The 229,974-nt window shown below is 54.4% G+C and carries 205 protein-coding genes, 2 pseudogenes and 1 riboswitch (2 of these 208 only partly in view); of the genes and pseudogenes, 116 read left to right on the top strand and 91 right to left on the bottom strand.

Annotation, left to right across the window (positions count from 1 at the left end; genetic code table 11):
• Positions 1 to 597: the 5' portion of a substrate-binding domain-containing protein gene (locus AC6I8W_RS23065; RefSeq protein WP_497838448.1), read on the bottom strand. It extends 333 nt beyond the left edge of the window; 597 of the gene's 930 nt are visible here — the first part of the coding sequence; the start codon lies at positions 595 to 597; the stop codon falls past the left edge of the window.
• Here AC6I8W_RS23065 and AC6I8W_RS23060 point away from each other — a divergent pair.
• A pseudogene (locus AC6I8W_RS23060) lies at positions 542 to 1,066 on the top strand (LLM class flavin-dependent oxidoreductase); the annotation flags it as partial. The gene AC6I8W_RS23065 and the pseudogene AC6I8W_RS23060 overlap by 56 nt on opposite strands.
• Here the strand turns inward: AC6I8W_RS23060 and AC6I8W_RS23055 are convergent.
• The gene (locus tag AC6I8W_RS23055) at positions 1,067 to 2,257 is read right to left on the bottom strand and encodes a CynX/NimT family MFS transporter (protein ID WP_497838447.1); all 1,191 of its coding nucleotides are present in this window, start codon (positions 2,255 to 2,257) and stop codon (positions 1,067 to 1,069) included.
• 219 nt (positions 2,258 to 2,476) lie between these two features.
• Positions 2,477 to 2,665 carry a YjfB family protein gene (locus AC6I8W_RS23050; protein WP_497838446.1) on the bottom strand — a complete coding sequence of 63 codons (189 nt, stop codon included), beginning with the start codon at positions 2,663 to 2,665 and terminating at the stop codon, positions 2,477 to 2,479.
• A gap of 257 nt (positions 2,666 to 2,922) precedes the next feature.
• Between AC6I8W_RS23050 and AC6I8W_RS23045 the strand changes: the two genes are divergently transcribed.
• Positions 2,923 to 3,405 carry a cold-shock protein gene (locus tag AC6I8W_RS23045; protein ID WP_497838445.1) on the top strand — a complete coding sequence of 161 codons (483 nt, stop codon included), beginning with the start codon at positions 2,923 to 2,925 and terminating at the stop codon, positions 3,403 to 3,405.
• Positions 3,406 to 3,447: 42 nt separating this feature from the next.
• Here the strand turns inward: AC6I8W_RS23045 and blc are convergent, their stop codons facing one another.
• The 4 genes from blc to AC6I8W_RS23025 form a co-directional block, all read right to left on the bottom strand.
• A complete protein-coding gene (gene blc, locus AC6I8W_RS23040) occupies positions 3,448 to 3,972 on the bottom strand; it encodes an outer membrane lipoprotein Blc (RefSeq protein ID WP_497838444.1) in 525 nt (174 codons plus the stop codon).
• A 113-nt stretch (positions 3,973 to 4,085) separates the two neighbouring features.
• On the bottom strand, positions 4,086 to 4,313 hold the full coding sequence (locus AC6I8W_RS23035) for a non-oxidative hydroxyarylic acid decarboxylases subunit D (RefSeq protein WP_497838443.1): 228 nt from the start codon (positions 4,311 to 4,313) through the stop codon (positions 4,086 to 4,088).
• A gap of 13 nt (positions 4,314 to 4,326) precedes the next feature.
• The gene (locus AC6I8W_RS23030) at positions 4,327 to 5,751 is read right to left on the bottom strand and encodes a non-oxidative hydroxyarylic acid decarboxylases subunit C (protein WP_497838442.1); all 1,425 of its coding nucleotides are present in this window, start codon (positions 5,749 to 5,751) and stop codon (positions 4,327 to 4,329) included.
• 2 nt (positions 5,752 to 5,753) lie between these two features.
• The gene (locus AC6I8W_RS23025) at positions 5,754 to 6,353 is read right to left on the bottom strand and encodes a non-oxidative hydroxyarylic acid decarboxylases subunit B (protein WP_497838441.1); all 600 of its coding nucleotides are present in this window, start codon (positions 6,351 to 6,353) and stop codon (positions 5,754 to 5,756) included.
• A gap of 202 nt (positions 6,354 to 6,555) precedes the next feature.
• Here AC6I8W_RS23025 and AC6I8W_RS23020 point away from each other — a divergent pair, with 202 nt between their 5' ends.
• Positions 6,556 to 6,981, top strand: coding sequence for a MarR family winged helix-turn-helix transcriptional regulator (locus tag AC6I8W_RS23020; protein ID WP_497838440.1), 426 nt, complete (start codon positions 6,556 to 6,558; stop codon positions 6,979 to 6,981).
• A 41-nt stretch (positions 6,982 to 7,022) separates the two neighbouring features.
• Positions 7,023 to 7,499, top strand: coding sequence for a sterol desaturase family protein (locus tag AC6I8W_RS23015; protein ID WP_497838439.1), 477 nt, complete (start codon positions 7,023 to 7,025; stop codon positions 7,497 to 7,499).
• 9 nt (positions 7,500 to 7,508) lie between these two features.
• Here the strand turns inward: AC6I8W_RS23015 and crtB are convergent, their stop codons facing one another.
• From crtB to AC6I8W_RS22995, 4 genes are read right to left on the bottom strand one after another with little or no spacing between them, the layout of a single operon-like run.
• Positions 7,509 to 8,432 carry a 15-cis-phytoene synthase CrtB gene (gene crtB, locus AC6I8W_RS23010; protein ID WP_497838438.1) on the bottom strand — a complete coding sequence of 308 codons (924 nt, stop codon included), beginning with the start codon at positions 8,430 to 8,432 and terminating at the stop codon, positions 7,509 to 7,511.
• Positions 8,429 to 9,910: a phytoene desaturase gene (locus AC6I8W_RS23005; protein ID WP_497838437.1), complete on the bottom strand. Its 1,482-nt coding sequence runs from the start codon at positions 9,908 to 9,910 to the stop codon at positions 8,429 to 8,431. The genes crtB and AC6I8W_RS23005 overlap by 4 nt, the downstream gene beginning before the upstream one ends.
• Positions 9,907 to 11,076 (bottom strand): lycopene beta-cyclase CrtY, encoded by a 1,170-nt coding sequence (gene crtY, locus AC6I8W_RS23000; protein WP_497838436.1) that lies wholly within the window; start codon positions 11,074 to 11,076, stop codon positions 9,907 to 9,909. Before crtY ends, AC6I8W_RS23005 begins: the two co-directional genes overlap by 4 nt.
• On the bottom strand, positions 11,077 to 11,982 hold the full coding sequence (locus AC6I8W_RS22995) for a polyprenyl synthetase family protein (protein ID WP_497838435.1): 906 nt from the start codon (positions 11,980 to 11,982) through the stop codon (positions 11,077 to 11,079).
• A gap of 239 nt (positions 11,983 to 12,221) precedes the next feature.
• Between AC6I8W_RS22995 and AC6I8W_RS22990 the strand changes: the two genes are divergently transcribed.
• The 3 genes from AC6I8W_RS22990 to AC6I8W_RS22980 all read left to right on the top strand — a co-directional run bounded on the left by AC6I8W_RS22990 (position 12,222) and on the right by AC6I8W_RS22980 (position 15,589).
• The gene (locus AC6I8W_RS22990) at positions 12,222 to 13,163 is read left to right on the top strand and encodes a 2-hydroxyacid dehydrogenase (protein WP_497838434.1); all 942 of its coding nucleotides are present in this window, start codon (positions 12,222 to 12,224) and stop codon (positions 13,161 to 13,163) included.
• Positions 13,164 to 13,284: 121 nt separating this feature from the next.
• Positions 13,285 to 14,463, top strand: a complete 1,179-nt coding sequence (locus AC6I8W_RS22985; RefSeq protein ID WP_497838433.1) for an NAD(P)/FAD-dependent oxidoreductase — start codon at positions 13,285 to 13,287, stop codon at positions 14,461 to 14,463.
• A 103-nt stretch (positions 14,464 to 14,566) separates the two neighbouring features.
• Positions 14,567 to 15,589 (top strand): Gfo/Idh/MocA family protein, encoded by a 1,023-nt coding sequence (locus tag AC6I8W_RS22980; protein WP_497838432.1) that lies wholly within the window; start codon positions 14,567 to 14,569, stop codon positions 15,587 to 15,589.
• Between the two features lie 64 nt (positions 15,590 to 15,653).
• On the opposite strand, the gene AC6I8W_RS22975 is transcribed toward AC6I8W_RS22980, so the two are convergent.
• Genes AC6I8W_RS22975 through AC6I8W_RS22945 form a run of 7 tightly spaced genes read right to left on the bottom strand, consistent with a single transcriptional unit; the run spans position 15,654 to position 22,544 of the window.
• Positions 15,654 to 16,589, bottom strand: a complete 936-nt coding sequence (locus tag AC6I8W_RS22975) for an oligopeptide/dipeptide ABC transporter ATP-binding protein (protein WP_497838431.1) — start codon at positions 16,587 to 16,589, stop codon at positions 15,654 to 15,656.
• Positions 16,582 to 17,562: an ABC transporter ATP-binding protein gene (locus AC6I8W_RS22970; protein ID WP_497838430.1), complete on the bottom strand. Its 981-nt coding sequence runs from the start codon at positions 17,560 to 17,562 to the stop codon at positions 16,582 to 16,584. Before AC6I8W_RS22970 ends, AC6I8W_RS22975 begins: the two co-directional genes overlap by 8 nt.
• Entirely contained in the window at positions 17,562 to 18,455 is an 894-nt protein-coding gene (gene ddpC, locus AC6I8W_RS22965) for a D,D-dipeptide ABC transporter permease (RefSeq protein ID WP_497838429.1), read from the bottom strand. Before ddpC ends, AC6I8W_RS22970 begins: the two co-directional genes overlap by 1 nt.
• The gene (locus tag AC6I8W_RS22960) at positions 18,452 to 19,474 is read right to left on the bottom strand and encodes an ABC transporter permease (protein WP_497838428.1); all 1,023 of its coding nucleotides are present in this window, start codon (positions 19,472 to 19,474) and stop codon (positions 18,452 to 18,454) included. Before AC6I8W_RS22960 ends, ddpC begins: the two co-directional genes overlap by 4 nt.
• Positions 19,475 to 19,520: 46 nt before the next feature.
• Positions 19,521 to 21,083 carry an ABC transporter substrate-binding protein gene (locus AC6I8W_RS22955; protein ID WP_497838427.1) on the bottom strand — a complete coding sequence of 521 codons (1,563 nt, stop codon included), beginning with the start codon at positions 21,081 to 21,083 and terminating at the stop codon, positions 19,521 to 19,523.
• A 13-nt stretch (positions 21,084 to 21,096) separates the two neighbouring features.
• Entirely contained in the window at positions 21,097 to 21,669 is a 573-nt protein-coding gene (ddpX, locus tag AC6I8W_RS22950) for a D-alanyl-D-alanine dipeptidase (protein WP_497838426.1), read from the bottom strand.
• An 8-nt stretch (positions 21,670 to 21,677) separates the two neighbouring features.
• On the bottom strand, positions 21,678 to 22,544 hold the full coding sequence (locus AC6I8W_RS22945; RefSeq protein ID WP_497838425.1) for a MurR/RpiR family transcriptional regulator: 867 nt from the start codon (positions 22,542 to 22,544) through the stop codon (positions 21,678 to 21,680).
• Between the two features lie 341 nt (positions 22,545 to 22,885).
• On the opposite strand from AC6I8W_RS22945, the gene AC6I8W_RS22940 reads away from it, so the two are divergent.
• A complete protein-coding gene (locus AC6I8W_RS22940) occupies positions 22,886 to 23,104 on the top strand; it encodes a hypothetical protein (protein ID WP_497838424.1) in 219 nt (72 codons plus the stop codon).
• Positions 23,105 to 23,526: 422 nt separating this feature from the next.
• Here the strand turns inward: AC6I8W_RS22940 and elbB are convergent, their stop codons facing one another.
• The 3 genes from elbB to AC6I8W_RS22925 all read right to left on the bottom strand — a co-directional run bounded on the left by elbB (position 23,527) and on the right by AC6I8W_RS22925 (position 25,934).
• Positions 23,527 to 24,180, bottom strand: a complete 654-nt coding sequence (gene elbB, locus AC6I8W_RS22935) for an isoprenoid biosynthesis glyoxalase ElbB (protein ID WP_497838423.1) — start codon at positions 24,178 to 24,180, stop codon at positions 23,527 to 23,529.
• Positions 24,170 to 24,691: a hypothetical protein gene (locus tag AC6I8W_RS22930; protein ID WP_497838422.1), complete on the bottom strand. Its 522-nt coding sequence runs from the start codon at positions 24,689 to 24,691 to the stop codon at positions 24,170 to 24,172. Before AC6I8W_RS22930 ends, elbB begins: the two co-directional genes overlap by 11 nt.
• Positions 24,692 to 25,076: 385 nt before the next feature.
• Positions 25,077 to 25,934, bottom strand: coding sequence for a helix-turn-helix transcriptional regulator (locus AC6I8W_RS22925; protein WP_497838421.1), 858 nt, complete (start codon positions 25,932 to 25,934; stop codon positions 25,077 to 25,079).
• Positions 25,935 to 26,049: 115 nt separating this feature from the next.
• Here AC6I8W_RS22925 and AC6I8W_RS22920 point away from each other — a divergent pair, with 115 nt between their 5' ends.
• Together AC6I8W_RS22920 and bamA are read left to right on the top strand one after the other, a co-directional pair.
• On the top strand, positions 26,050 to 27,459 hold the full coding sequence (locus tag AC6I8W_RS22920) for an MFS transporter (RefSeq protein WP_497838420.1): 1,410 nt from the start codon (positions 26,050 to 26,052) through the stop codon (positions 27,457 to 27,459).
• A gap of 231 nt (positions 27,460 to 27,690) precedes the next feature.
• Positions 27,691 to 30,120 (top strand): outer membrane protein assembly factor BamA, encoded by a 2,430-nt coding sequence (bamA, locus tag AC6I8W_RS22915; RefSeq protein WP_497838419.1) that lies wholly within the window; start codon positions 27,691 to 27,693, stop codon positions 30,118 to 30,120.
• A gap of 288 nt (positions 30,121 to 30,408) precedes the next feature.
• Here the strand turns inward: bamA and AC6I8W_RS22910 are convergent, their stop codons facing one another.
• From AC6I8W_RS22910 to AC6I8W_RS22890, 5 genes are read right to left on the bottom strand one after another with little or no spacing between them, the layout of a single operon-like run.
• Positions 30,409 to 31,497, bottom strand: a complete 1,089-nt coding sequence (locus tag AC6I8W_RS22910; protein WP_497838418.1) for an ABC transporter ATP-binding protein — start codon at positions 31,495 to 31,497, stop codon at positions 30,409 to 30,411.
• 2 nt (positions 31,498 to 31,499) lie between these two features.
• The gene (locus tag AC6I8W_RS22905; RefSeq protein WP_497838417.1) at positions 31,500 to 32,447 is read right to left on the bottom strand and encodes a carbohydrate kinase family protein; all 948 of its coding nucleotides are present in this window, start codon (positions 32,445 to 32,447) and stop codon (positions 31,500 to 31,502) included.
• A complete protein-coding gene (locus AC6I8W_RS22900; RefSeq protein WP_497838416.1) occupies positions 32,444 to 33,283 on the bottom strand; it encodes a carbohydrate ABC transporter permease in 840 nt (279 codons plus the stop codon). The genes AC6I8W_RS22905 and AC6I8W_RS22900 overlap by 4 nt, the downstream gene beginning before the upstream one ends.
• The gene (locus tag AC6I8W_RS22895; protein WP_497838415.1) at positions 33,273 to 34,181 is read right to left on the bottom strand and encodes a carbohydrate ABC transporter permease; all 909 of its coding nucleotides are present in this window, start codon (positions 34,179 to 34,181) and stop codon (positions 33,273 to 33,275) included. Before AC6I8W_RS22895 ends, AC6I8W_RS22900 begins: the two co-directional genes overlap by 11 nt.
• Positions 34,182 to 34,190: 9 nt before the next feature.
• Positions 34,191 to 35,438: an extracellular solute-binding protein gene (locus AC6I8W_RS22890; RefSeq protein WP_497838414.1), complete on the bottom strand. Its 1,248-nt coding sequence runs from the start codon at positions 35,436 to 35,438 to the stop codon at positions 34,191 to 34,193.
• A gap of 253 nt (positions 35,439 to 35,691) precedes the next feature.
• Between AC6I8W_RS22890 and AC6I8W_RS22885 the strand changes: the two genes are divergently transcribed.
• The 3 genes from AC6I8W_RS22885 (at position 35,692) to AC6I8W_RS22875 (ending at position 45,930) form a co-directional block, all read left to right on the top strand.
• On the top strand, positions 35,692 to 36,861 hold the full coding sequence (locus tag AC6I8W_RS22885) for an ROK family protein (protein ID WP_497838771.1): 1,170 nt from the start codon (positions 35,692 to 35,694) through the stop codon (positions 36,859 to 36,861).
• 164 nt (positions 36,862 to 37,025) lie between these two features.
• Complete coding sequence (locus tag AC6I8W_RS22880) at positions 37,026 to 37,190, top strand: YnfU family zinc-binding protein (protein WP_497838413.1); 165 nt, start codon at positions 37,026 to 37,028, stop codon at positions 37,188 to 37,190.
• A gap of 157 nt (positions 37,191 to 37,347) precedes the next feature.
• Complete coding sequence (locus AC6I8W_RS22875; RefSeq protein ID WP_497838412.1) at positions 37,348 to 45,930, top strand: GH36-type glycosyl hydrolase domain-containing protein; 8,583 nt, start codon at positions 37,348 to 37,350, stop codon at positions 45,928 to 45,930.
• Positions 45,931 to 45,949: 19 nt separating this feature from the next.
• Here the strand turns inward: AC6I8W_RS22875 and AC6I8W_RS22870 are convergent, their stop codons facing one another.
• Positions 45,950 to 46,183 (bottom strand): YnaE/YdfK family cold shock protein, encoded by a 234-nt coding sequence (locus AC6I8W_RS22870; protein WP_497838770.1) that lies wholly within the window; start codon positions 46,181 to 46,183, stop codon positions 45,950 to 45,952.
• A 240-nt stretch (positions 46,184 to 46,423) separates the two neighbouring features.
• Between AC6I8W_RS22870 and AC6I8W_RS22865 the strand changes: the two genes are divergently transcribed.
• The 4 genes from AC6I8W_RS22865 to AC6I8W_RS22850 all read left to right on the top strand — a co-directional run bounded on the left by AC6I8W_RS22865 (position 46,424) and on the right by AC6I8W_RS22850 (position 48,708).
• Positions 46,424 to 46,693, top strand: a complete 270-nt coding sequence (locus tag AC6I8W_RS22865) for a hypothetical protein (RefSeq protein ID WP_497838411.1) — start codon at positions 46,424 to 46,426, stop codon at positions 46,691 to 46,693.
• 169 nt (positions 46,694 to 46,862) lie between these two features.
• Positions 46,863 to 47,192 (top strand): isocitrate lyase/phosphoenolpyruvate mutase family protein, encoded by a 330-nt coding sequence (locus AC6I8W_RS22860; protein WP_497838410.1) that lies wholly within the window; start codon positions 46,863 to 46,865, stop codon positions 47,190 to 47,192.
• Positions 47,176 to 48,222: a bifunctional transcriptional activator/DNA repair enzyme AdaA gene (locus AC6I8W_RS22855; protein WP_497838409.1), complete on the top strand. Its 1,047-nt coding sequence runs from the start codon at positions 47,176 to 47,178 to the stop codon at positions 48,220 to 48,222. Before AC6I8W_RS22860 ends, AC6I8W_RS22855 begins: the two co-directional genes overlap by 17 nt.
• 57 nt (positions 48,223 to 48,279) lie before the next feature.
• Positions 48,280 to 48,708: a TOBE domain-containing protein gene (locus AC6I8W_RS22850; protein ID WP_497838408.1), complete on the top strand. Its 429-nt coding sequence runs from the start codon at positions 48,280 to 48,282 to the stop codon at positions 48,706 to 48,708.
• 58 nt (positions 48,709 to 48,766) lie between these two features.
• Here the strand turns inward: AC6I8W_RS22850 and AC6I8W_RS22845 are convergent, their stop codons facing one another.
• A complete protein-coding gene (locus AC6I8W_RS22845) occupies positions 48,767 to 49,408 on the bottom strand; it encodes a GntR family transcriptional regulator (protein WP_497838407.1) in 642 nt (213 codons plus the stop codon).
• A gap of 127 nt (positions 49,409 to 49,535) precedes the next feature.
• Here AC6I8W_RS22845 and AC6I8W_RS22840 point away from each other — a divergent pair, with 127 nt between their 5' ends.
• From AC6I8W_RS22840 to AC6I8W_RS22830, 3 genes are all read left to right on the top strand, one after another.
• Positions 49,536 to 50,024: an OsmC family protein gene (locus AC6I8W_RS22840; protein WP_497838406.1), complete on the top strand. Its 489-nt coding sequence runs from the start codon at positions 49,536 to 49,538 to the stop codon at positions 50,022 to 50,024.
• A 69-nt stretch (positions 50,025 to 50,093) separates the two neighbouring features.
• Positions 50,094 to 50,339, top strand: coding sequence for a DUF2543 family protein (locus tag AC6I8W_RS22835; RefSeq protein ID WP_497838405.1), 246 nt, complete (start codon positions 50,094 to 50,096; stop codon positions 50,337 to 50,339).
• 53 nt (positions 50,340 to 50,392) lie between these two features.
• Complete coding sequence (locus AC6I8W_RS22830; RefSeq protein WP_497838769.1) at positions 50,393 to 50,932, top strand: DUF2058 domain-containing protein; 540 nt, start codon at positions 50,393 to 50,395, stop codon at positions 50,930 to 50,932.
• A gap of 16 nt (positions 50,933 to 50,948) precedes the next feature.
• Here AC6I8W_RS22830 and AC6I8W_RS22825 read toward each other — a convergent pair whose 3' ends face one another.
• The gene (locus AC6I8W_RS22825) at positions 50,949 to 51,647 is read right to left on the bottom strand and encodes an RluA family pseudouridine synthase (RefSeq protein WP_497838404.1); all 699 of its coding nucleotides are present in this window, start codon (positions 51,645 to 51,647) and stop codon (positions 50,949 to 50,951) included.
• 147 nt (positions 51,648 to 51,794) lie between these two features.
• Between AC6I8W_RS22825 and AC6I8W_RS22820 the strand changes: the two genes are divergently transcribed.
• A complete protein-coding gene (locus AC6I8W_RS22820; RefSeq protein WP_497838403.1) occupies positions 51,795 to 52,262 on the top strand; it encodes a DUF1203 domain-containing protein in 468 nt (155 codons plus the stop codon).
• A gap of 44 nt (positions 52,263 to 52,306) precedes the next feature.
• Here the strand turns inward: AC6I8W_RS22820 and mqo are convergent, their stop codons facing one another.
• The 3 genes from mqo to AC6I8W_RS22805 all read right to left on the bottom strand — a co-directional run bounded on the left by mqo (position 52,307) and on the right by AC6I8W_RS22805 (position 55,858).
• A complete protein-coding gene (gene mqo, locus AC6I8W_RS22815; protein WP_497838402.1) occupies positions 52,307 to 53,959 on the bottom strand; it encodes a malate dehydrogenase (quinone) in 1,653 nt (550 codons plus the stop codon).
• 226 nt (positions 53,960 to 54,185) lie between these two features.
• Complete coding sequence (locus tag AC6I8W_RS22810) at positions 54,186 to 54,890, bottom strand: GNAT family N-acetyltransferase (RefSeq protein WP_497838401.1); 705 nt, start codon at positions 54,888 to 54,890, stop codon at positions 54,186 to 54,188.
• A gap of 86 nt (positions 54,891 to 54,976) precedes the next feature.
• Positions 54,977 to 55,858, bottom strand: coding sequence for a LysR substrate-binding domain-containing protein (locus AC6I8W_RS22805; RefSeq protein WP_497838400.1), 882 nt, complete (start codon positions 55,856 to 55,858; stop codon positions 54,977 to 54,979).
• 100 nt (positions 55,859 to 55,958) lie between these two features.
• Between AC6I8W_RS22805 and AC6I8W_RS22800 the strand changes: the two genes are divergently transcribed.
• Both AC6I8W_RS22800 and AC6I8W_RS22795 read left to right on the top strand, forming a co-directional pair.
• Entirely contained in the window at positions 55,959 to 56,267 is a 309-nt protein-coding gene (locus tag AC6I8W_RS22800; protein ID WP_497838399.1) for a carboxymuconolactone decarboxylase family protein, read from the top strand.
• A complete protein-coding gene (locus AC6I8W_RS22795) occupies positions 56,267 to 56,659 on the top strand; it encodes a tautomerase family protein (RefSeq protein WP_497838398.1) in 393 nt (130 codons plus the stop codon). The genes AC6I8W_RS22800 and AC6I8W_RS22795 overlap by 1 nt, the downstream gene beginning before the upstream one ends.
• Before the next feature lie 97 nt (positions 56,660 to 56,756).
• Here AC6I8W_RS22795 and AC6I8W_RS22790 read toward each other — a convergent pair whose 3' ends face one another.
• From AC6I8W_RS22790 to AC6I8W_RS22780, 3 genes are read right to left on the bottom strand one after another with little or no spacing between them, the layout of a single operon-like run.
• Complete coding sequence (locus AC6I8W_RS22790; protein ID WP_497838397.1) at positions 56,757 to 58,529, bottom strand: ABC transporter ATP-binding protein; 1,773 nt, start codon at positions 58,527 to 58,529, stop codon at positions 56,757 to 56,759.
• Positions 58,526 to 59,974, bottom strand: a complete 1,449-nt coding sequence (locus AC6I8W_RS22785; protein ID WP_497838396.1) for a M81 family metallopeptidase — start codon at positions 59,972 to 59,974, stop codon at positions 58,526 to 58,528. The genes AC6I8W_RS22790 and AC6I8W_RS22785 overlap by 4 nt, the downstream gene beginning before the upstream one ends.
• Before the next feature lie 11 nt (positions 59,975 to 59,985).
• Complete coding sequence (locus AC6I8W_RS22780; protein ID WP_497838395.1) at positions 59,986 to 61,119, bottom strand: ROK family protein; 1,134 nt, start codon at positions 61,117 to 61,119, stop codon at positions 59,986 to 59,988.
• 191 nt (positions 61,120 to 61,310) lie between these two features.
• Here AC6I8W_RS22780 and AC6I8W_RS22775 point away from each other — a divergent pair, with 191 nt between their 5' ends.
• The 4 genes from AC6I8W_RS22775 to AC6I8W_RS22760 are packed head-to-tail and all read left to right on the top strand — an operon-like array spanning position 61,311 to position 65,563.
• Positions 61,311 to 62,846 carry an ABC transporter substrate-binding protein gene (locus AC6I8W_RS22775; RefSeq protein WP_497838394.1) on the top strand — a complete coding sequence of 512 codons (1,536 nt, stop codon included), beginning with the start codon at positions 61,311 to 61,313 and terminating at the stop codon, positions 62,844 to 62,846.
• A 16-nt stretch (positions 62,847 to 62,862) separates the two neighbouring features.
• The gene (locus AC6I8W_RS22770) at positions 62,863 to 63,783 is read left to right on the top strand and encodes an ABC transporter permease (RefSeq protein WP_497838393.1); all 921 of its coding nucleotides are present in this window, start codon (positions 62,863 to 62,865) and stop codon (positions 63,781 to 63,783) included.
• Entirely contained in the window at positions 63,783 to 64,649 is an 867-nt protein-coding gene (locus AC6I8W_RS22765; RefSeq protein WP_497838392.1) for an ABC transporter permease, read from the top strand. The genes AC6I8W_RS22770 and AC6I8W_RS22765 overlap by 1 nt, the downstream gene beginning before the upstream one ends.
• On the top strand, positions 64,646 to 65,563 hold the full coding sequence (locus AC6I8W_RS22760; RefSeq protein WP_497838391.1) for an ROK family protein: 918 nt from the start codon (positions 64,646 to 64,648) through the stop codon (positions 65,561 to 65,563). The genes AC6I8W_RS22765 and AC6I8W_RS22760 overlap by 4 nt, the downstream gene beginning before the upstream one ends.
• 111 nt (positions 65,564 to 65,674) lie before the next feature.
• On the opposite strand, the gene AC6I8W_RS22755 is transcribed toward AC6I8W_RS22760, so the two are convergent.
• Complete coding sequence (locus AC6I8W_RS22755) at positions 65,675 to 66,550, bottom strand: LysR family transcriptional regulator (RefSeq protein ID WP_497838390.1); 876 nt, start codon at positions 66,548 to 66,550, stop codon at positions 65,675 to 65,677.
• A 123-nt stretch (positions 66,551 to 66,673) separates the two neighbouring features.
• Between AC6I8W_RS22755 and AC6I8W_RS22750 the strand changes: the two genes are divergently transcribed.
• The 9 genes from AC6I8W_RS22750 (at position 66,674) to AC6I8W_RS22710 (ending at position 73,990) form a co-directional block, all read left to right on the top strand.
• Positions 66,674 to 67,399 (top strand): pirin family protein, encoded by a 726-nt coding sequence (locus AC6I8W_RS22750; RefSeq protein WP_497838389.1) that lies wholly within the window; start codon positions 66,674 to 66,676, stop codon positions 67,397 to 67,399.
• Between the two features lie 469 nt (positions 67,400 to 67,868).
• A riboswitch (TPP riboswitch) is annotated at positions 67,869 to 67,988 on the top strand.
• Between the two features lie 127 nt (positions 67,989 to 68,115).
• Positions 68,116 to 69,060, top strand: coding sequence for an FAD-dependent oxidoreductase (locus tag AC6I8W_RS22745; protein ID WP_497838388.1), 945 nt, complete (start codon positions 68,116 to 68,118; stop codon positions 69,058 to 69,060).
• Positions 69,044 to 69,241, top strand: a complete 198-nt coding sequence (gene thiS, locus AC6I8W_RS22740) for a sulfur carrier protein ThiS (protein ID WP_497838387.1) — start codon at positions 69,044 to 69,046, stop codon at positions 69,239 to 69,241. The genes AC6I8W_RS22745 and thiS overlap by 17 nt, the downstream gene beginning before the upstream one ends.
• A 2-nt stretch (positions 69,242 to 69,243) precedes the next feature.
• Positions 69,244 to 70,011 (top strand): thiazole synthase, encoded by a 768-nt coding sequence (locus tag AC6I8W_RS22735; protein ID WP_497838386.1) that lies wholly within the window; start codon positions 69,244 to 69,246, stop codon positions 70,009 to 70,011.
• Positions 70,012 to 70,013: 2 nt separating this feature from the next.
• The gene (locus AC6I8W_RS22730) at positions 70,014 to 70,982 is read left to right on the top strand and encodes a HesA/MoeB/ThiF family protein (RefSeq protein ID WP_497838385.1); all 969 of its coding nucleotides are present in this window, start codon (positions 70,014 to 70,016) and stop codon (positions 70,980 to 70,982) included.
• Complete coding sequence (locus AC6I8W_RS22725; protein WP_497838384.1) at positions 70,979 to 71,698, top strand: ABC transporter ATP-binding protein; 720 nt, start codon at positions 70,979 to 70,981, stop codon at positions 71,696 to 71,698. Before AC6I8W_RS22730 ends, AC6I8W_RS22725 begins: the two co-directional genes overlap by 4 nt.
• The gene (locus tag AC6I8W_RS22720; RefSeq protein ID WP_497838383.1) at positions 71,679 to 72,416 is read left to right on the top strand and encodes an ABC transporter permease; all 738 of its coding nucleotides are present in this window, start codon (positions 71,679 to 71,681) and stop codon (positions 72,414 to 72,416) included. Before AC6I8W_RS22725 ends, AC6I8W_RS22720 begins: the two co-directional genes overlap by 20 nt.
• Before the next feature lie 9 nt (positions 72,417 to 72,425).
• The gene (locus AC6I8W_RS22715) at positions 72,426 to 73,361 is read left to right on the top strand and encodes an ABC transporter substrate-binding protein (protein WP_497838382.1); all 936 of its coding nucleotides are present in this window, start codon (positions 72,426 to 72,428) and stop codon (positions 73,359 to 73,361) included.
• A 188-nt stretch (positions 73,362 to 73,549) separates the two neighbouring features.
• The gene (locus AC6I8W_RS22710) at positions 73,550 to 73,990 is read left to right on the top strand and encodes a hypothetical protein (protein WP_497838381.1); all 441 of its coding nucleotides are present in this window, start codon (positions 73,550 to 73,552) and stop codon (positions 73,988 to 73,990) included.
• Positions 73,991 to 74,093: 103 nt separating this feature from the next.
• Here AC6I8W_RS22710 and AC6I8W_RS22705 read toward each other — a convergent pair whose 3' ends face one another.
• Positions 74,094 to 74,726, bottom strand: coding sequence for a LysE family translocator (locus AC6I8W_RS22705; RefSeq protein WP_497838380.1), 633 nt, complete (start codon positions 74,724 to 74,726; stop codon positions 74,094 to 74,096).
• A gap of 141 nt (positions 74,727 to 74,867) precedes the next feature.
• On the opposite strand from AC6I8W_RS22705, the gene AC6I8W_RS22700 reads away from it, so the two are divergent.
• A complete protein-coding gene (locus tag AC6I8W_RS22700) occupies positions 74,868 to 76,718 on the top strand; it encodes a sigma-54-dependent Fis family transcriptional regulator (protein WP_497838379.1) in 1,851 nt (616 codons plus the stop codon).
• A gap of 32 nt (positions 76,719 to 76,750) precedes the next feature.
• Here AC6I8W_RS22700 and AC6I8W_RS22695 read toward each other — a convergent pair whose 3' ends face one another.
• Positions 76,751 to 77,806: a 2,3-butanediol dehydrogenase gene (locus tag AC6I8W_RS22695; RefSeq protein WP_497838378.1), complete on the bottom strand. Its 1,056-nt coding sequence runs from the start codon at positions 77,804 to 77,806 to the stop codon at positions 76,751 to 76,753.
• Between the two features lie 280 nt (positions 77,807 to 78,086).
• Complete coding sequence (locus AC6I8W_RS22690) at positions 78,087 to 78,998, bottom strand: LysR family transcriptional regulator (protein ID WP_497838377.1); 912 nt, start codon at positions 78,996 to 78,998, stop codon at positions 78,087 to 78,089.
• Positions 78,999 to 79,135: 137 nt separating this feature from the next.
• On the opposite strand from AC6I8W_RS22690, the gene AC6I8W_RS22685 reads away from it, so the two are divergent.
• The 4 genes from AC6I8W_RS22685 (at position 79,136) to AC6I8W_RS22670 (ending at position 83,043) form a co-directional block, all read left to right on the top strand.
• Entirely contained in the window at positions 79,136 to 80,137 is a 1,002-nt protein-coding gene (locus tag AC6I8W_RS22685) for a zinc-binding alcohol dehydrogenase family protein (RefSeq protein ID WP_497838376.1), read from the top strand.
• 86 nt (positions 80,138 to 80,223) lie between these two features.
• A complete protein-coding gene (nfsB, locus tag AC6I8W_RS22680; RefSeq protein WP_497838375.1) occupies positions 80,224 to 80,877 on the top strand; it encodes an oxygen-insensitive NAD(P)H nitroreductase in 654 nt (217 codons plus the stop codon).
• Between the two features lie 187 nt (positions 80,878 to 81,064).
• Complete coding sequence (locus tag AC6I8W_RS22675; RefSeq protein ID WP_497838374.1) at positions 81,065 to 81,835, top strand: ABC transporter substrate-binding protein; 771 nt, start codon at positions 81,065 to 81,067, stop codon at positions 81,833 to 81,835.
• A gap of 116 nt (positions 81,836 to 81,951) precedes the next feature.
• Positions 81,952 to 83,043 carry a DUF2817 domain-containing protein gene (locus AC6I8W_RS22670; RefSeq protein WP_497838373.1) on the top strand — a complete coding sequence of 364 codons (1,092 nt, stop codon included), beginning with the start codon at positions 81,952 to 81,954 and terminating at the stop codon, positions 83,041 to 83,043.
• Here the strand turns inward: AC6I8W_RS22670 and AC6I8W_RS22665 are convergent.
• On the bottom strand, positions 83,028 to 83,801 hold the full coding sequence (locus tag AC6I8W_RS22665; RefSeq protein WP_497838372.1) for a HalD/BesD family halogenase: 774 nt from the start codon (positions 83,799 to 83,801) through the stop codon (positions 83,028 to 83,030). The genes AC6I8W_RS22670 and AC6I8W_RS22665 overlap by 16 nt on opposite strands.
• Positions 83,802 to 83,900: 99 nt before the next feature.
• On the opposite strand from AC6I8W_RS22665, the gene AC6I8W_RS22660 reads away from it, so the two are divergent.
• From AC6I8W_RS22660 to AC6I8W_RS22650, 3 genes are read left to right on the top strand one after another with little or no spacing between them, the layout of a single operon-like run.
• Positions 83,901 to 84,800 (top strand): LysR substrate-binding domain-containing protein, encoded by a 900-nt coding sequence (locus tag AC6I8W_RS22660; RefSeq protein ID WP_497838371.1) that lies wholly within the window; start codon positions 83,901 to 83,903, stop codon positions 84,798 to 84,800.
• Between the two features lie 56 nt (positions 84,801 to 84,856).
• Positions 84,857 to 85,726, top strand: coding sequence for a helix-turn-helix domain-containing protein (locus AC6I8W_RS22655; RefSeq protein WP_497838370.1), 870 nt, complete (start codon positions 84,857 to 84,859; stop codon positions 85,724 to 85,726).
• Positions 85,727 to 85,764: 38 nt separating this feature from the next.
• Entirely contained in the window at positions 85,765 to 86,172 is a 408-nt protein-coding gene (locus AC6I8W_RS22650; protein ID WP_497838369.1) for a DUF2000 family protein, read from the top strand.
• A gap of 33 nt (positions 86,173 to 86,205) precedes the next feature.
• Here the strand turns inward: AC6I8W_RS22650 and AC6I8W_RS22645 are convergent, their stop codons facing one another.
• Complete coding sequence (locus AC6I8W_RS22645; RefSeq protein ID WP_497838368.1) at positions 86,206 to 87,561, bottom strand: amidase; 1,356 nt, start codon at positions 87,559 to 87,561, stop codon at positions 86,206 to 86,208.
• Positions 87,548 to 88,399 carry an MBL fold metallo-hydrolase gene (locus AC6I8W_RS22640; RefSeq protein WP_497838367.1) on the bottom strand — a complete coding sequence of 284 codons (852 nt, stop codon included), beginning with the start codon at positions 88,397 to 88,399 and terminating at the stop codon, positions 87,548 to 87,550. The genes AC6I8W_RS22645 and AC6I8W_RS22640 overlap by 14 nt, the downstream gene beginning before the upstream one ends.
• A gap of 70 nt (positions 88,400 to 88,469) precedes the next feature.
• On the opposite strand from AC6I8W_RS22640, the gene AC6I8W_RS22635 reads away from it, so the two are divergent.
• Positions 88,470 to 89,399: a LysR family transcriptional regulator gene (locus AC6I8W_RS22635; RefSeq protein WP_497838366.1), complete on the top strand. Its 930-nt coding sequence runs from the start codon at positions 88,470 to 88,472 to the stop codon at positions 89,397 to 89,399.
• 5 nt (positions 89,400 to 89,404) lie between these two features.
• On the opposite strand, the gene AC6I8W_RS22630 is transcribed toward AC6I8W_RS22635, so the two are convergent.
• Positions 89,405 to 90,106, bottom strand: coding sequence for an SDR family oxidoreductase (locus AC6I8W_RS22630; RefSeq protein WP_497838365.1), 702 nt, complete (start codon positions 90,104 to 90,106; stop codon positions 89,405 to 89,407).
• 133 nt (positions 90,107 to 90,239) lie between these two features.
• On the opposite strand from AC6I8W_RS22630, the gene AC6I8W_RS22625 reads away from it, so the two are divergent.
• Positions 90,240 to 91,154, top strand: coding sequence for a LysR family transcriptional regulator (locus AC6I8W_RS22625; protein ID WP_497838364.1), 915 nt, complete (start codon positions 90,240 to 90,242; stop codon positions 91,152 to 91,154).
• Positions 91,155 to 91,230: 76 nt separating this feature from the next.
• Here AC6I8W_RS22625 and AC6I8W_RS22620 read toward each other — a convergent pair whose 3' ends face one another.
• From AC6I8W_RS22620 to AC6I8W_RS22605, 4 genes are all read right to left on the bottom strand, one after another.
• The gene (locus tag AC6I8W_RS22620) at positions 91,231 to 92,268 is read right to left on the bottom strand and encodes an ABC transporter ATP-binding protein (protein WP_497838363.1); all 1,038 of its coding nucleotides are present in this window, start codon (positions 92,266 to 92,268) and stop codon (positions 91,231 to 91,233) included.
• 10 nt (positions 92,269 to 92,278) lie between these two features.
• Positions 92,279 to 94,042, bottom strand: coding sequence for an ABC transporter permease subunit (locus tag AC6I8W_RS22615; RefSeq protein ID WP_497838362.1), 1,764 nt, complete (start codon positions 94,040 to 94,042; stop codon positions 92,279 to 92,281).
• A gap of 44 nt (positions 94,043 to 94,086) precedes the next feature.
• Positions 94,087 to 95,172, bottom strand: coding sequence for an ABC transporter substrate-binding protein (locus AC6I8W_RS22610; RefSeq protein WP_497838800.1), 1,086 nt, complete (start codon positions 95,170 to 95,172; stop codon positions 94,087 to 94,089).
• Between the two features lie 82 nt (positions 95,173 to 95,254).
• A complete protein-coding gene (locus AC6I8W_RS22605; RefSeq protein WP_497838361.1) occupies positions 95,255 to 97,624 on the bottom strand; it encodes a glycoside hydrolase family 3 C-terminal domain-containing protein in 2,370 nt (789 codons plus the stop codon).
• A gap of 418 nt (positions 97,625 to 98,042) precedes the next feature.
• On the opposite strand from AC6I8W_RS22605, the gene AC6I8W_RS22600 reads away from it, so the two are divergent.
• Positions 98,043 to 98,963, top strand: coding sequence for a LysR substrate-binding domain-containing protein (locus AC6I8W_RS22600; RefSeq protein WP_497838360.1), 921 nt, complete (start codon positions 98,043 to 98,045; stop codon positions 98,961 to 98,963).
• 48 nt (positions 98,964 to 99,011) lie between these two features.
• On the opposite strand, the gene AC6I8W_RS22595 is transcribed toward AC6I8W_RS22600, so the two are convergent.
• Genes AC6I8W_RS22595 through AC6I8W_RS22585 form a run of 3 tightly spaced genes read right to left on the bottom strand, consistent with a single transcriptional unit; the run spans position 99,012 to position 103,552 of the window.
• On the bottom strand, positions 99,012 to 100,502 hold the full coding sequence (locus AC6I8W_RS22595) for an aldehyde dehydrogenase (RefSeq protein WP_497838359.1): 1,491 nt from the start codon (positions 100,500 to 100,502) through the stop codon (positions 99,012 to 99,014).
• Positions 100,495 to 102,141, bottom strand: coding sequence for a GMC family oxidoreductase (locus AC6I8W_RS22590; protein ID WP_497838358.1), 1,647 nt, complete (start codon positions 102,139 to 102,141; stop codon positions 100,495 to 100,497). The genes AC6I8W_RS22595 and AC6I8W_RS22590 overlap by 8 nt, the downstream gene beginning before the upstream one ends.
• 7 nt (positions 102,142 to 102,148) lie before the next feature.
• Positions 102,149 to 103,552 (bottom strand): purine-cytosine permease family protein, encoded by a 1,404-nt coding sequence (locus AC6I8W_RS22585; RefSeq protein WP_497838357.1) that lies wholly within the window; start codon positions 103,550 to 103,552, stop codon positions 102,149 to 102,151.
• Between the two features lie 491 nt (positions 103,553 to 104,043).
• On the opposite strand from AC6I8W_RS22585, the gene AC6I8W_RS22580 reads away from it, so the two are divergent.
• From AC6I8W_RS22580 to AC6I8W_RS22555, 6 genes are all read left to right on the top strand, one after another.
• Positions 104,044 to 105,312 carry a flavin-containing monooxygenase gene (locus AC6I8W_RS22580; RefSeq protein ID WP_497838356.1) on the top strand — a complete coding sequence of 423 codons (1,269 nt, stop codon included), beginning with the start codon at positions 104,044 to 104,046 and terminating at the stop codon, positions 105,310 to 105,312.
• A 17-nt stretch (positions 105,313 to 105,329) separates the two neighbouring features.
• A complete protein-coding gene (locus AC6I8W_RS22575) occupies positions 105,330 to 105,755 on the top strand; it encodes a RidA family protein (protein WP_497838355.1) in 426 nt (141 codons plus the stop codon).
• Positions 105,752 to 106,426, top strand: coding sequence for a DUF1028 domain-containing protein (locus tag AC6I8W_RS22570; protein WP_497838354.1), 675 nt, complete (start codon positions 105,752 to 105,754; stop codon positions 106,424 to 106,426). The genes AC6I8W_RS22575 and AC6I8W_RS22570 overlap by 4 nt, the downstream gene beginning before the upstream one ends.
• Complete coding sequence (gene argE / locus AC6I8W_RS22565) at positions 106,419 to 107,564, top strand: acetylornithine deacetylase (protein WP_497838799.1); 1,146 nt, start codon at positions 106,419 to 106,421, stop codon at positions 107,562 to 107,564. Before AC6I8W_RS22570 ends, argE begins: the two co-directional genes overlap by 8 nt.
• A 208-nt stretch (positions 107,565 to 107,772) precedes the next feature.
• Positions 107,773 to 108,081, top strand: coding sequence for a hypothetical protein (locus AC6I8W_RS22560; RefSeq protein ID WP_497838353.1), 309 nt, complete (start codon positions 107,773 to 107,775; stop codon positions 108,079 to 108,081).
• A 325-nt stretch (positions 108,082 to 108,406) separates the two neighbouring features.
• A complete protein-coding gene (locus tag AC6I8W_RS22555) occupies positions 108,407 to 108,754 on the top strand; it encodes a hypothetical protein (RefSeq protein WP_497838352.1) in 348 nt (115 codons plus the stop codon).
• 124 nt (positions 108,755 to 108,878) lie between these two features.
• On the opposite strand, the gene AC6I8W_RS22550 is transcribed toward AC6I8W_RS22555, so the two are convergent.
• Positions 108,879 to 109,901, bottom strand: coding sequence for a LacI family DNA-binding transcriptional regulator (locus AC6I8W_RS22550; protein WP_497838351.1), 1,023 nt, complete (start codon positions 109,899 to 109,901; stop codon positions 108,879 to 108,881).
• A gap of 219 nt (positions 109,902 to 110,120) precedes the next feature.
• Here AC6I8W_RS22550 and AC6I8W_RS22545 point away from each other — a divergent pair, with 219 nt between their 5' ends.
• From AC6I8W_RS22545 to AC6I8W_RS22525, 5 genes are all read left to right on the top strand, one after another.
• Positions 110,121 to 111,149, top strand: a complete 1,029-nt coding sequence (locus tag AC6I8W_RS22545) for an ABC transporter substrate-binding protein (protein ID WP_497838350.1) — start codon at positions 110,121 to 110,123, stop codon at positions 111,147 to 111,149.
• A gap of 71 nt (positions 111,150 to 111,220) precedes the next feature.
• Entirely contained in the window at positions 111,221 to 113,452 is a 2,232-nt protein-coding gene (locus AC6I8W_RS22540; RefSeq protein ID WP_497838349.1) for an ABC transporter permease, read from the top strand.
• Positions 113,449 to 114,501, top strand: coding sequence for an ABC transporter ATP-binding protein (locus AC6I8W_RS22535; protein ID WP_497838348.1), 1,053 nt, complete (start codon positions 113,449 to 113,451; stop codon positions 114,499 to 114,501). Before AC6I8W_RS22540 ends, AC6I8W_RS22535 begins: the two co-directional genes overlap by 4 nt.
• 12 nt (positions 114,502 to 114,513) lie before the next feature.
• Positions 114,514 to 115,314, top strand: a complete 801-nt coding sequence (locus AC6I8W_RS22530; protein ID WP_497838347.1) for an inositol monophosphatase family protein — start codon at positions 114,514 to 114,516, stop codon at positions 115,312 to 115,314.
• Between the two features lie 54 nt (positions 115,315 to 115,368).
• Positions 115,369 to 116,136, top strand: coding sequence for a helix-turn-helix transcriptional regulator (locus AC6I8W_RS22525; protein ID WP_497838346.1), 768 nt, complete (start codon positions 115,369 to 115,371; stop codon positions 116,134 to 116,136).
• On the opposite strand, the gene AC6I8W_RS22520 is transcribed toward AC6I8W_RS22525, so the two are convergent.
• Entirely contained in the window at positions 116,112 to 116,750 is a 639-nt protein-coding gene (locus tag AC6I8W_RS22520; RefSeq protein WP_497838345.1) for a LysE family transporter, read from the bottom strand. The genes AC6I8W_RS22525 and AC6I8W_RS22520 overlap by 25 nt on opposite strands.
• Before the next feature lie 350 nt (positions 116,751 to 117,100).
• Between AC6I8W_RS22520 and AC6I8W_RS22515 the strand changes: the two genes are divergently transcribed.
• From AC6I8W_RS22515 to AC6I8W_RS22490, 6 genes are all read left to right on the top strand, one after another.
• Complete coding sequence (locus AC6I8W_RS22515; protein ID WP_497838344.1) at positions 117,101 to 118,342, top strand: urea ABC transporter substrate-binding protein; 1,242 nt, start codon at positions 117,101 to 117,103, stop codon at positions 118,340 to 118,342.
• Positions 118,343 to 118,353: 11 nt separating this feature from the next.
• A complete protein-coding gene (locus tag AC6I8W_RS22510) occupies positions 118,354 to 119,223 on the top strand; it encodes a branched-chain amino acid ABC transporter permease (protein WP_497838343.1) in 870 nt (289 codons plus the stop codon).
• On the top strand, positions 119,223 to 120,254 hold the full coding sequence (locus AC6I8W_RS22505; protein ID WP_497838342.1) for a branched-chain amino acid ABC transporter permease: 1,032 nt from the start codon (positions 119,223 to 119,225) through the stop codon (positions 120,252 to 120,254). The genes AC6I8W_RS22510 and AC6I8W_RS22505 overlap by 1 nt, the downstream gene beginning before the upstream one ends.
• The gene (locus AC6I8W_RS22500; protein ID WP_497838341.1) at positions 120,251 to 120,982 is read left to right on the top strand and encodes an ATP-binding cassette domain-containing protein; all 732 of its coding nucleotides are present in this window, start codon (positions 120,251 to 120,253) and stop codon (positions 120,980 to 120,982) included. The genes AC6I8W_RS22505 and AC6I8W_RS22500 overlap by 4 nt, the downstream gene beginning before the upstream one ends.
• On the top strand, positions 120,975 to 121,679 hold the full coding sequence (locus tag AC6I8W_RS22495) for an ABC transporter ATP-binding protein (RefSeq protein ID WP_497838340.1): 705 nt from the start codon (positions 120,975 to 120,977) through the stop codon (positions 121,677 to 121,679). Before AC6I8W_RS22500 ends, AC6I8W_RS22495 begins: the two co-directional genes overlap by 8 nt.
• Positions 121,680 to 121,794: 115 nt before the next feature.
• Positions 121,795 to 122,358: an ANTAR domain-containing response regulator gene (locus AC6I8W_RS22490; protein ID WP_497838339.1), complete on the top strand. Its 564-nt coding sequence runs from the start codon at positions 121,795 to 121,797 to the stop codon at positions 122,356 to 122,358.
• On the opposite strand, the gene AC6I8W_RS22485 is transcribed toward AC6I8W_RS22490, so the two are convergent.
• Positions 122,359 to 123,294, bottom strand: coding sequence for a helix-turn-helix domain-containing protein (locus tag AC6I8W_RS22485; RefSeq protein WP_497838338.1), 936 nt, complete (start codon positions 123,292 to 123,294; stop codon positions 122,359 to 122,361).
• A 107-nt stretch (positions 123,295 to 123,401) separates the two neighbouring features.
• Positions 123,402 to 124,796, bottom strand: a complete 1,395-nt coding sequence (locus AC6I8W_RS22480) for an amidase (protein ID WP_497838337.1) — start codon at positions 124,794 to 124,796, stop codon at positions 123,402 to 123,404.
• A gap of 400 nt (positions 124,797 to 125,196) precedes the next feature.
• Here AC6I8W_RS22480 and AC6I8W_RS22475 point away from each other — a divergent pair, with 400 nt between their 5' ends.
• The 6 genes from AC6I8W_RS22475 to AC6I8W_RS22450 are packed head-to-tail and all read left to right on the top strand — an operon-like array spanning position 125,197 to position 131,512.
• Complete coding sequence (locus AC6I8W_RS22475; RefSeq protein ID WP_497838336.1) at positions 125,197 to 126,405, top strand: SfnB family sulfur acquisition oxidoreductase; 1,209 nt, start codon at positions 125,197 to 125,199, stop codon at positions 126,403 to 126,405.
• Positions 126,406 to 126,414: 9 nt separating this feature from the next.
• Entirely contained in the window at positions 126,415 to 127,605 is a 1,191-nt protein-coding gene (locus tag AC6I8W_RS22470; protein WP_497838335.1) for an SfnB family sulfur acquisition oxidoreductase, read from the top strand.
• A complete protein-coding gene (locus AC6I8W_RS22465) occupies positions 127,602 to 128,963 on the top strand; it encodes an LLM class flavin-dependent oxidoreductase (protein WP_497838334.1) in 1,362 nt (453 codons plus the stop codon). Before AC6I8W_RS22470 ends, AC6I8W_RS22465 begins: the two co-directional genes overlap by 4 nt.
• A gap of 23 nt (positions 128,964 to 128,986) precedes the next feature.
• Positions 128,987 to 129,784 (top strand): MetQ/NlpA family ABC transporter substrate-binding protein, encoded by a 798-nt coding sequence (locus tag AC6I8W_RS22460; protein WP_497838333.1) that lies wholly within the window; start codon positions 128,987 to 128,989, stop codon positions 129,782 to 129,784.
• Between the two features lie 2 nt (positions 129,785 to 129,786).
• Positions 129,787 to 130,878 carry a methionine ABC transporter ATP-binding protein gene (locus AC6I8W_RS22455; RefSeq protein ID WP_497838332.1) on the top strand — a complete coding sequence of 364 codons (1,092 nt, stop codon included), beginning with the start codon at positions 129,787 to 129,789 and terminating at the stop codon, positions 130,876 to 130,878.
• A complete protein-coding gene (locus tag AC6I8W_RS22450) occupies positions 130,862 to 131,512 on the top strand; it encodes a methionine ABC transporter permease (RefSeq protein WP_208726411.1) in 651 nt (216 codons plus the stop codon). The genes AC6I8W_RS22455 and AC6I8W_RS22450 overlap by 17 nt, the downstream gene beginning before the upstream one ends.
• Here AC6I8W_RS22450 and AC6I8W_RS22445 read toward each other — a convergent pair.
• The gene (locus tag AC6I8W_RS22445) at positions 131,509 to 132,411 is read right to left on the bottom strand and encodes a LysR family transcriptional regulator (RefSeq protein WP_497838331.1); all 903 of its coding nucleotides are present in this window, start codon (positions 132,409 to 132,411) and stop codon (positions 131,509 to 131,511) included. The genes AC6I8W_RS22450 and AC6I8W_RS22445 overlap by 4 nt on opposite strands.
• A 100-nt stretch (positions 132,412 to 132,511) precedes the next feature.
• Here AC6I8W_RS22445 and AC6I8W_RS22440 point away from each other — a divergent pair, with 100 nt between their 5' ends.
• Both AC6I8W_RS22440 and AC6I8W_RS22435 read left to right on the top strand, forming a co-directional pair.
• The gene (locus tag AC6I8W_RS22440; RefSeq protein WP_497838330.1) at positions 132,512 to 133,576 is read left to right on the top strand and encodes an SDR family oxidoreductase; all 1,065 of its coding nucleotides are present in this window, start codon (positions 132,512 to 132,514) and stop codon (positions 133,574 to 133,576) included.
• A gap of 280 nt (positions 133,577 to 133,856) precedes the next feature.
• Positions 133,857 to 134,012 (top strand): Hok/Gef family protein, encoded by a 156-nt coding sequence (locus AC6I8W_RS22435; RefSeq protein ID WP_013511466.1) that lies wholly within the window; start codon positions 133,857 to 133,859, stop codon positions 134,010 to 134,012.
• A 75-nt stretch (positions 134,013 to 134,087) separates the two neighbouring features.
• Here the strand turns inward: AC6I8W_RS22435 and AC6I8W_RS22430 are convergent, their stop codons facing one another.
• The 7 genes and pseudogenes from AC6I8W_RS22430 to AC6I8W_RS22400 all read right to left on the bottom strand — a co-directional run.
• A complete protein-coding gene (locus AC6I8W_RS22430; RefSeq protein WP_497838329.1) occupies positions 134,088 to 134,717 on the bottom strand; it encodes an NrsF family protein in 630 nt (209 codons plus the stop codon).
• A complete protein-coding gene (locus AC6I8W_RS22425; protein WP_497838328.1) occupies positions 134,710 to 135,261 on the bottom strand; it encodes a sigma-70 family RNA polymerase sigma factor in 552 nt (183 codons plus the stop codon). Before AC6I8W_RS22425 ends, AC6I8W_RS22430 begins: the two co-directional genes overlap by 8 nt.
• 16 nt (positions 135,262 to 135,277) lie before the next feature.
• Complete coding sequence (locus AC6I8W_RS22420; protein ID WP_497838327.1) at positions 135,278 to 136,510, bottom strand: protein-disulfide reductase DsbD family protein; 1,233 nt, start codon at positions 136,508 to 136,510, stop codon at positions 135,278 to 135,280.
• A gap of 15 nt (positions 136,511 to 136,525) precedes the next feature.
• Positions 136,526 to 137,095: a peroxiredoxin gene (locus tag AC6I8W_RS22415; RefSeq protein WP_497838326.1), complete on the bottom strand. Its 570-nt coding sequence runs from the start codon at positions 137,093 to 137,095 to the stop codon at positions 136,526 to 136,528.
• 190 nt (positions 137,096 to 137,285) lie between these two features.
• Entirely contained in the window at positions 137,286 to 138,572 is a 1,287-nt protein-coding gene (locus AC6I8W_RS22410) for a type II toxin-antitoxin system HipA family toxin (RefSeq protein WP_497838798.1), read from the bottom strand.
• 20 nt (positions 138,573 to 138,592) lie between these two features.
• Positions 138,593 to 138,847: a type II toxin-antitoxin system antitoxin HipB gene (gene hipB / locus AC6I8W_RS22405; protein WP_497838325.1), complete on the bottom strand. Its 255-nt coding sequence runs from the start codon at positions 138,845 to 138,847 to the stop codon at positions 138,593 to 138,595.
• Between the two features lie 275 nt (positions 138,848 to 139,122).
• A pseudogene (locus AC6I8W_RS22400) lies at positions 139,123 to 139,302 on the bottom strand (porin); the annotation flags it as partial.
• Between the two features lie 450 nt (positions 139,303 to 139,752).
• Between AC6I8W_RS22400 and nac the strand changes: the two are divergent.
• Positions 139,753 to 140,664, top strand: a complete 912-nt coding sequence (gene nac / locus AC6I8W_RS22395; RefSeq protein ID WP_497838797.1) for a nitrogen assimilation transcriptional regulator NAC — start codon at positions 139,753 to 139,755, stop codon at positions 140,662 to 140,664.
• Position 140,665: 1 nt separating this feature from the next.
• Here the strand turns inward: nac and AC6I8W_RS22390 are convergent, their stop codons facing one another.
• Positions 140,666 to 141,331: a TetR/AcrR family transcriptional regulator gene (locus tag AC6I8W_RS22390; protein ID WP_497838324.1), complete on the bottom strand. Its 666-nt coding sequence runs from the start codon at positions 141,329 to 141,331 to the stop codon at positions 140,666 to 140,668.
• 79 nt (positions 141,332 to 141,410) lie between these two features.
• Between AC6I8W_RS22390 and AC6I8W_RS22385 the strand changes: the two genes are divergently transcribed.
• Positions 141,411 to 142,925, top strand: a complete 1,515-nt coding sequence (locus tag AC6I8W_RS22385) for an MDR family MFS transporter (RefSeq protein WP_497838323.1) — start codon at positions 141,411 to 141,413, stop codon at positions 142,923 to 142,925.
• Between the two features lie 121 nt (positions 142,926 to 143,046).
• On the top strand, positions 143,047 to 144,405 hold the full coding sequence (locus AC6I8W_RS22380; RefSeq protein WP_497838322.1) for an 8-oxoguanine deaminase: 1,359 nt from the start codon (positions 143,047 to 143,049) through the stop codon (positions 144,403 to 144,405).
• A 34-nt stretch (positions 144,406 to 144,439) separates the two neighbouring features.
• Here the strand turns inward: AC6I8W_RS22380 and AC6I8W_RS22375 are convergent, their stop codons facing one another.
• Positions 144,440 to 145,852 (bottom strand): amidohydrolase family protein, encoded by a 1,413-nt coding sequence (locus AC6I8W_RS22375; RefSeq protein WP_497838321.1) that lies wholly within the window; start codon positions 145,850 to 145,852, stop codon positions 144,440 to 144,442.
• Positions 145,853 to 145,865: 13 nt separating this feature from the next.
• Positions 145,866 to 146,828 carry an ABC transporter substrate-binding protein gene (locus AC6I8W_RS22370; RefSeq protein WP_497838796.1) on the bottom strand — a complete coding sequence of 321 codons (963 nt, stop codon included), beginning with the start codon at positions 146,826 to 146,828 and terminating at the stop codon, positions 145,866 to 145,868.
• A gap of 564 nt (positions 146,829 to 147,392) precedes the next feature.
• Here AC6I8W_RS22370 and AC6I8W_RS22365 point away from each other — a divergent pair.
• From AC6I8W_RS22365 to AC6I8W_RS22355, 3 genes are all read left to right on the top strand, one after another.
• The gene (locus AC6I8W_RS22365) at positions 147,393 to 148,373 is read left to right on the top strand and encodes an isopenicillin N synthase family dioxygenase (RefSeq protein ID WP_497838320.1); all 981 of its coding nucleotides are present in this window, start codon (positions 147,393 to 147,395) and stop codon (positions 148,371 to 148,373) included.
• Between the two features lie 239 nt (positions 148,374 to 148,612).
• Positions 148,613 to 149,140: a C40 family peptidase gene (locus AC6I8W_RS22360; protein WP_497838319.1), complete on the top strand. Its 528-nt coding sequence runs from the start codon at positions 148,613 to 148,615 to the stop codon at positions 149,138 to 149,140.
• A 126-nt stretch (positions 149,141 to 149,266) separates the two neighbouring features.
• On the top strand, positions 149,267 to 150,328 hold the full coding sequence (locus tag AC6I8W_RS22355; RefSeq protein WP_497838795.1) for a GGDEF domain-containing protein: 1,062 nt from the start codon (positions 149,267 to 149,269) through the stop codon (positions 150,326 to 150,328).
• 4 nt (positions 150,329 to 150,332) lie between these two features.
• Here the strand turns inward: AC6I8W_RS22355 and AC6I8W_RS22350 are convergent, their stop codons facing one another.
• The 13 genes from AC6I8W_RS22350 to AC6I8W_RS22290 form a co-directional block, all read right to left on the bottom strand.
• Complete coding sequence (locus AC6I8W_RS22350; protein ID WP_497838318.1) at positions 150,333 to 151,337, bottom strand: HAD family hydrolase; 1,005 nt, start codon at positions 151,335 to 151,337, stop codon at positions 150,333 to 150,335.
• Positions 151,337 to 152,344 (bottom strand): oxygen tolerance domain protein, encoded by a 1,008-nt coding sequence (locus AC6I8W_RS22345; protein ID WP_497838317.1) that lies wholly within the window; start codon positions 152,342 to 152,344, stop codon positions 151,337 to 151,339. The genes AC6I8W_RS22350 and AC6I8W_RS22345 overlap by 1 nt, the downstream gene beginning before the upstream one ends.
• Complete coding sequence (locus AC6I8W_RS22340; RefSeq protein ID WP_497838316.1) at positions 152,341 to 153,867, bottom strand: VWA domain-containing protein; 1,527 nt, start codon at positions 153,865 to 153,867, stop codon at positions 152,341 to 152,343. The genes AC6I8W_RS22345 and AC6I8W_RS22340 overlap by 4 nt, the downstream gene beginning before the upstream one ends.
• Positions 153,864 to 154,841, bottom strand: coding sequence for a VWA domain-containing protein (locus AC6I8W_RS22335; RefSeq protein WP_497838315.1), 978 nt, complete (start codon positions 154,839 to 154,841; stop codon positions 153,864 to 153,866). The genes AC6I8W_RS22340 and AC6I8W_RS22335 overlap by 4 nt, the downstream gene beginning before the upstream one ends.
• Positions 154,834 to 155,274: a DUF4381 family protein gene (locus tag AC6I8W_RS22330; protein WP_497838314.1), complete on the bottom strand. Its 441-nt coding sequence runs from the start codon at positions 155,272 to 155,274 to the stop codon at positions 154,834 to 154,836. The genes AC6I8W_RS22335 and AC6I8W_RS22330 overlap by 8 nt, the downstream gene beginning before the upstream one ends.
• Positions 155,255 to 156,181, bottom strand: a complete 927-nt coding sequence (locus tag AC6I8W_RS22325) for a DUF58 domain-containing protein (RefSeq protein ID WP_497838313.1) — start codon at positions 156,179 to 156,181, stop codon at positions 155,255 to 155,257. Before AC6I8W_RS22325 ends, AC6I8W_RS22330 begins: the two co-directional genes overlap by 20 nt.
• The gene (locus AC6I8W_RS22320) at positions 156,181 to 157,176 is read right to left on the bottom strand and encodes an AAA family ATPase (RefSeq protein ID WP_497838312.1); all 996 of its coding nucleotides are present in this window, start codon (positions 157,174 to 157,176) and stop codon (positions 156,181 to 156,183) included. Before AC6I8W_RS22320 ends, AC6I8W_RS22325 begins: the two co-directional genes overlap by 1 nt.
• Positions 157,176 to 158,465 (bottom strand): anaerobic sulfatase maturase, encoded by a 1,290-nt coding sequence (locus tag AC6I8W_RS22315; protein WP_497838794.1) that lies wholly within the window; start codon positions 158,463 to 158,465, stop codon positions 157,176 to 157,178. Before AC6I8W_RS22315 ends, AC6I8W_RS22320 begins: the two co-directional genes overlap by 1 nt.
• Before the next feature lie 50 nt (positions 158,466 to 158,515).
• A complete protein-coding gene (locus AC6I8W_RS22310; RefSeq protein ID WP_497838311.1) occupies positions 158,516 to 160,102 on the bottom strand; it encodes an arylsulfatase in 1,587 nt (528 codons plus the stop codon).
• A 389-nt stretch (positions 160,103 to 160,491) separates the two neighbouring features.
• Complete coding sequence (locus tag AC6I8W_RS22305; RefSeq protein ID WP_497838310.1) at positions 160,492 to 162,093, bottom strand: mechanosensitive ion channel family protein; 1,602 nt, start codon at positions 162,091 to 162,093, stop codon at positions 160,492 to 160,494.
• A 13-nt stretch (positions 162,094 to 162,106) separates the two neighbouring features.
• Positions 162,107 to 163,297 (bottom strand): OmpP1/FadL family transporter, encoded by a 1,191-nt coding sequence (locus AC6I8W_RS22300; RefSeq protein ID WP_497838309.1) that lies wholly within the window; start codon positions 163,295 to 163,297, stop codon positions 162,107 to 162,109.
• 16 nt (positions 163,298 to 163,313) lie between these two features.
• Positions 163,314 to 163,625 (bottom strand): YicS family protein, encoded by a 312-nt coding sequence (locus AC6I8W_RS22295; RefSeq protein ID WP_497838308.1) that lies wholly within the window; start codon positions 163,623 to 163,625, stop codon positions 163,314 to 163,316.
• A 226-nt stretch (positions 163,626 to 163,851) separates the two neighbouring features.
• Positions 163,852 to 165,783 carry an alkyl/aryl-sulfatase gene (locus AC6I8W_RS22290; RefSeq protein ID WP_497838793.1) on the bottom strand — a complete coding sequence of 644 codons (1,932 nt, stop codon included), beginning with the start codon at positions 165,781 to 165,783 and terminating at the stop codon, positions 163,852 to 163,854.
• 928 nt (positions 165,784 to 166,711) lie between these two features.
• Here AC6I8W_RS22290 and AC6I8W_RS22285 point away from each other — a divergent pair.
• Positions 166,712 to 167,821: a mechanosensitive ion channel family protein gene (locus tag AC6I8W_RS22285; RefSeq protein ID WP_497838792.1), complete on the top strand. Its 1,110-nt coding sequence runs from the start codon at positions 166,712 to 166,714 to the stop codon at positions 167,819 to 167,821.
• A 56-nt stretch (positions 167,822 to 167,877) separates the two neighbouring features.
• Here the strand turns inward: AC6I8W_RS22285 and AC6I8W_RS22280 are convergent, their stop codons facing one another.
• A complete protein-coding gene (locus AC6I8W_RS22280) occupies positions 167,878 to 168,900 on the bottom strand; it encodes a DUF481 domain-containing protein (RefSeq protein WP_497838307.1) in 1,023 nt (340 codons plus the stop codon).
• Positions 168,901 to 168,986: 86 nt separating this feature from the next.
• Positions 168,987 to 178,262, bottom strand: a complete 9,276-nt coding sequence (locus AC6I8W_RS22275; protein ID WP_497838791.1) for an autotransporter-associated beta strand repeat-containing protein — start codon at positions 178,260 to 178,262, stop codon at positions 168,987 to 168,989.
• Positions 178,263 to 178,892: 630 nt separating this feature from the next.
• Here AC6I8W_RS22275 and AC6I8W_RS22270 point away from each other — a divergent pair.
• Positions 178,893 to 179,159 carry a YdgH/BhsA/McbA-like domain containing protein gene (locus AC6I8W_RS22270; RefSeq protein ID WP_497838306.1) on the top strand — a complete coding sequence of 89 codons (267 nt, stop codon included), beginning with the start codon at positions 178,893 to 178,895 and terminating at the stop codon, positions 179,157 to 179,159.
• Between the two features lie 41 nt (positions 179,160 to 179,200).
• Here the strand turns inward: AC6I8W_RS22270 and fhuE are convergent, their stop codons facing one another.
• Positions 179,201 to 181,402, bottom strand: coding sequence for a ferric-rhodotorulic acid/ferric-coprogen receptor FhuE (gene fhuE / locus AC6I8W_RS22265; protein ID WP_497838305.1), 2,202 nt, complete (start codon positions 181,400 to 181,402; stop codon positions 179,201 to 179,203).
• A gap of 440 nt (positions 181,403 to 181,842) precedes the next feature.
• On the opposite strand from fhuE, the gene AC6I8W_RS22260 reads away from it, so the two are divergent.
• The 3 genes from AC6I8W_RS22260 (at position 181,843) to AC6I8W_RS22250 (ending at position 184,543) form a co-directional block, all read left to right on the top strand.
• Entirely contained in the window at positions 181,843 to 182,937 is a 1,095-nt protein-coding gene (locus tag AC6I8W_RS22260) for a YncE family protein (protein ID WP_497838304.1), read from the top strand.
• Between the two features lie 90 nt (positions 182,938 to 183,027).
• A complete protein-coding gene (locus AC6I8W_RS22255; RefSeq protein WP_497838303.1) occupies positions 183,028 to 183,771 on the top strand; it encodes a 2-phosphosulfolactate phosphatase in 744 nt (247 codons plus the stop codon).
• 157 nt (positions 183,772 to 183,928) lie between these two features.
• Positions 183,929 to 184,543 (top strand): TetR/AcrR family transcriptional regulator, encoded by a 615-nt coding sequence (locus AC6I8W_RS22250; protein WP_497838302.1) that lies wholly within the window; start codon positions 183,929 to 183,931, stop codon positions 184,541 to 184,543.
• A 106-nt stretch (positions 184,544 to 184,649) separates the two neighbouring features.
• Here the strand turns inward: AC6I8W_RS22250 and AC6I8W_RS22245 are convergent, their stop codons facing one another.
• Positions 184,650 to 185,312 carry a DUF3313 domain-containing protein gene (locus tag AC6I8W_RS22245; RefSeq protein ID WP_497838301.1) on the bottom strand — a complete coding sequence of 221 codons (663 nt, stop codon included), beginning with the start codon at positions 185,310 to 185,312 and terminating at the stop codon, positions 184,650 to 184,652.
• Between the two features lie 333 nt (positions 185,313 to 185,645).
• Between AC6I8W_RS22245 and AC6I8W_RS22240 the strand changes: the two genes are divergently transcribed.
• The 4 genes from AC6I8W_RS22240 to AC6I8W_RS22225 all read left to right on the top strand — a co-directional run bounded on the left by AC6I8W_RS22240 (position 185,646) and on the right by AC6I8W_RS22225 (position 188,285).
• Positions 185,646 to 185,855, top strand: coding sequence for a YdgH/BhsA/McbA-like domain containing protein (locus AC6I8W_RS22240; RefSeq protein WP_013511516.1), 210 nt, complete (start codon positions 185,646 to 185,648; stop codon positions 185,853 to 185,855).
• An 87-nt stretch (positions 185,856 to 185,942) separates the two neighbouring features.
• Positions 185,943 to 186,089: a hypothetical protein gene (locus tag AC6I8W_RS22235; RefSeq protein WP_497838300.1), complete on the top strand. Its 147-nt coding sequence runs from the start codon at positions 185,943 to 185,945 to the stop codon at positions 186,087 to 186,089.
• A gap of 102 nt (positions 186,090 to 186,191) precedes the next feature.
• Positions 186,192 to 186,749 carry a lipid IV(A) palmitoyltransferase PagP gene (pagP, locus tag AC6I8W_RS22230; RefSeq protein WP_497838299.1) on the top strand — a complete coding sequence of 186 codons (558 nt, stop codon included), beginning with the start codon at positions 186,192 to 186,194 and terminating at the stop codon, positions 186,747 to 186,749.
• 15 nt (positions 186,750 to 186,764) lie between these two features.
• A complete protein-coding gene (locus tag AC6I8W_RS22225) occupies positions 186,765 to 188,285 on the top strand; it encodes an alpha/beta hydrolase (RefSeq protein ID WP_497838298.1) in 1,521 nt (506 codons plus the stop codon).
• Between the two features lie 119 nt (positions 188,286 to 188,404).
• Here the strand turns inward: AC6I8W_RS22225 and AC6I8W_RS22220 are convergent, their stop codons facing one another.
• Positions 188,405 to 189,748, bottom strand: coding sequence for an MFS transporter (locus AC6I8W_RS22220; RefSeq protein ID WP_497838297.1), 1,344 nt, complete (start codon positions 189,746 to 189,748; stop codon positions 188,405 to 188,407).
• A 381-nt stretch (positions 189,749 to 190,129) separates the two neighbouring features.
• Complete coding sequence (locus AC6I8W_RS22215) at positions 190,130 to 190,891, bottom strand: dimethylarginine dimethylaminohydrolase family protein (RefSeq protein ID WP_497838296.1); 762 nt, start codon at positions 190,889 to 190,891, stop codon at positions 190,130 to 190,132.
• A gap of 140 nt (positions 190,892 to 191,031) precedes the next feature.
• Here AC6I8W_RS22215 and AC6I8W_RS22210 point away from each other — a divergent pair, with 140 nt between their 5' ends.
• From AC6I8W_RS22210 to AC6I8W_RS22200, 3 genes are all read left to right on the top strand, one after another.
• Positions 191,032 to 191,529 (top strand): hypothetical protein, encoded by a 498-nt coding sequence (locus AC6I8W_RS22210; RefSeq protein ID WP_497838295.1) that lies wholly within the window; start codon positions 191,032 to 191,034, stop codon positions 191,527 to 191,529.
• 86 nt (positions 191,530 to 191,615) lie between these two features.
• A complete protein-coding gene (locus AC6I8W_RS22205; protein ID WP_497838294.1) occupies positions 191,616 to 192,569 on the top strand; it encodes a bifunctional helix-turn-helix transcriptional regulator/GNAT family N-acetyltransferase in 954 nt (317 codons plus the stop codon).
• A 155-nt stretch (positions 192,570 to 192,724) separates the two neighbouring features.
• Positions 192,725 to 194,833 (top strand): M12 family metallo-peptidase, encoded by a 2,109-nt coding sequence (locus AC6I8W_RS22200; RefSeq protein WP_497838293.1) that lies wholly within the window; start codon positions 192,725 to 192,727, stop codon positions 194,831 to 194,833.
• 64 nt (positions 194,834 to 194,897) lie between these two features.
• Here AC6I8W_RS22200 and AC6I8W_RS22195 read toward each other — a convergent pair whose 3' ends face one another.
• Positions 194,898 to 195,647 carry a DeoR/GlpR family DNA-binding transcription regulator gene (locus tag AC6I8W_RS22195; RefSeq protein WP_497838292.1) on the bottom strand — a complete coding sequence of 250 codons (750 nt, stop codon included), beginning with the start codon at positions 195,645 to 195,647 and terminating at the stop codon, positions 194,898 to 194,900.
• An 82-nt stretch (positions 195,648 to 195,729) separates the two neighbouring features.
• On the opposite strand from AC6I8W_RS22195, the gene AC6I8W_RS22190 reads away from it, so the two are divergent.
• The 6 genes from AC6I8W_RS22190 (at position 195,730) to AC6I8W_RS22165 (ending at position 204,421) form a co-directional block, all read left to right on the top strand.
• On the top strand, positions 195,730 to 196,329 hold the full coding sequence (locus tag AC6I8W_RS22190) for an NUDIX domain-containing protein (RefSeq protein ID WP_497838291.1): 600 nt from the start codon (positions 195,730 to 195,732) through the stop codon (positions 196,327 to 196,329).
• A complete protein-coding gene (locus AC6I8W_RS22185) occupies positions 196,323 to 196,682 on the top strand; it encodes an NUDIX hydrolase (RefSeq protein ID WP_497838290.1) in 360 nt (119 codons plus the stop codon). The genes AC6I8W_RS22190 and AC6I8W_RS22185 overlap by 7 nt, the downstream gene beginning before the upstream one ends.
• Before the next feature lie 597 nt (positions 196,683 to 197,279).
• Entirely contained in the window at positions 197,280 to 199,817 is a 2,538-nt protein-coding gene (locus AC6I8W_RS22180) for a M12 family metallo-peptidase (RefSeq protein WP_497838289.1), read from the top strand.
• 120 nt (positions 199,818 to 199,937) lie between these two features.
• Positions 199,938 to 200,588, top strand: coding sequence for a LysE family translocator (locus tag AC6I8W_RS22175; RefSeq protein ID WP_497838288.1), 651 nt, complete (start codon positions 199,938 to 199,940; stop codon positions 200,586 to 200,588).
• A gap of 22 nt (positions 200,589 to 200,610) precedes the next feature.
• Positions 200,611 to 201,432, top strand: a complete 822-nt coding sequence (locus tag AC6I8W_RS22170) for a substrate-binding domain-containing protein (protein WP_497838287.1) — start codon at positions 200,611 to 200,613, stop codon at positions 201,430 to 201,432.
• Between the two features lie 289 nt (positions 201,433 to 201,721).
• Positions 201,722 to 204,421 (top strand): M12 family metallo-peptidase, encoded by a 2,700-nt coding sequence (locus AC6I8W_RS22165; protein ID WP_497838286.1) that lies wholly within the window; start codon positions 201,722 to 201,724, stop codon positions 204,419 to 204,421.
• Positions 204,422 to 204,611: 190 nt separating this feature from the next.
• Here the strand turns inward: AC6I8W_RS22165 and AC6I8W_RS22160 are convergent, their stop codons facing one another.
• Both AC6I8W_RS22160 and AC6I8W_RS22155 read right to left on the bottom strand, forming a co-directional pair.
• Complete coding sequence (locus AC6I8W_RS22160; RefSeq protein WP_497838285.1) at positions 204,612 to 205,397, bottom strand: SDR family oxidoreductase; 786 nt, start codon at positions 205,395 to 205,397, stop codon at positions 204,612 to 204,614.
• Between the two features lie 53 nt (positions 205,398 to 205,450).
• Positions 205,451 to 206,347 (bottom strand): GntR family transcriptional regulator, encoded by an 897-nt coding sequence (locus AC6I8W_RS22155; protein WP_480372354.1) that lies wholly within the window; start codon positions 206,345 to 206,347, stop codon positions 205,451 to 205,453.
• A gap of 185 nt (positions 206,348 to 206,532) precedes the next feature.
• Between AC6I8W_RS22155 and AC6I8W_RS22150 the strand changes: the two genes are divergently transcribed.
• The 7 genes from AC6I8W_RS22150 to AC6I8W_RS22120 are packed head-to-tail and all read left to right on the top strand — an operon-like array spanning position 206,533 to position 213,219.
• Positions 206,533 to 207,345: an ABC transporter substrate-binding protein gene (locus AC6I8W_RS22150; protein WP_497838284.1), complete on the top strand. Its 813-nt coding sequence runs from the start codon at positions 206,533 to 206,535 to the stop codon at positions 207,343 to 207,345.
• 30 nt (positions 207,346 to 207,375) lie between these two features.
• A complete protein-coding gene (locus AC6I8W_RS22145) occupies positions 207,376 to 208,101 on the top strand; it encodes an amino acid ABC transporter permease (RefSeq protein ID WP_497838283.1) in 726 nt (241 codons plus the stop codon).
• Positions 208,098 to 208,844: an amino acid ABC transporter ATP-binding protein gene (locus AC6I8W_RS22140; RefSeq protein ID WP_497838282.1), complete on the top strand. Its 747-nt coding sequence runs from the start codon at positions 208,098 to 208,100 to the stop codon at positions 208,842 to 208,844. Before AC6I8W_RS22145 ends, AC6I8W_RS22140 begins: the two co-directional genes overlap by 4 nt.
• 13 nt (positions 208,845 to 208,857) lie before the next feature.
• Positions 208,858 to 210,033, top strand: a complete 1,176-nt coding sequence (locus tag AC6I8W_RS22135) for a M20 family metallopeptidase (RefSeq protein WP_497838281.1) — start codon at positions 208,858 to 208,860, stop codon at positions 210,031 to 210,033.
• A complete protein-coding gene (locus AC6I8W_RS22130; RefSeq protein WP_497838280.1) occupies positions 210,030 to 211,130 on the top strand; it encodes a mandelate racemase/muconate lactonizing enzyme family protein in 1,101 nt (366 codons plus the stop codon). The genes AC6I8W_RS22135 and AC6I8W_RS22130 overlap by 4 nt, the downstream gene beginning before the upstream one ends.
• The gene (locus AC6I8W_RS22125) at positions 211,117 to 212,286 is read left to right on the top strand and encodes a M24 family metallopeptidase (protein ID WP_497838279.1); all 1,170 of its coding nucleotides are present in this window, start codon (positions 211,117 to 211,119) and stop codon (positions 212,284 to 212,286) included. The genes AC6I8W_RS22130 and AC6I8W_RS22125 overlap by 14 nt, the downstream gene beginning before the upstream one ends.
• A gap of 9 nt (positions 212,287 to 212,295) precedes the next feature.
• The gene (locus tag AC6I8W_RS22120) at positions 212,296 to 213,219 is read left to right on the top strand and encodes a dihydrodipicolinate synthase family protein (protein WP_497838278.1); all 924 of its coding nucleotides are present in this window, start codon (positions 212,296 to 212,298) and stop codon (positions 213,217 to 213,219) included.
• On the opposite strand, the gene AC6I8W_RS22115 is transcribed toward AC6I8W_RS22120, so the two are convergent.
• Positions 213,203 to 214,279: a glutamine amidotransferase-related protein gene (locus AC6I8W_RS22115; protein WP_497838277.1), complete on the bottom strand. Its 1,077-nt coding sequence runs from the start codon at positions 214,277 to 214,279 to the stop codon at positions 213,203 to 213,205. The two genes, AC6I8W_RS22120 and AC6I8W_RS22115, sit on opposite strands and share 17 nt — an antisense overlap.
• Before the next feature lie 67 nt (positions 214,280 to 214,346).
• On the opposite strand from AC6I8W_RS22115, the gene AC6I8W_RS22110 reads away from it, so the two are divergent.
• The 10 genes from AC6I8W_RS22110 to fdhA all read left to right on the top strand — a co-directional run bounded on the left by AC6I8W_RS22110 (position 214,347) and on the right by fdhA (position 225,083).
• Entirely contained in the window at positions 214,347 to 215,558 is a 1,212-nt protein-coding gene (locus tag AC6I8W_RS22110) for a pyridoxal phosphate-dependent aminotransferase (RefSeq protein ID WP_497838276.1), read from the top strand.
• A 277-nt stretch (positions 215,559 to 215,835) separates the two neighbouring features.
• On the top strand, positions 215,836 to 216,933 hold the full coding sequence (locus AC6I8W_RS22105) for an ABC transporter ATP-binding protein (protein ID WP_497838275.1): 1,098 nt from the start codon (positions 215,836 to 215,838) through the stop codon (positions 216,931 to 216,933).
• Positions 216,933 to 217,583: an ABC transporter permease gene (locus tag AC6I8W_RS22100; protein ID WP_497838274.1), complete on the top strand. Its 651-nt coding sequence runs from the start codon at positions 216,933 to 216,935 to the stop codon at positions 217,581 to 217,583. The genes AC6I8W_RS22105 and AC6I8W_RS22100 overlap by 1 nt, the downstream gene beginning before the upstream one ends.
• Positions 217,580 to 218,311 carry an ABC transporter permease gene (locus tag AC6I8W_RS22095; protein WP_497838273.1) on the top strand — a complete coding sequence of 244 codons (732 nt, stop codon included), beginning with the start codon at positions 217,580 to 217,582 and terminating at the stop codon, positions 218,309 to 218,311. Before AC6I8W_RS22100 ends, AC6I8W_RS22095 begins: the two co-directional genes overlap by 4 nt.
• Entirely contained in the window at positions 218,301 to 219,185 is an 885-nt protein-coding gene (locus tag AC6I8W_RS22090; RefSeq protein WP_497838272.1) for an ABC transporter substrate-binding protein, read from the top strand. The genes AC6I8W_RS22095 and AC6I8W_RS22090 overlap by 11 nt, the downstream gene beginning before the upstream one ends.
• A gap of 15 nt (positions 219,186 to 219,200) precedes the next feature.
• Complete coding sequence (locus AC6I8W_RS22085; protein WP_497838271.1) at positions 219,201 to 220,757, top strand: HAL/PAL/TAL family ammonia-lyase; 1,557 nt, start codon at positions 219,201 to 219,203, stop codon at positions 220,755 to 220,757.
• Between the two features lie 4 nt (positions 220,758 to 220,761).
• The gene (locus AC6I8W_RS22080; RefSeq protein WP_497838270.1) at positions 220,762 to 221,967 is read left to right on the top strand and encodes a CaiB/BaiF CoA transferase family protein; all 1,206 of its coding nucleotides are present in this window, start codon (positions 220,762 to 220,764) and stop codon (positions 221,965 to 221,967) included.
• Positions 221,968 to 221,980: 13 nt separating this feature from the next.
• A complete protein-coding gene (locus tag AC6I8W_RS22075) occupies positions 221,981 to 222,874 on the top strand; it encodes a 3-hydroxyacyl-CoA dehydrogenase family protein (protein ID WP_497838269.1) in 894 nt (297 codons plus the stop codon).
• Positions 222,871 to 223,641, top strand: a complete 771-nt coding sequence (locus tag AC6I8W_RS22070; RefSeq protein ID WP_497838268.1) for an enoyl-CoA hydratase/isomerase family protein — start codon at positions 222,871 to 222,873, stop codon at positions 223,639 to 223,641. The genes AC6I8W_RS22075 and AC6I8W_RS22070 overlap by 4 nt, the downstream gene beginning before the upstream one ends.
• A 242-nt stretch (positions 223,642 to 223,883) precedes the next feature.
• On the top strand, positions 223,884 to 225,083 hold the full coding sequence (fdhA, locus tag AC6I8W_RS22065; RefSeq protein ID WP_480372364.1) for a formaldehyde dehydrogenase, glutathione-independent: 1,200 nt from the start codon (positions 223,884 to 223,886) through the stop codon (positions 225,081 to 225,083).
• A gap of 130 nt (positions 225,084 to 225,213) precedes the next feature.
• Here the strand turns inward: fdhA and AC6I8W_RS22060 are convergent, their stop codons facing one another.
• Entirely contained in the window at positions 225,214 to 226,050 is an 837-nt protein-coding gene (locus tag AC6I8W_RS22060; protein WP_497838267.1) for an oxidoreductase, read from the bottom strand.
• Between the two features lie 107 nt (positions 226,051 to 226,157).
• Between AC6I8W_RS22060 and AC6I8W_RS22055 the strand changes: the two genes are divergently transcribed.
• Positions 226,158 to 227,093 (top strand): AraC family transcriptional regulator, encoded by a 936-nt coding sequence (locus tag AC6I8W_RS22055; protein WP_497838266.1) that lies wholly within the window; start codon positions 226,158 to 226,160, stop codon positions 227,091 to 227,093.
• A 49-nt stretch (positions 227,094 to 227,142) separates the two neighbouring features.
• Here the strand turns inward: AC6I8W_RS22055 and AC6I8W_RS22050 are convergent, their stop codons facing one another.
• A complete protein-coding gene (locus tag AC6I8W_RS22050) occupies positions 227,143 to 227,649 on the bottom strand; it encodes a phenolic acid decarboxylase (protein ID WP_497838265.1) in 507 nt (168 codons plus the stop codon).
• Between the two features lie 99 nt (positions 227,650 to 227,748).
• Between AC6I8W_RS22050 and AC6I8W_RS22045 the strand changes: the two genes are divergently transcribed.
• Positions 227,749 to 228,651: a LysR family transcriptional regulator gene (locus AC6I8W_RS22045; protein ID WP_497838264.1), complete on the top strand. Its 903-nt coding sequence runs from the start codon at positions 227,749 to 227,751 to the stop codon at positions 228,649 to 228,651.
• Here the strand turns inward: AC6I8W_RS22045 and AC6I8W_RS22040 are convergent.
• A complete protein-coding gene (locus tag AC6I8W_RS22040; RefSeq protein WP_497838263.1) occupies positions 228,622 to 229,137 on the bottom strand; it encodes a GNAT family N-acetyltransferase in 516 nt (171 codons plus the stop codon). The two genes, AC6I8W_RS22045 and AC6I8W_RS22040, sit on opposite strands and share 30 nt — an antisense overlap.
• 98 nt (positions 229,138 to 229,235) lie before the next feature.
• Here AC6I8W_RS22040 and AC6I8W_RS22035 point away from each other — a divergent pair, with 98 nt between their 5' ends.
• Positions 229,236 to 229,974: the 5' portion of a LysR family transcriptional regulator gene (locus AC6I8W_RS22035; RefSeq protein WP_497838262.1), read on the top strand. Its footprint extends 146 nt past the window's final position; the window shows 739 of its 885 coding nt (coding positions 1-739); its start codon is at positions 229,236 to 229,238; the stop codon falls past the right edge of the window.

Here is a 229,974-nt window from a genome sequence, read left to right as displayed (position 1 = left end):
GTAGCCACCAGCCGTCAGCATCACTTCCAGTATCAGCCCTGCCTCCGCCAGCGCTTGCTGCAAACCGTCCAGACGCTGCAAATGGTTGCTGCTGGTTTCCGGTCCGCGCATATAGCCGAAACGGGTATATCCCTGCGCCAACAGCAATTCTCCAAGCTGTTTCGCCGCGTGCTGGTCATCGACCTTCACCACATCGAGACCCGGTACGTGGTTGTTGCGGCACAGCTGCACCAGCGGGATGTGGTGCAGGTCCTGCGCGATATCCACCAATTCCTCGGTCAGCACTGTGCCGAGGAACAACAAGCCATCAACCTGCAATTGATCGGCCAACAACATTACCGATTTGTGGTTCTCGCTGTTGGTGATGTTGAGCAACAGCGCCATATAACCGCGTTTCTGTAACTGGTTGGTCACCGTGTCGATCAGCAGCAGCGAGTGCGGATTTCTCATCTCATCGATCACGACGCCAATAATGTGCGTCTTTTTCTGCGACAAGCTGCGTGCCAGCAGATTCGGGCGATAACCCAACTCGCTGGCGACCGCCAGCTCGCGTGCCGCGCGTGATATGGCAGCACGGGTTTCCGACTGGTATTTCACCAATGGCAACTCGCCGGAAGGGGTGCGTCAGCAAGTTGAGGATATTCAGGCGAAAGCGCGCGCCAGTCAGCATCGGGTGAAAATCGGTCTGAACGGTTTTGTCATCGCCAGAGAAACCGAACAGGAAGCGCAGGCGGTGTTACAGGAAATCATCGCTAAAGCCAACCCGGATGCGGTCAAAGGCTTCCAGCATGAAGTGAAAAATGCCGGCAGTGCCTCGCCGGAAGGGGAAGGAAACTGGGCAAAATCCTCTTTTGAGGATTTGGTGCAGTACAACGACGGTTTTAAAACCAACCTGATCGGCACGCCGCAGCAGATCGCGGAACGCATCATTGCGTTAAAACGTGCCGGGGTCGATTTGCTGCTGCTGGCGTTCCTGCATTTCCACGAAGAGGTGGAGTTCTTTGGCCGCGAGATTATCCCGCGGGTGCGTGAGCTGGAACAGCTGGAAGCGGCGGCGCTGGTGTGATCAAATATGGCGTGCGCGACCAGCGAGAGTCGCCACCACCATTTGCAGCGCGGCAATAACCAGCAGTAATGCCAGCGGCAGCGTCCAATTGCCGCTGGCATCGTGCAGCATCCCGAAGCACAGCGGCCCCAGTGCCGCAACACCATAGCCGACACACTGGGCCATACCGGAAAGCTGTGAGGCCTGCCGATGATCCTCGGTACGCAAATTAAACAGCGCCAGGCACGTCACCATCGACGCACCTGCCCCCAGCCCTGCCAGCAACAACCATATCAATGCCCATGCGGGAGCCAGCAGCAAACCTGACACGCCAGTGAAAATCGCCAGCGAAGCTAAAAAGCCGATGGCACGTTGATCGCGTAACCGTTTAAGGGCGCTCATGCACACAAGGTTGGCGACAATCGCCACGATTTGATAGACGAACAGCAGCCAGCCGGCAGCCAGTTGGCTGATCCCCTCATCCTGCGCCAACGGGGTAAACCAACCGATCAGGGTATAAAACACTAGCGACTGGCAGGCCATAAACAAAGAAACCTGCCAGCCAATGGCTGAACGCCACGTCGAACGTTGCAACGGCTGCGAGACGGCTGGCTGCGTATGCCCGGCGGCGTGTTTGAGTTGCGGCAGCCAGGCCAGCAACGCGACCACACCGGGCACCAGCCAGATACCTAACGACAGATGCCAGCCTGCACCAGTGAGTTGCGCCAACGGCACCGCCACGCCGGAAGCGATGCTGGCGGTGATCGCCATAGTCGTGGCATACAACCCGATGTAACGCGCGGTATGCGCAGTGAAATCGCGTTTAATCAGCGGTGGCAGCAATACGTTAGCGGCGGCGATACCGGCGCTCAGCAGCAATGTCCCCGCCCATAACGCATTTTCGCTGCCGGTAATGCGCAGCAATGAGCCGAGGGTGATAAGCAGCAATGCGCTCCACAGGCTGCGTTCAAGTCCGAAGCGGTTGCCGAGCCAGGCGGCAGGTGGCGCAAGAGTGGCGAACATCAGCAGCGGTAAGAAATTCAGCACGCCAGCCGCGCTGGCGCTCAGCCCGTACGTCTGGCGAATGTTTTCCAACACCGGACCGGTGGCGGTGATCGGCGTGCGCAAGTTGGCAGCGGTGAGCAGCAGCAAAAACAGAAAAAAGCCGGAACGGCGCAGGGCAGGATTTGCGGATAAAACGCTATGGGTCATCTTTTCGCACCATTGAAAAAAAGCAGAATAATCCTGCACATGGTGCGTTGGTTAACGTTAACGCTTACGCAGCGACACAGTGGCGCTGGGAGTCGGCCATACTAGCGGGGGATCATCGCGATGTAAAGCCCGGCTGTAGCGGCGCGATTTATCGCGCTGTTTTTTGTGCACCGATAAAAGGGCGCGCGATAAATCGCGCCGCTACCCATTTTGCGCGACTCAGGCAGTGGTATTGATATTGCGCCCGATCGCCGGATTAGCAGGTAATTGCGGAATTGATGAGAGGATACTGCTGGCCGCCGCTTCCTGGTTATCCAGTGCCTTTTTCAGTACCAGGGTATTTACCTGGCTTTTTAAATCCAGGTTATCCAGGCCGGAAGCCAGAGACGTTACTTGCGATACATCCATTTTGCTCTCCTGTTCAATACAACCCAAAAGGGAACTGATCACGGCTTGGGAGCAAGCCTTGCAGGGTTATCGGCATTGGCGGCGGAAACTTTAGTGCAACATTGAGGGACGCGCGATTTGTAGCCGCAGCTTACTCCCTGCTCGCATACCTGAAATTTATCGTCCAGACTTAACGCTAAGACGTAGTGCGCGCAAGCATTGTGTTTTACACTGCGCGCTGCAAAAAACTGAGTAGCTAAACGATTGAATAGGCGGTAATGGCGATGAACGGTACGATCACAACCTGGTTTCAGGATAAAGGTTTTGGATTTATCAAAGATGAAAACGGTGATAACCGCTATTTTCATGTGATTAAGGTCGCCAACCCTGAGCTGATTAAAAAAGACGCGGCGGTGACTTTCGAACCCACCACCAACAATAAGGGGTTGTCAGCTTATGCGGTGAAAGTGGCACCGGAAAGCAAATACATCTTTATCGCCGGGGAACGGATCAAGCTCACGTCCATCAAGTCTTACCTCGTTTACAGCGAAGAAGTGCCGGTTGAAACGCGCATTGATAAAGACAATGCGGTGCTGTCAGTCGGGGTACTGATGAACAGTATCCGGCCGAAATCTGCCGCTCAACCGGGTGCCATGCGTTCACTGAAAAAACTGGCGATCACCACCTTTCAGGGAACGACGCTCATCTTCTCGGAAGATGAAATCGATGTGGACAGCACGGTGAAACTACTTAAGGTCTGAAATAATCTGGCCCGATCTTATGACGATCCGTTTGAGAAGGCTTCACTGTTTTACCCATACCAGTTGATCAACCCGGAAGCCCAGTTCACGCGCGGTGCTCAGGTAATCCTGCTTTACGGCTTCCGGGATATCAGGCGTGCGCGACAGAAACCACAGATAATCACGGTTTGGACCACTGACCAGCGCGTATTGGTAATTTTCATCCAACCGGATCACGTTATAGCCGCCATAGAAGGGGCCAAAGAATGACACCTTCAGCGCGGCGGTGGTCGGTGCCCCGGTAAAATACGCTTTGCCCTCACTTTCGCGCCATTTTTGCTGCTGCGGATCATAACCTCGATTGAATACACGAATTCCGCCATCGCTACGTTGATCGTAGGTAGCGGTGACGCGTTCAAGCCCTCGTTCAAAGCGATTTTCCAGACGGGCTATCTCGTACCATTTACCAAGATAACGGCTGGCATCAAAACCGGTGATCGGCTCCACACCTTTCGGCGGCGTTGGAGATTTGCAGGCAACCAGACTTAGCGCGATGGCAACACCGGTCACAACAGGCCATAACTTCATGAGAACTCCTTTCATCAGCACGGTTGGGATAACAGTGTAGTGCAAAACTCCCGGGCTGATTCGCAAGGCCGTTACGTCATTTCCCGGCGGGCCTGCACCCGCCGTTTAACGGTTTATTTCACCAGCAATGGCGGTATGCTCGGCACTTCCGGTGCATTATCGATATCGCTTTGCGTCATCCGAAATGCTTCCGGGTAGTGTTGCCGCTGGGTGCGACGGGCCGGTTCGGTATCTCGCCAGGTATACAGACAATGCTGGCACTGGAATACCGTCCAGACCCCTTTCACCGGTGAGGTCGCCATGATTTCAATATGTTCTTCAGCACAACGTGGACAGATCATCTTTATCTCCTTATTAACGGTTGGCCAGTAAGGCGGTCAGTTTCTCTACCCATGCACCGGTTTCCGGCAAATCTTTTACCGGCTGGCTATAGTGACCACGGGTATCCGGGGCGACCGGCGTAGTGGCATCAATAATCAGTTTGTCGGTGATCCCCGCCGGGCTGGAGCCGGGGTCCAGTTCGAGCACCGACATATTAGGTAGCTGCACCAAATCACCGGCCGGGTTCACTTTTGATGACAACGCCCACATCACCTGGGGCAGGTTGAAGGGATCGACATCTTCATCGACCATAATCACCATTTTCACGTAGCCGAGGCCGTGTGGGGTGGTCATTGCGCGCAACCCAACCGCGCGGGCAAAACCACCGTAGCGTTTTTTGGTGGAGATAATGGCGAGCAGACCATGGGTGTACATGGCGTTGACCGCCTGGACTTCAGGAAAATCAGCTTTCAATTGTTGGTAAAGTGGCACACAGGTGGCTGGACCCATCAGATAATCAATTTCAGTCCATGGCATGCCGAGATACAACGATTCGAAGATCGGTTTCGTACGGTATGAAACCTTGTCGATGCGTACCACGGTCATATTACGACCACCTGAGTAGTGGCCGGTAAATTCGCCAAACGGGCCTTCGATTTCGCGTTTGCGGCCTTCAATCACTCCTTCAAGGATCACTTCTGAGCCCCAGGGCACATCAAATCCGGTCAGTGGCGCAGTGGTGATAGGATAGGGGCTTTCCCGCAGTGCGCCTGCCATCTCATATTCGGACTGGTCGTAGCGCAGCGGCGTGGCCCCCATCAGCGTGATGATCGGGTCGTTACCCAGGGTAATGGCGACCGGCAAATCTTCACCACGCTCCTCGGCTTTATGCAGGTGCAGCGCAATGTCATGCATCGGCACCGGTTGCAAACCCAGTTTACGTTTGCCTTTGACCTCCATACGGTAGATGCCCACGTTCTGCTTACCAAAATGGTCAGGATCGAGCGGGTCACGTGACACGACGCAGGCTTTATCAAGATAGAATCCGCCATCGCCGTCGTTCAGGCGAAACAGGGGCAAAATATCAAACAGGTTAATCGCGTCGCCATCCACGGTGTTCTCGGACCACGGGGCATTTTCACGACGTTCAGGGGCGATCGGGAAGTTATCCCAGCGCCGGATAAATTCATCAATTTGCTGTTTTACCGGCGTATTTGCCGGAAGTCCGAGGGAAATCGCGTGGTTTTGCCATGAACCGATGGTGTTCATCACCACATGTGCGTGGTTGAAACCTTTTATTTTCGTAAAGGAGATGGCGGGTGCGCCTTCGCCGATACGCCCGGTGGCATTGGCTGCTGCAGCGATATCCGGCTCTGCCTGTACTTCTTCGTCAATATTCAGTAGCTGACCCTGCTCATCCAGGGCGTGTAGAAAACTACGCAAGTCATCAAAGGCCATTCTTAACTCTCCTGTTGCAGAACATGTTGTGAAGTTGCTTCGCTTAACCCTTGCCAGCGCCGGGCTTTGGGTGAGGCGATACCAAACTGATCCAGTACGCGAGCAACAATGTGATAAGTAACATCATCAATGCTGGCGGGATGGTTGTAGTACGCGGGCATCGGCGGCACCATTGCCACCCCGAGGCGGGACAGCGCCAGCATGTTTTCAAGGTGGATGGTGCTGAGTGGGGTTTCGCGCGGGACCAGCACCAGCTTGCGGCCTTCTTTCAGCACCACATCCGCTGCTCGCCCGACCAAACCCTCGGCGTAGCCCGCACGGATACCGGCGAGGGTTTTCATGCTGCACGGGATGATGATCATTCCGTCGGTGCGAAACGAGCCGGAGGAGATGGAAGCGGCCTGATCCGCCGGGCTGTGCACCACATCAGCCATCGCCGCAACCTCACGCGCGCTGTAAGGCGTCTCCAGCTCAATGGTGGTTTTGGCCCATTTACTCATCACCAGATGGGTTTCCACCTCTTTGATGGTTTGCAGCGTCTGGAGTAGCGCGACGCCCAGGGGAGCGCCGGTGGCACCTGTCATTCCGATAATCAGTCTCATCTCAATCCTCAATATTTGTTCGTATACGAACTTTAAAATTAAAATAGCGCCGCCAAATTGGATGTGCAAGAGGTTAACGCGAAAAAGTTCGTGTGCGAACTTTATGGGTGTAAGGTTCGATGCAGAGGTTGTTGGCATGAATTGTTGTTGCTGCATTACAATCAAACGCTTAGCAATCTTCTTTTTTAATCAGGCGAATTTCATGCAAAAAGAATTGGGCAATGTCTTCTTTCACCTGATGCGGGAACTGCTTCAGGATCACACCGCGCTGTGGCAGAAGTCCTTACCGGAACTGACCAAACAACAATACGCGGTGTTGTGCGCGGTGGCAGAGGAACCAGGTATTGAACAGCTCGACCTCATGGAAGCGGCGTTAAGCACCAAGGCAACACTGGCAGAGTTGCTGGTGCGCATGGAGAAAAAAAATCTTATCGAACGGCAGCAGGGCACCAGTGACCGGCGTCGGAGGTTTATTTATCTCACCGCTGAAGGTAAACAAGCACTGCAGGAAGCCCGACCCATTGCCGAACAGGTGGATACCTTTTTTCTTTCACGCCTTGAGGAACAGCAGCAAAATGAGGTGGTGGTGTTGCTGAAAACCATGCTGGCGAAACAGACGAGTGGTTAATAAAATCACCAGTGGTGTGATCGCCGGATGGAGGAGAAACTATGCTCTGGTTAGCGAATACCCTGATTCTGCTTTTCTCCGTGGTGCTGATGGAGGTCGCTGCCACCCTGGCGCATAAATACATTATGCACGGCTGGGGATGGGGCTGGCATTTGTCGCATCATGAACCGCACGAGGGCGGTTTCGAACTCAATGATCTCTACGCGTTGAGTTTTGCCGTGTTGGCGGTGCTAATGATTTATCTCGGCGTCAAGGGGCTGTGGCCGTTGCAGTGGGTCGGTGCCGGTGTGACCCTGTACGGCGTGCTGTATTTTATGGTGCATGATGGTCTGGTGCATCAGCGCTGGCCGTTTCGTTACATCCCACGTCGGGGTTATTTAAAACGTCTCTATATGGCACATCGTCTGCATCACGCGGTGCGTGGCAGAGAAGGTTGTGTGTCGTTTGGCTTTTTGTATGCGCCGCCATTGCATAAATTGCAGGCGGTGTTGCGTCAGCGGCACAAACCCGCGCGATAAATCGCGCCGTTACGGACGCTGCCACAACCCTTCAGGTCGTTGCGTCGGGCGCGTCAATCGCGAAGCGATCGCCAACCCTGCACCTTTAAGCAATAAACCCAGTTTTTCTCCCTTGCTGGTATGTTGGCGGCTATCCCATGCTCGCGGGCCTGCCTGTTGAACTTTCATCCCAATTTCACGATACACACCATGCGCCGTGGCGATCGCCCATGCCGATCGTAGCGATAAACCCGGCAGCCCGGCCTGCGCCGATTGATAATAGGGTTCCGCTTCTGCCACCAGGCGTGCCGCCAGGAGGGCAATGGCTGCGCGATGCTGCGTCTCTGCCAGATTGTCAGCACGCAGCCCCAATGGATGCAGCCATTCTTCCGGTAAATAACAGCGGCCATGCTGAGCATCTTCCACAATATCGCGGGCGATATTGGTGAGCTGAAACGCCAACCCCAAATCACAAGCGTGATCCAGCACGCGCTCGTCACGCACCCCCATCACGCGCGCCATCATTAAACCCACCACCCCAGCGACGTGATAGCAGTAGCGTAAGGTATCTTCGAAGCGCAGGTAGCGTTGTTGGTGCACATCCATGTTAAAGCCCTCAAGGTGGTCAAAGGCCAGCTGTGGTGGAATGCGGTGCATCAGAGCGACTTCCTGAAATGCTAAAAATGCAGGTTCGGCCATGGTGGCTCCGCTGTAGGCGCGTCGTGTTTCCAGTTGCAGATGCGCCATGCGCGCCTCCGCATCATCCTGAGGCATCTGCGTGTCGGATGCGCCGAGAGTCTGTCCATCGATCACGTCATCGCAGTGGCGGCACCACGCATATAGCATCAGCGTGCTGCGTCGCGTTGAAGCATCAAACAGTTTGGCCGCCGTAGCGAAACTCTTTGACCCGACGGCCATGGTCTGCGTGGCGTGCTCCATTAACGGCATGTTCATCCTGCGAGATCCTCCAACATCAGTTGCGCAGTAGCTTTGGCGGAGCCAATCACCCCCGGCAAGCCGGCACCGGGATGGGTGCCCGCACCGACCAGATAAAGATTACGAATGACATCGTCGCGATTGTGGGGCCGAAACCACGCGCTTTGCGTCAGAATCGGTTCCAGCGAAAAAGCCGAACCATGATGGGCATGCAGCCGGTCGCGAAAATCAAAAGGTGTGAACATCCGTTCGGTCACTAACTGCGAACGTAAACCGGGCATATAATGCGCCTCCAGGTAAGCAAAGATACGATCGCGCAGGCGCGGCCCCTCCTGCTGCCAATCAATAGCAGCGGTGCCGAGGTGTGGCACGGGAGTCAACACATAAAAACTGCCGCACCCGGGGGGCGCGAGGCTCGGATCGCTGGCGCAGGGGGCATGCAGGTAAAGAGAAAAATCTTCCGCCAGTTGGCTGCTGTTAAAGATTTCATTAATCAACGGACGATAGCGCGGGCCGAAGCAGACCGTATGATGCGCCAGCTGCGGATGAGGCTGATTTAGCCCGAAATAGAGCACAAACAACGAGTTGCTCATCCGTTTGCGTTTCAGTGATGCGGTGCGTCTGGCGGCGGCAGGGTGATGCGCCAGTAAACGACCATAGGTATGGACCACATCAGCGTTCGAAGCGACCGCCGTTGCAGCAAAACAGCGCCCATCGGTCAGTTGAATACCGCTGATGCGATCGCCTGTGGTGTGCAACCGTTGTACTTGCGCATTCAGCAGCACTTCACCACCCAGATCCTGCAACAATCTCACCATGCCATTCACCAGCGCCCCAGTGCCCCCGCGTGGAAACCACACGCCCCATTCGCGTTCCAGCGCATGAATTAAGGTATAGATCGAGGATGTGGCAAAGGGATTACCGCCCACCAATAACGAATGAAAGGAGAAAGCCTGTCGCAGGTGATCATCCTGAATAAACTTCGCCACCATGCTCCAAACGCTGCGCCACGCCTGTAAACGCCCCAGCTGCGGCCCGGCACGCAGCATGTCGCGCCATGAGAGAAAAGGCACGCTGCCCAGCTTCAGATAGCCCTCATTAAATACCTCACGTGAATAGGCGAGAAATCGCTGATAACCGGCAACATCTTGCGGGTTAAAGGTGGCGATCTGCTGCTCCAGTCGCATCTGCTGGTTGTCGTAATCCAGCCTGCGCCCATCTTCCCAGCACAAACGGTAAAACGGGGTGACGGGCATCAGTTCGACATAATCGCGCAGGGATTTTCCGGCCAGGGTAAATAATGTCTCGATGGCGCTCGGATCGGTTATCACCGTGGGTCCGGCATCAAAGGTAAAGCCCTGCTCCTGCCAGACATAGGCGCGGCCCCCGGGTTTATCGTGCTGCTCCAGTACGGTGGTCGGAATTCCCGCTGCCTGCAAGCGAATGGCGAGGGCCAGGCCGCCAAAACCGGCGCCAATCACATAGGTACGTTTCATGGTTGCTTCCCTGTTTGCGTCGTCAGTAGCGCGCGCAGAGCGGCACCAGGTGGTACTGGCGGTTTGCCGCACAGAATGCGCGCTTTGTCGGTCAGGGTGAGTTGACCGGCGTAGAACCGGGCGATCAACGCCGCATCCAGCTGGTAAAACCGCTGCATCACCTGCCAGCGTTGCTCGGGCTGCGCGGCAAGAAACAACATACGGTTCAGCAGCCGAAAAAAACGCTGCTGGTGCCAGTGGCGACGGGCAAAGGTCTCGATATGCTGGCTGAGGCTGGTGGCATCGCAGGGCAGCCATTCGGCGATCTGCTCCGCCAGCGTGACTGCCAGCGGCAGAGAATAGCCGGTGGTAGCGTGAAACAAACCGGCACGCAGGCCGCTGCACGGCTGGCCGCGCTGCTGTTGCCAAAAAGCGTCAATATCGCCGCTGAGAGGAATGGGCAACGCACCGCGCTCTTCGCGCATTAGCAGGCTCAGGTGCCAACCCTGTTGCCGGGCATAATCGGCAATATGCTTCCGCGTATCGGTATCATCCAGCATAGGGCTATCCATATAGTGCGTATCTTCAATCAGTAACCGGTCGGTGCTGAGTGGCAGGGTATAAACAAAACGGTAACCCTGTTGCTGTGGCACCGTGGCGTCCATCAGCACGGGCTGCGTCAGGCCGTGTGGTTGTGCCAGTTGCCACTCCTGACCGATAAACACCTGATAAGCGAGGCGCAAATGTGGTGAGTAACGCATACCACGCCCATCAATAACCACCTGCGCCCGGATCTGGCGGCCATCGGCCAGCGTCACGCTGGTGGGGGTGATCTGCTGCACCGCACAACCAGTACGTAAATCGTCTCCCAGCGTGGCGTGGAGCTGGCGGGCAAAGTGTGCCGAGGAGAGGGAGAAATAGGCATCCGGCAGGCTGCGTTGTACCGCCGGAAATCGCACCTGATAACCGGACCAGTGCGCGGTGATTAAGGGGGCAATCCAACGATGCTGCTCCGTACGCAAATCGCCCTGATGAAATGACCAGGTATGATTGCTGTCGGCATGTGGGCTGCTTTCCAGCAACAGGCAATGCAGCGAGGGATGTTGTTGACGCAACCGCAGGGCAATCAGACCGTTTGCCAGCCCGGCGCCCACCAGAATCACGTCATAGTGGATGTTTGACGGCAATCAGTTGCGCCTCGCCAACTGCTGGTTAAACAGGGCATGCATATATTGGCGAGTGGCGCTGCCGCGATGACAGGCGCAGGCCAGATGGGCATCCGCGCTACGCAGATGGTCACGCAGGTGGCGCTCGGCACCCTCCGCGCCTAACATCGCCACCAGCGTGGATTTACCCTGATCCTGATGACGGTCTTTGCCGGTGTGTTTGTCGCTATCGGTGAGATCGTCGAGTAACTGAAACGCCAACCCTAAATCCTGTGCAAAGGCGCTGAGATTTTGTCGTACCGTCGGTGAGGCATCGGCGACGATCGCGGCCATTTGCAAGGTGGCGCGGAACAGTACGCTGGTTTTAAGTTGGTTAGTCAGCTCAATCGCTTCCGCGCTGCGGGCGTGTGCGCCATCATGTAAATCCTGAAACTGACCCTGTACCAGGCCCTGTAAACCCACTGCGGCAGAAAGTTCAGCGATGGCGTCAGATTTACGCTGTGCGGCCAGCCCCGGGGCCACGGCGATCACTTCAAAGGCCCGGCTGAGCAGGGCAATGGCGGCAAGAATGGCGACGTTTGTGCCGAACTCGCAGTGCACCGTTGGGCGGCCTCGTCGCATCTGCGCGTTATCCATCGAAGGAATATCATCAAGGATCAGGGATGCGGCGTGAACCATCTCCACCGCGCAAGCCAGGTCCAACAGGCCCGGCTGCTGGCTGTCACAACCCATATCGTGTGCCGCCAACAGCAGCAGCAGTGGGCGAATACGTTTGCCCGGTACCAGAGTTCCCGCCCGCATGGCGGACCGCACCAAGTCCGCCTGCTGCCCACAAGGCAGCAATTGCTCAAGGTGGCTTTGTAGCTGCTGATGCAGCAGCGGTAATTCGCTGTGTGGGTGCGCGGGAATTTCGACACGGGCGATCATAACGTCTTCCAAAGGTAGTGAAGTCTTTGTGGTTTTTTTAACCGTAGCTTGCCGGGGGGGAGTTCGCCAGATAAGCGAAGCGATTTGTCCAGTGGCTCTGGTCATGAGTGGCACGATAAATCGCGCCGTTACGGAGCAGGTCTACGTGATCGCGGCGACGAAATAAGTAACCTTTCGTCGTAACATTAAATTTATCCGTTAGTCTCAGGCTGAATCCATTATTTAGAGCGGAAAGAAAGATGCCAACTTCGCAACCTGAAATCCTGATTATTCAACCGGTGATGCCCCAGCTGGATGAAAAATTAACGCAACATTTTCACTGCCACCGTTTATATGACTATGCCGACCCGGCATTATTTCTGCAGCGGCAGGGAGAATCCATTCAGGCGATTGTGACGCGCGGTGATGTCGGGGTGGAAAATACCCTGCTGGAACAATTACCGGCGTGTAAAGCGATTGCGGTTTTTGGCGTTGGCACCGACCGTATTGATCTGACTACCACCGCTGCGCGCCAGATCCAGGTCAGTATCACCAAAGATATTCTTACCGACGACGTGGCCGATCTGGCACTGGGCCTGACGCTGGCATTCTCACGTAAGCTGCTGCAATACGATCAGTTTGCCCGTTCGGGGCAGTGGGAAACGCAGGGACCGGTGCTCTCCAGCAAGGTCAGCGGCAAAAAATTGGGCATCGCCGGTCTGGGCGCGATTGGTTTAGCGATTGCCCGCCGTGCTGAAGCCTTTGGCATGAAAGTGGCCTATACCGCACGCAGCGCTAAAGCCGTGCCCTATCGTCACTGTGACAACATCGAACAGCTGGCTGCATTCAGCGATTTTCTGGTGTTGGCGCTGCCCGGCAGCGCGGAGAATCAGCATATCGTTGATAGCCGCGTATTGCAGGCGCTCGGTGCTGATGGTGTGCTGATTAACGTGGCGCGCGGCAATGTGGTCAATGAAGCGGATCTGATTGCGGCATTGCAGCAGGGCATCATTAAAGGTGCGGCGCTGGATGTGTACCCACAGGAACCGGTTATTAATCCGGCACTGCGTGCCCTGGAGAATGTTATTTTGATGCCACATATTGCCAGTGCCACCTTTGAGACGCGTGAGCAGATGGCAAATAATGTGCTGGAGAATCTGCTGTCATATTTCTCAACCGGAAAGATCATCAGTCCGGCATAATTTTTTAATCTGTCCTCAGAAGAAAAACTTATATCCTTTGCATGATGGTGGGTGGCGGGAATTTCATTTCCGCGCCCTGAGATTGATTATGCTAAGGTGAGTTTTTTTCAGGGAGCCAGATATGACAGCACAAAAAATCGCAATTATTGGCGGCGGCGTCATCGGCATGGCAGTGGCGCGATCGCTGGCTTTGCAGGGGGCGCAGGTCACCCTTTTCGAACAGCAAAACGTGGGAGCAGGCACCAGCAGTACTTCCTTTGCCTGGCTTAATTCAAACGGCAAACAACCCGACAGCTATCATCAGCTCAACGCGCTGGCGATGGAGGAACACGTCAGGCTGCAACTCACCCAACCCACCGGGCTGCGCTGGCTGGAAACCTGCGGTACCTGGGAATGGGCGTCAGACAGCGGCCAGCAGGAACTGAAGCAGCGTGCTGCGCGTTTACAGGCGTTGGGGTATCCGGCGCGAGAAGTCACGCTCGACGCGTTGCAGCACGAAATCCCTGAATTGCGCAGTACCGCTGTCAGCGGCAGTCTGTGGCATTTTCCATCCGAATCGATTCTCTATCCGTTCCTTTACCTGGCGCGGTTGTGGGCTGATGCGCGTGGCAACGGCGCGGTGCTACATCAGCACTGTCGGGTAACTACGGTGCAGGAGAGCGCGACACAAGTCAGTCTACGACTTGAGAACGGCGAAACGTGGCAGGGCGATCGGCTGGTGGTGGCAAGTGGGCGTTGGTCCGCTGAGGTACTCAAATCACTCGGCCTGCAACTGGCGCTAACCGATGCCAGTCAGCCGAATAAGATCGCGTGTAGTTTTCTGGCACGCACCGCGCCGCAGCCACTCTCCCTTGCCACCAATCTGATTTCACCGCAGTTGAATGTACGCCCAGACGGTGGTGGACGTTTGTTGTTGCAGGCGTTAGATCTCGATGACCAGGCGGATCCTGCCGCGCCGCCCGCCGTTGATGGCGCGATCGCGCAGCAGATGCAGGCGCGTTACCGCGATTTGTTTGATGACGCCGGAACGCTGCAAATTGAACGTATTGTGGTGGGGCAACGTGCGCGTCCGGCCGATGGCTTGCCTGCGCTGGGCTTCGTCACGTCGCATCAGCGCGTGTATCTGGCGGTGATGCACAGCGGAATGACGTTGTCGCCTCTGATTGGCCGTCTGGTGGCCGAGGAATTGATCAATGATACGCCTGGCACGTTGTTGCAGGATTTTCGCCCGCAACGGCTGCTGGGGAAAACAGCGGCGGATTTCCCCACGCCGGTTCATTATTTCCCGGCTGCACAGTAAAAATATTCCGAAATCACACTTTTTGGAATTTCCGTGTTATTTGCCGGTGGATTTTTGCTATCGTTGGCAAAGGGTACATCACCCGTCATCACACGGAGGGAGTATGAAAGTCGGATTAGTGGGTTATGGCAGTGGTGGGCAGAATTTTCATGCCCCTTTTATTACCGCTGCTGAGGGGCTGGAATTGGCCGGGATTGTGGCGCGTGCACCATCGACCATTGCAAAGGTGCAAACCGATTTTCCTGATGTGCCGATTTATGCCAGCCTGACTGAACTGCTGGCGGCAGGAGTGGATATGGTCACCATCACCACGCCACCTCAGACACGGCGTGAGCTGGTGTTGGAGGCGATCGCGGCAGGCGTGGCGGTGGTGGCTGACAAACCCTTCGCGCCGGATGCCAAAACGGCACGTGAATTAGCTGCTGCTGCGCAGGCAAAAGGGGTGGTGCTGGGGGCGTACCACAACCGTCGTTACGATTCTGATATGCAGACCCTGCATCAACTGATTGAACAGCAGCGGCTTGGCAAGCTGTGGCGGCTGCATAATCGCATGGATCTTGATGAACCCCAGACGTTAGAAGGCGGTGAAACCGGCGGCTTGTTGCGCGATATGGGGAGCCACCTGGTGGATCAGGCGATGTGGTTGATGGGACCGGTAACTTCGGTGCTGGCGCACCTGGATATTGTCGATCGTCCCGAAGGGCCGACCGATGCCAGTTTTGTCCTGACGCTGACCCACAGTAGCGGCGCGCATTCGTACATCTCCTCCAGTAAGATCAACCATCTTTCCTGCCGTGAACTGCGGCTGTATGGCGAAGTTGGTAGCTATGTTGCGCAAGGCTCGGACGTCCAGGCGCGGGATATTTTTGCCGGTAAACGTCCGGTCAATGATCTGGAAAGCTGGGGGTTTGAACCGCCGGAGCACTGGGGCACGCTGCACACCGCAGCGGGTTATGAACGTATCCCGGCGGCGCAGGGGGCGTACCATGATTACTATGAGGCCTTTGCGGCCGCTGTGCGCAACGGTAGCGAACCGCCGGTGACGACAGAACAGGTCATTCGTGTGCTGGAAGTGCTGGACGCCGCGTTTATCAGTGCGCGGGAAGGGCGCATTGTTGAGATTTAGCGACATTCGTAGCGGCGCGATTTATCGCGCGGTTCTGGAAAAACCTGCGCGATAAATCGCGCCGCTACGGGCTATTTACTTGCCAACAACGCACCGCGCGTTCAGCTTCAACGACCTGCAAGCGCTGCGGTGTTCCACAGGCTTCCTGTGCCAACGGGCAGCGATCGCGAAAATAGCAGCCGCCGGGCAGCACGCGATTACCCGGCAAATCGGTTTTGCGTAACGCGATACGTTCCGCCAGCGGTTGATGGATGTCAGGCACCGAGGCCAGCAATAACTGCGTGTAAGGATGCTGCGGGTGTGTCAGTACCGCGTCTGCTTTGCCCAGTTCAACAATCTGCCCGAGATACATTACCGCCACGCGGTCGCTCATATGCCTCACCACCGAGACGTTGTGCGAAATCAGCACATAGGTCAGGTTGCGTTGTTGTTGCAGAGTGACCAGCAGGTTGAGGATCTGCGCCTGTACCGAAATATCCAGCGCGGAGGTCGGCTCATCCAACACGATAATCTGCGGATTGGAGGAGAGGGCGCGGGCAATGGCGATACGCTGACGTTGCCCACCGGAAAAGGCGTGTGGCAGGCGATCAAGGTATTCAGGACGAATCCCCACCAGTTGCGCCAGCTCGACCGCCAGCTGACGGCGCGCCGCTTCTTTCATGCGTTGCTGAATCCAGACCGGTTCGGTGATGATGCGCCACACCGGCAGACGGGGATCAAGTGATGACAGCGGATCCTGAAACACCATTTGCATGGTGCCCGATGCTGGCGCAGCTCGCTGGCACTGCCCCTGCTGCGGTTGCAACATCCCCATCAACAGTTGGGCGAGGGTACTTTTACCACAACCCGATTCACCGACAATGCCCAGAGTTTCGCCGCGTTTCAGCTGTAAATCGAGGCCATTCAGTGCATGGGCCTGTTCGGTGATGCGGCCGAGCCAGTTGCGGCGCAGCGGGAAATTCACATGTACATCGCGCAGTTCCAGCAGCAGCTCAGACATAAGCGTTCTCCTGTTGCGGATACCAGCAGGCAGCAAGCTGGCTACCGCAGGGTTGCAGCGTGGGTGTTTCCCCGCAACGCTGCCCAGCGGCAAAACAGCGTTCTCGGAAAGCGCAACCGGTGGGGAGATGTGCCAGATTCGGCACGGTGCCAGGAATCGCGGGCAGCGTCGAGCGGGGCGCGCGTTGTTCCGGCGCACACTGCAACAATCCCTGGGTATAGGGATGTACCGGATGGCGAATCAAATCCTGAGTGGCACCCTGTTCAATCACGCTACCGGCGTACATCACATATAAGCGGTCGCACAGCTGCGACACCACCGCCATATCGTGGCTGATAAACAGCACCGAGGTGCCGCTGGTGCGCGCCTTCTGTTTCAGCAGGCGCAGCACCTGAAGTTGTACCGTGACGTCCAGCGCGGTGGTGGGTTCATCGGCGATGATCAGCGTAGGATCGCAGGAAAAGGCCAGGGCAATCATTACGCGCTGGCGCATACCACCCGACAGTTCGAACGGATAGCGTTTCATCACCTCGGCGGCATCGGGGATTTGCATCTCCTCCAGCAGGCTGATGGCTTTTTGTTGTGCGGCTTTGCGCGTCAACGCCTGATGATGGCGGATCACCTCCACAATTTGCCGCCCGATGCGCCGCGTCGGATTCAGGGCGGTCATCGGTTCCTGAAAGATCATCGCCACACGTGAGCCACGCCACTGGCGCAGTTGCTTTTCACTGGCGCGCAGCACGTCTTCCCCGAGCAACATCACCTCACCCTGCGGCACGCGATAACGTCCCTCCGGCAGCAGACGCATTGCCAGCATGGCGGTGACCGATTTGCCAGAGCCGGATTCGCCCACCACGCCGACAATCTCGCCACGTCCGACATTCAATGACACATGATTGAGCGCCTGAACTTCGCCCTGGTAGATCGGGAAGTTCAATTGCACGTCACGCATGGACAATACCTGAGTCACCATCAATGTTGTCCTCCGGTTTTTGGGTCGAGCAGGTCACGCAGGCCGTCGCCAAACAGGTTAAAACCGACGGCAGTGATCAGAATGGCCCCGCCAGGAAAGGTGCAGTACCACCACTGGTCGAGCACGTAATTGCGGCCAACTGCCACCATGGCTCCCCATTCGGCGGTGGGTTGCTGCGCACCGAGGCCGATAAATCCCAGCGTTGCCGCCATCAGAATGGCGCTACCGATATCCAGCGACGCTTGTACAATTAGCGGTGGCAGCGCATTGCGCAAAATATGCCAGCTGATGAGATGCCAGCGCGAAGCACCAAAGGTGCGGGCGGCCTGAACATAGGTGAACTGGCGCACAATCAGCGTCTGGCCGCGCGCCAGTCGTACATAAAACGGAATACGCACGATAGCAATCGCCAACATGGCATTGACCAGACTGGGTCCGAGCGCCGCCGCCAACGCCATGGTCAGCACCAGCGAGGGAATCGACAGCATAATATCCATCAATCGCATGATCAGCGCATCACCGCGCCCACCTATCACCCCGGAGAAGCAGCCGAGCAGCGAGCCGATGCCGCCCGCAATCACCACCACCATCAACCCCGCCACCATCGATTGCTGACTACCCACCAGTACCCGGCTGAACAGATCGCGGCCCACTTCATCGGTGCCAAACCAGTGCAGCGCTGAGGGGGCTTGTAAGCGGGCGGTGAGATCCAGCGCGTTGGGATCATAGGGAGCCAGCCACGGTGACAGGATCAGCAGCAGCAACATCAGCAACATAATCAGCCCACCCACCAGAGTCAGGGGGCTTTGTCGCAGCAGCCAGAAGGTGCGTTTCAGGCTAGCCTGCCAGCGGCAGGTGTTGCGTATCCGTGGTTCGACTTCCGTCATCATCATGCATCACCCCCGCGACCGATGCGCGGATCGATCCACAGGTAGATCAGGTCCACCGCCAGATTGACCAGCACATAAACAAAGGACACCACTACGGCAAAGCCCATCACCGCCGGGAAATCGAGTGCCTGGATCGAAGCCACCACCCATGCCCCCATCCCCGGCCAGGCAAACACCGTTTCGGTCAGTACGGCACCGTACAACAGATCACCCAGCGCCAGCCCCAGCACGGTAACGGACGGGATCAGCGCGTTCGGCAGCGCGTAACGCAGGATAATTACCCGGTTTGGCAAACCACTGGCACGCGCGGTACGAATATAATCTTCACTGAGTTGCTCCAGCATCGCGCCGCGTATCTGACGTGCCACAATGCCCAGATGGACAAACGCCAGCGTCAGCGACGGCAAAATCAGGTGTTGCAACGCGTTGAAAAACACCTCGCGGTCACCCGCCAGTAACGCATCGATAGTGTAAAAACCGGTGATACGCGTCGGGGGATCAAGCCAGTCATCCAGCCGTCCGCCACCGGGTAACAGTTGTAGATGGCCATAAAACAACACGATCACCCCCAGCCCGAGCCAGAAGGCCGGGGTGGAAATGCCGGTGATGGCCAGCAAGCGCACCAGATGGTCGAGCCAGCGATTGCGATACACCGCCGACAACACGCCTAGCGGGACACCGATCAACAACGCCAGCAGCAGGGCACAGCAGGCCAGCTCCAGTGTGGCGGGGAAGAAGGTGCGCATCTCCTCCAGCACCGGTCGCCCGGTACGGATCGAGGTGCCGAGATCGCCATGCAGCAGCGCCATCACGTAGCGACCGAACTGCACCCATAACGGCTGGTCCAGCCCGAGTTGCTGACGAATATGTTGCACAATCGCCTCGCTGGCGCGATCCCCGGCCAGCATGCGCGCCGGGTCGCCCGGTATCAGATGCGAAATAACAAAGGTGATCACGCAGACCCCAGCCACCACGAGGAAAAGTCCCCAGCAGCGCTGGCGCAAAATTTGCCAGAGTGTCATCGGCGCTCCCTGACGGCGTCGTGACCGACGCCTTACGTTGAGTTGCTTACTTACTCATGTTGCCGATGTTGAACACCTGTTCCAGCATCGGGTTAAACACAAAGCCTTTGACCTGTTTGTTCATCGCCAGCTGATAGTTCTTCTGAAACAGATAAACGTAGGCAGCTTCGTCGATCACGATCTTTTCCGCCTGCTGGTAATCTTTGGTTCGTGCCTGTTGATCAGTTGTCGCCAGTGCGCTTTTCAGCAGTTTGTCGACGTCGGCGTTTTCATAGAAGGAACGATTGCCAGGCAGTCCTTTCTTGTCCGACTCAAACCAGTAATTCATAAACATGTAGGGATCAGCGAAGTCCGGGCTCCAGTTGCCGATGGCGATGTCGTAATCACCTTTACCGACGCGTTCACGCATGGTGGCGTTGGCGAGTTTTTCCAGCTTCACATTGACGCCGATTTTGCTCAGGCTGGCCTGGGTGGAAAGGGCGATCGGCTCCCAGTTGGGGTCGTTATCTGAGTAGAGGAACGTCAGGCTGGCCGGTTTCTGCGGCACTTTGTCCAGTGCGGCTTTGGCTTTCGCCTCGTCCATGCTGTATTGCATAGCGGAGGCATCATAGCCCCACATGCCTTCGGGGATCGGACCACGCATCTGCTTACCGTAGCCGCTCAGAATGCCTTTCACCATGCCCTGATAATCGGTGGCCCAGGAGATGGCGCGGCGCAGATCCACCTGATTCATCGGTGCTTTGCTGTTGTTGAGATAGAGATAAGTGACGCGCAGCGACGGATATTCCGCCACTGCGACTTTGCCTTCCTGTTTCAGCGCGGTGAGCTGGTCAATCGGCAGCGAATCCGCGATATCGATATCTCCGCGTGACAATTGCAGACGGCGCGAGGCGCTTTCACCGATAATTTTCACCGACACGCGTTTAAACGCGGGTTTATCCCCGGCGTAATGCGGGTTAGGCACCAGCACCAATTGCTGACCTTTCTGCCAGCTTTTCAGCATGAAGGGGCCGGAACCGGCGGTGTGTTCTGCCAGATAACCGCGTGCGTCATCAGCGGCGTGTGCCTTCAATACCGCCGGGTTAATGATCGATGCACCATCGTTTGCCAGGGTGTAGAGAAAAGGCGCGAAGGGTTGGTTGAGAGTGAATTTCACCGTATGCGGGTCGACCACGTCGATTTTCAGATCCGCCGGATAGGCTTCTGCCGGGCCTTGTTTGATTTTCAACAGGCGTTCAAACGAGGCCTTTACCGCATCGGCAGTCACCGCGCTGCCGTCGTCAAATTTTTCGTTATCTTTCAGTTTAAAGGTCCAGGTTTTCTGGTCTTCCGACGCCTGCCAGCTGGCAGCTAAGTCCCCTTCCACTTCAGTAGAACCTTTGCCGTCTACCGTTTTGTAACGCACCAGACGCTGATAAGCAGGGTAGGTGACGGTCCAGTCGTTATTATCAATGGTGACCGCCGGGTCGAGGGTTTGCGGATCGGCGGCCTTACCGATCACCAGCATATCTTTCGGCACCGCCGCCTGTACACCAGGGACAGCGAGCGCCAGCGCGCTGGTCAAAAGGGCCGGACGTAACAGCGAACGGAACAGGTGTGTCGTCTTCATCGCAAAGCTCCAGTTAACAGGAAAGGTTGTTGTTGTAACAGGAAAAACGATCGTCAAGCAGCGGATAACGCAGCGCATCGGGCAACTCGAAGTGCCACCACTCGCTGCTCATGCCAACAAAGCCACCGCCAAACATGATGGCGTTGAGCAACAGGCGATTACGCTGTGCGGTGACCGGCACGGAAGGGTGATATTGATGGGAACGTTCATGCATCTCATCGAAACCTGCGCCCATATCGAGGATGTGTCCCGCATGGTCCATCAGGGTGACATCAATGGCGACGCCCCGACTGTGATTGGAACCCAGCGTAAGATCGGCGACATATTGCGGATCGGGACAGGCTTGCCATAACAGCGCCTGCGCCTGGCGTGGGCGATAGGCGTCATAGACGCGCAGCTGAAAACCGGCCAGTGCGGCAATGGCGATACTTTTTTCCAGCGCGGGCACGGCATCAGGATGCAGCAGGCAGCGCGCTTCGCGATAAATCGGACGCCCGGTGAGGTTATCCGCCGTGGCGTATTTCAGATCGATGGTTAATTGCGGAAACCGCGCCGTAAGATCAACCAGTTCACAATTGTCAGACATAGCAACCCTTAACGTTCAAATTGACCAAATTCTTGCTGCAATTGACGGTTCGCCGTCAGCCGGGTGGCAAGGCTGTCACCCAATTGCTCGACCACACCTGACAACAACAGGTTAAACAGACAGGTGACCGGTGCCAGCGAGTCCCAGAAATGGCCGGTATCGGTTTTCACCTGTAATAAATCCAGCGGGTAGTCGCGCGCCCACGGGCACCAGATATCGGTGATTAAGACAAGCTGCACCTGCTGTTCGCATGCCACGCGACAGTACTGGCGGGCAATGGCGGAATAGGCGCGGGTATCAGTGATCACCACATAAGGATGTTCAAAGCCGGAATTAAGGGATTCCACCCAACTTCCCGAAAGGCCCTCGGCATAGCTGACGCGTGGGCGCAGATACTCCAGATGGCTAAAAAAGGCGTTAGCGATACCTCGCGTAGACTGAATGCCGAGCACAAATACCGCATCGGCGTGCGTAAGCTGCTGTACCACGCGCTGGAAGATCTCGCTTTGTGCCAGCTGATAGACGTGTTGGATAGCGTCCAGCTCCAGTTCCAGCGACTGCTGTGAGCGGTGCGGTAGCCGGTGTTGCTGCTGCCAGGCATCAAGACGTTCATTCATTCCCCAGGCCTGATAAGGGCTGGCGGGTATATCCCGCAGGCTTTGCTTGACGTGGTCCAGGTTGCGATAACCGAGTTTGCGCAAGTAGCGTCCCACGGTAATTCCTGTGGTGCCGGTGGCCTGGGCGATGCTGTCCGCCGTTTCAAACGGGATCTGCGCACTGTGCGTCAGCAGCCAACTGGCGATACGTTTCGCGCTTGGGGTTTGCTGGCTGAAACTGGCTTCAATGCGAGCGATCAATTCGGGTTTCCCAGTCATCACGGCCTCCATGTTAGCGAGCTGTCATTGGTTGGCATCCTGTTATCAGAATAACAATGCAGGACGCGTGCCAATGCGACAGGTGGCGCGAAACCTGTGGGATTAACGGTGGGTGAATTAACAACAGATCAACATTTGTGCAGCGTAGTTCACTTTTGGTGCAACACGGCAGGGGATTAAAACGATTCTGTGCTGTAGCTCAGACATTTTTGATTTCAGTGAAGTTAAAGCGCGAGTTGGTTATTTTTTGTTCCGAATTAAATTCTATTCTGACACAAATCAATAAAACTTAACTCTGATGGCTCAACCATGGAGGCCAAATCAGAGGAAAAGAGGAGGTTATGATGCGTACGTCAGTTATGACGTTGCCGGAAATGGCACGCTATCTGGGGGTCCCACCAGCGACCCTGGTCCGCGCTATCTGCAATCGAGGTACGCTGGAAAAACTGCCGCTGCCGGAAGCGGTCGATGAAGAGGTTCCCCTGTCACGTCGCTGCTGGTTCCCGCATGACGTCAGGCAGTTCCGCCATGAATTGCAGCGAGCAAGGCATAGTCGTTAGTCCTCATCCGAACCCTCTCCCGTGGGCGGGAGAGGGAATCAATCGGGTAGATGAAGAAAAGAGGTCAGGGCCGTTCTCTCAGTATCTTCGTGTCACTGGTTACCGCTGTATAACGGCCCGAGGCCTTAAAGTCATTTAGCTGTCCTGGCGTATTCTTTGATTAACAATGTTTTTGATTATGTAACCTGTTGTCTGACCGTTATCGTTTACCGGATGACGCATCTGCAACTTTTGTTAGATTCAATATGCGTCCTCTAAGAACTACATCATCCAGTTCTGAAAGTGCTATCTTTCTGTCACGGTTATTATACAGATACTCAAAAAGGGTATGATTTAAAGATTGATCACGAAATGATGCAACAATGCTATCACCAGAGCAAATAATAAGACCTCAAGCACACACCCGTACAGGAATATATTCATTATAACGACACAACTTTTTCCACAAGTTTATCAATGCCCTCTTTCGCATCCTTGATACTTTGCGCCAGCATGTAAGCCGGTGTTGTTACGACATTTCTCGTTTCATCAACCACGATTTCATTATATCTGGCTATCTGATGTTGACAGCCTGCCTTCCTGAGGAACTCAATAACATCCCCGTCATTCCCGATGGTTATCTTCACGTCAGGGCCATAGACTGAAGGGATAAGTACCGGCGCGATACACATATATCCTGCGGGTTTGTTTTCCGCTGCAAATTGTTTAAGTGTGGAAAGGGTGTTTTTTTCAACACGAAACTCAGATTCACCGGTTGCAAAATTGGAAAGGTTTTTTGCGACACCGAACCCTCCGGGAACAACCACGGCAGTAAACTGATCGCTGTTGCACTCTGTGACAGGTTTAATATTCCCTCTGACAATTCTTGCGGATTCTGTAAAAACATTTCTTATTTCAGGTGGAGTGTCACCTGTTTTATGATCTATGACATGATGTTGTTGAATATCTGGAGCAAAACACTGATATGAAACACCATTATTTTCAAGAGCCAATAAGGTTAACACAACTTCATTTATTTCAGCACCGTCAAAAACACCACAACCGGATAAAATTACTGCCACATTTTTATTGCTCATAGTAAACTCCTTCTGTTGTTAATTTCTCTATAAGTTTTCTGCTTGTTATGTTCTGGTACTCTTCCATTACATCTGTGATATTGCGTATTTTTTCATCGACATTTAATTCTCCGTCAAAGACAATTGCATAAACGTCCTGGAGGAAAGTATTGAAATCAAAATTTTCCTGATACCAGTTCCCTAAATTTCTGATGGGCGTGTGTAAGCTATTAAATTCCCGAGTATAAGCAGAGGAACGGTGTTGCAACATGTTTTTTATGCGAATTTCAATCCTTTCTTTCTGCGTTAAATCATCCGTCTTCAGAATTGAACGCAGTTCTTGAAGTTCTCCCCGCGAGTGGTACCAGACCATGGCTCTGACATAATTGATCGTCATATCAGGAGATATGGTATTGAAGGCGACTGTATCTTTTGTACGATCAAGTTGGGACTGATATTCATACCAACCAAGGATGCCCACAAGACCATAAATAGCGATTGCAGTGTATTTGGCAAATTTAAGTATATTCAAATAAAATCCCTTTTAAATCGGTCAACCATTTCCCTGACGACCGTGATAGTGAAGTGGGTTTATTATTGGTGTGTTTCTGACAGATGCCAGGTTCTTTATGGAATATTTGATGCACTTCACGAAGTTTCGTGCAACAAACTTAATTCTGGTTCTAAAAGTTCGAACCAGTTCAAAAAAATCGATTTAAAAATCTATAATTTGGTTATCCCGTACTGGGTGGGTGGCTGTTGGTGGTTGCAGGAAAAACCTGGCTTATCGGTTCACTGGTCATCCTGGCGATAATTGAACTGGGAGTGGGGGGCATCAGGTGCCCACGGACATCAAAGGTTGTAGCCTCAACCATGGACTGATTTAATCCGGGTCACCACTTTTCAGCGGATTGCAGTTATGCGCGGGTGATAAGCTGCTGTAACGCCGCTGCGCTCACTTCATCATCCGGCACATACACCAACAAACGATCCCCGTTTCGCGATGCTGACCACCAGTTATTCTGACGCAGCGTCATTTCACCCACACTGGCACGCCGGAAACGCTTCACACGGTTTTCCACCTTGCCCAGTTCATAGCGTTGCCAGGTGCGGCCAAAATCATCCGAACTGGCAAGCAACCGGGCGAGGAAACTTTCCCAGTGTGGATCGCCAAGATGTTCTCCCATCTGACCACGAAACATCGCCACCATCTGCGGCATCACTTCATCCCAGTCGGCCATAGCGGCGCGCCAGCCGGGATGATTGAACGCCAGCCAGATGCAGTTACGATCTTCAGGCGGAATTTCTGCCATATCCACCCCCATCAGCGCACACCAGGCGGCGTTGTAGCCAAGAATATCGAAACGCGGGGTTTCAATGATGGCGGGTAACTGGATGGCGTCCAGCATCTGTTGGTTATGCTCGGCAATTTTGCAACAAGCGGCCGCCACACGCACGGATGGCAGGTTATGCCCGGCAAGAGAAAACAGGTGTTGGGTTTCCACATCGTTGCACTGCAAGGCAGTGGCGATAGCGGTCAGGGTTTTCGCAGAGGCCTTGATATCACGTCCCTGTTCCAGCCAGGTGTACCAGGTCACGCCAACATCGGCCAATTGTGCCACTTCTTCGCGCCGCAGGCCCGGTGTACGGCGATGACGCATGCGTGGCAGACCGAGGCGATTCGGGTCGAGGTTTTCGCGGCGGGTGCGCAGAAATGTCCCAAGCAATTTGCGATTGTGATTAGCGGCGTTAGTGGTGGGTTGTGCGGTGAGCATCAAAGGCACTCCTGTTAAGACGGGTAGAATTTATACCATGATAAACAAGAACTGGTACCCGTTTAATGGTTAAGAGATGCTATGCCCCACTGAAGACAAAAACAAGGGTAAACCGATGCAATCATCGCAACTTCAACGGGCAGGATTGGTGGTCCTGCTTTCCGGGCAATTGCTGCCTATGATCGACTTTTCAATCGTTAACGTCGCGCTCGACGCGATGGCGCATAGCCTGCGCGCCACGCCGATCGAGCTGGCGCTGATCGTTGCGGTCTACGGCATTGCCTTCGCCATCTGTCTGGCGATGGGTGGCCGACTCGGGGATAACTATGGCCGCCGCAGGGTGTTTCTGGCGGGCGTTTGGACATTTGGTCTTGCCTCACTGCTGTGCGGCATCGCCAGCCATGTTGGGATGCTGATGTTCGCCCGCGCATTACAAGGGGTAGGTGCTGCATTTATCGTGCCACAAATCCTTGCAACGCTACACGTGACCCTGAAAGGCAGAGCGCATGCGCGTGCCATTGGTTTGTATGGCGGTATCGGCGGGCTGGCGTTCATTGTTGGTCAGGTACTGGGCGGTTTTCTGATCAAAGCGGATATCGGTGGTTACGGCTGGCGTAGCGTGTTTCTGATTAACCTGCCGATCTGCCTGTTTGTGCTGTTAACCGCGCGCCGCTGTGTGCCGGAAACCCACAATAACCAGCGCGTAGCGATTGATGTTAGCGGGACATTATTATTGGCTGGGGCGGTAGGTTGTCTGATGCTGGCATTGGCGCTTGGGCCGGTGCTGCACTGGTCGTGGCCGTGCATCTTATTACTGGCGCTGTTCCCGTTGTTCCTGCACCGCTTGCGTCAAAGTTCTTTACGACTGGAAGCGGCACAGGGCGCACCTCTGCTGCCGCCCTCACTGCTACGTCTGCCTGGGGTACGCTTTGGCTTAACCATGGCGGTGTTGTTCTTCTCCTGCTGGAGCGGCTTTATGTTTGCAGTGGCGCTGACGCTGCAATCGGGGCTGGGATTAAGCGCTTTTGAATCCGGGAATGCGTTTATTGCGCTCGGCATCGCCTATTTTATTGGCGCGATGCAAAGCACACGCATGGTGGAGCGGTTTGGTAAGCGCGCCACGCTGTTGACTGGCTGCGCTATTCAGATGCTCGGTTTGTTGTTGCTGATTGCCACGCTGCAATTCGCCTGGCCGAACGTGGGCATTGTCACCCTGATCCCGTCGACGGTACTGATTGGTTTTGGTCAGTCATTTATCGTCAGCACGTTCTACCGCATTGGCATGACCGGCGTACCGCATCATCAGGCCGGGGCGGGTAGCGCCATGCTGTCGACCGTGCAGCAGTCGGCGCTCGGTTTAGGGCCAATGCTGTTGGGGGGCATCTTTACGCAAATCTGGTCGCATGGCACGCATTTGACGGCGATCACCGGCACGCTGATCGTTGAATGGATGTTAATGGCGGTGCTGGTGGTGTTAACCAGTTTGAGCCGCCGCTCGTTTCAACCGGTCGCAACCGAATGCTAATTGTTTCTGGGGCGTAATTCTTGTGAGGAAATTTCAGCAGTGGATTTTCAGCTTATTGTAAAATAACCGAAAATACGCCTGACGCACTGAATTTACCTTTGGCGAAGCGGTCTTTTTTCCGGAACATAACGCCACTACCAATGGGCTGAACCCTGTGTTCAGCCCGTTTTTTGTGGTGCGGGAATCAAGGCAATCGCCACAGGCACAGGAATAGCGGCAGGCTCATAGCAGATGAAAAAGATGTTAACCGGGTTACTCTTTATGGTGACCACCACTGCCTTCGGTGCAGATGATTTCACCCTCAGGGATATTCATTTTGATGGATTACAGCGTGTCGCACCGGGTGCGGCGATGCTGAGTATGCCAGTGCGTGTCGGCGATCGTGTCAGCGATGACGATATCAAAAATACCATTCGTGCCCTGTTTGCTACCGGCAACTTTGAAGATGTGCAGGTACTGCGTGATGGCGATACGCTGCTGATTAAAGTGAGGGAACGCCCGTCGATTGCCAGCATCTCGTTTTCCGGCAACAAAGCCATCAAAGAAGACCAACTGAAACAAAACCTGGATGCCTCTGGCGTCAGTGTGGGTAATGCGCTGGACCGCACCACGCTCTCCTCGATTGAAAAAGGGCTGGAAGATTTTTACTACAGCGTGGGTAAATATACCGCCAGCGTCAAAGCGGTGGTCACCCCGTTACCACGCAACCGTGTCGATCTGAAATTTATCTTTACCGAAGGCGTATCGGCAAAAATCCAGCAGATCAACATTGTCGGTAACCACGCTTTTTCGGATGATGAACTGATCACGCAATTCCAATTACGTGACAGCGTGCCCTGGTGGAATTTCATCGCCGACCAGAAATACCAGAAACAGAAACTGTCTGGCGACCTGGAAACGCTGCGCAGTTATTATCTCGATCGCGGTTACGCCCGCTTTAATATTGACTCGACCCAAGTCAGCCTGACGCCGGACCGTAAAGGGATTTATATCACCGTTAATATTCACGAAGGCGATGTGTATCATGTCAGCGGCGTGGAGGTGAATGGTAATTTAGCCGGTCACTCTGCCGAGATCGAAAAATTGGCGCAGATTCCAAAAGGAGGTCTGTATAGCGGTGCGAAGATTACCCAGAATGAAAATGCGATCAAAGATCTGTTAGGTCGCTATGGTTATGCCTTCCCGCAGGTCAGCACCCAGCCGGAAATAAACGATGCGGATAAGACGGTCAAACTGCATGTCAATGTGGATGCCGGCAACCGTTTTTATGTGCGTAAGGTGCGTTTTGAAGGCAACGATACCTCGAAGGATTCGGTGTTGCGCCGCGAAATGCGTCAAATGGAAGGGGCATGGCTGGCGAATAACCTCGTCGATAAGGGTAAAGAGCGTCTGAACCGTACCGGTTATTTCGAAAGCGTGGATGTCGATACCCAGCGTGTACCGGGCAGCCCGGACCAGGTCGATGTGGTCTACAAAGTGAAAGAACGTAACACCGGTTCGTTCAACGTCGGCGTGGGTTATGGCACCGACAGCGGGGTCAGTTTCCAGCTTGGCGTCAGCCAGGATAACTGGATGGGCACTGGTAATACCGTTGGTTTTAGCGGCACCAAAAACGACTATCAGACCTATGTCGAAGTCTCCGCCACCAATCCGTACTTCACGGTGGATGGTGTCAGCCTCGGCGGCAAGTTGTTCTACAACGACTATAAAGCCGACGATGACGATCTGTCTGAATATACGCTGAAAAGTTTAGGCGCTGGCACCACCTTAAGTTTCCCGATCAGCGAAAATAACAGCATCAACACCGGGTTTGATTACGTCTACAACCGTGTCAGCAATATGGCTCCACAGGTGGCGATGTGGCGTTACCTTGCTTCGCAAGGTCTAAATCCTTCGGTGGTGACACGAACCACCGATGATGATGGCACCAGTGATGAAACTTTCACCGCCAACGATGTCTTCTGGAATATTGGCTGGGGATATAATTCGCTGGACCGTGGTTTCTTCCCGACATCGGGTGTGACGGCAGGCTTTAACACCAAAGTGACCGTTCCGGGATCCACCAACAGCTATTACAAAAGTACGCTCAGTGCCAATGCCTATCTCCCGCTCAGCAGCGATCACCGCTGGGTGTTGATGGGCCGTACCAAAGCAGGTTATGCCGATGGTCTGGGTGGTAAAGAAGTGCCGTTCTACGATAACTTCTATGCCGGTGGTTCCAGCTCGGTGCGTGGTTTCTCCTCCAACACCATTGGTCCGAAAGCGGCCTATTACCGTTGTAACGGCAGCGAAAGCAGCTATGCCACTTGTCCGGTGGAAAAATCGGATGATGCCGTCGGTGGTAACGCCATGGCGATTGCCAGTGCGGAGTTGATTGTACCAACACCGTTTGTCAGCGAACGTTATGAAAGCTCCCTGCGCACTTCGCTATTTGTCGATGCCGGTACGGTATGGGATACCAAATGGGAAAATACCGCGGAAACACGTGCAGCGGGTATTCCGGATTACGGTGATCCGAGCGAAATCCGTGTTTCCAGCGGCTTGGCGCTGCAATGGCAGTCACCGCTTGGACCCCTGGTGTTCTCTTATGCTGTGCCGATCAAGAAATATGAAGGCGATAAGTCTGAACAGTTCCAGTTTAATATTGGTAAGACATGGTAATGGCGTGATTTAACGCCTGATGCTTGTCAGATAACAAGACATCCGTAGCGGCGCGATTTATCGCGCGGGTTTAAAAACAGCGCGATAAATCGCGCCGCTACGGGACATTATGAAAAGGGTTTTACAGTTTCTTTAAACGAGCAAGACAGACGAAAGCTGATGAAAAGGTAAAATAGTGAATCGTGCAATGCTTAGGGAAAGAGGGTTCGCGAAAACATCGTTGTTATGCGTTTTTAATTAACTGAATTTAATTTCGCCACCCTCATATTGAGGGTGGCTTTTTTATTTTCAGCGACTGGATTCGGTTAAGCGATAACCGCTTTCGGCATCAAATAGATGTATTTTCTCGCAATTAAAACCGAGCATTAATTCATCACCACTGCTGGCAGCATGACGTCCGGCAATCTGCATATGCAACGCATGGCCGTGCCAGTCGAGATGTAACAAGGTCGATTCGCCCGTGATCTCCACCACATTCACCCGCGCAGCTGCGCCATTTTCCGCTTCGCGCAGATCGTGCGGACGTAAGCCAATGGTGACCTGTTGCCCGTCACGCGCACGCGCTACGTCATGCCAGCGTTCCGGCAGGGGCTGCCACAGATCCTGACACTGCACGCCAGGGACGCCATCATGCGCGATCAATTGGGCAGACAGCAGATTCATCGGTGGCGAACCAATAAACCGTGCCACAAAGGTATTGGCCGGACGATCGTAAATCTCCAGCGGTGCGCCCTGCTGTACGATGTGACCGGCCTGCATCACCACGATTTGATCCGCCAGCGTCATCGCTTCCACCTGATCGTGAGTGACATACACCATGGTGGTTTTGAAGCGCTGATGCAGCGATTTAATCTCTGCGCGTAACTCCATCCGTAACTGCGCATCAAGGTTGGAGAGCGGTTCATCAAACAGGAACACCTGCGGATTGCGTACCATGGCGCGGCCCATGGCCACACGCTGCCGTTGTCCGCCGGAGAGGGCACGTGGATAGCGCTGCAACAGCTGGTCAATGCCGAGAATGGCGGCGATACGCTGAATTTTGCTCTGCTGCTCCTCGCGTTTGACCTTTTTCACCTGCATATGAAACGCCAGGTTTTCTGCTACCGTCAGATGCGGGTACAGCGCATAGCTTTGAAACACCATGGCGATATCGCGGTCAGCCGGATCGCGATCGTTAATTTGCACCTGGTCCATCAAAATGGCACCTTCGGTCAGGCTCTCCAGCCCGGCCAGCAAACGCAGCAGCGTGGATTTGCCACAACCAGACGGGCCGACCAGCACGGTAAAACTGCCATCGGGAATGGTCAGATCGAGCGGATGTAGCACCGATTGTTTGCCGTAGCGTTTGGCGACTTTGATCAGTTCAACACTGGCCATGGTTATTGTTCCTTTGCCGAAAGTTGGAGTTGTTGCCAGTTGGGGTAGCGACGTGGTGCAGTGCTGATTGCCAGTGCGGCCACCGCAATCCCCCATTGCAGCGCCTGGGCAGCGTCCTGCTGATGCAGCAGGGCGGTGAGAAACCCAGCGTTAAAGCTGTCGCCTGCACCGATGGTATCCACCACCGTCACTGGCCGGGCAGTTTCGCTAAATTGTTGATCGCCTGACCAGCAACGCGCGCCCTGGTCGCCGCATTTCACCACGCAGCCACCACGGCCACTTAACTGTTGCGTCAGCTGCGCTGCGCTAAGTGCGAGGTCTTCCTGTGCCGCCAGCCCGAGGGTTTCTACTTCGTTAAGCAGCAACCAGTCACACAGCGGCAGCCAGTGGGCGATATCCTGCCGGACTTCCTCCGTCCAGCCCTGCGGTGGCCAGCCGGTATCGACAGCAATCAGATAGCCACGCTGGCGTAGTTCAGCGAGCAATGCAGGATAGTCACCATACAAATCCAGGCAGAGAAAAGTGCCGCACAGCAACACAATATCGCCCTCAGTTGCCTGCTGCGGCAGTTGATCCAGCACCTGCTGCGCGGTGAGCTGCACGATATGTCCGTAGTTACTGATAAAGGAACGTTCGTGATCGGAATGGGTAACGCCGACCGTCAACGAGGTCTCGCACTGGCTGCGCGGCCAATGTGCGGCGCTATGGGGAAAATGACTGGCCAGCCATTGGCTGAGGCCGTCATCGCCCTGATTGGCGATGGCGCGGTGGCGCACCTGCATTGCCTCCAGTGCCAGGGCGCAGTTACCGGCAGAGCCGCCAGGTCGCAACTCGCTGTGTTTGACCATCACTTCTGTGCCACGCTGTGGCCACTGATCCAGCGTGCCCATAATTAAATCGACATTGATATTGCCCACCACGTAAAGGGTGGCGGTGGTTGTGTTGATCATCCCTTACTCCCCCCGCTGGCAAGCCCGCTTACCAGGGTTTTTTGTAGCCAGATAGCAATAAACAGGGGTGGCACTGAGGCCAAAATCCCGACCGCCGCAATCAAACCGTCATCGGTAGCACGTCCGGCGGTGAAACCGGCAATGGTCACCGGCAGGGTCTGCGCGGCAATATTGCTGGTGAACAACAAGGCATAGAAAAATTCGTCCCATGCCAGCAGCCAGCCAAACAGCGCCGCCGCACCCAACACCGGTTTCGCCAGCGGCAAGGTAATGCGCAGCAGCACCTGCCACACGCGCAGGCCATCAAGACGCGCGGCCTGCTCGATGTCCTGGGGCAGGCTATCGAATTGATTTTTCAGCATCCAGGTGAGGAACGGCAGAATCAGCGAGCAATAGACAATGATCAAACCGGGTCGGGTGTTGAGCAGATCAAACTGCTGCAACAGGAAGTACAGCGGCAGGACAAAGGCCACTGGCGGCACCATATAGATGGCGAGGGAAGCAAATAGCCAGCCGTCGCGCCCACGATAGCGTGAGAAGCTGAAGGCTGCCGGGATCGCCAGCAACAGGCAAATCACGGTAGCGCCGGTTGCGACAATCAGGCTGTTGCCTAACGCGTGCAGGAATAGCGCACCGGGTTGTCCCGGTGCCAGCGACAGTAGCCTGCCGTAGCGGGTGAAATCCCACTGACGCGGCAACCACTCCAGCGGGATGCGCGTCAGATCGCTGGTGGCGCTGACGCTCATCAGAAACAGCCAACCCATAGGTGCCAGTACCGAGACGGCGACCAGCAGCGCGGCGAGGTATTTCGCCGCCGTGCGTATTTTAGCCTTCATCGGCACTCCCGCGGCGACGCTGCCGCCACAATAACAACATGTAAAGGGTGATCAGCACGGCGCACAGTAGCGTCATCAGCATGGCGTAAGCGGCACCACTGCCAGCACGCAGATAGCTGAATGACTCCTGATAAACGTAAAAGCTGAGGGTTTTGGTGCTGTCGACCGGGCCACCACGTGTCATGACGTAAATGATGTCGAAGATCTTGAACGCATCGATAGTACGCAGCACCAGGGCGACACTGAGTGGACCGACAATGGCAGGAAAAGTAATGGCGCGAAAACGTCGCCATGCCGAGGCACCATCCAGACGTGCTGCTTCATACAGATCGTCAGGAATGGATTGCAGCGCCGCCAGCACCAGTAACGTCACCAGCGGATAGTTTTTCCAGATATCGGCCAGCATCACCGCGTTGAGCGCGGAATCAGGTGATCCCAGCCAGCTGCGATAGCCATCAATGATCCCCAATTGAGTCAGCAAGGCGTTGATGCTGCCGTAGTCCGGGTTGAAGTTGAGTCGCCACATCATCGCGTTGACGATGGTCGGCAGTGCCCACGGCAGAATCACCAGCACGCGTAAGATGTTACGACCAACGAATTTTTGATTGAGCAGCAGCGCGACCAGTACGCCAATCACTCCTTCAATCGCCACCGATACCACGGTGAAGTACAGAGTACGCCCTAGCGAAGTCTGAAAATCCGCATCGGTTATGGCATACAGGTAGTTTTCCAATCCCACCCAGCCGGGCGCTTCACCACTGCCAATCAGAGCGGCATCGGTGAAACTCAGCCAGATGGTGCGCAGCAGAGGCCAGGCGGTGAGCAGCAGCATCACCAGTAACATGGGTGCCAGCAGCACCCATGCCTGCCGCTGTTCGCGTTGACGCAAACTCAGCATACTGACCCCTTAATGCAAACGTGCCGCGCTTTTATCTACCGCCTGCATCGCCGCTTCCGGTGTCACACTGCCGAGCAGCACCTGTTGCAGTTGCTGTTGCAGGGTGTTGGAGAGACGAGAATAGTCGGCGGTTTCCGGGCGTGACAGCATCACATTCAGTGATTTATCCGCCGCTGCGATCAGGCTTTCCTGGTTTTTCAGCACCGCAGGGTCCTGATAGGAGCTTTTCCAGATTGGCAGGCTCAGCGTGGCGTATTTATTCTGCACCGGCTGGGACGTCATATAGCTGATGTACTGCCACGCCTGTTCCGGATGGCTGCTGCCTTTGGCGATACCTAAGCCCATCGAACCGTTAACTGCACCCACGTCACCCGGTGCACCGCCCGGTGCAGGCATAATACCCACCTGACCGGCGACTTTGCTCTGCTTCGGATCGTTTGCCATGTTGTACATGTAGGTCCAGTTCAGGGCGAAAGCGGCATCGCCGTTGGAGAAGGATTTACGCACATCTTCTTCCAGGTATTCACGCGAGGCCGGGTTGCTCAAACCTTCATCCAATGAGCTTTTCATCAACTTCACCGCCTGCAATGACGCTGGGCTGGAGAAATCGAGTTTGCCGTTTTGGTAGAATTTGCCACCGAAGCCGGAGACGAGGGTGGTGTAATCACACACCAGCGCTTCCGCCTGTGACCAGCTCCAGACCAGCGGATATTTCACGATGTTTTTCTCTTTGATGGTGCGCGCATCATCCATCACCTGTTGCCAGGTTTCTGGCAGGGTGGTGATACCGGCTTTTTCCAGCATCGCTTTGTTGTAGTAAAGATATTTGGTATCGAGGATCCACGGCATCCCCAGGGTTTTCCCTTTAAACACCACGGTATTCATCGCGCCAGGAAAGATTTGTGATTTTTCTTCCGAGGTGATACGGCTACTCACGTCCTGCAACAGATCAAAACGGGTGAATTCAGCAGGCCAGATGGCATCGAACAACACCACGTCATAACCGTTACCACCGGCACCCCGTGCGGCAACGATTTTATCGTGCAGCGCTTCGTAAGGAACAAACTCCAGATTGACCTGCACGTCCGGATGCGCTTTTTCGAATTCCTGGGTCATGGCACGAATATCGTTTTCGCTATATGCGGCCTGGGTCATAAACAACGCATTGAGCGTGGTGGCCGCTGAAGCGCTTCCCGCGCTCGCTAACAGCAGGGCTGCAAAACATCCTTTCAGCGTGGGAGTGAATCGGGTTTTCATGGTTTTCTCCGCCTTAATGCAAAAAGAGGGTGTTTAATTAAATCAATTTGATTGATTTAATAACGGGCACAAGTTGTCAGATTGCTTCGGCTGACATCAATTAGCTTAAGCAAGTGACGTGCCAGGGCATACATCTCGCTGGCCACTGCGCTTAACTCTGCACAGATTTTTGCCTCTGTCAGGTGAACAGCATGGAAAATGTGTAGCCGATCATAGATATTGATGCGATTGCGTCAGGAGCTTAGGGAGCATGATGAAAACCTCGGGAACCAATCTGGAACACGCACGTGCGCATAACCGCCGTGTCATCATCGAAGCCATTCGCCTGCATGGCGAACTGACGCGGGCGGAACTGGCACGGCTGACGGCGCTAACTCCGCAAACGGTATCCAATATCGTGGCGGAACTGGAAGAGGCGGAGCTGCTCGCCAGCCGCCAGCCGCGCAAGCAGGGACGGGGACAACCGGCGATTCCGGTAACGCTGAATCCTGCCAGTGCATGGTCGATCGGTATCCATCTTGATCATCAAACGCTGCTGATCGTGCTGGTGGATTTGACCGGTGAAATTCATTTTCGCCGCCTTATTCTGGTGCAAAAGCCCCAACCTGATGCCACTTTAGCGCGCATCGGCGAAGTACTGGTGGAGATCAAAACTCAACTTGGCGCGCGCTGGAATAAGGTGCTGGGGATTGGCGTGGTGATGCCCGGACCTTTCGGAGTTGAGGGGATCTCCTCGGTGGGACCTACCACGCTGAACGGCTGGGAGCACGTCAATATCGAGACCGAACTGGCGGCGATGAGCGGTTTACCGGTGACGCTGGAAAACGATGCCACGGTGGCGGCGATCGGCGAGCGTTTTCACGGCGTGGCACGTCAGCTTAACTCTTTTATTTATCTCTATATCGGTACGGGGCTGGGAGCCGGTATCTTTACCGATGGCCATATTTATACTGGCCACGCGCACAACGCCGGTGAAGTAGGGCATATCGTGATCGATCCACAGGGACGTGAGTGTTACTGCGGGAATAAAGGGTGCCTGGAACGGTATGTTTCGTTGCAGGCTGCCTATGAATTTTGCGGGCTGGACCCGATGAGCGCTTTGCCGGACGATTTACTCGAAGTGGACCCGGCGTTGTTTGATCGCTGGATTGACAGCGTGCTGGCTCCATTACGTCAGGCGATCAATATGCTGGAGTGCATTTTTGATGCCGAAAGCGTGATTATCGGCGGCATGATGCCCGCTACATTGTTGGACAAAATCGTCCAGCGTTTGCCGCCGTTGTATCAATCAGTACGCGGGCGCTATCTCACTGGCTCACGCCTGAAAACCGGGATGACCGGCAGCGATACCGCTGCGCTGGGCGCGGCGGCACTGCCGATCTTTGATGAATTCAATCCGCAGTTTCAGGTGCTGATGAAGTGAGGATTCAAAGATCGTGGCAAACAACGCGAACATGCGTTTAAAAGCACGCTGCAATCCGTAGCGGTGCGATTTTTCGCGCTTAACCTGCAAATACCAGCTTCAGGTAGATTAATATTTAATCAGGCGTGGTAGAGTGAAGTTCATTCATTGAAAGGTTAATCATCATGTCTTTTATCGATTACGCAATGAAACTCTTCAGTGGTGCATCGACGTCCGATGTCACCTGTCCCGTCTGCGGCTTAAAATCATCCCAGTCTGTGTCAAAAATCCGTCTGAAGCAGGCAATGCTTTGCCCGGGATGTAAAGCTCTGTTTGTCTCAACTCACTAGCGCCAGATACCGGGTGTCGCACAAATCCGATGTTCTATACTTAAGATATACACCAGCAGCTGTTAAATCCTTGATGCCTTACGCCCATCCTGAGAGAACGTTTCTACGCTGATTTCGCAACTGCTCTTGCGCGTTAACGTCGCATCAGAGCAACGCTATGAAAATGAACCCCTGGACGTGGTTTAGCCACTCCCGAATTCTGACGAACGCCCCCGGACTGGCTGCGCTTCCGGCATCCCCCCCTGGCGGTGACAATAATCTGCGGGCAGAGCTGTTTTCAACGCTTCAGATGGAGCGTTACGGTCAAACGCTGGCCCGCACGCACAAGTTATCGCCAGACAAACTGCCTTACTATCTGCTTAAACGGCTGGATGACAATGAGGCGGTAATCACACAAAACTGCTATGAGCTGAATGCAGGTAAAAAAACCAGCATTATGCCCGCCGGAGAGTGGTTGCTGGACAATTACTACCTGATTGAGGAGCAAATCCGCATCGTCCGCCAGCACTTGCCAAAAAGCTTTGGCAAAGGTCTCCCGTCCCTGACCGCGCCGCACCATTGCCCCCGCATTTACCATATCGCCTCAGAAGCGATTGCGCACGGCGATGGGCGCTGGGACAGTGCCAGCCTGACCAGCTATATCACTGCCTATCAGCAAGTGACACAGTTAACTCTGGGGGAAGTATGGGCGCTACCGGGTATGCTGCGACTGGCCCTGATCGAAAACCTTCGTCGTGTCAGTCTGGAAGTGGTAAAAGCCCAGCAAGAACGCAGTCTGGCAGATAGTTGGATAACGCGGATTTTCGAGTGTGCAGAGAATAATCCTGCCGACTTAATTATGGTGATTGCCGACATGGCACGCTCGCGCCCGCCATTGAGCAGTGCATTTGTCGCAGAACTGGTCCGTCGCCTGCAGGGACATGGCAATGCGCTGGCGCTTCCATTGACGTGGGTTGACCAGCGCCTTGCTGAACAGGGTGTCACCACCGATGTTCTCATTCATCGCTTCAATCAACAGCTTGCCGCCAGCCAGCTTTCTGTCAGCAACAGTATTGCGGGTTTACGTTTGCTAAGTGAAACCAACTGGGCCGATTTCGTCGAAGCGATAAGCGTGGTAGAACAAACCTTACGTCTTGATCCTGCCGGCATCTACGCCCGGATGCACTTTGATACCCGGGACCATTACCGTCATGTTATTGAAGTCCTGGCCAGAGACAGTCGCTTCAGTGAACCAGAGGTAGCCTGCCGTGTGCTGGCGCTTTCACGTGAAGCGGTTCCCGATACGCCAGGGCAGCATATCGGCTATTATCTGGCAGGAGAAGGCCGCCAGAAGCTGGAAATTCAGCTGTCGGCTGACACGTCAAGGCTGATACGTCTGCGGCACAGTTTCAATAAAATCCCCCTGCTGTCATGGTTGGGGAGCCTGAGCTTGTTGACTACGGCAGTGACTGCCGGAATATTACACGAAACGGCACGACAGGGGATGGGGTGGTGGCTAATACTGGTGGCATTGCCGCTAACTGTTGCGGTTAGTCAGTTAGTGAGCGATCTACTCAGTGAGGCGACCACCCGTTTTCGCATCCCTCGCCCATTGCCTCGGATGGATTTTTCAGCCGGTATCCCGGCTAATTGCGGCACCATGGTAGTGATTCCCTGTATGCTGACAAGTCATGAAAGCATCAGCAAATTGCTCACCAGTCTTGAAGTGTGCTGGCTTGGCAATCAGGACGAAAATCTTTGCTTTGCCCTGCTTACCGATTTCGCTGATTCCGCTACTGAAAATACCGCAGGCAACAGTGAACTGCTGAGAAGGGCAATCGTAGAGACTCACAATCTTAACCAGCGCTATCCTGCCAGCCGTCCACGCTTTTATCTGTTACACCGTAAGCCTGAATGGAATCCTCCTCAGAGGGTGTGGATGGGTTTTGAACGTAAACGCGGCAAACTGGCGCTGCTGAATGACTGGTTACGCCATCCTGCAACACAATTTTCTAGTGTTGCAGACATGCCTGCTCATCTGTTACCGCGCCACATTAAATATGTCATCACACTTGACAGCGACACAGTTCTGCCACGCGATACGGCGCATAAGCTGGTCGCAACGATGGCGCATTCACTGAACCTACCAGAGTATGATCCGCTACGCCAGAGGGTGGTTAAAGGATACGGCATCTTACAACCTGGACTGGCAGAGGAGATGCCACGCAACGGGCAGGGGCGCTATGCCGCGCTGCGCAGTAGCGTACCGGGGAATAATCCTTATTCAATGATGTCATCAGATATTTATCAGGATCTTTTCGGGGAAGGATCTTTCGTTGGCAAGGGTATTTATGATGTCGATACCTTTGTCCAGGCCACAATTAACACCTGCCCGGAAAATTTGGTTCTCAGCCATGATTTACTGGAAGGGTGCTACGCCCGTTCCGGGCTGCTAAGTGAGGTTTTGCTGTATGAGCAGTACCCGAACAACTATCTGTCGGACGTCGCGCGCCGCACGCGCTGGATCCGAGGGGACTGGCAACTGCTGAACTGGCTCAAACCACGGGTCAGAAGAGCGGATGGCAACCGGGAGAAAAACCCGTTATCCGCGCTCTCTTATTGGAAGTTATTTGATAATCTGCGTCGCAGCCTGGTGGCTCCGTCTTTGCTGGCGCTCCTGTTTTGCTCCCTGCTTTGGGTTCCCAATCCATTTTACTGGCTTGGCGTGCTGGCGTTGGTGTGGCTGCTGCCTGCAACGCTGAGTACCGCCTACGACCTGTTGCATAAACCTCTTCGACGTCAACTGAAACAGCATTTGCCGCTGGTGGCGGCTGGGGCACTGAAACGTCTTTCAGGTATTGGATTGAATTTTGTGCTCTTGCCGCATGAAGCCGGATATTCTCTGTACGCGATTGGCGTGACGCTGTGGCGTCTGGGTATTAGTCAGCGCAACCTCAGCCAGTGGACCAGCCACAGCCCGGATAACAACCTGGCCCAGATCACCGTTTTGCGTTTTTATCGGGTGATGTGGCTGAATGTGGCTGGCGGTGTGGCCTTGACGGTTCTGACCTTCCATTTTGCACCGCTGCTTCTTACCTTTGCGCTACCCGTCAGCATGCTATGGTGCCTGGCTCCCCTGCTGCTGAGCTGGTTAAGCCGCCAGCCTGTGCGTAAAGCATTTTCACCGAATCTGGAACAAAAACAGCTGTTGCGCCAGACAAGCCGCGAAATCTGGGCCTTCTTTGAAACATTTATTACAGCGAAAGAGAACTGGCTTCCGCCTGATAATTATCAGGAAATACCGCAACCGACGATCGCGCACCGCACCTCTCCCACCAATATTGGACTTTCCCTGTTGGCCAATCTGACGGCCTGGGATTTTGGCTATCTGCATGGCGGCGAAGTATTGCAGCGCGTGACACTCACGCTCGACTCGCTGGATAAAATGGAACACTTCCGCGGTCATTTGTATAACTGGTATGACACCCGTACGCTGGCTCCACTGAGTCCACGTTATGTCTCGAGCGTTGACAGCGGCAATATGGCTGGCCACATACTGACACTGCGTGAAGGGCTGACCGCCATGCGTCATCAGCCGGTTTTGAACGGTGAGCAGATACTGGCCGGGCTGAACGACACCATGGAGATTCTGGAAAAGCACTGGGGCCAGAACGCGCCCACCATTTTACGACTGCTACGCAAACATTGTCTCATCGCGATGTCGTTGCCCCCGACACAGTTATTCCACGAACTTAAAAAAATGCGCGCCCAGTGCAACCATCTGACAACGCAGTGTCATCAGGAGAGCCGCCTTGTAGTGCGCTGGGCTGAGCTTCTGGAACATCAACTCGTGCAGCTGTGCCACGAATGGTCGCATCTGCTGGGTTGGCTACCGCCGACCTATAACCAAGCCGCGCTGCCGACGCTGAGCTGGCTTGCCCACGCCAGGTATAGCGGGGAAGGAACACCACCGGCCTCGGCTATCGCCCTGGCTCGTATGCGGCTGGACATCATCAGCGAACTTGAGCAACGGCTGGATGATCATGCGCGCATGGATTTCACATTCCTTTACAGTGACGCGACCAGCCTGCTCAGCATCGGCTACAACGGTGACACGAATATGCTGGACAAGAGTCACTACGATCTCCTGCCCTCTGAAATCCGTTTGACCAGTTTTCTCGCCATCGCCACTAACCAACTGCCGCTTAAAAGCTGGTATGCGCTGGGGCGATTATTCACCACTATCGACAATGAAACTGCACTGATGTCGTGGAGCGGTTCAATGTTTGAATACCTGATGCCGAATCTGGTTATGCCAGCCTGGCCCGGTTGTCTGCTGAATGAGATGAGCCAGTCTGCGGTTAAGCGTCAAATACACTGGGGTAAAGAACGCGGAGTGCCATGGGGCGTATCAGAGTCTGGTTATCATGCTTTTGATGTTCAACACAATTACCAGTATCAGGCGTTTGGCGTACCCGGCCTCGGTCTGCGGCGTGGGCTGGCCGACGATATGGTCGTCGCCCCGTATGCCACACTGCTGGCGCTGATGGTTTCGCCGTCAAAAGCCTGTGAAAATCTGTTCAGGCTGGAAAAAAATGGTGCGCGCGGCGAATATGGCTTCTATGAAGCGCTGGACTATACCCCATCGCGTCTCGCCACCGGACAACTGTATGTCGTCGTGCAGTCCTGGATGGCGCATCATCAGGGAATGGCATTTCAGGCCTTAGCCCACTTGCTGCTTGACGCCCCGATGGTGGAGCGGTTCATGTCCAGTACGGCCTTCAGGTCAGCGAGCCTGCTGTTGCAGGAGCGTGTGCCGGATGCGGTCGACTTCTATAGCCCACGCCGTCATTTTGAATCTCATGAAGGAAGAGTTAAACCGGTTCGCTATGAACCACGCATTTTTACCAACCCGGATAGCCCGGTTCCTGAGGTTCAGCTACTGTCCAACAGCCATTACCACCTGATGTTGACGCCCGGGGGCGGTGGCTACAGTCGCTGGAACGGGATTGCCCTCACGCGCTGGCGCAGCGATTCCACCCGCGATAACTGGGGAGCATTCTGCTATATACGCGATCCGCAATCGGGGGAAGTATGGAGCAATACATGGCAACCGACAGGCGGAGATGCCGACCGCAGTGATGAAGTCATTTTTACCGATGCAGGCGCGGAATTCAGATGCACCTTCGGCACGCTCAGCGTCAGAACGCAGGTTGTGGTCTCCCCTGAGGATGATATTGAGCTGCGCCGTGTCACCCTGGTACATCGTGGTCGCCAGCCGCGCACCCTTGAACTGACGACCTATGCAGAAGTGGTGCTGGCACCTGACGCCAGCGATCTGGCGCATCCGGCATTCAGTAATTTGTTTATCCAGACCGAACTTAATCCTGACCGTGACGCCATCCTTTGTCATCGACGTCCACGTTCGCCGGACGAACAAAGCCCGTGCCTGTTTCACATGATGGTCGTACATGGCGATAACCCTAAGAGTATTTCGTTTGAAACCGACAGAGCGAAATTTCTGGGTCGCGGCAGAAGTCCGGCAGATGCGTTAGTTACCCGCTCAAATGGGCCGCTCAGCAACACGGCAGGGGCGGTGCTGGATCCCATACTTGCAATACGCCATACGATCACCTTACAACCGGGACAGCCGATCACGGTTGATATCATCTATGGCATCAGCGCAAGTCGCCAGCAGAGTCTGTCTTTACTGGAAAAATATCGTGATCATCCCATCGCTGACCGCGTGTTTGAACTCGCCTGGTCCCACAGTCTGGTGGTGTTACGCCAGATGAACGCCAGTGAAGATGATGCTTCGCTGTTTAATCGACTCGCCAGCGCAGTACTTTACCCCTGTCAGGAATTACGTGCCGATGGGCAGGTCATTTGCCTCAACCGGCGCGGTCAGCCGGGCCTGTGGGGCTGGGCGATTTCAGGCGATCTGCCTATTGTGCTGCTCAGCGTCACCAGTGAAGAGAGTATCGCCGTTGTGACCACACTTATTCAGGCACACCGTTACTGGCGGCTGAAAGGACTGGAAGTGGATCTGGTGATTATGAATAACAGCCCTGGTGGCTACCCGCAGGCGCTGCAACATCAGATCATGGATTTAATCTATGCCGGGTCAGAGGCCAGTCTGGTGGATAAATCGGGCGGGATTTTTGTGCGAAATGGTGAACATCTGACCGCCGAAGATAAACAACTGCTGATGAGTGTGGCCTGTCTGTGCCTTGATGACCGCGCGGGCGGACTTAATGAACAACTCAGCCAGCGTATCCATACCGCCAGGATTCCGGCCAGGCCTTTTATTCCTCACACGACGCCTGGGATCAATCAACATAGTGACTGGACACCCGATACCAGCCAGTTGCGCCATTTCAACGGTCACGGTGGATTTTCTCAGAACGGTAGGGAGTATCAAATTGTCCTCAGGGAAAACGAACCGACCCCCGCCCCCTGGTCAAACATACTGGCAAACCCCCGATTTGGCAGCGTGATCTCAGAAGCGGGGCAGGCTTACAGCTGGTATGAGAATGCCCATGAATACCGGTTAACACCGTGGGAAAACGATCCGGTCAGTGACCGCAGCGGTGAAGCATTTTATCTGCGTGATGAAGAGAGTGGCGTGTGCTGGTCACCTACCACCTTGCCGGTACGCGGTCAGGGCGATTATCTCACCCGTCACGGTTTCGGCTACAGTGTGTTCTCCCATCGTGAGAGCGGCATAGACAGCGAATTAACGGTGCTGGTTGCTGAACAGGCGCCGGTTAAACTGGCGATCCTGACACTCAGCAATAATTCGGGGCGCACGCGTAAACTGTCTGTCACTGGCTATGTGGAATGGACCCTCGGAGAATCACGCACCCGCTCTGCCCTTCACATCGTTACCCAGCCGGCGAGCATCCCGGACGGCTGCGGTGTGATGGCCAACAATTATTATGGCGCGAACGGTAGCGGGCGTACCGCATTTTTTGCCGTCAGTGGTCCCCATTGTTCGCTGACGAGCGACCGCCGTGAGTTCATTGGCCGCAATGGTTCCCTGTATCAACCGGCGGCCATGAAATTACGCAGACTCACAGGTAAAACGGGGGCCGGTCTGGACCCGTGCGGTGCAGTACAGTCTGCGACCACATTAATTGATGGCGACCAGAGAACCTTTATTTTCGTTCTCGGCGCAGAGGAAAATCAGGCTGAGGCCCAGGCGACTATTGCCCGGTATCTGAATGAGGATGTTGCCCGTCAGGAGCTGAACAGAGTACACCAGTACTGGCACAACGTGCTCGATAAAATCGTGGTCAACACGCCTGATATCACCGTAAATTTGCTGGTCAATGGCTGGCTACTGTACCAGACGATGGCCTGTCGTCTCATGGCGCGAAGTGGTTACTACCAGTCCGGCGGTGCATTTGGTTTTCGCGATCAGTTGCAAGATACGCTGGCTCTGAGCCACGTCGCGCCAGATAGTCTGCGCGAACAGATTGTGCTCTGTGCCTCAAGGCAGTTTGCCGAGGGGGATGTGCAGCACTGGTGGCATCCTCCCCACGGCAACGGCGTACGAACGCGTTGTTCGGATGACTATCTCTGGCTCCCTCTTGCTGTCTGCCACTATGTGGAAGCGACAGGAGACACCAATGTGCTGGAACTGAGTATTCCTTATCTGGAAGGTCGTCCGATCCAGCCGCGGGAAGAATCTGTTTACGATACCCCCGCCATCAGCGATAGCAAAGAAACCCTTTGGTTACACTGTGTAAAAGCCATTCAACATGGACTGCAATTCGGGCAGCATGGCCTGCCACTGATGGGCGCTGGCGACTGGAATGACGGGATGAACCGGGTCGGTATTGAAGGTAAGGGTGAAAGCGTCTGGCTGGGGTTCTTCCTGTACGACATTTTACAACGATTCGCTCGGCTGGCAGAGCAACAGCAGGACGCCAGTGTCGCGTCGATGTGCCGTTCACAAGCTCTGCGCCTGAAAAAAAATCTGGAGGCATCTGCCTGGGATGGCGAATGGTATCGGCGTGGATATTTTGACGATGGCACTCCCCTGGGGTCGAAAGCCTCGCAGGACTGTCGGATTGATGCGATTGCGCAAAGCTGGTCTGTCCTGTCTGGGGTCGCCAGCCCGGATCGCAGCGTGCGGGCGATGCAAGCGCTGGATAAGCACCTGGTGGATAACGATGCCGGGTTGATTAAACTATTAACACCCCCTTTCGATGGTCACGGGTCAAATCCAGGTTACATTCAGGGTTATCTGCCGGGAGTGCGAGAAAACGGGGGGCAGTATACGCACGGGGCCATCTGGGCAGTGATGGCGTTTGCCAGGATGGGCAATACAGCGCGTGCCTGGCAACTGTGGTCAATGATAAATCCGATAAACCATACGTTGAACGCAGCCGGAGTGGAAATATATAAAGCGGAGCCGTATGTCATGAGTGCGGATATCTACAGCGTCGCGCCACATACCGGGCGCGCCGGGTGGAGCTGGTATACCGGTTCCGCAGGCTGGGCATACCGTCTGCTGACAGAGGAACTACTGGGAATAAAACGTTATGGTACCGTCCTGACCATTCATGCTCAGTTGCCAGATGACTGGCCCTCTTTTGGTATGACGTATCAACATGGCTACAGTCAGTATCACATCACCGTTTCGCGCGGCGGCGGCGAATACCAGGTCTCACTGGATGGCATCGTACTGCCGGACGACAGAATCCCGCTGGTGGATGACGAACACCCCCATAAAGTTGATATCCTTCAGGGCTGACACAAGCTAAACATGCGCATTAAAGCCTGCCGTTAATGCGCTGATTATCTCTGAGAACATCAATCGCCGTTTGCATCGCGACTTTATCATCTCGTTTTTTTTGCTTGCCCTGTATCACCTGCAGGTACTCAAGCAACGTCCGGGTATTAATTGGCCGCCCCAGTTTGCCCTCCGCCAGAACAGCTTCACCAAGGATAATCTTCACTGGCGGCAACTGTGCCGGGTACCAGTCCAGGGTGTCTTCTGATTTCATCATAAATTCCTCAGGGAAAGGTATTATATCACAATTTCCCTCATTGCCTGGCTCAGGAATAAATATCCGTAACATCAGCCAAATATTATTAAATAAAGGCGTATAATTAATAACACACCCTACAGAATTTTCCCGTCAGAGTCCGGGGTATTGGTGGTTGACCAGTCTCTCATTTCTGATACGGAGCGAACAGGAAAGTGACAACAAACTGATATAACTTCTGCTATAAAGGTAATCCTTATGAAAACCAGAAAAGCTGTTTTTATTGAAGGAGATATCCTTGCAAGTCGCATTGTGGGCGAAGAAAATCAACCCTTTTGTATCCATAGGGTAATGTTTAATAATGGGAAGTATGCGATCGTTCGGGCTGCATCCGGGATATGTTTCAAACCTGGTGACGTTATTCAACGAAACGACAGCGAATGGTTTTACAATCATGAAAAAATTCATCTTCTCCCCTTTGAATATCTCGAAGAAAAAGAATCCGGAAGGCAGTTACTGGAATATTAGTAATATACTCATGGGGCTACGGGCTGGTGAATCCCCACAAAAAGGAAGCAGGCATAGTAGATAAGTGATCTAATCATTGCGCCAACAAAAAATGGTCGTCCGATTTTCGGTTGTGAGGGGTTCTTTGGATACTCTACATTCACCCTGTATATTATTACAGGAGAAAATTATGAACTTCACTGAGCTACACCATCAAACGAAACCCTTACTTATCGCCAATGTCTGGGATGCGGCAGCAGGCGCTGACGGGCTTTTCGTCCCCTGTCTGACGTCAGAAAAAGATATTGAGATCATTGCTCAAGAAATTAATCTGCCGTTAAACCTTATGTGTATGCCAGATCTCCCCCGCTTCGAAATATTGGCAAGAATCGGCGTGAGACGCATTTCGATGGGAAATTTTGTTCATTCAGCCATGCAATCTAAGCTGAATGATTTGATGCGAATTATTCAGTCACAACAATCATTTTCAGGCATTTTTGTTGATGAAAGTTCTCGATGATGGCCAGTGCGATATCTGGTATCAGGCATTACTTGCGCGTGATCCAGAGTATACCGGTGTGTTTTTTGTGGGTGTCAAAACCACCGGCGTATTTTGTATTGCGGTATGCCGGGCGCGGAAACCGAAGCGTGAAAATGTCGAGTTTTATAACGATGTTAAATCTGCTCTGGAGGCAGGGTTTCGCCCCTGCAAAGTGTGCCGTCCTACTGAAAACGCGCACAGTGCGCCATTGTTCATTGAACAAGCGCTTGAGCGGGTGCGCGCTCATCCTAAAACACGAATCAGCGATGCAGAGCTACGTAAACACGATATCAGCCCCGAGCGGGTGCGGCGCTGGTTTCTCCAGAATCACGGTATTACCTTCCAGGCATTTCAACGGATGCAACGGATGAATGTAGTCCTTCAGGAGCTTAAGGGGGGACGTGCCGCCACCGATGTGGCTTTTGATAACGGTTACGAATCATTAAGTGGTTTTGGCTATACCTATAAACGGCTCACGGGCGCTGCGCCAACGGAGCAGATCCAGGTGATGATTATTCATCGTTTCACTACGCCGCTGGGGCCGATGTTTGTCTGTGCCACGGAGTGTGGAGTTTGCCTGCTGGAATTTACTGACCATCAACGATTAGAGACGGAATTACGCGATCTTCAACGTTTGCTGAACGCCCGCATCCTGTCAGGTGAAAATAGTCATACCCGACAAGCGGAAAAAGAAATTAGTGAATATTTTTCCGGCACGCGTCAGCAGTTTGAGCTGATGTTGGATATGCCAGGCAGTGATTTTCAACGTTCCGTCTGGCAGGAACTACGCGCGGTTCCTTACGGCCAAACATCACATTATCAGGCACTTTCCGGGCAGGTTGGCAAACCCAATGCCGTTCGCGCGGTAGCCGCAGCTAAGGGGGCAAACCGTATCGCCATCGTCATTCCATGCCACAGAATTATCGGTAAACAGGGTGCGATGACCGCATTCGGTAGTGGGCTGGCACGCCAAAAGTGGCTTATTGAACATGAACGGAAATCACGCTAAATAAACTGATATCAGATAAATTCGATAATCACTCAATCAGCGAGATAAGGAGTTTTTATGCAGGTATCAGCACGTAACCAACTGGTCGGCACGGTCAGCGCTGTCACCACCGGCGCGGTCAATGACGAAGTCGAATTGACGCTAACCGGCGGCGTAAAACTTGTGGCGATCGTCACCCACAGCAGTAAAGAAGCATTAGGCCTGGCCGCCGGTAAAGAGGCCATCGCGTTTATCAAAGCGCCTTGGGTCACGCTTGCCACTGAGGCGTGTGGCCTGAAGTTCTCCGCACGTAACCAGTTTGCCGGTAGCGTCACCCGCGTCACCGCAGGTGCGGTTAATGCGACGGTGCACATTGCCACTGACGCCGGGTTTGAAATTGTTGCCGTTGTCACTAACGAAAGCCAGGAAGAGATGAAGCTGAATCAGGGCAGCCGCGTGCTGGCGCTGATCAAGGCCTCCGCCATTCTGATTGCGACCCGTGCCTGACGTTCCTGCCAGGTAAGCAGCGTTGCTGATCCCCCAGGCCTCAAGGTGCTATGGGGGATTAACGACTGAGGATGAAAGATTTTAGCGTCTGCCCTGCGGATAAAATATGTTTGACGGTATAGTCGCGAGCGGAATCTGGATTGTTCTCCTGGCAGGCGGTTAAAATACGTTCGTGTTCATGCTGAAAAGTCAGCGTTTCCGACAGCAATCGATTCTGAAAAAGCTCGTACCTTTCTATCTGCGCGCGCAGTTCATCAATCATTGTCAGCAGGCGCTGATTTTTACACTTGCGATACAGCAGTTCATGAAATTCCCGGTTATATGATCCCTGCTGTGCGGGTTCTGACGCGCTTCCGAGAAGCTTGTGTACAAGCGCTGCTCGCTCAATGGTTTCGCTGTCCATGAATTGTAGGCTTTGAAAAATGGCTTCCCCTTCCAGTAACGCCCGGAGTTGGTAAATTTCATCAACATCGGCCGCAGAAAGCGTTTTGACGACAGCGCCACGGTTTCTGTAAACCTCAACCAGGCCTTCTCTCTCAAGTTGCCGGATAGCTTCTCTTAACGGAATGCGGCTGACAGAAAACTGACTGGCAAGATCCCTTTCAACAAGACGTTCGCCATCCTGCAGTAATCCTTTGTTAATGAGACTCTTAATCTCTCGGGCAAGCATGTCAGCGGTTGAAAGGGCAGCTTCGCTCATAATACCTTTTTTACACAATCAATAAATGGTATACCATTATGCCATCAAGACGGCAGTGATGACAGCTTGCCAGTCTCGCAGAGTATAAATTCATGTATTAATCATTCAGGTGGGGAGCGGCAAATCAATGGAACACAGTTACACTTCGCATATAGCCTGGACAGGAAATCTGGGGACAGGAACATCGGGCTACAAGTCATATGCACGCACCTGGGATATAGCCATAACCGGCAAGGAAACCATTCATTGTTCAAATGACCCATTGCTCGGTGGTGATCCCGGTAAAATGAACCCTGAAGATCTCCTGATATCCTCGCTCTCCGCATGCCACATGTTATGGTATTTGCACCTGGCCGCTGATGCTGGCATCACTGTCATGCATTATGAAGACTCGCCAGTGGCGATAGGTGAGGTTGCAAAAGGTGGGGCCGGTCGCTTCATTTCAGCCACACTCAAACCAAAGATAACGGTCTTAGCCGGTACGGATATTGATACAGCAACTAAAATTCATGATGAGATCCATAAAGTCTGCTTTATTGCCAGGTCAGTCAATTTTCCTGTTAGCTATGCGCCTGAGTTTATCATCCACAATACATCAACAGAAAAAACGGAATAACAATGCTATCATCCCGGCCGGATGATGCCTGTCGTGGGGCGCATAGACTTTAATCTCTGAGGACAACTGATGAACAACGACGTATCGCCAAAATTTTATGACATCGTGGATGAGTACTCGGCAGAAACAGCCAAACCGGTGAACGACTCAGAACGTGATGCGCTGGCGCACTATTTTCAGCTGTTGATCACGCGTTTGATGAATAACGAAGAGATCAGTGAGCAAGCACAGCAAGAGATGGCCAGTGACGCGGGTATCGAGACGTCGCGTATTGATGAGATCGCCACGTTTCTCAATCAATGGGGCAATGAGTAGTCGTGAGTGTTGGGTCTGACCCCAAAAAATTTTTAGACGGTTTAGAAGCGAAAATGACAAAACTTACCTTACAAGAGCAGATGCTGAAGGCTGGATTAGTCTCCAGCAAGAAAATGGCCAAAGTGCAAAAAACGGCTAAAAAATCACGCGTTCAGGCTCGTGAGGCCAGAGAGGCGGTAGAAGAGAATAAAAAAGCGCAACTTGAGCGAGACAAGCAGCTAAGCGAACAACAAAAACAAGCGACGTTAGCAAAAGAATATAAAGCTCAGGTGAAGCAGCTTATTGAGATGAACAGAATCGTCGTTACAAAAGGCGATATTGAATTTAACTTCACCGATAACAATGTAATTAAAAAAATAATTGTGGATAAGTTGACGCAAACGCAGCTGGTGAACGGACGTCTTGCTATCGCTCGGTTGGCGGTTGATAGCAGTGGCAAGAGTGAATACGCGATTATCCCGGCAGTGGTGGCCGATAAAATTGCCCAGCGAGATGCGAGCAGCATTGTCTTAAATAGCGTGCTTAGCCAGGAACAGCAGGATGAAGATGATCCCTATGCTGATTTTAAAGTGCCTGATGATTTGATGTGGTAAGCAGCGAGCGGCCCGTTCAGAACGGGCTGTGATAACGCGCATTAATCCACTCGCCAGTGATGGGATGGACAAGATTCAACTCACTGGCGTGCAGCATCAACCTTGGCGTCAATTCGGTGCCTGGCAGCAGGCGACCGCCATACAAATCGCAGCCAAGAATAGGGTGCCCCAGCAGCTGGCAGTGAATACGCAGTTGATGGGTGCGCCCGGTCTCCGGGATGAGATGTACCCGCGTCAATGGCAGCAACGCACTGTCTTCCAACTCGTGATAGAAACGTTCAACCACCTGATAACGGGAACGAGCGGGTTTACCGTGGGTGGCACAAATCGACATCAGCGGAAAGCGCGCCGGATCTTTGGCAATCGCCGCGTCGATCATCCCTTCATCGTCTTCCAGATGTCCGCAGAGCAGTGCGCTGTACATCTTGGTCACGGTGCGCTGGCTGAACTGCTGGCACAGGGCGGCATTGATCGCCTTGTTACGCGCAATCACCATCAACCCGGAAGTGCCGAAATCAAGGCGGTGAACCAGGGTGCAGCCAGGGAAAACCTTGACCAGCCGATGATGTACCGAGTCGAGATTCTGCGGATTTTTGCCTGAGAGGCTAAGCAGCCCTGCGGGTTTATTGATCAACACCAGGTGTTCGTCCTGATAGAGCGTTTCTATCTGCTCATGGCACGGTGGGGCAATAAAGGTATCGATAATGGTAGACATCAGACTGCCTGGATGGAGAGTGGCAGCGGATAATAGCGAATTTTTAGCTGACAGGCGAATCCAACGAAAACTCCATGACCGCTAACAGCGAGCATGCCAATGTGTTCAGGGGCTTAATACCACCACGCTTAACGCCTGGAGGTGAGTATGGCTTATACCATTCGCGGTTTGGACAGCAGAGAGTTTACCCATTTGTTTGGTCAGGATGAGCGCTATCTGGCGTTGCATCTGGCAGTACGTAAGCGGGCAGATAAAGACGCCGGTTTTCCTGATCGCATTGCATTGCGTGATGTGCCGGTGGGGGAGTATGCGATTCTGGTCAATCACGCCTACCAACCGGCGGCAACGCCTTATTCAGGCAGACACGCCATTTATATCCATGAGGGATGCACCACGCAGGGCTTTTATCAGGATGAAGTCCCGGCGTATCTGACCACCCGGCTACTCTCGCTGCGAGCTTTTAATGCAGCACATATGATTATTGCGGCGGAAGTCACGCAAGGTACTGAGGCGGAACTGTTAATTTTGCAGATGTTGCGTCAACCGGAAACCGCCTATATTCACGTGCATAGCGCGCGGTTCGGCTGTTATCTGTGTGCCATTGAACGCAGTTGAGAGAAAGAAAAAACCCCGCACCATCAGGTACGGGGTTTTGCGGATTACAGCGCCATATCGTGTTGCGGTGACGGGGCTGCTTTTGCTGGTGTGGTTGCCTGCGGTTGAGCGTCAGCGGCTGGCATATTGATCACCGGTGGTTTGGTCAGTTGCAGCGTGGCTGCGGTGTCATCCCAAACCTGCTGCGCCAGTGCTGGATTGTCGTTCAGCTTCTGGCCGTAGGCGGGGACGATTTGATGAATCTTCTGCTGCCATTCCGGGCTGGCGAACTCAGTCGGGAACAGTTGTTTGATCACGTTGATCGCGATCGGTGCAGCGGTTGATGCGCCCGGTGACGCACCCAGCAGCGCGGCGACAGTTTTCTGCTGATCGGTCACGATTTCGGTACCCAGTTTCAGCACGCCACCTTTCTCGGCATCTTTCTTGATGATCTGCACACGCTGACCCGCCTGGATCAGTTTCCAGTCTTCTTTCTTCGCGTCCGGGAAGTACTCTTTCAGTGCAGCAAAGCGGTCATCATCGTTCAGCATCACCTGACCAATCAGGTATTTCACCAGGTCAAAGTTATCAATGCCCACATGGGTCATTGGCATAAAGTTGCTGGTGGTGGTGGTGCCCAACAGATCAAACAGCGAACCGTTTTTCAGGAACTTGGTGGAGAAGGTCGCAAAAGGTCCAAACAGCACCACACGCTTGCCGTCGAGGAAACGTGCGTCGAGGTGCGGTACGGACATCGGCGGTGCGCCTACCGAGGCCTGGCCGTACACTTTTTCCAGATGACGGCTGGTGATAGCCGGGTTTTCGGTCACGAGGAACGAACCACCGACCGGGAAGCCCGCGTAGTTTTCGCCTTCAGGAATACCGGTTTTCTGCAACAGCTTCAGCGCGCCGCCACCGGCACCGATAAACACGTAACGGGCGTCGATGGTACGGTTTTCACCACTTTTCACATCTTTGATGGTGACGTGCCAGCTGTTATCGCTGTTACGTTTGAAATCGGTGACTTCAGACGAGGTTTCCAGCGAGAAGTTGTCATTCTTTTTCAGGCTGCCAATCAGCTGACGGGTAATTTCACCGTAGTTAACGTCAGTACCGACCGGAGTCCAGGTCGCCGCGACTTTCTGCTGCGGATCGCGGCCTTCCATAATCAGCGGTGCCCACTGCTGAATTTGCGCGTGATCGGTTGAGAATTTCATGCCCTGGAACAGCACGGTTTTCTGCAACGCGTCATAACGCTTCGTCAGATACTCAACGTTTTTATCGCCCCAGACAAAACTCATATGTGGCGTTGAGTTAATAAAGTTATGCGGATTATTTAATACGCCACGTTTAACCTGAGCAGTCCAGAATTGGCGCGAAATCATAAAGGCTTCATTAATTTCCAGCGCTTTACTAACGTCAATGCTGCCGTCCGGACGTTCTGGCGTGTAGTTCAACTCCATATTGGCGGAGTGACCGGTACCGGCGTTGTTCCAGCCGTTGGAGGATTCCAGCGCCACGCCATCCAGTTTTTCGACCATAACTTGTTTCCAGCTGGGTTGTAACTCTTCCAGCCAGGTCCCCAGAGAAGCACTCATGATGCCCCCGCCAATCAGCAGCACGTCAGTCTTTTCCGGCGTGTCGGCGGCATGGACAGCAGAGCTGACGAGTAAAGCGGTGAGCGAAAGCGAGGTGATTAATTTAGTTGATTTTTTCATTGCGATAACAACGTTTCTTAGCGATGAGTAAAAAGTTCGCAACAAATTTAAAACATTGTTATTGAAATTTTAAAATTTATTTAGTTTAAAAACTATTGAAGTGATCGGGCGGATTTATTTGGTTACAAATGTATTTTCTATTTCCGCTCAGAATGAGCGGTTATTTAGTGTTGTGGCTCACTATTTATAACCGCTATTTTGCCAGGGTCAATGGTTTGCAAAAAAATTAATTCCGCTTAAGGAAATAATGAAGGGGATGTATTTGTTGTCCATCATTGCTCATATTTTCTTCGCCAAACCAGCGTGTTATTGCCTGCTGAATGGTCGGCCATTCGCTATCAATAATCGACAACCAGTCGGTGTCGCGATTACGTTGTTTCCGTGTCATCGCCTGGCGAAATCGGCCTTCGAAGGTGAAGCCAAGACGTTCCGCTGCGCGACGGGAGGCATGATTGGTCGAATCACAGCGCCATGCCACGCGGCGATAACCCAGAGCGAACGCCTGGGTCAGTAGCAGATAGATCGCCTCGCTGCCCAGTACGTTGCGTTGCATCAGGGGTGACCAGGTAACATGGCCGATCTCCAGGGCACCATTTTGCCTGTCGATATTGGCGAAGCACACCAGACCAACTGCCTGTTGGGTGGTCTGATTGATGACCGCATAAGGAACCAGCCCGCCATCGGCCATCTTATCGCTTACCCAACGTGCCATCTCAGCCAGCGTGCGCGGTTGCTCCGCGCCCAGCCATGTCCAGTCACGATCGTCTTCTGCCTGAGAAAAGGCGGCCAGCAGCGATGCGACGTGCCCGGCCTGTAAAGGTTCAAGGGTACTAAAGCGGCCTGTTAGAGGGATCGCGGCTGGACGTACGACGGGCTGCCAATCCGGCAGGGCAAAACCAACGGGTTGACCATATTGATTGAACTGAGGCACACCACTTTCCTTATATTCGTAGCGGCGCGATTTATCGCGCAATTTCGTGCTCGATGCCGGAAAAATCCGCGCGATAAATCGCGCAGCTACGACACCAGAAAACTGCTCACGGCTTCAGCCATCAGTTGCCCCAGCAGTTGCTGTGCGGCATCAGCATTATTCTTCTGCAACAAGGCAATGCCGATATGACCGACAGCGGGCAGCGGTGCGTGAACAACTTTCAATCCAGCTGGCAGTCCGATCTGGCTGCGTAGCGTCACACCTAACCCGGCATGGACCGCCGCCCAGATACCACTCAGGCTATGGCTGGTGAACACCACGCGCCACGACAGCCCGGCCTGTTCCAGCGCGGCAAGGGCGCGGGTGCGCATCAGGCACGGGGTCTCGAACATCACCAGCGGTAACGGTTCACCACTTGCCAGCAGGGCAGCCACATCGAGATCGGGAGCCGCGATCCACGCCAGCGCGCATTGACCAAGGAGTTGACTTGAGGCGGGCAGATTATCACCCTGCCACAACAATGCCATATCCAGGCTATCCCCGGCTATCGCCTGTAACAACGGCGGGTTGCGGTCGACGCGAGCGCTGATACGTACCCCCGCATGTTGACGACTGAAAGGGCCGAGAATCCCCGGCATCAGCGCTTCACCGAAATCCTCCTGCATGCCGATACGCACGTCACCCTGCAACAACTCACCGCGTACCGCGCGCCAGGCTTCATCATTGAGCGTCAGCAGACGACGTGCATAACTCATCAGAATCTCGCCACCAGGTGTCAGTGCCAGATGGCGGCCACGTTTTTCGACCAGCGGGGTGCCGCACTGCTGCTCCAGTTTTTTTAACTGGGCGCTGACGGCGGAGGTCGAGCGACACAGCTGCTGTGCCGCCAGCGCGAAGCTGCCCATCTCCATGCCCAGCACAAAGCTGCGTAACGCGTCGCTGTCAAGCGCGATCGGAACCTTCTCCATAAGCATCCTTAAAATCAGGATGATGAGTCCTGAATAATATGATTTTCAGGATTGTAGCAGCGCGCGACACTCATTGCATATTCAATCAAGGAGAAAAGAGATGGCGAAATCCCTCGATCGTGACTCGCTGCAACGTGTGGCACCTAAGCTGGCACAACTGACGCAAGAGGTATTGTTTGGCGACATCTGGCAGCGATCTGCACTGACTGCGCGCGAACGCAGCCTGATCACCCTGGCAACACTGACGGCGTTGGGACGAGTGCAGCAACTGCCCTGGCATCTGCAATTTGCAGTGGAAAATGGCCTCACGCATGACGAACTGGCAGAACTCTTTACCCACCTGGCATTTTACGCGGGCTGGCCCGCCGCCGTGGCTGCCTTAACCTGTCTTGACGAGGAGAATATCTGATGCCCTTTACCCGAATTCTGGTACGCGAAGGTTGGAGTGACGCAGATTTGCAAACGTTATCCGAGACGTTGCATGAGGTGCTGGTGACGGAATTCAGCGTGCCGCCGACCGATCGCTTTCAAATCATTGAAAGCCTGCCAGCGGCGCGATTTATCTATGATCGCCACTATCTAAGTGGCGGACGCAGCGATCGCTACGTGTTGTTCAGTCTGGTGGCGGGTAAATCGCGTTCGACTGAGCAGAAACAGACCTTTTACCGTGTATTAAGTGAACGTCTGCAACAGCGGCTGGACCTTGATCCCAATGATGTGATGGTGGTGATTCAGCAAACCAGCGCCGAAGAGTGGAGCTTTAGCGGTGGGGAGATGTTTGATTTATCGATGATAAAATAATGAAGGCGTAGCGGCGCGATTTATCGCGCGGATTTTTCCTGCAACGTGCACGAAATTGCGCGATAAATCGCGCCGCTACGTTTGATAACGCAAATCCTCACTCCATCACCCAATGTCCGGCGCTCACTTCACGATAGCGCCGTGTCTCAGGCTCATAGCCCACTGGCCGTACCGGGCTTTTCAGCTCGCTGACCTCCATCTTCCGTTTCAACTGACGTCTGGCCGGATCGGGCACTGGCACCGACGCCAGTAGCTTGCGGGTGTAGTCATGCTGCGGGTTTTCGAAAATCGCTGCGCGCGGGCCAATTTCAACAATCTCACCCAATAACATCACTGCCACCCGATGGCTGATGCGTTCCACCACCGCCATATCGTGGGAAATAAACAGATATGACAACCCCAGGCTTTGCTGCAAATCCAGCAGCAGGTTGATGATTTGCGCTTTCACCGTCACATCCAGTGCAGAGACCGATTCATCAGCAATGATCATCTTCGGATCAAGCATCAGCGCACGGGCGATGCAGATACGTTGCCGCTGGCCGCCGGAAAACTCATGCGGATAGCGTTTCATCATCGCCGCCGCCAGCCCGACTCGCTCCATCAATGCCGCAGCCTTCTGCACTGCCTGAGCCTTGCTGCCCAATTGATGCTGCAAATACGGCTCGGTCAGCGCTTCCTGCACCGACATCCGTGGATTCAGGCTGGCAAACGGGTCCTGAAAAATCATCTGCATTGCGCAGCGCAGCTTGCGCAGTTCGCTGGCGGAAAGGTTCAACACATCGTAGCCATCAAACTCAACCTGCCCGGATGTTGCCGCCGTCAGCCGGGTGAGGGAGCGCCCGGTGGTGGATTTGCCACAACCGGATTCTCCCACCAGCGACAACGTCTCACCCGGCAGCAACTCGAAGGAGATATTTTCTACCGCATGCACCGCCCCGGTTTTCCGGCTAAACAAACCCTCGTGAATGTTAAACCGTGTACTGAGATTCTTGACCGAGAGCAACGGGCGCGCAGAGGGAGATGGCAGGGTATAAGCAACTGTCGCATCGTCAGCAAACTTACGCGGCCCGTCGATACCGCACATAGCCCCGAGCTGCGGCACTGTGGCGATCAGCGAGCGAGTGTATGCCTGCGCCGGGGCGGAGAAAATTTCGGCGGTGGTGCCACTTTCCACTTTCTCCCCCTGATACATCACCAGGGTACGGTCAGCCACCTCAGCCACCACCCCCATATCGTGGGTGATAAACAATACTGCGGTGCCTTCCTCTTCCTGCAAGGTCTTGATCAGATCGAGGATTTGCCCCTGGATGGTGACGTCCAGCGCGGTGGTAGGTTCATCAGCAATCAACAGTTTGGGGCGCAGCGCCAGCGCCATGGCGATCATCACCCGCTGACGCATGCCACCGGAAAAATGGTGTGGATAGTCAGCAAAACGTTTAGCCGCATTGGGGATGCGCACTTTTTCCAACAGGCGGATGGTCTCTTCGCGTGCGGCGCGTTTTGAGATCTTACGGTGGGTAATCAGCGCTTCAGCAATCTGGTGGCCGATGGTAAATGACGGATTCAGGCTGGTCATCGGCTCCTGAAAAATCATCGCTACGGCGTTGCCGCGCACATCGCGCATCGCGGCTTCGCTTAAGCCGAGCAAATCCACCCCGTTGAGCAGCACTTTACCGCTAATCCGCGTGTGGCGTGCATTTAACAGGCGCATAATCGCCATCGAGGTGACACTTTTCCCCGAACCCGATTCACCGACGATGGCGAGCGTTTCACCGGCGTGAATATCAAAGGAGACATCTTTGACCACCTCACGCCAGTGCTGGTCAGTGCGGAAGGCCACTGTCAGGTTCTCAACGCGCAACACGCTCATTGGTGTGTCTCGGGCACAAACCGGGCGGAGAGGGTGCTTACCGGCAGGAAGTCAAAATCGGTGTCGAACGGGTAAGCCGGTTGGGTTTTACGCTGACGCACCAGCCGCTCCACGTATTGATCCACCACCCCTTCCGATAACGCCATCAGGTTAGGATTGGCCAGCGGTGCCAGTTCCGGCGACAAATAACCCGATTTCACCACCACAATCTCAGCCGTTGCCGGGTCGAGGCCCAGTAGGGCAAAATCCGCCAGGTTATGATAAGGGCGGCGTCGATCGGCCACCACCAGGGTGATGCCGCCAGTTTGCAGTACGGCCTGTTTCGCGATCGAACGCGCATCGTCGACCAGCCTGATTACTGTGAATTCGGCACTGGCTTTGCCGCCTGCGGGATCGAGCGTGGCGCCCACGGTCAGCGGCAATATGGATCCCTCACCGGCCGCGAAGGCTGCGTCGGTGGCGGGTTTATCGGTAATCCCGGCGACGATCACCCCCTGCGCCTGCTGGCGGATCAGTTCGGCCAGCATATCAGCGCGATCGCCGACGCCACCGCCCGTCGGGTTGTCACCGGAATCGGCGAGGATCACCGGATGAGTGGGGCTGGCAATCGCCATACGCACGCACTCCTCGGTACTGCCGGTGACACAGCCAAAGACAAATTCGTCCCGCGCCTGCCAGTACGCCAGGGCGAGTTTTGCCGCCTGTTCTGCCAGCACATCGGCATCGGTGCCGGTCATGATCGCCGCTGCGGTGGCGCGCGGTTCATCGGCCCAGACGTAACCCACCATCAGTGACGCATCCCAGATATGTTCGAGGGCGTTAATGCCGGGTAGGCGGGCATACAGGCTTTTCGCCGGTTCATCTTCCGTGCTGGTACGTTCACCCGGCAATACCACCGGAATCGGTGCCCACACCACACCCGGTCTGATACCGCTGTGCAGGCTTTTTACCAGCATCGATACTGAACGGCGCATGGTTTCCTCCACGTCGATATGCGGCGCGGTGCGGTAGGTGGAGAACATATCAATGGCATCGATAATGCGTTGGGTGACGTTACCGTGTAGGTCATAACTGACGGTGATCGGGCAGTCAGCGCCGACCAGCTCACGGGTGGCGGTGATCCAGTCACCTTCGGCATCCTCCATCCCTTCAACGTAGACCGCGCCGTGCATCGCCAGGTACACGCCATCTACCGGTAGCATGGCGGCGAGGCGGGTAAGAAAATCCTGTTTAAAATCGTCGTATGTCACACGCGCCACCGGACCACCGGCGATGGCACGCGCATGGAAAGTTGGCAGGAAAGTGGCATCGTAATCAGCCAGAAACGCAAAATACGGGCTGGCCGTCAATTCATCACCGCGCAGAATGCGGAAGTCATCAGCATAATTCAGCACTGGGTTATAAGTACTGCACTCCGTATGAATACCACCAAAAGCAATGCGCATAGCAGCCTCCGCTACTCGGGTAAATGAATGAGGAATCGATAGGCCGCCACACTGGCTGCGGCTCTGGCCCAGCTTTCATCGTTAAGGACGATGGTCGAGATCGGGGTTTTGCCCATGATGGAGGGCAGGACATTGGCATCAATCGCCTGCATCACCACGGTTTTGAGTAGCCCATCGAACGCCCCCGGATGATGGGCTATGACGATCAATTCGGGATCGTTCATCTGTACGATATTGGCGATGGCGAGGCCGAGGGCATTACCCGCCTGGTGCAGAATGGCAATGGCCGCGCTGCTGCCTTTTACCGCCTGGGTCTCCAGCTCTGGTAGCGTCTGCGCGGCAATCGCCTTGTCGCGCATGTTCTCGCGGATGGCGGTTAACGAGGCCAGCGTATCGAGGCAACCACGCTTGCCACAACGACAGGGACGGCCACCCGGTTCGATGGTGCAGTGGGCAATTTCACCCGCGCCGCCATGCGCGCCACGATGCAGTTGTCCCTGAAAGAAATGCGCCGAACCGATGCCGTCGCTGTGGGAGATCAGGGTGAAGTTGCGGATCTTTTTCGCCAGCCCGAAGATTTTCTCGCTGACCGCCAGGGCTTTGGCGTCATTTTCCAGCGAGACCTCCAGCCCTGTTTGCGCTTTCAGCATGTCGGCCAGCGGGACGTCTTTCCAGCCCAGCAGCGCGGACTGTACGCACACCGCCTGATGCTCATCGACGAAGCCGGAGAGGGTGACACCGAGACCAATCAGTTGATCGGGTGAAATCCCCTGCTCCGTCACCAACGGGGGGATGGCATCGGCGATGGCTCGGGTGAGTTGTTGCGGATCGAGATTCAGCGGCAACACGCGGGTCGCCAGCGTCCGGCCATGCATATCAATCAGCACCAGGGTAATGGCTTCACCGAGTAACGAGGCACCGAGAAAATAGGCGCTGTCGGCACGCATTTTTAATAACACCGAGGGACGGCCCTGGCCGGTGGCTTCCGGAATACTTTCTTCCACTAAACCGGCGTGCAACATCTCTTTAATCAGGGTGCTGATGGCTGCCTTACTCAGTTTCATTTTCTGCGCGATAGCGGTGCGGCTCATGCCATGTGACGCGATAAGCAGACGGATAATTTGTTGCTGATGGGCATTGAGCATGCTGAACCTCAAAACAAGGCAGTGGTGAACCGACAATAATAAGCCATGAGCACAAAGACAAGATGATTTAGTTAAATTCCTGAACCAGGATAGAGATATAAGTAAAATATATGAACTAACGTATTGGCTTTTGTTTATGAACTATGCCTTATATAACGCGGTTAATTCACCGATCGTATCTGAGGGCCTTCATGGAAAGCACACTTAAGCGTTTCAGAGTCATTACTCTCGCGGGCTGCATGATGTCGTTATTTGCCAGCGCCTCCGCCTTTGCCAGCCAACTGGTTATTATGCAGAACGAACCGCCGCGCAGCATGGATCCGGGTAACCAGACCGCCACTTTTACCGGCACGGTACTGGATCCGATGTACGAAGGCCTGACGCGTCTCGGTGATGACGGCAAGATTGTCCCGGCACTGGCGTTGTCCTGGAGTACCGATGCCAGCGGTCTTAACTGGACCTTCAAACTGCGGCCAAATGTGAAGTTCCATGATGGCACCTCGTTTAATGCCGATGCGGTGGTGGAAAACTTCCAACGCCATCTCGATACCAAACGCGGGTTGGCGGCCAGCGGTAAAATTCGCACCTTTGTTCAGGATGTGAAAAAAATCGATGACCTGACGGTGGCCTTTCAACTGAAAAAAATTAACCCGGCATTTTTAACCATTCTGGCGTCAGGGCCGGGATTAATGGTCAGCCCACAGGCGGATAAAGCGGGCAGTATTAATAATCAGGCCGACGGCACCGGTCCGTATAAATTGGTGCAATACAAATCGGGTGAATTTGTGCTGGAGAAAAAGAACCCCGACTACTGGGGTAAATCATCCGGTCCGGACGAAATTAAATGGACATGGAGCAGCGAGCCTTCAGTGATGAATATGGCGCTGCAATCCGGCCAGGTCGATATTATCAACCCGGTGCCGCCACAATTCGCTGGCATGTTAAAAAACAATCCTAACGTTAACCTGAAGCAGTCGCCGGGTGCGGCAGTATTCTGGGTGGATCTGAATACGCAAAGTAAGGCGTTGAGCGATGTTCGGGTGCGTCAGGCGCTGAACTTCGCCACCGATCAACAGGCGCTGAGTAAAGCGGTGATGTTTGGTTACGCGCAACCTGCGAATTCGGCGTTGGCCCCGATCGATGCCAACTACGATAAAGACTTACATGATTACCCGTATGACCTGCAAAAAGCCAAAGATCTGCTTAAAGCGGCGGGCTATCCCGACGGTTTTGCTATGTCGATTGCCGTGCAGGCTCCGGATGCACGTACCGCCCAGGTATTGCAGGGGATGTGGGCTAAGGTGGGTGTGAAACTTAATGTGCGCCAGATGGAAAGCGGCGTGTGGACCAAAGCCGCCTTTGCCGATGGTAAAGAGAAAGCTGCGCAGGGCACCGATGCAGTGCTGGCGTCCTGGTCTTCCGGTCTGTACGGATCCGACCTGCAATTGCGTCCGTTGTATCACACCAGCAGCTTTGCGCCGGGTGGTGCCAACTTAGGCTTCTTCACAGATAAGCAAACCGATGATCTGATCGACACTGCCGCTTCGACCATGGATGACGCCAAACGCAAAGCGTTGTATTTCGAAGCGCAGAAGCGCATCAGCGGTCTGGCCCCGCAGGTGTTGCTGTTTTATCAGGATGATCTGTATGCCGCGCGTAAAAATATCAGTGGTGTCACCATGCAGCCCGGCGGTCAGCTGGTGGTGCGCGATGCGGTAAAAAATTAACCCAGGGCAAGCCGTTATGAAAGCCTATGTCGCGAAAAAGGTGCTGTCGCTGCCGCTGATTATCTTCGGCGTGTCGATCATCGTGTTTATCGCTATCCGCGCGCTGCCGGGCGATCCGGCGCGCCTGATGGCCGGGCCGGAAGCGCCGCAGGAAGCGGTGGATAATATGCGCATCCGACTGGGTCTGGATCAGCCGCTGCCACTGCAATACGTGAAGTTTGCTGCGGAAGCGCTGCACGGTAATCTTGGCATGTCGTTGCAGTCGCAGCGCCCGGTGATGACTGAGATCAGCGAACGGTTACCCTACACCTTGTCGCTGGCGGCGCTGGCCTATCTGCTGGCTATCGCCATTGGTGTCCCCGCCGGGATGACCGGGGCGATCTATCGCCAGCGCATCCCGGATCAGGTGGTGATGGTGCTGACCATTGCCGGAGCCTCAATTGCCAACTTTTGGTTGGCATTGTTGGCGATGAACTATTTCGCGGTGCAGCTCGGCTGGTTGCCGTTGCTGGGGGCGGATTCGTGGCGTAACTACATCATGCCGACGGTGACGCTGGCGATTTTGCCGATGGCGATGATCGCGCGCATGACGCGTTCCAGCATGCTTGATGTGTTGAGCCAGGATTACATCCGTACCGCCAAAGCCAAAGGGTTGTCGACGCGTAGCATTCACTGGAAGCATGCGCTGCGCAACGCGCTGATCCCCATCGTCACCATTGTCGCTTTGAACTTCGGCAGCCTGATTGGCGGGGCGGTAGTGACGGAGTCGGTGTTCAACTGGCCGGGTATTGGCCGTCTGCTGGTGGATTCGGTGCGCTACCGTGATTACCCGGTGATTCAGGGCGTGACCCTGGTGGCGGTGACCGGTGTGGTGCTGATGAACCTGGTGGGTGAGATCCTCATCGGCTTGCTGAATCCGAAAATAAGGTTCGACTGATGAACAGCCTCGAAACGACCGTGCTGCCGCGTCGATCGCGTGGCCGACAACTGCTGCATTTTCTGGTCATGTATCCTTCGATTGCGCTGGGGGGTGGACTGGTATTACTGGTGGTACTGGCAGCGTTGTTGGCACCGCTGATCACGCACTGGGACCCGATTGAGCAGGACCTGCTCAACACACTTCAGGCTCCTTCAGCCGCGCACTGGTTTGGTACTGACGATTACGGACGGGATATTTTCTCGCGCGTGATTTACGGTGCGCGAATCTCGTTGTTTGAGGTATGCCTGAGCGTAGCAATTTCGATGGTGGTCGGTATTCCGCTTGGCATTATCTCTGGCCTGGCGGGCCGCAAACTTGATGCGTTGATTATGTGGGTGATGGACATCATTTTTGCCTTTCCGGGCATCGTGCTGGCGATCCTGATTGTCAGCGTATTGGGTGAGGGGTTAACCAATATGCTGATCGCCATTTCCCTGTTCTCCATCCCGGTGTATGCACGCCTCAGCCGCAACCTGACGCTGGGGCTGAAAAATATGGAGTACATCGAGGCGGCCCATATGCTGGGGGTGCGCTACCCACGCATTATTACCCATTATATTTTGCGTAACGCGATTGGCCCGCTGATTGTGCAGTCAACCCTGACGGCCGGTGCGGTGGTGTTGTCTGCGGCCAGCTTGTCTTTCCTGGGATTGGGGGTACAACCTCCAATGCCGGAGTGGGGCACCATGATGAGCGATGGTCGCAATTTTCTCGGTCTGAATATCTACGTGTCACTTTTCCCTGGGTTGGCGATTTTGATTACTGTACTCGGCTTTAACGTGTTGGGTGACGGTTTACGCGATGTAATGGATAAGCGTTTATGAATACGGTGATTTGTTTCGATTTAGGTGGTTCGTTTATCAAACTGGGGATGGTGCGTGCTGACGGCGATCTGACCCTGCTCTGTCAGGAAAAAATGCCGAGTACCTCCTGGCCTGAGTTTATTCGACTGATTCGCAGCATGATCGACCAGCATCAGCAGCATTTTAGCGCCAGCAGTCCGGTGGCAATCTCCACCGCCGGAATTGTGGCACCGGATAGCGGTGAAATCTTTGCCAGCAATATTCCGGCTTTTCATCAGCGCAAACTGGCGCAAGAGTTGGGTGTCGAATTGCAACGCCCGGTGATTGTGCATAACGACGCCGATTGTTTCACCCTGGCAGAAGCCCTGACGGGGGCGGGCAAAGGCCACAAGGTGGTGTTTGGTGCCATCCTCGGTTCGGGTGTGGGCGGCGGTCTGGTGGCTGATGGCCGCATCATCATCGGACAAAATGGCTTAACCGGTGAGTGGGGACATGGCCCGATCACCCTGACTGAGGTCGAGATTGCAGGTGAGTGGCATCGTCTGCCGCGTTTGTCCTGCCCCTGTGGGCAAAAAGGCTGTCTGGATAGCTGGGGCGGCGCGCGTGGGATGGAGAATCTGCATCGCGTTTTGCATGGCGAAATGACCACCAGTATCGATATTATCGCGCGCTGGCAACAGCAGGAGACGCTGGCGGAGAAAACCCTCACTGCCTGGCTGCAACTGGTGGGGCAGCCGCTCGCTTACTGCATCAATATGACCGGTGCATCCGTGGTAGTGGTCGGTGGCGGGCTGGCGTCTGTGACGCCGTTGATTGCGGCGTTAGATAGTGTGGTGCAAGGCTACGTGTTACGCCGCAGCGCCCAGCCGCTGGTGGTGCCGGGGCATTTTTCTCATGATGGTGGCATGCGCGGTGCGGCGCTGTTGGCAAAATAAAACAGGTGAGTTTGTATTGACTCGTAGCGGCGCGATTTATCGTGCATTCGGTTCGCTATCATAATGTCAAAGGCGCGCGATAAATCGCGCCGCTACGGAATATAGCTACGATTAAGCCAGCTTCTGCTGCAAAAACGCCATAAACATCCGGTTGACTTCGCTGCGCTGGCGATGCTGTGGATACAACGCATTCAGGCTCAATGAGGAAGGATGCCAGTCATCCAGCACCGTCACTAAATCCCCACTGGCAAGGGCCGGGGCGACGATAAATTCGGGTAACAGAATCAGCCCCAACCCGGCCATCGCGGCATCACGCAGCATCTCCCCGTTGTTGCTGACCATTGGTCCCTGCACGTTAATCACTTCACGTTGTTCCCCCCGAAACAGTTCCCAGCCAGTCTGACTTTCTCGGCCATAGCGCAGGCAGGCGTGATCGAGCAGATCTTCAGGTTTGCGTGGCGCGTCGGCCCCTTGCAGATAGCGCGGGCTGGCGCAGATCACCCGGCGAAACTCACCCAATTTTTTGGCAATCAACGTTGAGTCGGGCAGGGTGCCGATGCGAATTGCCATATCAAAACCTTCGCCAATCATATCGACATAGCGATCCGCCAGTTCCACCTGGAATTGCAACGCGGGATGCAGGCTGAGGAATTCAGCGATATAGGGTGAAAGATGGCTGATACCAAAGGACATCGGTACGCTAAGACGAAAACTTCCCTGGAGTACCTGACGGCGTCCCGATACCGCCAACTCCGCTTCCTGTACATCATCCAGAATGCGCTGCGCATGACGGGCAAACAGCTGGCCGTTATCCGTTACCGACAGTTTGCGCGTGTTGCGATTAAGTAAGCGCGCGCCCAGTGACTCCTCCAGCGCGGCGATGCGGCGGCTGACGTATTGCTTGGACAGCATCAACTGCTCGGCGGCAGCGGTGAAGTTGCCGGCTTTAATCACGGCGACATAAATGCGCAGGTCATCTATCTGCATATTGTCCACTTATTGGTGACAGTCATTGTCAGTGTAACGCATTGTTGAGCGTTTCAGTTTACGTATACTGAGTCTCATCAGGAAGCGAAATCGTCTTCCGCTAACAAATTTGAGGAGCAGACCATGATTGAACAAAGATTGTCAGCCCAGCGCGGCCTCGGTGACCACGGCTGGTTGCATTCACGCCATACTTTCTCGTTTGCCAACTATTGGGACCCGAAACAGACTGGTTTCTCGGATTTACTGGTGATTAACGATGACCAGGTGGCACCGGGTCGTGGTTTTGGTGCACACCCGCACAGCAACATGGAGATCATCTCTTATGTGCTGGAAGGGGCGCTGGAGCATAAAGACTCTATGGGCACCGGTTCGGTAATTGTCCCCGGTGACGTGCAGCTGATGAGCGCCGGTAGTGGCGTGACGCATAGCGAGTTTAACCACTCGAAAGCGGAAAGCGTGCATTTCCTGCAAATCTGGATCGTACCGGCAGAACGTGGCACCCAGCCTGGCTACCAGCAGATTTCGGTAGCAGAAGGTGACAAACGTGGTCAGTTGCGTCTGATTGTGTCGCCGGCAGGTGATGCCGGTTCGCTCAGTGTCCGTCAGGATATCCGCATCTATGCTGGACTGTTTGATGGTGCCGAGCAGCAGACCTTTGCGCTGGATGCCGACCGCTATGCCTATATTCATGTGGCGAGTGGCAGCATTGAAGTGAACGGCGTGGTGTTTAACGCCGGGGACGGCGCACGCGTACGCAACGAAACCGCGCTGCAATTCGCCAACGGCAAAGATGCGGAAGTGTTGTTGTTTGATCTGCGCCCGCTGGAAGTGAATCATCCGCAGCGTTAAACAATATGGGAGGCCTGTTGGCCTCCTTTCTTCTTCAATTGCGCGATAAATCGTGCCGCTAAACCCATTCCATTCCCCGCACAATCCGTAGCAGCGCGATTTATCGCGCGGGTTTTGACCTTCAGCAATCTCCACCCGTAAGGTGCGATGTTTACAACAACAACGCGGCAGAGGCCAGTCGTTGCATGATATCAAAATCCCGCTGCTCATCTGGCATCGCTATTCCTGGTTTGCCTGATGCTTCAGGGGCAGAACACCACCCATAAAATAATCACGCCGAACACGCACACCAGAATGGCTGAAATGATTGAATCAGCACACATATTTTATCTGCCGGATTTCAGGATGAAGAGAGGAGGATACGCGCAAATCGTGGAGAAAAATGGGTGATCCTGAAACAGGGAATTTTTAAAGGTTAGCCTTTGTTGCCAGTCTTACACTTGACGAAGCCTGGCTGCTGCAATACAAATAGACGCGTCGGGGGAGTCTCGCCCAAGAGACTGAGAGGCTAAAAGCGCACTGCGCGGCTTAGCGACCCTTTGAACCTGACCCAGTTGATACTGGCGTAGGAAGACTGACAGCCTGCCATTTTGGCTGTCTGACAACGGGACGCTTTTCCGTCGCGCGTGTCATTTCCCTCCTCCTGTATCCGGGTCTCAGTGCGAAAACTGAGAGGCCGATATGAATGCTCCCCGTTGTATTCCGGAACACCCGCTATGAGTCGCTGGTCGATATTAGGCAGCGGCGTGGCGGGCCTGTGCGTAGCGACCTTACTCGCTGAACGCGGTGAACAACTTGAAGTGATTAGCGATGAATCGCGGCAGCCCGCCTCGTGGTTTGCCGGTGGCATGCTCGCGCCCTGGTGCGAAGCAGAAAGCGCACCGCGTGCTGTCATCGATCTTGGTCAACATTCCGCCACCTGGTGGCAGCAGCGTGTCAGCAGCGTTGAACATCAGGGCACGTTGGTGGTGGCTCCGCCGCGTGATAGCCAGGAACTGAACCGCTTTGCGCGCATGACCGAACAACATCAATGGATTGATCCGGCAGAAGTGGAACCGGCTCTCGCCGGACGCTTTGCCCGTGGCCTGTTTTTTGCCCGCGAAGCGCATCTCGATCCCCGTTTGGCGCTGAACGAAATGCGTGAGAAATTGCAGCAGCGCGGGGGGGCTTTTCACCACGGGAAACCGTCGGGGCAAGTGATCGACTGTCGTGGGATCCATGCGGCAGCGGCGTTGCCACGCCTGCGGGCGGTGCGCGGTGAAATGCTGATTTTGCATAGCGATGAGGTGCGCTTCTCGCGCCCGATTCGTCTGCTGCATCCGCGCTTTCCTTGCTATCTGGTGCCGCGTCGCGCGGGTCATTTTATGCTCGGTGCAACCATGGTCGAGAGCCATGACGCCAGCCCGATCAGCGCCCGCGCCATGATGGAGCTGCTCAGCGCTGCCTGGGCCATCCATCCGGCGCTGGCCGAAGCGCGCATTATCGAAAGCGCCAGCGGTTTGCGTCCGGCCTACCCGGCCAATCTGCCGGAAATCCACTATCAAAACGGCTCGTTTTACCTCAACGGTATGTACCGCCACGGCTTCCTCCTGGCCCCGCTAATGGCGGAGCAACTGATGCAGCGCTTAACCTCGGAACAACTTCATGAATATTCAGCTTAACGGCCGCCCGGTGCTGACTGCTGCTCGCACCCTGAGCGAACTGCTGCGCGAACAGCACATTGATGCCGCCTGCGTGGCAACTGCCTTCAATGGCAATTTTGTTCCCAAATCCCAGTACGACAGCCAGCAACTGACAGAAGGCTGTCAATTGGAAGTGCTATCACCGATGCAGGGAGGCTAATCATGTTTTATGGCTTTGAACCCCAGTCACGTTTTCTGCTCGGCACCGCAGGTTATCCCTCGCCTGCGATTTTACAGCAGGCGATTGCGGCGGCGGGTAGCGAAATCATTACCGTCAGTCTGCGGCGTGAAGGCACAGCCGGTGCTGCCTTTCGTGAATTGCTGGCGCAGTTGGATCTGCGCGTGCTGCCCAACACCGCCGGATGTCACACGGTGCAGGAAGCAGTAACCACGGCCTATATGGCGCGTGAATTATTTAACACCCCGTGGATCAAGCTGGAGGTGATCGGCCATGCCGACACGCTGCAACCCGATCCCTTCGCGTTGGTGGAGGCAGCCCGCATCCTGTGTGCCGACGGATTTCAGGTGTTTCCGTATACCACCGAAGATCTGATTGTCGGTGAAAAATTGCTGGAAGCGGGCTGCGAAGTCCTGATGCCGTGGGGTGCGCCGATTGGCTCCGGCCAGGGGCTACGTAACATTGATGGACTACGGGCGATGCGTGCCTGGTTCAGCGATATTCCGCTGATTATCGATGCCGGTATCGGTGCGCCATCGCAGGCAGCACAGGCGATGGAGCTGGGTTTCGACGCGGTTCTACTCAACACCGCCGTAGCGAAAGCGGGTGACCCGGTGCGTATGGCGGGGGCGTTCCGCCAGGCTATCGAGGCGGGGCAAGCCGCACGTGACGGAGGGTTGATGGAGAAACGCGATATGGCCGCCGCCTCCACACCGATCTTTGGTCTCGCCACGTTTGGCGGAGGACAGTAACGATGGATCGCTATCAACGTCAGATGATGTTGCCGGAAATCGGCGAGCCGGGACAGCAGCGACTGAGCCAGGCGCGCGTGCTGGTGGTGGGTGCTGGTGGACTGGGTTCCACGCTGTTGCCGTTGCTGGTGGGGGCGGGCGTCGGCTATATCCGCCTGTATGACGACGATGACGTGGCGCTGCACAACCTGCACCGCCAGACATTGTTCGATATGCAGGACGTCGCGCAGCTCAAAGTCACCAGCGCGCAACGCGCGTTGCTGCGGCGTAATCCGCAGGTGCGCGTGGAACCGCTGCCGCTGCCGTTAACTGCCAGCAATGTGCAGCAGGCGCTGCATAACATCGACCTGGTGATTGACGCTGCGGATAATTTCGCCGTGACCTATCAACTGTCGGATGCCTGTCATCCATTGGGCATCCCGTTGATCAGCGCGTCGGTGCTGGGACGGCGGGGCTACGTCGGCGGATTTTGCGCCTCGGCACCCAGCTACCGCGCGGTGTTTCCACAGTTGCCCAGCAGTGCCGCCAACTGCAACACCGCAGGGGTGATGGGACCGGCGGTCGCTGCGTTGGGAGCGTTACAGGCGCAGATGGCGTTGAGCGTGCTGTTGGGCTTTACCCCCTCGCCGCTGGGTTGTCTGGTCAATTGTGATTTTGTGCACTGGCATTTTCGCCAGTTCCGCTTTGACGATGCAGAAGAGCCGGAACAACCCGGTGTGCCCTTTATTGATGCCCGGTTACTCACCGCCGAAGATTGCATCGTCGAACTGCGTAGCCGTGAGGAAGCCCCGGTCAGCGTGGCGGCCTGGGCGCAACGCATTCTGCCGCAGCAACTCGACGCCTGGCAGCCACCGAATGATCAACGCATTGTGCTGGTGTGTGCCAGCGGTATCCGTGCCGCTCAGGCCGCAACCGCGCTGGCACAGCGTGGCTGTAACCGGCTGGCCATTCTGGCAGCCAATCGACCATGAGCATGGATATTACGCTGCACGATGTCAGTTTCGGCTGGGGAGGGCATCCGCTGTGCCAGCACCTCAACCTGCGTTTGCGTGGGGGTAAGACCACGGTGTTGCTGGGGTGCAGCGGCATTGGCAAGAGTACCGTGTTGCGCCTGGTGGCCGGTTTGCTTCAACCACAGCAGGGCAGCATCAGCGGCATTCGCGACAACGTGGCGTGGATGGGGCAGCAAGATTTGCTCTATCCGTGGTTGTCGGTGCTGGACAACGTGATGCTGGCGGCGCGTCTGACGGGTGAAAAAGCGGATCCTGTACGCGCCATGCATCTGCTGGAGCAGGTCAAACTGGCCGACGTCGCCCATGCCAAACCCGATACACTTTCCGGTGGTATGCGGCAACGCGTGGCGCTGGCGCGCACCCTGTATGCCGGACGCGATGTGGTGCTGATGGATGAACCTTTTGCCACCCTGGATGTGATGACCAAACTTAGCCTGCAAACGTTGACGGCAACCTTGCTACAGGGAAAAACCGTGCTGTTAGTGACGCATGATCCGCTGGAAGCCTGCCGCATGGCGGACGACATTCTGCTGCTGAGCGGCCAACCGTTGCGTATCGAAACCTGGCCGGTGCCGGGCGGCAGGGCACCCCGTACTCTCGATGATCCCAGCCTGTTGCAGGCGCAGGGCCAGCTGTTTAACCGATTGAATCAAGATGAAGAAAAATCTGTTTAGCGCCGTCTACTTGTTGGCGGTGCTGTTATGCGCCTGGCTGCTGGCGCGCCACAATGGCGTGCCGAATTTTCTGTTGCCCGCGCCGCAAGCGGTGCTGGAAGCGTTGTGGTTGCATCGCGCGCTGCTGTGGCATCACCTGGTGTTCACCCTGGCGGAAATTGGGCTGGCGCTGCTGCTGGGAGTGGGGGCAGGCATCGCCCTGGCGATATTGATGGCGGGCAGCCCGCTGATACGACGCTTGCTGTTTCCGCTGGTCACCGCCAGCCAGGCCATTCCGGTGTTTGCGCTGGCCCCGTTGCTGGTGCTGTGGCTGGGGTTTGGTATCGCATCGAAAGTGGTGGTGGCGGCGTTGATCCTGTTCTTCCCGCTGTGTCTGTCCTTGTTTGATGGCCTGTGCCGCGCGCCACCCGGTTGGCTGGAGTTGGCACAAACCCTCAACGCTTCACGTTTTCGCCTGTTCTGGCAGGTGCGCTGGCCAGCCGCGCTGCCGCAATTTTTCTCTGGTTTGCAGATGGCGGTAGTGCTGGCACCGATTGGCGTGGTGATTGGCGAATGGGTAGGGGCCAGCGAAGGACTAGGCTACCTGATGATGCAATCCAATGCGCGACTGGAAACCGCCACCAGCTTCGCCGCGTTGTTGTTGTTACTGATTCTGGCGTTGCTGCTGTCCGGCGGCGTCGCTCTGCTACGCAAGAAAACCCTCTGGCACTCAACATAAGGATGCATTTTGAAAAACCTGGGAACTGTGATTACCGCGTTATTGCTACTGGTGACATCCAGCGTTGCGCAGGCGAACGAAAAAGTTCGCCTGTTGCTCGACTGGTTCGTTAACCCGAATCATGCGGCGATTTTTGCCGCGCAATACAGCGGTGCATTTAAAAAAGAGGGGCTGGATGTGGAGATGATCGCCCCGGCCGATTCCGCCTCCGTGCCGTTGCTGCTGGCGGCAGGTAAGGCCGATCTGGCGATCAGCTATCAACCACAGCTCTACACGCTGGTGGATAAAGAGGTGCCGGTGATCCGCGTGGGTACGCTGATCAACCAGCCGCTGAACACCTTGACGACGGTCTCTGATGATATCCATTCACTCAAGGACTTTGCCGGGAAATCGCTCGGTTATGCCATTCCGGGCTTTGAGGATGTTGCTATCCGCAACATGCTGAAATCCCAGGGCGTTGACCCGGATTCGGTCAAACTGATCAACCTCAATATGGATGCGGTGTCCGCGTTGCTGACGCACAAAATTGACGGGGCCATGACGGTGTACCGCAACTATGAGTTGCTGGACCTGAAAGATAAAGGGGCGAAGCCGGTGGTATTTAAACCGGAAGACTTTGGCGTACCAGCCTATGACGAGTTAATCATTCTGGCGAACCAGAAAACGGCGGCGCAGGATAAGCGCATCCCGGCGTTTCTGCGCGGCCTGGATGCCGGTGTCGCCTGGTTGCGCGCCCATCCAGAGCAAGCGTGGCAGGCATTTATTAAGCAATACCCGGAGCTGAATACGCCCCTTAATCACCAGGGCTGGCAGGCGACGTTACCGTATTTTGCCAGCCACAGTGCCACGCTGGATACGCAGCGTTATCAGGCGTTTGCCGAGTATATGAAGGCAAATGGCTTGATTCAGCAAGTGGCTCCGATGGCGCGTTACGCGTTGCAGTAGCGGCGCGACTTATCGCGCATCATCTCGGGTCAGCCGATGGCGGGAAAACCGCCGCCTTTTAGCTTTGCGTGCGCTGAATCGTTGGGATTGCGTCTGAATTCGGAAAATACTGGAATTGTGTGACTGTCATCACCCCGCGTCACAGGCTAAAATGAATCCTTCTCATTCAGAAAAGGTTTTTCGTCACGATGCTTTCGCGTTTTACACTGACCAGCCTGATGGCTGCGACATTACTGACTGGTTGCGCGCGCCACGCCACCACCGATACGGCTGCCACTCAGGCCCCTATCTCCAATAACGATATCGCCTCGCCATTCGAACAAGGTCCGACGGTTATCAACGTGAGCCATGAAGTGACGCGTACCGATGACGGATCGGCGATCTATGTGACGGTGGATGGTCAGGATGCCGGTCTGCTGACCAAAGGCGAAGATAAACAGATTCATGTTGCGGCCGGTAAACATAAAATCGGTGGTTACGTGCAGACGTTGTTTGGCTTTGGCCGCGTGACGATTCAGTCGGTGGACGTGACCACCGATCCTAAAGGCCCGAAAAACGTGGTCTATTCTGTGACCAAACAGAAACCGGCGTTTAGCGAAGTGGCCGACAGCAAGCCAGGCAATTCCTGATTTTTCTGTAAACCTGACGTTTGCACCGATGCGTGGCGGTGCGATTTATCGCGCTGATTTTGTTGGTCTTAATCGCGCGCGATAAATCGCGCCGCTACGGGAACTAATTACGGCTGAGCACCAGCTTCAGCCCGGCAACCGCAAAGCAGCAGGCAAGCAGTGCGTCGAGACCGCGACGGATTTTACGGTAGAACGTTGCCATCGGTGCGGTGGAAAACAGCAGCGCATACCCGCAGAACACCAGCACACAAATCCCGGCACAGCCCGCAATAATCATCGGCAACGTGGAGGCCGCCGCTTCCGGTTTCAGTGCCACCGACATGATTGCCACCCAGGTCAGAATCGCTTTGGGGTTGCCGACATGCATCAACAGGCCCTGGCGAAACATCTTGCCATGGTGGCTACGCTCCCCGACGCGCAGGGAAAATTCCATGGCATCCGGTTTACGTAACGCCGATCGTCCGGCTTTACTCGCCAGCCACAGCAGATATAACCCACCGCCGATCTTCAACACCAGCAGCAACTGAGCAAACGTCGCCAGTACGGTGAGTACGCCACAGGCTGCCAGCAGCGCCCACAGCATCGACCCCCCAATTACGCCGCCCGCCAGCGCCAGTGCGGCACCGCGCCCATGTTTCATCGCCGTACCCATAATCGCCATGTTGCTCGGACCTGGACTGGCGGTGGCAACAAAATAGGTGGTGTAGATCAACATCAGTTCGTGTGAAAGCGCCATAATTTCCTCAGTGGCTGATTGAGTCCCGATTTAGTGTTATATCGTTGAACACGACATTTTTCCATGCCAGATCTGTTAATTAGGTGTTAATTCGCTATGCTGTGGCTCCACTTAACCGGGGTGTAATGCAGGAGAAGGGCTGTGAATCTGAGCCAGCGCGAACATATCGCCAACGTGGTTGCCAGCGTCGAACAGGCGGCTGCAACCCAGGTGCTGAATCCGCAGGAAAGCGATGTCGTACAGGCATCCTGGTTACGTTGTGTCAATCATCATGGCCTTGATCCCAGCCGATTGCAGGAGGCACGTATTTTGCCCGCACGGCAACTGCGTGAGCATCGTCAACAGTTGGAAGCGTTGCGGTTTGTGGCGCAACCGGGCCTCGAAAAGCTTTATCAGCAGATTGCGCCTGCCGGCTACATTCTGCTGCTGGCGGATGCGCAGGGCGTGGCGGTTGATTATCTCGGCGACGCTAACGCGGAAATCAGCCTGCGACGCGCCGGGCTGTTCCTTGGGGCGCAATGGTCAGAAGCGCTCTCCGGCACCTGCGCGGTGGGGACGGCGCTGGCAACGAAGCAGGCCATTACCATCCATCAGACCGATCATTTTGATGCCACCCATATTCCCCTGACGTGCAGCGCTGTGCCGTTATTCGATTCGCAGGGCGATCTCCAGGCGGTGCTGGACATCTCAGCGTTGACTTCACCACAGCCGCGCACCAGCCAGCATCTGGTGATGCAACTGGCGCAGCAGCAGGCACAGAAGATTGAAAATGCCTGGCTGATGCACCGCCATCGGCATGACTGGGTGCTGAAACTGAGCCGCAATCCTGCCTGGCATGATATCGAACCGGAATTTTTGCTGGCATTCGATGGCAGTGGTCGGCTGACAGGATTGAATCCTGCGGCGCGGCACTGGCTGAGCGCGCATCCGCAACCGCTGGGACTGCCGCTCTCCACGCTGTTTGCTGGCCCGATGGAACAGCTGCTTTATACCCCGCAGTTGGAAGATATCAGCGGGCAGCAACGTTTTTATGCGCAAACGGTGCATCCGGCGCGGCCAGCACCTGTAACAGGCGTGACGTTGTCACCAGAACTGGCTGCGTTAACCGGTGGTGACCCGCAACTTGATCAACAGTTACGGCGAGCCACGCGACTGCTCGACTCATCGCTGCATCTGCTGGTGCAGGGCGAGACTGGCAGTGGCAAAGAGTATTTTGCCCGTGCATTTCATCAGGCCAGCCAGCGACGCAAAGGTCCATTTGTTGCAGTGAACTGTGCGGCAATCCCGGCCAGTCTGCTGGAAAGTGAATTGTTTGGGCATCTGCCAGGCAGCTTTTCCGGTGCCGGTAGCAAAGTACGACGCGGACTGATCCAGGCCGCAGAGGGCGGTACGCTGTTCCTTGATGAAATCGGCGATATGCCGCTGGAGATGCAGACGCGTCTGCTGCGCGTGCTGGCCGAGCAGGAAGTGATGCCAATTGGCGGGCGTCAGCCACAAAAGGTCGATATCCGCGTGCTGTCGGCTTCACACCACTCGCTACCCCAACGTGTTGCTGCCGGATTGTTCCGTGAAGATTTACTTTATCGTCTGCAAGGCGCTTGCATCCATCTGCCGCCGCTACGCGAGCGCAAGGACATCAACTGGCTGATGGATCAGATGCTGACAGGACGGGCGCAACTCAGCGAAGCGGCACGTCGTGCGCTGGTCGGCTATCGCTGGCCGGGAAATCTGCGCGAACTGGATCATGCGTTACAATACGCGTTGGCAATGTGTGAAAGCGGGATCATTGAACTGGACGACCTGCCTGATACGCTGCGCGTTATTGCGCCACTCGAGTCAGGTCCAGGCGATGATGAGCAGGGTGAGTTATTGCGCCAGTTGCGGGCTGTGCGCTGGAATATGAGTGAAGCCGCGCGTCAGCTCGGTATCAGCCGCATGACGTTGTATCGTCGTCTGCAACGGTTAGGCATTCAACTGCCCGAGCGGCACTAGAAACGGGCCAGCCATACTGGCCCGTGGATTTATTACTGCGGTGGACGTACCAGAATTTTGACCTGCTGTTTCTCTTTCACCAGCGCTTCAAAGCCCTGTTCGACCAGGTCGGCCAGTTCAATACGTTTTGTCACCAGTTTGTCGGCCTGGAAGTAGCCCTGCGTCATCAGCTCCATCACCGCCGGGAAGATATGGCGATAGGCAATGATGCCCTTAACGCTACGTTCGCTCAGTACCACTTTATTAGGATGGAAAGACGCTTCGCCTTCCCAGATGGAGACGATGACGGTTTCGCCTTCATAGTTGGTGCTGTCGATACACTGCTTCAGCACCACCGGTACGCCGGTAACTTCATAAGCCACGTCCACGCCACCGTTGCTCAACTCGCGAATCTTCGCCACCGCATCTTCTTTGCTCGGGTCGATCACCACTTTGGCACCCAGTTCACGTGCTTTCTCGGCGCGTTGGGGTGACAGTTCCACCACGTAGATTTCGGATGCACCTGCGGCCCGCAGCGCTTCAATCACCAGCAGGCCAATCGGACCTGCGCCAAACACAGCGGCTTTGTCGCCCGCTTTCAGTTTGCTCATGCGTACGGCATGCAGCGCGACCGCCGCCGGTTCCACCAGCGCGCCTTGCTCGTAAGAGAGCGCATCCGGCATCCGATGTACCATATGCTCTGCCACGGTGGTGAAGCTGGCAAAACCGCCGCCACCACCCGACAGACCGTGGAAGCCAAGGTCGCCGCACAGGTTATATTTACCTTCGCGGCAGGCCGGGCATTCGCCACAGGAGAGGATCGGTTCGACCACCACGCGATCGCCCGCTTTCACTTTGGTGACGCCTGCTCCCACCTCGACCACCTGGCCGGAGAACTCATGGCCGAGGACGATTGGGGCGATGTCGTGGCTGATTTTGTGTGGTTTTTCCACCGGGACAAAGATCGGACCCGCGATGTATTCATGCAAATCGCTGCCGCAAATGCCGGTCCATGCGACTTTGATTTTAACTTTACCGGCAGTGACCTGGGGTTCTTCAATATCATCGACGCGAATATCGCGTGCTTTATACCAACGTGCCGCTTTCATGTTGTTCTCCTTGAGGCTGGCATTATTTCTGTCCATTGCCACACAGATGGCCGGTGCAGAAGCTCAGCGTGGCTATAGCGAGAACTGTGCCAATACGAAAGGGGGAATTATTTAATTTTAAATCAATACGTTGATGCGTCGGTGTTTTGTGGGTGGTGTCTCGCTGTGACAGGTGTAACGTGTGCGATTGTCACAATGAGACAGGTTAAAACGCGCGATAAATCGCGCCGCTACGATTTCGTACGGGTTGTAGCGGCGCGATTTATCGCGCAAAACCCCTTCAGGTGACCAATTGCGCGGTCAGCGCCCGCAGATGGCTGCGCAGCACTTGATGCAACGCGCGAATCGCCGGAGAGAACTGTTTGCGGTGAGGGCAAATCAGATGCAGAGGGGTGCTTTCGCCGGGCTGGTGTGGCAGCACCACTTCAAGCCGGCCGGCCTGCACATCGTCGCAGACATCAAGCCAGGATTTATACGCGATCCCCATTCCGGCGACTGCCCAGCGGCGCGCCACGTCGGCGTCATCGCACAATAAGCGGCTTTTTACCGTAATCTGACGGCGCATACCTTCCTGCGGAAAGGTCCATTTGTCATACACGTGGCCGTTCATGACAAATAGCAGGCAGTTATGGTGGGCGATATCTTCGAGTTTTGTCGGGCGGCCATGTTGATCGAGCCAGCTGGGGGCGGCCACCAGCACGCGGCGATTATCTTCCGCCAGTGGCAGTGCGACGTAACTGCTGTCGTCAAGTTTGCCGTAGCGAATGGCGATATCCACCGGGTCACGAAACACATCGCTAATCTGATCGGAGAGTGACAGGCGTACCGACAAAGAGGGATGTTCGCGACAGAAGTCAGTAATCAACGGCAGTACGATGTTGCGGCCAATATCGGACGGTAACGCGATTTTCAGTTCGCCGGATAACGCATCTTCGCGACTTTGCAAACTGTCGGCACCAGCCTGCATCAGTGCCAGCATCTCCTGGGCGTAGGGCAGGTATTTCTCCCCCTCCGCCGTCAGACGCAGGCTGCGGGTAGAACGGGCGAACAGCCGTTTATCCAGCTCGCGCTCCAGACGTTGAATGGCAGCGCTCACCTGACCGGGTAGCAGGTCGGCTTCGCGTGCCGCACGGGAAAAGCTGCCGAGTGCGGCAGAACGTACAAACAAGGTCACATCTTCCAGCCGAATCATTTCATCACCCTTCAGCGACAGTGGATTTTCACTCTAAAAGTGAAAGTGTTGCTCTGCAAGAGGCATTTTTAACCGTGTAAAGGCAGCGTAGGCTACGCGTTATTCGCTAAAACCCTTGATGAATAAGGAACCACAGTATGAAAGCGATTGTATACAGCCAAAACGGTTTACCGATTTCTGATGAAAATGCCCTGTATGACCTTGATGTCGCTCAACCGCAACCGGGAGCGCGTGACCTGCTGGTCAAAATCAATGCCATCGCCGTCAATCCAGTGGATACCAAGGTGCGTGCCGGTGCACCCACTGATAAACCGCGTATTCTTGGCTGGGATGCGGTCGGGGTAGTGGCAGCCGTAGGTGAGGCTGTTACTTTATTTAAACCCGGTGATGAGGTTTTTTATGCCGGTGACATCACCCGGCCCGGCAGTTACGCCGAATATGGTCTGGTCGATGAACGTATCGCCGGGCATAAACCGCAATCGCTGAGCGATGCCGATGCCGCCGCGCTACCGCTTACCGCGTTAACCGCCTGGGAATTGTTGTTTGACCGTCTGGAAGTACAGCCAGAAGAGGATGCGGCGCTGCTGATTATTGGTGCGGGTGGTGGCGTTGGCTCCATGCTGACGCAACTTGCGGCGAAGCTGACCGGGCTGACAGTGATCGGCACCGCTTCGCGTCCTGAAACCGCAGAATGGGTACGCTCGTTGGGTGCGCATCATATTATTGACCATCACAAACCTTTGGGTGAGCAGTTAGCCGCGCTGGGAATTGCCGAGGTACGCTATGTCGCCAGCCTGACCCACACCGACAGCTACTACCCGCAACTGATTGATGTGCTGGCTCCGCAGGGCAAACTGGCGCTGATTGACGATCCTGAATCACTGGATGTGGTGCCGCTGAAGCGTAAAGCGATCTCACTGCACTGGGAGCTGATGTTTACCCGCTCGTTGTTCCATACCGCTGATATGCAGCGTCAGCATGATATTTTGCAGCAGGTCAGCAGTCTGATCGATGACGGGACGTTGCAGACCACCGCCGGGGAACATCACGGCACCATTAACGCCGCCAATCTGCGTAAGGCTCACGCCTTAATCGAAAGCGGTCGTGCGCGTGGCAAGATCGTGCTGAGTGGCTTTTAACGTATTGAAACACAAATCGTTAACCGCAAAGTTAACGAAGCGGATAGGGTAGTTCCACCTAAACTGTGATTGTTCTGGAGAATAACATGACGTTGAATGATGCTGTGGCGCGTCGCCACACGGTGAAAGCCTTTGCTGCGGGTAAAAGCCTGCCTGATGCCGAGATCGAAACCCTGCTGAACGTGCTGCGTAACAGCCCGTCATCGGTCAATTCACAGCCGTGGCATTTTGTGGTGGCTGCAACTGCGGAAGGGCGCGAGCAGATTGCCCAGTCAACGCAGGGACCGTTCGTGTATAACGGGCCAAAAGTGCTGAATGCTTCACACGTTATCGCGCTGTGTATGCGTACCGATCTTGATGACGCGCATCTGCAAAATGTGCTGGCGCAGGAAGAGAAAGAGGGGCGCTTTCTGAAGCCAGAGGCAAAGGCCGGACAGGATAAGAGCCGCCGTGGCTATGTCGATATCCATCGTTATGAGCAACGCGATATCCCACAATGGATGGAAAAACAGGTTTATCTCGCGCTGGGTGGCCTGTTGCTGGGTGCGGCGATGCTGGGGATTGATGCCACACCGATGGAAGGTTTTGACCAACGTGCGCTCGACCAGGCGCTTGGCCTGCGTGAAAAAGGATTCACCAGCGTGGTGCTGGTGTCACTCGGCTATCGCAGCGATGAAGACTTCAACGCGGCGCTGCCGAAATCCCGCTTGCCACGTGACGAGATTTTTACCTTTATTTGATGATAGCGGTCATCCATTTGATACGCCGGTTAAGCAAAACTTAACGGCGCATCAAATCTGGCTAACTATCTAACAAATATAAGATTTTACTCTGAGTAAATCGCCGTAATTCGCTGGTGGGAACAGGAACGTCATGTTATTAAATTTGCATGTCGTGCTGAAAACCACCTGCATTTCGGAGTTTACAATGAAAAAGAGCCTCTCCATCGCTTTGCTGCTTTCTCTCTCTGCCTTCACCCACATCGCTCAGGCGCAACAAACCCTGCGACTGGGAGTTGACCCCACCTTTCCGCCGTTCGAATCGAAGGCGGCTGATGGTTCTCTCCACGGGTTTGATATCGATCTTGGCAACGCCATCTGCGCACAGGCTAAAGTGAAATGTCAGTGGGTGGAAATGGGGTTTGACAGCAGCATCCCAGCACTTCAGGCGAAGAAATTTGATGCCATCCTGTCAGCCATGTCGATGACCGACAAACGCCGCCAGCAGGTTGCGTTTACCGATATGCTGTACAACACGCCGAGCGCGTTGCTGGCGCCCACCGCCAGCAAACTGACCACCGATGTGGCGACCTTGCGCGGCAAAACCATCGGCGTGGCGCAGGGCACCATCCAGGAAACGTACGCCAAAACTAAATGGGCGCCGGAAGGGGTTAACGTGGTGTCTTATCCTAATCAGATGGAAGTCTACCCGGATCTGATTGCCGGACGCCTTGATGGTAGCCTGAGCAATGCCGTCTCGGCGGAACAGGGATTCCTGACCAAGCCAGAAGGCAAGGATTACGCCATTAAAGGCACCTTGACCGACAAAACGATCTTTGGCGATGGCGTCGGTATCGCGCTGCGCAAAGGGGATGAGGCCAACCTGAAGCTGATCAACGCGGCGCTGGCGGAAATTCATCAGAACGGCACCTACGACCAGCTGACGAAAAAATACTTTAAATTTAAAGTTTACCCCTGATCATTCATAACGGCACACCATCGTAGCGGTGCGATTTATCACACGTATTTTGAACCCCAAAGGTCAAAAGAGCGCGATAAATCGCGCCGCTACGGCTCCGCAGGAATCTGAAAGATATGTCACTACCACAATATATTCCGCAACGCGCGCGCTTCCTGGCCGCCGCCGAACGCCAGGGCGCGGTCATCACATCCTATGCTCATCCGCTAACGGGTCCACAGGGCGAAAGTCTCTACACCGATGTCGCGCTAATCGGCTCGCCCTCTGCGTCACGTCTGATGCTGGTGGTGTCCGGCACCCATGGTGTTGAAGGTTACTACGGGTCGGATTGCCAAATTGCCTGGCTGGATACGCTTGATGTCGATGCATTACCCGTTGATAGTGCCGTGCTGCTGGTCCATTTATTGAACCCGTGGGGTGCCGCGCATTTGCGCCGGGTAAATGAAGACAATATTGATTTGAACCGTAACTTTGTTGACTTCAGTCAACCGCTGCCCGGCAACCTGGATTATGCGCAGTGGCACGGTATTTACCACGGCGATCGCGCCAGCGCAGATCGGCAACTTATGGAGGCAGTGAATCGCGACAGCTGGCAGGCGCTAAAACGCGTGGTGGAAGCAGGGCAATACGTTGCCGCAGACGGCTTCTTTTTTGGCGGTTATCAGCCGAGTTGGTCCTACCGAACCCTGCAGACCATCATCGCGCAACATCTGTCGCAGTCCAAAACTATCCTCAGTTTTGATCTACACACCGGTGCGGGTGCGTGGGGGCATCCGATGCTGCTGTCGATCGCCGAACAACTTTATCCGGCTCACGACTGGGGCAAGGCGATCTACGGTGAATGGCTGACGCTGCTGTTTACCGGTGTCGGACGTGACAGCTCAACCGGTGTAACCGCAACGGCTACCGGTTATCTGTCGCAATTTCTACTGACCTCACTGCCCAATACCACCCTGCTGCCGTTGGTGGTCGAGTGTGGCACCTATGCCGGAGAGGAGATGCATCGGCGGGTGCGGGACGATCATTGGTTACATCTGTATGGCGATCCCACCAGCGCAGCAGGACAAGTTATCAAGCAGGCGCTGGTGGAAGGCTTCTGGCCTGATGATGATGACTGGCGTGCGTTGGTGGCATTTCGTACCCGGCAGATTTTTCAGCGAGGCTGGCGTGCCCTGAACGACACGCCAGCTGTTTATAACCGCCCGTAAAACGTCATACGGGCGGTTTCCGATAACGCAATTCCCGGTGCGGTGTTATAAGCCAGCACCGCCAGCATACGTGTCACTTCGCCTTCGGTCGGCGTGACACGGTGCAATGAATTGCGACCACGGAACAGCACCAGATCACCCGCGTCGATCGCCAGCGCATCCACCGGCTGGTGTTGATCCAGTACGGCGGCGACACCGTCGTAGTTCATCTCACCGGCATCTGCATCGCGCAGATCTTTTACGTACTGGAACACGCCACCCGCCAGCGGTTTCTGCACCAGCAACGTGATAGCAAATGACGAGTTATCGAAGTGCCAGCCCAATTCCTGGCCGTGTGGTGCGTAATGCAGGTTGATGGATGATAGCGGATCGGCATAGGGGTAGAGCGCTGCTTCGCCTAACACGTCGCAAAGGAAGGACTGAAATACCGCATCATTATAGAGTTGGCGCAGTGGGGAATCCGCGTGGATCGCATCATCGGTAATACAACCTTTGGTGCTGATGACATCACGATTGCGCGGATGATCGGCGCTAAACGCCTCATCCGGCTTCGCCAGATAGACGTTATGTTTGCTGACGGTGTGGTAAGCCAAATGGCGTTGCGCGTTACCTTCCTCGATGATGGCCTGCAAGGCCGCAGGTTGTAAAAATTGACGCAACACCAGCGCGCCATGTTGGTTAAGTTGCGCACGGCAGCGTTGACGCCAGTCGTGATCGGCCAGCGGGTGCAGGTCCAGACGTACCAGAGACTCAGACATAACAACAATTCTCATGATTAGCAGGTGTGATGTTACTCTAACGACGGCCAGCGTGGCTGTGTAACGATAAATACTTAATACCCTGATAAGGAAGCCTTAATGCCTGCTCAATCGCCGCGTCTGCCAAAAATCAGCGTCATCCAGTCGTTCAAAGTGGCTGCTGAGTTAGGCAGCCTGGCAAAAGCGGCTACGCAGCTGGCATTAACGCCAGCGGCAGTCAGCCAGCAGATTCGTCAACTGGAAGAACAACTGGGTAGCGCGCTGTTTTTGCGCACGCAAAGTGGCGTGATGCTGACCGATACCGGCAAAGAGTATTTACGCTATGTCTCTGAAGCATTTGATATTTTGCATATGGGTCAGCAAAATATTCGCCATGCCGCCGTGGCACCCAAACTGACGGTTTATGCGTTGCCAGCACTGGCGTCGAAATGGTTGTTACCACAACTGGCGGCCTGGCGTGCTCATTGCCCGGATATCGACCTCTCGTTACATGGCACCCACGCGCAGGTGGATTTCACCGCCATGCCTGCCGATTTTGTCATTTGTTTTGGCGAAGATCGCTATCCGCAGTTGGATAAGCAATGGTTGTTTCATGATGAGGTACTACCGGTTGCCAGCCCGGCGCTGCTGCAACGTTATGCCACTGCTGACATCTTCAGCCACGCCCCGTTAATCCATCTCGACTGGGGCAATGAGGGCCGATTCTTGCCGAACTGGCGCAGCTGGTTTCAGGCGAAAGGCAGGATTGAACCCGTACCGCAACCGGCGTTTAGCTTTAACCTGACCTCGCTGGCCATTGATGCTGCGGTAGCCGGTGTCGGGCTACTGCTGGGGCAGCGCCGTCTGATCGCGGCAGAACTGGCGCGCGGGGAACTGGTGGTGGTTGATGAGATGAGCTTGCCTCTTAGCAAACCCTATTTCCTTGCCTGGCCGCAACGCACCCTGAGTCAGCCCGGCAGCGAGGCGATGATTGGCTGGTTGCGTGAGTTGGGTGCATAAGTGTACGCCCCGCTGGTATAGTGCCAACTTCATCGCCACACCACTCAGGAGCCGCTATGCCAGCCAGAAATGTCAACGCCAGTAACAGCGACTGGGTTGATTTTCGTCGTGATGACGAAACCGGTATCGAAAGCGTTAATGCGCATTTTTGCGGGCACGCTTATGATCCACACGATCATGACGAACTGTTGGTTGGCGTGACACAGCAGGGGCTGCAACGCTTCAATTGCCATCGCGCATTGCACACCAGCACCCCAGGCCGCTCGATCCTGATTGAACCGGGTGCGGTGCATGATGGTCATGCACCGGACACCGAGGGCTTCACCTATGTGATGCTCTATCTGCCACAGGCGTGGGTGGCGGGAATGATGCAACGGCGTGGCTTGGGGAATATCGCCAACATTGAAGCCGCCTTTCGTTCAACTCTCAACGATGATGCGTTGCTTGCCAGTGCAATTCAGCAGGCATGGTATACCGTCCATCACGCGGAAGGGCGGTTAGCGCGCGACCAGGCGTTGGACCATCTGCTGACCATGTTGTCACGTCATCTTGATCCACGTCCGGGTGTGCAACGTTCTGCTGCGCTGGCTTCGATGCAGTTACTGCGTGACTATCTACATGATTTTATGGCTGAGGATATTGGATTAGAAGACCTGTCGCGTTTGTCGGGTATCGATCGGTTCCGTCTGACGCGTCAGTTTAAACAAGCCTTTGGTCAGTCACCCCATGCGTATCTGGTGCGCCTGCGTTTACGCAGTGCGCGTAACTTACTGGCACAGGGCGTAGATCCGGCGCAGGTGGCGTCACAGGTCGGTTTCTCCGACCAAAGTCACCTCGGGCGTTGGTTCCAGCGTGCCTACCGTATGACACCTGCCTCTTATCAACGAAAGTGCACAAACGTTCTAGATCACCCGGCGCGATCTTGATGATGATAGGGCTTTGACCCTAACTGAGAGTTGTGCAGATGTTTGATACTAAAATCGCCCTGATCGTTCGTGATGATTTGGCAAGCTGGCAGCGGTTAAATGTGGTGGCATTTCTGGCTACCGGCATTGCCTCAGCGGCACCAGAGATGATGGGCGAACCCTATATTGATGCGCGCGGTCGGCACTATGGCAACATGGCCGGGCAACCGATGCTGGTGTTTGCTGGCGATCTGCCGGGTTTACAACGCGCTCATCGACAAGGACTGGAGCGTGAATTGACTATCATCCCCTATGTCCACGCGATGTTTTCCACCGGTCATGATGCGGCAAACCGCGAAGTCTTCCTGGCGGAGGATGCCGATAATATGGACCTCGTGGGGATTGCCTTACGTGGACCTAAGAAAGCCGTCGATAAAGCAATAAAGGGATTATCGTTGCATGGGTAACCATTGCCGCAGTGGCGGCAATGGCCATGCTAGTTACCGACCAATGGCCGCCATTTGTGCTGCCGCCTGTAATAACAAATCCTCACGGCCACGCAGCGCCAGCAGTTCCATACCTATTGGCAACCCCTGAGCGGTAAAGCCCACCGGAATACTGATAGCCGGTGCACCCGTGACGGCGGCGAGCAGGGCGTTGCTGCCTGGCTGTAACTCGCCATGTCTGACTGGCGGATGCTTCACCACCGGAAACGCCAGCAGGTTGATTTTGCGCTGGGCAAATAGCTGCACAAGGGTTTGATACAGGGTACGTTGACGCAACTGCTGCATGGCATAGCTGTCACTGGCTTTACCAGGATGGTTGGCTCGCGCGGTAAACACCGCTTCCAGTTGCGGATGATGACGCCCTGATGTGACCACCTCCGCGAGTGTCCTGGTTTCTGCCTGCGGTTTATCCGCCAGCCAGACTGCCAGCGCTTCGGCGAACTCCCAGGGGATGATATTGGCTTCGCTCGCCAGCGTCTCAAGCTGGGGGAAGGCGATCTCCTGCTGGCTGCCGCTATCGCCGACCAGGGCCGCCACGGCGGTGGACACGGCCTGATTGATCGCCATTTCCTCAGCGGCAAAACCTTCCAGCCACAGACCGATGCGCAGCGGCTCGTCATGGTGCGGAAAATGCTGTCCACTCAGGATCTCACTGGCAAGACGCAGATCGGCAGGATGACGCACCAGCGCACCGGGGATATCCTGGGTGGGTGACAGCGGCACAATACCCTCGATACTGATTGCGCCGTGCGTCATGCGCAGGCCGTAAAGATGATTGAATGCGGCCGGAATACGTACCGAACCCGCGGTATCGGTGCCAATCGCCAGTGGGACATAACCCGCCGCCACGGCGACGGCGGATCCACTGCTGGACCCGCCTGGTGAATGCCCCGCCAGCCAGGCATTGTCGGTGAAACCGCTGAGCGACGATGCCCCGGTAATACCGGCCGCCAGCTCGTGCATGGCGGTTTTACCGATCAGCACTGCACCTTCCGCGCGCAACGCCGTGACTAATGGCGCGTCCTGTTCAGCAATGACGTGACGCAGCAACACCGATCCGGCGCTGGTGGGCCAGCCCCGCACATCAATGTTGTCCTTGATCAGCACCGGAATACCTTCCAGTTTGCCAGGTGATTCCCCATGCCGACGACGCGTGTCACTCTCAGTGGCTGCCGCCAGCGCCTGTTCGCTAAATAACCAGGTGATGGCGTTGTAACGCGGACCGTTTTGATCGGTTTCAGCAATCCGTTGCAGTGCGAATTCTGTTAACTGGCGAGCCGAAGTGGCTCCCTGTTGTAATGCATCGGCCATGTCGCTTAGCGATGCACGAAGATACTCAGTGTATTGCATCCGGTTCAGCCTCCAGCGGTGTCCAGTGGGGCAACCCATGTTCAGCAGAGATGACTCTGCCGCATGAGCTGGCGGAAAAATGAGAACTGAACCAGATTGCCTGATGTTGCAGGCACCAGTCTATCGCCAGTTGCCTTGAACGCACCGCCAGCGCCTTCTCTTCACAAAATACCGAATTCCACTGGGGAAACTCGAATTGTATTGGATGATGCATCACGTCCCCGGAAAAAATCGCCTGCTGGTTGCCGCTGGAGAGCAGTAGCGAGGCGTGATCAACGCTGTGTCCAGGGGTAGGCAGATAACGCAGCACGCCGGCGAACAACGGTGAATGCTCAACCTCTACCGTTTCGAGCTGACCACTGTTAATCAGCGGTAAAATGCTGTCGAGATACAACGCCTGCATGGCTGGATTGCGCTGACAGCGCGCCAGCTCTTGTGCGGAGCACACATAACGCGCCTTGGCGAACATTGGCTGCCAATGTCCATCCTGCCAGTGCGTATTCCAGCCGACATGGTCGGTGTGAATATGCGTCATCAGCACCAATGTCACCTCGTGCGGATGAACACCCGCCTGCGCCAGACGTACGGCATAGTCAGTTTGTAACTGATGAAACAAAGGCTTATGGTCGCGATCCCGCTGATTACCGGTGGCGGTATCAATGATAATGACGTCATCGCCGGTACGTACCACCCAACTGTGAATCGACAATTCTGCCGTCTGCTGTGCCAGACCCAGCGGCATCTCTGCAAGGTGGTCCGGGTACAGCGCAGCAAACGGCAGCGCAGCGGTCTGTTCAGTGACTTTTTTAATCAGGCAATCGCCCACGTGAATGTTCATATTTGACTCCCGGCCAACGTGAACCCCCACTATACTGATGCCAGTTTCATTATTTAAATCGATTGGAATTATGGAAATCATCAATGAAAATGATTTAAGTCGGGTCGACCTTAACCTGCTGGTGGTGCTGCTGGTGATGTATGACACCCGCAGCGTGACGGGTGCCGCGCAGCGGTTATATCTTGGGCAGCCTGCGGTGAGTGCCGCGTTGAAACGGCTGCGTGAGATGTTTGCTGATGCGTTATTTGTCCGTTCGTCGCAGGGGATGATACCGACTCCGCGTGCGGAGCAGTTGGTGCAACAATGCGCGCCACTGTTGCAGGGGATGCATCGCGTGATTTTCAGCACACCTGCCTTTAACCCGCAGCAAGATCGCTACAGTTTTCGTCTGGGTATGAGCGACTGGATTGAGCAGTGGCTGATGCCCGATTTGCTGGCAGAGTTGATGGTGGAAGCACCGCAGGTGGATGTCACCGTACTATCAGCCGATCCCTGGCAGGCTGTTCCTCTGATGGAGAAGCAACAGGCCGATGTGGTGGTGACGGTCGGCAACCCGACCAGCCGGGATCTGATGCGAGAAGAAATTGCCCGCGCCGGATTCAGCACGCTATGGGATCGCCAGCAAATTCCCGCAAGTTCTGCGCTGACGCTGGCGGAGTTTGTCCGCTACGATCATGTGCTGGTGTCGTATCGTGGCGCAAATGAAAGCGCGCTTGATGAACAGCTCCAGCAGCAGGGTGTTGCGCGCCGCGTGCGTTACGTCACGCCGCATTTTTCCGCGTTACCGATGATGCTGAAACGTTTACCGTTGTTTGCTACCGTGCCGCAGGGGCTGGTCAGCAACTGGTGCGAGCGTTTTGGCTTGTGTGCGGCACCCGTACCTGTGGCAATGCCCGATTATCGCTTGTCGCTGTTGTGGCACAATGCGCGCCACGACGATGACGCGAATCGCTGGATGCGGGAAAAGTTGCGTCAGCTATTGCTACGCAAACTTGTATAGCATGGTTACCACGGCACTTCACGACCAAGATAGTCGAGATAGTGTAACCCGGTGCGGCCTTGCCAGGCTTCCATGGTGTTGAGCAGATTCGGGATGCTTTCATCAATGCTCAGTCGGGCTTCAGGCCCCCCCATATCGGTACGCACCCAACCGGGTGCCATCAACAACAACGTGCGTCGATCATCCTGATGGCGTGCGGCAAAGCTGCGCATCAGCATATTCAGGGCGGCCTTGCTGCCGCGATACACTTCGTAGTTGCCATTGGTGTTATTGGTCAGGCTCCCCTGACCGGATGACATCACCGCGATGGTGCCGTTGGCGCTGACGGTATCTTTGAAGGTTTCAATCACCCGTAACGGGCTAAGCGCATTGGTCACCATCACGCGAATAAATTCGTCGGTGGTGACATCGGCGATGGTTTCGCCATCGTTGTTTTTTACCCCGGCGTTAACGAACAACATGTCAAACTCGCGCCCCGCCAGCCGTTGATGCAGTGCGTCCACCTGTTCGGGTACGGTGATATCGACGCTTTCGACGCTCAGTGCCGTCGGATAGCGCGTTGCCAACGCTTCCAGCCGCGCCGTTGAATGCTCACGCCCGGTTGCGACTACCTGATAGCCACGCTGCAACATGGTTTCCGCCAACGCGAAGCCCAGTCCGCGCGATGCACCAATCAGCAGCACACGTGGGGTTGATGATCTGGTCATAGCCATCTCCTGTGATGAGGTTAACGACAACCAGTGTAGCGCGGGGGGATAGCAGGCGGAACGCGCAGGATATGCATTGATTACCTGCATCAAACGCCTTGTTTCATGACAGGCAATCAGCGAAGATGACGGAATGAATGAACCTGATTTAAATCTCCTGCTCGCTCTTGATGCGCTGCTGGCGGAAGGCAGCGTCATTGGTGCTGCCCGCCGTCTTGGCTTGAGCGAATCCGCCATGAGTCGCACGTTGGGCCGTTTACGCACCACTACCGGGGATGCGCTGCTGGTGCGTGCCGGACGTAATATGGTGCTGACCCCTTACGCCGAGGCTATCCGGCAGCGTATCCAGCAGAGCCTGAGTGAGGCGCGGGCGTTGCTGCAACCGGCGGCGACGGAGTTGGATCTCCTCACCCTGGAACGCCACTTTGTGTTGCGCACCAACGAAGGGTTTGTCGAGGCTTTTGGCGGCATTCTGATCGGTGCGCTGGCGCAAGTTGCGCCACGCGTTCGGCTGGATTTTGTTGCCAAGCCAGAGAAAAACTCCCGCGACCTGCGGGAAGGACGTATCGATCTTGAGATTGGTGTGTTGGGGAATATGGGACCAGAAATTCGCATGCAGGCGCTGTTTCGCGATCGCTTTATTGGCGTGGTACGGCAGGGACATCCGCTGGCACAGCAGGCAACCGTAAGCCAACTGGCGGCCTTCGGGCATATCGTGGCTTCACGACGCGGTGAACTGGGTGGGCCGGTGCATGATGCGCTGGCAGCGGCGGGCCATACGCGACAAGTTGCTGCGGTGGTACCGGCGTTTTCTACGGCGGTGGCCATCGCCCAGGACTCCGATTTGGTGGCGCTGGTGCCGCGCTCACTGTTTCTGCATCATCCGTTGATTAAAAACAATCCGGCGCTGGCAAGTTTTGAATTGCCGTTCAGCACGCCAGAAATGACGGTGTCGCAGCTCTGGCATCCGCGGCTGGAAAATGACGCGGCACACCGCTGGTTGAGAAGACGGCTGCATGAACTGATCTCAGCATGTGGGCGAACGTAGCGGCGCGATTTATCGCGCGATCCGGTGCGCGCGGCAGGAAAAATCAGCGCGATAAATCGCGCCGCTACGGGAGATCTTACGCCGACAACACCCGGCTGTTGGCCATATCCCAGTTCAGCGATACGCTGTCGCCAATGGCACCGGCAGACACACCGCTACTGCGCACGATGAATCGTGCGCCGCTTTCCAGGGTCACCACCACGCGGGTTTCCGAACCGGCGTAGATACGCTCACTGATCTTGCCATGCAGCAACGCCTGGTCACGCGCGCACAGCTGAATATGCTCCGGGCGAATCACCAACGCCGCATTGCCGTTGGCCGTTGCCCCAGGCAGCGCGAAGGCACCCTGAGGTGTCACCAGGCTGCCATTGCACACTTCCCCCTGCAAAATGTTCGACAGACCAATAAACTCAGCAACAAAGGTCGAATTTGGCTGTTGATAGATGGCTTCCGGTGTATCGACCTGCGCGATTCTTCCCTCGTTCATCAGACAGATACGATCCGATAACGCCAACGCTTCCTCCTGATCATGGGTGACGAAAATAATGGTCGCGCCAGATTCCCGGTGGATACGCTTGATCTCCATCTGCATGGTTTCACGCAGTTTGCGGTCCAATGCACCGAGCGGTTCATCCATCAGGATCACACTCGGTTGATACACCAGGCAACGAGCCAGCGCGATGCGCTGTTGCTGCCCACCCGATAACGCCCGTGGAAAGCGTTTGGCGGCATGACCCAGTTCGACCATCTCCAGCGCCGCTTGCACCTTACGCGCAATCTCCGCTGCGGGTAGACGACGCATCCGCAGCGGGAAGCCCACGTTCTCCTCCAGCGTCAGGTGCGGGAACAGCGCGTAGTTCTGGAACACCACGCCAATATCACGTTGGTATACGGGCGTCCATGTCTCGTCACGACCATCGATCAGCAAGCGCCCGGCAGTCGGCTCGGTCAGGCCGCTGATAATTTGCAGCAGGGTGGTTTTGCCCGAACCGGATGGCCCGAGCAGGGTGAGTAACTCTCCGCTATGCACCGCCAGATCGAGATTTTGTAACACCGTGGTTTGGCCCCAGGCTTTGCCGATCTGTTCAGCCTGTACTTTGGTGGTTGAGGACATATTTTTCTCCTTACAGGGCTTCGGCTTTACGGCGCGAGCGTTCAGCAACAATAAACAACAGCGTCACCACGGTGAGAATTAACACCGAAGCCGCAGCCAGCGTGGGGGTAACGGATAACAGCACGTCATCCCACATTTGTTTTGGCAGGGTTTGTTTCACGCCACCACCGACAAACAGCGCCACCGTCAACTCCTCGAAAGAGTTGAGGAAGCCAAAGATAAACGCCGCTACCATGCTGCTTTTGATCAGCGGCAGGGTGATGTTCCAGATCACCCGCAGGCGATTGGCACCGAGCGTGCCCGCCGCCTGGTCAAGTCGCCAGTCGTAGTGTTTAAACGTGGTGAGGATGATGATAAACACCACCGGAATCGCCATCACGGTATGGCCGAGGATGATGCCGAGATCCGATCCCACCAGTCCCAACGTGGCAAACAAGTAAAACAGCGCTACGGCGGTCACGATATTGGGCACAATCATCGGTAGCAGGAAGGTCATCACCACCAGGCTGCCGCTCTTGCCCTGATGACGCGCCAGGCCAAAGGCGGCAGTGGTGGCAATCAACACCGCCAACACGCCGGTCACCAGCGCAATGCCGAAGGAACGGGCAGTTGCCCCCATCCAGATCGGGGATTCCAGGTAGGTTTGCATCCAACGCAGCGAAAAGCCCGGTGGCGGGAATTGCAGGAAACTGGAACTGCTGAAGGCCATCGGTAAAAACGACACCACCGGCAGTACCAGTACGGCAATGACCAGCACGCTGAACAGCGCCAACAGCCAGCCAAAACGCGGTTTACCCGGCAGACGATGCAGCAAAGCCGCGACACCATCAAACAGCCGAGCCACCACGGCAACCAGCGCATAACCCACCGCGCGTATCCGCGGGCTGCTGGCATGACCTTCGCCGCCAGCAATTGACGACATGCCAAACAATTTGTCGTAGCAAAAACACACCAGCAGCGTCACCACCAGCAACATCATGGCGATAGCACCCGCCAGTCGCCAGTTGAGCAACTGCTGCACCTGGGTAATCAACAGCTGTCCGATCACCGAATCCTGCGGACTCCCCAGCAGTGCGGGGGTAATAAAGAAACCGAGCGAACCAATAAAGATCAGCAGGCAGGCCGCCACCAACCCCGGCATCGACAGAGGAAAGAAAATGCGCCAGAACGCATTGACGCGTGACGCCCCCAGCGTATGTGCGGCTGGCAGCAGACGACTGTCAACATTGGTCATGGTCGGGAGCATGGTAATGATCGCCAGCGGCAACATGCTATGTACCATCGCGAACACCACTACGCCGCGCGTATACAGCACATTGAGTGGCTGGTCGGCTCCGAGACCCATCAGGATTTCGGACAAAATGCCGCGACGCGACAGCAGCACCATCCAGGCGAAGTTTTTCAGCAGTGCGCTGGTCCAGAATGGCAGCAGGATCAGCCACATCAGACGACGGCGCGTGTTCTCACCACGCTGAGCCAGCCAGTAAGCCACCGGATAACCAATCAGCAGGCAGGTCAGGGTGGTCTGTAAGGCGATGATAAAGGTATTCAACGTCACTTTGACGTAAATACCCGCACCAAACATCTGGCTCCAGACATCGAGAGAGAATTGACCATCGCTATTTTGAAAACTCAACAGCATCAGTTTGAGCGTCGGCCAGGCGAGAAAAATCGCCAGAAACAGCAGGCCAGGCGCGGTGAGCCACAGTGGATGCAGCCGTGGTCGCTGACGTTTGATCTTATTGTTGGCGGCAGGTGTCGCAAATTCAGTCAAGAAAAATTCCTCCAGGGTAAGAGGGCGCAAGGCCCTCTACCGGATCAACTCATTACCCATTTCTCGAAGCGTTCAGTCAGCGCAACCTGATGTTCACCCCAGTAATCCGCACCAATCAGTTGCAGTTGTTTGATGTGATCTGGCGCGGTCGGTAACAGCGCGGCTTTCTTCTTATCAATAAACTCATAGGCTTTGATGTTGGTCGGGCCGCAGGCCAGGTCGTTGGTATAAAGCGACTGACGTTTGGCATCCATGCAGAACTGGATGAACTGGCGCGCTGCTGCCAGTTTCGGGCTGCCGTGCGGAATGGTGAAACCGTCAATGTTGTAAAGTCCCTGATCCCAGGCAATCGCGGCGGGTGCGCCACCGTCAATGGCAGTTTGCGCGCGAGTACTCCAGATACTCAACATATCCAGCTCGCCGCTCTGCAACAGTTGGGTCGCCTGGGCACCGCCGGTCCACCAGATATCAATGCTTTTGCGGATCTTATCGAGGCTGCGGAAGGCGCGATCCACATCAAGTGGGTAGAGTTTTTTCGGATCGACACCATCAGCCATCAGCGCCACTTCCAGCGTACAGATCGGACTGCGCCACAGGCCACGACGACCTTTGAATTTTTCTGCGTTCCAGAAATCAACCCAGTTCTGCGGGCCATTGTTGCTGGCGAAGGTATCAGTACGATAGCCGAGCGCCAGCGCAAAAATACTCACGCCGCCGAACTGCTTAGTGATGGAACCCGGCACATAGTCCTGCGGATCGCTCACCGTGACATTGATATCTTCCAGATAGGGTTTTGGTTCTTTGTTCAGACGCACCAAGTGTTCCGGGTTGAGCAATGCCACATCGAACAGGTAATTTTTGGTATCCACCATCATCTGGAACTGCGGCACCGGATCGGGGCCAAGAACGGTATTGATGATTTTGATGCCGGTGGCTTCTTCGAACGGTTTATAAAATGCCTTGCTGAATCCGGTACCGTAAGCGCCACCCACGTCGGCAACCGTCAGGGTTTTCACCTCAGCAGCCCGCGCCGAACGAGTGATGATCATTGGTGCCAGTGACGCGACAGCCGCTGCCCCCAGCCCGAGTTTCAGCGCGTCACGCCGGGTATACTGACCTTTCTCTGTCATCTTTTTCATTAGTACCCTCTGCATAGCTTGTTGTTATGTTTATTGCCCGCGCTGGGCGGGCCTATTTCCTGGTGCTGACCTGTTATTTCTGTTCTGCCTGAAGCATCGCTTCGTTTACCTGTGCGACCAGAGCATCCATCGCCTCTGGATCAAAACGCTGACGGAAACGGCGATCAAAAGTGGTGAAGAGGCCAAAGAAGGAGTTGGCACAATGCTCCAGCATCCGGTCGGCGTCCGACTCAGAAATGCTGAGTTGTTGTTGCAGGAAGCGATTGAAGTAACTGCGCGCCAGCGGGTTTTCCAGAATGAAAACCGGCTGAGTATCGCGAGCAATCAGACGGTAGCGTGCCACTTTGTTGACTGCGGTGACATTGGCCTGCAACGGCAGATCGCGGGAGTGTGGGCCGACGCACAACTGCATCGCACCTTCTTCCAGAATCCACTGCTGACGGGCGGTGTCGTAGTAGCGCAGATCATCCACCGGTACGGTGAAACTGATGCGGCGTGACTCACCGGGTTGCAGCTCAACTTTGCAGAAGGCGCGCAACTCTTGTAGCGGGCGTTTCTGACGTGAGTTCAGGTAACGGCTGTAAAGTTGGCACACCTCTTTGCCGCTGCGGTCACCGGTGTTAGTTAAGGTGAAACTTACCGTGACGTTGTCACCGGCTTTAATACTGTCGCGATCAACCGCGATATCGCTATAAGCGAAGTGGGTATAGCTCAGACCAAAGCCAAACGGGAACAGCGGGGCGATTCGACGTACGTCATACCAGCGATAACCGACGAAAACCCCTTCGCTGTAAAGATGACGACCATTTTCTCCCGGATAACTATGCCAGCCTGGAATGTCTTCAATCTGCTGCGGGAAAGTCACGGTTAGTTTGCCGCTGGGATTGACCACGCCAAACAGCACATCAGCCAGTCCGCCGCCCATGGCTTGTCCGGCGTAGAAAGTCTCCACCACGGCGGCCACCTCGTTTAGCCATGGCATTACCACCGCATCCGGGTTCGCCAGCACCACGATCACCTTGTTATTGACCGCCGCCAGGGCGCTGATTAAGGCATCCTGGCCGGCCTGCAAGTTAAGGGTGCGACGATCTGAACCTTCACCGTCATAACCGTCTTCGCTATTAGCAAACACGATGACGCGATCGGCTTCGCGCGCGGCCGCGCAGGCTTCATCGCGCAGTGTGACGCTCTGTTGTTCATCCAGTGAATCGCCCTGGCACCAGTTCAAGGTCGCGCCACCGGCAGCGAGTTTTTCCATCTCATCCCACGGAATATCAACCTGCGTGGGTAGGGTGGTGGCACAGCCCGAACCCTGAATCACCGGGGTTTTGGCACCGCTGCCGACTACCAGCAGACGCTCGCCGCTGCGGCGATCGAGTGGCAACGCCTGCTTATCGTTCTTCAGCAGCACGATGGATTCCGCCACCATGCGGCGCGCAAGCGCATGATGTTCAGTGTGATCAACCTGAGTGGCACGTTGCTCGCTGTGCAGCGCGCGATGCACCATCTCCAGTACGCGCACGGCTGAGGTTTCCGCCTCGGCACGTGGCACGCGATTTTCTTCAATCGCCGTCACCAGCGCGGCTTTGCGCGTCTCACTTTCTGGCATATCAAGGTCGTTACCTGCCAGCAGCGATTGCGGGCGATCTTTCACCCCGTGCCAGTCAGCCACCACCACGCCCTCAAAGCCCCAATCATGACGCAATACATCGGTCAGCAGCCAGCTATGCTCGGCAGTCTGGATACCATTCAGGCGGTTATAAGAACTCATCACCGTCCAGGGCTGCGCCTGCTTGATCGCACGTTCAAAACCACGCAGATAGATTTCGCGCAGCGCACGTTCATCAACAATCGAGTCCATGCTGGTGCGCTCAATCTCGGAGTTGTTACAGGCAAAGTGTTTCAACGACGCACCGACACCGCGTTGTTGCAGGCCATTGATCACGCCGGTGGCGATTTCACCGGAAATCAGCGGGTCTTCGGAATAGTATTCGTAGCTGCGGCCGCCCAGCGGGGTACGACGGATGTTAATGCCCGGACCCAGCAGCAAATGGACGCCCATTTGCTGACACTCTTTACCCAGTGCATCACCCAGTGTTTGGGCCAGTTGGCTGTCCCAGCTACAGGCAAAGCTGGAGCCATTAGGGAAACAGGTAGCAGGTTTCATGGTGCCCCAGGCCACTTCAACATCTTTAGCGCGTTGGTTCACCACGTTGAGGAAACCGGCAAAATCCTGGCCGCCTTTCTCGTCCTGATCAATCTGCTGGATCGAGTAACGTACGCCGTAGGTGCCATCGGTCATCACCATGCGGGGAATACCCAACCGTTCATTGGCTTCTGTTTTCCACATCCCGTGACCGCTGAGAATATCTCCCAACTCCGCCGGAGTCATGGCCTGGACCAGAGAGATAAAGTCTCCATTTTCGAACCGTTCTGAACGCATCGTGTTATTCCAAAGTTAGAGGAGGGTGACCGCCTGTTATCAAATTGTCAGACACTATGGCGGCAGGCTGCGGCACGAGGCAATTATTAAATTTGTGGCCTTTAAATTGAAAAAAACTATTCAGGTAAAGATGAAAATTAATCGGGTGAAATAACAGGGAAGAACAACGAATTCGCACTGTCAGGGAGCGTGAGGCGCATTAATCTGGCGCATTTTGATAAGTAATGGTGCAGAGGGTTAGGGTGATTTTTTTTCTTTATCGTAACTGAACAAAATATCCTTAACCTTACAGCCGTTAACAAAAAGGAGAATGTCGTACAGATCTCATTTTAATGGCATGGAGTTTGCTTTAAATAGATTGGATAGTTTAAATCTATGCAACACCTGCATCAGTAAATATTATTTAAATGGTTTTGATATGACACATTTCACACTCAAGCAACTCAAATACTTTGTCACTGTGGTGGAAACTGAAAGCATCGCAGAGGCATCGCGGCAGTTACATATCGCCCAACCTTCGATCTCTGTGGCGATTAAAAATCTGGAAGATGCTTTCGATCAGCAACTGTTTATTCGCCACCATGCTCAGGGTGTTTCATTGACCTCCAGTGGACGACGCTTTTACGAAAAGGCCAGGGAGCTGTTGCGTCTATCCTATGAATTTGAACAAAGCTCACGTGCGGAGAATGAATTGGTCAGCGGAACCATTGCCGTTGGGTGTTTTGAGTCAGCCGCGCCACTCTATATGCCGAAATTGATCGCGGGTTTCAAAAAACTCTACCCGGAAATCAATATTCAGCTGTACGACGGTGAACAGCATGAGCTGATGCACGGCCTGCATCGTGGGCGCTTTGATATGGCTTTTCTTTATGATCTTGATCTCGATAATGTGATTAAAAAAGAGCCACTTAACGCACCGCATAAGCCCTACGCGTTGCTGCCAGCGGCACATCCCCTGGCGCAAAAAAGCGCGGTGACGTTACAGGAGCTGGCACGGGAACCCATGATTTTGCTCGATGCCGTCCCCAGTAAAAATTACTTCATCAATATTTTCAAAGAGAATGGTTATCATCCTGAAGTGGCTTACAGTTCGCCCTCCATCGAAATGGTGCGTTGTATGGTGGGGCAAGGACTGGGTTTTTCGGTGCTGGTGACACGGCCTTGTTCTGATATAACTTATGATGGGGAACGGTTGGTACAACTGGATATTATTGACGAAATGGCAGATTCAACCCTGATTATGGCGTATCTGCAAAATAATGAACCGACGCGTCCGACACGTTTATTTATGGACTATTGCCGAACCGTAGAATTGACACCGGCAAGCTATACGCATTAATAATATGTTACACCCGACCTGCGGGTCGGGTATAAACACCCCTGGTAATTAGCGTAATTCTATCCAGGTGGTTTTTAATTGCGTGAATTTATCAAATGCATGCAAAGATAAATCACGACCAAACCCCGACTGTCGGTTGCCACCAAAAGGGACGGTAACATCCAGCGCATCAACGGTATTGATGGACACGGTGCCAGCATTCAATTTCCGCGCAACCCGATGAGCCTGGTTGAGATCATCGGTCCACACCGAGGCGGCAAGGGCATAAATATGATTGTTTGCCAACTCAATTGCTTCTGACTCCTCATCAAATACTTTTACCGCCAGGACCGGGCCAAATATTTCATCCTGCCAAAGGGAAACATTTTCGCTATCCACTTCGATAACGGTCGGCTGAATGTAATTAGCGACCTTTTCAAGGGTGAGTGATTCCCCGCCAGCGTGTAATCTCCCCCCGTCTTCAAGCGCGGCCTGAATAAAACGCAGCACTTTTTCTTTATGTGCCGCGGATACCATCGCGCCCATTTTGGCGTCTGGATTGAGTGGATGATCCGGCTGCCAGCCAGACAGTTTTTCGCGCAACTTCGCCATAAACGGATGATAGATCCCACGTTCAACCAGTAAGCGGGAGTTAGCAGAACAGACCTCACCCTGATTAAAACAGATGCCAAAAGCGGCTTTTTCTGCCGCCAAATCAAGATTTTTGCAATCGGCAAAGATGATATTGGCGCTCTTGCCGCCACACTCCAGCCAGACCTGCTTCAGATTCGATTCCCCGGCATAGGTCATAAAGGCTTTCCCGACGGCGGTTGAACCGGTGAAGGTAAGGACATCGACATCCATATGCTTGCCGAGCGCGGCACCTGCCTCCAGCCCCAGACCGGTGACCACGTTGAGTACTCCCGCAGGCAGACCTGCTTCCAACGCCAGTTCAGCTAACCGGATGGCGGTGAAAGGGGCGTTCTCGGATGGCTTGAGGATTACGCTGTTACCCGCTGCCAATGCCGGGCCAATTTTCCAGGCGGCGATATCCAGCGGGAAGTTCCACGGGACAATCGCTGCCACGACCCCTATAGGTTCGCGAGTGATAGTTGCCAGCGTCCCCGGTCGGGTTGGGGCGACTTGATCATAAATTTTATCGATGCTTTCAGCGTACCAGGCAATAACATGTGCCGCGCCAGGAATATCGATGTTGTACGCATCCAGAACCGGCTTGCCCATACTGGCGCTTTCCAGCAGGGCCAGTTCTTCCCGATGTTCGAGCATCAGCGCCGATAACTTCAGCAACACCGCCTTACGCTCCTGCAAAGGACATTCTGACCAGATACCAGAGGTGAAGGCCTGACGGGCCGACTGCACGGCAATGTCGATGTCCTCGGCCTGACAGGCGGTCACCTCGGCAAGGGTAGTGTCGGTGGCGGGATTTATCACGCCATAGGTGTTTGCGCTGCGTGCAACATAGCGTTTGCCATCAATTATCGCGTAGTTACAAAAAACCTGCTGTTGCAGCAGTGTTTCCCAGAATTGTCGGTTATGCATACGCAGGCTCCTTGTCAGACGTTGTAGTGGCTAAAGCGCCAGCTTGCAGGATCATCTCTGCGGCACGTTCACCGATCATAATGGAAGGGGCATTGGTGTTGCCGCTAATTAAGGTTGGCATGATTGAGGCATCGGCAACGCGCAGATTATCAATGCCATACACCTTCAGCGTATCCGGGGCGACCACGCTCATCGCATCCCGCCCCATCTTGCAGGTGCCGACCGGATGGAACACCGTGGCGCAATACGCCTTCACGTATTGGTGCAGTTGTGCATCGCTCTGCACCTGTTTACCCGGCAACATCTCCTCGCCGCGTAACGCAGAGAATTCTGGCTGGGCCAAAATCTTCCTGGCCGTTTTTATCCCTTCAACCAGCACATTGGCGTCATAAGGATCCGCAAGAAAATTGAAATCAATCTCCAGTTGCTTTTGTGCCCCCAGGCGCAGGCTGCCAATCGATTTGGGACGTAACACGCAGGTATGGATGGCATAGCCGTGCCCCCATTCGAACAGGCGTCCACGGTGGCTGCGATAACCCGGCACGAAGTGGAACTGGATATCCGGCTCCTCAGTTGCAAGTTTGGTAGAGGCAAAACCACCGGCTTCGACATAGTTGGTGGTTAACCAGCCTTTGCGCCTGAATACATACTTGAAGGGGGCGGTCAGAATGGGCTTCCAGGCCGCGAGTGAGAACCCGAGTGTCAGGGGAGATTTGCTGCGCACCGTAACCAGCCCATCCAGATGGTCCTGAAGATTTTGTCCGACACCTGGCAGGTCATGGACTACGGTAACGCCTGCCGCGGCAAGGGTTGCGCGTGGACCAATCCCGGATTTCAGCAGAATATGCGGCGAACCTATTGACCCGGCAGCCAGAATCACCTCTTTACGGCACCGCAGAGGCGTCGGCTCTGTTTCTCCTGCGGCTATGACACGTACCCCTTGCACCGTTTTTCCTTCCAGGATTAACGTCTCCACCTGGCAATCGGTCATGACGGTCAGGTTGCTTCTGCCGAGATGAGGGTGCAGAAAAGCGCGGTAACTCGACAAACGCTTACCCTCTTTCTGCGTCACGTTGTAGATACCGACACCAGAGAGCGAAGGGCCATTGAAGTCGTGATTTTCAGGCATACCGGCCCGAACGCCAGCGGCGACAAACAGGGCAGATACCGGGTTAGGATCACGCGGTTTGTCGACCAATAACTCACCGGTAACACCATGGTAAGCCGCATCTTGCTGGAGAAGATTTTTTTCCGAGCGTTTGAACCACGGCAAGACATGCTGCCATCCCCAACCTTCGCAACCCGCTTGTTCCCAGCGATCATAATCCGAGGGTAAGCCGCGGATATAAATCATGCTGTTCATCGAAGACGATCCGCCCAGTGTTTTACCGCGAGGAACATGAATATGTCGATTACCCAATCGCTGTTGCGGGGTCGAGTAATAATTCCAGCTGAATTTGTGGCTTTTATACAGCGTGATGGTCCCGGCGGGGGTCTGAATACGGGGGGTCTCATCACTACTGCCCGCCTCAATCAGACAAACCTGGATATTTTCCTGAGCAGACAAGCGTGCAGCCAGTACGGAGCCCGCTGAACCGCCGCCAATAACGATGTAGTCGTATTCGTTGGTGTTGTTCATGCGGGCCTCACTTAACCATTGAAGTCTGTGCAACCGGCTGGCTGCGACTCAGAAAATAATAAACCGGTGAGACGATGGCCAAACCAATAATCCAGGAGATGTCAGCTCCCCCTAACATATTCGCCGCCGGACCGGTATAAATGGCGGTGGACATAAAAGGAACTTCAACCACGATACCCAGCAGATAACAGAAAATGGCTTTCGTATTGAAGTAGCCGTAAATACCACCGTCACGACGGAAAAAGGACGCCACATCATAATTACCGTGTGCAACCAGGTAGTAATCCACCAGGTTGATGGCGGTCCAGGGAACTAATACATACAGCAGCATCAGAATGAAGTTGGTGTAATTGACCAGGAAGTTTTCCTGACCGTACACGGCAATCGCCACTTCGATAAGAATGGTGACAATGGAGACAACGATGCGCGCACCAGAAAGTGGCGACCATTTCGGCAGGAAGGTCTGCCCTAAGGTCAGGGTACAAAGCACACCGCAATAAAGATTCATCGCATTCGTCGCCGCGATGCCAATGGCAAAAACAATAATAACGGTGGAGGAGAGTCCGCCGGTCATATTCACAATACCGGCAATTAAATCGCCATCCACAATACAAACCGAAACCAGAATACCGAGAATCATTGGAAACAGCGAACCGAGCACGCAACCAAGATAGCTGCACCAGAAGACACTTTTTTCACTGATATCTTTCGGCATGTAGCGCGAATAATCGGATACGTAAGGGGCATAGGCCAATTGCCATAAAGCCGCAATTGAGATGGCACCGAGGAATCCACTCAGGTTGAAGCCATTACGTGCGAGGAAATCGCCGGGCAGGCCATGCACAAAAACAATCCATGCAAAGGCGGCGATCAGCACAATACCCGATACCCAGGACATGATTTTGGTATAGGCATGAATCAGGTTGTAACCAAAGGCACAGGCAATCAGGCTGAGAATAGCTGAGACGAGAATCCCGGTATTGGTTGAGACAGGGGCATAAATCGCATGCAGCGATTGCCCGCCCAGCACCAGATTTGAGGCGAGAAAGCCGATATACATAATGACGACCAACGCGACAACCAGCACGGAACCATACGACCCAAACTGACCACGCGTCTGTACCATTTGCGGCACACCCAGTTGTGGTCCCTGTGCCGAATGGAGCGCCATAAACAAACCACCGGCGAGGTTGCCGATCAAGACGGCGATAGTCGCCCAGATAAATGACAGGTGAAAAATACTGACTGCCAGCGCACCAGTGATCACGGTGAGTAACATAATGTTGGAACCAAACCAGATAGTAAAAAGATCCCGTGGTTTGCCGTGACGTTCCTCTGGGGGAATAGGTTGAATGGTGCTCAACTCAATGGATGCTGCATTCGCATTATCTTTCGGGTTGTTTGTCATCATAGTTATCTCAACAATGTTATCCGCAGGTTTTGACTCCACCCGAAAATCCGGGCCGAAGTAACAATATGGTTGACTGGATGTTGCAACAGGAGGCTACTGAGAGAAATGACGAAAAACCGAGGCAAACCCTATAAAAAAAAGAGGTAACGATGCCATGAAAGATGTTGCACCATAAAGATTCAACGCCGACTGGCTGAATAAACGGGATATTATCTAAATAACCTCCTGTTTATTCTTGGCTATTTATATCGAGGGCATTGGGTTGCACCAACATGGTGTGATGAGTGCCATAAGGCTGTGCAACAAGGTGCTTAAAAATATTTTCAATTTAGCTCACCAATAAGTTTTTCTCTGACTGTTACCGACTGGTTAAATATTTTCTATTCAGACACTCACTTTATAATATTTTACCGACTTCTCGCGCTCCAATAGTCTTGGGACCTTCTTAGTGGTTAATTCCCCCGGTATTACGTGGGACGAAGGGCATTGAAATGACATCATTAAAAACTGAAATAGACACGTTGGTGATTGGTGCGGGTCAGGCCGGGGTTGCCATGAGTGAGCACCTGACGCGCCTCGATATTCCGCATCTGGTACTGGAGAAAAATCGTATTGCGGAATCCTGGCGCAGCCGCCGCTGGGATTCACTGGTTGCCAATGGCCCGGCCTGGCATGACCGCTTTCCCGGCATGGCGTTTCCCGGTTGCTCCCCGGACAGTTTTGTCGCGAAAGAGCAGGTTGCCGATTATTTTGTCAGCTATGCCGCCATGAATCAGTCACCGATCCGCACCGGTGTCGAAGTACTGAGCGTGGAGCGTAATCAGGGATGCGCGGGCTTCACCGTGACCACCTCTGAAGGGGTGATCAATGCGCAGCGCGTTGTGGCGGCCACTGGCCCGTTCCAGCGTCCGGTGATCCCGGCGATTGCACCGCAGCTCGACCGCGTGCAGCAGCTACATTCAGCCGATTACAAAAATCCGCAGCAACTGCCGGAAGGTGGTGTGCTGGTGATTGGTGCCGGTTCTTCCGGGGTGCAGATCGCGGATGAATTGCAACGCGCGGGTAAGCCGGTGTGGCTGTCTGTCGGACCGCACGATCGCCCACCGCGCGCCTATCGTGGCCGGGATTTCTGCTGGTGGCTCGGGGTGCTGGGATTATGGGACGCCGCTGCCAGCCAGCCGGGTAAAGAGCATGTCACCATTGCGGTCAGCGGAGCGCGTGGCGGCCATACCGTGGATTTCCGTCGTCTGGCGGCGCAGGGTGTTAACCTCGTCGGTCTGACCGAAAGTTTTAGCGATGAGACGGTACGTTTCCAAAACGATCTTGCTCTGAACATCAAACGCGGTGATGAAAACTATCTGGCGCTGCTTGATGCCGCTGATGCGTATATCGCAGCTAACGGCCTCGATTTACCGGCAGAACCTGAAGCGCGTGAATTCCTGCCGGATCCCTTCTGTGTCACCGATCCCCAACTCTCCCTGAATCTCAATGAGGCCGGGATCACCAGCATTATCTGGGCCACCGGCTACGTTACCGACTACAGCTGGCTGAAGGTCAATGCCTTCAATGAACAGGGTAAACCGCAGCACCATCGCGGTGTTTCCAGCGAACCTGGCGTCTACTTCCTGGGTTTACCGTGGCTGTCACGTCGGGGTTCCACCTTTATCTGGGGTGTCTGGCATGATGCGAAATTCATCGCCGACCAGATCGCCATTCAGCGCCAGTATCAGCAATATCGCGCACCTTCAGACTCGCTTTGATATCGACAGGAATAGCTATGCCAACTCATCAACGTATTCGTATGTTTAACACCAAAGAAACCTATCCCAATCAGACGCTGGACAACGATCTGTGTCAGGCAGTGCGTGCAGGCAACACCGTCTACGTACGTGGTCAGGTCGGCACCGATTTTGCGGGTAACCTGGTGGGACTGGGTGATCCGCGTGCGCAAACTGAGCAAGCGATGAAAAACCTCAAGCAATTGCTGGAAGAGGCGGGTAGCGACCTCAGCCATATCGTCAAAACCACCACCTATATTATCGACCCGCGTTACCGTGAGCCGGTGTACCAGGAAGTGGGTAAATGGTTGAAAGGGGTGTTCCCGATTTCGACCGGACTGGTGGTGTCGGCACTAGGTCAGCCGCAGTGGCTGATGGAAATTGACGTGATCGCGGTGATCCCGGACGACTGGGAGGCAAAATGACGCTGTCAATTGCGGCTCGTTGTACCGAGTCTGGTCAGTTGGGTATCGCTATCAGTTCGTCCAGCATTGCGGTGGGGGCACGCTGTCCCTGGTTGGTGGCTGGCATTGGTGCCGTCTCCAGCCAGAACATCACACTGCCCTCGCTGGGGCAGCAGATCCTCGCGCATCTGGAAGCGGGCCAGGCACCGGAACAGGCGCTGAAAAGCGCGCTGGCGGAAGACCGCTTTAGCGAATATCGCCAGGTGACGGTGATTGACGCCAGCGGCCAGATCGCGGCTTTCAGCGGCGATAAAACCCTCGGCATTTATAACGTGGCGCAAGGTGACAATTGCGTGGCTGCGGGGAACATGCTGGCGGATAAGGCGGTGATTAACGCGATGGTGACGGCGTTTGAAGTCGCTACCGGCGAACTGACCAGCCGCTTGATTACTGCATTGCAGGCCGGGATCAATGCCGGTGGTGAAGCCGGTCCAGTACATTCGGCGGCGGTGAAGGTGGTGGATGATTACACCTGGCCGCTGGTGGATCTGCGCGTTGACTGGGCGGAAGAAGACCCGCTGGCGGAACTGCATACGCTATGGCGGGCGTATGAGCCGCAGATGCAGGCGTATGTGACGCGCGCCCTCGATCCGCGTGATGCCCCGAGCTATGGCGTCCCCGGTGATGAGTAGCGCGGTGCGCGAGATTCTGGCGGCACTGCTGGCGTTTGACACCACCAGCAGAGAGTCCAATCTGGCGCTGATCGCCTGGATTGAAGATTTTCTGGCGCAACGTGGGATCGTCTCGCAGCGCATCATGGATGACAGCGGGCGTAAAGCCAATCTGTATGCGCGGCTGGGGCCAGTCGGTGAGGGCGGGGTGATGCTCTCCGGCCATACCGATGTGGTGCCGGTGGACGGGCAACACTGGACCGTGCCGCCGTTTATCCTGACCGAACAGGACGGGCGCTACTATGGTCGTGGTAGCGCCGATATGAAAGGGTTTCTCGCTTGCGTGCTGGCGTCACTGGACGGATTTCTGGCACAACCCTTACGGATGCCATTGCACCTGGCCTTCTCTTATGACGAGGAGGTGGGTTGTCTTGGCGTACGCAGCATGGTGGATTATCTGCGCGCTTCGGCAGATAAGCCCTTGATGTGTATCATCGGCGAACCGACGGAAATGCACCCGGTTTATGGTCACAAAGGCAAGATCGGGATACGTTGCCAGGTGCAGGGGCACGCCTGTCACTCAGCCTATGCACCCTCCGGGGTCAATGCCATCGAGTATGCCGCAAAGCTGATTAATCACCTCGGCGAGGCGGCGTTGCAGCTGCAACAACGTCAGGATTCGCGTTTTGACCCACCTTTCAGCACTTTGCAAACCGGGGTGATTAAGGGTGGCAGCGTCCTCAACATTGTGCCGCAGGATTGCCAGTTTGATTTTGAAATCCGCTATTTGCCGCAAGAGGATGTGCAGGGAGTGATTGCTGAAGTCGAACAGTTTGCCCGGCAGCAGTTGCTACCGCAGATGCAGGCGGTGGCGATGGAAAGCGCGATCCGTTTTCAGCCAATCAGCCAGTATCCGGGACTGCTGACCGATCCCCAATCGCAATTCGCGCAGTGGCTGGCGCAGTGGAGCGGCAGCGATCAGTTCTCCACGGTGGCGTTTGGCACGGAAGGGGGATTGTTTGATGAAGCAGGTATCGCCACGCTGATCTGTGGGCCTGGCAGTATGGATCAGGGCCACAAGCCGGATGAATTTATCGCGATTGTGCAGATTGAACGCTGTATGGCGATGCTCGATAATTTGTGTCGGTGGATGCAATAAAATAAAAAATGCGCGATAAATCGCCCCGCTACCATACCGTGCAATTTTTTGTAGCGGCGCGATTTATCGCGCGCGTTGACATTACCTATTTTCGCCATGATTAAATTGTGATTTATTTCTCAGTGTGCTGCATTCGCCCGCAGGATCCATAAGAATTGAGATTTGAATGCACAAAAGGATAAATATCATGTAACAGATAACGTCACTCTTGGTTCGACTGGAAAGCATACCCGATACGAGTGATAACGAAGTTTCGCGCTCCGGCCTTTCTGTTAATAATACTCCGGATATCACTCCAAAATCATTCACTCCGAAATCTTATAGTAGTCATGAAAAAATTCTCGCGAAAGATTTTGCCAGCTATGTTGATAAATTTAAGGAGGGCTGCGTAGAACAGTCGACAAAAAACTTCATTAATGCCATTGTTTCTTCAATCGATAATTATGGTCTATTCCTTGAGGGGTTTAATCGCTTGCGCGAAATTAAAGGCAGCAAGGTTTCCTCATATTTTTCTTAACGAAGCAGCCCGCAAGATTATATGTCTGTCAAAAAGTGATTTTGAACAACTCATCACCGCAAACGCGCTGCCAACAAATCCTCAACTGATCAGATATCGTCGCGGTTCGGCAGAACTGCCTGAACTGATACCGGCAACGGCCAAAGCAGTTGCTGATCTTCGTTCAACAATCCCTCTACTTGATGCCCTATGGAGGCGTGTGGAATTTTCATGGAAAACGACGATAAATTTTCTTTTTTCACATCGTACCGGTCTTTCAGCTACGTAAAATTTCAGCGTGAAGGGTATTTACAGTTATATTAACGCGTTGTTGAATCAGTGTGCTGTGGAAAAAAAGCGTCTGACGGATCATGCAGAGTCCTTGAAAAAGGTATTTTCACCGTATCCTGGAAGAGATTGGAAGCAGCATTGTGAAAGTCTGGTGGGTAAGCTTTGCACGCAATTTGGCAATCATGCTTCCTTTTCCGCTTTCCCGCTTAATCACCAGAAAGCCATTGCGGCTATCGCGTTAATTAAATTACTGGTTAAACTGTCTACGCCGCAATATTGCGTGTTTAATGATAAATTAGCTGAGGGGCTACTGATGCCAGTTTATACATTATATAATTATGCCAATAAAGTATATCCCGGACTATTTACCCGTACCGAAAGAACAGGTGGAACTCTGCTTTGAAAGGGCCAGGGTTACAACACAAATACAATGCGCAGAGTTTCTTATCCAGGATTGAAATCTTTAAATTATCGAATGGGCAACCGATCAATAAAATAATCGACGAGATGTATTCGCTGGCGTAACTTTAGCCCCCACGCACCGATCCGCGCCACACGACATTCGCCTGATACAGGCGGGTGTCGTGCTGCTGAATGTCCTGAACCTCCTCACGTTCTGCCTGCATCAACCAGTCCACCGCATCGCGGGCAAATTGTTCCACCGGCTGGGCAAAGGTGGTGAGGTGGTACGAAGACCAGCCCGCCTGCGCAATATTATCGAAACCGATCAGGCACAGATCTTGTGGTACGCGTAAGCCAAAACGATGGCGTGCCTCATCCATAAAGCCACAGGCCACCAGGTCGGTAACACAAAATACCGCGTCCGGACGCTGATGACGCGTCAACAGGCGATGTGCCAGAATCTGGCCGCTTTCATACGAGGTGGTGCCGAAGCGCTCAACGATCACCGGCAGCCCGGCAGCCTGCGCGGCGGTAAGAAAATCACTCTCGCGTTTCATCAGGCTGGGTGTCCCGGCCAGCGAGTTGGCAAACGCCAGGCGGCGACACCCGGCGCGGGCAAATGCCATCACCGCCGTTGCGGCAGCGGCCGCAGAATCCAGATTGATGCATAACGAACCGGGCACTGCCTCATCCCGGTTAATCAAGATGATGCGCTGACCGTGTTTATAACATTGACGGGTAATCGCGCTGTCGGGCATGCCCGACAAGATGATCGAAGCATCCGCGCGGAAATTAATCGCCTGTTGCAACGCGCCAGAGACGCTATTGTCGGAACGGTCGGTATTAATCAACATCGCCACTTTGCCCGCTTCCTGCAAAAACTGGGTTAACCAGCGCACCAGACTGGCACGATAGGGCGTGGCAAGTTCAGAGACGATCAGGCAGACGATTCCGCTGCGGTTACGCACCAGGCCGCGTGCCAGGTGATTCACGTGATAACCCAACTCTTCAGCGGCTTTCATCACCCGAGCACGGGTGGTGGCAGAGACGCTGGCTCCGGGCGTAAAAGCACGGGACACCGCCGAGCGGGAGACCCCGGCGCGATCCGCCACATCCTGCGCGCTGACCACCGTTTTCTCGTTTTGCATCGCTAACCTCCCGCCCTTAACTGGTTGCAAAGCAGTCTGCCCGATTTTGCAAAGGTGTGCAAAATGATTCACATCATAATTGTTTCAATTTTGTGACACGCCCTGTCAATTGCTCAGCAAGGCGATTGACAGGTTATTTTATGTTCTCTACAAATTTGCACACATGTGCAAAAAACAAGGTGCCAGTGAAGCACCACCCTGCAAACCAAGGAGAACATCATGCGCTACACCCCTCTGTACGTCGCACTATCCGTCTGTTGCACTGCACTGCCGTTCACCGCCGCTGCGGCGGGTAATCTCAATATGATCTGCTCCGCTGATGTGGTGGTGTGCGAACATATGACGCGCATTTTCAGCCAGGCGCACCCGGATATTCAGGTGAATATGGTGCGGCTTTCAGCGGGCGAAGCCTACGCCCGCATCCGCAGTGAAGCACGCAATCCGCGCACCGATATCTGGTGGGCGGGTACGGGCGATCCCCATATGCAGGCCGCCGATGAGAGGTTAACGCAGGTCTATAAATCGCCGCTGCTGGACCAGCAACAGCCGTGGGCGCAGAAGCAGGCGGAGAACTCCGGTTATCGTACCGTCGGTATTTATGCGGGCGCACTCGGCTGGGGTTACAACACCAAATTGCTGGCGGATAAAAAACTGCCCGCCCCGACTTGCTGGAAAGATTTACTCAATCCGGCATTCAAAGGGGAGATCCAGATCGCCAACCCAAATTCCTCCGGCACCGCCTACAACACGCTGGCGACGCTGGTGCAAATCATGGGTGAGGATCAGGCGTTCGACTACCTGAAAAAACTCAACGCCAATATCTCGCAATACACCAAATCGGGTTCTGCGCCGGTGAAAGCCGCCGCGCGTGGTGAAACTACGGTTGGCATTGTGTTTATGCATGATGCGGTGGCGATGCAGGTGGATGGCTTCCCGATCAAAACCGTCGCCCCTTGCGAAGGTACTGGTTATGAAATCGGTTCGATGTCGATTGTCAAAGGTGCACGCAACCTGGCGAACGCCAAAGTCTGGTACGACTGGGCGCTGAGTGCTGAGGCGCAATCGCATATGAAAGAAGCTAAATCCTTCCAACTGCCGTCCAATCGCAACGCAGAAATCTCTGAATACGCGCCGCGTTTCGAAAACATCAAACTGATCGATTACGACTTCAAAACCTACGGCGACTCCGCCAAACGCAAAGCGCTGCTTAGCCGTTGGGACAAAGAGATCGGTGCCAGCGCGCAGTAACATCCATGCTGAGATGCGGTGGCTCTGGCCTGATGTCCGCTTCAGCCTGAATTTTCAGGTCGAGGTGATTTATGAATGCGAACAATCGTCGTTTAGTCGGCGCGTTGCTTGCCGGTGCGCTAGCCCTGACGCTGCTCCCCTGGTACAGCCTCGAAAGCGGTTTCTTTTCCGGTGGCTGGATCCTTTCGCTGTGGAGCGATGGGGCCAATGCCCCGGCGCTATGGCAGATGATGGTTTTTCAACACCCGTGGCTGGCGGTGGCAGTCGCGCTTTATTTGCTGTGCGCCTCCTGCGGCTTGATGCAACCGGGCGGCATCCGTAGTCATTTGCTGCTGCTGTTCAGCGCTCTCGGCGTGTTGTTTCTGATTATGGAAGGTCACGCTATCGGCTACAGTGGCTGGAGCTGGCTGTGGCTGGAAAACCAGTTTGGTGCGCTGGAGCAAGGACAACCGGCGATGGGTGCAGGCGCGTTGCTGATGCTGACCACCTTTCTGCTGCTGTTTTCCTTCGCCCTGGCCGAGCGCGGGGTGTTGAAAGGTGACGCCTTTGTGGTCGCCGCGCTGGTGTTGCTGACGGCACTGGTCAGCGTGTTTGTGCTTTATCCGGTGCTGAGTATGTTTGTGGTCTCGGTGCAAGACGTCGACGGCAGCTTTAACCCCAATGGTTTAATCAGCAATATCCAGGATCCCTCCATCTGGAGCTTCGGCTGCCTGAGCGGCGGCACCTGTGGCACGGCGTGGCGCACCTTATGGCTGGCGCTGATGACCGCCAGCGGTGCGACGCTGCTGGGGCTGGCTTTTGCGTTGGCCGCGACACGTACGCCGCTGCCGATGAAAAAAGCGCTGCGCATGCTGACCATCCTGCCGATCATCACGCCGCCGTTTGTCATCGGCCTGGCGCTGATTCTGCTGTTTGGCCGCTCCGGTGTGGTCACGGAGCATCTGGCGGCGTTGTTTGGCATCGAACCGGGCCGTTGGCTCTACGGACTCACCGGTATCTGGATCGCCCAGGTATTGTCGTTCACCCCCATCGCGTTTCTGGTGTTGATCGGGGTGGTGGAGGGCGTCAGCCCGTCGCTGGAGGAAGCATCGCAAACCCTGCGCGCTGACCGCTGGCGTACTTTCACCCGTATTTCGCTCCCGTTGATGGCGCCCGGCCTGGCGAACGCCTTCCTGATCAGCTTTATCGAAAGCATGGCCGATTTCGGCAATCCGATGGTGCTGGGCGGCAGCCACGGCGTGTTGTCGACGGAAATCTTCTTCTCGGTAGTCGGAGCGCAGAACGATCCCAGCCGCGCGGCGGTATTGGCGATGATTCTGCTGTGTTTCACGTTGGCCGCCTTCATCCTGCAACGCCTGTGGCTGGGCGGGAAAAACTTCGCCACCGTGACTGGCAAAGGCGATGGTGGCAACCACGGCCAGCTTCCGCGTACGCTGCGCTTTGGTGTTTACGGCATGGTGCTACCCTGGGGTCTGTTTACGCTGGTGATCTACGGCATGATCCTGGTTGGCGGCTTCGTGCAGTCGTGGGGGCTGAACGATACGCTGACGCTGGAACATTACATCCGCGCGTTCCGCATCACCTTTACGGACGGTCATCTGCTGTGGAGCGGGGTGGCGTGGAACTCCTTCTGGACCACGCTGGAGATCGCGTTGATTGCCGCACCGTTGACGGCAATAGTCGGCCTGCTTACCGCCTGGTTGATTGTGCGTCAGAAGTTTACCGGGCGGCAGACCTTCGAGTTTCTGCTGATGCTCAGCTTCGCCATTCCCGGCACGGTGATCGGTGTCAGCTACGTGATGGCCTACAACCTGCCACCGCTGGAGATCACTGGCACCGCGATGATCCTGATTGCCTGCTTTGTGTTCCGTAATATGCCGGTGGGCGTGCGCGGCGGTATCGCAGCGATGAGCCAACTGGATAAAAGTCTCGATGAAGCCTCGTTGACGCTGGGGGCCAACAGCTTCCGCACGCTGCGCAAAGTGGTGCTGCCGCTGCTGAAACCGGCGATCAGTGCGGCGCTGGTGTACGCCTTCGTGCGTGCCATCACCTCCATCAGCGCGGTGATCTTCCTCGTCTCCGCACAATACAACATGGCGACCTCGTACATTGTCGGGTTGGTGGAGAATGGTGAGTACGGCGTGGCGATCGCCTATTCAACGGTTTTGATTGTGGTGATGTTGCTGATCATCGGCGTGTTCCAGTGGCTGGTGGGTGAACGTCGTCTGCGCCGTGTGGCGCGTCCGGTAGAGGTGGCCACGCCGCCTGCTGCTCCCTCATTAACTCAGGAAGGTGTTGTATGAACACAGGTTCCGTGGTGTTTGAACACGTCTCGAAACGCTTCGCCGGATTTACTGCGTTGCCGGATCTGTCGCTGACCGTAGAACCCGGCAGCCTGGTGACGCTACTCGGTCCCTCCGGCTGTGGCAAAACCACGACGCTACGTCTGCTGGCGGGGCTGGAACATCCCAGCTCCGGGCGGATTCTGATTGGCGGCAAAGATGTCACCCATCTGCCGGCCAACGAACGTGATGTGGCGATGGTGTTTCAGTCGTATGCATTGTTTCCGCATATGAGCGCGCTCGACAACATTATGTATGGCCTGCTGTCGTCAGGTATCAGCAAGCGCGAGGCGCAGGACCGCGCGCGTAACGGGCTGAAACTGGTGGGGCTGGAACATCAGGGGGGGCGCCTGCCGTCGGAACTGTCGGGCGGTCAGCAGCAGCGTATCGCGGTGGCGCGCGCGTTGGTGCTGGAACCACAGGTCCTGCTGCTCGACGAACCGCTGTCGAACCTTGATGAACGCCTGCGGCGTCGGGTGCGTACCGATATTCGCGATCTGCAACAACGCCTTGGATTCACGGCGGTGTATGTCACCCATGATCAGGAAGAAGCGCTGGCGGTGTCCGATAAAATTATTGTCATGAAAGAAGGGGATATTGCTCAGCAGGGCGCGCCGGAAAGCCTCTACCTGACGCCCAACTCGGTGTTTATCGCTGACTTTATGGGGGAAGCGAATATTTTGCCGTGCGAAGTGGAGCAGGTGGAAGGCAACGAGGCGCTGGTGCGTCTTGGCAGCCAGCGTTATCGCGTGCGCCACACTGCCGCCAAAACCGGCAGTGCGCAGCTCTCGGTACGCCCGCAATTTATCACGCTGTGCCAGCAGAACGGTGGCGCGCTGCGCGGTGAAGTGACGCATAGCACCTGGCTGGGCGACCACATCGAATATGAGGTGGCGACCGAATTAGGTGCGCTATTTATCGTCGATGCGCAGATGGAACAACAGCACCCGCTGGCGACCTCGGTGGCGATTGATTTTAAACCCCAGGGGCTTGCCCTGATTGCCGGATAACAAGGATCAACCATGAGTAACGTGGAAAATAACGCCCTGCTGGCACGGCTGGCGCTGGCAGAAGACGTGGCGCGCGCAGGCGGTGCGGCAGCGCTGCATTGGTTTGAACAGCGTGACAGCCTGGTGGTGGAAACCAAACACGATTTGCAGGACGTGGTGTCACGCGCTGACCGCGAAGTGGAACAGATGATCGGGCAGCGTATTCGCGAACATTTTGCTGACGACGGCTTTCTCGGAGAAGAGTATGGCTTGCAGGCGGGCAGCTCCGGCTATACCTGGGTGGTGGACCCAATTGACGGCACCAGCCCGTTCCTCAACGGCATGCCGAACTGGTGTGTCTCGGTGGCGGTGCTGCACCACGGGGTGCCGGTGATTGGGGTGATTTTTGCCCCGACCTATCAGGAGTGCTACGTGGCGGCGCTGGGGCAGGGGGCGACACTCAACGGCAAGCGTTTGCAGGTTGACCCCTCACGCACGCTACAAAACCACGTTACTGGTTTTGGTGCTAACAGCTATGTCAGCCCGGAAAAGGTCGGCGAAATACTTGCTGCGTTGCTGGCGGCAGGCGGTAACTTTATCCGCATTGGATCGGGGGCGCTGATGCTGGCGTGGGTGGCGGCAGGTCGTGTGGTGGGGTATTACGAACCCTATATGCACGCCTGGGATTGCCTCGCCGGGTATTGCCTGGTGCAAGAGGCGGGCGGCTGGTATCACCCGTTCAATACCGAAGGCGAGCGGTTGTTGAAAGGGGCACAGGTGTTGGCGGTGGCCCCTGGCGCGGAAGCGGATTTGAAACGTATCGCCGGGTTGTAATTCTGGGCTGACGATGCTGTTATAAAGCACTTTCTCTGTAACCGGATGGTTCTTGTGCCGCTGTCTGCCTCTGAATGGTTTGCTCATAACGGTATTGAATGTTCGCGCGTCACCGCCAGCGACAGTGCTTTTCCACGCCATCTGCACGATGAATACGTGGTTTGTGCCAACCTGAGCGGTCGCGAGGAAATCTGGCTGGATGGCAAGTCACATCAGGCGTTGGCCGGGCAGGTGACGGTGTACAACCCGGCTTCTGTTCAGGCATCACAGTTCAGTGTGGAACCGGTGAGTTTTATTAGCGTGCATCTGCCGCAGGCAATGCTGGCCGGTGCGCCTGCGCTGCGCGAAGGGGCATTCCATCACGCGCCGCTGTTCGCCGCCATCTGCGATTATGCTGCGGCGACGCGTCAGCCCGATGAAGGGTTGCAGGAACAACAACTGATGTGGCTGTGTGGCGAATTGCTGGATGATTCAGCCAGTCGCCAGCAGGGGGATGCACAACTGATGGTGCAGGTCAGAGAGTATCTGCGCGCCAACCTGAGCAGCAAACCGCAACTGGCAACGCTGGCGCAGCAGGTGGGGCTGAGTAAGTACCACCTGGTGCGCCGCTTCACTCAACTGGCTGGCATGCCACCGCTGCAATATCATATGCAGCTGCGGTTGCATCATGCGCGCGACTTGCTGCGCCGTGGGGTACATGCACAGGATGCCGCGCTGCAACTCGGCTTTTACGACCAAAGCCATTTTATTAATGCCTTCCGCAAAGTGATGGGCACCACGCCCCATCATTATGCGCATCAGCTAAGAATAAATTCGCGATAGCCGGAACCGATAACGTAAATCGCGAAGTAACAGAAGATCAGGGCTGAGGCGAGATAGGAATATTTCAGCAGGCGCTGGCCCAGTAGTTTCCCGCCCATGCTGCCCACCAGGCACAACACGCAAGTCCAGAACACTCCGGCAATAAAGAAGCCGCTGAGGAACCACGACGTTGCTGCGGCATTGCCGTGGCCCATACGTGAAATCAGCGCACCGCCGACGCTGGCAAACCATAGAATAGCGGTAGGCGATGACATCGCCAGCATCACACCCCGGCTGAACTCACGCAGCAGCGAACGTTGCGGTTGCTGTTCTGACATATTGATGGCGGTGACGGAATGGTATGCGGCCAGCAACATTTTCACCGCAAACCAAATCAGCAGCGCGCCGCCGCCAATCCACAGCACCCAGCGTACAGCGGCGAATTGCAGCACTACCGCCATGCCCGCCAGCGCCAGCAGCGCGTAGATTAAATCGCCAATGCAGGTGCCCATCCCCAGCCAGAAACCGTGGAAATAACCGCGCTGCATCGCCAGGGTGATCATGGCGATATTCGCCAGACCGATATCAAGGCACAACGACAAACTCAGCAGAAAACCATTTGAAAACTGCAACATAGGTAAATACGCATCCCGCGTCAGTAAGAGTGGCGTCATTAAACCATGTTGTGGCGGGCGGGTATTGGAAAGAATTGCGCGATAAATCGCGCCGCTACAGATGAGTGCAATCTTGTGGTGCTGAATGCTGCGAAAAAGTGCACCGCAGATCTCACTGGAGGGGTTAATCCGCGAATATTCTGCGCCTGGCTGGAACGGTTAAATCTGGCCCGCTTATTGCTTGATTATTCTTATTGCCCCAGCGTTGTGGCAATCACATCTTTTTATGCAGACAGCGTTGTCTGCCAGCTGCTGGTTTCACCCTATCCGAATCCATTCTTTCTTACTCATCACTTCTTTAAGAGGGTGCTATGGCTATTAGTCGTCGTTCATTTCTTCAGGGATCAGCATTATCGGCATTAGGTCTGGCTGCGGGTGTTGCACCGAAAATCAGTTTTGCGGCGGATAATAAGGACGCCATCAAAGTGGCGACCATTCTCGATCTTTCCGGTGGTTTGGATATCTACGGTAAACCGATGTCCAACGCCATCAATCTGGCGGCAGATGAAATCAACGCCGCAGGCGGCTTACTGGGCCGCCCGTTACAGATGATTAATTATGATGCCCAATCCAACATGCAACTGTATGCGCAATACGCGCAACAGGCGGCGTTAAAAGATAAGGTCGCCGTGGTGCACGCCGGGATCACGTCCGCCTCGCGCGAAGTGATCCGTCCGGTGCTGGACCGCTTCCGCACGCTGTATTTCTACCCGACCCAATATGAGGGTGGCGTGTGCGACCGTAACTACTTTTCCACCGGTTCCACCCCGGCACAAACCGTGGAAAAACTGGTGCCTTATGCGATGAAAAAATGGGGCAAAAAAGTCTATGTGCTGGCTGCCGATTACAACTATGGCCAAATCGTCTCTGCCTGGGTGAAAAAGTCGGTACACGATAACGGTGGCGAAGTGATGGCGGTGGAGTTCTTCCCGCTTGATGTCACCGACTTCGGTGCCGCCATCTCGAAAATCCAGGGCGCCAAACCGGATATGGTGTGGTCGGCGCTGGTGGGCGGCGCGCACATTTCCTTCTATCGCCAATGGCATGCCGCGGGTATGAGCGGCAAGATTCCGATTGCCTCAACGGTATTCGGCGGCGGTAATGAACATATCATCCTGTCACCAGAGGAGAGCAACGGCATCCTGGTGGCGGCCAACTATATGCAGGAGATTGCCACCCCGGAAAACCAGGCGTTTGTGCAGAAGTTCCATGCTAAATACGGTGCCAACACGCCTAATATCAGCGATCTGGCAATGGGAGCCTATCAGAGCATGCTGGTGTGGGCGGAAGGGGTGCGCAAAGCCGGGGATATTGACCGGATGAAGGTGATTGAAGCGCTGGAATCAGGCATCAGCGTGACTTCACCGAGCGGCAAAGTCACGGTCGACCCTGCCACTCATCACTGTCGGCTGGATGTGCATATCGCCGAAGTGGAAAACCATCAGATGAAGATTCTGGAAACCTTCACCGATCAGGCACCGAGCGATACCGCGATGGTGTGCGATCTGAAGAAAAATCCGCGCGACACCAAACAGTATCAAATCGAGCTGTAACAGGAGCCACTATGGATCTGTTGATTATCTACGGCATTGAGGTACTCAATGCTATCGCGGTGCTGATTATCATGAGCCTCGGGCTGGCGGTGGTGTTTGGCATGATGAAAATCGTCAATATGGCGCACGGCGAATTTATGATGCTTGGCGGCTACAGCGCGATTCTCGCCACCAACCATCTCGGGGTGCCGATCTGGATTGCCATGCTGGTGATTGCCCCGCTGGTGGTGGGCGTGTTTGGCATCGTGATTGAGCGCGTGATTATCCGTCACCTCTATGGCCGGATGATTGACACCATGCTGGCCACCTGGGGGCTGAGTCTGGCACTGATCGGGGCCGCGACGATGCTGTTTGGCAACACCACGCTGGGCATCAGTTCGCCGCTGCCCAGCGTAACCGTCGGCAGCTACAGCACCAGCGGTTATTCACTGTTTACCATCCTGTTTGCGTTGTGCCTGGTGGGGGCATTGTGGTTGCTGTTGCGCTACACCACCCTCGGGTTGTGTGCGCGTGCCACCATGCAGAATGCGCGCATGGCGGCGGCACTCGGCACCAATCCCGGCAAAATCTACAGCCTGACGTTCGGGTTGGGTGCAGCGCTTTCGGGACTCGGCGGTGCGTTGCTGGCACCGATCACCGGAGTGATCCCCACTATCGGCATCAGTTTTATTGCCAAGGCGTTTATCACGGTGATTGGCGGCGGTAGCGCTATCATCGCCGGTACGCTCTCATCCTCCACCCTGTTCGGCACCATCTCGCAACTGGCGACCTATGCGTGGACGCCGGTGTTTGGCGCGGTGGCGCTGTTGTTGAGCGCGATTGTGCTGCTGCGGTTGTTGCCGCAGGGCATCACCGGACGCTTTTTCAGGAGGTCGCTGTGATGAAACTGTTTTCTGAACGGGTGCAAATCATCGGTGTCGCGCTGGTGGTGATGCTGGTGGCGTTCTGGCTCTCCGGGGCGCTGGAACTGTATACGCTGCTGTCGGTGACGGTGTTTCTGGTGATGGGGCTGCTGTCGCTCAGCCTGGCGTTTATCTGGGGGTACGGCGGCATTCTGTGCTTTGGTCAGGCAGCGTTTTTCGGTCTGGGTGCTTATACCTACGCCATCTGTGCCATCAACTGGGGGGATTCCACCTGGGCGGTGGTGCTGGCGGTGCTGCTGCCGACGTTGTTCTCACTGTTGCTGGGCTATGTGATCTTTTACGGTGGCGTTAGTGATGTCTATCTCGGTGCCATCACCCTGGCGGTGAGTCTGGTGCTGTTTAACTGGGTGAATTCCACGGCGGGCAGCGAATACCACATCGGCCAGGCGTTACTGGGGGGCTTCAACGGTATTCCGTCGGTGCCACCCCTGAATCTGCCGTTCCAGCCCGATGCGGTTTTATCACCAGAAGCGATCTTTATGGTGACAGCGGGCTGTCTGGCGCTGTGCTACGTCCTGCTGAAATTCACCTTACTCAGCCGTTTTGGCAAAACGGTGGTGGCGATTCGCGAGAATGAACAGCGGGCGGGTTTACTGGGCTATAACGTCCCGGCGCATAAACTGGCGACTTTCGCCATCGGTGCGGCGATTGCCGGGCTGGCGGGTTGTTTGTACGTCAACTGGGGAGCGTTTGTCAGTCCTGGCGTGTTCAGCATCAGCCAGTCGGCGCAGATCATTATCTGGGTGATTGTCGGTGGGCGTGGCACGCTGATCGGACCGGTGATCAGCTGCATTCTGTTGCAATGGATGGTCACCCGTCTTGGCGCGCAGCAGACGGTGGATGTCAATTTGGTGCTGGGAGTGATTCTGGCGGTCTTCGTGTTGCTGATCCCCGGCGGTCTCCTGCCCACGTTGCAACGTCTGTGGCGGCGTAAACGTCAGCCGACGGCGCAAACAGCCACGCCGCAGGTGAGTGAGGTGAAACAATGAGCGCACCGGTTCTGTTACAAACTCAAAAAATGGGCGTCAGTTTTGGCGGCGTCCATGCGGTGAAAGAGGTGGATTTCACCCTGCACGAGGGCGAGTTGCGCTGCCTGATTGGTCCGAACGGTGCGGGTAAAAGTACCTTCTTTAAAATGCTGAGTGGTCAGGTGACACCCAGTCGTGGCGAATGTCGTTATCGTGGTCGGGTGATTTCCGGGTTGCGCCCGTGGGAGATCGCGCGTCTTGGCATTGGTATCAAAACGCAGGTGCCCAGCGTATTTGAAGGCTTAAGCGTGCGTGAAAATCTGTGGCAGGCGGCGGCGAATAAAATGGCAAAATCGGCGCTGCCTGCCGCGATTGACCAGGTATTGCACGATATCGGTCTGGTGTCGCTTGCCGACGCCACCTTATCCGAACTGGCGCACGGTCAGCGACAGTGGGTGGAACTGGGGATGATCCTGATTTCACGCCCGCAACTGGTGCTGCTGGATGAACCTGCCGCCGGGATGACGCACCACGAAGTACGCAAAACTGCTGAGTTAATCAGGGCCATCAACCAGCAAAGTACCGTGGTGGTGGTGGAACACGATATGGAGTTCATCAGTATGATTGCGCAGCAAGTGACGGTGTTTAATCAGGGGGCGGTGCTGGCGGAGGGGAGCTTCCGTGAAGTGACCAGCAACCCATTGGTCAAAGAGGCCTATCTCGGCAACGTGGAGATTAAACATGCTTGAAATTAAAGAGATGGTCTCGGGATATAACAAAATTCCGGTGCTGCATCTGTCAGAACTGTTTGTCGGCGCAAAATCCTTTACCGGCGTGCTGGGACGGAACGGCATGGGCAAAACCACGCTGCTGCGCACCATCATGGGCGAACTGCCTGCCTGGCAGGGCCGCATTGCGCTGAACGGCATCGATATCACTGCGTATCAGGCCCATCAGCGCGCGGCGGCGGGGATCGGTTTTGTGCCGCAGGGACGGCAAATCTTCCCGCTGCTGACGGTGGAAGAGAACCTGCGCATGGGCTGCGTAAAACACTTTTCCCGCGCCGGACAGATTATTGAGCAGATGCTGGAGATCTTCCCGCGCCTGAAACGTCTGCTGGCGCAACCGGGTGGATCCCTGTCCGGTGGTGAACAGCAGTTACTGGCGTTGGCGCGTTGTTTATGTGGTCAGCCGCAACTGGTGTTGCTGGATGAACCCACTGAGGGGATTCAACCCAATATCTGTGAGGAGATTATTGAGACTTTGCAGCGACTCAGGCAAGAGATGGATATCTCCATCATCCTGGTGGAGCAGGATATTGAGTTTCTCTATGCGTTGTCAGATCAGATTCATGTGATTGAAAAAGGTGAGATTATTCACCACATCGATCCGCAAACTACCTCCAGTGCCAGTATCGCCGAACAGTTTTTAGGTTTTCATGCCTGACGGTTACGGATCGTGCATTTGTCCCACCCGACACAATTCCCGACCGCCTTAACAAAGCAGGCGTGACTCAGGTTGCTTAGTGTAATGCTTCACACTCCATAACCCAGGGTGAAGCATGACTGAGCAATCCTTACTGGCGACGCTGGCGGGCGTCCGGCTGCATCTTTTCCATCCTGATGTGCAGAGCGCGCGGGCCTTCTGTGCTGCGCTGACACAACTTGGCTGTCACGCGCAACACAGCTGGCCGCTGCCGGCGCAGGCACCCGGTGACGTCCAACTGGTGATGGTGGCGGTTGAACCTCATTATCAGCAGGCCCTGCAACCGCTATTCCGTGCCTGGCAGCAGGCCAATATCCCGGTGATTGCGCTGGCCGATGGGCAAAATGCGCGCCTGTTTCCGCTATTAATTGAACTGCAACCGACCGCCATCGCCGCACGCACGTTGCATCCCTTTGCGTTGATTGTGCAGATCCTCGGCACGTTGCAACTCACGCGCCAGCATGTCCGGCAGCGGATAAAGGCCAAAAGCGAACGTCTGACCCAGGCCAAAGGCATACTGATGCGGGAATATGGGTTGGATGAGTCCGGGGCGTACCGCTTTATGCGCAGCGAAGCGATGAACACCCGCAGCAGCCTGGAATATACCGCTGAGCGGGTGATCAACAGCTTGCAAAAATAGTCAGCTCTGCGGCTGGCGGATCAGGCTGCTGGGGGTGTAACCAAAGGCTTTGCGGAACGCGAGACTGAAGTGCGACATATCGCTAAAGCCGTGGTCCATCGCCACCTGGGTGATATTGCGCGCTTTGCCTTCGGCCAACGCTTTGTGGCTCGCCAACAAACGCTCCTGCCAGACAAAATTCATCGGCGTGGTGCCATGCGCGGCGAATACCCGACTGACGGTGCGCGGGGAAACATGATGGGCGTTGGCAATCTGCGCTACCGACAGTTCATGTTGGTGCAGATGTTGCCGCAGATAGTTCACCATGCGTGAGAAGAGATCGGGTTTTAACGCGGCATCGCTTTTCTGCAAATTCAGGCTGACGGCAATCATGTTCAGCAGCGTGTTGGCAAACTGCTCCGTCAGAAACGCATTTTCGCGCTCGGCGTTAAAGGCAAAGGCTTCGGTGAGCATCTGCTTAAGCGAGGTCATGCCCGGACGGCTGAGATCCAGCGTTTTGCCTGCCAGTCGGGTGATGGCCGGTGCATCCTTTTCAATCATCTGTCGCGGCAGATGTACGATATTGATGGCGACGTTATCCATGGCAAAATCAAATGGCGTGGCGGCATCATAAATCACTACATCGCCAGCGCTGACACGGGAATGGTTGTCATTCTGGCTTAAGGTGCCGGAACCGGCGCAGATATACCCCAGATAGAAATCATGATTGGGATGGCGTCGAATACACTCCTGCGTGCGTTGCCACACCAGCGCGGTACGCGAGATATGATTGGCGATATCCACATGTCCCAGCATCGAGTAACCGAAGCTGCCGGAGAACTCACCGGCGTGGGTTTGGCGTGCTTCGGCTTTGATTAAACGCGAACAAACCGCGTCACGCCAGGCATCAAAGCGATGGCGGTTTTCCAGGTTATCGGTGGTGAAATTTTCTTTCATGACAACGTTCCCTCAACATGGAGAAAAGGGCGGAAGTGGAAAAAATAAAGCAATTATTGGGCCATGAAAGCAACAAAAAGGCCGCCGCAGCGGCCAGTGGAAGAACCTTACAGCGTCGGGTGTCTTTTATGCCAGTCGGTCACCTGCTGGTAAGCCCAGGCTCCCTGTATCATGGTGGCTTCAGCAAAGTGCGCCGCCACCAGCTGCAAGCCGATCGGTGCACCTGCCGCCGTCATACCACAGGGCAGCGTAATGGTGGGGTGGCCGCTGGCGTCGAATGCACTGGTGTAGCGCAGCACGCCGTTAAACAGTGCCTGATCAGTACCAAAACGGGTCATGGTGTCCCAGGTTAGCCCGGCAAACGCAGTGGCCGGTGCCAGCACTAAATCGACGTTGCTAAACAGGGCGGAAAGATCACCACGCAGCGCCGCACGGCTCAGCAACAGGCGCTGATACTCCAGCGCCGTGACGCTGTGGCCGAGATCCAGTAAACCCGCCAGCCCCGGTCCGTATTGTTCTTTCTGTGCCGGATAAGTCGCTTCATGTGCCAACGCGGTTTCAACGGCACATAACGCGCTCCACTCCTCGGCGGCTTTCTCGGTGTCCGGCATGGTGATATCAACAAAGGCGGCACCCAGCTCACTCAGGGTGGCAATCGCTGATTGCAACGCGGTACGAGTGTCATCATCGACTTTGTCCAGTGCCCAGGCTTTATCAAGGCCGATGCGCAGCTTACTGACGCCGCGCGTCATCAACGCCAGATAATCCGGCACTGGCTCGCTGCTGGAAGTGGGGTCTTTCTCGTCACGTCCGGCAATCGCCTGTAACATAGCGGCGGCATCGGCGGCGGAACGCGCCATCGGACCGATATGATCGAGCGACGCCGCCAGTTCACAGGCACCGTGTCGGGTGACGCGGCTCCAGCTGGGTTTGATGCCGGTCAGGCCGTTGGCGTTGGAGGGAAAGCGGATCGAACCGCCGGTATCGGTGCCGATAGCCCCATAACACAGGCCCGCCGCAGTGGCGACACCGGAGCCGCTGGAGGAGACCCCGGTCCACAATGTGCTGCCCCACGGATTCGACGGACGGGTAATCTCCGGGTGGTGATCGGCGAAGGCGCTTTCGGTTTGCGCCAGTTTGCCGAGGATCACCGCGCCTGCCGCACGGAAGCGTTCCACCACCGTCGAGTCTTCAGCTGGGTAGTGATCTTTATGAATGATCATCCCGTGGGTAGTCGGCGCATCTTTGGTCCAGATCAGGTCTTTCAGGGCAATCGGCACCCCGTGCAGAGGGCCGCGAATCGTGCCACTGGCGATTTCACGATCCGCTTCAGCCGCCTGTTGCAGCGCGCTATCACGCATCACGTAAAAATAGCTGTGCAGTTGCTGATCCAGCGTATCAATACGCGCCAGCAGGGCGCGGGTGACCTCAACCGAGGTGATGTCACGTGACTGAATCAGGCGGCCAATTTCCAATAAACTTTTGTAGTGCAGGTCGTTCATCGTGCGCTTACCTCGCAGAGAAAGTGTTGGTGAACAAGCTAAAGCAGACGTGAGAGTCCGGCTTTGTTGCGCCGGACAATTGCTGTGTCGGGAGTGACAGTGTTAGCGACTAAAAGACGCGCAATAAATCGCGCTGCAACGTTTGCGTGGGGGGTAGCGGCGCGATTTATCGCGCGTTCTTAATGTCCCTTATTTATAAAATAACATTCGATTACCATATTTATTCTTAGGAAAATGACCATACTGAAATACCTTCTTTCAGCGTGCTTTCATTATCCGTATATATTTATCTGAATAACAAAATACCTTGTGCAGATATAGCATAACCCCGCTATTTACTTGTTTCAGAGCGCCTGATTATTATCCCTGCCAATCTGTTATTTCTATTGTGAAATAAACCATGACACAAACTCTTGGCAAAAATAATCCCGCTGCGGCGGTGTTAACTCATGATGCTGACGCGATTGCCGCTGCACGCCATCTGGCGGAACAGGCAAAAGTTGAGGCGGTGGAGCGCGATCAACAACGGATTTATCCGCGCGAACTCCTTGATCAATTTAGCAGGCTCGGATTGGGCAGTATCAGCGTGCCGCGTCAGTTTGGCGGTGGCGGATTGTCATTTCAGACGGTAGCTGAAGTTTTCCGGCTGATTTCCGCCAGCGATCCCTCGCTCGGGCAGATACCGCAAAATCATTTTGGTCTGATTCAGTTCATTCTCGGTGAAGGGATGCCGGACCAGCAGCAGCATTTGTTGCGCGCGGTGGTCAGTGGGCAGCGGCTGGGCAACGGGGGACCAGAGAAAAACACCCGCCATACCCGTGATGTGCAGGCGCAATTAGTGACAACGTCACAAGAATTGCGACTTAGCGGAGAAAAGTTCTACTCAACGGGGGCGTTGTTCGCCGACATCCTGGTAACCACCGCGATGCAGGATCAACAGCAGCCGGTGATGGCGTTTATCCCACTTCCTGCGGTGGGCGTAGAGATTGTCGATGATTGGTCCGGTATCGGCCAACGTACCACCGCCAGCGGCACGGTGCGGCTACAGCAGGTGGTGGTTGATGCGCAATGGATTATGCCGCTGCCTGCACCGGAGAAACCCACGTTGCGTGGCGCGGTGTCGCAGTTGATTCAGGCCGCGATTGACGCCGGTATCGCCCAGGGCGCACTGGATGATGCGCTGGAATTTGTGCGTAGCAGCTCGCGTGCCTGGGTGGATGCGGGTGTCAGCCGTAACGCGGATGATCCTTATATTCTGGCTGATGTGGGGCGTATCAGCACCGAGCTGACGGCGGCCAATGCGTTGTTGGTACGTGCGGCAAAGGTGCTGGACAGCATCGATCAACAGTCACTCAACGCGGAAAACTGCGCCCGGGCGTCGATAGCGGTAGCGGAAGCCAAAGTACTGACCACGGAGGTGGCGCTGCGGGCCAGCGAGAAACTACTGGAATGGGGCGGGAGTCGCGCCACGTTGTTGCGACATGGCCTCGATCGCCACTGGCGCAATGCGCGTACCCATACCCTGCATGATCCGGTGCGCTGGAAGACGCACGCTATCGGCAATTACTACCTCAATGATGCGCTGCCTGCGCGCCATGCCTGGATTTAAGGAGCAACCATGACGCAGGTTCAGCCCAAACAAACCGCCACACGCATCAACGATGCGCAGCAGGCGCTGGCGGTGGCGCAACAGCTGGCGGAACAATTCCGGCGCGCTGCCGCGCTGCGCGACCGTGAACGGCAGTTGCCGCATACGGAACTGGCGCAGTTTTTCGCTGCTGGTCTGGGGGCCATCACCGTGCCACGTGCGCACGGCGGGATTGAGATCTCTTCGGCACAGCTGGCTGAGATTGTTGCCGTCCTCAGTGAAGCGGATGCGGCTATCGGCCAGGTCCCGCAGAACCATTTCTATGCGCTGGAAGTGTTGCGGGTCAACGGCAGCCCGGCACAGCAGCAGCGGCTCTATGGAGAAGTGTTGGCCGGGGTGCATCTGGGCAATGCGCTGGCGGAGTTTACTTCCCCGACGGCACACCAGCGCAGCACCCGTGTTGCCGGAGGACGCCTTAACGGGACGAAGTTTTATGCCACCGGCGCGTTGTTTGCCGATCGTATCCCTACTGCCGCGCGCGGAGATGACGACAAAGAACAACTGGTCTTTGTGCCGCGTCATCAGCCGGGTGTCAGCGTGATTGATGACTGGAGTGGTTTTGGTCAGCGCACCACCGGCAGCGGCAGCGTGCAGTTTGTTGATGTCGCCGTCAGTGACGATGATGTGGTGCCGTTTCAAACCGCGTTCGAGCGGCCCACCGCCGTTGGCCCCTTCGCGCAGATATTGCATGCGGCGATCGATCAGGGTATCGCCCGTGCGGCCTTCAATGACATGCTCGATTTCCTGCGTCGCCGTGCGCGCCCGTGGCCGGACAGCGGGGTCGATCGCGCCACTGACGATCCGCTGACGCTGGATCGCACCGGTCGCCTCGCGGCACGGTTATCCGCCGGAGATGCCTTGCTGTCGCTGGCTGGTGATGCGGTGGATATTGCACAACAACACCCCAGCGCTGCAAACGTGGCGCTGGCCTCGGTCGAAGTGGCGAAAGCGCGCGCCTGGACCACGGAAGTCTCGCTGGAAGCGGGTAACTTGTTGTTCGAACTGGGCGGTTCGCGTGCCAGTCTGCGCGAGCATAACCTCGACCGGCACTGGCGCAATGCACGTACCCATACCTTGCATGATCCGGTGCGCTGGAAATATCCGGCGATTGGTAACTACCTGCTGAATGGCGTGTTACCGCCGCGTCGGGGGACGATATGAGCCAAAAACAGATCCTGCTCAACGCCTTCAATATGAACTGCGTCGGTCATATCCATCATGGCATGTGGACCCATCCGCAGGACAAATCGGTGGATTTTAACTCGCTGGCGTACTGGACTGATTTGGCGCGGCTGCTGGAACGCGGCTTGTTTGATGGCATTTTTATCGCCGATATTCTGGGCGTGTATGACGTCTATCAGCAGGGTATCAATCTGACGGCCAGCGAGTCGATTCAGTTGCCGGTCAATGATCCGCTGATGCTGGTCTCGGCGATGGCGAGCGTTACCCAGCATCTGGGCTTTGGTGTCACCGCTAACCTGAGTTATGAAGCGCCGTATCCTTTTGCCCGCCGTCTCTCCACTCTCGACCATCTGACCGCAGGGCGTATCGGCTGGAATATCGTCACCGGTTATCTCGACAGCGCGGCACGCGCTATGGGGCAACGGGAATTGCTGGCACACGATCGTCGTTACGATCAGGCCGATGAGTTCCTTGATGTGACCTACCAGTTATGGGAAGGCAGCTGGCAGGATGATGCGCTGGTGGTGGACCGCCAACGGCGCTTGTATGCCGATGCGCAGAAAATTCATCCGATCAACCATCAGGGTGAATTTTACCAGGTGCAGGGCTACCACCTCAGCAGCCCGTCGCCGCAGCGCACGCCGTTGCTGTTCCAGGCAGGTAGCTCGGCGCGTGGGATCCAGTTCGCGGCGCGCCACGCTGAATGCAGTTTTGTGAACGCCAGTTCTCCGGCCTTGATGCGGCAACAGAGCCAGCGTCTGCGTCAGGCAGCAGTCGATGCCGGGCGACATGCCGATGATCTGCGCATTTTTATGGGCGTCAGCGTGATCGTCGCTCCCACCGAACGTGAGGCGCAGGAGAAGCATCGTAGCTACCTCGAATACGCCAGCCCCGAAGCGGGTATCGCCCATTTCTCCAGCTCGATCGGGCTGGATTTGGCCGCTTTCGATCTTGATGAGCCCATTACCAGCGGCGACACGCGGGCGATTGAGTCGGTGAGTAAGGCTTACAGCGGCTGGACGCGGCGGCGTTTGCTGGAACAGCACGCAATGGGCAGCCGCTACCCGCTGATTATCGGTAATCCGTCGCAGGTGGCGGATCAGTTGATCAACTGGATCGACGAGGGCGATATCGATGGTTTCAACCTGACGCGCATCCTCAATCCGCAAAGCTACCGTGATTTTATCGATCTGGTGGTGCCGGAGTTGCAACAACGTGGACGCTTCAAGACCGCCTACCAGCCCGGCTCACTGCGGAAAAAGATTTTTCAGCAACAGGATCGTTTGCCTGATCGCCATCCGGCGGCACGCTGGCGGCTTGCGGCTAACCCTCGTTAATCCATTTACCTCAGGGAATTATCATGAAAATTTCATTAAAACTGGCGGCCGCATTGCTGGCAGTAAGCTCGCTGGCGAGTGCCGCCAGTTACAGTGGACCACTGAAAGTCGGCACCACGGCGGCTTTTGCACCACCGCTGGAAACCGCCGTGGCAGAGGCGAAAAAACAGGGACTGGAGGTGCAACTGGTGGAGTTCACCGACTGGACCGCGCCAAATGTCAGCGTGGAAAATGGTGATATCGACGTTAACCTGTTCCAGCACAAACCGTTCCTGGAGAACGCCAACAAAGAGGGTGGCTTCCATCTGGTGCCTTATGCGCCAGCCATCATCAATAACATCGGCCTGTACTCGAAAAAACATACCTCGCTGGAGCAGATCCCGCAGGGCGGCACGGTGGCGATTGCTAACGACCCGATTAACGGCGCGCGTGGCTTGCTGCTGTTGCAGAAGGCCGGGTTGATCACCCTGAAACCTGGCGTGGGGCTGAAAGCCACCGTCGATGATATTGCCAGCAACCCGAAAGATTTGAAGATTATCGAGGTGGAAGCGGTGCAACTGTCGCGCTCGCTGGATGAAGTCGATCTGGCACAAGGCTATCCACACTATCTGCGTCTGGCGAAAACCATCGATCCGGACCAAGCGCTGCTGTTTGATGGGCTGGAGCACCCGGAATATGTCATCCAGTTTGTGATTCGCGATGGTCATCAGGACGATCCGCGCCTGGCGAAGTTTGTGGATATCTACCAGCATTCGCCGGTGGTGCGCGCCAAACTGGACAGCTTCTACGGCAAACTGTATCAGCCGGGTTGGAGCCAGTAATCATGGTGAGCCTGACGTTGCCCGGTGAACAGGATGCCTTGCTGGAACCCGCGCATGAAGGATCGGGTAAGGCGCATGTGCAGATTGTGAGTATGAGTAAACGCTATGTCGGACAGACCCTGGACGCGTTGAAAAACATTAATTTGCAGGTTAAGCGTGGCGAGATCTTCGGCATTATTGGCCGTAGCGGGGCCGGTAAATCGACCTTGATCCGTTGCCTTAACCGGCTCGAAGCACCAAGCGCCGGGCAGGTGGTGATTGACGGCATTGATATTGGTACGCTTAGCGACCGGGAGCTGGTGCAGTGGCGACGCCGCACCGGCATGATTTTTCAGCACTTCAATTTGCTGTCGGCGAAGACGGTGCGGGAAAACATTGAATTGCCGATGAAAGTTGCCGGGGTGCCTGCTGGGGAGCGTCAGCGCAAAGTGGATGAGTTGTTGGCGCTGGTGGGGCTTGAGCAGCGTCAACATGCGTGGCCTGCCCAGCTTTCCGGGGGACAAAAACAGCGCGTCGGCATTGCCCGCGCGCTGGTGCATGACCCGGAGTTGTTGCTGTGCGATGAGGCAACGTCGGCACTCGATCCGGAAACCACCCGTGCCATTCTGGCATTGTTGAAGAAAATCAATCAGCAGCGCCATATCACCATCGTGCTGATCACCCATGAGATGGACGTGGTACACGATCTTTGTCATCAGGTGGCGGTCATTGATCAGGGTGAAATCATTGAACGCGGCCCGGTATGGCAGGTGTACAGCGATCCGCAGCAGGAAACCACCCGCCAGCTTCTTAACCCACAGCATCAGGCGCTACCGGAAAATATTGTGCCGTTACTGACGCCGCAACGTCAAAACGCACAGTCCCGTCTGTTGATACGGCTGCGTTATACCGGGCAGGGTGCTTCACCGGATCTCGGTGCGCTGAGTCGCCAGGCCCCGGGTGAGGTAACCTTACTGTTCAGCGCTATTGAATGGGTGGAAAACAAAGCCACCGGTCAATTGTTGCTATTGCTGGATGCGCGTCATGACAGTGCGCAGGCACTAAGCCATTTTGCCGACCAACTGGAGATTGCAGGGTATGTCACTGGGCTTTGAACGTTTATGGACCGGGTTGCTGGATACGCTGTTGATGGTCGGCGTGTCGTCGTTGTTTGCGCTGGCGTTGGGATTACCAATGGCGGTGATCCTGGTAGTGACCGGACGTGGCGATCTGTTCCCCAATCCGTTGTTGAACCGGTTGTTAGGCTGGGTGGTTAACCTGTTTCGCTCCATCCCGTTTCTGATCCTGATGGTGGCGCTGATTCCTTTCACCCGTTGGGTGGTCGGCACCACCTATGGCGTTTGGGCGGCAACGGTGCCACTCACGCTGGCGGCTACGCCGTTTTTCGCGCGTATTGCTGAGGTGAGTTTGCGTGAAGTGGACAAAGGGTTGACCGAAGCGGCGCAGGCGATGGGCTTTCATCGCTGGCATATTGTCTGGCATGTGTTGCTGCCAGAAGCGCGACCTGGCATCGTGAGTGGCTTCACCATTACCTTAGTGACGATGATTAATGCCTCAGCGATGGCCGGGGCAATCGGCGCGGGTGGCTTAGGGGATCTCGCGTATCGTTACGGTTATCAACGCTTTGATATGCAGGTGATGCTGACGGTGATTGTGGTGCTGGTGGCGTTGGTCACGCTGTTGCAATTCTTCGGTGATCGCTTATCGCGTCGTCTGAATCATCGTTAACGAATCGGCAGTTGGCTGAGTGCATTGAGCAGCGCATCGACTTTCGGCAGCAACTGCTTGCGGCGCGGCCATACCAGCGTCAGCATCAGACCATCGGGTTGATGCATCGGGAGGATAATCTCCAGCTCACCGCGTGCCAGTGGTTCGCGTATCAGCCAAGAGGGCATCTGCCCGACGCCCAGCCCGGCGCAAATGGCCTGCACCTGCGCGTCGACATCCCCCAGCGCCATCCGGTGCGGCATGTTGCGCCACTGTGGATGACCATCCTCGGTTTGCAGCAACCATGGTTTGGTGCTGCCATCAACGCGTTCGTACAAAATCGCCGGATGTTGCAGCAGTTCATGGGTGTTATTCGGTCGGCCAGCGCGGGCCAGATAATCGGGTGCCGCGCAAAACACCATACGTTCCCGCCCCATCTGGCGGCAGCCAAGCGAGGCGGGAATATTCGGTGTGTCGCCAATACGCACTGCCACATCAATCCCTTCATCGAACAAATCGACCATCCGATCGGAAAAACGCAGGCTGAGTTCCAGCTCAGGATGTTGCCGACAAAATGGCATCAGCAGTGGCATCACCGCCAGCCGACCGTAGGTGTTGGGCACCGCCAGCCGTAATTTGCCGGACGGAATGCTGCGTTGTGCCGCCAGTACCGCTTCGGCCTCTGCCAGTTCTTCCATAATACGAATACAGGTTTGGTAGTACGCGTTGCCCGCATCGGTCAGCTTCAGGCTGCGTGTGGTGCGTTCCAACAGACGGGAGCCGAGGCGCGCTTCCAATCGGGTGACGCTTTTGCTCACCGCCGAACCGGTAATATGCAGGCGTTCTGCCGCCGCGGCAAAGCTGCCGCTTTCGACACTGGCGACAAAAGGAACAATATCTTTCAGGCGCTGATCGTGCATTGATTCATGAACTCAGGTTGGGAATGATGTGAATAAATGGCAGAGATGAGAATTTAATTCTCCATTACGCTAATGATTACGCAAACTGAGGAGAATTGAAATGCAAAAGCAGGCGTTAATTGTCGGCATCAGCGGCGTGATTGGCCGTGCACTGGCGGAAAAGCTGTTAAGCGAAGGTTGGCAGGTGACCGGTTTGTCACGTGGACGTGGCGCGGTGCCGCGAGGATGTCGCAGCCTGACTGCCGATCTCACCGATGCGGCAGCGGTACGTCAGGCATTGGCTGGGGTGAAACCGGATGCGGTGTTCTTCAGCGTCTGGGCGCGGCAGGCCAATGAGAAAGAGAACATTCGCGTTAACGGTGGCATGGTGCGTAACGTCATTGAGGCGTTGGGCGAGCGGTTGCAGGGCGCGCATGTGGCACTGGTCACCGGGCTGAAACATTATCTCGGGCCTTTTGAAGCCTACGGCAAAGGGGCGGTGCCGGTGACACCGTTCCGTGAGGAGCAGGGACGTCAGCCAGTCGATAATTTCTATTACGCGCAGGAAGATGAAATCTTTGTCGGTGCGGAGCAATATGGTTATCGCTGGAGCGTGCATCGTCCTCATACCATTATCGGTTATGCCCTCGGCAACGCGATGAATATGGGCCAGACGCTGGCGGTATATGCCACCTTGTGTCGTGAAAAGGGCTGGCCATTTATTTTTCCCGGCTCCACGCAACAGTGGAACGGAGTGTCGGATGTCACCGATGCCGGATTGCTGGCCGAGCAGCTGCTGTGGGCGGCGACCTCTCCGGCGGCAGCCAATCAGGATTTCAACGCGGTAAACGGCGATGTATTCCGCTGGAACTGGCTGTGGCCGCGTCTGGCAGCGTACTTTGGTATTGAAGCCGCCGACTATCCAGCACAGATGATGCCGCTGGAAGGGCGCATGCAGGCAGCGACTGACGCATGGTGCGAAATTGCCCAGCGCGACGGATTACGTGAGGCAGATATCAATAAGCTGGCCTCCTGGTGGCACACCGATGCTGATTTAGGTCGTCCGATGGAAGCCTTCACCGATATGAGCAAGAGCCGCAAAGCAGGGTTTATAGGCTATCGCAGTACGCTGGATGCGTTTATCGAGTTGTTCGAAAAGCTCAAAGCGGAGCGGGTGATTCCGTAACGTTACAACAGAAGTTGTCACGGATCGCATAATGGAGAAAAAGGAGCGGGCTGGCGCAACGGAATGGCTAAAAATTTAGGATAAGTCAGACGGTTGGATTAGAATCGCGGCGGGTGCTTGAGGCTTTCTGCCTTAAGCATTTGCCAACGGCAGAAAGAGAAAAGCCCCAGTTAACATGGGACGTCTAGCCGGACGTCTCACATTAAACTGAGGCCACATCTAATGCCACACGCAATTAGAGTAGCCTCTTACGGACCTTCGGGTCAAGGAGAAGTAGGCTATGAAGCAGCATATGGCGCGGATTGTCGCCCTGATCGTTATCTGTACCGCCGTTGTAATGGCGGTGCTGGTTTTGAGGAAAGACCTCTGTGAGGTCCGCATCCGAACTGGCGATACGGAGGTCGCTGTCTTCACAGCCTGCGAATCTGTCAAGTAAGAGACCCGGCGGGGAGCGATCCCCGCCAACTCTTTAGGGTGTTGCGGCTGGCCTCAATGCACCCGCTCTCCAACATTACCGTATTGCGACCCAGCGCTTGCCCAACAGTACCGTCAGGGCCACGATGCTGACAATCGCCGCCAGATGCATAAAAAAATCCAGCTGATGCAGATGCACCGGGTGACAAAACGCCAACAGCGTCACCGCCATGCAGGCAACACCGAAACCGGCCATGGCCAGGCTGCGCACCGGATGCAGTGCCCGGGTACGGCGCAGGCTGGCAATCATCATCACCATCATCGGTGTGCTGACCACCAGCAAAAAGGTGTAACAGTTGGTGCCATCACCCACATGCAGCGGCGGTTCAACACGCGGAATACTGAGGATACTGAGCGCCAGCCACAGCAAACCCAGCGGCAGCAACGCTTTCCAGCCAAGGCTGCGACGTCCGGCGATACTCATGGTAAAGGCGTTGCGAATCGCCAGGATGCCAAGCAGAAACGCCAGCGCCAGTTGCACCATCGCCCAGTGTGATCCGGGTTGTGACCAGTCAGTCAGGCTGCGTTGCACCAGCAGGCTGGCGAGCACACCGCACGGCAAGGCCGCTGCCAGCCATGTCGTTACCCGCCATCCGGTGGGTAACGGACGCTTCACCGGCTGCGCGGTCCGGCTGAGTTTTTCAATTAACAGGTTGTGATCAGTCATGATGTGCTCCAAAGCGGCGTAAATTGGTCAGCGCGCGATGCAGAAGCGATTTTACTGCGGCGACGCTCAGGTTGTTATGTGCAGCCGCTTCCATCAGGCTCATTTCGCGTAAATGGACATGTTCAACAATCTCCCGCTGGCGTGAAGGCAGCTGACGCAGATAGCCTGCCAGCTCATCCTGCGAATCCTGCCGTGGCGGTTCTGCCGGTGCAGGTGTTTCAGCCAGATGATCCTCGGTCACTTCCCAGCGCTGATGGCGTCCACGCCGACGCAAGGCATCCACCGCGCGTGCCGAAATGATCGCCATCAGCCAGGGTAAGAACGGATACGCAGGATCGTAGGTATGACGTACCCGATGCACTGTCAGCAGCACATCCTGAATCACGTCTTCGATCAGCGCGTCGTCAGCGAGCTGTTTTCGTACCTGCGAACGAATCACCGGCACCAACGCTTTCAGCAGTCGCGTATATGCCGACTGGTCGCCTGCCTGCGCCCGTTCCATCAGAGCAGGCCAGCTATCGCGTCCGGTATCGCTTGTATCCATATTCCGCCTTGTTGGGTCAGGCTTTTTTGTTCGCCGCCTGAGTTAGCGCATCAACCACAATGCCGGGGGTAAGCACCTGCGGCAGCACTTTGGGTGGTCCACCATTGGCCGGGTACACCAGGTACATTGGTAGACCGCCCTGACCAAACTCACCGAGTGCGTCATCAACATCGGGGTTAAATTTGGTGGAATCCGCCACCATGTAGACCGTGCCGGTTTTCGCCAGCGCCTCTTTCACTGCCTGGGTTGAAAGCGAGGTTTTCTCGTTAACCTGACAGGTTATACACCAGGAGGCGGTGAAATCGACAAAAATGGCTTTGCCGTGCCCGCGCTGTTCGGCGAGGGTTTGCGGTGTCCATTTTTCTTTGGTGAGGGTAGTGGCAACCTCATCACCGGGCAATCCGGCACCCGGCTTAATCATCCCTGGTAGTGGGGCCAGCACCGCGATCACCAGCACGGCGGTGACGGCAAACAGGACTTTGTGACCTTTCCCGGCAAAACGGCGTTTCTGCGCCATGCCGTATAACCATCCAGCGAAGCTTAACACCACCGAACCGGCGAGTAAGGTCGCCAGCGCGCCACTGCCCGCTTGCTGCGCCAGAATCCACACCAGCCAGGCGTAAGCGCCAAACATCGGGAAGGCGAGGCCGCGTTTCAGAATATCCATCCATGCGCCGGGGCGCGGCAGGAGTTTTGCCAGCGCCGGAAACAACGATACCAGGGTAAAGGGGGCGGCAAAACCCAACGCCAGCGCAAAAAAGATCACCAGCGCCACGCCAGGTGGTTGCACCAGCGCATAACCTATGGCACTGGCCATAAACGGCGCGGCACAGGGAGTGGCGACGATAATTGCCAGCGCCCCGGTCAGGGCAGAACGCACATAAGCACCGCGTCCAATATCGATCGCGCCGACCTGCTGCACCGACAGGCCCACTTCAAACACACCCAACAGATTAAGGGCTGCCGCAAGAATCACCAACGCCAGCAGGGCGATCACCAGCGGCGATTGCAGCTGGAAACCCCAGCCCACCGCCGCACCTCCGGCACGTGCCGCCAGCAGGATACCGGCCAGCGCCATCATGGTCACGACCACACCGAGCAAAAACGCCAGCCCTTCACGGCGTGCGCTGGCGCTGTTATCAGTATGGCGTAACAGGCCCAGCGCTTTCAGTGAAACCACCGGAAAAACGCAGGGCATAAAGTTAAGAATGATGCCGCCAATAAAGGCGGCCAGCATCGCGGTTAACATCGCTGGCCTCGTCGGTTAGTGAGTCGCGGTTTGCGGATGGGCGTCGCTGTACTGCTTCACGGCTGCAAGGGCTTTCTCGATATGGGTATCGGGGTTTCTGTCAGTATAACTCAGTAAAATGTCGCCATTTGGCGCGATCACGTAGGAAGTACGGTCGGACAGGGTTTTGCCTTTCATCTGCATGGTGGTCTGATATTCCGCCGCCACTTTGGCACCCGGATCGGCCGCTACCGTGAACTTATCGCGGCATTCAAGTTTGGAGAAGTCGCTCACCTGGTCGGTGTTCCCGGCGGTGACACCCACCACCGTTGCGCCCATTTTCTTGAAGCTATCGGTAGCTTCAGCAAAATCATGGGCTTCGAGAGTACACCCCTTGCTGAATGCCGCCGGGAAGAAGTAAAGCACCACCGGACCTTTCTGCAATGCCTGTTGCAGCGAGAAGGTCAGCGGTTTACCCGCCAGCGCACCTTGCAGTTCAAAATTCGGGGCTTTGGCACCGACCGGCAGCGCGGCGAATGCTGTGGTGGACAGGCCCAACGCGGCAGCCATAGTCAGGGTACAAACGAGGTTTTTCATGCGTTTCATTATCTGCTCCTGCGGGGTTGAGGGTGTTCCGGTTATGTGACGCTGTTAATCAGTTCGCTGGTATTGCGGGGAAAGTTTCGGTCAGGGGAAAATTTTTTACTGTGGCGTCAATTTATTGAAAAAATCGCCGATATAAAACGCGTTGATGGTGGACCGAACGGAGAAATAAGCGTGGTTATTGACAGAGAATCTATTGCTGCAATCGCGCCAACATCCGCAGGCTATGGGAAAACAGCGCATCGGTGATACGGGGCGGGAAATTAGCCGGTAACATACGTTCGACCTGGTGGATGGCGTCTGGGAATTGCGCAATAAAGAAATCAATAATTTCCACCATGCGGTTCTGGTCAAAATTTACTGCCTTAGCCGTTGCCATAAAATGCCGTGGGTATATTTTCTCAATCTCCATCTTTTTACCTTTCGTGGCTTTCAGTCCCATCGCCAGTTTCAGATCACGAATGTTCAATCCGACTCCACCCAACACAGGGTAGGCCGAGATGACATCATAGAAAGGTGTCAGCCGATAGCTGCCCCCTCGCTCAATAAATACTGAGAAGTTTTTCGCATGTCCGTCGGTGGCACCAATCAGCCATTGGAATACCTGAAATTTCATAAATGCATCACGATCTTCCAATGCCTGGCTCGATCCCATCAGGAACGCCATGATATCTGCAATGCCCGGGCCACCATCAGATTCATATTTCAGCGCAGAAGGCAGTCCAAATGTCTGGCATATATCTTCCTGCGGCAAGCGCAGAAGTTGTGTATTACTGGCATTCCAGCGGCGGTCAAACCGCTCTACCGCTAAGGCTCGAATATCACCGGCATGGATAATTGTGGCCGTAGGCACGCTGAAGCCGAGTGCACGGGCGAGTGCCAGGCAGGCATATTCATTCTCAACGCTTTCGCGCATATCCAGCGTGGCAAAAGGTTGTTTGATCTCGCCAATCGGCAATTTGATGATATGTGAGGTGGGGGTGGCGCCGTGTGGAATACTCCAGCCTGCGGCGGTTTTCAGTAATGCCGTTTTTTCCTGGGCACCTGCTACCGAAATGCGAAAGTCTTCTACATCCCGGATCATGCCGAGCGGTATATCCGCCTGGTAAGCAGATAAGACGCGGATCAGTTTCTCTTGATTAAGCGTTTCATACTGCAAACCCTGCCCCGCAGGAACACTGTCTGTGGGGAGTAACATCACAGCTCCCACACTGTCCTTACCAACCTCGCGTAACAGGTCAAAAGGTTGCCGCGACTTTGCCCGATAACGTGCCACGATACGGTCGCGGATAAGGGGGCTATCAGGCAACAGATTATCAAAATAGTTGATCACGCTTTCTGAAGTGAGGGCAGGTAATTGCAGAGGCAAGGACAGAGAGAGCGGACGCGCCAGCCGGTTATTCAGCCAACTCCCGGCATACTGGAAAGTATGGGCACCATTGCTTTGCCGGGTAAACACACCGACGCGTTCACCATTCATCCACGCCACCAACTCCTGCTTCACCAGTCATTCTCCTGATCGTAACTTGCCGGGGTCTCGTTTGCTTCCAGCTTCTCGTGAATATCCAGCTTGAGTTCAAGGGACTGCAGGATCTTAAACAGCGTCGCCAGAGTGGTCAGGTCGGGATTGTTTTCAAAATGGGAGATCGTGGCTTGTTTCAGCCCCACTTTTTTGGCGAGTTGCGTCTGTGTCCACTGATTTTTCTGTCGAATCAACCGGACATGATTAGCAAGCTGTCTTGGGCTATAAATCATCGCAAATCCTCACAGGATGCAGGGCAAGATCGCGCAAATAACGAGTTATCCCTTGCTCGGGATAATGATTAATTTATCCCTTATAGAGGGTAAAGTCAAAATTATCCCCTTTAAGGGATAATGCTGCGTTTATCCCCGAAAGGGGATAAGTGCGACTGGCACTTTTTGCTTATAACCCCAACTAACTTCCCTATGTCCTGTGCGACGGACCGCTCTGCTATAACAACATCCGTTATGTAAATGAGCACGGAACTCCGTCTATGGATATTCGTAAAACCAAAACGCATATAGGATTGATCGCCATCCAGACTGTCGTTGTTGGAAATATAATTTTCACCCTGAACCTTGCCGTACAGATCAAGTTTGTTGACATCCTTATTATAAATTTCTGCCGCGTGACCCACTCCAGAGATTAACAGGGCGCTGGCGATGCAGGATTTAATCGAAAGCTTCATCATTTATTCCTCGTTTTTTGCATTTGTCATCTTATTGGGATATCACCCCGGTTAATTCATCACGGTAATCTGATAATTAGCGATGAAAGTAAATTCGGGAAAAGCGCCGCTGGCAGCCTGCCAGCGGTGAAGCGCACACACAGGGTTTACCAATGAAGACAGATGATGAGGGTAGGGGGATAATTATTATTTTGTGGTTTAATCATCTGTAAAGCACGTTAACGAAACGTGCTAAATTCGCCACTGCCATAGGGTGAGGAATAACGTTCCCGATAAGATAATTTTGTTTTGGCTGGATAGTATTTACTTATTGCTATCTGAAGCCTTTAATCATGGATGCTCATATAAAATGCCTATCTGGCGAAAGGCATTCCTTCTTACCGGCAGGAATATAAAGTCGATATAGTCATGAAAATAACAGCGCAGGCGTTAACCAGCGATGATAACAAGATGAATATACGGCGTCTGAAGTCCTTCATTACGATTGTCGATATGGGCAGCATCACCCGTGCGGCGGATGCGTTGCATATTGCACAACCGGCCCTCAGCCAGCAACTGGTGGCACTGGAGGATCACTTTAAACGGCAATTGTTGATTCGCAGCCAACAGGGGGTGATGCCTACCGAAGCGGGCAAAGTGTTGTACGGCTATGCCAACGCTATGCTGCGTCAGTTTGCGCAGGCAGAGGTGGACGTGTTGAGCGCCGGACAATCATTGTCGGGACGCGTATCGGTCGGGCTGGCCCCATTCAGTGCCGCCTCCACGCTGGCGATGTCATTGCTCAGTGAGATGCGCCAGCGCCATCCGGGTATTCTGCTGCATCTGGTGGAGAGCGTCGGCCAGGCTTATAGCGAGTTGGTGGCGAATGGGCGACTGGAGATGGCGTTGCTGCATGGTTGCGGCGGCATCAAAGGGCTGCATTACGAGCCACTGTTGGAAGAGTCCTTCTATTTTGTCGCCCACGCTGATTTTGACTTCGATGATGATGGTGGTCCGTTGCAGGTCAGCCAGCTTGGCGCACTGCCGATGCTGCTGCCTCCTGCCTATAACTTTGTACGCCGGGCGATTGATGAAGCGTTTAGCGTGCACCAGCAAAGCATCAATATTGTGGGTGAGCTGGAAGCGGTAAAAAGCATTACCCATGCGGTGGAGGCCGGACTTGGCTGCACCATCATGCCGAAGACAATTGCCGAGCGAATGCAGTCGGAGTCACGCGATGTGATCATGCGTGCCATCAGTGGCCCGGCCATCAGCCAGACGTTGTCATTGTGCGTCTCGGAACGCACCCCACTGTCCGAACCGGCAGCGGCAGTGCGGGAATTGTTAATTGAACTCACTTCGGGCTTAACGCAGACGGGGTGATTCACGACGCCGGCTTGATCCCGTTGCAAAACAGACTCAGCGTATGTGCGACAATCTTTTCACGGTTGAACGCCGGATCGTCGGCAAAGCGCGTAAAGGGCACCAGCACCATACTGAGAATTGACGTCATCAACAGTTGTGGCTCCAGATCCGGATTCAGCAATCCCTGTTGCTGCCAGCCCTCAATCAGGCTTTTCACCTTATCGCGCTCGGCATGACCGAAACGGTGTTTAATATGCTGGCCTAAACCGCCCTGGCCTTCAGTCACTTCCTGCATCCACAGTGGTCCAAACCAATGATGGGTGGCGATAATATCAGCAATCTCGCGGATAAAGGCGCTAAAGGTAGTGACAGGGTCACGTGGCTCATTGACAAAATGCGCCACCAGACGCTGGCGCAGCGGCAAAAAACGTTCCTCAACCACCACATCCAGCAAGGCTTCCCGCGACTTGAAATAATAATTCAGCATCGCCGGACTGACGCCTGCCTTACGCGCAATGGCGTTCAGGGATGTCTCCGCAATACCGTGTTCCGCGTATAGCGACAGGGTGATATCCAGCAGATGTTCGCGCTGTTGCGCGTTGATCGCGCCACCACGTGGCCGACCGGGACGACGGGGTTCGGATTTTGCTGATTTTCCCTCAGAAGGGACTTTCTGTGCGGTCATTTTTGCGTGCTCACTTGTTTCCTGTCAGACTTTGAATAATATTAATTGTGTATTTAATTAATTTCAATCTGGTGTCTCTATGAAATCCGAATCTCTGGCACAGAATGTCACCAGCGCCGATGCGCCGCGTCAGTCTTTTGGCTGGCTGCTGGGCGCATTGCTGCTGGTGATGTTGCTGTCTGCCCTGGACCAAACCATTGTTTCCACAGCGTTACCGACCATTGTTGGTGAGCTGGGCGGGCTGGATCGTCTGTCGTGGATCGTAACGGCGTATATGCTGGCCTCAACCCTTGTTGTACCGCTATATGGTAAATTTGGCGACCTGTTTGGCCGTAAGCGGGTGCTACAAATCTCAGTGATCCTGTTCCTGATCGGCTCCGCGCTGTGTGGGCTGGCACAAAACATGGAACAGCTGATTTTCACCCGCGCCTTGCAAGGATTGGGCGGGGGCGGGCTGATGGTGGTGAGCATGGCGGCTGTGGCCGATGTGATTCCACCGGCCGATCGTGGTAAATATCAGGGCCTGTTTGGCGGCGTGTTTGGTCTGGCAACGGTGGTGGGGCCGCTGTTGGGGGGCTTTATTGTGCAGCACGCCTCCTGGCGTTGGATCTTCTATATCAATCTGCCGCTTGGCCTGTTTGCGCTGTTGGTGATCAATGCCGTATTTAAAACCGACAGTAAACGCAAAGCCCATGAAATCGACTATCCCGGTGCATTTTTCCTCTGCCTGGCGCTGGTTGGCATCACGCTATTCACCAGCGAAGGTGGCTCGGTGCATGCCTGGTCTGATCCGCAGTTGTGGTGCATTCTCGCCTTTGGTGTGGTGGGGCTGATTGGTTTTGTCTACGAAGAGCGTCGTGCCTGGGAGCCAATTATCCCGCTAACGTTGTTCCGCAATCGCAGCTTCCTGCTCTCCAGCCTGATCGGCTTTATTGTCGGTATGTCGCTGTTTGGCAGCGTCACTTTCCTGCCGCTGTATTTACAGGTGGTAAAAGGAGCATCACCGACCGGCGCTGGGTTGCAGTTGCTGCCATTGATGGGGGGATTGCTGGTGACGTCGATTGTGAGTGGACGCATCATCAGCCATACCGGAAAATATCGTCTGTTCCCGATCGCCGGTACGTTGCTGGCTACCATTGGCATGGCGCTGATGACTACGCTGAAGCTGGACGATCCTACCTGGCATATCTGGCTGTTCTCCAGCATCCTCGGGATGGGCATGGGGATGGTGATGCAGGTACTGGTGCTGGCGGTGCAGAATACGGTCTCACCGGATAGCATCGGCGTGGCGACCTCGTCAGTGACGCTGTTCCGCTCGGTGGGTGGTTCGATTGGCGTGGCGTTATTTGGCGCGATATTCAGCCAGGTGTTGAAGTCCGGGCTGACAAAGTTGGTGGATAAGGGGGCAGAGCTGCCGCGTAGCCTCGACCCGGAAGCCATCCATCATCTGCCGCTCGATGTTCAGACGCTGTATTTGCAGGCATTTGGTGATGCGATACATGCCGCATTTCTGATGGCGGCGGGTGTGATGTTGCTGGCGTTTTTGTTGTCATTGTTTATGCCGGAATCGCCGTTACGCAACAAAAACGCCTGATACCTTTGCAGGCCAGCGCTTTTGCGGCATAGTAGTGCCGCATTGCGATGCGCCTGGATCAGCAGACAGGCAATAACTGAGCTGGCTAACCCTTATGTTTATTAACTGAGAGGAGCCAGCCATGTGCGCTGCCCGTATCTGGATTAAAAACCCCTTAGCCGTATTTCTCCCTGAACACCTCGATGGTCGTGGTGGCCTGGTGATTGAAGATTCGCGTATCAGCGAAATCCTTCCCCTCGGCGCGTCACCGTCGCAGCCCTGCGACAGTGTGGTTGATGCCCGTGATCATGTGGTGTTGCCCGGCCTTATCAACGCCCATCATCACTTCTATCAAACCCTGACTCGCGCATGGTTGCCGGTGGTGAATCAGCCGCTGTTTCCGTGGTTAAAAACCCTCTATCCGGTGTGGGCGCGTTTAACCCCGGAGGCGTTGCATCTGGCCAGTCAGGTGGCGATGGCGGAGTTGTTGCAGTCTGGCTGCACCACCGTCAGCGATCATCACTATCTGTTTCCACAGGGTATGGAACAATCGCTGGATGTGCAGGTCGAGGTGGTGCAACAACTGGGCATGCGTGCTTTGCTGACGCGGGGTTCGATGAATCTGGGCGAAGAACAGGGCGGTTTGCCGCCGCAGCACACCATCCAGGATGCCGATACCATTTTGCAGGATAGCCTGCGCCTGATTCAGCGTTATCATCAGCGCCATGATGGCGCGCAAATTCAGATTGGCCTCGCGCCTTGTTCACCGTTCTCCGTCACCACCGATTTGATGCGAGAAATCGCCCGTCAGGCGCAGCAACAGGATGTCCGCCTGCATACCCATCTTGGCGAAACGCTGGATGAAGAGGCGTTTTGCCAGAAAACCTTTGGCATGCGCACCGTTGATTATCTGGAGCACGTTGGCTGGTTGAGCGATCGTACCTGGCTGGCGCACGGCATTCATTTTAATGACGATGAAATCAAACGCCTCGGTGCCGCCGGGACCGGGATCTGCCATTGTCCGGTATCAAATATGCGGCTGGCGTCGGGAATTTGCCCGACGGTGGAGCTGGAAGCGGCAGGCGCGCCGGTGGGGTTGGGCGTGGATGGTTCAGCCTCGAACGATGCATCGAACCTGATGTATGAGGCCCGTCAGGCGTTATATCTGCAACGCCTGCGCTATGGCGCACAACAAATCACGCCACAGCGGGTATTGCGCTGGGCCACGGCGGGTTCAGCGCGTTTGTTAGGGCGCAGGGATATTGGTGAGCTGGCAGTGGGGAAACAGGCTGATCTGGCGTTGTTTAAGCTGGATGAGCTGCGGTTTAGCGGCAGCCACGATCCGCTTTCGGCGCTGATTCTGTGTGGTGCAGAACGGGCGGATAAGGTGATGGTCGGCGGCAGATGGCGTGTATCAGATGGAGAGATTGTCGGACTGGATAGCGAGGCGTTGATGGTGAAACATCGTGCCGCAGCCAGGGCGTTGATCGCCGGAATGTAATCCGTCCCCCCGTCGCGCCGCGACGGGGGGAGCGTTACGCTGTCACGCCCGCTCGCTGTTGCAGCGTTTTTACCGCCACGGCAGCGGCCCGTCCCAACTCGCGCAAATCCACCCCCGGAATGACATCATCCTGCATGATGATATTGCCCTGGCAGAGCAACGCCTTGATGCGCGCACGGCCACCGCAGGCAATCGGTCCGATCGCCATATCGTGCAGGCCGAAATAACGCGGATCGTCCAGCTGATAGATAGCGATATCCGCAGCCATACCCGGTGCGATTTCACCGGTGTGCAGCCCCAGCACTTGGGCACCCCCGCCTGTTCCCCAGCGCACCACATCTTCGATGCTGGCGGCATCGCCACCCCCTTCAAAACTGCCTCCGGCATAGCGTGGTTGCGCCAGCATCCCTTTGCGCGCGCGTTGCAGTTGCCAGGCCGCATGGGTTTCGCTTTGCATATCAGCGGCTTCGTTTGAGGCGGCCCCATCGACACCAATCGAGATCTGCACACCGGCCTGCTCCAGCGCCACCAGGTCGGCAATGCCGCTACCGAGGCGGGCATTGCTTTGTGGACAATGGGCGATGCCGCTGCCTGCGGCACCGAGTAGCGCGATCTCTTCCGGCAACAGCTTGACCAGATGGGCAAACCACACATCGCGGCCAATCCATTCATGTTCGGCGCAGAACTGCAAAGGCGTCATGCCAAATTTTGCTTTGGCAGCATCGAGATAATCCACAGTTTCGGACAAGTGGCTGTGCAGCCGAATGCCAAGCTGGCGCGCCAGCCGGGCACTTTCCCGCAGTTCCTGTGGCGTGGTGGAGTGCAGCGTGGTGGTGGGGGCCATCACCACCTGGCGCATGGCGAACACATCCGCCTGATGATATAGCGCCACCAGACGTTCAACATCGGCCATCATTGTGTCGAATTTTTCCGGTCGCAGCGCGGTGGGCAGGTCACTCTCCAGCCCACGAATTTGGGTCGCACCACCCCGACACAGGACAAAACGCACGCCAAGTCGCTGTGCTTCCTCAAACAGGATTTGCGCACCATCGAACGGCATATCCGGCCAGTAAAGGTAGTGGTGATCGGCAATAGTGGTGCAGCCGGATCGCACCAGCTCCACCAGGCCGATATGTGCCGCAATGCGGAAGGTCTGTTCATCAAACGCGCCGCGAAAACGGTAGGGCGTCGCCGCCAGCCAGGCACCGAGGCTGTGGTTTAACCCCTGGGGTTCGCCCTTCAGCAGCGACTGAAACAGATGATGATGAGTATTCACCCAGCCGGGATAGACCACACAGTCGCGCGCGTCGATCACCGGTTCATCGGCTTGTGGTGTCAGGTGTCCCATCTCCTGAATCAGACCCTGGTCGATACGGATATCCCGTGCGTTGCTGCGGGGTTGCTGGCGATTGCTGGTGAGAATGGCATGACAGTTCTTGATCAGCATCTTGCTACCTACCTTACATCGCTGCCTGACGATAGAACTGGGTGGTAAAGGCCTTTTGCCACGGCGTGGCGGCATCCAGTAAACCGGCCTTCACCATAAAGTCGCGCGTGGTTTGCCAGCGTTGTGGCGTCATGACCCCCAGCCCCTGTTTCGCCGCATCGCCGCCGTCGATCAGATGCAGCGTCTTCATCTGGGCAACGCCAAACGCCAGGATGGCATCGGTCATTTGTGGGTTCTCTTTTTTGATCAGCGCGTTTCCGGCAGTGGGATCGGCGAGGTAGGATTTCCAGCCCTCCATCGATGCTGCAACAAAGCGTTTCAGCATGTCAGGTTTCTGCTGCAACAGGTCGTCGCGGGTAACCAGAATGCCGCCATAGGCCGGATAACCGTAATCGGCAAACAGGTAAAACTTGCTGTCCGGCTGCGCGGCTTTGATCTGCTGCACTTCCGAGGTGGCATAGGCTTGTTGGGCGGTGTTTTTATCGGCGAGGAACGGCTGCATATTGAAGGTATAAGGGCGCACCTGACCATCGCTGAGCTTATATTTACCCTTCAGCCACGGCCACCAGCTGGCCTGGCCGCTGGCAGATACCAGCACGGTTTTACCTTGCAGCCCGGCCAGATCCTTGACATCGCCATGGGTCATGATGCCCTGTGGATCGAACTGGAACGGCGCAGCAATGGCTTTTAACGGGAAATTGCGCTGGATGCCCTGCAACACCTGAAGATCGTAGCTAACGATGACATCGGCGCGGTTAGCCAGTAGCAGCGTCATATTATTCAACTGCGGCCCGCCGGATTTTACCTCGACATCTAAGCCATATTTTTTGTAGATACCGGTCGCCACGGCCTGGTAATAACCACCTTGCTCGGCCTGCGCCACCCAGGTGGTTTGCAGGACCAGTTTATCCGCTGCATGGGCGAGGGTGGATGTGCCGATAAGTGCAGCAAACAGGGACAAACGGAAGGACGACATTGACATAACAAACCCCCAAAGCAAACGTTGTGTCTGTTATCAGGGGATGGTGCGGTATATGAACCTGCTCACGATGCGTAGCACCGTCCCCTGACGAGGTACAGCCGAAGCTGTAGAGCAATGTTCTGCATGGCACAGCCGCCACACTCACCGCTTATACTCTGTATCGGATTTAGCAAAGCCCATGCCATTATCAATGTTTCTTGCTTATCCGAATGAATTTATTGAATAAACCTCATAGCAGCGCGAGGATGTTGGCGCGACTTTGCTTTTTTGTGATGCATTGGTTGCTGATTTGCACGATTTCGGTGCGCTGATGCCCGTAGCGGCGCGATTTATCGCGCGTCTTTTACTGCGATACTGAACAACCACGCGATAAATCGCGCCGTTAAGGAGCACACAGGGTTTTGGCATAGATATTGCCTGATTTTAAATTGAGTAGAAGCTGTCAGCCGCGGTGATTACCCGGTAGGTCATTGCTCGATCGCCCGCCAGACGGGCGCGGGGATGGCCTGTCCGTTGCGGTTCAGGTCATCCGTTATCTGTTTATAACGAGGTGAACCAATGGAAAAGACCACAGCTTACGCGATGCATGAACTCACCAAAGAATCGCGCATGGGCGCACGCGGCAGTGAAGCGGCGCGCGAAGTGCGCATCATCGATCTCACCGATTTCGACCAGCGAAAACACGAAATTGCCGACCAACTGTGGCAGGCCGCCACCGATATTGGTTTCTTCCAGGTTTCGGGGCACGGTATTCCGCTCGACGATATCAACGCCGCCTTTGCCAATGCCGAACGTTTCTTCGCGCTGCCGGAAAGTGACAAGGCACGCCATCCACTCAGCCGCAATGCGGGCTGGGAGTACCGGGCGCAGATCCGTCCTTCCACTGGCAAACCCGACCATAAAGAGTCGTACCAGATCACACTGCCGCGTATGGACGGGTTGTGGCCGGATGACAGCACGTTGCCGGGCTTTCGCGCTGGAGTGATGAAATTCGAACGTCAATGCTGGACGGTGGGGATGCAGCTGCTCTCCTGCTTTGCACTAAAGCTGGGTTTCCCGGAGGACTTCTTTACCCACGCGCATGAACCTTCGCGTCAGACCTACCAAAGCACGCTGCGTATGTTGCATTACTTTGCCATCACCGGCGAGGTGGATGGTCCGTGGCGGGCCGGAGCACATACCGATTTCGATTGCCTGACCCTATTATTCCAGCGCGATGGGCAGGGCGGTTTACAGGTGTGCCCCGGTAAAGAGATGGAAGACCAGGTATGGACGCCGATCACCCCGCTGGAAGGCGTGATCACCTGCAATATTGGCGACATGCTGATGCGCTGGAGCGATGATAAATTACCGTCGAATTTCCATCGCGTGGCTAATCCGCTGCCCGGTGTTTCGGTTCCGGCACGTTATAGCCTGGCGTTTTTCTGTCAGGCGAATGAAGATGTGATAATTGAAGGTCCGGAGAAAAAATATCCAGCCATTTCGGCGCAGGATTATCTGGCACAGCGCATCAGCGCCAACTTTTCCGGTAAATATTGAGCAGTAATTTGAGCTAAGTTTTATTTCTACCCGGCAGGATGGTGATTATCATCCTGCCGCTGCTGACTATCTCGCCAAAATAAGATTTAACTATTTACCGCAGGAAATATCCTGGTATTGTGGTGTAAGCTGTAGTAAGTCAAAAGTAAGGTCGTGTAAGTCCGGTGGGTTCTGATGTTCCGGTAATCGGTCCTGCGGTATAAACCTGAATCTTTATTGAGTGAGCGACATATTCAGCCATGAACCCCTCAGCTATCACCCAAGCGCTGGCCGCTGTAATTCTTCTCTCGGTCGCGGGATGTTCATCCCATCGTGCTGAACAGGTTAATAATGATTCAACTGAGCAACAACCCGATCTTATTCCGGTGATTGCTGCGCTGCACGATCAAATGCATTCCTGGCAGGGAACCCCTTATCAGTGGGGCGGCACGCAATTGTCCGGCGTGGATTGTTCCGGCTTCGTCTGGCGGACATTAAAAGATCGTTTCAATATTCCGATGGAACGCGTCACCACCCGAGAATTAATTCAAATGGGTGAGCGGGTACAACCTGGCCATATGCAACCGGGCGATCTGGTATTTTTCCGGATAAAAAATGAGTTGCACGTGGGTTTTTACGACACCGATCAACAATTCCTCCATGCTTCTGCCAGCCAGGGTGTGATGCGTTCCTCACTCAACAATCCGTACTGGAAATCGGTATTTATTCAGGCGCGCAGATTGCATAAAGAATACAACGCTGAAATTACCCTGAATAAAACTACCTGAATCTCAGTCAGAATATACACTGTTTATCAGTTCCATCTATCTTAAGGATGCCTGGTGAACAGATCCCCAATGTCACGTCGACGACTCTCGCCTGAACCTTTCACCGCCTGGCCTGACCGTGATGCTATGGTCAGGCAGGCATTGTCATACAGCCTGCCGTGGTTTGCCTTTGTTAATATAAGTTTTGCTTTGTTGATCGCCCTGCGTGGTCTGCTGTTTGACCATTTCGATGATGCCCTGATGACACATCGGATGCTGATTCCCGTCATAGAGACGGGGTGCTATGTGGTGATCGTTGTGTCAGTGCTGCTGTCGCTGGCTGCCTGGCGCGGGCAACAACACCTGTCAGGGTTGAGCCTGGCGTTGCTTATGCTGAACGGTGTGATTTGGGCATTTAACTGCTACTGCTTTGTTGTTTACTGGCAGCTTCCCTTTGCTTATCCAATTGGGGTGATTTTGCTGCTCACAGCTATCGCCGCGTTCTATTTTTACCCTCTGGGATTGCTGTGCTTTGTATTACCGCTGTGGGTAGGTCTGCCAATCGCCAGTTTTCAACTTAATCAGGGGATTAATCATCGCTTTATCTTTATCTGGCTAATTTTTACACTCATCCTGTTTTATGGTCGTTTTATTCTGCTGCGCTGGTTCAACGAGGCGTGGCAGCGTTATGAACAAAATCAACTGCTGATTTCAAGACTGGATGCACTGGCCCATCAGGATGTGTTAACCGGCACCGCCAATCGCCGCGCCCTCGAAGACCATCTCAGCCAGGTCATCGCACAGCAGCGACTGTTTAGCGTGGTGATGCTCGATGTCGATTATTTTAAACGTTATAACGACCACTATGGTCACCAGGCCGGTGACGAATGCCTGGCCGCCGTGGCGGCGGTACTGAAGCAGGCGGTGCGTACTCCAGAAGACCTGGTGGCGCGCTATGGGGGGGAAGAATTTGTGTTGATGTTGCTGGATGCAACGGCGGCTCAGGCTGAATCGGTTGCTAAACGTATTCAGCAGTTGTTACAGCAGCGTGCGCTAAGCCATGCTGCGTCAGAGGTGGCAACGCATGTCACCGTCAGTATGGGGATTGCCAGCGCGACAAGCGGGGGATCCGCAGCCGAGCTGATTGCGCGTGCTGATGAAGCGCTGTATCGCGCTAAACAGCAGGGGCGCAATCGTTGGGTGAGTTGAAACCTTATGGTGCCTGCGGGCAAAGTTGCGGATCGAACACCTGCTTCCAGTCCCGTTTCATATCGACCACCGTCCAGCCATAATGCGCTGCCAGCGTCAGGCCGTTCACCAGCTTACCGCTGGCGCTGGGATGGGCATCATACGCGTATTCTCGCTCACCATCGGTATGGTGAATCAACAGACCAAAGGTTTTTGCGGCACGATTACCCGAGGTATATTGCAACATCGGCACATCACCATCGCTGTTACCAAAAGCGGCAACCGGTCGGTGCCCCATAAACAGGTGAATCGCGACAGGTTTCATCGCTTCATCATCATAGAATGCGCCATGCATGGTTTTACGCAGAGTGGTACCCTTTTCCGTAAGCGCAAACTCAGACAGAGAGAACGAACCGACCACCTGCTCAGGCGGGATACCGTACATCTTCTCCGCTATGTCTCGCATGAAATCAATGCCGCCGCCAGAGATGATCCAAGTCTTAAATCCGTGTGCTCGCAGGGTATCAAGCAACTGGCGCATGGGCAGATAACCCAGTTGATCGTAGCGGCAACCAAAGCGGGGATGGCGTTCTCGTGCCAACCATTGGCTCACGCGCTGGTCAAATTCCTCCGTGGTCATATTGCTGTGCGTTAACGTTAGCAGATGCATCAGTCCTGGCTTACCGGCTTTAGCCAGCGCCGCCATGTCATTTTTTAGTACCGCACTTACCACTGCGTCCTGTTGCCATTCAGGGTGCTGCGGGGCCAGTCGTTTGACTTCGTCAAGGACAAATTGCAATTGGAAAGTCAGTGGTGCTTCCGGCCACAGCGTGCCGTCATTATCGAACACCACATAACGTTGGGCTGGAGGAATATAATCCGGACTGCCGCTGGTAGTGGCGTTCGTTATCCAGTTTTCAATCGCCTGGCGTGCGGGGGTATTGTTCCACGCACTCAATGACGGGTCTGTCGCTGCCAGCAATATGGAAGAGAACATACACAGCGCTAAGAATAATAATGATTTGATCATCAATCTCTCCTGTCTGGTGCCAGATCGGGTAAGGGAATAACACGGCAAAGGTAGCGTATGCGTTGACTGAGATAACGCCCAAAGCGATGCAGTACGTGTCGGCTTAACCATAATGATAAACAGGCCATCAGAGTCACCAGCAACGATAAAAACAGATAGCCGATGGGCAAGGTGCTGCTCGCCCGCAAGCTTGTCTCACTACCCGCCGCACGGACGGGGGCGAACTGATAGTGCGCACCCGGCAGGTTCGCCTGTTGCCACTGTTGATGCCGGGTATCCCACCAGCGCAGCTGTACGGGGGGAATGATCAGGTTGCCAGCCTGTGATGGCAGATAACGCAGCCGTTCAACTCGCTGGATGCCGACCTGTTCGTCACGACCCTCGGTGAGTAAGCTGGTTTGTGGTGTCAGCCTTTGTGTCTCGCTACCGGGGAGCGCATACAGCAATTGCGGAATCTGTGACAATGTCACATCAGTGGCTTTCAGCGTCACTACACGTTCCACCACGTCACCGATATGCAACGGTTGATCGGCTACGGCGGTATAGGTTTTCCACTGCTGTTGCAGGCTCAAACTGGAAGCGGGTAAAAAGCGATCAGGTTGCTGTACGCCCGTAGGCCAGCTTACCGTCCTCTCCAGTGCAGCCAGCGAGACTGTTTTGGGAGGCTGCCCGCCGGAACGCAGCGTGATAGCCAGCGCAGGAAGGCGTAGGGTGCCCTGATCCCAGGCCATGACTTTGCGCTCCAGCCGCACGCCACTCCAACTGATGCCACGGCTTTGACGGCTTACTAACTGGTTAGGCGGTGTCGTGGTGAGTTGGGTACCATTCTCAATGGTCATCGCAGGCCAGGTCGGTGGAGGATTGAACCAACTGTCAGTCCAGAAAGTAACGGCGAGAGTGACCGGCTGACCAGGCACCAGCGTAGCGGGCGCGATCAGCTCGCGTGTGACGTCCATATCGGCGTGTGCGGCGGGCAACAGCAGCAGCAGGGCAATGGCTGTTTTCATGGCACCTCCTCTGGCGCAGCATGATAGAGATTTTCCAGCAGGCCACCTGGTGATAAGGACAAATTGTCATACCATTGCGTAAGTTGCGTCGTTGTACCTGTCAGCGGTTTGATATCCTGCTGATTTACCCCCTGATCAGCTTTTAGGTCTTGTTTGATGGCATCAGGGTCGTCGTCAGCCTGCTCGCCTTGGCTTGCTTGCCGGTCGCGTTCTTTTTTTCGCAGTTGCATGATGATAGCGGCAATTTTGCTGCGATTGTCACGTGCCATTGACCAGTCAGGGCGTAGGCTCAGTGCCTGATCGTAACTATTGAGCGCCTGCTGCCACTGTTTCATTTGGGCATAGCAGTTTCCTGCCCACAACAGATTGTCGGCATCCGGCGTTAGTTGCCGGAACGCGCTCAATGCCGCCGGATAGTCGGCGGCATAATAGAGCGCCACGGCACGTCGCTGCGTGTCTTGATAATGTTCAGCCGCAGCAGCGTAATCGCCTCTGTCAAAAGCATGCTGCCCCTGAATATCAGGGGATATCCAGGCATCAAGCCAGGCAGCATGACCATCAGATGTTGCCATGAGTAATATGGGGAGTAATGTCAGACACAGTAGTTGTCTGCGCCACACCAGCAGGAGAGCTAAAAGCGGTATGATTAGCCAGTAACCACTGTCCAGCCAGTGCAAATCCTTGCGTGCATTCTGCTGCGCACTGGCGCTTTGCTGCATATGGCTGATCAAGGCATGGATATCCTGATCGTCGCTGGTTGACAACAATGTAACGGGGATGCCACTGTCACGAACTTGTTGAAAGCGCTCCACATTCAGACGCGAATCAATACCGCGTCCTGCCAGATTCTCTGGCAGAGTGCCACCACGCGCCGTGCCAGGCACCCAAATCTGTAAAGGCAGCGATTGCTGTTGGAGCCAGGCCGCGTCAGCCGCGCTCAAATTATCGGTCACCAGCAACAATGCATGTGGCGCTTGCGTATCCTGTGGTAGATATTTGTTCGCCAGCCGCAGGGCGGCCGCTAAACCTGAACCGGTATCGTCTGGCAGTTGCTGTGGTTGTTGGGCATTGAGAAATAACGCATAGAACGCCGGGTCATCAGTCAAAGGGGTGGTCAAAAAAGCATGGGCGCGATAAACCACCAATCCAAAACGGCTGCCTGGCATATGCTCCATCAGTGACAGCAACTTTTGCTGCACGCGCTGCTGGCGATTAGGGGGCAGATCCTGAGCTAACATGCTGAGATTCTGTTGCAAAATCACCATCACATTACTTTTCGGTGTCAGGGCATCTGGCAACACTTTCTGCCAACTGGGGCCAGACAAGGCGACGATGCCTATGGCGAATAACCACGGCAAACTCTGCTGCCAACGGCGGGTCTTTTTTACCACCAGCGCATCAGCCAGAGGTTTATCCATGATGCGATACCAGGCGCTTCCCGCCCGTAGTCTTATCAGAAAGAGTAATGGGCACAACAGCAAAGCCAGCAAGCGCCAGGGATAGAGAAAATGAAAATCACTCATGAATGCCGCTCCTGTAATCCACGCAGTAGCATCATCAGTAGCAAAAGCACCAGCGCCAGGGATAATGGCCAGTGGAAAAGTGGACGATGCCATGACCAGCCCAGTGTTTTCACCTGCTGGGGTGTGACGGCATCAATTTGCTGCCATACCTGTTGCAGGGCAGCACTGCCGGTCGCCGCTTGCCACATCTGTCCACCGGTGGTCTGAGAGATTTGTCGCAGTAAATCGAGGTCGACTTTGTCTTCACCGCTGCTATTGACATCGCCGAACGCAATGGTATTAACCTGAACATGATGCGTTGCCGCCAGTTGTGCCGCCAGTGTAGGAGGGAGTTGCGAGGCGGTGTCATTGCCATCGGTAAGTAAAATCACCATCTTCCCCGCGTCGGTTGCCTGGCTGTTATCCAGTTGTTTAACGGCCACACCCAGCGCATCGCCAATGGCAGTTTGCTGGCCGATCATGCCGGGGCTGAGTTGGGCAATACGTGTCTGTAAGGCTTGCTTGTCTTCGCTTATCGGCGCAAATGGCCATGCCTGACTGGCAAAAATCACCAGACCGATACGATCGTTTTTACGTTCGTCGATAAAGGTACGCACCGTTTGTTGTACGGCCTGCAAGCGTGTCACGCCATTTCCGGCATCGTTTTTTTCCATCGAGCCGGATACATCCAGCGCTAACACCATATTGCGCATCGGTTGGGTAATTTGTTGTGGTGGCATGACATATTCTGGGCGTGCCAGTGCGCACACCAGCAACCACCAGATGGGCCAAAATTGTAAACGCGCCCGGATGTCTGGTGCGCTGCGCGGGGTGGTGGGTTTCAGGGTTGCTACCAGCTCAGGGAGGAAAGGGACTCGCACCGTATCCTGCACCGATACGTTCCCGGGATAGAGCAAGCGAACCAGCCAGGGAAGTGGCAGGATCAGCCATGCCCACGGCCAGGCAAAGTCGAGCCGCGTCATCCATTCAGACATCGGGTAATCCCTCCAGCCATTGGCTGACCTGTTCGCGTACATGCTGGTTGAGTGCCGGCTCCAGTTCAGCATTGCGCTGGCAATAACGCTGACTCAATTCAACCCGCGTCATTTCGTCCAGCGGTAATTGCTGCAAAAGCTCGTGCGATGTCTGCCACTGACTCACATCAGGCCGGGCATGGTGTACCAGCAAAATGCGTTTGATTAACTGCAGCCACTCATCCGCATTATGGACAGCGCTCAGTGCCTGCCGAGCCTCGCGCCGCCAGCGGTTACGCCGATAGCGCGCCAGCCTAAGGAAGGTACAGGTAAGCAGTAGAGCCAGCAAAATGACAGCCAGGAGTGTCCAACCTGGAGGCAACGGAAACCAGGAGGGCGGCACTGGCAACGCTGGGTGCTGTAATTCAGGAACGCTAAATCCTTTTGCCAGCATGGATGTCCTCCCGCTGAAGTTGCGGCAGCAAGGGTTGCCCAACCACAATATTACGCACCTCAATACCGAGGCGTTGCAGGCGCTGCTTTTGTGCAGCCAGCCGGGCAGACACTTTTTCCTGCACGCTGGCGCGTAAAGAGGAGGAGAGCGAAAAGGTAACCTCGTCTCCGGTATAAAACGCGGCGAGATTGCCGCTGGCGGGCAAACGTAAATGCAGGTCGTCCAGGGTGACGTAAGCGGTAATCTCGCCACGCTGGCGCAGGCCAGCCAGCAGCGCTTCACTCTGGCTATCCAGGTCATGAAAATCGCTGATTAATGCCAGCCAACTGCCGGGTGGAAACTGTGTGGGTAGACGTTGTAGCACCGATGCAAGATTGACCGGTCCGGTGCGATTCTCGCGATAACGTGCGGGCAGTTGTTGATTAAGCTGACTAAGATCGTCGAACAGGCGAGGAAGGATCACCCGGGGAGAACGGCAAGGATGAAGGATCACCTGATCATCGCTAAACAGCGCAGCGCCCAGGCGATCGCCATCATGCCAACTGCGCCAGGCCAACAATGCGGCCACGCTGGCAGCCGCAACGGATTTCGTTTGCCCACGGGTACTAAAAAACATATCCAGGCGCTGGTCAATCAGTAAAAATACCGGCCGCTCCCGCTCTTCGTTATAAAGCCGGATCCACGGCGAGCGCAAACGAGCCGTCGCCTGCCAGTCAATCAGTCGCACATCATCTCCTGGTTGATAACGGCGCAGGCTGTCAAAATTGAGACCGCGTCCCTGCTGCCGTGATGCTCGCTCACCGGCGAGCGCACCGGGCGGGATCTGTCCGGGCGGATTGCTGAGCTGAAGTGCCTCGCCAGCCATCGACATCAAGGCTGACTTATCAAGGGTCAGGCAGTCTTTCATCAGGCTACCACCGCGTCGAGCAGCATACGCACCGCGTCGTCGGCGCTACAGTTATCCGCTGCCGCCTGATAACTGAGCAGCAGACGATGGCGTAATACAGCTGGGGCGATCCGGCGAATATCCTCTGGCATGACTGCGTCGCGGCCTTCCAGCCAGGCATAGGCCCGGCCACAACGATCCAGCGCCAGTGTCCCGCGTGGGCTGATACCGAGGCTGATATAGCTGGCAAAAGTGTCGCTTACTTGTTGCGGCTGGCGGGTCATGGTCACCAGATTAACAATATAGGTTTCCACTGCTGGCGCAACATAGATGCTGGCGATAGCCTGCCAGCAGTCAGCAATATCCTGTTGGCTCAGGGTGATGTCTGCGGCATGTTGTGCGGCGGGATGAGCAGAGGTCTGGTACTGAGCCTGTTGTTCGGCGCGCACCAGTTGCATCACGCGTTGTTCGTTCTCTTTCGACGGGTAGTCAACGATGATTTTCATCAGGAAACGGTCTAACTGCGCTTCGGGCAACGGCCAGGTGCCTTCCTGATCGACCGGGTTTTGCGTTGCCAGCACCATAAATATGCCCGGCAGCGGCCAGGTCTTGCCTGCCACAGTCACGTGTCGTTCTTCCATTGCTTCCAGCAAGGCAGACTGGACGCGGGCAGAAGCACGATTGATCTCATCAGCCAGTATGATGTTGCCAAACACTGGTCCGGGGCGAAAGCGGAACTGGTCCTCTTCACGTGTCGCGTGCTGTTGATAAATTTCACTGCCGGTAATGTCGGAAGGCAACAGGTCCGGCGTGAATTGAATACGCCGATACTCCCCGGCAAGGTGGCTCGCCAGGGCGCGCACGGCGCGCGTTTTAGCCAGTCCGGGCAACCCTTCCAGCAAAACATGACCATCACATAACAAGGCAATGATAAGCATACGTACCAGCGCTTCCTGGCCAAGTACCTGTTGATTCATGCTGGCTTCCAGCGCCAGCAGTTTGTCTCGCAGCGCCATCAGGCATGCTCCTGTTGTTGCTGAATCAAGGTGGCAATCCCGACCAGAATAGGTTGAGCGTAAGCAAAAAAGGCTTTGATGCCCGGACAAAGGTAATTCAGCCCCAGCTCACCGTCCGGGCTGCGCACGATGCGATTTTTCGGGCACTCGCCCCAGCACAATTTCAGGTACGGGCAGCGTTTACACTCGCGAGGCAAAGTGTCGCGCTTGCCCAGACCAAAGGCTTTTTGCCGTTCGGAAAAAGCCAGGTTTGCCAGGGTATGGGTGTGGACATTGCCGAGTTGATATTCGGGATAGACATAGTGATCGCAGGCAAAGACGTCACCGTTTTTCTCAATCGCCAGGCCTTTGCCGCAAAACTCAGAGGTGACACAAATCTGTGCCGGTTTGCCCATGGTTTGCGCCACAGCGGTTTCAAACAAATTGACCTGCACCCGTCCAAGATCGTTATTCACCCACTCTTCAAACACAGCGATAAGAAAACGTCCCCAGTCATCAGGATCGACTGACCAGTCGGTGACGATGGAGTCGAGATCGCCAGGACGAGCGCGGCGGCTGCCGGTGATTGGAATCGTGTCGTCTTGCCAAAAATGTGGAGCGGTTTGCTTAAACTCCACCGGTTCTACACATGGATTGAACTGAATATAGGTCGCCCCCAGCTCGTGGGTGAGAAAGCGATAGACCTCAAGGGGGAAGCGGGCATTGGTGCGGTTCACCGTGACCAGCGCATTGAACGGCACCTGATGACGTTTCAGTGCGGCTACGCCTTCCATCACTTTGTCGAAGGTCGGTTTACCACTACGCGTGATGCGATAGCGATCATGCAGTTCTGCCGGACCATCGATCGAGAGACCGACCAGAAAGTGATGTTGTTTGAGAAAACGCGCCCAATGGTCATTAAGCAGGATGCCATTGGTTTGTAGATCATTTTCAATGCGCTGACCGGGCTTCTGATACTTCTTCTGCAATGCGACCACTTTTTCGAAATAGTCCAATCCCATTAGCGTGGGTTCGCCACCTTGCCATGAGAACACCACCTGTTCTCCATCCTGGCCCTCAATGTACTGGCGAACAAATGCTTCCAGTACCTCATCGCTCATGCCGGTCGAACGCTCCTGATGCAACAGATTTTCTTTGTGCAGATAAAAACAGTAGGTGCAGTCAATATTGCAGCGTGAGCCAGTGGGTTTTGCCATCACATGAAAGCGGCGCTGATAAGCTGGCCCTGTGCCATCATACTTTTTGGCCGTGGGCAGTGGGCGTAACGGGAGCGTCGTGGTGTATTTCATCATTTTCTCCTGCAGCGGGCGGCGAACCGCCCGTTTTATTGATGAAAACCTTAATTGGTCGCCGGATTACCTTGCTCGATAAGCGACTGGACATCAGACACGGTAAAGGAACCGGGTTTTTGCCGTGGTGGGAACTCTTTAAAGCTTTGCAGCATTTCACCCACATATTTTTGTGCGCCACCCAGCAGGAACAGGCGGCTGTAGAACCAATTACCGTAATCCATTCCGGTGTCACCTTTTTCCAGCGGATCAACTTCCAGGTCAAAGATTAAGGGTACGCGGAGTTTGGTGAAGGGATAACGCCAGACATCCAGTCCGCTATGTTCCTGAATCATGAAATGCGCTTTCCAGCGACCATAGCGGATCGCCAGCAGATCACCGTCATCACTCCAGTAGAAAAATTCTTTGCGTTGATCCGGGCCTTTCCCCTGAAGGAAGTCCAGCTGGTTGTACCCATCCAGGTGCACTTTGTAGGTCATGGAACTGGTTTTGTAGCCTTTCAGCAACTGGGCACCGATATTCGGATCGCCTGCGGCGGCGACGAGTGTTGGGAACCAGTCATAGCTGGCGAAAATATCGTTGATCACTGTTCCGGGTTTGATATGTCCGGGCCATTTGATCATCGCCGGAACGCGTAAGCCACCTTCCCAACCAGTATTTTTCTCGCCGCGGAAAGGGGTCATCCCGGAATCAGGCCAGGTCGCCAGCATCGGGCCGTTATCGGTGGTATAGATAACGATAGTGTTATCCTCGATACCGAGATCTTTAATTTTCTTCAACACTTCGCCGATGATTTTATCATGCTCCACCATGCCGTCGGCGTAAGTGCCCAGCCCTGTCACACCAATACTGTCAGGTTTAAGGTGGGTCTTGTTATGCATACGCGTGGTGTTGTACCAGGTGAAAAAGGGTTTACCGGCTTTAACCTGGCGCTCCATAAAATCATTATTGGCAGCCAGCGTCTCCTCATCCACCGTTTCCATACGTTTAATGGTTAACGGGCCGGTATCTTCCACTTTGCCGTCAGCAGTACTTTTGATGACGCCGCGTGGACCAAACTGCTTACGGTAAGCCGGATCTTTTGGATAATCAGGATTTTCCGGTTCTTCTTCGGCGTTAAGGTGGTAAAGGTTGCCCATAAACTCGTCAAAACCATGGGCGGTAGGGAGAAACTCGTCACGATCACCAAGATGGTTTTTACCAAACTGTCCGGTTGCATAACCTAGCTGCTTGAGAACATTGGCGATGGTGGGGTCTTCTTTCTGTAAACCCTGAGGTGCACCGGGCATACCGACTTTGCTCAGACCGGTGCGAAAGGGCATCTGGCCAGTGATAAAGGCAGAACGACCTGCTGTGGAACTCTGCTCAGCGTAGTAAGAGGTAAATTTAGCACCTTCGGCAGCAATGCTGTCTATATTCGGGGTTTTATATCCCATCATTCCCTGGTTATAGGTGCTGAGATTCCAGTAACCGATATCATCACCAAAAATCACGACAATGTTGGGTTTACCTTTATTCTGTTCAGGGGCAGTGGGCGGCGAACTGTTATCGGGAGCAGCATAAACGCTCCACGAACAGCACGCTGCCGCCAACATAGAAGAAGCAAGCAACGATTTGCAAAAAGGGATTTTTGACATTTCTGTGCTCCATGAAAAGTGGGTTCAGTTTCACGTTTATAAATCGATGTCAGTAAGAGTTATTGATAGCTCCTTGCTGAATAACATGATGAATTGGCTGGCGACACCAGAATGGTGTCGCATAAATATTGGCACTAAAGAAAAAAAACAAACAACACCGCCAGTAATCTACGACGAAAACTGGCCCCCTGGTGGGGTCTGTCATTATTTTTAAATAAATCTGAAGGCGGCTTACCAGTAAATAACTCACTCATCCGGTCTCGCTTGGTAAAGTAACGATAGTTGCTTTATCAGAAAATTCAAACAGCCGAGGATAAATAATGAATTTAATCAACTAAATTAACGCTTCGCTTAAAGCAGAAATTTCCTTAAGACTTTTTCAGCGTGATTCATCCTGGTTTATTCGCCGGGGGACTAAACCACTCCTCGGGCTTCACCGTAACTATCCCCTCCGGTTGAGCAACAAAGTTTGGCGACATAATCTGTACACCAAATTCGTTGAACACGTCCTGAATATTACTGTGTAGCTCAGATCTGGCGGCGGCGAGCGATGCTCCCACAGGCAGCCGCACCTGAAGTTCATAGGCGATGTACCAATCCATCAGTGCCAGTTGGCGTACCAGCGGGGGTTCTGTATGGTCAATGATTTGCGTTCTGCTGGCTGCCAGTTCCAGCATACTGTGTACCTGACGCCACGGGGTGTCATAGCCGATGGTGACGCTGGTGGTCAGGTTGAGTCCTGCACCTTTTAACGCGGTGCTGAGGTTGGTGATTTTTCCGCTCACTACCACCGCATTCGGTACGGTGACTTCGTAATTCTCCCGGGTCATCAGTTTGGTCGCCAGCATACCCACTGCGGTGACAACACCCTCATTGTCATTGATACGGATGACATCCCCTTTACGTAACGCGCGGGAATAGGTCAGTACCAAACCGCTCATGGCATGGTTCATTACCCCTGCCGATCCCAGCGTTAGCATCAGGCCAAAGAACACGCTTATGCCTTTAAAGGCCAGGGAGTTTGCTCCTGGCAAAAAGGGGTAAGCCGCCGACAGGGCAAACAACCAGATGGCCACGCTGATTAAACGCCGTGTCACGCCAACCGTTTCCGGATGCAAGCCGGGAATATGCAGATTACCGTGTTCCACACGTCGCAGCACCAGCCGAATGACGCGGGTGATAAACGCGGTAATCAGGAAAATTACCGCGACAATAAACAGTCCCGGCAAAGCCGAAAGTATGGCGATGCCGATCCCCTGCAACAGGCCCAGCGCGTAATTGCCGAGATCCATCCCCCAGACACGTGTGTAGGGAAACATCCGAAGTACCCAACTCAGCCACACATAACCTGCACTGAGGCAGACGATAACCAACAAAGTTTGATATATGCGGATACGCACTGGCCCGAGAAAACTGCGAATCGGGGCGGGCAGGCGAAGCTTGTGGTTGGTTGGGAGGTGAGTAGCACTGCGGGTTAACCGTTGTGCTATTCGCCAGCACAGCACCAGCAGCAACACAAAAGCCGCGGCACCCACCAGACTTTTTGCCAGCGAGGTCAGGATATAGCGTGGGGAATATTGTTCCTTTAATGACAGACGCAAGGTCTCCAAACGTTGGCGGACCCGCTCCGCTGCCTGAGTCAGCGTCAGGTCATCCCCCTCATCGAGGTCAGCCTGGACCAGTACCATAAATGGCTTCTGGTTGACCGAAAATACCATCGCCTGTTGGTGATAACGCGTCAGGAGTTGTGTTTCGACAGGCTGTTGCAGATCGGTGGTATCGAGGGTACGTAACTGTTTAACGATGCGTTGTACCCGTTCTTCCGGTGTAGTCAGACCAAAGCCCGCCTGTAACATCACCACGGGTTGGTTCAGTAAGGTCAAGGTACGCGCCTGTTCCTTGGGAGTGGGTGACTGGCGCGGTTCCGCACTGAATAACCTGAAAGGAATAAGTAAAAGCAGCCAGCAAAGAAGATAAACGCCGCTTTTCATCGTCGGTTCTCCATCAGAACTGATAGCTGTAATTCATGCTGAAAAAATAAATATTGGGATCGTGATAATCGCCTTTTAGCAGAGACGATGAAACTGATGACGATGCCATATTGAGATACTCAAAGGCCGCGCCGATATTGCTGGAGGCGGTGAGTTGATACTGCGCACCAATCCCATAGCGCCAGGCAGCACCGGAAGGCATGGTCATTGAGGTGTCATCCTGGTTTTTGTAAAAGCTGCTGTCATAAGCAATACCGGTATTGAAACGCCATTGCTCATTCGGGCGAAACTGCACGCCCAGGGCAGTATGCCAGGTATCTCGCAACTTATTTTCCCGTGGCAGTTGTTGGCCGGTGACATAAATCTGATTCGCGCCATAAGCACTCCAGTCCTGCCAGCCAAGATCGGCCAACAGCGACCATTGTCTATTCAGGTCATGTACGGCACTCAGCATCAACTGTGCAGGTGTATTAACTTGTGCGGCAATCGGCAAGGTATAGGAAACATTACCCGATTGCGGAAACCGGGCTTCACCGTTGATATTGAAGTGATATTCAGTTTTGCTGCTATAGGTCAGGCCAACACGCGTGGCGTCTGTCACCTGCATCAACAGTCCGGTGCGAAAGTTCAACGCCCAGTCATGATCGGTGGCTTTCTCATCTTGCCCATCGACATTGCGCGTTAACGAAAGAAAGCCGTAGTTAATGCCAAGACCTAATCCCCATGACAGTCGATCATTGATTTTCCAGGCAATGGCTGGGCTTAGCGTCATACCCACCAGGGTGCTTTTCTTGATCAACTGATCCCCAGCCCAATTACCAAAATCCAGCCCGAGTCCGTAGTTGCCATATAACCCGATACCTGCCGACCAGCGGTCATTCAGCCGCTGGTGGTAAAACAGGCTGGCACCGGGAAACCAGCCGATGGTGTTGCCAGGACTGTTACCACGCAGGGCAGCATCATTGTCGAGGGTGTAGGGCGTGTCGCCATATAATGCCTGTAGCCCCCCGGTAATCATGTGATCGGGTAAGCGCGTCATTCCTGCCGGGTTGGTCATCAGAGTAGAGGCGTCCTGCGCTCGCGCCGCTTGTCCAGCCCCAGCCAGACCGATATCTTCGGTAGCGATTTCGTAAAGATAGAGACCACTGGCATGGCTGGTACCGGTTATCAGCAGACAGCACAGGGTTAAATTAACGCGCCGCATGTTGGTCTCCACTCAGTCAATGGTTCATGAACGCGGAACTATCGGGGCAGCTCACCTGGGCTATCTGTTGCTGGTAAGTCACTTTATGCTGTGCTTTCAATGCCTGGGCAGCCTCAATGACCGCGTCATGGTTATCCTTACTGTTCAGAAAGACCTGGCGGATATGTTCATCGGTGACCCCGGCAGGAATATGACAATGCTGTTTCAGGTCGCCGATAATTTGCTGTTCCCTTAAGGCATAAGCGAGATCTTCATAAGCTGATTTCGCCATGCTCGCCACGGGAAAAAGATTGATCACTAAAACCAACAAGGGTAAGTAACGCATCATGCCTCCTCAATTACGCTTCAATTGGCTGCAACGGCGATAGTGAAATAGCTTCCACCCATCTGGATTGCAGAAAAAAGGTTGTTCCAGTCTGTTTTCATACTGATTATTGACCATCCCTGGTGCTTTGCTTTATCGAGGCATTGATTCAGCCGACCGAAAGAGGATCACTGAAGACGTTTCTTCATTTTCGATGCCTTAAAGGATTGGGGCCTTACATGGCAAAAGGCTATGGCGTTACAATATTGAACCAGAACTCGAACTTATCCATGTAACCCAGCAGTTCATCGATTTTGGCACCATCACCGCTGAGTTTGACTTCGCCCTTGTCCTCCGCCTGTTTCAGGGTTTCTTCCTTCAGGATGATCTTGTTCAGCGTGTCACGATTGAGGGTGAGAGTGGCATCCGGGTTCTGTCCCTGGGCATTAGCGGTATGGTTTAACACGCCGTTTTCCAGTTCCAGCTTGTATTTGCCACCATCTTTCCCGAGATCAATGTTGATCAGGGCTTTGGCGTTAGCGGCTTTCTCACCGTTGATATGTACCGCCAGATAGTCGAAGAACATCTCTGGCGTCATGGCTTTCACCGTATCCGGGCTGGCGGTATTGGGGGTCGGACCTTTTACCACACCGTTGCGCAGTTCCTGTGCACCAGTGAGGTAGAAGTTACGCCATGGGCCGGATTCAGCCTGGTAACCCAGTTGCTCCAGTGCATCTGCTTCGAGGTCACGCGCCGCTTTATTTTCTGGATCGGCAAACACCACTTTGCTCACTACCTGGGCCACCCAGCGATAGTTACCCTGGTCGAAGTCAGTTTTGGCCTTTTGCAGGATGTTGTCTGCGCCGCCCATGTATTCGACGAATTTCTTCGCGGCTTCTTCCGGCGGCAGCTCATCCAGCGTCGCCGGATTGCCGTCAAACCAACCCAGATACAGCACATAGGTGGCTTTGACATCGTGGCTCACTGAACCGTAATAACCCCGGTTAGCCCAGGTTTTTGCCAAACCATCAGGTAGTTTGAAGTTAGCGGCGATTTCATCGCGCGTCAGACCTTCGTTCGCCATGCGTAACGTCTGGTCGTTGATGTAGCGATAGAGATCACGCTGAGTTTTAAGCAGGTTGTTGACGTTGTCATTGCCCCAGGTCGGCCAATGGTGTTGAGCAATGATGATTTCGGCCTTATCGCCCCAACGGGTGATGGCATCGTTAATATATTTCGACCAGGGCAGCGGTTCACGAATTTTCGCGCCGCGCAGCGAGTAGGTGTTGTGCAGGGTATGGGTAACATCCTCTGCGGTCTCGATCATTTTTTTCTCTTCGACGTACCACAACATTTCCGACGGTGCTTCTGAACCCGGCGCCATCATAAATTCATAGGTCAGGCCGTCGATATTGTGCTTTTCCCCGGTTTTGCTGATGGTGACGGTGGGAGCAATCAGAGTGACGGTGCCTGCGGAGGTGGTGGTGCCCAATCCTGCTCCCACCTGGCCTTTCGGATCGGCTTTCAACAGATTGCCGTACATATAACTGGCGCGGCGGCTCATCACGTTACCTGCCATGATATTTTCTGCGACTGCTGCTTCCATAAATCCTGCTGGCGCGTAGATTTTCACTTTGCCGGATTTCACATCGGCCTCATCTACTACGCCACGGACGCCACCATAATGATCCACATGGCTATGGGTATAGATCACCGCCACTACGGGTTTTTTTCCCCGATTTTTGAAGTACAAATCCATGCCCACTTTCGCCGTTTCGGCGGAGACCAACGGGTCAATCACGGTGATGCCTTTTTTTCCTTCAATGATAGTCATATTGGACAGATCCAGATTGCGAATCTGGTAAACACCGTCGGTGACTTTAAATAATCCACTGATATTTATCAGTTGTGATTGACGCCACAGGCTGGGATTAACGCTATCCGGCGATTTTTCACCCTCTTTGATAAACGCGTATTGACCGGGATTCCAGATAACATTTCCCGCTTCGCCTTTAATGACAGCTTCTGGTAATGCAGCAACAAAGCCTTTGTGGGCATCGCTAAAATCGGTCTTGTCAGAAAAAGGGAGTTGGTTATAAAGCGCGTCATTGGTTTGTTTTGTACTCGCGGTCGCATCTTTCCTTACATCATCGACAGCCAATGAACTAAACGAGCTGCACATTAAAGCGGCCAGGACCAGGTAGTGAATTTTCTTAACTTTCATTAAATACCTCGTTTTTCAGGGATTTGTATTTCCATTAATCTCTTGCTGGTGCTTATTTGATGCCAATGAGAAGTAGAGGGAAAAACCAGATGTCAATCCAGGTTAACGTGAGTTTTTTAACATTTTGTAATAAACGTAGTTAAAACTATGACTTATACAAGCGAAACGGTTATTTTTTTTTAAAAAAATCGAGAATGTTAAGTTGAGCGAAGTCTCGTCCTGTGAGGTATGCTCTTTGTGTTAGCTAATTAAATGATTTTGTTGTTTTTCCTGTGGTGTGTGTCTATATTTTTTGCGGTTTCGCTAATGGTTTTATGTTGATTTAAAGCGCAGCGGGGTAATGTGTTATGGCTGACTATGTTTAATCTGGCATGTCCACCTTTTGTCTTATTTATACTGGCACTCATTACTGTACGTGCTGAGACAGATTTTGAATCAGGAACCGGTGAACACTTTGCAGGAAGGCAAAAAAGAACAAGGGCGTTTGAACTGGGGGGCGGTCTGACGTTGATCACGTCTTAGGCGTTGTTGACCATCCGAGTCGTCTCTGATGTCATGGGACATAGTGATGGTCAGGAAATACAGTGTGCTCGGATTTTCGCATCATCCTTGGAAAGCAGTTGGTGATACCTGGATTATTCATCTATGGCTGCAATTATCACGAATCATCGAATCTCTTCTTATTGGATTGGTCGCGAAGAATTATGAGTTTTATGGCGAGGATATTGCTGATAGTCCTGGCGTTCAGCATCGTGGTGAGTGGTGTTTTTTTCTGAAATAGGTTATATCTGATAAGGTGAGTTACCTTATTAATTATATACCCCATATAAATTCATTTTTAAACCAAACTATTAGAGAGGCGTGGGATACGTGGGAGGGAGCTATGATTGAAAAAAGTACGTCCTATCAACATTTGAAAGAATCGGTTCTGGATCCGGATGTTTGGCTAATGATCATCAGCGTTGTATTTGGTACGGTACTCATCTATGTGATTCTTAGAGCGATCATCCGTTTTTTGTCGCATCGGATTACCCGTTATTCTGAAGGGAGAAATAATCGGGTGGCGGGCATATTGGTTGAGCTGTTAAACCATACCAGTAAAATATTACTTCTGGTGTTCTCATTCTTGATTTCACTCAGGTTTATTGACTTGCCTGATTACTGGGCATCTGTAGTCGCTCACGGGTGGTTTCTGGCTTTGATTTTTCAGCTATCACTTTGGATTGATAGCGGGATACGATTGTGGCTGCAAAGTTTATTAAAAGACCCATTGCATGTTCGTAATCCTGTCACAACGGTGATACTTGGTATTTTGCTCAGAGTCATGCTGTGGGTTGTCACCTTTCTCGCTATCCTTTCTAATATGGGTATTAATATCACTGCACTGGTTGCCAGCCTCGGTGTGGGTGGTATCGCTATTGCGCTTGCAATACAAACCGTATTGAGTGATGTCTTTGCTTCCCTGGCAATTGGTTTCGATAAACCTTTTGAACACGGCGATTTTATTATTTTTGGTAATATAGCAGGAACAATAGAACACATCGGATTAAAAACCACCCGACTTAGAAGTCTTAGTGGTGAGCAGATTATCTGTTCCAATACCATACTTCTTCAACAAATGATTCATAATTATAAGCGGATGCAGCAAAGGCGTATTGTGTTCAAGTTTGGCATCAGTCATGAAACACCAGCAGAAAAAGTACGTCAGGTTGGAGAGATATTGAAGGATATTATTTTATCTATTGAATTGACCCGATTTGATCGTGCGCACTTTCTTTCTATCGATGACTCAAAATTAACATTTGAAGTTGTATATTTTGTTTTGAGTTCAGATTACAACAAGTATATGAATATTCAGCAGGAAATAAATCTGCGACTGATGTCTGCACTGGCAGAGCGAGACATCCGCTTCGCATTCCCCATCCGCCACATTGAGTTTCGAGGCGGTGATATGCCTGTCATTTCAGTGGATAACATCACATCAATGAAAGAATAAATTATTGTCAGTGGCGGGCTTAGCATGAGAAATTATGCTCCTGGTGTGGCGCAACATTACCATTTCAGTCCCACACCAGTATTGAAGATATGTTCATTCAGCGTATCCCGAGTGCCGCTAACCAGGTTGTGGTGGTAACTGATATTGAGTGTGGACCATGATGTCAGGGCATAACGTAATCCCACTTCCGCATCCAGTGAAAATATGGCATCTCTGTCAAGCGAATGACCCAGTTCACCGTTGGTGTAGAGAGTGAACGTTTTATCATCGAGATAGCGTTGGTAATCCCAGCGTAAGGTTGCACCGGCATGGGTATCTGACGCGCCATCGCTATAACCATAGCTAAATCCTCCGGCAAGAATAGAAACCGAAAATGCGCCAAACTCATTGTCCCATAACTGGTAGCCCGGCCCAGTGCCAAGCAGAAACTGACGAGAAATATCCTCTATCCAGTCCCGTTTATAGGTGGTTCGCGCTTGCCAGAAATATTGTTCATGGAACATGTAGTCGACAGCGTAACGCAGGCTGTAATTATCAGTATTAACCTGAGCATTCTCCTTGTCGCGGTTAAACGTACCGCCACTCTCATGACGCCATTTGCCTTTACTGGCTTTGGCGTTAAAAGCTAAATCATAATTCTGCGTATCCGTTGATGCATGTTTCAGGTTAATTCCTGCATCAATATGTCCGGTCAGACTCCACTGGTCGGTTCGAGTCTTCGCCTTCATAAAGGCAGCAACGGTATTGACTGAAATCTTCTCGTCATAATCGGGAGCCAAAACCCGGAGGTATCCGGGTGTGGAGGGGAGAATAGTTAACTCGTGATTCTCGCCGGTTAGGTTATTTTTTAGTACCAATGGTTTTTCGCTCAGCATGGTACTGACCGATGACCATTGCAGCAAAACATCCCCGGCATACGTTGTGCTGATCTTTAATTTACCGTCATTCAACGATTGCACTGTACCGGTCAAGCGATCGCCGTTGTTTAGCCAGACCACATCGGCGTCGACATTGCATACGCCAAATGCCCCTGTCATGAGCAACAGACGGGCAGAAAACCGATACGCACTTATTGCCATAGTGTTCCAGTGAAGGGAGGGTGTACCTAAGCATTGCTGACAAATCACGCTGGCGCTATGCCATCTTGCTAAAAAGGATAAGGCAATCAGAAGCGCATCTTCACACCAACAGAGGCGGCCAGACTGGCATCTACATGGGTATCACCGCCATTATTCCAGCTTCTGCCGATTTCACTGTATGCCTGGACTTTTTCACTCACAAACCAGGTTGCGCCTACAGCGGCTTCGGTGGTACTGAATGACTGGTCAGCAGTGATGGTGGTACTTCCGGCATTGTTGGCGGTATTGGCCCAGGTCACGTTGTCCTGACCATTTCCCAGCATCTGCCAGAGATTCACGCGGAGATACGGTTTCACCTGACCGTAATCCGTGCTGTAGTCAGCAGCAAGACGCACCCCAAGACGGCCAATTAATGTGCCATCCGCATCAACGTCAACTCGCGTATTTGCCGCACCCTGTAACGTAATGCTGTCGAAATCACTGTATTGATAAATCAACTGTGCCTGTGGTTCCAGTGACCATTGGCTATTGCCGAGTTGCCAGGGTTTACCGGTTTCAACGGAGGCGGCAAAGGAGTCACCGTTGGGGTGCACGCTGCTGCGATTGACGCTGTTTTTCAAATCAACGTCATGATGCCCGTACTGCAAGACATTATCGATGTACCAGCCATTGTTATCGATCCAGGTGGCGTAACCACCCAGATAAGTGGAAAAGGTGGAGTTATACGCACCACCGACTCCCATGCCGGTATTACCATTAATTGCCGTGTCATTATCCAGCAGCGTGGTGTATACCCCCATGCGCCAACGATCATCATGATAAAGATCGCTGCCAATCTGCATGCCGCTGAACTGCGATGAAGTGCGACTCTGTAATGGGTCATTTAACTGTTGATCAACCGTCCTGGTCAGATAGCGCGCCCAAAAACGCCCCTGTTGGTCTTCCGCGACAGTTGCTTGCCAGGGTTGCTCATCACCGACGCGTTGGTGCAGGGTGCCCAAAACGGCGAGGTCAGCTTGACGAATAATGGCCGCAAGGGTATCGAAACCAGGGACATCCGGTCGATAACCCGCCCGAAGATACCAATCCTCTCCCTGACCCTGAGCATCACCCGCGAATAACTGATATTGCCAGGCACCTGCCATCAACGCATCGGCCCCAATACTGAACGCATCCCTGGTTGTTTGGGCCGTCGTGGTGCCGCCGTTAATCGCCTCCACCACCACAATACCATCACCTTCGGTTGGCTCACCGAGCTGGCTGACATCAATATCCAGCAGTGTATGCCCGGTGGCGGTGCCACCACTCACAACCAGTCTGTCGGCAACGCCTGGGCTGTGCTGTTGTGCTGCAATTTTGATAACACCATTACTACCAACATAATCCCCGGTGACAGTGAGTGTCGAACCAACATCACCACCAAGCAGGCTAACCGTACCCTGATTGAGCAGGTTAGTGACGGTTTGATTAAACCCACTACTGTCCAACACGCCTGTCTGGCTCACCACGTAGGTAGAAGCGGGGCTAAAGGTATTGCTGGCAACTGCCTGCAAGGTTCCCTTTTCAACCAATGTCAGGCCGCTCCAGCTATTGTTGCCTGCAAGACGGGTCACACCGCTTCCCTGTTGCCAGAGTTGGCCGCTACCAGAGATATCGCCATTTAGGGTAAACGTGTCAGCCCGGCTGCTGATCAACAGACTTTGGTTATCAATATTCCCCGCCAGGTTACCGTCATCAGTTAACTGCAGGGTGCCAGCATCAATATGCATGGTGCCCTGAAAGGTATTATTAGCGCTTAAGGTCAGTGTACCGCTGCCTGATTTTGTCAGATCGCCGTTGCCGCTGATGACGTTGCTCAGGTTGGCAGCAAAGGTTTGGGTATCAATTGTGCCGCCGTTCGTGGTCAGCACCACAGGACGATTGCTGACGAATCCGGCACCATAGCGTAACGCGCCTCCATCAAGGGTCAGTGATGTTCCTGTGGCACCTAAATTGTTATCACTGGAGACCTGGATGACACCGGCGCTAATAACCGAGCCGCCAGAAAAAAGGTTATTGCCATTGAGTAACAACGTGCCGAGATCGGTTTTATGTAATGTGCCACTGCCGATCAGCGAGGTGTTGAGGGTGGCGAGATAATTAGCCCCCTGCACGCTGCCGTCACCCACTCGGAGCACAGTATCCGCCGCCGCGAGCGTCAGCGTATCACCGCTCAATACATAACCATTGCTGGCGAATTGGGCACCAGAAATCCCCACGTCACCGGCAGAATTATCGATCGTGACGGTGCCAGCTTCTCCGCCAAAGACGGCAAACGTATTGTTGCTGAAGGGGGCGTTGTAACGACCTGTGGGGGAGGTGGTATCGGTGGTCCAGTTATCATTCCCGCTGCCGTTTTGCCAGATGCCATCCCCTCCCTCAATCGTGCCATTATTTTTCATTTCTCCGGCGTTACCGCCTGTACCATCCCAGAAACGGAGTTGTACACCGGCGTGATTAACCAGATTGACCTGCCCGGCGATCGACGTCTGGACATAGAGATCGTCGGCTGCGGCCGGAGCGTTGCCGATCACCATTTGATTGTCGGTCAGAATGCCGTTGTAATTGAACACCCGATAGACGCCGACGTCGAAACTCCTACCACTGGTCGGGGTGATATTTAACTGACCATCCAGCGTCAGATCGCCATTGACGTTAATCAGATCGTTGTAGGTGCCACCCACGCCATACACTTCGCCGAATTGATAATCCAGTTGTGAAGCATCATGTAATGTCAGGCTCCCGAGGGTAAAGGTGCCGACACTGGCGCTATCGCTGCCAGCCGCCAGATGCCCACCATCCTCCACCATCACCGTCGCGCCCAACGTCCCGCTGCCACCCAGCGTGGCGGCAGCATTAACGGTGGTTAAGCCGGTAGCCGCGGATTGGTCGCCATTGACCATGAGCGCGCCTTGTTGCACCAAGGTGTTACCACGATAGGTGTTATCGCCTGATAATGTCAGCGTGCCATTACCCACTTTTTCCAGCCCACCGTTGCCGCTGATCACGCCAGTGATCCCGTCGTCGCGTGCAAGATTACCTTCCTGGAGGTCAGCCGCACCGAGCAAGATATTTCCGGCACCGGAAAGTGATCCAATGCGGGTCAATTCACCGCGTGTAGAAAGATCGACCGTTGCGCCTGAGAGGTTACTGATGCTGGCATTTTCTGCTTGAGCTGCATCGGCAAAGATCACTGTGCCGTTATTGGAGACCTGGGCATTGCCACCATTCGCATTCTCACTGAAAGTCAGCACTGAACTGGCATCGGTGTTGATGCTGGCATTCGCACCATAACTGCTATCGCCCAGCACCATCTGCGCGCCATTGGTCAGGTTGAACAGATGACTTTCTGCCTGAGTGCTGTTGTTAAGATTGAGTTGTGCCCGGTCGCTGATGTTGAGCTGGCTGTCGGCGCGCCCAAATCCTCCACTAACGTTGGCATCAACCACCAACTGCCCATTACCATTTTTACCATTGATGGTCGTATTTCCCTGATAGCGGTTGACTTGATTGAGCGCCAGCGTTCCGGTCGCCGTACCGGTAGAAGTGTCCTCAATGGTGAGATCACCGTCTCCGGCAATCAGTGACGCCGCAGTCAGATTGTGTCCGTAAACATCCAGCGTGCCGCCACCACTGGCATCGAGAAACAGGGTACGGTTAAGGGTAAAATCACCACCCGCCTGCAAGGTAGCAGCATTCTTCAGTGTCACGCTGGTGCCTGTAGCACCCAGGCTGGCATTGTTGGAGACCTGAAGAATCCCGCCCCAAACTTCACTACCGGCAGAAAAATCGTTATTGCCGTTGAGGATTAAACGCCCGGCATCGGTTTTCAGTAATCGAATGCGGTTGCTGTCCAGGCCATCTTGCCGCAGGCTGGCGTCAATGGTGGTGGTGATATCTGCGCCATTGCCGCCGTCGCCAACGCGGATGACATAATAAGTGTCGGCAACCGACTCGCCGAGAGACTGATAGCTGTTAGTGGGAATGGGAACGCTCTCGGGGAAAGACTCGGTTACAGTACTGATGTAGTTGAGCGTCGACGCAGCATTCAGTTGGCGAAGGACATAACCATCAGCGGTAAACTGCATGCCGGAATTGAGCACCCGACCATTGATATTGCTAATCTGCACATCCCCGCCGGTCCCCTGGAAAATCGCAAAAGCGGATTGCGACCATGGCGCGTTACCCACACCGGTTGACTGTGTCCAGTTATTGGTATCCCCGGCGATGTTGGCTTTCCAGACGCCATCGCCTCCCTCAACGATCCCATCTCCGGTCGTGCCGTCACCGTGATTTGCGGTATCTTCGCCATCCCAGAATTGCAGTTCACTGGCTGGATCGACAAAGTTAAGTATCAGGTTTACCTGATTGGCGATATTGGTTTGAATGGAGTAGGTGCCTCCCTCATTAGGCGGCAGGCTATTAATATCCAGCGTGTTATTCGTCAGCGAACCGGCGTAATTAAACAGTCGGTAGACACCCGGTAAAAAGCTACCTCCCGGACTTAATGCCACATCCAGTAAGCCATCCAGAATCAGATTTCCTTTTACATCGACGAAGTCATTGAAGCTTCCGCCAGGGGCGTAGGCTTCACCCAACGAAAATTGGCTATTGGTGGAGGAGGCAAGGCTCAGATCGCCATTGATGGTCAGCGTGCCAATACCATTATCACCAGGCGACAGAGTGCTACTGTTTGCAAAGATTACATCACCGCCGATGACGCCGTTACCCCCCAGAGTGGCCGAGGAGGCGACGTTGGTCACACCGGTCGCGGCACGCTGATCACCATTGATTAACAGGGTTCCCTGATTGACCTGAGTGATACCCGTCCAGCTGTTATTACCGCTGAGTCGCGTTAAGCCACTGCCAATTTGTTGAAAGTCACCGCTACCGGCGATCGCGCCGTTGAGTGTTACCGTGTCACTACGATTAACGGTGAGTACACCATTATCGGTGATGTTGGTACTGGCCGAGAGGCTGCCGCTGGTGCCGCCATTGCCTAACGTCAGCTCGCTTCCGCTACCTATCAGCGTCGAACCGGTGTAACTATTGGCGCCTAACAGCACGGTACTTCCACCGCCAGTACGTGTCATACCGCCGTCACCGCTGATTACGCCGCTATAATCCTGGTTTTCGTTCCCATCGAAAATGACCTGGCTGGTACTGCCCGACGTGCTGATGTCGTAATTACTGACGGATGCGCTGCCGCTGGCGTTGAGATTGTTACCACTGCGCAGAATGGCTCCGCCACTCACATTGATCGTGGGTGTCCCTGATAGTATGAGGTCATCCTGAATCCGCACATCACCGCCATTCAGTGACAGAGTGCTCCAGCCGCTGCCGATGTTGGTGCCTTGACTCAGGTCGTCAGTCGTAAATGACCCAACGGTGGCCGTGGTGCCATTGAAAAGCAGCGTGCTGTCGTTTCCACCCTCACTGAGGATATGGCGCGTATTGGTCAGTAAGACATTGCCCAGGGTTGCGTTATCGCCCCCGTCACTACCACTGAAGGTGATGCCGCCGGAGAAGAGGCCACTATTCCAGTTGAAGCGATCAGCACCGCTGCCGAGCGTAATTTCTCCCTGTGTATTTCCTCCCGCCAGGGTCACGTTATCTGTGCCGCTACCGGTGAGAATGACTTGTGAAAGGGCGTTCGCTGCCTGGAGACTGCCCGTGTTAGTTAAGTTGGTATTCCCGCTACCGGAGGCATCAATGACAGTAGCCGAATTGCTGGTGCTGCTGATACTGCCGCTATTAGTTATGGTGCGGTTTGCCGCGCTGCCATTTATGGCAACCACCGGTTGGCTATTGGTCGAACCTGAGCTGGCAATGGTACCGGTATTGGTAAACTGTGCGGTGTTGGTTGCCAGTATCGTACTACCGGTATTACTGCTGGTCTGGATCTGTCCACTGTTGCTGACACCACTGGCGTTGGTTGCGACGATTGCGGCACCGCCAACCGCGCTCATGCTGATATTGGCACCGGAACTGACGTTGCCTGCGGTATTGCCGAGAATACCGATGCTGCCTGTTCCCGTGCCATTTATCGTGTAACCATTACTGATCGTCAGATCGCCGCTGGTGGCAGATCCATCTGCCTGTTCAAAAGCAAACCCCTGACCGCTGCCGCTCACATTGAGAATATTGCCGCTGCCTTCTGCGTTGAAGGTCACGGCAGTGCGAATGGCTGGACCGTCGGAAGCGTTAATCGTGACAGTATTCAGGTTGATGTTGGCGGTATTGGCGTTGTTATTGATTCCCGCACCACTATCGGAGATCGCGATGGTGGTGTTGCTGGCGGAAAAACGGCTGGCACCGTTATCCATCAGTACCCCGTCAGCACCTCCAGACGCGATGATTTGATTACCCGTGCCGTTAACGGTGAGGGCTGCGCCGGTTCCGGTGAGTTGCACGGCCGCCAGACCTCCGTTGGCGGTGACGCTGCCGAGACGGTTGACGAGCGCCCCCGCACCCTGAACGCGGATACCGACATTTCCGCTACCCGCAGCACCGCCCACGGTAATGGCGCTGTTATTCGTTAGGGTGCCGCTGTTATCAATACTGACGCCAATATTATCGTTGCCCTGCACGTTGACTGGCGCATTCACCGTCGCGGTGCCGCCGTCATGTAACCAGATCCCCTTACCAAGCTCGCCATTCAGGTTGATGCCGGTGCTGCCATTCAGTATCAGGTTGCCCAGATAGGATACGTCGTAACCGGTAATGCCACTTTGCAGTGAAGAGGTCGTCGTAGCGGCGGCAGACGTTACATTGGTGGTGAGAGCGTCGCTGTCTCGTGTGCCATCGATATTGTAGTTACGCCCATCAATACGCACTGCGGTAGTGTTGTCATGTGTCAGGATGATGCCACCGTCATTAATGGTGCCAATGGCACCGCCCGATACCAACACGCCGACGGCATTTTCACCGTTCACGGTAATGGTTGCTGGCCCGGTGGTCAGGGATGTTGCGATGTTATTGACGCTATCCACACCATTGGCAATCACGCCGATGGCGTTGTCGCCACTAATACTGAGTTGGTAGGGCGAGCCGCTGCCATTATCCCCATTGAATACCGCCCCGTTATCCACGGCAAACAGCACCGAGTTGGCCTGGCCATTATCATTGATGCTGGCGTTACTGACGTTAATTTGCGCCTGATTCCCCCAGGCGTAATATCCAATCTGATGATCATTTTCGAAGGATAGCGAGGCATCGCTGCCGACATTGATCTGCGCGTTACCGCGCGCATGCACGCCTATGGCACCTGCTGAAAGTAGGCGGATAGTCGCCTGCAAATCCACCGAAGCTGGCTGGCTGTTTAATCCCTCGGCGTAAACCGCATAGTTGCGATAGGTATAGACGTTGCCATCGCTACCCCCGGTATCGCCAGCGCTGCCTACCGTGATCTGACTGCCAGAACTGGATGTGACACTGGCCGCGTTGTCGCGCGCCTGTAAATAGATGGCAATATTGTTGTCGCCATCAACGAAAATAGTGCCGTTATTTGTCACGTCACCTTGGTTATCGACCACATAAAGACCGTAATCACTGGCCGCAGCAGCATTCACCAGTTTCCCCAGTACGTCGATACGACCGTTATTGACCGCAGACCCCAAGGCATTATCCATCAGCAGACCGGCTGCATTGCGCGTACTGTCGCCGATATAAATATTGCCTGAATTCACGATGTCGCCACTGCTGCTGGAGTAAATTCCGGCAGATAACGCTCCGCCGCCAGCCATAGTGATAGCGGTGGGCGTGCTGTTATCAATAATCGGGTTATAACCCAGATAAAGATTGCCATTGTTCAGTACGCTGGCATTTTGGTCAGCATAGAGGGTGTAACCTGCCGCCCGGCCCTCGCTATTGTGGCTATTACCCACCAGTGCAATGGTGGCGTCGCTGCTGTTGGTCACGCTGCTGCTGCCTGAAGCGTACACACCTTTAGCATTGGCCGTGGTGCTGTCAGTGAGTGCGATGTTGATGTGGCCATTATTAGTGAGGGTACTGGCTCCCAATCCTTGCATTGCCACACTGCCAGCATTGTTGACATTCTGATTGCTGCCATCTTTTTCCAGAAAAAGACCACTGTTCAGAATGCCGTTATTAATCGCCGCAGCATCGGTGACCAGCATGCCGATAGGTTGTGGGCTGGCGCTACTACTACGCCAACTATTGATGGCACCGTTGTTTGTCAGGATGGCACCACTGTCACCTCGCATCACTGCCGTTGCGCCATCAACTGCCAGTGAGCCTGAACTGACAACAGAGGCACTGGCACGCGAACCGCTGGCATAGATAACATTGAGGTCGCCGACTGGCAGGGTGGCATTGTTATTGTGCGCAGCCATATCGTCCCAGACATGGTAATTAAGGTTGATACTGGTCTGCTGCTGTTGCGCCAGCAAACCACTAATGATGGCGTTGTAAACGCTCTGGGCTTCGGGAGCCGAGTCGATGACTTCACCGTTTACCGTTGCCCCCGCTGTCAGCCAGTACTGTACCTGTGGGTTGCCCGCATAATCATTCTGGCCGATCAGATAATCGTTAACCTCGGCAATATCGGCGGAGGAAGTGATTTGAAACGTTTGCGAACCCGCCGCTATGACGTGCTCACCAATCTGCACATAGTTTGGCAAAGTCAATGTGTAGTTATATTGCGCACTTTGCGCGCTAACACTCTGGTTATCAGTGGCAATAACGGAAGCCGGTTGAAAATGGATAAAATTGTCTGACAACCAATTTACCTGGCTGTTTGCTGTGCTGCTGCCAAGGGCCTGGGCCAGGACTGAATTCTTCGCCAGTAAATCCAGCGTGTTTGCAGCGGCGGCAATTGGGGTGGTTCCGGTGGTATCAGCACCGACATTGATATTTGCCGTACCTCCGGTGGATGAGAGGGTGACAAGGCCAAAATTATTGTAAATCCTGAATGAATCCGCATCGTATACCGGCAACAGCAACTCACTTACCGCAGTATCATCCGCTGATACAAAGGTGGTGGAGTCGTAGACATTGATTACCTGGTAACTCCCTTCCAATCCTGGGATCTCGACATTTAACTCTTGATTTTGCTGTGGGTTAGCCGGGGAGGGGGAATAAGTATATTGATCAATATTTTCACTGGTAATGGGGGTAACGTTACCCTGAGCATCGGTTGCGGTAATGACGGTAATGCGTCCTGCATTACTGCCGCTGGCATCAGGTAACGCATTCAGCACAGATACGGAAGAGGCTGATCCGTTTGTACTGCCAGTTATTAATGGAATATCCCCCAATATATTCAAGGTGGTGCCAGCTGGATAATGATTAGGTAACGACATATTGTCCAGGCTAAAAGCGAAGCCGGTGGTCAAAACAGAATCATAATTAATTCCTTGATTATCAGGGAATGAGTAACTGGGGTATGCCGTTGACCAGTCAATGTCATCAGCATAGCTTGAAAACGTGAGACTTAACGCAAGAAATAAAATGATTGAGGTGCCAGTTGTGTTACTTGCCCGACATTTGTGTGTGATTTCCGGCACAGGAACAGTGCCATTCATTACATAACTCCAGACCAGGCGATAGACATGGTTCATAGTGGCCTCTGCTATAAGCACATGACTTTATAGGTTTAATTTATTGTTTTTACATGTCGAATCATGATCATTACGATTTCCTTACGATCAACACTAGTACAAGTTATAGGAATGAAAAGATCAGCGTGAAATAGTGGCTTCGCTTAGTGAATAAAAAGAGATGAAATAAAGCGAAGCGGCAGGGCGGAATTCCCTCCTGGTTTTTTATTGCCGTGACGTGTGTAAAATACTGATTCTTATAACTATGATTTGCGAGGTTGGCAATGGTTTTTAATTAACATCGCTTCTCTGATTGCAATATCTAAAACTTAGTCTAAAAATTTAATGGCGAGTATAAAGAGTCACTTCCCCAATCATCTCTGAGGTTTGATAATGAATAAAAACTTGGCAGGCATGATAGCATTGCTCACCGCTTCGTTAATTTGTGGTTCAGCCTTTGCGGCAAAGGAAATCAGTAAAGCCGAAGCGAAGCAATATGAAAAAGTCGGGACGGTAAGTTCTACTAAAGAACATACCTCGCCACGTGCGGCGATGGAGGAAATTTCTAAAAAAGCGGATGAGATGGGCGGCAAATATTTCGTCATCACTTCAGGTAATGAAGGTGACAAAGTTCGTGCGACAGCAACGGTTTATAAATAAATACGCAGCGCCCTGTCAATGCAGGGCGCTGCCATTCATTATCAGAACTGGTATGACACGCTGACCGAGAAATTACGCGGTTCACCGTAAACATAGTTGTTCATGTAGGTGTAGTAGGTGCGATCGAACAGGTTATCCACGTTAGCCTGCACCGCGACCTGTTTAGTGACCTGATAGCGGGCAAACAGGTTAGCCAACGGGTAGCTGCCCTGATAAACGCGCTGGGTGCTGCCATCTGGTGTGGTGTCATCTTGGAACACACGGTTCTGCCAGGTGATACCGCCACCAAATGTCAGGTCCGGCAGCATCGGCAGCTGATAGCGAGTGAACAGCTTGAAAACGGTTTGCGGTTGGTTGGAGTTATAACGTCCATCCGAATCACGTGCGACATAGCGAGTGGCACCGAAGGTCATTTGCAGGTTATCAGTAAGCGCGCCGTTCAGTTCAAACTCAGCACCTTTGCTACGTGCACCTTTCGTCGCCTTGTATGCCTGTTCGCTGCTGTTATTGACGTAAACGTCATCAATGGCCTCACCAACGTTATTCTGCTCAATGCGGAAGACCGCCATCGTTGCCGTCAGGCGACCATCAAACCAGGCTGATTTCAGACCCGTTTCATAGCTTTTCCCGGTAACCGGTGACAGGTAGTGACCGCTGCTGTCACGATAGGTTTGCGGCTGGAAGATTGAGGTATAGCTGGCATAAGCGGACCAGGTATCGTTGATGTCATACACCACACCCGCATACGGCGTGATGTTGTTTTTATCCATATTGCCGCTGCTGCCATTGGTGCTGTATTGGGTGTAACGTGCACCGACAATCAGCGACAGCGGATCGGCCAATGAGAAACGCGCGGCGGTGTAGGCTGACTTCTGACGGACCACATCGTCAGAGTTCTGATACCAGTCACTCCAGTCAGGTTCAGCAATGCTGCCATTCCAGTGATTATTGAACACGCCAATATCTCCGGTGGCGATATCGTAGGCGTCCTGATCGGTCACGCCATCACTGCTATAGGTTTTATTGTGCTGACGGCTATAGTTCACACCCAACATCAACTGATGCTGGCGACCCAATAACTCGAACGGACCGCTGGCATAACCGTCTACTGAGGTCAGCTCACGTTTGCCGCGGTCCATACTGCCGAAGCCATCGGCGCCTTCTCCGGTATCCTGATCCGGCATGGAGAGATAACCGACGTACAACAATTTGTCGCTAAAGGTGTTTTCAGCGTGGGTGCCGTTCAGACGGAAGGTCCAGCCGTTATCAAAGTTATGTACCAGGTCGGCATACACTTTACGCACGGTGGTGTGGTAGTAGGTCCAGTCTGCGGAGGAGTTCAGACTGCGATCGTAATGGGTCAGTGAACCATTGCTGTAAAACACCGGATTCCCCGCCCAGGTGGGGTTTTTGGTGTCGGCATCCTGATAGTCATAACCGAGCGACACCGTGGTGTTATCGGTGATATCCGCATCGATCGTGCCATAAAGGAATTTGGTGTTTTTGCGGTAACGATCCAGCCAACTGTCCTGATTCTGATAACCTGCGATGACGCGGCCACGCACCGATCCGGATGCATTGAGCGGGGTAGAAACATCCGCCACATAACGCTGCTTATTCCAGCTGCCGTAGCTGGCAGTCAAATTCCCGGTGAACTCTTTGCTGTCGGCGTGTTTACGCACCATGTTGACTGACGCCGCCGGGCTGCCTGCGCCGGTCATCAGTCCCGTCGCACCACGTACCACTTCGATACGATCATAAATTGCCGTATCGGAAGCTGTATCACCATAGTTCCAGGCATCACCCATAGAGGTCGGGATGTCGTCATAGGTGAAGTTAGTGAGCTTAAATCCGCGCGAGTAGTAGTATGAACGTTCGCTATCGTCCTGCTCACTGGTGATGCCGGTGGTGTTTTTCAGCACATCATTCACCGTTTGCAGTTGCTGATCCTGCATACGCTGCTGGGTGATGACGCTGACAGACTGTGGCACATCGCGTGGCGTCAGCAGCAGCTTAGTCCCGGCACGGGTGGTTTTTACCTGGTAATCGGTTTTGTCCTGAGCGGTGGTGTCACTACTGGTGTTGGCATTGACCACCAGATCTTGCTGAGTCGTGGTGGTATCTGCCGCCAGTGCTGGATTGAGCAGGGCGTGTACCGCCATTGCCAACAATGACACGGTGAAGGTTTTGCGGATACCAGACGCGCCTGATACCGCGCGAGTTTCCCTGCGATTCGAAGACATAATATTTCCCGCCAAAATAAACGTGGTCTGCTGTTGTGTCGCTTCTGATTTTTATGACGTCGCAGCTATGCTGCGGCATTTAACGCTAAGAAGCGCATAAATTGAGAAAGCCAATGATAATCATTTGCTTTAAAAATTCTAAAAAGGTTTCATTCAATTATGTAAACATTTGTATAGGTGATTTAAATCAATCGGATAGGGTGATGGATGACCTTTTAATTGCTATCGTTTACTTAATTCAGCCGGGGATTTCGCGTTGAAACCGGGTATTTTTCAGCTGAAAATCGCGTTTACGTTACAGGTGATTCATCTCTGCTAACCCATTGTTTACGGCTAATTTGCTTAGTTTCCGTTAATGCGTATGATTCTCATTCTTTCTACGTTCCTTCCGTGATGGCTACGGCCTGCCGGAATCCGTTTATCCATTGATGGAGTTCAGAATGAAATCGTTTTTCAGCCCGCGCCAGGCCGCCATTGCTGCCGCCGTCATCGCCGCCTTTAGCCTGACGGCCTGTCAGGCTCCGGCCAAAAAAGCAGAAGCACCTGTTGCTGCTACGCCGGTGAAACCCGCGGATACGCAGTTGACCCAACGCGTACTGGGTGATGGCCTGTATGAACTGGCGTACTCACCGGCAGCGAATGCGTTGTTTGTTGCCAGTGCTCAGGGCTTCAAAGATGTAAACGGCGGGATGATTTATCGTCTCGACCCCACGACTCTGGCGACCAAAGGCGAAACCCATACCGATCTGAAAAACTTCGGCATGGCGATTGAGGGCGAAGGTAGCGTGTTCTACACCACCAACTCGCTGGATGGTGGCGTGTCGAAAGTCGATGCGCAGAGCGGCAAAGTGCTGGAACGTCTGATGTTGGGTGGCAAGAAAGATAAAGACGGCGATGTGCCGGGTGCACGTGAAATGCTGCTGCACGGCGATGAATTGTACGTTGGTCGGGTAGCTGATCCGGGCTTTATCTCGGTGGTCGATACCAAAACCTTCAAATTGAAAACCACCATCAAGAACGCCGGTAAGTGGGTCACGGGTATCATCTACTCACCGCTGACTGAACGCGTTTATGCTGCCAATGGTGCCGGTGAAATTGTGGTGATCAATCCACGCACCCACAAAATTGAACAGCGCTGGACGGCGGGTGATGGCAAGGAGTATCTGTTCCTGAATATGGCCGAAGATCCGGCTACTGGCCGCCTGTTCGTCACCGATGATTCCAAAGGTAAAACCACCCTGGTATTCGACGAACACACCGGCAAAGTGATCAAACGCATTCCGGGCGATGCTCTGGGCATTAAGTTCAACGCTAAACGCAATGAGATCTACATTTCGCAGCGTGAGTCGAAAAAAGTGTTGCAGCTGGACGCGACCAGCTATGCGGTGAAAAACAGCTGGTCATTCGACACCAATCCGAACAGCCTGCTGGTCTCTGCGGATGGTCAAACGCTGTATGTTTCCCTGAAGCAGGCGTTTAATAAAGACAACTCCACCCAGGGTAAAGACAGCGTGGCACGTATTGCGCTGAAATAAGTTCACCTGAACGTAGCAGCGCGATTTATCGCGCTGCTTGCGTATAATGCGCGCAATCGATCGCGTCGCTACCCATGGTGCATACCCACAATGTCGCAACACTATTTTTCACAACACAACTGCGAAATTCGCCTTGAATGGGGCAGCAGTGCCGCAGAACATCTGGCACAGGACGTAGACTGCGTGATTGTGGTGGATGTGATGTCGTTTTCTACCTGTGTCAGTCTGGCGAATGAGAAGGGAGCATTGATTGCCCCATGGCCGTGGAAGAATGATTCGGCTCAACGCTATGCCGCTGAAATTGGCTCTCAGGCCGCCAGCATCGACCGTCGTTTTTCGGAACACGCTTTTACCTTATCCCCCGCATCCTTGTTAAAAATAACCGCTGGAACTCGGCTGGTACTGCCATCACCCAACGGTTCAACTGTCGCGTTTAAGGCGCGGGAGAAGGGCGCGCAGGTGTTCACTGCCGGACTGCGTAATCGACAGGCCACAGCTGTTGCCTGTCGGCATTTCAAACGCATACTGGTGATCCCCTGCGGTGAACGTTGGCCGGATGGTAGCCTGCGTCCGGCGATTGAAGATTATGTGGCGGCGGGTGGAATTATCGAGGCTTTGGGCGAACGCCTACGCTCACCGGAAGCGGATATGGCGTTGGTGGCATATCAATCTGCGTGGCAGCACGATTTTGCTTCGTTAAAGCAATGTGCATCGGCGCTGGAGTTGATTGAAAGAGGCTTTACGGTCGATGTTGATCTTTGCCTGGCACTGGATAAGAGTGACATTGCCTGCTTACTGATCGACAACTTTTTTACCCCCTGCATTGCCTCGTAGCGGCGCGATTTAGCGCGGGTTAAGCAATGTGCGTTGCCTGTATCAAGAGGTGAAGATGTGGCATACTGCATTTTCAAAAACTGAACGGTTCGGTAAACAGATCCACAGTAATATTGAGCCTCTTTAACCTACAATGCAGTTCCGTCTGAGGAAAAAAATGAGAACTCTGACTGAAGAACGCCGTCAGGCCATCATTGACGCCGCTTCCCGTTTATTCCAGGAAATGGGGTATGAACGTGCTTCCATGAGCGAAGTCGCGAGGCTGGTGGGGGGGTCTAAAGCCACGCTTTATAATTACTTTTCTTCTAAAGAAGAGTTATTCGAGACCGTTGTTCGCACTTACAGCACCCGTTTTCTTAATGAAGCGGCGGCGCAATTGAGTGATACCGAAAGCACGGCATTGAGCCTTGAACAGAAACTGGTTCAGTTTGGTGAAGGCATGCTCAAAGTACTGGGTGGTGACAACCAGGCGATGCAGATTTATCGTGTCGTGGTCGGTGAAGCAGGGCATTCGGATATTGGCAAACTGTTCCTGGATGCGGGTATTCACGAAAGTATGCATAAACTCGCGCAGGTCATGGCCGAGGCGATGAAGCTCGGGGAGTTGAAGGAAGCAGAACCGATGCTACGTGCGCAGCAGTTTACTGCCCTGGTTAAAGCAGAACTTGATGGGATTTTTCTGCAACGGGAATTGCCACGTTACACCGATGCCCAGATAAAGAGCATGGTTATTAATAGCGTCGATCTATTCCTGAGCGGTGCGAAACGCTAGCGCCCGGTAGGAAGGCTACCGGGCATCATCACCGCGGCAAAGCACCGTTCTACAGCGTTTGCATACCGCGGACCGTGGATGGGGCAAAGGATGATCACGAAACTCATCACTTAAGCAGGTTCGCCAATTGTTCCGCCCCTTTATCGATACCGACTTCTGCCGCGCTGAGCGAACCAAAGGTCGCTGAGATATTCATGGCATTGGGATATTGCTTTGCCGTATAGGCGTGCAACAGGTTATTGCTGGACGCATCATATATTTCAACAACATAATTAACATCGCCGCTAAACATTCCCTCGCCGCCGCGAATCGATTGCACAATGTTGTAAGGGCCGCCGGCCAAATCAAATTTGGTGAAGGTTCCTACCACCTGAGTGGTGGTGTCAGCTCCGGTCAGTGTCAACTTCAAGCGCAGCGTATCCGGGCTGACGGTCGTCACGTTGCGAAAGCGCGGGCTTAAAGTCTCGGTAAATTTTTCCTGCATATAACTGGCCAGTCTCTGGCGATCGCTGGCTGGCATATCGTTAAATTGACCATCTTTTCCCTGATAAATACTGACTGGCTCAATGATGATGCTGCGGTATTTGGACCAATCAACCGCTGTCGCATATTGGAAGGGGATACGATTGGCATCGTCGCCTTGGTTTGCCGTCATCTTCGCTGTGGAATCAATTCCCGCATAGCGTACAGGTGGGTTACTGGCACAACCGGTCAGAAGAACCGAAAGGGTAAGCAAAACGGCCCGTGAGGTACGTGGTGTCATCATCATTTAAATATCCTGAATATAAAGAATAGGTTGCTCACCATGACGTCAGTGCTGAACGTGAATTGACGCTGCCAGGCGTGCAGTAACAGCACGGGATTTCGCGCTGCGCCACTCTATAACTGTACGGTATAGTTTTGCAATGCTATTCAATCACTGTCAACAAAATGTTTCTGACGGGGGTGGGTTTAGCGCGGGAAGGGGTAATTTTTCAATATTCAATTTTTTTGATTTATTTCAGCAAAACGCTCAGCTTTTACTCATCGGGTGACAGGTCTATTCTTTCTCTCATCGGGGCACAACGCTCCACAACTTAAAAGTATCACTGAGGAAATGACCATGAAATCAATCAAAACTTTCGTTGTAGTTGCTGCTCTGTCACTGGTTTCTTTTGGCAGCTTCGCACAAAGCATTACCGCTTCTGCTTCGACGCTGGATGGTGCGGAAGCCAAAATTGCCGCTCAGGCAAAACAAGCAGGCGCATCCTACAAAATCACCGGTGCGCGCGTGGATAACGGCGCTTACCTGTCGGCTGAACTGACCAAATAAGACACCCTCTGTAGCGGCGCGATTTATCGCGCCGGTTTTGGCAGGCCATGAATGCGTGAAAACTGCGCGATATGAGAGGGCAATAATATGCACCATAATCAGGAAATCGCGGCTCAGGCTGCGGCATTTGTTCAGTCGCTCAAATCACATCGGCATGCCAACATGCCCGCTATCCGTTTCCGTCATTGGCCGCAATTTATCTCGACGGTGCGCGAATTAATGGAAAAAAATTAACCCAACCTGACCAGAAACAATATTCCCATTGTCTTGATTTGCAAATCCCTCAGAAATTTCCCAGACTTTAGGATCTATTTAAATGTTTCTGAAGGATAAATCATGCGAAGTTTTCTGGCGGCTTTGTATGTGGTGCTGTTTTTCTGTGTATCACCGGCGAAGGCTGAGGGAACGATCAGCGAGGGCTGGAACTGGTTAACCAATGATATTTCCCAGACCTGGGAGCAGCCGCAAAATTACGATCTCTACCTGCCGTTTATCTCCTGGCATGCCCGTTTTGCTTACGACAAAGAAAAAACCGACAACTACAATGAAACGCCCTGGGGCGGCGGATTTGGCGTCTCCCGTTATAATGAAGATGGCAACTGGAGCGCGCTCTACGCCATGATGTTTAAAGACTCACATAATATGTGGCAACCGATCGTCGGTTACGGCTGGGAAAAGGGCTGGTATCTTGATAATGCCCGTGACTTTCGCCTTGGGCTTGGTCTGACGGCTGGCATCACCGCGCGCGATGACTTTGCTAATTATGTGCCGCTGCCGATTGTACTGCCGCTGTTCTCGGCAGGTTACAAGCGCGCCACCGTGCAATTCACTTATATTCCCGGCACCTACAACAACGGCAATGTGCTGTTCGCATGGTTACGTTTCGCTTTTTAAACCACGGATAAAGATATGGTGCGCGTTAGACAGTGGCTAAACCGACCGGGGCCGACCCTGATCTCGTTGCTGAAAATTATTCTGATCGGCATCGTGGTGATTGCCGCAATCTTTTTGCTTGCACGCATTTATCAGTCAGAACGCGGTGCGCCATTGCAGCGCTGGCATACCTGGTCAGCGGATGAGATGAGCGAAAAAGAGATCGATCATGCCACCTTTGCAGATTATCAGGCACGGGAAGCCCTGATTTTTGCCGAGATGAAGCGCGACATCACCGACACCCTGAGCGACGATGAAAAAACACCCCTCAATCGCTACTACGTGCAAAGCCTGGTTTATCCGGCACGTTTTCAACCAGACTGGAATCGTTCGTTTATTTTGCTGCCACAGGGGGCACCACGCGGTGCAGTGGTGTTGCTGCATGGCCTGACGGATTCTCCCTACAGCATGCGTTATCTGGCGGAAGATTACCGCCAGCAGGGATTTGTCGCTGTGGTGCCGCGCCTGCCGGGACACGGGACCGCCCCTGGGGCGCTAACCACCGTGAACTGGGCGCAGTGGCTGGCGGTGACCCGGCTGGCGGTGCGTGAGGCGACAAGGCTTGGCGGTAAGGCGGTGCCGTTGCATCTGGTGGGGTATTCCAACGGTGGCGCGCTGGCGATGAAGTATGCGCTGGATGCGCTCAACGACCCAGGTTTGCGCCAGCCTCAACAGATCGTACTGCTGTCGCCGATGATTGGCGTGACAACCTTTGCCCGCTTCGCCGGTCTGGCGGGCCTGCCGGCGGTGCTTCCGGCCTTTGCCAAAGCGGCATGGTTGAATGTGATGCCAGAGTTTAACCCGTATAAATACAACTCGTTTCCGGTCAAAGCAGCGCGTCAGTCATGGCTACTGACTCAGGCGCTCCAACAACAAATTTTGCAGCAATCGCGCCAGCAGGGGCTGGCTCACCTGGCACCGGTGTTGACGTTCCAGTCGGTGATGGATTCCACCGTCAGCACTCGCGCGGTGGTGGCGTCGCTGTATCGTTATCTGCAAAGTCGCGGTAATCAATTGGTGATTTTCGATATTAATCAAGCTGCTGAACTGCACGCCTTATTACGCCCTGATTTGAACAACGCCGTCAGTAACTTGCTACCGGCCGCGCCGCGTCCGTACGCAACAACGGTGATCACCAATGCGACGAGCACTACCGCCGACACTGTGGCGCGTAACACTCCGGCAGACCAACTAACGGAAACGGTTCAACCGCTGCATATCGCCTGGCCGGTGGGGATGTATTCCCTTTCCCATGTTGCGGTGCCATTCCCGCTGACGGATTCATTGTATGGGCTGCAACCAACAGAAAAGAATCAGTCGGGTATCAGTCTCGGGGCGATTTCATTACGGGGTGAGACCAATACGCTGAGTGTTGGGCTGGATACTCTGATGCGTGCCAATTCCAATCCGTTTTTTTCCTATATGATGGCGCGCATTAATCACCACATCGCCTGTAGCCATCAGCCGGATGTTGCTGCCTGTGTTGCCGGGCAGTAAAAAAGCAAAAATTCTCCGAATAGAAATGGCGACTGAATTGTTTAGTCTCTGAAAACGTCACATTCATGCCATTTCGTGAGGGTAAATGATGAAAACTGCACACGCCGGTGTAGAGACGTTTATGGTGCTTTATTCAGTTCAATACGTTTGATTGGGCCGACAATCACCACGAAGCTGAAAATAGCAATTAACGCATGGATGGCGACAAACACCAGCGCCCATTCAAAATGTCCCGTTGCTTTAACGATGTAACCAATGACTACCGGCGAAATGATCCCGGCGAAGTTACCACATAAGTTAAAAAAACCACCGGCAACACCGGCCATTTCTTTAGGGGCGGTATCCGACATGACGGCCCAACCCAGGGCACCGATGCCTTTACCAAGAAAGGCTAAAGACATAAACAACACTACCAGATAAATCGAGTCTACATAATTACACAGCACCATCACCATCGACAGCAGCATGCCAAGCACGATGGGGGTCTTACGTGCAATAGAAAGGGATTTGGTGATGCGCAAAATACGGTCCGAAATAACGCCACCCATTAACCCGCCGAGGAAACCACAAATGGCCGGAATAGCAGCAATAAAACCTACGGTTTTAATATCGAGTCCTTTTTCCATCGCCAGATAGAGCGGGAACCAGGTAATAAAGAAGAAAGTCAAAACGTTGATGCAGTACTGACCGAGATAAACCCCCAGTAACATACGATTTGTCACCAATTGCTTAAATGCCTTGAGATCAATTCCCGGGCGGGTTTTAACATTGCTTTGATCCATATCCACCAGTGCTCCCCCCTGACGAATATATTCAATCTCTTCACGGTTCACGTGAGGGTGGTTTAACGGGTTATGTACGACTCTGGCAGCAGAAAAAGTAATCACAATGCCCAGCACACCCATAAAGATAAAAATGGATTGCCAACCGTAATTCAGTGTCAACCATCCCATGATCGGTGCAAAAATAGCCGTAGCGAAGTATTGCGCTGAATTAAAAATTGCGGCAGCAGTTGCACGCTCCTTCGAAGGGAACCAGGCGGCGACAAAGCGGCTATTACCCGGCATCACCGGGGCTTCACACAGACCCACCAAAAACAGCAGAACAGTGAAGCAGACAATGGCCCCGTAACCGTGAAAAATATCTACAAACCCCTGTAATAAGGTAAAAATTGACCACAAACACAAGCCGGATAAATAGACTTTTTTCGATCCCAGATGATCCAGCAACCAGCCACCAGGAATCTGCGCCAGACAGTAAGCCCAGGCAAAGGCTGAGAACACCCACCCCATCTGACTGGGGTTGATGCCGAGCGCGGCAGACATGTCTTTACCGGCAATCGCCAGCGTTGATCGGTCACCTACGCTGACTGCCGTGATGATAAAAAGAATAATAACAATATGCCACCTGACATTGGTCTTTTTTGCGGCAGTAATACCCTCGACATTATTAAGCTGAACCATGTGACACCACCTTAAACTTAAAATTAAAAATATAAATAATGAATCATTCAAGTCATGGATGGCTGGAGTAAATTAATTATTTACATTCTGGTAACGTTTTTTATCGTTTGCATTAATCACAACTTAATTGAAATTCGTCACCTGTTTTTCAATAAGAAAACGATAAGATTGTTTCTGTTATAAGGCAATGTGCATTTGCATAACAAAGCGGGGTATTTTTACCACTATTCTTGTTGTATAAATAATTATTTGAAGTAGATCACAAAATTTTATAAGCAATGCGTGCGGTTTATAATTAAATAAAACGGCTGTCCCTGTTTAACCACATGGTGTTGATTCGGGATGTCAGGACGGTTTTACTTGTCCTGACATCTCGCTACGTTAAAACCGGAGGGACAGGCAAGTCAGTCCACCATCCATTTTACGAATTTCACTGGTGTCCAACTGGATAATCGGCATATCCAGCGTTTGCAGCTGCGCCAGCGTCGCCGGGTAACCGGATGGGGTAATCAGCGTTCCGTTGATCAGCAAGGTATTTCCGGCGTACATTTCATTGTCGGGAATAACCAGATGATTGTATTGGGAGAATTGCGGCAAACGGGCAAATTTTTCGGTCGAAATCAGGGTGTTTTTTCCGACATAGTTGATCGCTGATTTCAGATGCAATCCCTCATCAACGTCAACAGAAGTGACGCTGTAACCAAAGGGTTCGACCAGGCTGGCAAATTCACTGATACCGGCTTCATTGGTCCGCGTGGTCAGTCCGATGTAAAACGCCTTATCAATCAGCATCACATCGCCGCCTTCGAGCGTGCCTTTGTCACTCATTAATTTCAGTGGGCGAAAATCTTTCAGCACCGTTTTCATCGACTCGACTTCACCCGCCCGTGCAGGTGCACCAGGATGGGTAATCACCGCCAGTTCAGGCAGCACCACCGCAGTATCCTCAACAAAATGTGCGTCAGGGAAATCTGCTTCGGCTGGCAACAGCGTCACCTTTAATCTGAGCGTGAGCATGGCGTTAAGGTATTCCCAGAACTGGCGGCGGGTCAGTTCTGCATCGGGCGCACCCAGCGAAGCGGTGGTCAGGCCCGCTGCGCAGTTTTCAGCCGGGAGTCGAGCAATGATTTGGGTAAAAGCCATCTGTCTGTCCTTAAGTCATGGTTTTGTCTGCAACAAATCTATCTGGTCCGGCGGGCTAAAGATAGCCACGCGAGAATATTTAATAACGAAAATCGGCTCGTTATAATGTGCTTACATAACAAGGCATAAGGATTTCCAATATGAGTACTCTGGCGAAAAAAATAACGCTTGCATCAGAATTTCTTGCCGCTGCCGCAATATTCTTTTCTGGGGTGGCTTTTTTGGCAGATAAATTTTATTACAGCAAACAAATTTATGTGGATGCTTCCATAGTCAGTAGTTCTCCTAAAAATCTGTCGCTGCTTATCTCAAATAATGGGCAAGTGGATGTGGCTATCAAACGAGTCAGCATCAAGGTGCCTGGTTATGAAATCAATAATATGGCGAATATTGGCGAGAGTGATAAATTGCTCAAAAAAGAAACATCTATTTTGTTGAAATCCGGCCCTTCCTTCCTGAGTAGCTCGGTAGTGGCTGACGATGACGACCCTGCTATAAATCACCAAATAATGTCCACGACGAATTGTGTGATTACCGTAGAGTATATTGGTGCCGGGGCGAAGAAATCAGAAACATTATCGCTCAACACGCAATGCTATGCGGCATCCATGGTTGATGACGATTCCATTGGAAAATAAGTTGCACGCGGGACGCTTTCGTATCTTGACATAAGGAAGGGGAAGATGGTTGTATGATACAACCTTGTTTAACCTTATTGACGATTATGACTGACTCAACCCTGATTCAAACGATACGTGCTTCCTCGCGCCTGATGGTGCGCGAACTGGGGTTTATGCAAACCACCCTGGCGGCGACCGACTACTCCGCTTCTGCGGTTCACACTTTACTGGAAGTGGCCAGCCATGAGGGTATGACCGCCGCACAACTGGTTCAGACCCTTGGACTGGAAAAATCCAGTGTCAGCCGTATGCTGGCTAAACTGATCAAATCCGGGGAGTTAGCCGAGTTGCCTTCCGCTCAGGATGCGCGGATGAAACAACTGGTGCTGACTGAGCAGGGCAAGGCTAGCGTCGCCAGCATCAATGCTTATGGCACCACTCAGGTGGTGGAGGCGCTGGCACAGTTGAGCCACGAGCAGCAGCGCGCAGTCGCGCAGGGGTTATCCGCCTATGCTCAGGCGCTCCAGGCGCGCCGCAATCATCAACTCCTCATCCCGGAGATCACCCTTGCCAGCGGCTACCAGCCAGGATTAATTGGCCGCATCGCCGAGATGCATGGCAGCTACTACGCGCGTCAGCACGGGTTTGGGCATTTTTTTGAAGGCCGGGTTGCATCGGGTCTGGCAGAATTTACCGAACGTCTGACTTCGCCACGTAATCAGATCTGGGTCGCCTGCCAGCAGGGTCGTATAGTGGGTTCTGTGGCAATAGATGGTGAAGACCTGGGCAAAAACGAAGCGCACCTGCGCTGGTTTATCCTGGATGAGGGTTGTCGCGGCGCGGGAGTTGGGCGTCAATTACTCAGTGAGGCGATGGCATTTTGTGATGAGCAGGCATTCAGTGCCGTTCAGCTGTGGACCTTCAGCGGGCTGGATGCAGCCCGCCGCCTGTATGAATCTTTTGGTTTCACCCTGACCGACGAATGGCAGGGCGATCAATGGGGGAAAACCGTGCTGGAACAGCAGTTTACCCGTATCTTTCCCCAAGGATTGCTATGATGTCTGTCTTTGCGTACTGGAGGGGCGTTTGGTTATATATTTCCTGACAATCGTATAGAACTATCCCATAGTACGAGCCTCATTATTAACGTTATGTTGCGCATTGAATTATTTTGAAATCATTTATTTATCAATTATGATCAATGCGAGAATTTATGAAAACAATGAAGTTATCCACACTTGCGGCTATTATTCTCTTCTCAATTAATCCCGCTTGTGCTATCTCTCAGGATACACATAATTTTTTTTCCTATGATGACAATGATGCTATAAACAGAAGTGAACGCGCCGTTAAGCTTAAAAGCGACCCGCGAGTGAAAAAATCTTGGATAATTAATATCAATGCTGACCTGATCTCTGCTGATAGCCAGAAAATCAGCTTACCACTTAACGATGGTAACGAAATAACTTATTACGTTTCTGCTTTTAACCAAGGGAAGGGTGGTATTTCTGTCTGGAAGGGTAGTTATTTATCCAAAGCAGATAGAGAAAGATATGGTGATAATGGTACGGCCGTTTTAGAAAATAATGCGATTTTTGTTAAAAATGGCAAGAATATCACCGGATCCATAACTGTGAATGGTGAGCAGTATAGCATCGATTCATTGGGAAATGGTGAGCACGCTTTAGTTAAAGTAGATAGAACCATTCCAAACGAAGATGCCTTCCTGACATCATCGCCCGCTATTCCCTTGAGTATTCCTGATACTGTTAACCCAACAACCGAACACAGTGATATTCGGGTGCTGGTGGTAACCACCAATCAGGCTCGTGAAATGTCAGCTGATATTGAGGGGTTAATTACGCTTTTGTTTGAACAGGCTAATCAGGCCAATGAAGAAAGTCATGTCAATATTACCTTCGAAGAAGCGGGTATATTCCACGCGAACTATACAGACAGGGGAAATCTGGAACATACCTTTGAAATAGTTAAAAACCCAAAAACGGAATTTGGTGCACAGATTGCTAAAGTTCGTGAACTACGTCGGGCAGACTTAGTGGTGGTCATGGCGAGTGATAAAAATACCAATTTTTGTGGAGGAGCTAATGTAAATGCCACTAAGGAAACGGCATTTTCCGTTGTAAGTCCGGATTGTACATCGCGCGGCAGTTATACTATGCACCATGAGATGGGGCATAGTATCGGGTTGATGCATAATTGGGAAACTGACCACGATGATCCAGATAAAACTCTTCCTGAATATGCCTATGGTTACAGTGTTCCTGGTGTATTCCGTACGGTTATGAGTTACCCGATGGCGGACGAGCCAAGAATAAATTTTTGGTCTAATCCTGCTGTCAGCCATAACGGTACATCACAAATGATGGGCGATGAACAGGCTAATGCGGCCAGACGTCTCAATGAAAGACGTGAGTATGTTGCCAACTTTTACCCTCCCATGGATCAGGAAGAGATGGTTGCCCCCATTGTCAAAGTGGATAACAAAGAAATTACGGCGGTAAGAACACAAGGTCATGATGTGGAATATACCGTAATCGGCACTGGCGACCAGGAATACCTGACTTGGCTGTGGGAGCGTATAGAGGGAAGCGAAGAAATATCTGTGTCCAATCATCAACAAAGAAATGCTTACTTTACTGTGCCGGCACTCTTATCGAATGTCTCTACAACATTCCGTGTGCGTGCAACTAACGTAGCGAAACAAAGGGGAGAGGCCCTTGTTACAGTGAAGGTGGTTGATCCTGCGGTCAGCATCACCGGCCCTGACAGCATGGAAGCAGTGACACCTGTGCAACTAAACGCGCAAGCGAACTTTCCGGCGGCACTCTACACATGGCAGTTGCTAAAAGGTAACCAAGTCATAGTCGGTGGTATCGACCAGGAGGGACATATTAAGTCAGGACTGGAAAGTGGTCATTATGAGGTCATTGTCACTGCAACGCGGGCAATATTAGGCCAGGAAGCGACCAGTTCGCATACCATTGAGGTTATCGGTGAAGAGAATACCGATCAGGCGTTTATCGACGGCCTGAAACTTGAAGTTGAACCCGTTAATGAGAGCGCCACCCATATCACCTTTATTGGCCGCATCAACTCTACCTCCCCGCCAACCAGCCAACCCTCCTACCAGTGGACACTGGCTGATGGGATGAGTAAAAGCAGTGAGGCAGAAATGCGTTTTACCCTGGTAAAAGGTCGCGTCACCCAGACACTTAAGCTGGAAACCGAGGTCATTGCCGGTCAGGTATCGAATAAGGTGACACAGGAATTTATCGTGCCAGCGATGAAATCGATCCGTTAAAGAGCAAGTACAATGATTATTTACCTCCGTCAGCAATGTCGGAGGTATTTTGATCACCAGGTGATTAAATCACGCTAATGTGTTTAGTTGCCAGCCACTGTGCCATTTCACCATCAAAGGGTTCATCAACAATCAGGGTGCTGACAAGAGACAGATCGCCGATAGCAAACGCGGATGCAGAGTTCATTTTCTCTTTTGACACCATCACCGCAGTTTCGGCGGCTCTGGCGGCCAAAGCACGCTTCACTCCCGCCTCTTCATAATCGCCGGTCGTCAAACCGGCAGTTTTATGTACGCCAGTCACGCCCATAAAAAACAGGTCCGCGTTAATGCGGGCAATCGACTCCAACATCTCAGCACCGACGGTCACGATGGAATGCCGAAACAGGCGGCCACCGATAATAATCACCTCAACGCGGGGGAAATTCAGTAACCCCATGGCAATACTTGGGCTGTGGGTGACTGCGGTAAAGGCGAGGTCCGCTGGCAACAATTTGATCATCTCTGCCGTCGTCGTGCCGCCATCAATGATCACCACCTGACCCGGTTGAATCAGTTGCACCGCTTTAAGCGCGATGTGCTGCTTTGAGCTTATCTGCACGCTTTTGCGTGTTTCGAACGGAGCCACGGCGGCAGATACCGGTAGCGCGCCGCCATGCACCCGTTGTAACAAACCTTCCGCTGCTAACTCTCTGAGATCACGACGGATAGAGTCTTCGGATACGGCAAAGCGCTGACTCAGGTCACTGGATTGCAGCTGCTTCTCCTCGGCCAGAATGGCGAGGATTTGCTGTTTTCGCTGACTGGATAGCATGCGAGTTTTTTCTTGGTTGTGCTTGTATGTGCACGATTATGCATGCTAGCGTAAAAAATGTCACCTTCAACAGGAGCAAATCATGCAAGAAACCTCACCGCGAGTCAGAAACATCAGGGAACAGCTGCTCTCGGATAACTGGTACACCCTGAAAAAATATACATTCGAATTCTTACGTGCCGATGGTCGTTGGCAGGAACAAAATCGTGAAGCCTACGATCGTGGTAATGGTGCAGTGGTGCTGTTATTTAACCGTGAAAAAAACCGCGTAGTGCTGACGCGTCAGTTCCGCTTACCGATCTATCTCAACGGTCACGATGGATTTCTGATTGAGGCGGCAGCGGGGTTACTGGATGATGCGTCACCCGAAGAACGCATTATTGCTGAAGCCGAGGAAGAAACTGGCTTTCGCATTCAGCGTATCGAGAAAGTGTTCGAGGCATTTATGAGTCCGGGATCGGTGACGGAAAAACTCTTTTTCTTTCTCGCAGAGTATCAGGACAAGGATCGTAGCGGACGGGGAGGGGGATTAGCCGAAGAAGGTGAGGACATTGAAGTGCTGGAATGGCCGTTAGCCCTGGCACTGAAGGCGATTGAAACCGGCGAGATCATGGACGCGAAAACCATCATGCTGCTACAACACCTGGCGTTGCGCCTGAATGGCGAGCAAACAACATGCTGATTTTATTGGCGGGACCGGTACGCAGTGGCACCAATGGCGATCAGGCACTGATTCATGCCAACCTGCGCAGCATGGAGCAGGTTGCATTGGAGGTTTATCGCAAGGGACATACGCCGTTGATTGGTGAGTGGCTGGCGTTACCGCTGGCACGGGTGGCGGGATCCGAAACGATTGGTGATGAGATCAGCCAGCAATTTCTCTATCCGGTTGCCCATCGTTTAATTCAGTGCTGCGAGGCGATACTGCGCCTGCCCGGTGCATCGGCTGGTGCAGATAACGATGTGCGCATTGGACGCGAGGCGGGGTTGACCATTTTTACCCATCTCGAATCGCTCCCCACTATTCAGGCTTAATTATCCAGACACACAAAAACGAAACGTTTTTGTGTGTTCAGATAAAATATTATTCTAATTGATTGTGCTACCTTATAATTCTGTTATCTCCACGCAATCAACCATGATGAATGTCATTTCGTTATCAAAGACGATTCTTCCCGCTGCAAAGAGATATCCTCTGGTTTTCGTTTGGCGATTAGAGATATTGTTCACCTTAAATTAGTGTAAGTGTTTCTATTTTAATGTGAGTATTTGATGAACCATCTTAAGTTATCCACCCTGGCCATTGCTATTGTTTGTTCTGTCGGGATTTCTCATGCGGAATCAGGTGCAGACACCACCATGCCGAATGAAGAATATTCTCTTAATGCAAAAGATAAGTCGCAGTTTTTTACCCTTGATCAAGGTGAAAATATCAAAACCGACGTGCGCGCTGCGTATCTGAAAAATGACCCCAGAGCGGAACAGGCGTGGATCATTCATATCAATGCAAATTTAATCTCTGAAAATACCCAAAAAATCACCCTGCCATTACAGGATGGTAATACCATTACCTTTTATTTGTCAGATTTCAGCAAGGATAAAAATAATATATCCGTCTGGAGTGGAGGGTACTTGCCAAAAGCTGATAAGGAAAGATTCGGCGAGCATGGTACGGTTGCTTTAGAAAATAATGCGATTTTTGTTAAGAATGGCAGCAATATTACCGGATCTTTTGTGGTAGATGGTGAGCAATATAATATCGATCCGTTGGGAAATGGCGAACATGCATTAATTAAAGTCGACAGTTCCTTTCCGTCGGAAGATGACACCCTGCCTGTATTAGCCCAAACACCGTTCAATTACCCTGAAACCTTCACGACAATTACCGCACATAGCAATGTGCGGGTGCTGGTGGTGACCACCGATATTGCCCGCCAGAACGTCGTTGATATGGATGGTCTGGTTGCTCAGATGTTTAAAGAGGCAAACCAGGCCAATGAAGACAGCCATGTCGATATTACCTTTGAGAATGCCGGCATTTTCCATGCGGATTATCAAGATAATGGTGTTCCCAGAGACAGCCTGTTCGCGGCCCATAATCCTGAAACGCCACTGGGTGCCCAAGTGGCTAAAGCGCGCGAACAGCGCAAAGCTGATTTAGTGGTGATTTTGGGTAGTAATGCAAATAATACCTCCATCTGTGGGGTTGGTGCTCTCAATGCGATAAAAGAAGATGCATTTTCTGCGGTAAGTTACACCTGTGCTGCACGCTCCACTTATAGCTTTCATCACGAAATGGGCCACAATTTTGGCCTGAAGCATAACTGGGGCGGGGACGACGCAAACCCAGATATTATTGTGCCAGATTACGCTTATGGTTATAGCCTTCCCGGAGTATTCCGTACTGTGATGAGTTATCAGATGAACCGGGAGAAAAAAATAAATTATTGGTCCAACCCGGCAATCAGTTATAACGGCACTTCGCAGATGATCGGTGATGAACATGCTGATGCAGCGCGTCTGCTAAATGAACGCCGTGAATATGTCGCTAATTTCTACCCGCCAATGGGTGATGAAATAATGCAAGCACCCGTTATAACGCTCGACCGACCAGAGATTACCGCCGTTAAATCCGGCAATCAATATACCAGCTATGGCGTGACCGCCTCCGGCAATCAGGAAGGTTTGGGCTGGAACTGGGAGCGTGTTGAAGGCGACGAGAATATTACGCTGGAGAGCGGCAAGTTGTCGAATAAGGCTCAAGTTATCGTGCCAAAAGGTTTGACCGGGGTAACGGCGAAATTTCGCGCCCGTGGCACCAACATGGATAAACAAACCGGCGAAGCTATCGTTACGGTCAATGTGGTTGATCCCGCGGTCGAGATCAGCGGTCCTGCCAGCATGGATACCGCAGCGCCCGTAAAACTCGAGGCGAAAGCAAACTTTAACGAACCGACCTACAAATGGGAGCTGCGTCAAGGCGAGCAAGTGATCGCCGGAGGTATTGATCGCAGCGGCCAGATTAAAGCCGGTCTGGAAGCGGGTCATTATACGGTCAATGTTACTGCCACCCGTGAAGTGATGGATCAGGAAGCCACCAGCGCGCATACCATTGAAATCACCAAAGAAGCAGCCGTAGCCGCGCCGGTAGTGACGCTGAATCGTGCAGAAATCAATGTGGTGAGCACCAGCAACAGCGGCTTTGGCTACCAGGTTAAAGCCCACGGCGATCAGGACAACCTGAGCTGGAAGTGGGAACGTATCGAAGGTAATCAGGCGATTTACCCTAAATCAACCACTGCCGGAACCACAGAAATCGTAGTGCCAAAAAATGTCACTGATACCAAAGCGACATTCCGCGTGCGTGGCACTAACCCGACAGGTCAGTCGGGTGAGGCTATTGTCAACGTGAATGTTGTCAGCCCGTCGGTGGTGATCACCGGTGCAGGCAGCATGGATGCCGCCGCGGCAGTGAAACTGGATGCGGTTGCCAACTTCGATCAGGTCAACTATCAATGGACCCTGAAGCAGGGGACGCAGACCATTGCCAACGGTATCGATCAGAATGGGCAGGTCAAGGCCGGTCTGGCCGCAGGTGACTATGCTGTGGTGGTCACGGCCAGCAGTGCGCATGGCGCACGTTCGGCAACCGCTACACATGCGCTGACCATCACCAGCCAGGTACAGAATAACGATCAGGCATTTATCGATGGCCTGAAGTTAGGTTTGCAGTTCAAAGATAACGGCAGCAGTTACACCATCACGGGTGATGTGATGTCATCGACTGCGGCAACCAGCGTGGCGGGCTACACCTGGGCATTGCCGGAAGGCGCTCAGGGGAGCAACACCGGCAAGGCAAAGCAGAGTTTTACCGTCGCTAAAACCACGCATCCGCAGGCCATGAATGTCAGTGTGCTCGTCACGGCAGGCAAAGCATCGGGCAGCCTTGCTGATGACTTCATTGTTCCAGCCGTCGCCGACGCTACGGGTTATCCTGACTGGGCGTATGGCCGCATCTATAAAACCGGTGATGTAGTGAAACACAAAGACAAACTGTTCGAGTGTGTCATCGCGGGCTGGTGTAGCCAGATCGGTCAGTGGTCTCAGCTGCATTACGAACCGGAAGTGGGTCTGAACTGGACCCTGGCGTGGAAATACCATAACAAGTAAACAATCCTGGCCTCCATCAACCTGATGGGGGCTTTTTTCTCCATAAATTCTCTGGCTCCCCGGTGGTTTTTTGTAACGCGCTGGTTAAAATCGACTATCGGTTTTCAACAGGAGCGCACCATGCTGGACATCATGCATTTCCCCCTTTTTCTCGCCTCAGTGTTTTTACTTTGCATTACGCCCGGTCCTGACCTGGCGTATGTGGTGGGACAAAGCGTGGCGAATGGACGACGTTCTGGTGTGATCTCGGCGGCAGGTGTAGCGCTTGGCAGTTGCACCCATGCGATCGCCAGCGCCATTGGTTTAACGGCATTGATTGCCGCCTCGCCGTTGCTGTTTACCGTGATCAAATACATCGGTGCCGCGTATCTGATTTTCCTTGGCAGCAAAATGGTGTGGGGCACGTTGATTCAACGGCGTGACGCGATTAACCGTGGCGAGCCGCCCGCTAAAGCGACTGCCAGCACCCGCAGCCTGCTGTCGCGTGGGTTGATCACCTCGATCACCAATCCTAAAGTGCTGCTGTTTTTTATCGCCTTCTTCCCGCAATTTGTGGTGATTGATGGCGCGCATCATGCGCAATCCTTCCTGATTCTTGGCCTGACCTATGCGTTGATTGGTTTCGCCACCGATACCTGCTTTGCGCTGTTAGCCGGTGGGGCCGCCAGCGCGGTCGCGAAAAATGCCGCGATGCAGCGTCTGCTGGATCGGGTGGTGGGCATCACCTTTATTGGCCTGGGGATTCGCCTGGCGTTGACCCGTCGCGGTTAACCTTTTTCTGGAGAGGCAATTCATGGCAACAGCGGTTATTGGCATCGTCAGTGACGAGTTTACCAATCCCAACAGCGTAAAGATGTTGAATGAAGTGACGCGGCAACTCAACACACGCGGCTGTCTCAGCTTGCTGCTCAACGTTGATTCACGCGAGCATTATCTGTCATTACTGAATCAGGCTGGCGAGTTGGGGATCACGGGTTTGATTTTCCTCACCGCCCTGTATGGCGAAGAGACGACATCGACCCCGGCTATCTGGCTAAGTGGCGAGCGTGCGCTGCGCGTGGATGGCTACGCGGCAGGGGAAGAAATGGGACGCCTGTTGTTGGCGCAGGGGCATCAACGCTTTGGTTTTATGCGTGGGCGGGCTACCCAAGGAGAATCGCGTCAGATGCAGGGCTTTGCCGCCAGTCTCAGGGCAGCAGAAAAAACGCTGGATCAACATTTAGTGGCGGGTAACGACGACCGTGAGTTGGCGTACCAGGCGATGATGACCTACCTGAAAAAAGCGCGCGCCTCTGAACGTATCAACGCATTGTTCTGCGAAAATGATGTGCTGGCGTTCGGTGCTATGCAGGCGGTGCGGGACTTCGGTCAGGGGGTGCACATTGGCGTGGTCGGTTTTGATGATGTTGATGAGGCGCGTTCCTCTGCCTGGCATCTCACCAGTTGGGCGCCGCGCCGCGATTTGCTGGTGGCTGAGGCGTTAAATCGCCTGCTGGACAATCGTGTAGACAACAGCGGGGCATGGCAACAGGGCGAATTGCAGGTGCGTCATTCGCATCATGGCAAACACGTTCATGGCGAAATGTCACAATGCGGCTGTGCCAGCCGTCATTAATCGGCAAAACCGCGCCGCACGTTGCGTAGCGGCGCGATTTATCGCGTGGGTTTTTGAACAACAATCCACCCGGATTACGATGCTTCCAGACCCGCAACGGTGACATTCCCAGACTCAGGGCGTTTTAGCTGTTTTGCTCAACTTCTGCTTACTTCTCGGGGCAAATTCAGCATTCCGGCGCGGAGGGGAAGAAATATCTTATAGTATCAGTACGAGAGATCATGCAATGTCGCGTATGGAAATACCTTGAAACATTTGGTGACTGGCACCTCCTACCATGCGAGCATTTATGAAAAAACGGAATTTATCATTTGTGGCTATTGCCGTCAGTTGCGCTATGGGTGTGGCGTATGCTGAATTTAGCGAACATAAACAACCTTTATTTAATACTGACGATACCCATCGACTGTTTACTGTTGATGAAAATATCACAACGAAGAGAAGCGCCCGAGCGGCTTATTTGCAGAACGACCCGCGCGTGAAAGAGTCCTGGATTATTAATATTAATCCACAGTTAATTTCTCCTGACACGCAAAAGATTGTCTTGCCGATGCAAGATGGCAGTACAGCCATATACTATCTTTCTGATTTCGAAAAAGATAAAGATAATATCGCCGTATGGGTGGGAGGATATTTACCGAAGCAAGATATAGAGCGATATGGGACACAGGGTACAAGCGTGGCAGAAAATCAGGCCATTTTTGTCAGGAATGGAGGAAATATTACCGGTTCTGTCACCGTTAATGGCCAGCATTACAGTATCGATGCATTAGGCAATGGTGAACATGCATTGATTAAAGTCGACGATACGTTTCCCACTGAAGAACCCGAACCGCTTGAAGTGCCTCGTTTCCCTTTTAATCAGCCGAAGATTCTGCCACCCACTACGGAACACAGTGATATTCGAGTCATGATTGTGACTAGTGAACAGGCATATCAGCAAACTGCTGATTTAGAAGGGAAGGTGGCGTCATTATTTGCCGAGGCTAATGTTGGTAACAAACAAAGCAACGTCAATATCACGTTTGAAAACGCCGGTATAGTGAAGGTGGATCTTCAGGATAGTGGCGACTTGTATGAGCATCTTTATGCTATCGAGGATCCTGAAACGCCACTCGGTGCCCAGGTCGCTATCGCCCGCGATGAACGCCGTGCTGATTTGGTGGTCTGGCTGGGGAGTACTGAGAATAGCCCAACCATATGTGGCATCGCCTATGTCAATGCCCCTAAGGAGTCGGCATTCTCTGCCACTGGCCTGAATTGTATTGGGCGAGGCGCTTATACCTTTGCTCATGAAATGGGCCACAATATGGGGCTGAGGCATAATTATGATGGTACCCATTCGGACGTAGAAGAATATGCATACGGTCATCGCACCATGCATTTATTCAGAACCATCATGAGCAAAAAATTCAGCACTGAAAATCGCATTAATTACTGGTCAAACCCGGATATTCACTACAACGGTTCGAGTTATTTAATGGGAACTAAAGAGCACGCCAATGCGGCTCGACGCCTTAATGAAGTTCGTGAATATTATGCCAACTTTTATCCAGCGGTCGGTGAGGAAGAGGAACAGATAGTGGTTCCTGTTGTCACATTGGATCAAACGGATATCACGGTGGTAAATAACGAAAAGGATATCCAGAGTTATTATGTCACCGCCAGCAGCGATCAGGCATCGGTGGCATGGCAATGGGATCTGGCAGAAGGTGATGACCGGATTATCTTTTACCGCAGCTCGTCAAGAGAAAGCGAAATTACCGTGCCGCGCCGTATATCAGATACCTCGGCAAAAATTCGTGTGCGCGCCACTAATGCATCGGGCGTGGAGGGCGAGGCGATCGTCACGGTGAATGTTGTCTCCCCTGCGGTTGACATTATCGCTCCTAACAGCACGACACCTTCGGCTCCGGTAAAATTGCAGGCTCAAGCGAATTTTGAGCAGGCGAACTATCAATGGGCGCTCTATCAAGACGGTAAACTGATCGAAGAGGGGATTGACGCGTCTGGCCAGATAAAACCAGGCCTTGCAACGGGGCCTTATGTGGTCAATGTGACGGCTACACATCAGGAAAGTGGGCGCAGTGCCACTCACTCACATAACCTGTATGTCTCCCCGGTAGCGGGGCCAGTCGTGACGCTGAAGCAGCCCGTGTTGAATGCGGTGAAAACCGGCAACTATGGTTGGAACCATTATGTTACAGCCATCGGCGATCAGGAGAATCTGACATGGAAGTGGGAACGGCTTGCGGGGGATGAACGAATCATATTGAATCCTTCCAAAACCCACATGGCGGATATTTTGGTCTCACCCAAAGTTGCGGGGATCGCGGCAAAATTCCGCGTCACCGCCACTAACGCCGCAGGTGTGCCGGGTGAAGCTATCGTCACAGTTAATGTGGTAGAACCTAAAGTTGCCATTTCGGGGCCAGCTACGTCAGGCGTCTCATCGCCTGCGAAACTGGAGGCGGAGGCGAATTTTGAGGAGCCATCCTGGCAATGGGAACTGTATAAGGGAACGCAAAGGATTACCGACGGTATCGATCAGACAGGCCAGATTAAAAGCGGGCTGGCGCAAGGTAACTATGTGGTCAAAGTGATCGCGACTAATCATGAATGGGCGCGCAAGGCGGAGAGCTCACATGCCATCTACGTGACTGAACAGGCAAACACCGATCAGGCATTTATCGATGGTTTGACGTTAGCGGTTGAGACACTTGAAGAAGATGCCAGCAGCATCACCTTTATCGGTCGAATTAGCTCCAGTGCCCAGGCAACCACTGCCCCGACCTATCAATGGCAGTGGGCGGGTGAAGAAGGCAAAAAGGGAGATGCGGAAGCACGTTTCACGGTGAAAAAAGGTTTGTTCGCACAGACGTTACAGGTGAATGCTGATGTCACTGTCGGCCAGCTTGGGGATAATTTGTCTAAACAATTTGTGGTGCCGGCCAGAAAGCTGGGAGGAATCATCCCCGTTAAGCCTTAAGCGATGACCGATACGTAAAATCTTCTCTATTTAACCTCCATCAGCAATGATGGAGGTTTTTTTGCCGCTATTCAGCGGAATAATCGAAAAAAATCGCGCTCTTGTCTGTAGCGGCGCGATTTATCGCGCGGGTCTTACGCCAGCGCGATTGGAATTGCTTGATAAATCAATCCGCTACGGATGCTGCGGGTTAAATCGCGTCAATCATCCCGCCATCCACCCGCACCACGGTGCCGGTGATGTAACTGGCGGGCTGGCTCGCCAGAAACGCCGCTGTCGCGCCGTACTCTTCCGGTGCACCGTACCGTCCAGCCGGAATCCCCTGACGACTCTTCTCCGCCACCGCGTCTGGCGTGCTGTTCTCACGTTTCGCTTTGATCGCGTCCAGTTGGCTGACGCGATCGGTGGCGATACGTCCCGGCACCATCACGTTAACCGTTACGCCATCTGCCGCCACTTCTGTCGCCAGGGTTTTTGACCAGCCCAGCAAACTCATACGCAGGGCATTGGACAGCGCCAGGTTCGGAATCGGGGCAATCACGCCGGATGAGGTTGAGGTGATAATGCGACCCCAACCACGTTGACGCATGGCGGGCAGCACTTTATCTGTCAACTGAATAAGGGAAGAGACCATCAGGGAAAACTGTTGCTGCCAGACGGCGGCATCAGTGCCTTGTGCACTGGCAGGTGGTGGGCCGCCGGAGTTATTCACCAGAATATCGACATCTCCCCAGTGTTGACGAATATCATTCAGCACCTGATCAAAACTGTCGGGTGCCGCCAGGTCCAGTTGCCAGGCGTGCGCGCTGCCGCCTTGTTGCTGGATTTGGCTAACGGTTTCTGCCAGCTTCTCCAGACTACGTCCGGTCACCGCGACCCTGACCCCTTCCTGCGCCAGCGACAACGCCATCGCCCGACCTAAACCACTGCCCGCACCACAAACCAGCGCGACCCGATGTTGTATTTGCAAATCCATAAAACCACTCCTGATTGTATTTTCAGGATCATGATGTGCAAAAATGATGCCGGTTATTTACGGGGGCGCTTAATAGTGACCTGATCATAGGCAAATTGCAGATGTTTTTGCATCAGGCTGGCGGCGAGTTCCTGCTTGTTTTCCCGCAGTGCATCAATGATTGCCACATGTTCTTCACACCACTCTTTCACGCGGCGTTTGTTGTGGTAGCTGCCGAACTCCATCAGGCGACGCAGGCGGTTCTGCTGCTGAATCGCCTGGAACACGAACAGGTTACCACTGGCCTCGGCCAGCAACTCATGAAACGAGGCATCGGTTTCGAAAATATCTTTTGCCGGAACCTGAGTGATATCCGGGTGGGTAATCAGCCACAGATGCTGGGCGCGCAGGCGTTTCAGCAGTTGACGATCAACGTGCAGATGCGGTGTCAGCAGGGCAGCAGGTTCAATCATCAGGCGAAAACCGTAGCTGTTGCGTAGCGCTACCTCAGAATTGAGTGTCTGCTGAAACCGCCAGCCGTGTCCGGCATTGCGTGCAATCAGGCCATCTTCCGACAGCTTCACCAGCGTGCGTGTCAGTACCCCGCGATCCACTTCATAGCGCTGGGCGATTTCGGTCTGGGTAAAGGATTCCGGCAGGGTGCCAGCAATGCGGTCCCGCACCAGTAATTCATACAGGGTTTGATCATTACTTTTGGTTTGTTCGATGCTCAGCTGTTGCAGCTCATCAGCGCTCTTTAACAGAAAGAAACCCTGATTGGGTCGAGCTTCCACCGCCCCCAACCGCGTCAGTTCTTTTAATCCGGCGCGAATTGGCGTGCGGGAAACACCCAGCGCATCGGCCAGATGTTGTTCACGTAAATGATGACCTGGATCGAATCTTGCTTCATAGATCAGGTCAAGGATTTGCCGGGCGATCCGGCGACTGCTCGCAGTTGAGTCAGGCTGCATGGAGAGCGTGTACCTTAAGTGTATTGTGGTGGTCTGAATATACAATAACACGGGAAAGGTTTTGCAGCGAAATAAAGCAGGAACTGCACGGTAAGCGTGCAAATGCACCAGGAAGGGACGTTTTTTTGTCATCATGATTGTATTTGTTGATTCATAAAATCCAATATATTAACCAGGAGACGACGATGCCCAGCTCTTATTTAACCGTAAACCACCTGCGCGGAATGATGTTCAGCCTGGCGTTGCTGCCAGCATTCAGCCATGCCGCCGTAGAAAGTGTCAGCCCCGGCAAACTGACTTATGGTACGGCCGCCACCTTTATGCCGTTCGAGTTCGTAAAAAACGGCAAGCTCACCGGCTTTGATATCGATTTAATCACCGCGCTGAGTAAGCACCTCGATCTGACACCCGCACCGATGGCGATGGAGTTCAAAGGTCTGATCCCGGCATTGCAGGGCAAACGCCTCGACATCATCAACTCCGCGATGTACGTCAACCCGACCCGTGCCGCCCAGGTGGATTTTGTGCCTTATCTGAAGATCGGTAGCCGCGTGATTGTGCGCAAAGGCAATCCAGCCGGGATCACCGGTCGTGATTTGTCACTGTGCGGCAAAAATATCGCCGTCACCCTCGGTGGTATCGAAGAGAGCCAGGCGCGCGTAGACAACAAAAACTGCGTTGCCGCCAACAAAGCCGCCATTAACGTGCTGACCTTCCCGGCCGCGACTGACTCCGCTGTGGCCGTGGCACAGGGCCGCGCCGATGCGGAATTCCTCTCCACGCCGGGCACTCTGGCGCTGTTCAGCGAGAAACCGGATATGTTCGAAGCGGTTGGCCCGGAGTTCGAAGCCGACACCCATATCGCGTTTGCGGTGCGTAAAGGTGATGCCGAAACCAAAGCGCAACTGGAGAAGGGGCTGCAAAGCCTGGTGAAAGATGGCACCTACAAGCAACTGATTGAGAAATGGAACTTCCCGGATTCCGTTGCCATTTTCTGATGCGTTTTATGCCGTTAACCGGAGATAGCTATGTCGATTGATTTAATGTGGCAGTACTTCCTTTCCCCTGAATTTCTTCAGGGCGCATGGATGACACTGTTAATCACCCTCTGCTCGCTGTTGTGTGGCGTGGTGCTGGGTCTGGTACTGGCCCTGCTACAGGAGGCGCCTTTCCGTGCCGGTAAGGCGCTGGCGTTTTTCTACCTGTGGCTGTTTCGCGGCACGCCAGTGCTGTTCCAGATCATCTTTGTCTACAACGTGCTGCCAGGCTTCGGCTTACGCTTCTCCGCGTTTACCTGTGCAGTGCTGGCGCTCTCGCTCAATGAGGGCGCGTATATGGCGGAAATCCTGCGCTCAGGTTTACAGGCGGTGAAAAGCGGGCAACGTACCGCAGGCATGGCACTGGGCATGACCAATGCGCAGATCATGCGCAAGATCGTGTTACCTCAGGCGGCGCGCATTGTGCTGCCGCCAATGGGCAACCAGATGATCAGCATGCTCAAATCGAGCGCGTTGGTGTCAGTCATCGCGGTGCAGGAGCTGTTACTGGTGGCAAACCAGACCGCCAGCGCCAGCTTCCGTTACTTCGAAGCGTTATGCGCTGCGGGTATCTACTATCTGCTGCTCACCACGCTATTTATGATTTTCCAGTCATGGCTGGAGCGCACGCTCGATCCAAAGCAGCGTCGCCGCAAAAGCCAGAAAGCACAATCTCACGACCTGAAACTGCCTAAACCCGCCCGGGAGGTGTCATGAACCATGAACGCAAACCGTTGCTGGAGATGATCGGCATCGACAAAACCTTTGGTCGTCAGACCGTACTGAAAAATTGCTCACTCAGCGTCAATCGCGGTGAAACCGTGGTGTTGATTGGCCCGTCCGGCTCGGGCAAATCCACGCTGTTACGCTGCGTCAATTTGCTGTCACCTGCGGATAGTGGCGATGTGTTCTTCGCTCGTCAGAACATCAGCCGGGGCGAAGTGCCGCCGCATCAGCTACGGCAGCGCATTGGCATGGTGTTTCAGAATTACGAGTTGTTTTCCCATCTCACCGCAGCGGAAAACATCATGCTGGCACCCATGACGGTGCTGGGCGTTAACCGCATCGAGGCACGTAAGCAGGCGGAAACACTGCTGGCAAAGGTACGCATCAACGATCGCGCCGACCACTTCCCGGATGAGTTGTCAGGCGGTCAGCAGCAGCGCGTGGCGATTGCCCGCGCGCTGGCGATGAAACCGGAACTGATGTTGTACGACGAACCCACCTCGGCGCTCGACCCGGAGATGATCCGTGAAGTGCTGGACGTGATGGCGGAACTGAGCGCCGAAGGCATGACCAGCATGGTGGTCACCCATGAGATGGGCTTTGCGCGTCGCGCCGCCAATCAAATTCTGTTTATGGAAGAGGGCGAAATTCTCGAACGGGCCAGCGCCCAGGACTTTTTTACCGGCCAGGTCAGTGAACGCGCCAAACGTTTCCTCGACCAGATCTTACATTAATAGCGGAGTACCTATGAGTCGTTACCAGGCAGACAGTGTGCGCATGAAGCGGGATCTTGCCGCGCTGGTCGCCATCAACACCGAAAACCCGCCAGGCCACGAGCGTGAGGCGGCGGAATGCGTCGCCGGCTGGTTGCGTGAAGCGGGTTTTGATCTCTCCTTCAGTGAATACGCAGCCGGACGCACCAACGTCATTGCGTTGCTGAACAACGGCGACGGTCCCTGTTTCGCCTTCAATACCCATCTCGACACCGTGCCAGCGGGCAGTGGCTGGTCAAGCGATCCCTTCACCCTGACCGAACGCGACGGGCGTTTATACGGTCGCGGTGCCTGTGATGCCAAAGGCCCGCTGGTGGCGATGGTCGAAGCGCTGCGTATGCTGGCTGCCAACCGCCACAGCTGGTCCGGCACGCTGATGGGCGTGTTTACCGCCGATGAAGAAGTGGCGAGCGAAGGGGCGAAGTTTTATGTGCGTGACCAGCCGCCCGCCATCGACTTCGCGGTGATTGGCGAGCCGACCTCCAACGCCACGTTCTCGGCGCATAAAGGCAGCCTGCGCCCGCGCGTGCGGGTAAAGGGAGTGACGGCGCATTCCGGTACACCGGAACTGGGCATCAACGCCATTTACCAATCTGCGAAGCTGCTGGGGTTGATCGAAGAGGCCCATCATCAGCAGGTGCGCTGCCGCTGCCATGCGCTGGTGGGCAACGCCAGCCTGACGGTCACCCGCGTGCACGGCGGTCATGCCGATAACGTGGTGCCGGACAGTTGTGAACTGCTGCTGGATCGCCGCATGGTGCCAGGGGAAGACGAGACGGCGGTAAAAGCCGAGCTGCAACAGTTGCTGGATCACGCCAAATCACAATCTGGCGTTGAAGCGGAAATCATTGCCTGGCAGCCCACCACCGGTGGTGCCACCGAAACCGACAACAGCGAAGCCATTGTGCAGCACAGCCTGGTGGCCTGTCGTCGCCACGGCCAGCCGGAACCCGGCCCATTTGGTTTTCAGGGCGGCTGCGATCTGGTGCATTTCCGCACCCTCGGGGCCAAAGGCGTGGTGATTGGCCCCGGTGCGCTGGCGGTGGCCCATAAGCCGGATGAATTTGTCCCGGTGGAAGAGTTTATCGCCGCCGCATACATCTATCTCGATATCGCGCTGGCGCTGCTGCCAGCGGAGGCCAGCGCGTGAAGGCACAACTGTGGCGCGGCGACCTGCATTACACCGGGGTAACGTTGCATACCGCCGCGTCGGGCGCGGTACATGCGCTCGATACCCTGTGGCTGCGTTTGAGTGAGAACGGTGTGGAAGGCATTGGCGAAGTGCGGCTCAACATTGCTTATCTGCACGGCTACAGCGCACAACAGGTGCTCGACAATCTGTTGTCGATGTTGGGGCGGTGGGACTGGCGCACCGATGCGCACAGCCTGCTGATGGCGGTACACGCGGACGACAGCCCGTTACTGGCTCCGTCTCGTATGCTGCTGGATATGGCGCTGCACGATCTGCTGGCGCGAGGGCAGGATGTCAGCCTCGCGGCCTGGCTGGACGCACCTGCCACGCCCGCGAGTTTCGCTACCAACCAGACGCTGTTCTGGGGCAGTGAAGCGCAGATGTTGACCCAGGCGCAGGGCTATGTTGAACGCGGTTTTACCCAGCTAAAACTGCGCACCGGTGTGGCGGATTTCGCCACCGATCTGGCGCGTTTACAGGCGTTGCGTGATGCCTTCGGCGATCGCATCTCGCTGGCGATTGACGTCAATGGCCAATGGTCGCTGGCCGAGGCGCATCGCGTGTTACCGCAGCTACATGCTGTGGGGCTGAGTTATATCGAGCAACCGCTGGCCCCGGCCGACGATCGCCATCTGGCCGAACTGGCGCAGTACGCCATCCCGATCATGTTGGATGAAAGCCTCAACAGCGCTGCCGCTATTGATCGGCTGATCGCAGCACAGGGCGCGCTGTGGGGCCATCTTAAGCTGGTGAAGTTAGGCGGGTTAGCCCCGACGCTGGCGGCGGCACGCCGTCTGCAAGACGCGGATATCCCGTTCATGATTGGGCAGATGAATGAAGGCCACGCCGCCACAGCAGCGGCATTGCAGCTGTGTCGCGTGCTGCAACCGGCGTTTGCCGAACTGTATGGCGCGGATGGTCTCATCGACGATCCGGTCAGCGGTCTCTCCTATGCACACGGAAAAGTTACCGTAAATGACTCTCCCGGCCTGGGTGTGCAGTTTGCTGCCGCCCGCGCCACTTTCCTCCAGGAGTTTAGTGATGCAACAGCTTAGTAATGTCATTCAGGGCAGTGAATCCGCGTTCAGCGTGGACGAGTACGCGCAGCGTATCCAGCGCACCCGTGAGCGTCTTAACGCCGCCGGTGTGGATGTGATGATCGTCACCGGACCGGAAAACATTTTCTGGCTCACCGGGCAGCAGACCCCCGGTTATTACACCTTCCAGGCGCTGCTGCTGCCGGTAGAAGGGGAGCCGGTGTTTGTCATTCGCCAACTGGAATACTTCAACTTTATCGCCAACACCTTTATTTCTGACGCCGCGATCTATCAGGACGGCGATAACCCGGTGGATTTCCTCGTCGGCATGCTGCAACAAAAAGGCTGGCTGCATAAGCGCATCGGGCTGGATAAACGTGGCTGGTTCCTGCCGATTGCGGTGTATGAGCTGCTGCAAAGCAAACTCGGTACCATCGCTGACACCGCTGGGGTGATTGAGCCGCTGCGCGCGGTGAAATCTGCCGCTGAAGTGGAAAAAATCGCCACTGCCGCCCGCTATGTTGATGCCGGGATGCGTGCCGGGATGGCAGCGATCCGCAGCGGCAGCGACGAAAACGCGCTGGTATCCGCGATGATGGGGGCGGCGATCGCTGCCGGTTCTGAATATGTCGGCATGGAGCCGCTGGTGTCCAGCGGCCCGCGCAGTGGCGTGCCGCACGGCACCTGGCGTCGTCGCGTGTTGCAGGATAACGAACCGGTGTTCCTCGAAATGGCCGCCGCACACGATCGTTACCACGCGGCGTTGATGCGTTCGGCGTGGATTGGTCGCCCACCGGCAATTGCCATCGAAATGGAAAAGGTATGTCAGGAGGCTTTACAGGCAGCGCTGGATGCTATCCGTCCGGGGGCCACCTGCGCTGAGCCGCATCTGGCCTGCCAGAAAGTGATTGATCGCGCAGGCTTTACCGACAACTTCAAAAAACGTACCGGCTACTCCATCGGTGTTTCGTTCGCGCCGGACTGGGGCGAAGGCGGCATCCTCAGCCTGTACAGCGGTGTCACCACCGAATTGCAACCCGGTATGACCTTCCATATCCCACCTGCACTGCGGATTTACGGTGAATTCACCGTTGGCGTCAGTGAAACCGTGGTGGTGACGGAAACCGGTTATCGCCAGCTTGGCAGTCTCGCTCGTCCATTAACTTTGTTGTAAGGAACTTTCATGAAAGACATTAACGAATGCCGTGAACGCCTGCGTGGCATTTTCAACATCACCGTCACGCCGTTTGATGCGGCAGGCGCAATCGATTTCGCTGCGCTGCGCGAAAATATTGAACGCGTCATTGGACTGGGTTATGACGGCATTCTGATCGGTGGAACCTACGGTGAATTTCCGGTGATGTCGCTGGCGGAACGCCGCGAGCTGTTTCATCAGGTGATGGACTGCGTGCAGGACCGTATTCCGGTGATGCTGTGCAGCGCCAGTTCTGACCCACGCGATGCGCGTGAGCTGACGAAACTGGCGGGCGATCTTGGTGGCTTGCCGATGGTCACCGCGCCCTACGTCAGTGAAATTACCGACGCACAAATTCTCGCCTACTTCAAAGAGATGGCGCCGTTATCAAAGACCGGCATTCTGGTGTACAACGCGCCGGGGATTGGCATCACGCTGTCGCCTGCTTTGCTGGAGCAGTTGGCGGATGTGACGGGTGTGGTGGGGATCAAGCAGGGCGACCTCAACCCGACAGCTATTGACCAGATCGCAAACCGTCTGCGTGGTCGCCTGCGCCTGTTCTGTGCCTCTGATCTGGCGTTCTTAGGCCCGATGATGGCTGGTTTTGATGGTATCAGCACCACCAACAGCGGTGCGCTCCCGGAGCTGGTGTTAGCCACCTTCCGTGCCGTGGAAAAAGGCGATGGGGCGACGGCGCGCGATCTTCATCAGCTGTGGTATGACTACCGCGCGCTGGCACGTCAGCACGGTCAACCGCAACTGGTCAAAGCGGCGATGGCGCTGCGCGGCTTTAACGGCGGCTATGTCCGTGCGCCGCTGCTGCCGATCTCTGCCGACGCGCAGGCGCAACTTGCCAGCGTGATGCGTAAGCTGGCAAGCGATGCACGCACCGGCGTTAGTCTCGCTGACTGAGTGCTGCCTGAAGGAAAGCCATCATCAGCGGGTGCGGGGCATCCGGGCGTGACGCCAGTTCAGGATGCCCCTGTACGCCCTGCCAGAATGGATGATCGGGCAGGGTAATCGCCTCAACGATATCGTCAGTCTGCGCGTTAATCTGCACACCGCTGGCATGCAGTTGCGGCAGCAACTCAGGGTTAAAGCGATAACGGTGGTTGTAGTGCATTTCCCCGTTATTAAACGGCAGCACACCGCAACGATGACGGCGATCCGCAAAGGCAACAAAGCTATGCAAGGTGGCATCGGGCGCAACTTCCGCGAGGATCGCCCCGGCATAGCCCGGTTGTTGGCGGACTGCGGCGGTACTCATGCTCTGCATCCCGAGGCACAGCCCAAGGCTGGGGAGGGCGCGGCTATGGGTTGCCTGCGCCACACGGATTTGTCCCTGTACCGCTGCCATTGAGGAACCACCCGGCAGCAGCACGCCGTGCAGGCCGTCCAGTTCGTGCAGGTCGGCGGAGAGGCTGGCAGGCGCTAGAAAACGGATGTCGAGCGTCAGTTGCAACGCCGTAGCGGCATCGCCCAGCGCTGCCAGCGTCGCGGGATAGGCCTGGCGATGATCGGCTTCCCGGCCAATCAGGCCAATGTGCAGCGTGCGGGCAGCTTCAGCGGGTGGTGTGACTGACCAGCGACCATAGCGATCGGCATGCAGCGTCAACAGGGTATGTGCGGCATCGCGTAGCACCAGGGTTTGACCGCCATCGTGGCTGAACAGGCGAAAACCTCGCAGATCGGCGATCTCGGCGGCGCGTGCGCCGGGTACGACGATCACCGCGTCAGCCGTGGGTAATGCGCTGACTGCGTTGACTTCCTGTTGCAGCGTATCGCTGCGATACAGGCCGCTGGTGACGCAGTAACCGGCACGTACCACGTGCTGATGACTATCGGGTACATCGCCGGTGAAGTCAGGACGCAGACTCCATAACGGTAGTCTGAGTTGGTTAGCCCACTGGCTGGCGGTGACACCGTAACGGGCCGGTAAAGGTGAATCATCAAGAATGAATATGAGTGACACGGCAATTTCCTGCTGATGTTGGGTGAATAATTGTATTAGTTGAATCATCAGATACAAAAGAGGATTTATGAATATCAGTCAAACTGCCCGGCGCATGCAGCGGGTACGGCCTTCGCCCACCGCCACCATCTCTGACCAGGTGCGTGAACTGGAGGCCGCTGGGAAAGCGGTCATCAATTTAGGCGAAGGTGAGCTGGATTTCGCCACCCCGGCATCCATCAGTTATGCCGGGATTGCGGCGATTGTCCAACAGCAAACCAAATACACCGCCGTCGCGGGTACGGCAGCCTTAAAAGCGGCGATTGCGGGAAAATTTGCCCGCGATAATCAACTGCACTTTGCCCCGGATGAAATCATTGCCGGTAGCGGTGCCAAGCAGCTAATTTTCAATGCGTTGCTGGCAACGGTGGATATCGGACAGCAGGTTATCATTCCGGCCCCTTATTGGGTGTCCTATCCCGATATGGTGACGTTGGCGGAAGGCGAGCCGGTGATGGTGCCTTGTGATGAACAGCATGGCTGGAAACTGCAACCGGCACAGTTGGCAGCGGCGCTAACGCCGGAAACGCGTTGGGTGATCCTCAACTCACCGGGTAATCCGACCGGGGCGATTTACAGCGCGCAGGAGCTGCGCGCGCTGGCGGATGTGCTGTCCGATCACCCGCAGGTGCTGATCATGGCGGATGATATCTATGAACCGCTGCGCTATGACCAGACGCCATTTGCCACTTTTGCGCAAGTTGCGCCGCAACTGGCGCATCGCACCCTGACGGTGAATGGGGTGTCGAAGAGTCATGCCATGACCGGCTGGCGTCTCGGCTACGCAGCCGGACCCCGCTGGCTAATCGCAGCGATGCAGGTGTTGCAATCGCAAAGCACCTCTAACGCCAGCAGCATCGCTCAGGCAGCGGCGGTGGCGGCGCTCAATCAACCGGCAGATTTTCTCGTGGGCTGGCTGGAAAAACTCGATCAACGCCGTCAGCAAGTGCTGGCGATGGTGGCTGAGGTAGACGGCCTGAGCGCCAGCGCGCCGCAGGGGGCGTTTTATGTCTTCGCCAATTGCCAGGGTTTGATCGGACGGCATACGCCGGACGGCGAGACGATCGCTGACGATAAAGCGCTGGCGTCGTGGCTGCTGGCGGAAGCACAAGTGGCGGTGCTGCACGGTTCGGCATTCGGTACGCCCGGTTATTTGCGTATAGCCTATGCGGTGGAGGATGCGTTATTGGCAGCCGCTTGCCAGCGGCTCACGCAGGCCTGCGCCCAACTCCAGTCGTAGCCACCTGAAAGCGCGATCCTTCGCGCTTTCACCTTTTGCCTGCTTTCCCTCCCCGTGATGCACCCGCCTGCACCATCTCAGAATATGCTTGCACCAAAGTGATCCCACACCCGTATGGCAATCCTCTGCCAAAGAAGCGAAGCGCCATATCTGCCGCCGTATGCGGGCTAATGCAAAAACTGGCACGAAACGTGCAACTTGTACATACAAGGCTATACAACCACGGTTCGCACGCGTCAGGTTGATTAATGCAGACAAGCAGGGTGTTGAAATAACCATGATCTCTTTTGAAAGCGTCACCAAACATTATGAAGATGGCACGTTAGTTGTTGATCGCCTCTCGTTCACGGCACCGGGAGGTCAGTTGACGATCCTGGTTGGGCCATCCGGCTGCGGAAAAACAACTTCACTACGGATGATTAACCGACTGATCGAACCCTCAAGCGGAAAAATCCTGCTTAACGGCAAACCGACGAATGAAATGGATGTGGTCCAGTTAAGACGCCGCATCGGTTACGTGATTCAAAGCGCAGGGCTGTTCCCGCATAAAACCATTGTGGAAAACATCGCCGTCACGGCGCTGCTGAATGGGGAAACCCGTAAAGCCGCACATCACAAAAGTATGGCGTTGCTGGAGCGGGTTGGACTCGCCACGGAACTGGCTAACCGCTATCCCTGGCAATTATCGGGTGGACAACAGCAGCGCGTCGGCGTAGCACGCGCGCTGGCCTCTGACCCGGAATTTATGTTGATGGATGAGCCGTTCAGCGCCGTTGACCCGGTGGTCAGGGAACAATTACAGGATGAATTCCTGCGCTTACAGCGCGATATCGGCAAGACCATCATTATGGTGACGCATGATATTGATGAAGCCATGAAGCTCGGGGATCAGGTCGCGGTGCTGATGCCGGGAGGGCGTCTGGCACAAATGGCACCGCCGGTGGAATTACTGACTGCGCCCAACAGTGAATTTGTGGCTGACTTTATTGGCCGCGATCGTGGCTATCGGCGTCTGACCTTTAGCACCATCCATCCTGATTTACACATTCAGGCTGAACCCAGCGTGGCGATGGGCAGCAGTGCAGACACGGCACGCAGCCTCACCGCCGATCGCTGGATCGTGGTGACGGAAAATGCGCGTCCGGTTGGCTGGCTGGATACCGCAACCCTGCACGGCGATGTCACTGTGCGTAACGTCAACCTCGGCAGTACCTTTGCGCCACTTTCCGGCTCGCTGCGCCAGTTAACCGATGCGGTGCTCAGCTCACCCTGCCAGCGGGGCATCGTGGTGGATGACCAGCAACGTTTCCAGGGCACGGTCAATTTCGACAGCGTGCTCAGCGCACTACGTAGCAGCCGTGCACAGGAGGCGTGATGCGATTTGATTGGTTGTATAACCAGAGTGGACAAATTTTCCTGCTGTTTGGCTGGCATTTATATCTGTCACTGCTACCGGTGGTGATCGGCCTGGTGTTGGCGATTCCCGCCGGACGTCTGGTGCAGAGCATGACCAGCGTGAAAACTTTTATTCTGAATCTGTTCGGTTTGCTCTACACCATCCCCTCCCTGGCGTTGTTCGTATTGCTACCGGGGATACTCGGCACGCGTATTCTGGACACCCTCAACGTGGTGGTGGCACTCACCATCTATGCCTTTGCGCTGCTGGTGCGCACGGTCTGTGATGGGCTGGATTCGGTTTCCTCCGAAACGAAACAGGCGGCGCAGGCGTTGGGTTACACGCCGTTACAGCAATTTTTCCAGGTTGAACTGCCCGTCGCCACACCGGTAATTGCCGCCGGACTTCGTGTGGTGGTGGTGTCTAACGTCAGCATTGTCTCGATTGCGGCGCTGGTCGGCATGCCCCAACTGGGCAGCCTGTTTACCCAGGGATTCCAGCTCAATTTTCTCACCCCGATCATTGCCGGCATTGTGCTGTGTATTCTGCTGGCGCTGCTGCTCGATAGCCTGGTGATCTTTCTGACGCATCGTCTGACCCGCTGGCAGCCGAAAAGGAGCGCATCATGATTGCGTGGATTTTCAACCCGGCCCATTGGTCCGGTGACGAAGGTTTATGGGTGCTGATTGGTCAGCATCTGGCCTATAGCTTTATTGCGCTGGCCATCGCGATTGCGCTGGCATTCCCGATCGGCTGTTACGTGGGCCATACCGGCAAAGGCGAGCGGCTGTTAATTGGCAGTGCCAACGCGTTACGTGCGCTGCCGTCCTTCGGTTTTATCATCATGTTGGTGATCCTGTTTGGTCCGGTGTTCGAATCGGATTTGGCCTTTATTGTTCCCTGCCTGATTGTGCTGATCGTACTGGCGCTACCGCCCATCATGCTGGGAGTCTGTGCCGGCATCAGTGCCATCGACCGCAATGTGATTGATGCGGCGAAGGGGATGGGATATTCAACGTGGCGTTTATTATTTTCGGTGGAAATACCTTGCGCCTTACCGCTGATATTTTCCGGCATTCGCAGCGCGACATTACAAATTGTCTCTACGGCAACCATTGCTGCCTATGTTTCATTAGGCGGGTTAGGGCGATTAATTATTGATGGTCGCGCGCAAAATGATTATTCGCAAATGGTGGCAGGCGCTGTACTGATTGCGCTGATGGCGTTATTGATCGACTGTTTCTTTTCTTTATTAACCCGTGTTGTTGTTTCACCTGGCTTATTACGGCGTACCAAACGCCAGCGTTCTTCTTCCGTTATTCAACCTTCACCAGGAGTTCCATCTAATGAAATTTAGCCGAATCGTTGCTGCATCATTGCTGTCTCTTGTTTGTTGCCAGTTTGCTCAGGCGGACACGACCCAAGGCGTCGGTACTATCGTGGTGGGATCAGCTGACTTCCCCGAAAGCCAGTTACTGGCGACGCTGTATGCGGGTGCGCTGGAAAGCAAAAATATTACCGTGGAGAAAAAACTCAATATCGGCAGCCGTGAAGTGTATATGCCTGCGTTGCTGGATGGCTCTATCAATCTCATCCCGGAATACAGCGGCGCAACGCTGAGCTACCTTGATGCCAAAACCCAGGTGCACACCCCGGAAGACGTGGCGAAAGCGTTGTCAGCGGCCTTACCGGCCAAAATTAAGATGCTAAACATTTCAGAAGCACAGGACGTTGATGTACTGGCGGTCAGTGCCAAAACAGCGAAACGCTACAATCTGAAAACCATTGCGGATTTGGCCCCGGTGGCGCACCAACTGGTGCTGGGTGGACCGGCTGAGTGGAAAACGCGCCGCGAAGGTGTGCAGGGCTTAAAAGATGTGTACGGCCTGAATTTTAAATCCTTTAAAGTGCTGGATGTGGCGGGGCCATTAACCCTTTCGGCACTGCGTAATAATCAAATCCAGGTGGCGGATTTAACCTCGACGACCCCGGAGCTGAAAAAAGATCATCTGGTCGCGCTGGAAGATCCGAAGAACTTATTCCTGGCACAAAATATTGTCCCGTTAATTGCTGGCGACAAAGTGAACCCAACGGTTGAAGCTACCCTGAATGCGGTCTCCGAAAAACTCACCACCGCTGATTTAATTAGCATGAACGAAAAGCTGGCGAATTTCGAAAATATCGATGATGTTGCCAACACCTGGTTAACACAGCACGGCTTTAAAAAATAAGTGTGGAATGAACGGATGAACAATTTATCAATGACTGTTGAACCAACCCCGGTGATGCTGGGGAAATCCACCACCACGATTGATGACATTGTTCGTATTGCTGATGGCGCGCTCGTCGCGCCTGATGCTGCGGCCTTATCAGCAATGGACGTGCTTAACCAACGCATTCATCTGGCGATTGAGCAAGGCCAGGTGATTTATGGCTTGACCACCGGGGTGGGTGATCTGGTTACCCAGCGTCTTTCGGTGGATGACATCGCCGATGTGCAGATCAATATGTTGTGCAGCCACGCCTGCGGCATGGGGCCAGAACTCTCTGTACGTGAAGTACGCGCCATGATGGCGGTGATGATGAAGTCCCTGTTGCAGGGATACAGCGGGGTGAGTGCTGACCTGATTAACGTGATGGCCGAGATGCTGAACCATCAGGTGATTCCGTGGGCACCCGCGAAAGGATCGGTGGGCTACCTGATTGCCACCGCGCATATCGGTATGGCGGTGTTTGGCCTCGGCAAATGCTGGTATCAAAACCAATTGTTACCTGCCGCAGAAGCGCTGCAACGCGCCGGTATCGCGGTGCGTATCCCTGGGCCACGCGAAGGGCACGCGCTGCTGAGTGGCACCTATGAAATCACCGCGCTGGCTTGTCTGGCGTTAGCTGACTTTCGCGCGCTGGTGCCGGTGGCAGATGCGGCGGGAGCCATGAGCCTCGAAGCGTTAAAAGGCAATACCCGTGGTTATGACGCCCGCCTGCATGCGTTACGACCGTTTCCGGGCCAGGTTGAAACCGCGCGCCTGCTGCGTAATTTCCTACAGGAAAGTGAAATCCTCGATCGCTATCGCGATCATCGCGTGCAGGATGCACTGAGTTTGCGCTGTATCCCGCAAATTCATGGCGCGGTGCGGGACCAGTTACTGCACTGCGAACAACAAACCCTGATTGAGTTAAACAGCGTGACGGATAATCCGGTGTTTCTCATGGAAGGTCAGGAACTGCTGGTGCTACCGGGCGGCAACGGGCACGGTGCGCCATTGGCGCTCAGCCTCGATGCCCTCGCGATTGCCATCGCAGCGCTCAGCACCGCATCGCAGGCACGATCCGACCGTCTGACCAATAGCCATCTGAGTGGTTTACCGGCGTTTCTGATGCCCAATCAGCGTGGCTTCTCCGGCATGATGATTCCGCCGTATGTCGCCGCAGCACTGGCGGGAGAAAACCGCAGTCTGGCCGCGCCGGCCAGCGTCCACACCGTCTCCACCTGCGCCGGACAGGAAGATCATATCAGCATGGGCGTTAATGCAGCGCGTAACGCGTTGGATGCGATCAGCAATGCCATCGACATCGTGGCGATTGAGTTGTTATGTGCCACTCAGGCCATTGATTTTCATCAACCGTTGCACGCGTCACGCGGTAGCGAGGCGGTCAAGGCTCTGGTGCGTAAGCATGTCGCCTTCCGCGATCGTGATACCCCGATGTATCCCGATATGCACGCCATCCGCGATCTGATTCGTGGCGGCGCGATGATCGCGGCGATCACGGACGTGATGCAGCTAAACGCTATGCAGGAGTAACGCAATGACCGCAGAACCTACGGCAAATAAGCCGCTTTCCGGTATCCGCGTGCTGGATTTGTCGCGCGTACTGGCCGGACCCTATTGCGCATCGTTGTTAAACGATTTAGGTGCCGACGTCATCAAAATCGAAATGCCGCACTCTGGCGACGATTCCCGTGCCTTTACGCCGCATATCGCCGGTGAAAGCACGTATTTTATGCAACTCAATCATGGCAAAAAAAGCCTGACGCTGGACCTGAAGTCCGCAGAAGGCCATGCGTTATTACTGCGACTGGTGGAGCAGACGGATGTGCTGGTGGAAAACTTTCGTCCGGGGGTCACCGAACGTCTGGGTATTGACTACGCCACATTACAGGCGATTAACCCGCGCTTGATCTATGCCAGCATTTCAGGTTTTGGTCAGGAAGGGCCACTGGCGCGCAAACCGGCCTATGACCATATCATCCAGGCGATGGGTGGCATCATGCAGGTTACCGGCTGGAAAGAGGGTGAGCCAACGCGCATCGGCGATGCGGTCGGGGATGTGGTGGCCGGGTTGTACGGTAGCTGGGCGGTACTGGCCGCCTTGTTGCAACGGGGGATCAGCGGCAAGGGGCAACACATTGATGTGGCGATGCTCGACACGATGGTGTCGTTGCAGATGGTTTCGCTGACCCAGTGGATAGGTAATCTGCCTGGCGCTGGCCGTATCGGCAATGCCCATCCGATTAGCGCACCGATGGACAGCTACCGTACCCAGGACGGCCATATTGTGATCGCTGTTGCCAATGACAAGCTGTTTGCGGCGCTGGCCCAGGCGATGCAGCAGCCCGACCTGGTTAATGACCCCCGATTTGCCAGCGACCCGCAGCGCCTCGCCAATCAGCAGGCACTGCGCGACGTGATTGAAAGCTGGCTTTCGGTGTATCGCGAAGAGCAGGCGTTGGCGCTGCTCGATGAAGCGGGTGTGCCCGCCGCACCGGTGTGGCATCTGCGCCAGGTGTTGAGTAGCGAACATGCCCGCAGCCGGGAGTTAGTGCATCAGGTGCAACACCCGGTCGCAGGGAATGTCGCGATTGTGCCACAACCGGTGAAACTGAGTGGGATGACCACCCCGCCCGCGTTGATGCCCCCTCAACTTGGTGAGCATTCTCAACAGATCCTGCGTGATTTGCTGGGGCTGGATGAGGCAGAGATTGAGCAATTACAGACGCGTGGCGTGATCTGACGGGAGAATCAACATGACGCAACAACAAAAAATCGCCGTGATCGGTGCAGGTACGATGGGCGCACGTATCGCGGCGGTATTTGCCGCCAGCGGATTTCGCGTCGGCTTATATTCACGCACCCCGACGTCGTTGGAAAAAGCAAAGCAAGTGATTGCGTTGGTGACCGATGACGACAGCGCCATCACATACACCACCTCGTTGGCTGATTGCCTGCGGGACGCGATATTTGTTTCAGAAAACGTGGCAGAGCAGCCAGCACTCAAACAGGCGGTGCTGCGCGAGATCGAACAGCAGGTGAGCCGCGATTGTCTGATCACCACCAATACCTCCAGTATTTCGATTGGTGAGTTGGCCAGTGGCTTGCAGACTCCCGCCCGTCTGGTTGGCATGCACTGGTTCAATCCCGCCAACATCATGCCGTTGATCGAGATCGTGCGTGGGCCGCACAGCGATGAACATTGTTGTCAGCAGGTGGCGGATCTTTGCCAACGTCTGGGCAAAGAGACGGTGATGGTCAACCAGGATATTGCCGGGTTTATCGTCAATCGTCTGCAATACGCGATGTTGCGTGAAGCACTGCATCTGGTGACCAGCGGAACCGCCAGCATCGCCGATGTTGACCACGCGGTTGAAACCACGCTGGCCCCACGCTGGTCGGCGATGGGGCCGATGAAGCTCATGGACTTTGCCGGACTGGATACGGTGCGTAATGTCGCGGCCATCGTGCTTCCGACCTTGTGTAATGACGCAGTATTACCGGACTGGTTGGTGGAGAAAGTGGCACAAGGGCAGCTCGGGGCAAAAAGTGGTGCAGGCTTCTACCCGTGGTCAGACAGCGATGCGGCCGCCAGCATGCAACGGCGTGATGCGATTGTTAGCTGGCTGATCAGCCAGCGGGAGGCATGATGGACCTGGTAACTTGTCATGTAGACCAGCATATTGCGTTTCTGCAACTAAACCGTGCCGACAAACTCAATGCGTTAAGTGCCGAGATGCTGGATGCGTTGATTGCACAACTCGATCACGTCGCCAGCAATGATGAGGTGCGGGTGGTGGTGATCAGCGGGACAGAACGCGCCTTTTCCGCCGGGGCTGATACCGGAACCCTGGCAAACTGTTCGTCGATGGCGCTGTACCGCAGCGGATTCAGCGAAAAATGGGATCGGATTGCGGCGTTTGAAAAACCGCTGATTGCAGCCATCACCGGTTATGCGCTGGGTGGGGGACTGGAGTTGGCGCTGCTGTGTGACATTGTGCTGGCGGGTGAAAGCGCCAGACTGGGGTTACCTGAAAGCCAGATCGGCATCATCCCTGGGGCTGGCGGCACGCAGCGGCTGGTAAAATCTCTGGGTAAATCGCTGGCGATGGAGATGTTGCTGACCGGACGGCGGTTGACCGCCAGTGAAGCGCTTGCCGCCGGTCTGGTCAGTCAGGTGGTGGCTGATGCGCAGTTGATGGAGACTGCACAACGCACGGCAGAGAAAGTCGCCGCCGCTGCGCCGCTGGCGGCACAATTGATTAAACGCGTAGTACTGGCCAGTTATGAGATGCCGTTGAGCGCCGGTATCGCCTTCGAACGCGCCTTGTCTGCGCTGATAGCCGACAGTGAAGATCGCGCCATTGGTATGCAGGCGCTGGCGCTTAAGCAGAAGCCGCAGTTTACTGGCCGCTAAGGGCGCGCTAAACGTTCGCTGGTATGGGCTGGCCAGCGATAATATAAGCGTAGCGGAAGTGGGTTAATTAAATCTGCAACAATGGATAAAGCATCATTTAATTGTGATGCTTTGCACATATCAAAAATAATAACGCGGTTGCCTTGAGGAGAGTTATTAAGCTTAGGGGCGCGGGGCATGTTTTAGGCTCTGCGTCGACATTCAAAACTTAATAACCAGCCAACTATCTGAAAGGTACTCACATGTCTGAAAATCGTGGAGTGGTCTACATAGGTAAAGGTAAAGTTGAAGTCCAGTCGATTGATTATCCCAAAATGCACGATCCCCGGGGGAAGAAAATAGAACACGGGGTGATTCTCAAAGTATTATCCACCAATATCTGCGGTTCCGATCAACATATGGTCCGTGGGCGCACCACCGCCCAGGAAGGCCTGGTGCTCGGCCATGAAATCACCGGTGAGGTGATTGAACTTGGGCGCGATGTCGAAAGGTTTAGCATCGGCGATGTAGTGTCCGTCCCGTTCAACGTTGCCTGTGGCCGTTGCCGTTCCTGTAAAGAACAACATACCGGCGTCTGTCTGACGGTCAATCCGGCCCGTGCGGGTGGCGCATATGGCTATGTGGATATGGGCGATTGGGTTGGCGGCCAGGCGAAGTATGTGCTGGTGCCCTATGCGGATTTCAATTTACTCAAGCTGCCGGATCGCGAACAGGCGCTGGAGAAAATCAAAGACTTAACCTGTCTTTCCGATATCCTGCCGACTGGCTTTCATGGCGCAGTTACCGCAGGTGTCGGCCCCGGCAGCACCGTGTACGTGGCAGGGGCCGGTCCGGTGGGGATGGCGGCGGCCGCGTCTGCGCGTCTGCTGGGCGCAGCGGTGGTGATTGTCGGTGATATGAATGAGGCGCGCATCAAACATGCGGCGCAACAGGGTTTTGAAGTGGTTGATTTAAGTAAAGATACCCCGCTGCATGAGCAGATTGCCGATATCCTCGGCGAACCCGAAGTGGATTGCGCGATCGATGCCGTCGGCTTTGAGGCGCGCGGTCACGGCCATGAAGGTGCACAGCACGAAGCCCCGGCAACGGTGCTCAATGCGCTGATGCAGGTGACGCGTGTGGCAGGGAAAATCGGTATTCCCGGCTTGTACGTCACTGAAGATCCGGGTGCGGTCGATCAGGCGGCGAAAATGGGTAGCCTGAGCATTCGTCTGGGACTGGGCTGGGCCAAATCACATGCCTTCCAGACCGGGCAGGCACCGGTAATGAAATATAATCGTCAGCTGATGCAGGCTATTCTGTGGGATCGCATTCCGATTGCCAAAATAGTCGGTGTTGAAGTGATTTCACTGGAAGATGCACCGCGTGGGTATACAGAATTTGATGCTGGTGCGCCGAAAAAATTTGTTATTGATCCGCATTTCTCTTTCTCGAAACCTTAACCAGAGAACCTCTTTTTGTGACAATGTTATCGGGTAATTGTTAGAAAACTGCGCCAGTCTTTATTAGAGAAATAGGGTGCTGGCGCAGCGAGCTATTCAGGTTAAATAATTTACTTTTCCTGAGGCTTTATTATTCCCCATCGGTTGAACGAGTTAATTCTTCCCAGCGATCAATATCCTCCTGCATGGTTGTCAGTTTATTCCGTACCAGCGCCAGTGCGTCACTACCGAGTAGCAGATGCGGCGGCGGATTGTGGCTGGAAATGAGCGTCAGTATCGCCTGTGCGGCTTTTTGTGGATCCCCCAATTGTTTGCCGCTTTTCTCGACGCGCGCCTGGCGAATGGGATCGAACAGCGCATCGTAATCCGGGATACTGCGAGCGCTGCGTACCATCGAGCGCCCCGCCCAGTCGGTACGGAAAGATCCGGGTGCCACGGCGGTGACAAAGATGCCGAAGGGCTCGAGTTCTTTCCCCAGCGCTTCTGAAATGCCTTCCAGCGCAAATTTGCTGCCGCAATAATACGTAATGCCGGGCATGGTAATAAAACCGCCCATCGAGGTGATATTGATGATGTGACCGCAACGGCGCTGGCGCATATACGGCAGCACCGCTTTGATCATCGCCACGGCACCGAACACGTTGACGTCAAACTGGTGGCGCATCTGCTCCAGCGACGACTCTTCCATCACCCCTTCATGGCCGTAACCGGCATTATTGACCAACACATCAATCGGCCCGTGGCTGGACTCGACAGCGGCAATACAATCATCGATGGCGGCGAAATCGGTCACGTCCAGCAGGCAGGCGCTGGCATGGCCGGGTTTCAGCGCTTCAAACGCCTGTTTGGCTTCCAGGGTGCGCACGGTGCCGACCACACGGTGGCCCTGGCTTAATGCCTGTTGAGCCAGCGCGCGGCCAAAACCACTGCTGACGCCAGTGATAAACAAGTTCTTGGTTGGTGACATAAGATTCGCTCCCTATAAATGTGAGAATGCATAATATTCTTCTTCACAGCTTGCATTGAGACCGTATCTTCTGGTTTTATTGCCTAATCTTATGATCGGGTATGTTTATGAACGATGATATCCAGGCGCAGACGGTGGCGTTGCTACGGGCGCTGGCACCGCAGGAAGGCTATAATCTGACCGCGCTGGAACAGGTACGTATTCTGCGTTCCGACCGCCCGTTGGCGCGCACGCCGGTGCTATACGATCCGGGCATCGTAATTGTTTGTCAGGGGAGTAAGTGCGGCTATTTGGGCCATCAGGTTTATCTCTATGACGAGCAGCACTACCTGGCGGTCTCCGTGCCGGTGCCTTTTGTCATGGAAACGCTGGCGTCGGCTGAACGGCCATTGCTCGCCATCTATATGCATCTCGATTTCACGGTAGCGGCGGAATTGATGCTGCAACTTGAGCAACTGGGCGATACGGCAGTCCCTCCCGCACCGCAAAGTATGATGTCCAGCCCGATGGATGCGCTGATGAAAGCCTCCGTGCTGCGCTTTTTGCAGGCACTGCATCACCCCCGTGATGCGCTGATCCTTGGGCCAGCGCTGATGCGTGAGTTATATTATCGCGTTCTGACGGGACCGCAGGGCAGTGTACTGCGGGCCGCGTTAAGCCAGCAGGGGCAATTTGGCAAAATCAGCAAAGCATTGCGCCATATCCACGCCAGCTATGCACAACCGCTGCAACTGGCGCAGCTGGCGGCCGAGGCGGGGATGAGTGTGCCAACCTTTCATAGCCATTTTAAAACGATAACTGGGGTTGCCCCGATGCAATACGTGAAATCGGTGCGGCTGCATCAGGCGCGGATGTTGATGGTACGGCAGACGTTAACGGCGGCGGCAGCAAGTTTCGCGGTGGGATATGAAAGCCCGTCGCAGTTCAACCGTGAATTTAAACGCCTGTTTGGTCTGCCGCCCGCCGAAGAGAGTCGCAGGATGCAGCAACATTTTGCCGTGCCGCCGGAACAGCCTGACGCGATATTTATCTCTTCACATTAACGGTGCGTGATAAATCGCGCCTTGTCTTGCACAGCGTCGCGTAGGGTGATTAACCGAGGTTAGCCGGGAAGTCGGCGGGCAACTCGCTCGCCGCGCAGGCAATCACGCTCTCATCATCAGGACCGCAGTCGCGTACGAAGGTAATGGTGGCAAACTCGTCAATCACGGTGGTGGGATACACCGGACCCTGTTCGCGATACGCCGCCATTTCACTCAGATGGTCGTTCTGGAAACAGACGGTTTTTTCCGGGTTCAGCATCACCCATTGTGGGAAGAAAATGGTGCCGTGGAACACGCGGTCAGCCAGATTCGCGATCAGGCTGACGTCGGTGCCGGTTGGTTCGGTCCAGGAAATTTTATACACCTCAGCCGCTACCCGCACGATATACGCCTGCTGACCTTTCACCCAACGGTTGCCCACCAGCCCGCTGTGAATACGGTAATCCAGGGTGGTGGCGTTTTTTACGTAGATCTCGTAATTCCAGCCGTTGTCGTAGGTGTAGACCAGGTGTTTACCGATAAAACCGCGCAAATCTTCTTTATTAAAACTGCTCATTTTTTATCTCCTTCAGTTGATGCACCTACCATATCGCTGTAAAAATTGAATGAATAACGCTATTTTTGGATGGTTTTCATCGAAAAATTGGATGTGTTTATGTTCAGAACCACGCTGGAGCAGTGGGCGATCCTCGCTAAAGTGGTCGAGTCAGGGGGATTTAATCAGGCGGCCGAGGCGATGAACCGCAGCCAGTCCTCCGTCAGTTACAATCTCTCGCTACTCCAGGACCGGCTGGGGATTGCGCTGCTGCGTATTGAGGGGCGACGGGCATTACTGACGGCACAAGGCGAAACCTTACTGGCGCAGGTGCGCCCGTTACTGAATGCTTTCCACGCGCTGGAAGCCCGTGCCGCCAGTCTGCATAACGGGGTGCGCACCCAACTGGAACTGGTGGTGGATAATATCTTTCCGCGCCAGACGTTGTTCCGCGTGTTGCAGCAGTTCCAGCAGCAGTATCCGGCCACGCAAATCCAGCTGACCGAAGTGCTGGAATATGACGATCCGCTCCATCCTGCGGTGCCCGATGCCGATGTGATGGTGATGACGCGGCGCGAAGACGTCTCCGGGCGTGGACAATGGCTGATGAATGTTGATTTTCTGGCGGTGATCCACCGCGACCACCCGTTGCTGACCTTACCGCAGCCGCTGACCGAGTATGATCTGTCGCGCTATCCGCAAATCCGTATCGGCACCTCACGCTCGCAGGCACCCCATGCCTCGGTGGGGCAATCGGAACAGTGGTTTTTCTCGACGGTCGATACCGCGATTGAAGCGGTGATGCATCAGGTGGGATACGGCTGGCTGCCGCAGGCGCGTATTGCCGAAGCATTACAGCTGGGTGTGCTACAACCGTTGCCGCTCAATCATGGCGGTCGTCGCAGTACGCCCATGCATCTGATTGTGAAAAAGGAGCTGATTCCGCTGGATGAACAGGTAATTGCGCTGGTCAACCTGTTCACCCGCTATTGTTCAGGGCAGCGTGCTGTCACCGGCCCCTAAGGCGCGCTGCATAATCACCGTGTCCAGCCAGCGGCCATGTTTAAACCCTACCGAGTGTAAGGTGCCGGTAACGGTAAAACCGGCGGAGCGGTGCAGGGCAATTGAGGCGCTGTTCTCGCTGTTGCCAATCACGCCGACCATCTGGCGGTAGCCATGTTGCTCGGCCCATTGCAGTGCCTGCGCCAGCAGCAGGCGGCCGATGCCGCGTCCGGTGAATCGCTGGTCGATATACACCGAGTCCTCCAGGCTAAAGCGATAGGCAAAACGTTCACGCCAGCGCGACAGGTAGCAGTAACCCAACACCACGCCATCTTCCAGCGCTACAAACCACGGCAGCCCGGCGGCGGTGATTTTGTGCAGCCGCGCCAGCATGGCATCATCATCAGGGGGATCGGTTTCAAAAGTGGCGCAGCCATGCAGCACATGGTGGGCATAAATCTGTTGGATGCCAGGGATATGTTGTTCTTCTGCCTGCAAAATTTCCATCGTTACCGCTCTCGTTTGTTATCTGCTTTCAGGCTACCCTGTTGGCTTAATCAATGGCAGTGCGGCCTGCTTATCCGCGCTATAAGGAATTTTTAGGGATGGCCAGTCTCAACCTCGATCATCTGGACACCTTCCGACTGGTAATCAGCCGAGGGAGTTTTTCCGGTGCCGCCGATGCGCTCGGTCTGTCGCAACCGGCTGTCAGTCTGCAAATCCGCCAACTGGAGCAATCGCTGCATACCCGCCTGATTGAACGCACCGGGCGCGGCGTGCGCGCCACGGCAGCGGGACTGGCGTTGCTGGAACATGGCGAACATATTGCCAGCGCCATCGCCGCAGCGCTGGCGGCGGTGACGCAACAGGCGGATGAGATCAGCGGGACGGTGATCATCGGTACGGGCGCGACCGCCTGCATTCATCTGCTGCCTCCCTTGCTGCAACAGCTGCGGCAGCAGCATCCGCAGTTGAAAGTCGATGTGCGCACTGGCAACACTGCCGCCATTATACGTGCGGTGGAAGAAAATCAGGTGGATATCGGCCTGGTGACGTTGCCGGTAGCCAGCCAAAGCGTGCATGTCAGCGCGTTGTACGATGAAAGGTTCCGGCTAATTATGGCGCACGACAGTGCAGCGATGGTCGCGCCTGCGGAACTGGCCCCGTTACCGCTGATTGTGTTTGAACCGGGTAGCGGCACGCGCGCGGTGATTGATAGCTGGTTTCGCGAGGCCGGAGTGCGTGCCACGCCGGTGATGGAGCTGGGCAGCATTGAGGCAATCAAACGCATGGTGCGGGCCGGACTGGGATACAGTCTGGTGCCCGCGATGGCGCTGGCGCAGG

The sequence above is a fragment of the Pantoea sp. X-Soil-TKNS-1211 genome (genome assembly GCF_059730495.1).
The sequence above is the reverse complement of the archived record's forward strand: the minus strand, read 5'-3'. Positions and strand labels throughout refer to the sequence as shown.

What these genes read in the sequence shown, in the direction of transcription:
- AC6I8W_RS22870 (WP_497838770.1), bottom strand. Translation starts at nt 46,183, where the DNA reads ATGAAATCAGAAGACACCCTGGACTGGTACCCGGCACAGTTGCCGCCA.
- AC6I8W_RS22605 (WP_497838361.1), bottom strand. Translation starts at nt 97,624, where the DNA reads ATGCGTTCAGAACGGTTCGAAAATGGAGACTTTATCTCTCTGGTCCAG.
- AC6I8W_RS22440 (WP_497838330.1), top strand. Translation starts at nt 132,512, where the DNA reads ATGCAAAAGCAGGCGTTAATTGTCGGCATCAGCGGCGTGATTGGCCGT.
- AC6I8W_RS22515 (WP_497838344.1), top strand. Translation starts at nt 117,101, where the DNA reads ATGGCTATTAGTCGTCGTTCATTTCTTCAGGGATCAGCATTATCGGCA.
- AC6I8W_RS22105 (WP_497838275.1), top strand. Translation starts at nt 215,836, where the DNA reads ATGATCTCTTTTGAAAGCGTCACCAAACATTATGAAGATGGCACGTTA.
- AC6I8W_RS22365 (WP_497838320.1), top strand. Translation starts at nt 147,393, where the DNA reads ATGGAAAAGACCACAGCTTACGCGATGCATGAACTCACCAAAGAATCG.
- AC6I8W_RS22645 (WP_497838368.1), bottom strand. Translation starts at nt 87,561, where the DNA reads ATGCAATACACTGAGTATCTTCGTGCATCGCTAAGCGACATGGCCGAT.
- AC6I8W_RS22625 (WP_497838364.1), top strand. Translation starts at nt 90,240, where the DNA reads ATGAATGAACCTGATTTAAATCTCCTGCTCGCTCTTGATGCGCTGCTG.
- mqo (WP_497838402.1), bottom strand. Translation starts at nt 53,959, where the DNA reads ATGAAAAAATCAACTAAATTAATCACCTCGCTTTCGCTCACCGCTTTA.
- AC6I8W_RS22355 (WP_497838795.1), top strand. Translation starts at nt 149,267, where the DNA reads ATGGTCAGGCAGGCATTGTCATACAGCCTGCCGTGGTTTGCCTTTGTT.
- AC6I8W_RS22360 (WP_497838319.1), top strand. Translation starts at nt 148,613, where the DNA reads ATGAACCCCTCAGCTATCACCCAAGCGCTGGCCGCTGTAATTCTTCTC.
- AC6I8W_RS22235 (WP_497838300.1), top strand. Translation starts at nt 185,943, where the DNA reads ATGCACCATAATCAGGAAATCGCGGCTCAGGCTGCGGCATTTGTTCAG.
- AC6I8W_RS22310 (WP_497838311.1), bottom strand. Translation starts at nt 160,102, where the DNA reads ATGTCAAAAATCCCTTTTTGCAAATCGTTGCTTGCTTCTTCTATGTTG.
- AC6I8W_RS22375 (WP_497838321.1), bottom strand. Translation starts at nt 145,852, where the DNA reads ATGCTGATCAAGAACTGTCATGCCATTCTCACCAGCAATCGCCAGCAA.
- AC6I8W_RS22085 (WP_497838271.1), top strand. Translation starts at nt 219,201, where the DNA reads ATGAACAATTTATCAATGACTGTTGAACCAACCCCGGTGATGCTGGGG.
- AC6I8W_RS22520 (WP_497838345.1), bottom strand. Translation starts at nt 116,750, where the DNA reads ATGTTGCAGTTTTCAAATGGTTTTCTGCTGAGTTTGTCGTTGTGCCTT.
- AC6I8W_RS22225 (WP_497838298.1), top strand. Translation starts at nt 186,765, where the DNA reads ATGGTGCGCGTTAGACAGTGGCTAAACCGACCGGGGCCGACCCTGATC.
- argE (WP_497838799.1), top strand. Translation starts at nt 106,419, where the DNA reads ATGAGTAGCGCGGTGCGCGAGATTCTGGCGGCACTGCTGGCGTTTGAC.
- AC6I8W_RS22505 (WP_497838342.1), top strand. Translation starts at nt 119,223, where the DNA reads ATGAAACTGTTTTCTGAACGGGTGCAAATCATCGGTGTCGCGCTGGTG.
- AC6I8W_RS22910 (WP_497838418.1), bottom strand. Translation starts at nt 31,497, where the DNA reads ATGGCCAGTGTTGAACTGATCAAAGTCGCCAAACGCTACGGCAAACAA.
- nac (WP_497838797.1), top strand. Translation starts at nt 139,753, where the DNA reads ATGAATATACGGCGTCTGAAGTCCTTCATTACGATTGTCGATATGGGC.
- AC6I8W_RS22805 (WP_497838400.1), bottom strand. Translation starts at nt 55,858, where the DNA reads ATGGAGAAGGTTCCGATCGCGCTTGACAGCGACGCGTTACGCAGCTTT.
- AC6I8W_RS22275 (WP_497838791.1), bottom strand. Translation starts at nt 178,262, where the DNA reads ATGTCGTTACCTAATCATTATCCAGCTGGCACCACCTTGAATATATTG.
- blc (WP_497838444.1), bottom strand. Translation starts at nt 3,972, where the DNA reads ATGAAGTTATGGCCTGTTGTGACCGGTGTTGCCATCGCGCTAAGTCTG.
- AC6I8W_RS22380 (WP_497838322.1), top strand. Translation starts at nt 143,047, where the DNA reads ATGTGCGCTGCCCGTATCTGGATTAAAAACCCCTTAGCCGTATTTCTC.
- AC6I8W_RS22690 (WP_497838377.1), bottom strand. Translation starts at nt 78,998, where the DNA reads ATGATTCGGCTGGAAGATGTGACCTTGTTTGTACGTTCTGCCGCACTC.
- AC6I8W_RS22600 (WP_497838360.1), top strand. Translation starts at nt 98,043, where the DNA reads ATGACACATTTCACACTCAAGCAACTCAAATACTTTGTCACTGTGGTG.
- AC6I8W_RS22890 (WP_497838414.1), bottom strand. Translation starts at nt 35,438, where the DNA reads ATGAAAACCCGATTCACTCCCACGCTGAAAGGATGTTTTGCAGCCCTG.
- AC6I8W_RS22750 (WP_497838389.1), top strand. Translation starts at nt 66,674, where the DNA reads ATGATTGAACAAAGATTGTCAGCCCAGCGCGGCCTCGGTGACCACGGC.
- AC6I8W_RS22760 (WP_497838391.1), top strand. Translation starts at nt 64,646, where the DNA reads ATGAATACGGTGATTTGTTTCGATTTAGGTGGTTCGTTTATCAAACTG.
- AC6I8W_RS22340 (WP_497838316.1), bottom strand. Translation starts at nt 153,867, where the DNA reads ATGAGTGATTTTCATTTTCTCTATCCCTGGCGCTTGCTGGCTTTGCTG.
- AC6I8W_RS22445 (WP_497838331.1), bottom strand. Translation starts at nt 132,411, where the DNA reads ATGCACGATCAGCGCCTGAAAGATATTGTTCCTTTTGTCGCCAGTGTC.
- AC6I8W_RS22865 (WP_497838411.1), top strand. Translation starts at nt 46,424, where the DNA reads ATGAAAACCAGAAAAGCTGTTTTTATTGAAGGAGATATCCTTGCAAGT.
- AC6I8W_RS22385 (WP_497838323.1), top strand. Translation starts at nt 141,411, where the DNA reads ATGAAATCCGAATCTCTGGCACAGAATGTCACCAGCGCCGATGCGCCG.
- AC6I8W_RS22655 (WP_497838370.1), top strand. Translation starts at nt 84,857, where the DNA reads ATGCCAGCCAGAAATGTCAACGCCAGTAACAGCGACTGGGTTGATTTT.
- AC6I8W_RS22610 (WP_497838800.1), bottom strand. Translation starts at nt 95,172, where the DNA reads ATGACAGAGAAAGGTCAGTATACCCGGCGTGACGCGCTGAAACTCGGG.
- AC6I8W_RS22585 (WP_497838357.1), bottom strand. Translation starts at nt 103,552, where the DNA reads ATGATGACAAACAACCCGAAAGATAATGCGAATGCAGCATCCATTGAG.
- AC6I8W_RS22475 (WP_497838336.1), top strand. Translation starts at nt 125,197, where the DNA reads ATGACACAAACTCTTGGCAAAAATAATCCCGCTGCGGCGGTGTTAACT.
- AC6I8W_RS22095 (WP_497838273.1), top strand. Translation starts at nt 217,580, where the DNA reads ATGATTGCGTGGATTTTCAACCCGGCCCATTGGTCCGGTGACGAAGGT.
- AC6I8W_RS22725 (WP_497838384.1), top strand. Translation starts at nt 70,979, where the DNA reads ATGAGCATGGATATTACGCTGCACGATGTCAGTTTCGGCTGGGGAGGG.
- AC6I8W_RS22175 (WP_497838288.1), top strand. Translation starts at nt 199,938, where the DNA reads ATGCTGGACATCATGCATTTCCCCCTTTTTCTCGCCTCAGTGTTTTTA.
- AC6I8W_RS22110 (WP_497838276.1), top strand. Translation starts at nt 214,347, where the DNA reads ATGAATATCAGTCAAACTGCCCGGCGCATGCAGCGGGTACGGCCTTCG.
- ddpC (WP_497838429.1), bottom strand. Translation starts at nt 18,455, where the DNA reads ATGATGATGACGGAAGTCGAACCACGGATACGCAACACCTGCCGCTGG.
- AC6I8W_RS22850 (WP_497838408.1), top strand. Translation starts at nt 48,280, where the DNA reads ATGCAGGTATCAGCACGTAACCAACTGGTCGGCACGGTCAGCGCTGTC.
- AC6I8W_RS22430 (WP_497838329.1), bottom strand. Translation starts at nt 134,717, where the DNA reads ATGACTGATCACAACCTGTTAATTGAAAAACTCAGCCGGACCGCGCAG.
- AC6I8W_RS22410 (WP_497838798.1), bottom strand. Translation starts at nt 138,572, where the DNA reads ATGAATGGTGAACGCGTCGGTGTGTTTACCCGGCAAAGCAATGGTGCC.
- nfsB (WP_497838375.1), top strand. Translation starts at nt 80,224, where the DNA reads ATGACGTTGAATGATGCTGTGGCGCGTCGCCACACGGTGAAAGCCTTT.
- AC6I8W_RS22270 (WP_497838306.1), top strand. Translation starts at nt 178,893, where the DNA reads ATGAATAAAAACTTGGCAGGCATGATAGCATTGCTCACCGCTTCGTTA.
- AC6I8W_RS22595 (WP_497838359.1), bottom strand. Translation starts at nt 100,502, where the DNA reads ATGCATAACCGACAATTCTGGGAAACACTGCTGCAACAGCAGGTTTTT.
- hipB (WP_497838325.1), bottom strand. Translation starts at nt 138,847, where the DNA reads ATGATTTATAGCCCAAGACAGCTTGCTAATCATGTCCGGTTGATTCGA.
- elbB (WP_497838423.1), bottom strand. Translation starts at nt 24,180, where the DNA reads ATGAGCAATAAAAATGTGGCAGTAATTTTATCCGGTTGTGGTGTTTTT.
- AC6I8W_RS22120 (WP_497838278.1), top strand. Translation starts at nt 212,296, where the DNA reads ATGAAAGACATTAACGAATGCCGTGAACGCCTGCGTGGCATTTTCAAC.
- AC6I8W_RS23030 (WP_497838442.1), bottom strand. Translation starts at nt 5,751, where the DNA reads ATGGCCTTTGATGACTTGCGTAGTTTTCTACACGCCCTGGATGAGCAG.
- AC6I8W_RS22955 (WP_497838427.1), bottom strand. Translation starts at nt 21,083, where the DNA reads ATGAAGACGACACACCTGTTCCGTTCGCTGTTACGTCCGGCCCTTTTG.
- AC6I8W_RS22920 (WP_497838420.1), top strand. Translation starts at nt 26,050, where the DNA reads ATGCAATCATCGCAACTTCAACGGGCAGGATTGGTGGTCCTGCTTTCC.
- AC6I8W_RS22710 (WP_497838381.1), top strand. Translation starts at nt 73,550, where the DNA reads ATGCTTTCGCGTTTTACACTGACCAGCCTGATGGCTGCGACATTACTG.
- AC6I8W_RS22325 (WP_497838313.1), bottom strand. Translation starts at nt 156,181, where the DNA reads ATGAAAGACTGCCTGACCCTTGATAAGTCAGCCTTGATGTCGATGGCT.
- AC6I8W_RS22075 (WP_497838269.1), top strand. Translation starts at nt 221,981, where the DNA reads ATGACGCAACAACAAAAAATCGCCGTGATCGGTGCAGGTACGATGGGC.
- AC6I8W_RS22090 (WP_497838272.1), top strand. Translation starts at nt 218,301, where the DNA reads ATGAAATTTAGCCGAATCGTTGCTGCATCATTGCTGTCTCTTGTTTGT.
- AC6I8W_RS22255 (WP_497838303.1), top strand. Translation starts at nt 183,028, where the DNA reads ATGTCGCAACACTATTTTTCACAACACAACTGCGAAATTCGCCTTGAA.
- AC6I8W_RS22945 (WP_497838425.1), bottom strand. Translation starts at nt 22,544, where the DNA reads ATGACTGGGAAACCCGAATTGATCGCTCGCATTGAAGCCAGTTTCAGC.
- AC6I8W_RS22880 (WP_497838413.1), top strand. Translation starts at nt 37,026, where the DNA reads ATGTCTTTTATCGATTACGCAATGAAACTCTTCAGTGGTGCATCGACG.
- AC6I8W_RS22480 (WP_497838337.1), bottom strand. Translation starts at nt 124,796, where the DNA reads ATGAACGACCTGCACTACAAAAGTTTATTGGAAATTGGCCGCCTGATT.
- AC6I8W_RS22040 (WP_497838263.1), bottom strand. Translation starts at nt 229,137, where the DNA reads ATGGAAATTTTGCAGGCAGAAGAACAACATATCCCTGGCATCCAACAG.
- AC6I8W_RS22925 (WP_497838421.1), bottom strand. Translation starts at nt 25,934, where the DNA reads ATGCTCACCGCACAACCCACCACTAACGCCGCTAATCACAATCGCAAA.
- AC6I8W_RS22510 (WP_497838343.1), top strand. Translation starts at nt 118,354, where the DNA reads ATGGATCTGTTGATTATCTACGGCATTGAGGTACTCAATGCTATCGCG.
- AC6I8W_RS22990 (WP_497838434.1), top strand. Translation starts at nt 12,222, where the DNA reads ATGCCAACTTCGCAACCTGAAATCCTGATTATTCAACCGGTGATGCCC.
- AC6I8W_RS22695 (WP_497838378.1), bottom strand. Translation starts at nt 77,806, where the DNA reads ATGAAAGCGGCACGTTGGTATAAAGCACGCGATATTCGCGTCGATGAT.
- AC6I8W_RS23055 (WP_497838447.1), bottom strand. Translation starts at nt 2,257, where the DNA reads ATGACCCATAGCGTTTTATCCGCAAATCCTGCCCTGCGCCGTTCCGGC.
- AC6I8W_RS22895 (WP_497838415.1), bottom strand. Translation starts at nt 34,181, where the DNA reads ATGCTGAGTTTGCGTCAACGCGAACAGCGGCAGGCATGGGTGCTGCTG.
- ddpX (WP_497838426.1), bottom strand. Translation starts at nt 21,669, where the DNA reads ATGTCTGACAATTGTGAACTGGTTGATCTTACGGCGCGGTTTCCGCAA.
- AC6I8W_RS22730 (WP_497838385.1), top strand. Translation starts at nt 70,014, where the DNA reads ATGGATCGCTATCAACGTCAGATGATGTTGCCGGAAATCGGCGAGCCG.
- AC6I8W_RS22800 (WP_497838399.1), top strand. Translation starts at nt 55,959, where the DNA reads ATGGCGAAATCCCTCGATCGTGACTCGCTGCAACGTGTGGCACCTAAG.
- thiS (WP_497838387.1), top strand. Translation starts at nt 69,044, where the DNA reads ATGAATATTCAGCTTAACGGCCGCCCGGTGCTGACTGCTGCTCGCACC.
- AC6I8W_RS22545 (WP_497838350.1), top strand. Translation starts at nt 110,121, where the DNA reads ATGCGCTACACCCCTCTGTACGTCGCACTATCCGTCTGTTGCACTGCA.
- AC6I8W_RS22770 (WP_497838393.1), top strand. Translation starts at nt 62,863, where the DNA reads ATGAAAGCCTATGTCGCGAAAAAGGTGCTGTCGCTGCCGCTGATTATC.
- AC6I8W_RS23005 (WP_497838437.1), bottom strand. Translation starts at nt 9,910, where the DNA reads ATGAAACGTACCTATGTGATTGGCGCCGGTTTTGGCGGCCTGGCCCTC.
- AC6I8W_RS22995 (WP_497838435.1), bottom strand. Translation starts at nt 11,982, where the DNA reads ATGATCGCCCGTGTCGAAATTCCCGCGCACCCACACAGCGAATTACCG.
- AC6I8W_RS22465 (WP_497838334.1), top strand. Translation starts at nt 127,602, where the DNA reads ATGAGCCAAAAACAGATCCTGCTCAACGCCTTCAATATGAACTGCGTC.
- AC6I8W_RS22720 (WP_497838383.1), top strand. Translation starts at nt 71,679, where the DNA reads ATGAAGAAAAATCTGTTTAGCGCCGTCTACTTGTTGGCGGTGCTGTTA.
- AC6I8W_RS22570 (WP_497838354.1), top strand. Translation starts at nt 105,752, where the DNA reads ATGACGCTGTCAATTGCGGCTCGTTGTACCGAGTCTGGTCAGTTGGGT.
- AC6I8W_RS22195 (WP_497838292.1), bottom strand. Translation starts at nt 195,647, where the DNA reads ATGCTATCCAGTCAGCGAAAACAGCAAATCCTCGCCATTCTGGCCGAG.
- AC6I8W_RS22825 (WP_497838404.1), bottom strand. Translation starts at nt 51,647, where the DNA reads ATGTCTACCATTATCGATACCTTTATTGCCCCACCGTGCCATGAGCAG.
- AC6I8W_RS22135 (WP_497838281.1), top strand. Translation starts at nt 208,858, where the DNA reads ATGAGTCGTTACCAGGCAGACAGTGTGCGCATGAAGCGGGATCTTGCC.
- AC6I8W_RS22735 (WP_497838386.1), top strand. Translation starts at nt 69,244, where the DNA reads ATGTTTTATGGCTTTGAACCCCAGTCACGTTTTCTGCTCGGCACCGCA.
- AC6I8W_RS22485 (WP_497838338.1), bottom strand. Translation starts at nt 123,294, where the DNA reads ATGAAAGAAAATTTCACCACCGATAACCTGGAAAACCGCCATCGCTTT.
- AC6I8W_RS22885 (WP_497838771.1), top strand. Translation starts at nt 35,692, where the DNA reads ATGAAAACCTCGGGAACCAATCTGGAACACGCACGTGCGCATAACCGC.
- AC6I8W_RS22210 (WP_497838295.1), top strand. Translation starts at nt 191,032, where the DNA reads ATGAGTACTCTGGCGAAAAAAATAACGCTTGCATCAGAATTTCTTGCC.
- AC6I8W_RS22295 (WP_497838308.1), bottom strand. Translation starts at nt 163,625, where the DNA reads ATGATGCGTTACTTACCCTTGTTGGTTTTAGTGATCAATCTTTTTCCC.
- AC6I8W_RS22860 (WP_497838410.1), top strand. Translation starts at nt 46,863, where the DNA reads ATGAACTTCACTGAGCTACACCATCAAACGAAACCCTTACTTATCGCC.
- AC6I8W_RS22705 (WP_497838380.1), bottom strand. Translation starts at nt 74,726, where the DNA reads ATGGCGCTTTCACACGAACTGATGTTGATCTACACCACCTATTTTGTT.
- AC6I8W_RS22650 (WP_497838369.1), top strand. Translation starts at nt 85,765, where the DNA reads ATGTTTGATACTAAAATCGCCCTGATCGTTCGTGATGATTTGGCAAGC.
- AC6I8W_RS22795 (WP_497838398.1), top strand. Translation starts at nt 56,267, where the DNA reads ATGCCCTTTACCCGAATTCTGGTACGCGAAGGTTGGAGTGACGCAGAT.
- AC6I8W_RS22685 (WP_497838376.1), top strand. Translation starts at nt 79,136, where the DNA reads ATGAAAGCGATTGTATACAGCCAAAACGGTTTACCGATTTCTGATGAA.
- AC6I8W_RS22420 (WP_497838327.1), bottom strand. Translation starts at nt 136,510, where the DNA reads ATGTTAACCGCGATGCTGGCCGCCTTTATTGGCGGCATCATTCTTAAC.
- AC6I8W_RS22370 (WP_497838796.1), bottom strand. Translation starts at nt 146,828, where the DNA reads ATGTCGTCCTTCCGTTTGTCCCTGTTTGCTGCACTTATCGGCACATCC.
- AC6I8W_RS22160 (WP_497838285.1), bottom strand. Translation starts at nt 205,397, where the DNA reads ATGGATTTGCAAATACAACATCGGGTCGCGCTGGTTTGTGGTGCGGGC.
- AC6I8W_RS22640 (WP_497838367.1), bottom strand. Translation starts at nt 88,399, where the DNA reads ATGAACATTCACGTGGGCGATTGCCTGATTAAAAAAGTCACTGAACAG.
- AC6I8W_RS22390 (WP_497838324.1), bottom strand. Translation starts at nt 141,331, where the DNA reads ATGACCGCACAGAAAGTCCCTTCTGAGGGAAAATCAGCAAAATCCGAA.
- AC6I8W_RS22165 (WP_497838286.1), top strand. Translation starts at nt 201,722, where the DNA reads ATGAAAAAACGGAATTTATCATTTGTGGCTATTGCCGTCAGTTGCGCT.
- AC6I8W_RS22900 (WP_497838416.1), bottom strand. Translation starts at nt 33,283, where the DNA reads ATGAAGGCTAAAATACGCACGGCGGCGAAATACCTCGCCGCGCTGCTG.
- AC6I8W_RS22780 (WP_497838395.1), bottom strand. Translation starts at nt 61,119, where the DNA reads ATGCTCAATGCCCATCAGCAACAAATTATCCGTCTGCTTATCGCGTCA.
- AC6I8W_RS22575 (WP_497838355.1), top strand. Translation starts at nt 105,330, where the DNA reads ATGCCAACTCATCAACGTATTCGTATGTTTAACACCAAAGAAACCTAT.
- AC6I8W_RS22140 (WP_497838282.1), top strand. Translation starts at nt 208,098, where the DNA reads ATGAACCATGAACGCAAACCGTTGCTGGAGATGATCGGCATCGACAAA.
- AC6I8W_RS22220 (WP_497838297.1), bottom strand. Translation starts at nt 189,748, where the DNA reads ATGGTTCAGCTTAATAATGTCGAGGGTATTACTGCCGCAAAAAAGACC.
- AC6I8W_RS22490 (WP_497838339.1), top strand. Translation starts at nt 121,795, where the DNA reads ATGACTGAGCAATCCTTACTGGCGACGCTGGCGGGCGTCCGGCTGCAT.
- AC6I8W_RS22470 (WP_497838335.1), top strand. Translation starts at nt 126,415, where the DNA reads ATGACGCAGGTTCAGCCCAAACAAACCGCCACACGCATCAACGATGCG.
- AC6I8W_RS22820 (WP_497838403.1), top strand. Translation starts at nt 51,795, where the DNA reads ATGGCTTATACCATTCGCGGTTTGGACAGCAGAGAGTTTACCCATTTG.
- AC6I8W_RS22495 (WP_497838340.1), top strand. Translation starts at nt 120,975, where the DNA reads ATGCTTGAAATTAAAGAGATGGTCTCGGGATATAACAAAATTCCGGTG.
- fdhA (WP_480372364.1), top strand. Translation starts at nt 223,884, where the DNA reads ATGTCTGAAAATCGTGGAGTGGTCTACATAGGTAAAGGTAAAGTTGAA.
- AC6I8W_RS22170 (WP_497838287.1), top strand. Translation starts at nt 200,611, where the DNA reads ATGGCAACAGCGGTTATTGGCATCGTCAGTGACGAGTTTACCAATCCC.
- AC6I8W_RS22200 (WP_497838293.1), top strand. Translation starts at nt 192,725, where the DNA reads ATGAAAACAATGAAGTTATCCACACTTGCGGCTATTATTCTCTTCTCA.
- AC6I8W_RS22250 (WP_497838302.1), top strand. Translation starts at nt 183,929, where the DNA reads ATGAGAACTCTGACTGAAGAACGCCGTCAGGCCATCATTGACGCCGCT.
- AC6I8W_RS23025 (WP_497838441.1), bottom strand. Translation starts at nt 6,353, where the DNA reads ATGAGACTGATTATCGGAATGACAGGTGCCACCGGCGCTCCCCTGGGC.
- fhuE (WP_497838305.1), bottom strand. Translation starts at nt 181,402, where the DNA reads ATGTCTTCGAATCGCAGGGAAACTCGCGCGGTATCAGGCGCGTCTGGT.
- AC6I8W_RS22855 (WP_497838409.1), top strand. Translation starts at nt 47,176, where the DNA reads ATGAAAGTTCTCGATGATGGCCAGTGCGATATCTGGTATCAGGCATTA.
- AC6I8W_RS22215 (WP_497838296.1), bottom strand. Translation starts at nt 190,891, where the DNA reads ATGGCTTTTACCCAAATCATTGCTCGACTCCCGGCTGAAAACTGCGCA.
- AC6I8W_RS22150 (WP_497838284.1), top strand. Translation starts at nt 206,533, where the DNA reads ATGCCCAGCTCTTATTTAACCGTAAACCACCTGCGCGGAATGATGTTC.
- crtB (WP_497838438.1), bottom strand. Translation starts at nt 8,432, where the DNA reads ATGAACATGCCGTTAATGGAGCACGCCACGCAGACCATGGCCGTCGGG.
- AC6I8W_RS22790 (WP_497838397.1), bottom strand. Translation starts at nt 58,529, where the DNA reads ATGAGCGTGTTGCGCGTTGAGAACCTGACAGTGGCCTTCCGCACTGAC.
- AC6I8W_RS22970 (WP_497838430.1), bottom strand. Translation starts at nt 17,562, where the DNA reads ATGGTGACTCAGGTATTGTCCATGCGTGACGTGCAATTGAACTTCCCG.
- AC6I8W_RS22205 (WP_497838294.1), top strand. Translation starts at nt 191,616, where the DNA reads ATGACTGACTCAACCCTGATTCAAACGATACGTGCTTCCTCGCGCCTG.
- AC6I8W_RS22345 (WP_497838317.1), bottom strand. Translation starts at nt 152,344, where the DNA reads ATGAAAACAGCCATTGCCCTGCTGCTGCTGTTGCCCGCCGCACACGCC.
- AC6I8W_RS22675 (WP_497838374.1), top strand. Translation starts at nt 81,065, where the DNA reads ATGAAAAAGAGCCTCTCCATCGCTTTGCTGCTTTCTCTCTCTGCCTTC.
- AC6I8W_RS22975 (WP_497838431.1), bottom strand. Translation starts at nt 16,589, where the DNA reads ATGTCTGAGCTGCTGCTGGAACTGCGCGATGTACATGTGAATTTCCCG.
- AC6I8W_RS22155 (WP_480372354.1), bottom strand. Translation starts at nt 206,347, where the DNA reads ATGCAGCCTGACTCAACTGCGAGCAGTCGCCGGATCGCCCGGCAAATC.
- AC6I8W_RS22350 (WP_497838318.1), bottom strand. Translation starts at nt 151,337, where the DNA reads ATGATCAAATCATTATTATTCTTAGCGCTGTGTATGTTCTCTTCCATA.
- AC6I8W_RS22050 (WP_497838265.1), bottom strand. Translation starts at nt 227,649, where the DNA reads ATGAGCAGTTTTAATAAAGAAGATTTGCGCGGTTTTATCGGTAAACAC.
- AC6I8W_RS23015 (WP_497838439.1), top strand. Translation starts at nt 7,023, where the DNA reads ATGCTCTGGTTAGCGAATACCCTGATTCTGCTTTTCTCCGTGGTGCTG.
- AC6I8W_RS22620 (WP_497838363.1), bottom strand. Translation starts at nt 92,268, where the DNA reads ATGTCCTCAACCACCAAAGTACAGGCTGAACAGATCGGCAAAGCCTGG.
- AC6I8W_RS22045 (WP_497838264.1), top strand. Translation starts at nt 227,749, where the DNA reads ATGTTCAGAACCACGCTGGAGCAGTGGGCGATCCTCGCTAAAGTGGTC.
- AC6I8W_RS22875 (WP_497838412.1), top strand. Translation starts at nt 37,348, where the DNA reads ATGAAAATGAACCCCTGGACGTGGTTTAGCCACTCCCGAATTCTGACG.
- AC6I8W_RS22980 (WP_497838432.1), top strand. Translation starts at nt 14,567, where the DNA reads ATGAAAGTCGGATTAGTGGGTTATGGCAGTGGTGGGCAGAATTTTCAT.
- AC6I8W_RS22450 (WP_208726411.1), top strand. Translation starts at nt 130,862, where the DNA reads ATGTCACTGGGCTTTGAACGTTTATGGACCGGGTTGCTGGATACGCTG.
- bamA (WP_497838419.1), top strand. Translation starts at nt 27,691, where the DNA reads ATGAAAAAGATGTTAACCGGGTTACTCTTTATGGTGACCACCACTGCC.
- AC6I8W_RS22745 (WP_497838388.1), top strand. Translation starts at nt 68,116, where the DNA reads ATGAGTCGCTGGTCGATATTAGGCAGCGGCGTGGCGGGCCTGTGCGTA.
- AC6I8W_RS22775 (WP_497838394.1), top strand. Translation starts at nt 61,311, where the DNA reads ATGGAAAGCACACTTAAGCGTTTCAGAGTCATTACTCTCGCGGGCTGC.
- AC6I8W_RS22315 (WP_497838794.1), bottom strand. Translation starts at nt 158,465, where the DNA reads ATGAAATACACCACGACGCTCCCGTTACGCCCACTGCCCACGGCCAAA.
- AC6I8W_RS23020 (WP_497838440.1), top strand. Translation starts at nt 6,556, where the DNA reads ATGCAAAAAGAATTGGGCAATGTCTTCTTTCACCTGATGCGGGAACTG.
- AC6I8W_RS22435 (WP_013511466.1), top strand. Translation starts at nt 133,857, where the DNA reads ATGAAGCAGCATATGGCGCGGATTGTCGCCCTGATCGTTATCTGTACC.
- AC6I8W_RS22755 (WP_497838390.1), bottom strand. Translation starts at nt 66,550, where the DNA reads ATGCAGATAGATGACCTGCGCATTTATGTCGCCGTGATTAAAGCCGGC.
- AC6I8W_RS22335 (WP_497838315.1), bottom strand. Translation starts at nt 154,841, where the DNA reads ATGTCTGAATGGATGACGCGGCTCGACTTTGCCTGGCCGTGGGCATGG.
- AC6I8W_RS22960 (WP_497838428.1), bottom strand. Translation starts at nt 19,474, where the DNA reads ATGACACTCTGGCAAATTTTGCGCCAGCGCTGCTGGGGACTTTTCCTC.
- AC6I8W_RS22660 (WP_497838371.1), top strand. Translation starts at nt 83,901, where the DNA reads ATGCCTGCTCAATCGCCGCGTCTGCCAAAAATCAGCGTCATCCAGTCG.
- AC6I8W_RS22635 (WP_497838366.1), top strand. Translation starts at nt 88,470, where the DNA reads ATGGAAATCATCAATGAAAATGATTTAAGTCGGGTCGACCTTAACCTG.
- AC6I8W_RS22785 (WP_497838396.1), bottom strand. Translation starts at nt 59,974, where the DNA reads ATGCGCATTGCTTTTGGTGGTATTCATACGGAGTGCAGTACTTATAAC.
- AC6I8W_RS22190 (WP_497838291.1), top strand. Translation starts at nt 195,730, where the DNA reads ATGCAAGAAACCTCACCGCGAGTCAGAAACATCAGGGAACAGCTGCTC.
- AC6I8W_RS22905 (WP_497838417.1), bottom strand. Translation starts at nt 32,447, where the DNA reads ATGATCAACACAACCACCGCCACCCTTTACGTGGTGGGCAATATCAAT.
- AC6I8W_RS22530 (WP_497838347.1), top strand. Translation starts at nt 114,514, where the DNA reads ATGAGTAACGTGGAAAATAACGCCCTGCTGGCACGGCTGGCGCTGGCA.
- AC6I8W_RS22185 (WP_497838290.1), top strand. Translation starts at nt 196,323, where the DNA reads ATGCTGATTTTATTGGCGGGACCGGTACGCAGTGGCACCAATGGCGAT.
- AC6I8W_RS22055 (WP_497838266.1), top strand. Translation starts at nt 226,158, where the DNA reads ATGAACGATGATATCCAGGCGCAGACGGTGGCGTTGCTACGGGCGCTG.
- AC6I8W_RS22500 (WP_497838341.1), top strand. Translation starts at nt 120,251, where the DNA reads ATGAGCGCACCGGTTCTGTTACAAACTCAAAAAATGGGCGTCAGTTTT.
- AC6I8W_RS22260 (WP_497838304.1), top strand. Translation starts at nt 181,843, where the DNA reads ATGAAATCGTTTTTCAGCCCGCGCCAGGCCGCCATTGCTGCCGCCGTC.
- AC6I8W_RS22455 (WP_497838332.1), top strand. Translation starts at nt 129,787, where the DNA reads ATGGTGAGCCTGACGTTGCCCGGTGAACAGGATGCCTTGCTGGAACCC.
- AC6I8W_RS22300 (WP_497838309.1), bottom strand. Translation starts at nt 163,297, where the DNA reads ATGCGGCGCGTTAATTTAACCCTGTGCTGTCTGCTGATAACCGGTACC.
- AC6I8W_RS23045 (WP_497838445.1), top strand. Translation starts at nt 2,923, where the DNA reads ATGGCGATGAACGGTACGATCACAACCTGGTTTCAGGATAAAGGTTTT.
- AC6I8W_RS22290 (WP_497838793.1), bottom strand. Translation starts at nt 165,783, where the DNA reads ATGTGCAGCTCGTTTAGTTCATTGGCTGTCGATGATGTAAGGAAAGAT.
- AC6I8W_RS22425 (WP_497838328.1), bottom strand. Translation starts at nt 135,261, where the DNA reads ATGGATACAAGCGATACCGGACGCGATAGCTGGCCTGCTCTGATGGAA.
- AC6I8W_RS22080 (WP_497838270.1), top strand. Translation starts at nt 220,762, where the DNA reads ATGACCGCAGAACCTACGGCAAATAAGCCGCTTTCCGGTATCCGCGTG.
- AC6I8W_RS22985 (WP_497838433.1), top strand. Translation starts at nt 13,285, where the DNA reads ATGACAGCACAAAAAATCGCAATTATTGGCGGCGGCGTCATCGGCATG.
- AC6I8W_RS22330 (WP_497838314.1), bottom strand. Translation starts at nt 155,274, where the DNA reads ATGCTGGCAAAAGGATTTAGCGTTCCTGAATTACAGCACCCAGCGTTG.
- pagP (WP_497838299.1), top strand. Translation starts at nt 186,192, where the DNA reads ATGCGAAGTTTTCTGGCGGCTTTGTATGTGGTGCTGTTTTTCTGTGTA.
- AC6I8W_RS22320 (WP_497838312.1), bottom strand. Translation starts at nt 157,176, where the DNA reads ATGGCGCTGCGAGACAAACTGCTGGCGCTGGAAGCCAGCATGAATCAA.
- AC6I8W_RS22840 (WP_497838406.1), top strand. Translation starts at nt 49,536, where the DNA reads ATGGAACACAGTTACACTTCGCATATAGCCTGGACAGGAAATCTGGGG.
- AC6I8W_RS22835 (WP_497838405.1), top strand. Translation starts at nt 50,094, where the DNA reads ATGAACAACGACGTATCGCCAAAATTTTATGACATCGTGGATGAGTAC.
- AC6I8W_RS22415 (WP_497838326.1), bottom strand. Translation starts at nt 137,095, where the DNA reads ATGAAACGCATGAAAAACCTCGTTTGTACCCTGACTATGGCTGCCGCG.
- AC6I8W_RS22535 (WP_497838348.1), top strand. Translation starts at nt 113,449, where the DNA reads ATGAACACAGGTTCCGTGGTGTTTGAACACGTCTCGAAACGCTTCGCC.
- AC6I8W_RS23050 (WP_497838446.1), bottom strand. Translation starts at nt 2,665, where the DNA reads ATGGATGTATCGCAAGTAACGTCTCTGGCTTCCGGCCTGGATAACCTG.
- AC6I8W_RS22125 (WP_497838279.1), top strand. Translation starts at nt 211,117, where the DNA reads ATGCAACAGCTTAGTAATGTCATTCAGGGCAGTGAATCCGCGTTCAGC.
- AC6I8W_RS22460 (WP_497838333.1), top strand. Translation starts at nt 128,987, where the DNA reads ATGAAAATTTCATTAAAACTGGCGGCCGCATTGCTGGCAGTAAGCTCG.
- AC6I8W_RS22670 (WP_497838373.1), top strand. Translation starts at nt 81,952, where the DNA reads ATGTCACTACCACAATATATTCCGCAACGCGCGCGCTTCCTGGCCGCC.
- AC6I8W_RS22580 (WP_497838356.1), top strand. Translation starts at nt 104,044, where the DNA reads ATGACATCATTAAAAACTGAAATAGACACGTTGGTGATTGGTGCGGGT.
- AC6I8W_RS22940 (WP_497838424.1), top strand. Translation starts at nt 22,886, where the DNA reads ATGATGCGTACGTCAGTTATGACGTTGCCGGAAATGGCACGCTATCTG.
- AC6I8W_RS22590 (WP_497838358.1), bottom strand. Translation starts at nt 102,141, where the DNA reads ATGAACAACACCAACGAATACGACTACATCGTTATTGGCGGCGGTTCA.
- AC6I8W_RS22245 (WP_497838301.1), bottom strand. Translation starts at nt 185,312, where the DNA reads ATGATGATGACACCACGTACCTCACGGGCCGTTTTGCTTACCCTTTCG.
- AC6I8W_RS22145 (WP_497838283.1), top strand. Translation starts at nt 207,376, where the DNA reads ATGTCGATTGATTTAATGTGGCAGTACTTCCTTTCCCCTGAATTTCTT.
- AC6I8W_RS22305 (WP_497838310.1), bottom strand. Translation starts at nt 162,093, where the DNA reads ATGAAAAGCGGCGTTTATCTTCTTTGCTGGCTGCTTTTACTTATTCCT.
- AC6I8W_RS22100 (WP_497838274.1), top strand. Translation starts at nt 216,933, where the DNA reads ATGCGATTTGATTGGTTGTATAACCAGAGTGGACAAATTTTCCTGCTG.
- AC6I8W_RS22070 (WP_497838268.1), top strand. Translation starts at nt 222,871, where the DNA reads ATGATGGACCTGGTAACTTGTCATGTAGACCAGCATATTGCGTTTCTG.
- AC6I8W_RS22630 (WP_497838365.1), bottom strand. Translation starts at nt 90,106, where the DNA reads ATGACCAGATCATCAACCCCACGTGTGCTGCTGATTGGTGCATCGCGC.
- AC6I8W_RS22540 (WP_497838349.1), top strand. Translation starts at nt 111,221, where the DNA reads ATGAATGCGAACAATCGTCGTTTAGTCGGCGCGTTGCTTGCCGGTGCG.
- AC6I8W_RS22845 (WP_497838407.1), bottom strand. Translation starts at nt 49,408, where the DNA reads ATGAGCGAAGCTGCCCTTTCAACCGCTGACATGCTTGCCCGAGAGATT.
- AC6I8W_RS22060 (WP_497838267.1), bottom strand. Translation starts at nt 226,050, where the DNA reads ATGTCACCAACCAAGAACTTGTTTATCACTGGCGTCAGCAGTGGTTTT.
- AC6I8W_RS22280 (WP_497838307.1), bottom strand. Translation starts at nt 168,900, where the DNA reads ATGGCAATAAGTGCGTATCGGTTTTCTGCCCGTCTGTTGCTCATGACA.
- AC6I8W_RS22665 (WP_497838372.1), bottom strand. Translation starts at nt 83,801, where the DNA reads ATGTCTGAGTCTCTGGTACGTCTGGACCTGCACCCGCTGGCCGATCAC.
- AC6I8W_RS23035 (WP_497838443.1), bottom strand. Translation starts at nt 4,313, where the DNA reads ATGATCTGTCCACGTTGTGCTGAAGAACATATTGAAATCATGGCGACC.
- AC6I8W_RS22550 (WP_497838351.1), bottom strand. Translation starts at nt 109,901, where the DNA reads ATGCAAAACGAGAAAACGGTGGTCAGCGCGCAGGATGTGGCGGATCGC.
- AC6I8W_RS22240 (WP_013511516.1), top strand. Translation starts at nt 185,646, where the DNA reads ATGAAATCAATCAAAACTTTCGTTGTAGTTGCTGCTCTGTCACTGGTT.
- AC6I8W_RS22830 (WP_497838769.1), top strand. Translation starts at nt 50,393, where the DNA reads ATGACAAAACTTACCTTACAAGAGCAGATGCTGAAGGCTGGATTAGTC.
- AC6I8W_RS22765 (WP_497838392.1), top strand. Translation starts at nt 63,783, where the DNA reads ATGAACAGCCTCGAAACGACCGTGCTGCCGCGTCGATCGCGTGGCCGA.